The sequence below is a fragment of the Nitrosopumilaceae archaeon genome (assembly GCA_035631875.1).
Classification (GTDB): domain Archaea; phylum Thermoproteota; class Nitrososphaeria; order Nitrososphaerales; family Nitrosopumilaceae; genus TA-20.
In genome coordinates, this window is the sequence record DASQHX010000011.1 from 173,015 (window position 1) to 375,851 (window position 202,837).

Annotated in this window: 244 protein-coding genes, 9 tRNA genes and 1 rRNA gene (1 of these 254 only partly in view); 129 read left to right on the forward strand and 125 right to left on the reverse strand. The window is 34.9% G+C overall.

Features of this window, described 5'->3' with window-relative positions:
* From VEU72_07900 to VEU72_07910, 3 genes are all read left to right on the forward strand, one after another.
* Window positions 1-505, forward strand: the 3' portion of a protein-coding gene (locus VEU72_07900; GenBank protein HYL67056.1) for an iron-containing redox enzyme family protein. Its footprint begins 131 nt before the window's first position; 505 of the gene's 636 nt are visible here — the last part of the coding sequence; the start codon falls outside the window, past its left edge; its stop codon occupies window positions 503-505.
* Between the two features lie 41 nt (window positions 506-546).
* Window positions 547-620, forward strand: a tRNA-Ile gene (locus VEU72_07905).
* Between the two features lie 406 nt (window positions 621-1,026).
* Window positions 1,027-1,590 (forward strand): TATA-box-binding protein, encoded by a 564-nt coding sequence (locus tag VEU72_07910; GenBank protein ID HYL67057.1) that lies wholly within the window; start codon window positions 1,027-1,029, stop codon window positions 1,588-1,590.
* 22 nt (window positions 1,591-1,612) lie between these two features.
* Here the strand turns inward: VEU72_07910 and pyrE are convergent, their stop codons facing one another.
* Entirely contained in the window at window positions 1,613-2,221 is a 609-nt protein-coding gene (gene pyrE / locus VEU72_07915) for an orotate phosphoribosyltransferase (protein HYL67058.1), read from the reverse strand.
* A 50-nt stretch (window positions 2,222-2,271) separates the two neighbouring features.
* Between pyrE and VEU72_07920 the strand changes: the two genes are divergently transcribed.
* Window positions 2,272-3,357: a transcriptional regulator gene (locus VEU72_07920; protein ID HYL67059.1), complete on the forward strand. Its 1,086-nt coding sequence runs from the start codon at window positions 2,272-2,274 to the stop codon at window positions 3,355-3,357.
* Here the strand turns inward: VEU72_07920 and VEU72_07925 are convergent.
* Window positions 3,349-4,422 (reverse strand): site-2 protease family protein, encoded by a 1,074-nt coding sequence (locus VEU72_07925; GenBank protein ID HYL67060.1) that lies wholly within the window; start codon window positions 4,420-4,422, stop codon window positions 3,349-3,351. The genes VEU72_07920 and VEU72_07925 overlap by 9 nt on opposite strands.
* A gap of 81 nt (window positions 4,423-4,503) precedes the next feature.
* On the opposite strand from VEU72_07925, the gene rimI reads away from it, so the two are divergent.
* The gene (gene rimI, locus VEU72_07930) at window positions 4,504-5,004 is read left to right on the forward strand and encodes a ribosomal protein S18-alanine N-acetyltransferase (protein ID HYL67061.1); all 501 of its coding nucleotides are present in this window, start codon (window positions 4,504-4,506) and stop codon (window positions 5,002-5,004) included.
* Window positions 5,005-5,040: 36 nt separating this feature from the next.
* Window positions 5,041-5,265, forward strand: coding sequence for a transcriptional regulator (locus tag VEU72_07935; protein ID HYL67062.1), 225 nt, complete (start codon window positions 5,041-5,043; stop codon window positions 5,263-5,265).
* Here VEU72_07935 and VEU72_07940 read toward each other — a convergent pair whose 3' ends face one another.
* Together VEU72_07940 and VEU72_07945 are read right to left on the reverse strand one after the other, a co-directional pair.
* Complete coding sequence (locus VEU72_07940) at window positions 5,266-6,090, reverse strand: class I SAM-dependent methyltransferase family protein (GenBank protein ID HYL67063.1); 825 nt, start codon at window positions 6,088-6,090, stop codon at window positions 5,266-5,268.
* Between the two features lie 5 nt (window positions 6,091-6,095).
* Window positions 6,096-7,880 (reverse strand): ribosome biogenesis/translation initiation ATPase RLI, encoded by a 1,785-nt coding sequence (locus tag VEU72_07945; protein HYL67064.1) that lies wholly within the window; start codon window positions 7,878-7,880, stop codon window positions 6,096-6,098.
* A 76-nt stretch (window positions 7,881-7,956) separates the two neighbouring features.
* On the opposite strand from VEU72_07945, the gene rrf reads away from it, so the two are divergent.
* Window positions 7,957-8,076: ribosomal RNA gene (gene rrf, locus VEU72_07950) — 5S ribosomal RNA — on the forward strand.
* A gap of 1 nt (window position 8,077) precedes the next feature.
* Here the strand turns inward: rrf and VEU72_07955 are convergent.
* Window positions 8,078-8,335: a hypothetical protein gene (locus VEU72_07955; protein HYL67065.1), complete on the reverse strand. Its 258-nt coding sequence runs from the start codon at window positions 8,333-8,335 to the stop codon at window positions 8,078-8,080.
* A 51-nt stretch (window positions 8,336-8,386) separates the two neighbouring features.
* Between VEU72_07955 and VEU72_07960 the strand changes: the two genes are divergently transcribed.
* Window positions 8,387-8,515, forward strand: a complete 129-nt coding sequence (locus VEU72_07960) for a hypothetical protein (protein HYL67066.1) — start codon at window positions 8,387-8,389, stop codon at window positions 8,513-8,515.
* Between the two features lie 36 nt (window positions 8,516-8,551).
* Here the strand turns inward: VEU72_07960 and VEU72_07965 are convergent, their stop codons facing one another.
* Complete coding sequence (locus tag VEU72_07965; protein HYL67067.1) at window positions 8,552-8,956, reverse strand: hypothetical protein; 405 nt, start codon at window positions 8,954-8,956, stop codon at window positions 8,552-8,554.
* A gap of 107 nt (window positions 8,957-9,063) precedes the next feature.
* On the opposite strand from VEU72_07965, the gene VEU72_07970 reads away from it, so the two are divergent.
* Genes VEU72_07970 through fsa form a run of 3 tightly spaced genes read left to right on the forward strand, consistent with a single transcriptional unit; the run spans window position 9,064 to window position 12,358 of the window.
* The gene (locus VEU72_07970) at window positions 9,064-10,731 is read left to right on the forward strand and encodes a ribulose-phosphate 3-epimerase (protein ID HYL67068.1); all 1,668 of its coding nucleotides are present in this window, start codon (window positions 9,064-9,066) and stop codon (window positions 10,729-10,731) included.
* A gap of 5 nt (window positions 10,732-10,736) precedes the next feature.
* Window positions 10,737-11,696 (forward strand): transketolase family protein, encoded by a 960-nt coding sequence (locus VEU72_07975; protein ID HYL67069.1) that lies wholly within the window; start codon window positions 10,737-10,739, stop codon window positions 11,694-11,696.
* The gene (fsa, locus tag VEU72_07980; GenBank protein ID HYL67070.1) at window positions 11,693-12,358 is read left to right on the forward strand and encodes a fructose-6-phosphate aldolase; all 666 of its coding nucleotides are present in this window, start codon (window positions 11,693-11,695) and stop codon (window positions 12,356-12,358) included. Before VEU72_07975 ends, fsa begins: the two co-directional genes overlap by 4 nt.
* A 73-nt stretch (window positions 12,359-12,431) precedes the next feature.
* On the opposite strand, the gene VEU72_07985 is transcribed toward fsa, so the two are convergent.
* The 12 genes from VEU72_07985 to VEU72_08040 all read right to left on the reverse strand — a co-directional run bounded on the left by VEU72_07985 (window position 12,432) and on the right by VEU72_08040 (window position 22,098).
* A complete protein-coding gene (locus tag VEU72_07985) occupies window positions 12,432-12,812 on the reverse strand; it encodes a hypothetical protein (protein HYL67071.1) in 381 nt (126 codons plus the stop codon).
* A 44-nt stretch (window positions 12,813-12,856) separates the two neighbouring features.
* Window positions 12,857-13,312 (reverse strand): ASCH domain-containing protein, encoded by a 456-nt coding sequence (locus VEU72_07990; protein ID HYL67072.1) that lies wholly within the window; start codon window positions 13,310-13,312, stop codon window positions 12,857-12,859.
* 1 nt (window position 13,313) lies between these two features.
* Window positions 13,314-14,879, reverse strand: coding sequence for a vWA domain-containing protein (locus tag VEU72_07995; GenBank protein ID HYL67073.1), 1,566 nt, complete (start codon window positions 14,877-14,879; stop codon window positions 13,314-13,316).
* Window positions 14,879-15,676, reverse strand: a complete 798-nt coding sequence (locus tag VEU72_08000) for an AAA family ATPase (GenBank protein ID HYL67074.1) — start codon at window positions 15,674-15,676, stop codon at window positions 14,879-14,881. The genes VEU72_07995 and VEU72_08000 overlap by 1 nt, the downstream gene beginning before the upstream one ends.
* 135 nt (window positions 15,677-15,811) lie before the next feature.
* A complete protein-coding gene (locus tag VEU72_08005) occupies window positions 15,812-17,263 on the reverse strand; it encodes an NAD(P)/FAD-dependent oxidoreductase (GenBank protein ID HYL67075.1) in 1,452 nt (483 codons plus the stop codon).
* 151 nt (window positions 17,264-17,414) lie between these two features.
* Window positions 17,415-17,624, reverse strand: coding sequence for a hypothetical protein (locus tag VEU72_08010; GenBank protein HYL67076.1), 210 nt, complete (start codon window positions 17,622-17,624; stop codon window positions 17,415-17,417).
* On the reverse strand, window positions 17,621-18,043 hold the full coding sequence (locus VEU72_08015; GenBank protein HYL67077.1) for an RNA-binding domain-containing protein: 423 nt from the start codon (window positions 18,041-18,043) through the stop codon (window positions 17,621-17,623). Before VEU72_08015 ends, VEU72_08010 begins: the two co-directional genes overlap by 4 nt.
* Before the next feature lie 32 nt (window positions 18,044-18,075).
* Window positions 18,076-18,690 carry a 30S ribosomal protein S3ae gene (locus tag VEU72_08020; protein HYL67078.1) on the reverse strand — a complete coding sequence of 205 codons (615 nt, stop codon included), beginning with the start codon at window positions 18,688-18,690 and terminating at the stop codon, window positions 18,076-18,078.
* Window positions 18,691-18,733: 43 nt separating this feature from the next.
* Window positions 18,734-19,996, reverse strand: coding sequence for a serine--tRNA ligase (gene serS / locus VEU72_08025; GenBank protein ID HYL67079.1), 1,263 nt, complete (start codon window positions 19,994-19,996; stop codon window positions 18,734-18,736).
* Complete coding sequence (locus tag VEU72_08030; GenBank protein HYL67080.1) at window positions 19,996-20,238, reverse strand: KEOPS complex subunit Pcc1; 243 nt, start codon at window positions 20,236-20,238, stop codon at window positions 19,996-19,998. The genes serS and VEU72_08030 overlap by 1 nt, the downstream gene beginning before the upstream one ends.
* The gene (locus VEU72_08035; protein HYL67081.1) at window positions 20,222-21,622 is read right to left on the reverse strand and encodes a DHH family phosphoesterase; all 1,401 of its coding nucleotides are present in this window, start codon (window positions 21,620-21,622) and stop codon (window positions 20,222-20,224) included. Before VEU72_08035 ends, VEU72_08030 begins: the two co-directional genes overlap by 17 nt.
* Window positions 21,622-22,098 (reverse strand): 30S ribosomal protein S15, encoded by a 477-nt coding sequence (locus VEU72_08040; protein HYL67082.1) that lies wholly within the window; start codon window positions 22,096-22,098, stop codon window positions 21,622-21,624. Before VEU72_08040 ends, VEU72_08035 begins: the two co-directional genes overlap by 1 nt.
* Window positions 22,099-22,186: 88 nt before the next feature.
* Between VEU72_08040 and VEU72_08045 the strand changes: the two genes are divergently transcribed.
* Together VEU72_08045 and VEU72_08050 are read left to right on the forward strand one after the other, a co-directional pair.
* Entirely contained in the window at window positions 22,187-22,507 is a 321-nt protein-coding gene (locus tag VEU72_08045) for a hypothetical protein (GenBank protein ID HYL67083.1), read from the forward strand.
* A 96-nt stretch (window positions 22,508-22,603) separates the two neighbouring features.
* Window positions 22,604-22,870 (forward strand): hypothetical protein, encoded by a 267-nt coding sequence (locus VEU72_08050; protein ID HYL67084.1) that lies wholly within the window; start codon window positions 22,604-22,606, stop codon window positions 22,868-22,870.
* A 52-nt stretch (window positions 22,871-22,922) separates the two neighbouring features.
* Here the strand turns inward: VEU72_08050 and VEU72_08055 are convergent, their stop codons facing one another.
* Window positions 22,923-23,441 (reverse strand): hypothetical protein, encoded by a 519-nt coding sequence (locus VEU72_08055; GenBank protein ID HYL67085.1) that lies wholly within the window; start codon window positions 23,439-23,441, stop codon window positions 22,923-22,925.
* Window positions 23,442-23,588: 147 nt separating this feature from the next.
* Complete coding sequence (locus VEU72_08060) at window positions 23,589-23,933, reverse strand: P-II family nitrogen regulator (GenBank protein HYL67086.1); 345 nt, start codon at window positions 23,931-23,933, stop codon at window positions 23,589-23,591.
* 144 nt (window positions 23,934-24,077) lie between these two features.
* Here VEU72_08060 and VEU72_08065 point away from each other — a divergent pair, with 144 nt between their 5' ends.
* Entirely contained in the window at window positions 24,078-24,827 is a 750-nt protein-coding gene (locus VEU72_08065; GenBank protein HYL67087.1) for a hypothetical protein, read from the forward strand.
* 12 nt (window positions 24,828-24,839) lie between these two features.
* Here the strand turns inward: VEU72_08065 and VEU72_08070 are convergent, their stop codons facing one another.
* Window positions 24,840-25,601, reverse strand: coding sequence for a hypothetical protein (locus tag VEU72_08070; GenBank protein HYL67088.1), 762 nt, complete (start codon window positions 25,599-25,601; stop codon window positions 24,840-24,842).
* 43 nt (window positions 25,602-25,644) lie between these two features.
* Complete coding sequence (locus VEU72_08075) at window positions 25,645-25,869, reverse strand: hypothetical protein (protein HYL67089.1); 225 nt, start codon at window positions 25,867-25,869, stop codon at window positions 25,645-25,647.
* A gap of 139 nt (window positions 25,870-26,008) precedes the next feature.
* Between VEU72_08075 and VEU72_08080 the strand changes: the two genes are divergently transcribed.
* Window positions 26,009-26,485, forward strand: a complete 477-nt coding sequence (locus VEU72_08080; GenBank protein HYL67090.1) for a hypothetical protein — start codon at window positions 26,009-26,011, stop codon at window positions 26,483-26,485.
* Window positions 26,486-26,542: 57 nt separating this feature from the next.
* Here the strand turns inward: VEU72_08080 and VEU72_08085 are convergent, their stop codons facing one another.
* Complete coding sequence (locus VEU72_08085) at window positions 26,543-27,025, reverse strand: hypothetical protein (GenBank protein HYL67091.1); 483 nt, start codon at window positions 27,023-27,025, stop codon at window positions 26,543-26,545.
* Window positions 27,026-27,123: 98 nt separating this feature from the next.
* On the reverse strand, window positions 27,124-27,288 hold the full coding sequence (locus VEU72_08090; protein HYL67092.1) for a hypothetical protein: 165 nt from the start codon (window positions 27,286-27,288) through the stop codon (window positions 27,124-27,126).
* Window positions 27,289-27,482: 194 nt separating this feature from the next.
* Here VEU72_08090 and VEU72_08095 point away from each other — a divergent pair, with 194 nt between their 5' ends.
* From VEU72_08095 to VEU72_08105, 3 genes are all read left to right on the forward strand, one after another.
* Window positions 27,483-28,988, forward strand: a complete 1,506-nt coding sequence (locus VEU72_08095) for an ammonium transporter (GenBank protein ID HYL67093.1) — start codon at window positions 27,483-27,485, stop codon at window positions 28,986-28,988.
* Between the two features lie 167 nt (window positions 28,989-29,155).
* Window positions 29,156-29,353 (forward strand): hypothetical protein, encoded by a 198-nt coding sequence (locus VEU72_08100; protein HYL67094.1) that lies wholly within the window; start codon window positions 29,156-29,158, stop codon window positions 29,351-29,353.
* 111 nt (window positions 29,354-29,464) lie between these two features.
* A complete protein-coding gene (locus VEU72_08105; protein HYL67095.1) occupies window positions 29,465-30,157 on the forward strand; it encodes a hypothetical protein in 693 nt (230 codons plus the stop codon).
* 32 nt (window positions 30,158-30,189) lie between these two features.
* On the opposite strand, the gene VEU72_08110 is transcribed toward VEU72_08105, so the two are convergent.
* Window positions 30,190-30,402: a hypothetical protein gene (locus tag VEU72_08110; protein HYL67096.1), complete on the reverse strand. Its 213-nt coding sequence runs from the start codon at window positions 30,400-30,402 to the stop codon at window positions 30,190-30,192.
* Between the two features lie 79 nt (window positions 30,403-30,481).
* On the opposite strand from VEU72_08110, the gene VEU72_08115 reads away from it, so the two are divergent.
* Complete coding sequence (locus tag VEU72_08115; GenBank protein HYL67097.1) at window positions 30,482-30,745, forward strand: hypothetical protein; 264 nt, start codon at window positions 30,482-30,484, stop codon at window positions 30,743-30,745.
* Between the two features lie 105 nt (window positions 30,746-30,850).
* On the opposite strand, the gene VEU72_08120 is transcribed toward VEU72_08115, so the two are convergent.
* Complete coding sequence (locus VEU72_08120; GenBank protein HYL67098.1) at window positions 30,851-31,417, reverse strand: methane monooxygenase/ammonia monooxygenase subunit B; 567 nt, start codon at window positions 31,415-31,417, stop codon at window positions 30,851-30,853.
* A gap of 275 nt (window positions 31,418-31,692) precedes the next feature.
* Here VEU72_08120 and VEU72_08125 point away from each other — a divergent pair, with 275 nt between their 5' ends.
* From VEU72_08125 to VEU72_08135, 3 genes are all read left to right on the forward strand, one after another.
* Window positions 31,693-32,256: a methane monooxygenase/ammonia monooxygenase subunit C gene (locus VEU72_08125; protein ID HYL67099.1), complete on the forward strand. Its 564-nt coding sequence runs from the start codon at window positions 31,693-31,695 to the stop codon at window positions 32,254-32,256.
* Window positions 32,257-32,367: 111 nt separating this feature from the next.
* Window positions 32,368-32,733, forward strand: a complete 366-nt coding sequence (locus tag VEU72_08130; GenBank protein HYL67100.1) for a hypothetical protein — start codon at window positions 32,368-32,370, stop codon at window positions 32,731-32,733.
* Between the two features lie 135 nt (window positions 32,734-32,868).
* Entirely contained in the window at window positions 32,869-33,519 is a 651-nt protein-coding gene (locus VEU72_08135; GenBank protein HYL67101.1) for an ammonia monooxygenase, read from the forward strand.
* A gap of 137 nt (window positions 33,520-33,656) precedes the next feature.
* On the opposite strand, the gene VEU72_08140 is transcribed toward VEU72_08135, so the two are convergent.
* Window positions 33,657-34,520 carry a DNA adenine methylase gene (locus VEU72_08140; GenBank protein ID HYL67102.1) on the reverse strand — a complete coding sequence of 288 codons (864 nt, stop codon included), beginning with the start codon at window positions 34,518-34,520 and terminating at the stop codon, window positions 33,657-33,659.
* 131 nt (window positions 34,521-34,651) lie between these two features.
* On the opposite strand from VEU72_08140, the gene VEU72_08145 reads away from it, so the two are divergent.
* Both VEU72_08145 and VEU72_08150 read left to right on the forward strand, forming a co-directional pair.
* Window positions 34,652-35,188 (forward strand): hypothetical protein, encoded by a 537-nt coding sequence (locus tag VEU72_08145; protein HYL67103.1) that lies wholly within the window; start codon window positions 34,652-34,654, stop codon window positions 35,186-35,188.
* Window positions 35,189-35,325: 137 nt separating this feature from the next.
* Window positions 35,326-36,663, forward strand: a complete 1,338-nt coding sequence (locus tag VEU72_08150; GenBank protein ID HYL67104.1) for a PAS domain-containing sensor histidine kinase — start codon at window positions 35,326-35,328, stop codon at window positions 36,661-36,663.
* A 68-nt stretch (window positions 36,664-36,731) separates the two neighbouring features.
* Here the strand turns inward: VEU72_08150 and VEU72_08155 are convergent.
* A tRNA-Thr gene (locus tag VEU72_08155) sits at window positions 36,732-36,805 on the reverse strand.
* 98 nt (window positions 36,806-36,903) lie between these two features.
* Here VEU72_08155 and VEU72_08160 point away from each other — a divergent pair.
* Window positions 36,904-37,022 (forward strand) — tRNA-Leu (locus VEU72_08160).
* A 6-nt stretch (window positions 37,023-37,028) separates the two neighbouring features.
* Here VEU72_08160 and VEU72_08165 read toward each other — a convergent pair.
* Together VEU72_08165 and VEU72_08170 are read right to left on the reverse strand one after the other, a co-directional pair.
* Complete coding sequence (locus VEU72_08165) at window positions 37,029-37,415, reverse strand: hypothetical protein (GenBank protein ID HYL67105.1); 387 nt, start codon at window positions 37,413-37,415, stop codon at window positions 37,029-37,031.
* A 152-nt stretch (window positions 37,416-37,567) separates the two neighbouring features.
* Window positions 37,568-37,831: a hypothetical protein gene (locus tag VEU72_08170; protein HYL67106.1), complete on the reverse strand. Its 264-nt coding sequence runs from the start codon at window positions 37,829-37,831 to the stop codon at window positions 37,568-37,570.
* A 402-nt stretch (window positions 37,832-38,233) separates the two neighbouring features.
* Between VEU72_08170 and VEU72_08175 the strand changes: the two genes are divergently transcribed.
* The gene (locus tag VEU72_08175; protein ID HYL67107.1) at window positions 38,234-39,130 is read left to right on the forward strand and encodes an ArsR family transcriptional regulator; all 897 of its coding nucleotides are present in this window, start codon (window positions 38,234-38,236) and stop codon (window positions 39,128-39,130) included.
* Here VEU72_08175 and VEU72_08180 read toward each other — a convergent pair.
* On the reverse strand, window positions 39,127-39,477 hold the full coding sequence (locus VEU72_08180) for a DUF6659 family protein (protein HYL67108.1): 351 nt from the start codon (window positions 39,475-39,477) through the stop codon (window positions 39,127-39,129). The genes VEU72_08175 and VEU72_08180 overlap by 4 nt on opposite strands.
* 105 nt (window positions 39,478-39,582) lie before the next feature.
* Here VEU72_08180 and VEU72_08185 point away from each other — a divergent pair, with 105 nt between their 5' ends.
* Window positions 39,583-40,182: a poly(R)-hydroxyalkanoic acid synthase subunit PhaE gene (locus VEU72_08185; protein HYL67109.1), complete on the forward strand. Its 600-nt coding sequence runs from the start codon at window positions 39,583-39,585 to the stop codon at window positions 40,180-40,182.
* Window positions 40,172-41,239 carry a class III poly(R)-hydroxyalkanoic acid synthase subunit PhaC gene (phaC, locus tag VEU72_08190; GenBank protein ID HYL67110.1) on the forward strand — a complete coding sequence of 356 codons (1,068 nt, stop codon included), beginning with the start codon at window positions 40,172-40,174 and terminating at the stop codon, window positions 41,237-41,239. Before VEU72_08185 ends, phaC begins: the two co-directional genes overlap by 11 nt.
* A 22-nt stretch (window positions 41,240-41,261) precedes the next feature.
* Here the strand turns inward: phaC and VEU72_08195 are convergent, their stop codons facing one another.
* The 5 genes from VEU72_08195 to VEU72_08215 form a co-directional block, all read right to left on the reverse strand.
* Entirely contained in the window at window positions 41,262-41,681 is a 420-nt protein-coding gene (locus tag VEU72_08195; protein HYL67111.1) for a hypothetical protein, read from the reverse strand.
* A gap of 4 nt (window positions 41,682-41,685) precedes the next feature.
* The gene (locus VEU72_08200) at window positions 41,686-42,102 is read right to left on the reverse strand and encodes an AbrB/MazE/SpoVT family DNA-binding domain-containing protein (GenBank protein ID HYL67112.1); all 417 of its coding nucleotides are present in this window, start codon (window positions 42,100-42,102) and stop codon (window positions 41,686-41,688) included.
* Between the two features lie 61 nt (window positions 42,103-42,163).
* The gene (locus VEU72_08205) at window positions 42,164-42,976 is read right to left on the reverse strand and encodes an alpha/beta hydrolase (GenBank protein HYL67113.1); all 813 of its coding nucleotides are present in this window, start codon (window positions 42,974-42,976) and stop codon (window positions 42,164-42,166) included.
* A 29-nt stretch (window positions 42,977-43,005) separates the two neighbouring features.
* Window positions 43,006-43,094 (reverse strand) — tRNA-Ile (locus tag VEU72_08210).
* 26 nt (window positions 43,095-43,120) lie between these two features.
* Window positions 43,121-43,678 (reverse strand): thioredoxin family protein, encoded by a 558-nt coding sequence (locus VEU72_08215; GenBank protein HYL67114.1) that lies wholly within the window; start codon window positions 43,676-43,678, stop codon window positions 43,121-43,123.
* A gap of 87 nt (window positions 43,679-43,765) precedes the next feature.
* On the opposite strand from VEU72_08215, the gene VEU72_08220 reads away from it, so the two are divergent.
* Both VEU72_08220 and VEU72_08225 read left to right on the forward strand, forming a co-directional pair.
* A tRNA-Ala gene (locus VEU72_08220) sits at window positions 43,766-43,837 on the forward strand.
* Window positions 43,838-44,204: 367 nt separating this feature from the next.
* A complete protein-coding gene (locus VEU72_08225; protein HYL67115.1) occupies window positions 44,205-44,369 on the forward strand; it encodes a hypothetical protein in 165 nt (54 codons plus the stop codon).
* Window positions 44,370-44,388: 19 nt separating this feature from the next.
* Here the strand turns inward: VEU72_08225 and VEU72_08230 are convergent, their stop codons facing one another.
* Entirely contained in the window at window positions 44,389-44,754 is a 366-nt protein-coding gene (locus tag VEU72_08230; GenBank protein ID HYL67116.1) for a hypothetical protein, read from the reverse strand.
* Between the two features lie 305 nt (window positions 44,755-45,059).
* On the opposite strand from VEU72_08230, the gene VEU72_08235 reads away from it, so the two are divergent.
* The 3 genes from VEU72_08235 to VEU72_08245 all read left to right on the forward strand — a co-directional run bounded on the left by VEU72_08235 (window position 45,060) and on the right by VEU72_08245 (window position 46,999).
* Window positions 45,060-46,112, forward strand: a complete 1,053-nt coding sequence (locus VEU72_08235; GenBank protein HYL67117.1) for a hypothetical protein — start codon at window positions 45,060-45,062, stop codon at window positions 46,110-46,112.
* A 24-nt stretch (window positions 46,113-46,136) separates the two neighbouring features.
* Window positions 46,137-46,601 carry a pantetheine-phosphate adenylyltransferase gene (locus VEU72_08240; protein ID HYL67118.1) on the forward strand — a complete coding sequence of 155 codons (465 nt, stop codon included), beginning with the start codon at window positions 46,137-46,139 and terminating at the stop codon, window positions 46,599-46,601.
* Between the two features lie 65 nt (window positions 46,602-46,666).
* The gene (locus tag VEU72_08245) at window positions 46,667-46,999 is read left to right on the forward strand and encodes a hypothetical protein (protein ID HYL67119.1); all 333 of its coding nucleotides are present in this window, start codon (window positions 46,667-46,669) and stop codon (window positions 46,997-46,999) included.
* 1 nt (window position 47,000) lies between these two features.
* Here VEU72_08245 and VEU72_08250 read toward each other — a convergent pair whose 3' ends face one another.
* Window positions 47,001-47,282, reverse strand: coding sequence for a hypothetical protein (locus tag VEU72_08250; protein HYL67120.1), 282 nt, complete (start codon window positions 47,280-47,282; stop codon window positions 47,001-47,003).
* A 4-nt stretch (window positions 47,283-47,286) separates the two neighbouring features.
* Window positions 47,287-48,402, reverse strand: a complete 1,116-nt coding sequence (locus VEU72_08255; protein ID HYL67121.1) for a tryptophan--tRNA ligase — start codon at window positions 48,400-48,402, stop codon at window positions 47,287-47,289.
* 52 nt (window positions 48,403-48,454) lie between these two features.
* Here VEU72_08255 and VEU72_08260 point away from each other — a divergent pair, with 52 nt between their 5' ends.
* The 4 genes from VEU72_08260 to VEU72_08275 all read left to right on the forward strand — a co-directional run bounded on the left by VEU72_08260 (window position 48,455) and on the right by VEU72_08275 (window position 52,795).
* Window positions 48,455-49,882 (forward strand): phenylalanine--tRNA ligase subunit alpha, encoded by a 1,428-nt coding sequence (locus tag VEU72_08260; GenBank protein HYL67122.1) that lies wholly within the window; start codon window positions 48,455-48,457, stop codon window positions 49,880-49,882.
* Window positions 49,873-51,504, forward strand: coding sequence for a phenylalanine--tRNA ligase subunit beta (pheT, locus tag VEU72_08265; protein HYL67123.1), 1,632 nt, complete (start codon window positions 49,873-49,875; stop codon window positions 51,502-51,504). The genes VEU72_08260 and pheT overlap by 10 nt, the downstream gene beginning before the upstream one ends.
* A gap of 331 nt (window positions 51,505-51,835) precedes the next feature.
* Entirely contained in the window at window positions 51,836-52,075 is a 240-nt protein-coding gene (locus VEU72_08270; protein ID HYL67124.1) for an Lrp/AsnC ligand binding domain-containing protein, read from the forward strand.
* A gap of 153 nt (window positions 52,076-52,228) precedes the next feature.
* Entirely contained in the window at window positions 52,229-52,795 is a 567-nt protein-coding gene (locus VEU72_08275) for a hypothetical protein (protein ID HYL67125.1), read from the forward strand.
* Window positions 52,796-53,207: 412 nt separating this feature from the next.
* Here the strand turns inward: VEU72_08275 and VEU72_08280 are convergent, their stop codons facing one another.
* Window positions 53,208-53,840 carry a hypothetical protein gene (locus tag VEU72_08280; protein HYL67126.1) on the reverse strand — a complete coding sequence of 211 codons (633 nt, stop codon included), beginning with the start codon at window positions 53,838-53,840 and terminating at the stop codon, window positions 53,208-53,210.
* A 462-nt stretch (window positions 53,841-54,302) separates the two neighbouring features.
* On the opposite strand from VEU72_08280, the gene VEU72_08285 reads away from it, so the two are divergent.
* The 5 genes from VEU72_08285 to VEU72_08305 all read left to right on the forward strand — a co-directional run bounded on the left by VEU72_08285 (window position 54,303) and on the right by VEU72_08305 (window position 59,156).
* Entirely contained in the window at window positions 54,303-54,836 is a 534-nt protein-coding gene (locus VEU72_08285) for a hypothetical protein (protein ID HYL67127.1), read from the forward strand.
* Window positions 54,837-54,861: 25 nt separating this feature from the next.
* Window positions 54,862-55,830 (forward strand): pyridoxal 5'-phosphate synthase lyase subunit PdxS, encoded by a 969-nt coding sequence (pdxS, locus tag VEU72_08290; protein HYL67128.1) that lies wholly within the window; start codon window positions 54,862-54,864, stop codon window positions 55,828-55,830.
* Complete coding sequence (pdxT, locus tag VEU72_08295; GenBank protein HYL67129.1) at window positions 55,827-56,444, forward strand: pyridoxal 5'-phosphate synthase glutaminase subunit PdxT; 618 nt, start codon at window positions 55,827-55,829, stop codon at window positions 56,442-56,444. The genes pdxS and pdxT overlap by 4 nt, the downstream gene beginning before the upstream one ends.
* An 86-nt stretch (window positions 56,445-56,530) precedes the next feature.
* Window positions 56,531-58,807, forward strand: coding sequence for an aconitate hydratase (locus tag VEU72_08300; protein HYL67130.1), 2,277 nt, complete (start codon window positions 56,531-56,533; stop codon window positions 58,805-58,807).
* 64 nt (window positions 58,808-58,871) lie between these two features.
* Entirely contained in the window at window positions 58,872-59,156 is a 285-nt protein-coding gene (locus tag VEU72_08305) for a hypothetical protein (protein HYL67131.1), read from the forward strand.
* Here VEU72_08305 and VEU72_08310 read toward each other — a convergent pair.
* Complete coding sequence (locus VEU72_08310) at window positions 59,153-60,145, reverse strand: zinc-binding dehydrogenase (protein HYL67132.1); 993 nt, start codon at window positions 60,143-60,145, stop codon at window positions 59,153-59,155. The genes VEU72_08305 and VEU72_08310 overlap by 4 nt on opposite strands.
* Before the next feature lie 390 nt (window positions 60,146-60,535).
* On the opposite strand from VEU72_08310, the gene VEU72_08315 reads away from it, so the two are divergent.
* Entirely contained in the window at window positions 60,536-61,459 is a 924-nt protein-coding gene (locus tag VEU72_08315) for a DMT family transporter (protein HYL67133.1), read from the forward strand.
* 23 nt (window positions 61,460-61,482) lie between these two features.
* Here the strand turns inward: VEU72_08315 and VEU72_08320 are convergent, their stop codons facing one another.
* The 3 genes from VEU72_08320 to VEU72_08330 form a co-directional block, all read right to left on the reverse strand.
* Window positions 61,483-63,798 carry a valine--tRNA ligase gene (locus tag VEU72_08320; protein HYL67134.1) on the reverse strand — a complete coding sequence of 772 codons (2,316 nt, stop codon included), beginning with the start codon at window positions 63,796-63,798 and terminating at the stop codon, window positions 61,483-61,485.
* A 1-nt stretch (window position 63,799) separates the two neighbouring features.
* Window positions 63,800-64,621, reverse strand: a complete 822-nt coding sequence (locus VEU72_08325) for a 6-carboxytetrahydropterin synthase (protein HYL67135.1) — start codon at window positions 64,619-64,621, stop codon at window positions 63,800-63,802.
* A gap of 84 nt (window positions 64,622-64,705) precedes the next feature.
* On the reverse strand, window positions 64,706-64,990 hold the full coding sequence (locus VEU72_08330) for a 4a-hydroxytetrahydrobiopterin dehydratase (protein ID HYL67136.1): 285 nt from the start codon (window positions 64,988-64,990) through the stop codon (window positions 64,706-64,708).
* Window positions 64,991-65,069: 79 nt separating this feature from the next.
* Between VEU72_08330 and VEU72_08335 the strand changes: the two genes are divergently transcribed.
* Window positions 65,070-65,825 carry an asparagine synthase C-terminal domain-containing protein gene (locus VEU72_08335; protein ID HYL67137.1) on the forward strand — a complete coding sequence of 252 codons (756 nt, stop codon included), beginning with the start codon at window positions 65,070-65,072 and terminating at the stop codon, window positions 65,823-65,825.
* Here VEU72_08335 and purB read toward each other — a convergent pair.
* From purB to VEU72_08355, 4 genes are all read right to left on the reverse strand, one after another.
* A complete protein-coding gene (gene purB, locus VEU72_08340; protein ID HYL67138.1) occupies window positions 65,818-67,179 on the reverse strand; it encodes an adenylosuccinate lyase in 1,362 nt (453 codons plus the stop codon). The genes VEU72_08335 and purB overlap by 8 nt on opposite strands.
* A gap of 111 nt (window positions 67,180-67,290) precedes the next feature.
* Complete coding sequence (locus VEU72_08345) at window positions 67,291-67,629, reverse strand: winged helix-turn-helix domain-containing protein (GenBank protein ID HYL67139.1); 339 nt, start codon at window positions 67,627-67,629, stop codon at window positions 67,291-67,293.
* A gap of 58 nt (window positions 67,630-67,687) precedes the next feature.
* Window positions 67,688-67,900: a PEFG-CTERM sorting domain-containing protein gene (locus VEU72_08350; protein ID HYL67140.1), complete on the reverse strand. Its 213-nt coding sequence runs from the start codon at window positions 67,898-67,900 to the stop codon at window positions 67,688-67,690.
* Window positions 67,897-68,241 carry a hypothetical protein gene (locus VEU72_08355; protein ID HYL67141.1) on the reverse strand — a complete coding sequence of 115 codons (345 nt, stop codon included), beginning with the start codon at window positions 68,239-68,241 and terminating at the stop codon, window positions 67,897-67,899. The genes VEU72_08350 and VEU72_08355 overlap by 4 nt, the downstream gene beginning before the upstream one ends.
* A gap of 162 nt (window positions 68,242-68,403) precedes the next feature.
* Between VEU72_08355 and VEU72_08360 the strand changes: the two genes are divergently transcribed.
* Both VEU72_08360 and VEU72_08365 read left to right on the forward strand, forming a co-directional pair.
* Window positions 68,404-69,855, forward strand: coding sequence for an RtcB family protein (locus tag VEU72_08360; GenBank protein HYL67142.1), 1,452 nt, complete (start codon window positions 68,404-68,406; stop codon window positions 69,853-69,855).
* Window positions 69,852-70,304, forward strand: coding sequence for a DNA-binding protein (locus tag VEU72_08365; protein ID HYL67143.1), 453 nt, complete (start codon window positions 69,852-69,854; stop codon window positions 70,302-70,304). Before VEU72_08360 ends, VEU72_08365 begins: the two co-directional genes overlap by 4 nt.
* Before the next feature lie 28 nt (window positions 70,305-70,332).
* Here the strand turns inward: VEU72_08365 and VEU72_08370 are convergent, their stop codons facing one another.
* Window positions 70,333-70,788, reverse strand: coding sequence for a DUF6328 family protein (locus tag VEU72_08370; protein HYL67144.1), 456 nt, complete (start codon window positions 70,786-70,788; stop codon window positions 70,333-70,335).
* Between the two features lie 97 nt (window positions 70,789-70,885).
* On the opposite strand from VEU72_08370, the gene VEU72_08375 reads away from it, so the two are divergent.
* Window positions 70,886-71,209, forward strand: a complete 324-nt coding sequence (locus VEU72_08375) for a hypothetical protein (GenBank protein HYL67145.1) — start codon at window positions 70,886-70,888, stop codon at window positions 71,207-71,209.
* Here the strand turns inward: VEU72_08375 and VEU72_08380 are convergent.
* The 3 genes from VEU72_08380 to VEU72_08390 are packed head-to-tail and all read right to left on the reverse strand — an operon-like array spanning window position 71,206 to window position 73,879.
* The gene (locus VEU72_08380; protein ID HYL67146.1) at window positions 71,206-71,610 is read right to left on the reverse strand and encodes a 30S ribosomal protein S11; all 405 of its coding nucleotides are present in this window, start codon (window positions 71,608-71,610) and stop codon (window positions 71,206-71,208) included. The genes VEU72_08375 and VEU72_08380 overlap by 4 nt on opposite strands.
* A gap of 30 nt (window positions 71,611-71,640) precedes the next feature.
* On the reverse strand, window positions 71,641-72,597 hold the full coding sequence (gene thiL, locus VEU72_08385) for a thiamine-phosphate kinase (protein ID HYL67147.1): 957 nt from the start codon (window positions 72,595-72,597) through the stop codon (window positions 71,641-71,643).
* A complete protein-coding gene (locus VEU72_08390) occupies window positions 72,566-73,879 on the reverse strand; it encodes a phosphomannomutase (GenBank protein ID HYL67148.1) in 1,314 nt (437 codons plus the stop codon). Before VEU72_08390 ends, thiL begins: the two co-directional genes overlap by 32 nt.
* Window positions 73,880-73,932: 53 nt before the next feature.
* On the opposite strand from VEU72_08390, the gene VEU72_08395 reads away from it, so the two are divergent.
* Window positions 73,933-74,006 (forward strand) — tRNA-Thr (locus tag VEU72_08395).
* Window positions 74,007-74,317: 311 nt separating this feature from the next.
* Here VEU72_08395 and VEU72_08400 read toward each other — a convergent pair.
* Entirely contained in the window at window positions 74,318-74,494 is a 177-nt protein-coding gene (locus VEU72_08400; GenBank protein HYL67149.1) for a hypothetical protein, read from the reverse strand.
* Between the two features lie 79 nt (window positions 74,495-74,573).
* On the reverse strand, window positions 74,574-74,855 hold the full coding sequence (locus tag VEU72_08405) for a winged helix-turn-helix domain-containing protein (GenBank protein HYL67150.1): 282 nt from the start codon (window positions 74,853-74,855) through the stop codon (window positions 74,574-74,576).
* Between the two features lie 134 nt (window positions 74,856-74,989).
* On the opposite strand from VEU72_08405, the gene VEU72_08410 reads away from it, so the two are divergent.
* Window positions 74,990-75,553 (forward strand): YkgJ family cysteine cluster protein, encoded by a 564-nt coding sequence (locus tag VEU72_08410; GenBank protein HYL67151.1) that lies wholly within the window; start codon window positions 74,990-74,992, stop codon window positions 75,551-75,553.
* Between the two features lie 306 nt (window positions 75,554-75,859).
* Here the strand turns inward: VEU72_08410 and VEU72_08415 are convergent, their stop codons facing one another.
* From VEU72_08415 to VEU72_08425, 3 genes are all read right to left on the reverse strand, one after another.
* Window positions 75,860-77,614 (reverse strand): AIPR family protein, encoded by a 1,755-nt coding sequence (locus tag VEU72_08415; GenBank protein HYL67152.1) that lies wholly within the window; start codon window positions 77,612-77,614, stop codon window positions 75,860-75,862.
* Window positions 77,615-77,671: 57 nt separating this feature from the next.
* A tRNA-Cys gene (locus VEU72_08420) sits at window positions 77,672-77,743 on the reverse strand.
* A 41-nt stretch (window positions 77,744-77,784) separates the two neighbouring features.
* On the reverse strand, window positions 77,785-78,006 hold the full coding sequence (locus VEU72_08425) for a histone (GenBank protein HYL67153.1): 222 nt from the start codon (window positions 78,004-78,006) through the stop codon (window positions 77,785-77,787).
* Window positions 78,007-78,149: 143 nt separating this feature from the next.
* Between VEU72_08425 and VEU72_08430 the strand changes: the two genes are divergently transcribed.
* The 3 genes from VEU72_08430 (at window position 78,150) to cgi121 (ending at window position 80,048) form a co-directional block, all read left to right on the forward strand.
* Window positions 78,150-78,908, forward strand: a complete 759-nt coding sequence (locus tag VEU72_08430; GenBank protein HYL67154.1) for a TatD family hydrolase — start codon at window positions 78,150-78,152, stop codon at window positions 78,906-78,908.
* 31 nt (window positions 78,909-78,939) lie between these two features.
* Window positions 78,940-79,197 (forward strand): hypothetical protein, encoded by a 258-nt coding sequence (locus tag VEU72_08435; protein ID HYL67155.1) that lies wholly within the window; start codon window positions 78,940-78,942, stop codon window positions 79,195-79,197.
* A gap of 71 nt (window positions 79,198-79,268) precedes the next feature.
* On the forward strand, window positions 79,269-80,048 hold the full coding sequence (cgi121, locus tag VEU72_08440; protein ID HYL67156.1) for a KEOPS complex subunit Cgi121: 780 nt from the start codon (window positions 79,269-79,271) through the stop codon (window positions 80,046-80,048).
* Here the strand turns inward: cgi121 and VEU72_08445 are convergent.
* The 5 genes from VEU72_08445 to VEU72_08465 form a co-directional block, all read right to left on the reverse strand.
* Window positions 80,037-80,558, reverse strand: a complete 522-nt coding sequence (locus tag VEU72_08445; GenBank protein ID HYL67157.1) for a THUMP domain-containing protein — start codon at window positions 80,556-80,558, stop codon at window positions 80,037-80,039. The two genes, cgi121 and VEU72_08445, sit on opposite strands and share 12 nt — an antisense overlap.
* Window positions 80,555-81,154, reverse strand: a complete 600-nt coding sequence (locus tag VEU72_08450) for an L-threonylcarbamoyladenylate synthase (GenBank protein ID HYL67158.1) — start codon at window positions 81,152-81,154, stop codon at window positions 80,555-80,557. The genes VEU72_08445 and VEU72_08450 overlap by 4 nt, the downstream gene beginning before the upstream one ends.
* Window positions 81,155-81,542: 388 nt before the next feature.
* Window positions 81,543-81,809 (reverse strand): winged helix-turn-helix domain-containing protein, encoded by a 267-nt coding sequence (locus tag VEU72_08455; GenBank protein HYL67159.1) that lies wholly within the window; start codon window positions 81,807-81,809, stop codon window positions 81,543-81,545.
* Window positions 81,810-81,816: 7 nt separating this feature from the next.
* The gene (locus tag VEU72_08460) at window positions 81,817-82,452 is read right to left on the reverse strand and encodes a hypothetical protein (protein HYL67160.1); all 636 of its coding nucleotides are present in this window, start codon (window positions 82,450-82,452) and stop codon (window positions 81,817-81,819) included.
* A gap of 50 nt (window positions 82,453-82,502) precedes the next feature.
* Window positions 82,503-82,709: a hypothetical protein gene (locus tag VEU72_08465; protein ID HYL67161.1), complete on the reverse strand. Its 207-nt coding sequence runs from the start codon at window positions 82,707-82,709 to the stop codon at window positions 82,503-82,505.
* A gap of 71 nt (window positions 82,710-82,780) precedes the next feature.
* On the opposite strand from VEU72_08465, the gene VEU72_08470 reads away from it, so the two are divergent.
* Window positions 82,781-83,056, forward strand: a complete 276-nt coding sequence (locus VEU72_08470; protein HYL67162.1) for an iron transporter — start codon at window positions 82,781-82,783, stop codon at window positions 83,054-83,056.
* Here the strand turns inward: VEU72_08470 and VEU72_08475 are convergent.
* Window positions 83,053-83,514, reverse strand: coding sequence for a hypothetical protein (locus VEU72_08475; protein ID HYL67163.1), 462 nt, complete (start codon window positions 83,512-83,514; stop codon window positions 83,053-83,055). The genes VEU72_08470 and VEU72_08475 overlap by 4 nt on opposite strands.
* Window positions 83,515-83,592: 78 nt before the next feature.
* On the opposite strand from VEU72_08475, the gene VEU72_08480 reads away from it, so the two are divergent.
* From VEU72_08480 to VEU72_08490, 3 genes are read left to right on the forward strand one after another with little or no spacing between them, the layout of a single operon-like run.
* Window positions 83,593-84,597, forward strand: coding sequence for an adenylosuccinate synthetase (locus VEU72_08480; GenBank protein HYL67164.1), 1,005 nt, complete (start codon window positions 83,593-83,595; stop codon window positions 84,595-84,597).
* 54 nt (window positions 84,598-84,651) lie between these two features.
* The gene (locus tag VEU72_08485) at window positions 84,652-85,308 is read left to right on the forward strand and encodes a hypothetical protein (protein ID HYL67165.1); all 657 of its coding nucleotides are present in this window, start codon (window positions 84,652-84,654) and stop codon (window positions 85,306-85,308) included.
* Window positions 85,305-86,051 carry an orotidine 5'-phosphate decarboxylase / HUMPS family protein gene (locus tag VEU72_08490; GenBank protein HYL67166.1) on the forward strand — a complete coding sequence of 249 codons (747 nt, stop codon included), beginning with the start codon at window positions 85,305-85,307 and terminating at the stop codon, window positions 86,049-86,051. The genes VEU72_08485 and VEU72_08490 overlap by 4 nt, the downstream gene beginning before the upstream one ends.
* On the opposite strand, the gene VEU72_08495 is transcribed toward VEU72_08490, so the two are convergent.
* The 4 genes from VEU72_08495 to VEU72_08510 form a co-directional block, all read right to left on the reverse strand.
* Window positions 86,048-86,449: an NUDIX domain-containing protein gene (locus VEU72_08495; protein HYL67167.1), complete on the reverse strand. Its 402-nt coding sequence runs from the start codon at window positions 86,447-86,449 to the stop codon at window positions 86,048-86,050. The two genes, VEU72_08490 and VEU72_08495, sit on opposite strands and share 4 nt — an antisense overlap.
* A gap of 38 nt (window positions 86,450-86,487) precedes the next feature.
* Window positions 86,488-87,279 carry a polyprenyl diphosphate synthase gene (gene uppS / locus VEU72_08500; protein HYL67168.1) on the reverse strand — a complete coding sequence of 264 codons (792 nt, stop codon included), beginning with the start codon at window positions 87,277-87,279 and terminating at the stop codon, window positions 86,488-86,490.
* Window positions 87,267-88,409, reverse strand: a complete 1,143-nt coding sequence (locus tag VEU72_08505; GenBank protein ID HYL67169.1) for a DUF373 family protein — start codon at window positions 88,407-88,409, stop codon at window positions 87,267-87,269. The genes uppS and VEU72_08505 overlap by 13 nt, the downstream gene beginning before the upstream one ends.
* Before the next feature lie 95 nt (window positions 88,410-88,504).
* Window positions 88,505-89,002: a hypothetical protein gene (locus tag VEU72_08510; protein ID HYL67170.1), complete on the reverse strand. Its 498-nt coding sequence runs from the start codon at window positions 89,000-89,002 to the stop codon at window positions 88,505-88,507.
* Between the two features lie 255 nt (window positions 89,003-89,257).
* Here VEU72_08510 and VEU72_08515 point away from each other — a divergent pair, with 255 nt between their 5' ends.
* From VEU72_08515 to VEU72_08550, 8 genes are read left to right on the forward strand one after another with little or no spacing between them, the layout of a single operon-like run.
* A complete protein-coding gene (locus tag VEU72_08515) occupies window positions 89,258-89,401 on the forward strand; it encodes a DUF5679 domain-containing protein (protein HYL67171.1) in 144 nt (47 codons plus the stop codon).
* A 60-nt stretch (window positions 89,402-89,461) separates the two neighbouring features.
* Window positions 89,462-89,884 carry a translation initiation factor IF-2 subunit beta gene (locus VEU72_08520; GenBank protein ID HYL67172.1) on the forward strand — a complete coding sequence of 141 codons (423 nt, stop codon included), beginning with the start codon at window positions 89,462-89,464 and terminating at the stop codon, window positions 89,882-89,884.
* Entirely contained in the window at window positions 89,884-90,180 is a 297-nt protein-coding gene (locus VEU72_08525) for a DUF424 domain-containing protein (protein HYL67173.1), read from the forward strand. Before VEU72_08520 ends, VEU72_08525 begins: the two co-directional genes overlap by 1 nt.
* A gap of 48 nt (window positions 90,181-90,228) precedes the next feature.
* A complete protein-coding gene (eif1A, locus tag VEU72_08530) occupies window positions 90,229-90,540 on the forward strand; it encodes a translation initiation factor eIF-1A (GenBank protein ID HYL67174.1) in 312 nt (103 codons plus the stop codon).
* 37 nt (window positions 90,541-90,577) lie between these two features.
* Window positions 90,578-91,366: a serine protein kinase RIO gene (locus VEU72_08535; GenBank protein HYL67175.1), complete on the forward strand. Its 789-nt coding sequence runs from the start codon at window positions 90,578-90,580 to the stop codon at window positions 91,364-91,366.
* Window positions 91,363-91,935, forward strand: coding sequence for a KH domain-containing protein (locus VEU72_08540; protein ID HYL67176.1), 573 nt, complete (start codon window positions 91,363-91,365; stop codon window positions 91,933-91,935). The genes VEU72_08535 and VEU72_08540 overlap by 4 nt, the downstream gene beginning before the upstream one ends.
* Window positions 91,922-93,766, forward strand: a complete 1,845-nt coding sequence (locus VEU72_08545; protein HYL67177.1) for a DNA topoisomerase VI subunit B — start codon at window positions 91,922-91,924, stop codon at window positions 93,764-93,766. The genes VEU72_08540 and VEU72_08545 overlap by 14 nt, the downstream gene beginning before the upstream one ends.
* Window positions 93,747-94,850 (forward strand): DNA topoisomerase IV subunit A, encoded by a 1,104-nt coding sequence (locus VEU72_08550; protein ID HYL67178.1) that lies wholly within the window; start codon window positions 93,747-93,749, stop codon window positions 94,848-94,850. The genes VEU72_08545 and VEU72_08550 overlap by 20 nt, the downstream gene beginning before the upstream one ends.
* On the opposite strand, the gene VEU72_08555 is transcribed toward VEU72_08550, so the two are convergent.
* Window positions 94,836-95,306, reverse strand: a complete 471-nt coding sequence (locus VEU72_08555; GenBank protein ID HYL67179.1) for an Hsp20/alpha crystallin family protein — start codon at window positions 95,304-95,306, stop codon at window positions 94,836-94,838. The two genes, VEU72_08550 and VEU72_08555, sit on opposite strands and share 15 nt — an antisense overlap.
* Window positions 95,307-95,438: 132 nt before the next feature.
* Window positions 95,439-95,996 carry a UbiX family flavin prenyltransferase gene (locus tag VEU72_08560; GenBank protein HYL67180.1) on the reverse strand — a complete coding sequence of 186 codons (558 nt, stop codon included), beginning with the start codon at window positions 95,994-95,996 and terminating at the stop codon, window positions 95,439-95,441.
* Window positions 95,997-96,081: 85 nt separating this feature from the next.
* Between VEU72_08560 and VEU72_08565 the strand changes: the two genes are divergently transcribed.
* Genes VEU72_08565 through VEU72_08575 form a run of 3 tightly spaced genes read left to right on the forward strand, consistent with a single transcriptional unit; the run spans window position 96,082 to window position 97,159 of the window.
* Complete coding sequence (locus VEU72_08565; protein HYL67181.1) at window positions 96,082-96,441, forward strand: hypothetical protein; 360 nt, start codon at window positions 96,082-96,084, stop codon at window positions 96,439-96,441.
* Between the two features lie 22 nt (window positions 96,442-96,463).
* Window positions 96,464-96,862, forward strand: coding sequence for a hypothetical protein (locus VEU72_08570; GenBank protein ID HYL67182.1), 399 nt, complete (start codon window positions 96,464-96,466; stop codon window positions 96,860-96,862).
* 9 nt (window positions 96,863-96,871) lie between these two features.
* The gene (locus VEU72_08575) at window positions 96,872-97,159 is read left to right on the forward strand and encodes a hypothetical protein (GenBank protein ID HYL67183.1); all 288 of its coding nucleotides are present in this window, start codon (window positions 96,872-96,874) and stop codon (window positions 97,157-97,159) included.
* Here the strand turns inward: VEU72_08575 and VEU72_08580 are convergent.
* From VEU72_08580 to VEU72_08595, 4 genes are all read right to left on the reverse strand, one after another.
* Entirely contained in the window at window positions 97,156-97,947 is a 792-nt protein-coding gene (locus VEU72_08580; protein HYL67184.1) for an S-methyl-5'-thioadenosine phosphorylase, read from the reverse strand. The genes VEU72_08575 and VEU72_08580 overlap by 4 nt on opposite strands.
* The gene (locus tag VEU72_08585) at window positions 97,947-98,459 is read right to left on the reverse strand and encodes an adenine phosphoribosyltransferase (GenBank protein ID HYL67185.1); all 513 of its coding nucleotides are present in this window, start codon (window positions 98,457-98,459) and stop codon (window positions 97,947-97,949) included. The genes VEU72_08580 and VEU72_08585 overlap by 1 nt, the downstream gene beginning before the upstream one ends.
* 52 nt (window positions 98,460-98,511) lie before the next feature.
* Window positions 98,512-100,644 (reverse strand): hypothetical protein, encoded by a 2,133-nt coding sequence (locus VEU72_08590; GenBank protein HYL67186.1) that lies wholly within the window; start codon window positions 100,642-100,644, stop codon window positions 98,512-98,514.
* Window positions 100,645-100,771: 127 nt separating this feature from the next.
* Entirely contained in the window at window positions 100,772-102,853 is a 2,082-nt protein-coding gene (locus tag VEU72_08595; protein HYL67187.1) for an AAA family ATPase, read from the reverse strand.
* A gap of 112 nt (window positions 102,854-102,965) precedes the next feature.
* Here VEU72_08595 and VEU72_08600 point away from each other — a divergent pair, with 112 nt between their 5' ends.
* The 3 genes from VEU72_08600 to VEU72_08610 all read left to right on the forward strand — a co-directional run bounded on the left by VEU72_08600 (window position 102,966) and on the right by VEU72_08610 (window position 104,680).
* Window positions 102,966-103,442, forward strand: a complete 477-nt coding sequence (locus tag VEU72_08600; protein HYL67188.1) for a hypothetical protein — start codon at window positions 102,966-102,968, stop codon at window positions 103,440-103,442.
* Window positions 103,443-103,514: 72 nt separating this feature from the next.
* Window positions 103,515-104,090, forward strand: a complete 576-nt coding sequence (locus tag VEU72_08605) for a transcriptional regulator (GenBank protein HYL67189.1) — start codon at window positions 103,515-103,517, stop codon at window positions 104,088-104,090.
* The gene (locus VEU72_08610) at window positions 104,087-104,680 is read left to right on the forward strand and encodes an RlmE family RNA methyltransferase (GenBank protein ID HYL67190.1); all 594 of its coding nucleotides are present in this window, start codon (window positions 104,087-104,089) and stop codon (window positions 104,678-104,680) included. Before VEU72_08605 ends, VEU72_08610 begins: the two co-directional genes overlap by 4 nt.
* A 2-nt stretch (window positions 104,681-104,682) precedes the next feature.
* Here VEU72_08610 and VEU72_08615 read toward each other — a convergent pair whose 3' ends face one another.
* Window positions 104,683-105,816, reverse strand: a complete 1,134-nt coding sequence (locus VEU72_08615) for a tRNA (guanine(10)-N(2))-dimethyltransferase (GenBank protein HYL67191.1) — start codon at window positions 105,814-105,816, stop codon at window positions 104,683-104,685.
* Between the two features lie 59 nt (window positions 105,817-105,875).
* On the opposite strand from VEU72_08615, the gene rnhB reads away from it, so the two are divergent.
* Window positions 105,876-106,496, forward strand: coding sequence for a ribonuclease HII (gene rnhB, locus VEU72_08620; protein ID HYL67192.1), 621 nt, complete (start codon window positions 105,876-105,878; stop codon window positions 106,494-106,496).
* Here rnhB and VEU72_08625 read toward each other — a convergent pair.
* Together VEU72_08625 and VEU72_08630 are read right to left on the reverse strand one after the other, a co-directional pair.
* Window positions 106,493-107,167: a fibrillarin-like rRNA/tRNA 2'-O-methyltransferase gene (locus tag VEU72_08625; GenBank protein HYL67193.1), complete on the reverse strand. Its 675-nt coding sequence runs from the start codon at window positions 107,165-107,167 to the stop codon at window positions 106,493-106,495. The genes rnhB and VEU72_08625 overlap by 4 nt on opposite strands.
* Window positions 107,148-108,464 (reverse strand): ribonucleotide-diphosphate reductase subunit beta, encoded by a 1,317-nt coding sequence (locus tag VEU72_08630; protein ID HYL67194.1) that lies wholly within the window; start codon window positions 108,462-108,464, stop codon window positions 107,148-107,150. The genes VEU72_08625 and VEU72_08630 overlap by 20 nt, the downstream gene beginning before the upstream one ends.
* 93 nt (window positions 108,465-108,557) lie before the next feature.
* On the opposite strand from VEU72_08630, the gene VEU72_08635 reads away from it, so the two are divergent.
* The 10 genes from VEU72_08635 to VEU72_08680 all read left to right on the forward strand — a co-directional run bounded on the left by VEU72_08635 (window position 108,558) and on the right by VEU72_08680 (window position 115,496).
* Window positions 108,558-109,466 carry a dihydroorotate dehydrogenase gene (locus tag VEU72_08635; protein HYL67195.1) on the forward strand — a complete coding sequence of 303 codons (909 nt, stop codon included), beginning with the start codon at window positions 108,558-108,560 and terminating at the stop codon, window positions 109,464-109,466.
* Window positions 109,450-110,262 carry a dihydroorotate dehydrogenase electron transfer subunit gene (locus VEU72_08640; GenBank protein ID HYL67196.1) on the forward strand — a complete coding sequence of 271 codons (813 nt, stop codon included), beginning with the start codon at window positions 109,450-109,452 and terminating at the stop codon, window positions 110,260-110,262. The genes VEU72_08635 and VEU72_08640 overlap by 17 nt, the downstream gene beginning before the upstream one ends.
* A 102-nt stretch (window positions 110,263-110,364) precedes the next feature.
* Window positions 110,365-112,047: a radical SAM protein gene (locus VEU72_08645; GenBank protein ID HYL67197.1), complete on the forward strand. Its 1,683-nt coding sequence runs from the start codon at window positions 110,365-110,367 to the stop codon at window positions 112,045-112,047.
* A gap of 38 nt (window positions 112,048-112,085) precedes the next feature.
* Window positions 112,086-112,268 carry a 30S ribosomal protein S30e gene (locus tag VEU72_08650; protein HYL67198.1) on the forward strand — a complete coding sequence of 61 codons (183 nt, stop codon included), beginning with the start codon at window positions 112,086-112,088 and terminating at the stop codon, window positions 112,266-112,268.
* A gap of 119 nt (window positions 112,269-112,387) precedes the next feature.
* The gene (locus VEU72_08655) at window positions 112,388-112,528 is read left to right on the forward strand and encodes a hypothetical protein (GenBank protein ID HYL67199.1); all 141 of its coding nucleotides are present in this window, start codon (window positions 112,388-112,390) and stop codon (window positions 112,526-112,528) included.
* A gap of 56 nt (window positions 112,529-112,584) precedes the next feature.
* On the forward strand, window positions 112,585-113,004 hold the full coding sequence (mscL, locus tag VEU72_08660) for a large conductance mechanosensitive channel protein MscL (protein ID HYL67200.1): 420 nt from the start codon (window positions 112,585-112,587) through the stop codon (window positions 113,002-113,004).
* Window positions 113,005-113,438: 434 nt separating this feature from the next.
* Window positions 113,439-113,660: a hypothetical protein gene (locus VEU72_08665; GenBank protein ID HYL67201.1), complete on the forward strand. Its 222-nt coding sequence runs from the start codon at window positions 113,439-113,441 to the stop codon at window positions 113,658-113,660.
* On the forward strand, window positions 113,623-113,946 hold the full coding sequence (locus tag VEU72_08670; GenBank protein ID HYL67202.1) for a hypothetical protein: 324 nt from the start codon (window positions 113,623-113,625) through the stop codon (window positions 113,944-113,946). The genes VEU72_08665 and VEU72_08670 overlap by 38 nt, the downstream gene beginning before the upstream one ends.
* A gap of 141 nt (window positions 113,947-114,087) precedes the next feature.
* Window positions 114,088-114,321 carry a hypothetical protein gene (locus tag VEU72_08675; GenBank protein HYL67203.1) on the forward strand — a complete coding sequence of 78 codons (234 nt, stop codon included), beginning with the start codon at window positions 114,088-114,090 and terminating at the stop codon, window positions 114,319-114,321.
* A gap of 566 nt (window positions 114,322-114,887) precedes the next feature.
* Window positions 114,888-115,496 (forward strand): hypothetical protein, encoded by a 609-nt coding sequence (locus VEU72_08680; GenBank protein ID HYL67204.1) that lies wholly within the window; start codon window positions 114,888-114,890, stop codon window positions 115,494-115,496.
* On the opposite strand, the gene VEU72_08685 is transcribed toward VEU72_08680, so the two are convergent.
* Entirely contained in the window at window positions 115,483-115,614 is a 132-nt protein-coding gene (locus VEU72_08685; GenBank protein ID HYL67205.1) for a hypothetical protein, read from the reverse strand. The genes VEU72_08680 and VEU72_08685 overlap by 14 nt on opposite strands.
* A 70-nt stretch (window positions 115,615-115,684) precedes the next feature.
* On the opposite strand from VEU72_08685, the gene VEU72_08690 reads away from it, so the two are divergent.
* From VEU72_08690 to msrA, 9 genes are all read left to right on the forward strand, one after another.
* A complete protein-coding gene (locus VEU72_08690; protein HYL67206.1) occupies window positions 115,685-116,806 on the forward strand; it encodes a DDE-type integrase/transposase/recombinase in 1,122 nt (373 codons plus the stop codon).
* Window positions 116,803-117,051: a hypothetical protein gene (locus VEU72_08695; protein HYL67207.1), complete on the forward strand. Its 249-nt coding sequence runs from the start codon at window positions 116,803-116,805 to the stop codon at window positions 117,049-117,051. Before VEU72_08690 ends, VEU72_08695 begins: the two co-directional genes overlap by 4 nt.
* A 125-nt stretch (window positions 117,052-117,176) precedes the next feature.
* On the forward strand, window positions 117,177-118,175 hold the full coding sequence (gene radA / locus VEU72_08700) for a DNA repair and recombination protein RadA (protein ID HYL67208.1): 999 nt from the start codon (window positions 117,177-117,179) through the stop codon (window positions 118,173-118,175).
* A gap of 121 nt (window positions 118,176-118,296) precedes the next feature.
* Window positions 118,297-118,596, forward strand: a complete 300-nt coding sequence (locus VEU72_08705) for a 50S ribosomal protein L21 (protein ID HYL67209.1) — start codon at window positions 118,297-118,299, stop codon at window positions 118,594-118,596.
* Between the two features lie 2 nt (window positions 118,597-118,598).
* Window positions 118,599-118,925 carry an RNA polymerase Rpb4 gene (locus tag VEU72_08710; GenBank protein ID HYL67210.1) on the forward strand — a complete coding sequence of 109 codons (327 nt, stop codon included), beginning with the start codon at window positions 118,599-118,601 and terminating at the stop codon, window positions 118,923-118,925.
* 16 nt (window positions 118,926-118,941) lie between these two features.
* A complete protein-coding gene (locus VEU72_08715; protein HYL67211.1) occupies window positions 118,942-119,508 on the forward strand; it encodes a DUF655 domain-containing protein in 567 nt (188 codons plus the stop codon).
* Entirely contained in the window at window positions 119,505-120,215 is a 711-nt protein-coding gene (rsmA, locus tag VEU72_08720; GenBank protein ID HYL67212.1) for a 16S rRNA (adenine(1518)-N(6)/adenine(1519)-N(6))-dimethyltransferase RsmA, read from the forward strand. The genes VEU72_08715 and rsmA overlap by 4 nt, the downstream gene beginning before the upstream one ends.
* Window positions 120,190-120,726: a HemK2/MTQ2 family protein methyltransferase gene (locus VEU72_08725; protein ID HYL67213.1), complete on the forward strand. Its 537-nt coding sequence runs from the start codon at window positions 120,190-120,192 to the stop codon at window positions 120,724-120,726. Before rsmA ends, VEU72_08725 begins: the two co-directional genes overlap by 26 nt.
* Window positions 120,727-120,789: 63 nt before the next feature.
* Complete coding sequence (msrA, locus tag VEU72_08730) at window positions 120,790-121,248, forward strand: peptide-methionine (S)-S-oxide reductase MsrA (GenBank protein HYL67214.1); 459 nt, start codon at window positions 120,790-120,792, stop codon at window positions 121,246-121,248.
* 30 nt (window positions 121,249-121,278) lie between these two features.
* Here the strand turns inward: msrA and VEU72_08735 are convergent, their stop codons facing one another.
* A complete protein-coding gene (locus VEU72_08735) occupies window positions 121,279-122,313 on the reverse strand; it encodes an isocitrate/isopropylmalate family dehydrogenase (protein HYL67215.1) in 1,035 nt (344 codons plus the stop codon).
* Between the two features lie 126 nt (window positions 122,314-122,439).
* On the opposite strand from VEU72_08735, the gene VEU72_08740 reads away from it, so the two are divergent.
* The 4 genes from VEU72_08740 (at window position 122,440) to VEU72_08755 (ending at window position 123,766) form a co-directional block, all read left to right on the forward strand.
* Window positions 122,440-123,186 carry a metallophosphoesterase family protein gene (locus tag VEU72_08740; GenBank protein ID HYL67216.1) on the forward strand — a complete coding sequence of 249 codons (747 nt, stop codon included), beginning with the start codon at window positions 122,440-122,442 and terminating at the stop codon, window positions 123,184-123,186.
* A 38-nt stretch (window positions 123,187-123,224) separates the two neighbouring features.
* Window positions 123,225-123,308, forward strand: a tRNA-Ser gene (locus VEU72_08745).
* Window positions 123,309-123,362: 54 nt separating this feature from the next.
* Complete coding sequence (locus VEU72_08750) at window positions 123,363-123,524, forward strand: hypothetical protein (GenBank protein ID HYL67217.1); 162 nt, start codon at window positions 123,363-123,365, stop codon at window positions 123,522-123,524.
* 65 nt (window positions 123,525-123,589) lie between these two features.
* Window positions 123,590-123,766 carry a hypothetical protein gene (locus tag VEU72_08755; protein ID HYL67218.1) on the forward strand — a complete coding sequence of 59 codons (177 nt, stop codon included), beginning with the start codon at window positions 123,590-123,592 and terminating at the stop codon, window positions 123,764-123,766.
* Here the strand turns inward: VEU72_08755 and VEU72_08760 are convergent.
* Together VEU72_08760 and VEU72_08765 are read right to left on the reverse strand one after the other, a co-directional pair.
* Entirely contained in the window at window positions 123,753-124,580 is an 828-nt protein-coding gene (locus VEU72_08760) for a transglutaminase-like domain-containing protein (protein HYL67219.1), read from the reverse strand. The two genes, VEU72_08755 and VEU72_08760, sit on opposite strands and share 14 nt — an antisense overlap.
* Window positions 124,577-125,767 carry a hypothetical protein gene (locus VEU72_08765; protein HYL67220.1) on the reverse strand — a complete coding sequence of 397 codons (1,191 nt, stop codon included), beginning with the start codon at window positions 125,765-125,767 and terminating at the stop codon, window positions 124,577-124,579. Before VEU72_08765 ends, VEU72_08760 begins: the two co-directional genes overlap by 4 nt.
* A gap of 517 nt (window positions 125,768-126,284) precedes the next feature.
* Here VEU72_08765 and VEU72_08770 point away from each other — a divergent pair.
* Window positions 126,285-126,488 carry a hypothetical protein gene (locus VEU72_08770; protein HYL67221.1) on the forward strand — a complete coding sequence of 68 codons (204 nt, stop codon included), beginning with the start codon at window positions 126,285-126,287 and terminating at the stop codon, window positions 126,486-126,488.
* Between the two features lie 72 nt (window positions 126,489-126,560).
* Here the strand turns inward: VEU72_08770 and VEU72_08775 are convergent.
* Window positions 126,561-126,653, reverse strand: a tRNA-Met gene (locus tag VEU72_08775).
* 280 nt (window positions 126,654-126,933) lie between these two features.
* Here VEU72_08775 and VEU72_08780 point away from each other — a divergent pair.
* Complete coding sequence (locus VEU72_08780; protein HYL67222.1) at window positions 126,934-127,296, forward strand: TRAM domain-containing protein; 363 nt, start codon at window positions 126,934-126,936, stop codon at window positions 127,294-127,296.
* 79 nt (window positions 127,297-127,375) lie between these two features.
* Here VEU72_08780 and VEU72_08785 read toward each other — a convergent pair whose 3' ends face one another.
* The 3 genes from VEU72_08785 to VEU72_08795 form a co-directional block, all read right to left on the reverse strand.
* Window positions 127,376-128,941 (reverse strand): DNA topoisomerase I, encoded by a 1,566-nt coding sequence (locus VEU72_08785; GenBank protein HYL67223.1) that lies wholly within the window; start codon window positions 128,939-128,941, stop codon window positions 127,376-127,378.
* Window positions 128,942-129,084: 143 nt separating this feature from the next.
* Complete coding sequence (locus VEU72_08790) at window positions 129,085-129,909, reverse strand: SDR family oxidoreductase (GenBank protein ID HYL67224.1); 825 nt, start codon at window positions 129,907-129,909, stop codon at window positions 129,085-129,087.
* A 40-nt stretch (window positions 129,910-129,949) separates the two neighbouring features.
* Window positions 129,950-132,427, reverse strand: a complete 2,478-nt coding sequence (locus VEU72_08795) for a DEAD/DEAH box helicase (GenBank protein ID HYL67225.1) — start codon at window positions 132,425-132,427, stop codon at window positions 129,950-129,952.
* Between the two features lie 125 nt (window positions 132,428-132,552).
* Between VEU72_08795 and VEU72_08800 the strand changes: the two genes are divergently transcribed.
* The 5 genes from VEU72_08800 to VEU72_08820 are packed head-to-tail and all read left to right on the forward strand — an operon-like array spanning window position 132,553 to window position 136,124.
* On the forward strand, window positions 132,553-133,443 hold the full coding sequence (locus tag VEU72_08800; protein HYL67226.1) for an NAD(P)-dependent oxidoreductase: 891 nt from the start codon (window positions 132,553-132,555) through the stop codon (window positions 133,441-133,443).
* A 35-nt stretch (window positions 133,444-133,478) separates the two neighbouring features.
* The gene (locus VEU72_08805) at window positions 133,479-134,168 is read left to right on the forward strand and encodes a class I SAM-dependent methyltransferase (GenBank protein ID HYL67227.1); all 690 of its coding nucleotides are present in this window, start codon (window positions 133,479-133,481) and stop codon (window positions 134,166-134,168) included.
* Between the two features lie 39 nt (window positions 134,169-134,207).
* Entirely contained in the window at window positions 134,208-134,564 is a 357-nt protein-coding gene (locus VEU72_08810; GenBank protein ID HYL67228.1) for a twin-arginine translocase TatA/TatE family subunit, read from the forward strand.
* Between the two features lie 49 nt (window positions 134,565-134,613).
* Window positions 134,614-135,861 (forward strand): Glu/Leu/Phe/Val dehydrogenase, encoded by a 1,248-nt coding sequence (locus VEU72_08815; protein HYL67229.1) that lies wholly within the window; start codon window positions 134,614-134,616, stop codon window positions 135,859-135,861.
* A 35-nt stretch (window positions 135,862-135,896) separates the two neighbouring features.
* Window positions 135,897-136,124 (forward strand): Lrp/AsnC ligand binding domain-containing protein, encoded by a 228-nt coding sequence (locus tag VEU72_08820; protein HYL67230.1) that lies wholly within the window; start codon window positions 135,897-135,899, stop codon window positions 136,122-136,124.
* 55 nt (window positions 136,125-136,179) lie between these two features.
* On the opposite strand, the gene erpA is transcribed toward VEU72_08820, so the two are convergent.
* From erpA to VEU72_08840, 4 genes are all read right to left on the reverse strand, one after another.
* Window positions 136,180-136,530, reverse strand: a complete 351-nt coding sequence (gene erpA / locus VEU72_08825) for an iron-sulfur cluster insertion protein ErpA (protein HYL67231.1) — start codon at window positions 136,528-136,530, stop codon at window positions 136,180-136,182.
* A 78-nt stretch (window positions 136,531-136,608) separates the two neighbouring features.
* Window positions 136,609-137,370, reverse strand: coding sequence for an enoyl-CoA hydratase-related protein (locus VEU72_08830; GenBank protein HYL67232.1), 762 nt, complete (start codon window positions 137,368-137,370; stop codon window positions 136,609-136,611).
* A gap of 42 nt (window positions 137,371-137,412) precedes the next feature.
* The gene (locus tag VEU72_08835; protein ID HYL67233.1) at window positions 137,413-139,521 is read right to left on the reverse strand and encodes a 3-hydroxypropionate--CoA ligase; all 2,109 of its coding nucleotides are present in this window, start codon (window positions 139,519-139,521) and stop codon (window positions 137,413-137,415) included.
* A gap of 116 nt (window positions 139,522-139,637) precedes the next feature.
* Window positions 139,638-140,324 (reverse strand): type 1 glutamine amidotransferase, encoded by a 687-nt coding sequence (locus tag VEU72_08840; GenBank protein HYL67234.1) that lies wholly within the window; start codon window positions 140,322-140,324, stop codon window positions 139,638-139,640.
* Between the two features lie 93 nt (window positions 140,325-140,417).
* Between VEU72_08840 and VEU72_08845 the strand changes: the two genes are divergently transcribed.
* From VEU72_08845 to VEU72_08855, 3 genes are all read left to right on the forward strand, one after another.
* A complete protein-coding gene (locus VEU72_08845) occupies window positions 140,418-140,759 on the forward strand; it encodes a toprim domain-containing protein (GenBank protein HYL67235.1) in 342 nt (113 codons plus the stop codon).
* Window positions 140,760-140,821: 62 nt separating this feature from the next.
* Window positions 140,822-141,964, forward strand: a complete 1,143-nt coding sequence (dnaG, locus tag VEU72_08850) for a DNA primase DnaG (GenBank protein HYL67236.1) — start codon at window positions 140,822-140,824, stop codon at window positions 141,962-141,964.
* Between the two features lie 6 nt (window positions 141,965-141,970).
* Window positions 141,971-142,657, forward strand: a complete 687-nt coding sequence (locus VEU72_08855; protein ID HYL67237.1) for a DUF120 domain-containing protein — start codon at window positions 141,971-141,973, stop codon at window positions 142,655-142,657.
* 125 nt (window positions 142,658-142,782) lie between these two features.
* Here the strand turns inward: VEU72_08855 and VEU72_08860 are convergent, their stop codons facing one another.
* From VEU72_08860 to VEU72_08920, 13 genes are all read right to left on the reverse strand, one after another.
* A complete protein-coding gene (locus VEU72_08860; protein ID HYL67238.1) occupies window positions 142,783-143,400 on the reverse strand; it encodes an adenylyltransferase/cytidyltransferase family protein in 618 nt (205 codons plus the stop codon).
* 46 nt (window positions 143,401-143,446) lie between these two features.
* The gene (dph5, locus tag VEU72_08865) at window positions 143,447-144,484 is read right to left on the reverse strand and encodes a diphthine synthase (protein ID HYL67239.1); all 1,038 of its coding nucleotides are present in this window, start codon (window positions 144,482-144,484) and stop codon (window positions 143,447-143,449) included.
* Between the two features lie 37 nt (window positions 144,485-144,521).
* Window positions 144,522-145,640 (reverse strand): M20/M25/M40 family metallo-hydrolase, encoded by a 1,119-nt coding sequence (locus VEU72_08870; GenBank protein HYL67240.1) that lies wholly within the window; start codon window positions 145,638-145,640, stop codon window positions 144,522-144,524.
* 3 nt (window positions 145,641-145,643) lie between these two features.
* Window positions 145,644-146,492 (reverse strand): lysine biosynthesis protein LysX, encoded by an 849-nt coding sequence (gene lysX / locus VEU72_08875; protein HYL67241.1) that lies wholly within the window; start codon window positions 146,490-146,492, stop codon window positions 145,644-145,646.
* Complete coding sequence (lysW/argW, locus tag VEU72_08880; protein HYL67242.1) at window positions 146,489-146,653, reverse strand: alpha-aminoadipate/glutamate carrier protein LysW/ArgW; 165 nt, start codon at window positions 146,651-146,653, stop codon at window positions 146,489-146,491. Before lysW/argW (VEU72_08880) ends, lysX (VEU72_08875) begins: the two co-directional genes overlap by 4 nt.
* Window position 146,654: 1 nt before the next feature.
* A complete protein-coding gene (locus VEU72_08885; GenBank protein ID HYL67243.1) occupies window positions 146,655-147,845 on the reverse strand; it encodes a 2-isopropylmalate synthase in 1,191 nt (396 codons plus the stop codon).
* 118 nt (window positions 147,846-147,963) lie between these two features.
* Complete coding sequence (lysM, locus tag VEU72_08890; protein ID HYL67244.1) at window positions 147,964-148,383, reverse strand: HTH-type transcriptional regulator LysM; 420 nt, start codon at window positions 148,381-148,383, stop codon at window positions 147,964-147,966.
* Complete coding sequence (locus VEU72_08895) at window positions 148,376-149,551, reverse strand: aspartate aminotransferase family protein (protein ID HYL67245.1); 1,176 nt, start codon at window positions 149,549-149,551, stop codon at window positions 148,376-148,378. The genes lysM and VEU72_08895 overlap by 8 nt, the downstream gene beginning before the upstream one ends.
* Window positions 149,548-150,348: a [LysW]-aminoadipate/[LysW]-glutamate kinase gene (locus VEU72_08900; protein ID HYL67246.1), complete on the reverse strand. Its 801-nt coding sequence runs from the start codon at window positions 150,346-150,348 to the stop codon at window positions 149,548-149,550. The genes VEU72_08895 and VEU72_08900 overlap by 4 nt, the downstream gene beginning before the upstream one ends.
* A gap of 4 nt (window positions 150,349-150,352) precedes the next feature.
* Window positions 150,353-151,405, reverse strand: a complete 1,053-nt coding sequence (gene argC / locus VEU72_08905; GenBank protein HYL67247.1) for an N-acetyl-gamma-glutamyl-phosphate reductase — start codon at window positions 151,403-151,405, stop codon at window positions 150,353-150,355.
* 30 nt (window positions 151,406-151,435) lie between these two features.
* The gene (gene lysX / locus VEU72_08910; protein HYL67248.1) at window positions 151,436-152,293 is read right to left on the reverse strand and encodes a lysine biosynthesis protein LysX; all 858 of its coding nucleotides are present in this window, start codon (window positions 152,291-152,293) and stop codon (window positions 151,436-151,438) included.
* On the reverse strand, window positions 152,294-152,461 hold the full coding sequence (lysW/argW, locus tag VEU72_08915) for an alpha-aminoadipate/glutamate carrier protein LysW/ArgW (GenBank protein HYL67249.1): 168 nt from the start codon (window positions 152,459-152,461) through the stop codon (window positions 152,294-152,296).
* An 11-nt stretch (window positions 152,462-152,472) separates the two neighbouring features.
* Window positions 152,473-153,660 carry an argininosuccinate synthase gene (locus VEU72_08920; GenBank protein ID HYL67250.1) on the reverse strand — a complete coding sequence of 396 codons (1,188 nt, stop codon included), beginning with the start codon at window positions 153,658-153,660 and terminating at the stop codon, window positions 152,473-152,475.
* A gap of 231 nt (window positions 153,661-153,891) precedes the next feature.
* Here VEU72_08920 and VEU72_08925 point away from each other — a divergent pair, with 231 nt between their 5' ends.
* Genes VEU72_08925 through VEU72_08935 form a run of 3 tightly spaced genes read left to right on the forward strand, consistent with a single transcriptional unit; the run spans window position 153,892 to window position 156,560 of the window.
* Window positions 153,892-154,668: an ABC transporter ATP-binding protein gene (locus VEU72_08925; GenBank protein ID HYL67251.1), complete on the forward strand. Its 777-nt coding sequence runs from the start codon at window positions 153,892-153,894 to the stop codon at window positions 154,666-154,668.
* Window positions 154,665-155,468, forward strand: a complete 804-nt coding sequence (locus VEU72_08930) for an ABC transporter permease (protein HYL67252.1) — start codon at window positions 154,665-154,667, stop codon at window positions 155,466-155,468. The genes VEU72_08925 and VEU72_08930 overlap by 4 nt, the downstream gene beginning before the upstream one ends.
* A 12-nt stretch (window positions 155,469-155,480) precedes the next feature.
* Window positions 155,481-156,560, forward strand: a complete 1,080-nt coding sequence (locus VEU72_08935) for an ABC transporter substrate-binding protein (protein HYL67253.1) — start codon at window positions 155,481-155,483, stop codon at window positions 156,558-156,560.
* A 14-nt stretch (window positions 156,561-156,574) separates the two neighbouring features.
* On the opposite strand, the gene VEU72_08940 is transcribed toward VEU72_08935, so the two are convergent.
* Together VEU72_08940 and VEU72_08945 are read right to left on the reverse strand one after the other, a co-directional pair.
* Window positions 156,575-157,684, reverse strand: a complete 1,110-nt coding sequence (locus tag VEU72_08940) for a peptidase (protein HYL67254.1) — start codon at window positions 157,682-157,684, stop codon at window positions 156,575-156,577.
* 74 nt (window positions 157,685-157,758) lie between these two features.
* Window positions 157,759-158,514 (reverse strand): 5,10-methenyltetrahydrofolate synthetase, encoded by a 756-nt coding sequence (locus VEU72_08945; protein HYL67255.1) that lies wholly within the window; start codon window positions 158,512-158,514, stop codon window positions 157,759-157,761.
* An 86-nt stretch (window positions 158,515-158,600) separates the two neighbouring features.
* On the opposite strand from VEU72_08945, the gene VEU72_08950 reads away from it, so the two are divergent.
* The 5 genes from VEU72_08950 to VEU72_08970 all read left to right on the forward strand — a co-directional run bounded on the left by VEU72_08950 (window position 158,601) and on the right by VEU72_08970 (window position 163,413).
* A complete protein-coding gene (locus VEU72_08950; GenBank protein HYL67256.1) occupies window positions 158,601-159,545 on the forward strand; it encodes a homocysteine S-methyltransferase family protein in 945 nt (314 codons plus the stop codon).
* 46 nt (window positions 159,546-159,591) lie between these two features.
* On the forward strand, window positions 159,592-162,090 hold the full coding sequence (locus VEU72_08955; protein HYL67257.1) for a dihydropteroate synthase: 2,499 nt from the start codon (window positions 159,592-159,594) through the stop codon (window positions 162,088-162,090).
* 78 nt (window positions 162,091-162,168) lie between these two features.
* Entirely contained in the window at window positions 162,169-162,729 is a 561-nt protein-coding gene (locus tag VEU72_08960) for a CoA pyrophosphatase (GenBank protein HYL67258.1), read from the forward strand.
* 75 nt (window positions 162,730-162,804) lie between these two features.
* Complete coding sequence (locus tag VEU72_08965; protein ID HYL67259.1) at window positions 162,805-162,963, forward strand: 50S ribosomal protein L39e; 159 nt, start codon at window positions 162,805-162,807, stop codon at window positions 162,961-162,963.
* The gene (locus VEU72_08970; GenBank protein HYL67260.1) at window positions 162,964-163,413 is read left to right on the forward strand and encodes a 50S ribosomal protein L31e; all 450 of its coding nucleotides are present in this window, start codon (window positions 162,964-162,966) and stop codon (window positions 163,411-163,413) included.
* 2 nt (window positions 163,414-163,415) lie between these two features.
* Here VEU72_08970 and VEU72_08975 read toward each other — a convergent pair whose 3' ends face one another.
* From VEU72_08975 to VEU72_08985, 3 genes are all read right to left on the reverse strand, one after another.
* Window positions 163,416-164,369 carry a cell division protein FtsZ gene (locus tag VEU72_08975; protein HYL67261.1) on the reverse strand — a complete coding sequence of 318 codons (954 nt, stop codon included), beginning with the start codon at window positions 164,367-164,369 and terminating at the stop codon, window positions 163,416-163,418.
* Between the two features lie 75 nt (window positions 164,370-164,444).
* Window positions 164,445-165,713, reverse strand: coding sequence for a tRNA (N(6)-L-threonylcarbamoyladenosine(37)-C(2))-methylthiotransferase (locus VEU72_08980; protein ID HYL67262.1), 1,269 nt, complete (start codon window positions 165,711-165,713; stop codon window positions 164,445-164,447).
* Between the two features lie 2 nt (window positions 165,714-165,715).
* On the reverse strand, window positions 165,716-167,077 hold the full coding sequence (locus VEU72_08985) for an aspartate ammonia-lyase (GenBank protein HYL67263.1): 1,362 nt from the start codon (window positions 167,075-167,077) through the stop codon (window positions 165,716-165,718).
* 139 nt (window positions 167,078-167,216) lie between these two features.
* Between VEU72_08985 and VEU72_08990 the strand changes: the two genes are divergently transcribed.
* The 3 genes from VEU72_08990 (at window position 167,217) to VEU72_09000 (ending at window position 170,300) form a co-directional block, all read left to right on the forward strand.
* Complete coding sequence (locus VEU72_08990) at window positions 167,217-168,551, forward strand: multicopper oxidase domain-containing protein (protein HYL67264.1); 1,335 nt, start codon at window positions 167,217-167,219, stop codon at window positions 168,549-168,551.
* 70 nt (window positions 168,552-168,621) lie between these two features.
* Complete coding sequence (locus VEU72_08995) at window positions 168,622-169,554, forward strand: D-2-hydroxyacid dehydrogenase (protein ID HYL67265.1); 933 nt, start codon at window positions 168,622-168,624, stop codon at window positions 169,552-169,554.
* A gap of 47 nt (window positions 169,555-169,601) precedes the next feature.
* A complete protein-coding gene (locus VEU72_09000) occupies window positions 169,602-170,300 on the forward strand; it encodes a hypothetical protein (protein ID HYL67266.1) in 699 nt (232 codons plus the stop codon).
* A 4-nt stretch (window positions 170,301-170,304) separates the two neighbouring features.
* On the opposite strand, the gene VEU72_09005 is transcribed toward VEU72_09000, so the two are convergent.
* Complete coding sequence (locus VEU72_09005) at window positions 170,305-170,943, reverse strand: hypothetical protein (GenBank protein ID HYL67267.1); 639 nt, start codon at window positions 170,941-170,943, stop codon at window positions 170,305-170,307.
* 138 nt (window positions 170,944-171,081) lie between these two features.
* Between VEU72_09005 and VEU72_09010 the strand changes: the two genes are divergently transcribed.
* Both VEU72_09010 and VEU72_09015 read left to right on the forward strand, forming a co-directional pair.
* Window positions 171,082-171,540 carry a 50S ribosomal protein L15e gene (locus VEU72_09010; GenBank protein HYL67268.1) on the forward strand — a complete coding sequence of 153 codons (459 nt, stop codon included), beginning with the start codon at window positions 171,082-171,084 and terminating at the stop codon, window positions 171,538-171,540.
* Window positions 171,537-172,016, forward strand: coding sequence for a hypothetical protein (locus VEU72_09015; protein HYL67269.1), 480 nt, complete (start codon window positions 171,537-171,539; stop codon window positions 172,014-172,016). The genes VEU72_09010 and VEU72_09015 overlap by 4 nt, the downstream gene beginning before the upstream one ends.
* On the opposite strand, the gene VEU72_09020 is transcribed toward VEU72_09015, so the two are convergent.
* Window positions 172,013-172,702: a hypothetical protein gene (locus VEU72_09020; GenBank protein HYL67270.1), complete on the reverse strand. Its 690-nt coding sequence runs from the start codon at window positions 172,700-172,702 to the stop codon at window positions 172,013-172,015. The genes VEU72_09015 and VEU72_09020 overlap by 4 nt on opposite strands.
* A gap of 104 nt (window positions 172,703-172,806) precedes the next feature.
* On the opposite strand from VEU72_09020, the gene VEU72_09025 reads away from it, so the two are divergent.
* Complete coding sequence (locus VEU72_09025) at window positions 172,807-173,031, forward strand: hypothetical protein (GenBank protein ID HYL67271.1); 225 nt, start codon at window positions 172,807-172,809, stop codon at window positions 173,029-173,031.
* On the opposite strand, the gene VEU72_09030 is transcribed toward VEU72_09025, so the two are convergent.
* On the reverse strand, window positions 173,002-173,232 hold the full coding sequence (locus VEU72_09030; protein ID HYL67272.1) for an Lrp/AsnC ligand binding domain-containing protein: 231 nt from the start codon (window positions 173,230-173,232) through the stop codon (window positions 173,002-173,004). The genes VEU72_09025 and VEU72_09030 overlap by 30 nt on opposite strands.
* Before the next feature lie 277 nt (window positions 173,233-173,509).
* Here VEU72_09030 and VEU72_09035 point away from each other — a divergent pair, with 277 nt between their 5' ends.
* Both VEU72_09035 and VEU72_09040 read left to right on the forward strand, forming a co-directional pair.
* Entirely contained in the window at window positions 173,510-174,256 is a 747-nt protein-coding gene (locus VEU72_09035; GenBank protein HYL67273.1) for a hypothetical protein, read from the forward strand.
* 83 nt (window positions 174,257-174,339) lie between these two features.
* Window positions 174,340-175,017 (forward strand): hypothetical protein, encoded by a 678-nt coding sequence (locus VEU72_09040; protein ID HYL67274.1) that lies wholly within the window; start codon window positions 174,340-174,342, stop codon window positions 175,015-175,017.
* 64 nt (window positions 175,018-175,081) lie between these two features.
* On the opposite strand, the gene VEU72_09045 is transcribed toward VEU72_09040, so the two are convergent.
* From VEU72_09045 to VEU72_09055, 3 genes are read right to left on the reverse strand one after another with little or no spacing between them, the layout of a single operon-like run.
* Complete coding sequence (locus VEU72_09045; protein ID HYL67275.1) at window positions 175,082-176,572, reverse strand: thioredoxin-like domain-containing protein; 1,491 nt, start codon at window positions 176,570-176,572, stop codon at window positions 175,082-175,084.
* A gap of 57 nt (window positions 176,573-176,629) precedes the next feature.
* Window positions 176,630-177,829: a tRNA pseudouridine(13) synthase TruD gene (gene truD, locus VEU72_09050; GenBank protein HYL67276.1), complete on the reverse strand. Its 1,200-nt coding sequence runs from the start codon at window positions 177,827-177,829 to the stop codon at window positions 176,630-176,632.
* 3 nt (window positions 177,830-177,832) lie between these two features.
* Window positions 177,833-179,389 (reverse strand): SMP-30/gluconolactonase/LRE family protein, encoded by a 1,557-nt coding sequence (locus VEU72_09055; protein ID HYL67277.1) that lies wholly within the window; start codon window positions 179,387-179,389, stop codon window positions 177,833-177,835.
* A gap of 635 nt (window positions 179,390-180,024) precedes the next feature.
* Between VEU72_09055 and VEU72_09060 the strand changes: the two genes are divergently transcribed.
* Together VEU72_09060 and VEU72_09065 are read left to right on the forward strand one after the other, a co-directional pair.
* Complete coding sequence (locus VEU72_09060) at window positions 180,025-180,147, forward strand: hypothetical protein (protein HYL67278.1); 123 nt, start codon at window positions 180,025-180,027, stop codon at window positions 180,145-180,147.
* A complete protein-coding gene (locus tag VEU72_09065) occupies window positions 180,131-181,342 on the forward strand; it encodes a hypothetical protein (GenBank protein ID HYL67279.1) in 1,212 nt (403 codons plus the stop codon). Before VEU72_09060 ends, VEU72_09065 begins: the two co-directional genes overlap by 17 nt.
* Before the next feature lie 135 nt (window positions 181,343-181,477).
* Here VEU72_09065 and VEU72_09070 read toward each other — a convergent pair whose 3' ends face one another.
* The 3 genes from VEU72_09070 to VEU72_09080 all read right to left on the reverse strand — a co-directional run bounded on the left by VEU72_09070 (window position 181,478) and on the right by VEU72_09080 (window position 182,815).
* Window positions 181,478-181,960, reverse strand: a complete 483-nt coding sequence (locus VEU72_09070) for a hypothetical protein (GenBank protein ID HYL67280.1) — start codon at window positions 181,958-181,960, stop codon at window positions 181,478-181,480.
* A gap of 164 nt (window positions 181,961-182,124) precedes the next feature.
* Window positions 182,125-182,514, reverse strand: coding sequence for a hypothetical protein (locus tag VEU72_09075; GenBank protein ID HYL67281.1), 390 nt, complete (start codon window positions 182,512-182,514; stop codon window positions 182,125-182,127).
* Window positions 182,515-182,620: 106 nt separating this feature from the next.
* Complete coding sequence (locus tag VEU72_09080; protein HYL67282.1) at window positions 182,621-182,815, reverse strand: hypothetical protein; 195 nt, start codon at window positions 182,813-182,815, stop codon at window positions 182,621-182,623.
* Window positions 182,816-182,979: 164 nt separating this feature from the next.
* Here VEU72_09080 and VEU72_09085 point away from each other — a divergent pair, with 164 nt between their 5' ends.
* Window positions 182,980-183,288 carry a winged helix-turn-helix domain-containing protein gene (locus VEU72_09085; GenBank protein ID HYL67283.1) on the forward strand — a complete coding sequence of 103 codons (309 nt, stop codon included), beginning with the start codon at window positions 182,980-182,982 and terminating at the stop codon, window positions 183,286-183,288.
* A gap of 520 nt (window positions 183,289-183,808) precedes the next feature.
* Window positions 183,809-187,981 carry a fibronectin type III domain-containing protein gene (locus VEU72_09090; protein HYL67284.1) on the forward strand — a complete coding sequence of 1,391 codons (4,173 nt, stop codon included), beginning with the start codon at window positions 183,809-183,811 and terminating at the stop codon, window positions 187,979-187,981.
* Window positions 187,982-188,008: 27 nt separating this feature from the next.
* Here the strand turns inward: VEU72_09090 and VEU72_09095 are convergent, their stop codons facing one another.
* From VEU72_09095 to VEU72_09105, 3 genes are all read right to left on the reverse strand, one after another.
* Entirely contained in the window at window positions 188,009-189,022 is a 1,014-nt protein-coding gene (locus VEU72_09095; GenBank protein HYL67285.1) for a UDP-3-O-(3-hydroxymyristoyl)glucosamine N-acyltransferase, read from the reverse strand.
* A gap of 216 nt (window positions 189,023-189,238) precedes the next feature.
* Window positions 189,239-190,102, reverse strand: a complete 864-nt coding sequence (locus tag VEU72_09100) for an NAD(P)-dependent oxidoreductase (protein HYL67286.1) — start codon at window positions 190,100-190,102, stop codon at window positions 189,239-189,241.
* Window positions 190,103-190,112: 10 nt separating this feature from the next.
* Window positions 190,113-190,892, reverse strand: a complete 780-nt coding sequence (locus tag VEU72_09105) for a TylF/MycF/NovP-related O-methyltransferase (protein HYL67287.1) — start codon at window positions 190,890-190,892, stop codon at window positions 190,113-190,115.
* Between the two features lie 211 nt (window positions 190,893-191,103).
* Between VEU72_09105 and VEU72_09110 the strand changes: the two genes are divergently transcribed.
* Window positions 191,104-194,991, forward strand: a complete 3,888-nt coding sequence (locus VEU72_09110) for a fibronectin type III domain-containing protein (GenBank protein HYL67288.1) — start codon at window positions 191,104-191,106, stop codon at window positions 194,989-194,991.
* 115 nt (window positions 194,992-195,106) lie between these two features.
* On the opposite strand, the gene VEU72_09115 is transcribed toward VEU72_09110, so the two are convergent.
* From VEU72_09115 to gvpJ, 7 genes are read right to left on the reverse strand one after another with little or no spacing between them, the layout of a single operon-like run.
* Complete coding sequence (locus tag VEU72_09115; protein ID HYL67289.1) at window positions 195,107-196,192, reverse strand: ATP-binding protein; 1,086 nt, start codon at window positions 196,190-196,192, stop codon at window positions 195,107-195,109.
* Window positions 196,189-196,425, reverse strand: a complete 237-nt coding sequence (locus tag VEU72_09120; GenBank protein ID HYL67290.1) for a gas vesicle protein GvpG — start codon at window positions 196,423-196,425, stop codon at window positions 196,189-196,191. Before VEU72_09120 ends, VEU72_09115 begins: the two co-directional genes overlap by 4 nt.
* 10 nt (window positions 196,426-196,435) lie before the next feature.
* Entirely contained in the window at window positions 196,436-197,185 is a 750-nt protein-coding gene (locus VEU72_09125) for a GvpL/GvpF family gas vesicle protein (GenBank protein ID HYL67291.1), read from the reverse strand.
* A complete protein-coding gene (locus VEU72_09130) occupies window positions 197,163-197,663 on the reverse strand; it encodes a gas vesicle protein K (protein HYL67292.1) in 501 nt (166 codons plus the stop codon). The genes VEU72_09125 and VEU72_09130 overlap by 23 nt, the downstream gene beginning before the upstream one ends.
* 5 nt (window positions 197,664-197,668) lie before the next feature.
* Window positions 197,669-197,917, reverse strand: coding sequence for a gas vesicle protein (locus VEU72_09135; protein ID HYL67293.1), 249 nt, complete (start codon window positions 197,915-197,917; stop codon window positions 197,669-197,671).
* On the reverse strand, window positions 197,907-198,158 hold the full coding sequence (locus VEU72_09140) for a hypothetical protein (GenBank protein HYL67294.1): 252 nt from the start codon (window positions 198,156-198,158) through the stop codon (window positions 197,907-197,909). The genes VEU72_09135 and VEU72_09140 overlap by 11 nt, the downstream gene beginning before the upstream one ends.
* Window positions 198,159-198,174: 16 nt before the next feature.
* The gene (gvpJ, locus tag VEU72_09145; GenBank protein HYL67295.1) at window positions 198,175-198,396 is read right to left on the reverse strand and encodes a gas vesicle protein GvpJ; all 222 of its coding nucleotides are present in this window, start codon (window positions 198,394-198,396) and stop codon (window positions 198,175-198,177) included.
* 212 nt (window positions 198,397-198,608) lie between these two features.
* Between gvpJ and VEU72_09150 the strand changes: the two genes are divergently transcribed.
* The 4 genes from VEU72_09150 to VEU72_09165 all read left to right on the forward strand — a co-directional run.
* Entirely contained in the window at window positions 198,609-199,154 is a 546-nt protein-coding gene (locus tag VEU72_09150; GenBank protein HYL67296.1) for an MEDS domain-containing protein, read from the forward strand.
* 143 nt (window positions 199,155-199,297) lie between these two features.
* Window positions 199,298-199,642, forward strand: coding sequence for a hypothetical protein (locus VEU72_09155; protein HYL67297.1), 345 nt, complete (start codon window positions 199,298-199,300; stop codon window positions 199,640-199,642).
* A gap of 115 nt (window positions 199,643-199,757) precedes the next feature.
* A complete protein-coding gene (locus VEU72_09160) occupies window positions 199,758-200,030 on the forward strand; it encodes a winged helix-turn-helix domain-containing protein (GenBank protein ID HYL67298.1) in 273 nt (90 codons plus the stop codon).
* Window positions 200,031-200,212: 182 nt separating this feature from the next.
* On the forward strand, window positions 200,213-202,837 hold a 2,625-nt coding region (locus tag VEU72_09165), incomplete at its 3' end, for a spherulation-specific family 4 protein (GenBank protein HYL67299.1).

Here is a 202,837-nt window from a genome sequence, read left to right on the forward strand (position 1 = left end):
TCAGCTTGTTAAAGCAGTACCCACGTTTGTAAATATGATTATGGATGGTGCACCTCATGGTAAAGATACAATTGCAGCAAATCAAAAAGAAGAATCTGAACATATAGTACTTTGGATGAAGTTTGCTGGTTCATTAGGTGTATCTAAAATAGAATTGGAAGAATATGATGGTCTTGAAAAGACAAGACAGGCTGTCTCAAATCTTTCAAAACTTATGACTGTATTTGAAGGTGGTGCCGCTGCAATGTATACTCTTGAACAAGAAATTCCAAAAATAAGCTCATCAAAAATTGATGGACTAAGAAAGTTCTATAATATAACAACTGATGATGCAATTGAATATTTTAGACTGCATATAGAAGCTGATATACGACATGCTGCATTATGGAGAAAAATTCTCGAAAAAACACCAATAGAAAATGAAGAAGAATTATTTAATATTGCAAGTAAATCAATTGCGGCGCAGAATATGTTACTTGATAGTTGTTACGAAGCTTACTGCTAACTCTATACTATTTTATACTGCATGCAAAATTGTTTGTGCGGGGGCCCATAACTCAGCTTGGTAGAGTAACCGGCTCATAACCGGTGAGCCAAGGGATCGAAGCCCTTTGGGCCCACTATTTTTTGATTATAGATACAAACTTGCAGTAAATTACCTCATTCTTTGTAATGATATACTCGTTAATTTGATCAAATGGAATAATTTTCTACATGGTTATATGCACGGTTAACATGACATATAGGAAACCAAATGAAAATTATGTTTGTTTTTTGATTTTTATGATAAAAACTATAATCATAAAATGATTAGTCGCTGCCACTAGTTTTAAAATAAGCAAATACTGATTTTCAATAGGCCGCAATGAAGAATCAGAGTTATATCTGAATCATATGATGTGAAGGCATTTGTCTGAGCTGCCTAAAACAATTTTTTTAAATTAGAAAGAATTTAATAAATTTGATAAAATATGTTTATAGTAAAAGGTTACAGGTATATATAAAGCCCTTATATAAAGAAAAAAAATGCCTCAAACAAAGCCAATTGTCAGCATAGAAAATGTTGTGGCCTCGGCATCGGTGGATCAAAGAATTGATCTCAATGTAATCACGCAAACTTTTCCTGATGTTGAGTATCATCCTGATCAATTCCCAGGTTTAGTCTTCAGACTGAAATCCCCAAAAACTGCAACATTGATTTTTAGTTCTGGTAAGATGGTTTGTACCGGTGCAAAATCAGAAGAACAGGCTATCAAAGCAGTAAGAAGTGTAGTACAAAAACTTCGAAAGGGCGGTATCAAAATAAAAAAAGACGCCGTCATAGTTATTCAAAATATAGTGGCATCTGCAAGCCTTGGAGGAAAAATTCACTTAGAACAGGCTGCAAGAACTCTTCCACGAAGTATGTATGAACCGGAACAATTTCCTGGTTTAATACATAGAATGCTTGATCCCAAAACAGTAATCTTACTTTTTGCGTCAGGAAAACTTGTTTGTACTGGTGCAAAAAAAGAAGCAGAAGTCTATAGGGCAGTACATAATTTGCACACCTTGCTAGAGGAAAAAGAACTAATGATCTACGAAAGCTAACTCTGTAAGCCTTTTTTTGGCTTCAGATTAGACCTATTTGTTTTTTAATTCGCTCAAAAATCTCATCATCAAGCAAATTTGCTTCATGTAATATCGAGCTTAATGCAATGATATCTGTAATTTCGTACAATCTTACATTTTCAGATGCTAAAAGCTCCCTTGCACCTTCGAATCTATTTATTATTGTAAACGCATCTGTCACAATCATTTTTGCAGCTTTGAGTGCTTTGATGGTATTTAGTAGAGAAAGACCAGTTGTTCCAACATCATCAACAAGTAAGATTCTGGAACCTTCTACTATTTTTCCTTCTATTACATTCTCAGTACCATAATCTTTTGGTTTTTGTCTTATGTATATGAGAGGTTTCACAGTTTCAATAGCAAGAGCTGATGCAATCACAAGTCCAGAGGTAGGAACAGAAGCAATACAATCAAAATTGTCAAATCCTATCTTTTCAGATATAGAATTTTGAAGGGTTTTTATCATTTTACGAAATTGGTGTGGAAAACTTGGTACAACCCTTAGATCAATATAATAAGGACTGTCTTTACCACTTGAAAGTTTAAAATTTCCAAATTTGATTGCACCATTTTGGTACAAAAAAGTTGCAAATTCTTTGACAAACTCCACAGCAAAATTAACTGAACTAGATTTATTTTAATTGTCCTATCGGTAGTCTTATGCCAGAAATTTGGCTTAGTTATGGGCCTACAGACATTGTATTAGATATACGAGCTGAAAATCTTGACAAAAAAATAGAGGTAGGAGGAACAAATCTGACAGATCTTGAAATCTCTTCAAAACTTGAACAAATTGATCTTACAAAACCAACTGAACTTGTAATTCTAGAATATTCTAAATCTGTAAAAAAAATAATTTCTATATTATTAGAAAAATGTAATCAAAAATCAATTCCAAAACCAAAAATTCTAGTTGACAAATCTAATTTTCATGTATTAAAAAACATTTTTTCAGATCCTACCTTGATAATTTCAGAATTTGGCATGTCACAACTTTCAAACTCTAATTTGGTTTTTATTGGTGAAATGGAATTTGATGGGCTCTTTGGATTTAATACCATATCGACAAAATTAATAAGAAGATTTGGAAAAGATCATATGCTTTCTGCATATGAGAAAAGAAAAGGAAATCTACCTGCTCCTGGAGAAGATCTTCAAACATACACAGTAGCTCAGAAATTTACAGATACTTTTGATATCTCTGCAATAGAGATTGTTGCAAATTCATTGGGTGTGGTAGATTTATTCGTTGGTCATCCATCCACTACATCCTCAATATCCAAATCTCTTTCTTCAATTGCAATAAATGAGATAGGAAAACACCGTACAATGATTATTAGTACCGGAAAAGAAAGTAGCGACCAAACATTTGGTAGATCACTTTCTTCTTTATGGAATTGTTCTGAAGCAATTAAGGAAGAAGGTTTAGCTATTCTTCTAGCAGAATGTCGTAATGGTATAGGTTCTGAGGCAATACAACAATATGTTGAGGGAAGAATGAGTTTAGACAGGTTACAAAATCCAGCAAAATATGTGGATGGAATGGAAGATCTCTTATTTTTAACTGAAACTAGAAAAAAATTTCAGATAGGAATAGTTTCTATTTTGCCAGAATTCTATACTAAAAAGCTTGACATATCATCATTTGGTGGCATAAAACACACAATGGATTATATTTTAAAAACACAAGGTGCTAGACAAAAAATATCTATTGTTTCTGATGGTTCCCATGTATTGTTAAGATAATATAGAAAACGGAAGTGGAGCACATAGAAATGCAAGAATCATTACAAGAACAAACAGTTTTTTTCGTTTATTTGAAAGTGGAGAAATATCATCAAGTGGTTTTACATCAGGACTTCTCATACTGAACATCAATACAAAAATTGCCATGATATAGTATCCAACAGCTGCAAGTATTCCTATACTTACATATGTCATAATTTGATGTGTCTTTTTACCAAAAGTTGCGCGAGCAATATGACCTCCATCTAATTGCCACGCCGGAAGAAGATTGAGAAATGTTATCAGAAACCCAAACCATGCTGCGTATAATATCGGTGACATTATCAATTCTTTTCCAATTACATGTTTGCCTACTAGGAGAATTGTTGCATCCATGAATATACTTGAATGTACATCTATAAGCCCAGAATTAGAAAGGGCATCTGCTTGTGCGCTAGGAATTAACGGAGAAAGATATGCACCATATGTTGAAACAACAACTGCTATAATTAATCCAGCGATAGGTCCAGAAATTCCAATATCAAATAATGTATCTCTGTTTATTGTAAAACTTCGTGACATGATGAGCGCCCCAAATGTGGGAAATCCGAAAACTGGAATTCCTGGAATAAAATACGGCCAATTTATCTTGATTTTATGTATTTTTGAAGCTATCATGTGACCAAGTTCATGTATACCGAGTATTCCCATTAGAGAAATTGTAAAAAGTACAGCTATCTGGAAGGGATTGCCTATGTATGTTATAGAGTTTGTAGAAACTGTATGATAATACCCATCAATCATTACCATTACTATGGTTGCTGCGAACAGAGCTCTTGGAATCCAAACTCGTCGTGGCTTGGGTGATTGAAATCTTGATATGATTACAAATGTTCTACTATCATTCTTCTCAAGCCTAGCAACAAGATTTTTAGATTCTATTTGTTTTACTAGTTGAGCAAATTTTTGTTTGAATTCTTCATTTTCTATTTCAATCTGGAGTGCATTTACACTTTGATTCACTCCTTTTATCTGAAATACAGCAGAAACAATTGATATTACTTCTTCTACAGTTGGTTCACTCAATTGAGGTACGTGTGATTAGCGCCCATTAATTCCTTTATTTGACTAAAGTTAAATAATTACACCATTCCAAATATTTTCGGATTGCAAGTAGCATTAAGAGAAATTGGTAACTGCATTATTAGAAGATGTGAACCAGAGGATATCATCCCAGTAATGGAAATAAATATGAAAACACTCCCTGAACATTATTCTGATTATTTCTACGAAAGCCTGCTTTCAGAACTACCAGAATCATTTATTGTTGCAGAGATAGATAAGAAACTTGTTGGATATATTATGTGTAAAATTGAATATGGATTTTCAAATTTTAAAAAACTTGGATTTGTAAAAAAAGGACATGTTGTTTCAGTAGCAGTATTAGAAGAATACAGGAAAAAGGGAATTGGGCGAGTTTTAGTAGAAGAAGCAATATCTGGAATTAAAATCAAAAAATCAGATGAACTTTATCTTGAGGTTCGTTGTAGCAATAATGAAGCTGTGAGACTATATGAAAAAATTGGGTTTATTATCAAACAACGTTTGAAGGCATATTACAGAGACGGTGAAGATGCCTACTTGATGGCAATTGAATTTGTTTACTAGATTCACATAAATTACTCCAGAAAAGATTTTAGCTTAATGAACAGACAGCGTAACGTAGGAATCACGATCTTTGTTTTATCTATAGGCGGTTTCTTCGTGTATGCGTATCTGTTGATGCTTTCTGAATGGAGCCCAATTGTATTGCAACTTTCTGTGCTTATGGCAGTTGGAGGAATATTAGGTGTGATTTCTTGGATTGGCTATAACATGGCAACATCGAGACCATCACCATCATCTTTAGTTTCTGATGATAAAAAGTAACTAAAACAATTTAGCATCTACTACAGCTTGATAAAATCTTGGTCCAACAGGTCTTACTATTTTAGAACCAAGAACTTCGACTTTAGTTTTCATTACCTCCAAAAAGTGTTCTTTTGCAAGTTTACTTACTTCATTTTTTTTGTCACCATGTACATGACAATAATAATGAATTATGCCATTTTTTTTCACAGCCTTTATTGCAGAGTCTAAAAACTCGTCTGATCTCTCAGGTAAAAGCATGAGAATTCTATCACCAATTCCTGTCAATCTATCTTCTATGATTTTTGTAGCATCACCTGTTATTGATTCGACTTCGCCTACAAGCTTGTTTAGATTGATATTTTGTTCACATAGTCTTGAGGCATTTGGATTTATGTCAATGTTGTATACCGTGCATTTTTTTCTCTTTGCAGCAATAATGGAAAACATTCCCACTCCGCCAAACATGTTGATGACAGTTTCTCCATCTTGTATTAAATTTGCAATCCTGTCTCGTTCTGTCGAAAGTCTAGGTGAAAAAAATGCTTTTTCAACATCTACTATGAATCTACAACCATGTTCTTTATACTCCGTTTCTGTTTTATCTTCTCCAGCAAGTAATTCTAATTTTCTTGTTCTAAAATCACCACTTACAGGAGAAGACTGGTAAAAAACTGATTTTGCGGTTTTTACCTTTTCTAACAGAACATTTCCAATTATTTCTTTTTTCGATACTAGCGAATCTGGTATTCTAAGTATTATGATATCTCCTATCTGATCAAAGGCTCCATACAAATCTTCTATCTCTTTTTCAGATAGTATTCCTGTCACTGCTTCTTTTAACATTCGAGTCAATTTCTATAATAAAAATGACCAGACTGTTTTTGATCTCTGTCAAGTCTACTGTCAGTTTTGTTTACCCGTGGTCGAAGACTCGTCTCGTCTCGTCTATACGTCATATCTAGAGATTTTAGAAATCGATTCATTCCCTCCGCTTTTGATTTGGGTGACGTTGCATATCCTTCTTTTCCAGGGATTCCCTCAAAAATTACTATCGAATCCGAAATTAAATCCATAAGCTGAATGTCATGGTCAATTATGATCGCAGTTTTGCCGTAAGAACGGACAAATCGCTGAATCATCTTTGCAATAGTAATTCTGTCTTCCACATCTAAAAATGCAGAAGGCTCGTCAAGTGCATAAAGATCAACTTTTTGTAAAAGACAAGCGGCGATAGCAACTTTTTGCAACTCTCCACCTGACAAATTTTTTATTGATTTGTTGTATAACTTTTTTATCTTAATTGGATCAATAATCTGCTCTTCTTCAGTGGTACCCTCTAATCCGCCATTGTTGGCTTTCTCTAAAAGTGAAATTACTTCTATATCAAAATCATTTGTAAGATATTGTGGTTTGTATGATATTTTCACCTTAGTTTCAAGATTACCAGAGTCAGGTTTTTCAACTCCCGCAATCATTTTCATCATAGTTGTTTTTCCTAAGGCATTTGCACCAACAATGCCCAAAACTTCATTTTTTCTTACTCTTCCAGCATCTATTGAAAGCGAAAAAGAAGGATATTTTTTCTGTAATACTGGATATTCAATAATAGTATCAGTCATAACAAACTCATCTGTAGAAGTTGAGGCATCGAATCTAAATGCAGTATCGCGAAATCTAACATTTTCATTTGGCAGATAACCGTCTAAAAATGCATTGATACCAACTTTAGTTGAGAGTATATTTGCTACAATACCATATGCAGCAGGTTCACCATATAGTATTTCTATAAAATCACTAATGTAATCTAATACTGTAAGATCATGCTCTACAACCATGACACTTTTTTCAAGTTTGGCCAGACCATGAATTACTTTTGCTACTCCAATTCTCTGAAATACATCATTATATGATGATGGCTCATCAAAGAAATAAAAATCTGATTCTTTTGAAGCAGCTACCGCAATGGCTAATCTCTGTAGCTCACCCCCACTAAGTTCATCAAGTCTGTTTTCCATCGAGTTTTCTAATCCTAAATCTCTTACTAATTCTGATACCACATTACGCTCATCAAATTTTTCTAAAAGTTCTTTTGCAGTACCGTTAAATGCCTTTGCTAAATTATATACTTGCTGTGGTTTTATGGATGCTTTAATTTCACCATTTGAAATTTTTTCAAAATGCGATTTCAATTCGGTTCCATGAAAATTTTTTAAAATATCTACCCATTCTGGTGGTGATTCATAATTTCCAAGATTTGGTTTTAGATTTCCAGATAAAATACTGATAATTGTGCTCTTACCCATACCATTTCTGCCAAGTAAGCCCATTACCTGACCTTTTTTTAAAGTAGGAATCTTGTATAATCGAAACGAATTCATTCCATACTGATGAATTTTTTCGGTACTCAACTCTTCTGCTAGATTTACAATTGTTATTGCATCAAAGGGGCATACCTTAACACATATGCCGCAACCATTGCAAATATTTTCATCAATCTGGGCTTTAGCAGTTTCCTCATTAAGGACTATACAATCAGCTCCTGATTTGTTTACTGGGCAATATTTGATACACTCAAGACCGCATTTTTTTGTTTGGCATGATTCCTTATCGAGAACCGCAACTCTATGAGTCATAGACTTTAGGAGCTTTTTTCTTAATTTATATCTCTACTCAAGTAAGCTTAATACAGAACATTATCAAAACATCTTACAAGCCGGCCATAGCGTTGGGGTCCGACCCGGTCCCATACCGAACCCGGAAGTCAAACCCAATGTCGCTGCTGTGTTACTAAGGTGCGAGAGCTCTTGGGAAGCAGTAGTGCTGGCACTTTTTACTCTAAAGCTACACTGTTGGGTCTAGCTTTCCATACTGCATGAGTTTCAATTTCTCTGCTTATCCCGCGTTTTGTCGCATCATGAGGAAAATACTCGATATATTCTGTAACTAGTCTGCTTATACTTCTATCAATCTCTTCAATTTTTTTAGCGTCGGTAAAAAGATATGGAATTTCATTACAGGCAATAGTATATCCTTCTTGACTAGGAGTGATAGAAAATGAAATCTTTGGTAATTTTGGATTTTTTTCCATACTGTATATTCTACAACAAAGCCTAAAAAGATCGCGATATAAAACAAGTTTATGAATAACTGTGCAATTTGTGGAGAAAAATTTTTTGACGATATCAGGTTTTTAAACCACATGATGGAAAAACACGGTTTTAGAAATCCAAATAATTCTACTCCTGATAGAAATAGCAGAGGATACTAAATTTATAAAAGATTGTTTGATTGGGTGTATGCTATCCTATTTTATCATAATTTTTTCACTGTTTGAAAAGAGACTTTTTGTTCTCAGAAAAACAGACTTGGGTGTTTTACAGTTCGCATCACAAGAAGATAATACATCATACTGAATGGAAGATTTGATTTTGGACTTTAAAATACATGAGATGAGAGGAAGGATTGCTGCTCTCCCACCATATGCAGTTTTATCCATAACAAACCAGAACATCTTTGTTGGATCATAATTGTTAGAAAAGATTTCCGCCTTTATTTTCATACCAAAATCTGTATAGTGTCCTACTATGAGGAATTTCTTTTTTGCAAAAACACTGACAATTTTTGCAAACTTTGCACAAAGATAGCACCTGTCATCATAAATCATTAAAGGCAATATTCTCGTAATATCCACACGTTTCTTTATACTCATTCAAATTAAAATTTTGTGAAATAACTTTTTATTTGCTCCAAATGTGTTAAAATAATGAATATGTATTTAGTTTTGAATATCATTAGGCTTCACATTTTGGAAAAGACATGGGCCTAAATTACTATCATATTTTAAAAAGTATTCGTGAAGCACGCAAACTTGTCATAAGAGGAACTGTTGCTGCAGGTTCTGGTCATCCTGGGGGTTCATTTTCAATGGCAGAAATTATGGGGTGTGTATTTTTCAAATTCCTAAGATATGATCCAAAAAACCCATTATGGGAGGATAGAGACAGATTAGTTCTTTCAAAAGGACATGCATCACCGGGGCTTTTTTCAAACCTTGCGGTTGCTGGCTATTTTGACAAATCAGAAATTGAAACTCTACGAAAATTTGAAAGTAGACTACAAGGTCATCCTGACTTTAAATGTCCGGGAGTGGAGTTCTGTGGAGGTTCCTTGGGTATTGGTCTCTCATTTTCTATAGGTATGGCACTTGCCGCAAGAGTTGATGGAAAAACTCACCGAGTTTATACAATAATAGGTGATGGCGAATCAGACGAGGGACAAGTTTGGGAAGCTGCTATGACTGCATCTAAATACAAACTTGATAATCTTACCGCATTTTTGGATAGAAATTTCATACAACAAGATGATTACACTGAAAGAGTAATGCCACTTGATGAAGAGCTAACAGGTGATGATATTTCAGAGATGTGGAAAAATGCCGCAAGATGGAAAACAGGAGACAAATGGAGATCTTTTGGATGGAATGTTTTAGAAATAGATGGCCATAGAATTGAACAAATAATCAAAGCAATTAGATCTGTTCAACAAACCAAAGGAACACCATCAATAGTTGTAGCTCGTACTATCAAAGGAAAAGGTGTTGAACACATGGAAGATAATCCAAAATGGCATGGGGTTGCACCAAATCCAAAAATTGCACCTATAATTGACCTTGAACTTGATTGTCAGTTTCTAATTGCTCCATCAATAATTGCAGGTGATATGACAAATCTAGAAAATGAAGTAAAACGAGCAGCTCAAGGACGTGCTGATTTTATTCATCTTGACGTGATGGATGGATTGTTTGTTCCAAACAAGACTTTTGATCATAATAAAGTAAAAGAACTAAGACCAATTACTTCAATACCCTTTGATTCACATTTGATGATAGCTGATCCAGTAAAACATGTTAGAGATTATGTTGAAGCTGGAAGCGACATTATCACTGTACATGCTGAAGTATGCGATGAATCAAGTTTTGGTGAGATTCATGATATCTTACGAACAAACGAAGTAAGTGTTGGACTTGCAATAAACCCAGATACCGAACTTCCCCAATGGGCTAATAAATTCATCTCTGACCTAGATCAACTCATACTCATGTCGGTAATTCCTGGAAAATCAGGTCAAAAATACATTGAATCATCTCATGAGAAAACTCATAGGATAGCTGAATTATTAGCAGAAAAAAATTTTTCAGGATTTATAGAATCCGATGGTGGTGTTGACCTTTCAAACGTAGAATCTTGCTTTTTAGATGGGGCACGAGTCTTTGTAGGTGGTAGTGCTATAATAGGTCAAAAAGATGTCAGAGCTACCATAACTGAATTTAGGAAAAAAATCTTACATGCACGAAGAAAACTCTTGATACAAAAGGCACATAGTCTTGGTGGTACAGAACTCGTAAACAAATGGATAGATCTACACGAAGTAGGGAAGAAAAAATCAGAACTATTACAAATTGCAAAGGAGGCGGGCTTTGTTTGACTGAGATGACAGATATGCGTACTGCATATGGCGAAACTCTTATCAAAATTGGGGAAAAAAATCCTAACGTGGTGGTAGTAGGTGCAGATACTACTGATTCATTAAAGACAAAGCCGTTTGGAAAAAAATTTCCAAATAGATTTTTTAATGTAGGTATAGCGGAAGCAAATCTGGTTTCTATTGCGGCTGGTCTAGCAAATGAAGGAAAAATTCCATTTGCTAGTACATATGCAATATTTTTGCCTGGTCGTTGTGTAGATCAAATACGAAATGCAATAGCATATCCATCAAGAAATGGTAAAAAAGGACTAAATGTAAAAATGGTAGTTTCGCATGGTGGTCTAAGTGTTGGAGCTGATGGAGGTTCACATCAACAAATTGAAGATATCGCAATTATGAGAGTAATTCCAAATGTCAATGTTTTGATTCCTGCTGATACTATTGCAGTTTCCAAATTGATTTGGATCATCTCTCAAATTCATGGTCCGTTTTATATGAGAATGGCAAGATCAAAGACTCCACTCATACATTCTGAATCTCAGGAATTTGAAATTGGAAAAGGAATTGTATTGCGAGATGGTTCTGACTGTACTATTGCAGCGTGTGGAATTACAGTTCAAATGGCATTAGACGCTGCAGATTCTCTTAAACAAGAGGGTATCTCATGTAGAGTTTTGGATATGTTCTCAATAAAACCAATTGATTCATCACTAATAGAAAAGGCCGCACGTGAGACTGGAGGAATTGTAACCTGTGAAGAACATAATGTACTAGCTGGATTTGGTTCAGCTGTATCAGAGGTAGTTACTGAAACATATCCTGTACTGATGAGACGAATTGGAGTTCAGGATAAATTTGGTGAGTCAGCACGAGATAGTGAAGTTCCACTATTGCTACAAAAACATGGTATTACATCAATTAATATAGCTAATTCAGTGAAAGATATCAGGAGTAAAACAAGATGAAAATATTCCTTGACACTGCAAATCTTGCTGCAATAAAAATGTACAACGAAATGGGTCTTGTTGATGGCATTACTACAAACCCTTCACTTTTAGCAAAAGAAGGCGGTGATCCGCAAAAAACAATGGAAGAAATTGTACGAATAATAAAAGGAGACGTTAGCTTAGAAGTTGTAAGTACAGAAACTTCGGGCATGATTGATGAAGGGCACAGACTACGAAAATATGGAAACAATGTAGTTGTTAAATGCCCAATGACTTCTGAAGGTCTAAAAGCTTGTAGGAACTTAACCAAAGAAGGAATACCAGTTAATGTGACATTGGTATTTTCAGTAAATCAGGCGATATTAGCTGCAAAAGCAGGAGCAAAATATGTTAGCCCGTTTATAGGAAGACTAGATGATAATGGACAAGATGGTATGCATTTGATAAAAGAGATACACGAAGTATTCCAAAATTACAAATTTAATACACAAATTTTGGTTGCAAGCATTAGACACCCAATGCATGTAGTTGATGCTGCAAAGATTGGTGCTGATGTTGTGACGTTACCACCAGATGTACTTGGAAAGATGCTTAAACATCCGCTAACTGATGTTGGCCTAAAGAACTTTTTAGCTGACTGGGAAAAACTCAAGAAAGAAAATCCTAGTATTAGAATTTAAAAAATACAAATAAACAATTTCTATAACAATATAAGTTGATTTGATTTTTAATATCTGATGTTCTAAATCATATTTATTTGGAATCTTTAGTAATTTTAGATAAATCTGATTTTAGTGAACTTTCTGATTTTTCTTGTTTTTCAATAAGCATGTTGATCTTTTTGTTTAATTCTACTATGGTATTAAGAGTAGTATCATGACGCAGATCAAAATCCTCTAATTTTTTCAAAATTCTGTCATGACTTTCATCTAATTCTTTTATTCTATTTAATGCAGACTCCTGCATGTCTGCAGTTTTCTTTTGGCGATTATAGATCCACCAGCTCACGACAGCGCCTATTACAGCTCCTCCTGCAATGCCAAGGTATGTACTTGATGCATTCGTCATATCTTGACAGTCTTTTGTAATTTCTGGAATGCACCCCCAAATATAGAAAAAGTAAGACCATAACATGATTAGTTATTTTTATAATGTTTTATAACAATTTTTGGTTTTTGTTAATGTCTTCCTATCCACTGATATCTGTGTTCTTCATCAAATAATTCTAATTTTATATCGTTTTCTTTTATAGTTGATTTTAATTTAACATCAAAAAATCCTAGTCTTCCTTTGTAAGGTATTGGTACACGAAGTTCTTTTGGATTTCTTAGTAAAAATCCGTATTTATGATGAAGGAATTCCTCTGACCCAAAATGTTTTTTATAATCCTTTTTGAGTTCTGAAATAAAACTATATTTTTTCACATCATAAATTTCAACTCTACCTAAAATGACTCCAGTTCTAAGTTTTGTTTCATCGACATGCATCTTCTTACAAACATCTGTTTTTATTTTAGATGGAGCATGAATTAAAAATTCTCCTCTAAATTTTGTGTTCCATGTTCTAAGCTCAATTGTTTTTTTGCCTTTAATGATAAGATCTGCGTATGGTTGTGAAACTGAAAGACATTTCATACTAATTTCTTCCTAACACATTCAAGACTCTATTTGGAATATCATTTAATCTACTTACTGCAAGTGTGCTTTCATATCCTAAATGTTTTAAATTATTTGCAATTATTGTTGCAGCTGTGGTATCAGGACCTACTCCTATTGCTACCATCCTTATGCCCAAGAATTTGAATGAAGTCACCATAGAACGAACTGCATCAGGATCAGATGGTTCGCCGTCTGTCAAAGTGAGGAAGATATCTGGTTTTTTTGAACGTAGTCCCGGAAACATTATTGAATAAACTTCTGCTAAAGGCGTTCCTCCGTTTGCTTTTATTTGAGCTAGTCTTTTTGCAGCCACATTATTCCATTTGATATTCTCTGGTTTCACTAACCAACAAGTAACTTGTTTTTGTTCAGTATTGAAAGCATATACAGTGAATTTTACTTTTAAAAATGAAAGTACTTCGCAAAGGGCAAGAGTTGCCTTTTTGTATTGAAGTTCTTCGTTTGCTATGCTTGAAGAATGATCTAATAAAATAACAATTTTTGTTTTAATGGAAATCTTTTGATCTGTAAGAAAGGGCTTGTGTCCTTCCACGTATGTTTCTTCATCAAATTCATCTCCAGCAATAACATGTTGTTCCTTCCACCCAGTTTTCCAGTCTTTGAATTTTGCTTTAAGATTACTTATTAGATCCTCGTCATATATTCTGGTTTCATCTACATTTGTTGAAGAAGGAATACTAATTCCGATTGATTCAGGACTTAAACCTCGATTCTCATTTTTCTTGGTCTCTTGTAACAATACCTTAAATTCCTCAAAAACTGATTTTCCTTCAATAATTCGTTTTGGATCAAGTTCCCCAAAATCACTTTCACGAAATTTGGTTATCTTACCTATGGTTTTGATAAAATCACTGTCTGATATTGCAATTCCAGAACTGATTTTTGGGATTGATATTGGGATAGTTAGTAGTGGATCAATTTCCAAAATTTTTATTATTTCAGAAATCTTTGTTTCTAGCCAATCTGTACTATAATTATTATTTACCGCTTGTTTTACTGCTTCGTTTGCAACTTCTATAGCTTTTTTAATTTTTTCAAATGAGCTTGGTGTGATTTCACCTTTAATGTCACCAAGCAAAAAATACTGAGAGAAACCCTCAACAATCCTTGATTTCCCATATAGCGAATTCAATAAAGGTCTGTAAAGCCAAGCAAATCCGTAATTGAATATGATTTCTTCATCCATTCCACGCCATTCTTTTCTGCCTATACTTTCAATTCTTCTTGTTTCTAACGTGTTTAATAGAAAACCAAAAGCGTGATCATTACTTAGAATTTTGCTACTGTGTTTTAATCTCATGGATTCATACCATAAAGCGGTTCTAAATTGTCTATATTTTTGAAAATCAATACCATAAAAACGATCTAAAGGTAACATGATAACCTTATTTTCTTTCAATTTGGTTTGAATTTCTTGTTGGTCTGCAATACCTACAGTTATTTTTTGTTTTTCAGACCAACGTCTAACAAGAAATGTGGCAATTTCAAGTAGAGTGTCATTTCTGAGATGAATAGATTGCATTAATTACCAAACATAGATGTAATGATGTCGTTGACTTTTTGATATTCAACATTTCCCCACTGTGAATATATGTTTGCAAAGATGATCTCTGCAGCATGTCTTGGTTTTACGCCAGAGTCAAGCATTTTTCCAAAAGCTATGGTTTCTCTTAGGCTTGGGGAATAGTAGAGTTCTTCTACAGAAGCGGCTTGTCTTAAAATGTTAGCAAGTTTTATTGCTTGTAAAAGTTCTTTGTCATGTGAACCTGAAATGTATTTTTTAACAATTTGAAGTTCAATCTCTTCTGGCGGATATTCCAATCTTATTCTAATAGGAAATCTACTGAGAATCTGTGGTGGCAACTCTTTTGTTCCAACATGTGTTAATGGATTAATAGTTGCTATGACAAACCACCCTTTACTTGCTTGAATTAATTCTCCGCCTGATTCTTTTAGAACAAGCTGCCTGCGGTCATCTAACGCTTCATCTAATCTGAGTAAGACATCTGCTTCTGCAGCATTAATTTCATCAAGATAAAGAATATCGCCTTCCTTCATGGATTTTACTAATATTCCCTCTTCAAAACCAATTGCACCACTTTCTAGAGTTTTAGCTCCTATCAAATGACTCTCACGAGTTCGTAAACTAAAGTTAACTGATTCAAGCTTTCTGTTTGTTTTTGCAGCAAACTCTCTAACAAGAGTGGTTTTACCAGTACCTTTTGGTCCTATTATTAAAACAAACAGACCTGCATCATATGCCTTGTTTAAAACTTCAAAGGAGTTATTCCAATCTATGTATAATGACTCTGCTAACATGGTATTGAAGACACAAGACCTTAATTTAAAATTGCCTTGTTTCTAGTTCAATATTACTAAGTATAATAATAACTAAGCAAGTTAAAATTTCAAAAATGAGTTTAACAAAAGTAACACTGAAACTTATGTGATCGTTTAATTTCCAAGCTTGGCATATGATTCATCTAAAATGTGATGCAAAGTATTATGCCATGCATCAAATCCATCAGGAGTTTTTGAGAAATTGTAATAATGCTCAGTTAATTTTTTATTTTGTTGTGCGGTAAATCTAAGGCCATCAGCAAGTTTTTTGTTCAAAGCACCACGGATCATCATTCCCAGTTTACTAACTGTGCCAAAATCAGGATGTTCACCTTTACTTATAGCTTCTACATCTAGATTAGACAAAAAGTGTTTCATGCCATAGTTAATCTGCTCATTTGTCAAAGTCTGTAATAATCTTCTGAAAATTTCAAGGCCTGCTGTTTTGTATCCATATTCATTAATGAAATCAATGTTGTACTGCCATAGTCCTTTTTCACTTACATCTCCTGCTTCTATGGACTCAACTGCATTTTTACCAATTAACGTTGCAGCAACTATGGCGGGACCTATTCCTCCAGCATCTAGTGGTTTTGGCATCCACGCCGAGTCTCCAACTAACATATATCCATTTGCAACAAGACAATCGTTCTGCCTTCTAACGGAAACCTGCCAGTTTCCAGTTGCATTTTGAGAGTCACTTGGATCTTCTGATAATCGAGGATTTTTTATTGCCTTGTTGATTTTTACATAATCATTAATCAATTTAGTAACATCATCTCTTTTCCCCAATCTCTCATTTCGTTTTAGAAGTTCTTTTTGTTGTACTCCAAGACCAATGTTTACTTTGTTCTTGCCTTTTGGAAAGACCCATCCATATCCTCCAGGCGCAATGTCTTGATCAAGATGTATTATACAATAATCAGGATCAAAATCTATTTTGTCTTCTACTCCATGCTCAAATTTCATAATGTGTCTACCAGTAGATTCTAAATCATCACGATCAATTTTTTTCTCAATCTTAGAACTTACTGTAAGCCCATTTCGTAGCATAGATGTAACTCCAGTTGCATCAATTACGATTTTTGCAGTTTTTTTGTAAGGTTGATTTGTTGTGAGATCTGTCCCCTCTACTCCTATTACTGAACCATTTTCATATAGTAAATTCCTTAGTGCAACAGAATGCTGTATGTTTATTCCCATTTTCTTTGCATCACGAAGCTGACGTTGGGGAAGCTCTTGTCTGTTTAGCATAAATCCATCACCATCAAAAGGTATAGACGTTTGCCTGTCTGGTGAAAATGCCATTACTCCTTTAACTGGATGCTCAATCTCTGGATTTCCCCATGCAATCTTGATTCTGTCTGTCATAAAGTCTACAGTATTTTTGCCGACTGCATCTCCGCAGATCCAACCATTTATTGTTTTTTTTCCTAATGCAGGTTCTGGATTTCTATCTAATACTAAAATTGATAATCTTTGTTTAGAATAAAATGAAGCTGATTGTGCTGCAATCATTCCAGCTAATCCTCCACCAGCTACAATGATATCATAATCGGTTTTCACAGCCAAAAAAAAGGATCGACTATATTTAAAAGAACCGTATGAAAATAGATCAGGTTTTGGGTCTGTTCGTCGCGGCTTCTTCACAGCACTTGCTCAGACTGGAGCGGCAAATATCACATCATTCCCTTTTTATCTTGTCCTCGAAATACTATTAAACTCTGCGCAGTGCTTTGAGAGTTCCTGAAACATTCATTATCTTACATACTTTTTCAAATTCCAAAACTACTTGTGAAAGTTTGGCAAGTTCACACGAAATAACAGCTTGATTTTCTTCATTTGATATTACCTTGATTTCTGTGAATTTTTTAAATTCAATTGGTGTTTCTAATTGTAATAATAGATATCTTTTCTTTTTTTTCATTGTCCTAAAAGTTCCAAATATGTTTTGACAAGTTCATTCTTTTTATACACAGGAGTGGAAATTTTGATTTTTAAGGCATCATTTTGTTGTAAACTAATAGATTTTCTTACGAGATCTTTTTTACTTATTCGTATAAACAAAGAAGAACCTTCAAAATATGTCTCAATATTTTCTAAAAACTCATTCATCTGAGATTTTGAAATCTTTGAAACTAATTTTTTGATAAATTCTTCAGCGCGTTTTTTTCCTATTTTTATACTCATCTTTAAAATAGGATTTCCAAAGTGACCCTCTAATCTTTCTTGTATGAATTCTTCTTCTTTTATTTCAAATACTTCGTATATTGGATCAAAAATTTTTTTCTTATCTTCTGTTGCATGTATTAAGATCTCTGCAGTAACCTCTGTATGATTTACCATATTTTCTGATTATTACCTAAACAATAAATCTATTAAGCTTGTAATAATGCAATCTCAGCTTCTGCGGTTCTAATTATCTTTGATTTTTCTATGCCTACATGTCTTACGTGAATTATTTTTTTAACAGCAGCCATGATATCAGAGTTTATTTTTCCAAATGCAGTAGCTTGAATGAATTGTTCAATGGTCATTTCAGGAATTGTTTTTGACATAACATCTCTTGCAATTAATCTAAGTGCATGTTTACGAGATGTATTTAATTTCTTTTGTGTTAGAGCAATTATCTTTATGCGGAAAATATTTCCATCTTTTGTTTTATAGTCACCTATGAAGCTAATCAAAGAAGATCCACGTCTTACAAGACTTCTGAGAAATTCTTTTGCATATTCATATCGTTTAAAAATCGTTGTTGCAGTTTCACCATCTATTTTGCTTATCTGAAAATACAATTTGAATTGGTGCTGTGAAGGATCACCTTTGACTATATCAAACAAAGTAACTTCTATTACTCTACCTATCGCATTTGCATCATCAGTTATGGGAATATAGGCTATGGGCACATTGTTAAATGCAGAAGGCGCAAGTACAGTAACCCATTTTTTCTCTCTCCATTTATCCTTGACTCTGGTTGTCTTTTGACGTGCCAACTATAATCGACGTTTCTAGCCAAAATATAAGTTGTACGACTTTTTAGATCGTATTTTTGTTAATGTATTTTTGTAAAACCTTTGGTATAGAAATATGACCATCCTTTGTTTGAAAATTTTCCATCAAGGCAACAAGAGTTCGTGTTGTAGCTACAAGTGTGCTGTTTAATGTGTGGACATATTGAGGCTGGTCGTTAGTTCTATCACGAAATCTTATCTTGAGTCTTCTTGCTTGAAAGTCCAAACAATTAGAACATGAAACTATTTCACGATAGCTGCTCTGTCCTGCCATCCAAGCTTCAAGATCATATGTTTTTGAAGAGATCTTTCCAAGATCTCCACTTGATAGTATCATTATTCTGTATGGCATCTCAAGTTTCTGGTAAAACTCTTCAACATTAGATAACATCTGTTCATGTTCTTTCTTAGATTCTTCTGGTCTGGAAAAAATAAACTGTTCTACTTTTTCAAATTGATGTACGCGGAAAATGCCTTTTTGATCTCTTCCATGTGCACCTGCCTCTTTTCTAAAACATGGGCTTACACCTGCATATCTAAGAGGTAAAATCTTTCCTTCCAAAATTTCATCAGAATGCATTGATGCTACCGCATGCTCTGATGTGCCAATTAGATAGAGATCATCACCTTCAATTTTGTAAATAACATCTTCAAAATCTTGTGCAATTATGGCGCCTTCCATAGATGAACGATTTATCAAATAAGGTGTTTGAATTGGAGTATAATTTTTTTCAGAAAGAAAATCTAGTGCATATTGAATTAATACCTGGCTTAATTTTACAAGATCGTTTTTCAAATAATAAAATCTTGCCCCTGCTACTTTGGCTGCTCTTTCTAAATCTACAAGATCAAGACTTTGTGATATATCTATATGATCTTTTACTTTAAAATCAAACTGAGGAATTTTTCCCCATTTTCTTATTTCCTTGTTTGCAGTATCATCTTTTCCGATTGGGACAGATTCATCAATTAAATTAGGAATGGTTAGTGCTAGTTTTGTATATCCTGATTCTATTTGGGTCTGTTCGGTTTCAAGATTTGTAAGTATTTCAGATGTTTCCTGCATTTGTTCAATGAGTAATGTTGTATCTTGATTGATTTTTTTCCTTTTTGCAATCTCTATAGAAATTTCATTTCTTTTCTTTCGTAATTCATCTGTTTTAATAATGAGATCTCTACGTTCCTTGTCTAATTTTATCAATTCGTCTAATGGAAAATCCATATTTCTGTCATTAAGCATTTTTCTAATTTTATCAGAATTTTCTCGTAAAATTTTAGGATCAAGCATTAGCCAGTCACTCTGAGTACCACTTGGGCATGTTCAAGGACCTCATCAATAGTAGAAATTAATGTTCGTATATTTCCTTTACCTTGAAATGTAAAGATAAGAGAATTGTTAACATTTTCAATCTCCATGGAAAGATTCTCTGGGAAGTTTATGTTGTCTGGTGCTAAGGCCTTTCGTATGGAATTAGATTTTTGCGGTGTAAGATTATTTAGAAAGACTTGAACTTTACACTCTAGTGACATTTTCTTCTAAACAGCCTAAGAATTCGTCCAATTTGTCTTTAGTTATTCTAGCTCCCGCAGCTGCATTATGACCACCTCCGACTCCAGAAACTTTTGTTGCACATGATCTCATTAGTAATCCTAAATTAACCTCAGATTTACATCCTGTAGATTTTCGTGATGAAAACTTGATCGTGCCATTCTCTCCATTTGTTCTTAATATGATGATTCTACCTGTGTTTTTTTGTGAGCCACCTAGAAGCGAAGATACTGCACCTGTCATGTTTTCTGATACTAATCCTTCTCCATCTACCATTACATATTTGCCGTTGTCCACTACTCTCCAACGCTCACTTGAAAGTGCGTTCATATAAGTTCGTAATAATGTGCGATATTCTAAGAGAATATTTTCTCCTTCTTCTAACATTCTTGTTCTGTCTCCCATACAAACTGCGATTCCAACTCCGGCCTTACGAATTCTTCCACAGGAGTTTAGCATAGTGGAAAATTCTCTTGCATCACGCAAAAAACTGCGTTTATCTTCACCAGAAAGAGTATATGTATATCCAACCAGTTCATCCATTATTTCCGTAGCGTTTTTACTTGTTGTAAATTTAGAAATTGTTTGAAGCAGAATTCTTTTTTCATCTTCAGTAAGCTCTGCGGGAACGCGCCATCTACTTCCATCTTTTAATTTAATTCCAGATGAATTCAACAGTGATAAACATGCATCCCTATTCCACGTAAGTCCTTCTATAAACGGGTGTGATGTAAAAGCAAGTGCGTCTGGGAGTGGCCTTGTTTCCCTTCCAACTAGCAATATGTCAAGATCAATTTCAACTTGACCATTTTTTTTAGCGACAGATGCAATATCTAAATTAATTCCAGAAAAAGATTTCTTTTCACCTTGATCTTGTCTGTCACCAAGAGCAGCTACAACAGCTATCCATGCAAGATCAGTATTCTCTCTATGTAGTGCATTTGAAACTAAATATGCCATACCACCAGCTGATACTTCTACACCGCCATCAATATCATACTTCCATGCGTTAATTACTCGTTCATTGTCGAATTCTTCTTCTGGTATTTGATGATGATCAACAACTATCCAGTTGTCATCTAATCCTGAATCAAGTTCCTTTGCAAATCCGCCACCAAGATCAGTAATTATGTGAAATTCTCTTGAATCATTTTTCATTCTATCTATTAAATTCTTGTTGAATTCATTTACTGTCCTGACTGTACATTTAGCACCTGATCTTATGAGAGATTTTGTTACAATACTTCCAGATGTTATTCCATCGCAATCAAGATGAGTTATTACTGAAATATTTCTACCAGATTTTATACAATCTGAAACCTTATCATGAAAATAAGAAAGTGCTGCATCAAGCTTACTTGTCATTACTCCAGTTGAGCTATGACTGACTTATATTTCCAAGTTTTAGGAATGCGGCCTATTTTTTTATAATATAAAGAAAGTCTGTGAACCTTTGCTTCCAATAACTCAAGAGATCTTACATTTCGCCTATCTGATGTATGTGTTTTAAGATGTTTTTGTAACCCTAATGCCTTGTTTACAATATTATTTAGATCTTCAGGCATATCAGTTTTGATCCCTTTTTGAGTAAGTATTTCTGTAATAGATTTTTTCACTATTAGTTTAGTAAGTGGAATTGCATGTTGATCTCTGAGTTTTATTCCTATCTCACTTGTTTTTAGACCCTCTTTTGCATATTTCAAAATTAATTCCTCAATTTCGGCAGGATTCTGTTTTACCCATGTTGGCGCACTAGGTGTAACTGGTCTGATCGAATGTGATTGCCCATGTCTATGTGAGTGCATTCTGCCCATATGTCGCATGTCTGTGGAGCAAAACATAAACGTTACTTAGACTTTGCAAAAATTATTAGCATTTGACACAAAAGTTAAATATGAACTAACGCACATTTCATGGCAGGTGCTTAATATGAACAAACCTATCATAACTAGCGTGGCTCTGTTGAGCCTCTTTGCTGCATCTGCGTTTTTACCTATGGCAGCTGCACAATATAGCAGCAACCCAGCTTACTCACAAGGTGGCGGTGGTGGTGTTACATTAGAGGAGCAGTTGAAACTAGCCCATGCTAAGGTAACTGAAGCCGCAGCAAATCCACATACTGGTTCTGGTACTCCAGTTCTTGATGCAAATGGTGTAGTCGGTGCATCAATAGTAGTCGGTGCAGTATTTGGTGGAATTTTCCTTGCCTTTGTAGTAAGAGCAAAACAAGCAAAGAAAACAGCATACTAACTCTTCCTTTTTATTATTTTAATTCTCTATTGTAAGATGAGTCGTTTTTCCTTTAACAGAAATGTATATATCATACATGAAATGTTTTGATTGTTGATGAGCGCTGTATTTGCTATGCTCGTAGGTGTGCTGTCAAACTTTGCTGGTCAAATAGGTCCAAACTATGACCCATTGTTCTATGATGTCATGATCTACATATTTGCGACCATGATGTTTGCAGTATTCCTCCTTGGAGTAATTGCATTCTGGCTTAGAGTACACGGTCTAGGTGGAGATACCAGAGAAAGATGGGTCTCAGAACTTGACAAGCACTTTGAGAAAGAAGGCATCGGCTTGATACCAGACAACGGAAAATACTGGTAAATTTCCATTCTTTTTCCTTATTTTTCATTAATTAAATGATAATGAATATTGTCTAAGTTCCAGGTGGTGTGAAGCTTGGACTGCCACTTTCTGAAGCTTTCGAAATGAATTCTGCCTTGTAATGAGCTCCGTCTTCAAGCTGTGTATGTATAAAGTCTGGTGACTCTACTCCATTTACAAGTATTCTTGATTTAGTTTCATCCATATCACGTAAGGGAAATTTCCAAACCCATAGAAACTGTCCAATTTCAAATCTGTATTTGTTGTTCCAAGCTGCATAAATCACTCCGTCATTTGAAAGCGTATAAAGTGATTTTTGACATCCTCCCTCAAATCCTACTTTGGCTGGAATATCTGCTTTTTTTCCATCCACCGTTAATTCTAAAGTTGCAGAAATTTTGTAGTTTATGTCGCGATTGTTTATGCATTGGTATAGTGGATCATCTTTGTGTAGGTAATTCTGAATTTCAAGACCGCCAAAATAAATCGCAAAACCTATTGCTGCAGTAATTGCTAAGAATTTGAGAGTTTTTTTGCGCTTTGTAGGATCGCCCATTCCAGGCCAAATCATAGATTTAGTCTATGTATTAGAGTTATAATGATTTGTATAGTTTCTATATTGTCTAAATAGGAACATGATCAGTTAAACAGAAAATATGTTATACCTGTTCTATGAAATGCTATTTTTAATATTTTAAAAATAATTTTTTAAAAGAAATTAAAGTGTGGAATCTCCACGTTTTTTAGATCCGATATCTATAGTTTCTGCTACGTCAGTTATGAAGATTTTTCCCTCACCTGCTGCTCCTGTGCTTGCCGCAGAAAGAATCTTTTCCACAATTTTGTCGACCAGATCATCCTTAGATACTACCATGATCGTCGAATTCGCATTAAATGCAGGTCTATATGCACCAGTTCCTCTTCCGCTAGCAAACACTGGTCTTTCAAGCTGGCCTCTTCCTTTTGTATCGGAAATTGTCAAACCGCCAATTCCAGTTTCTAGTATTGCAGAAGCAACTACTTCTACTTTCGATGCTGGGACTACTGCTTCAATTTTTTTCATAATTTATAACCCAAACCACATATGAATCGCTTTTATTAAAGTATTGCTAAAATTTATACAAAAAATTTCAATTAAAAATAATATCATAAAAAAAAATTTCTAGGATAAAATACCTTTTATAGTTGCAGTACAGAATTCGAAGAGATGTCTGGAGTACAGAAAGTGCAAAAAGGAAAAATTTTAGGAAAAGTTCAAGACAAAATTAAAGAAGGAATTGAAAATTATCGTGCTGCAGGTGACGCTCCAGCTAAAGTTGATGTCTATGATGTAATTGAGCAAGTATTTGCAGTTATTAATCCAAATTTAAACGATGAAAGTAAAATCTCTGTAGATGAGGTTAGTGGATGTCTAAGAAGCGCATACCTTGATCGTAAATCTCCTGCAGAACGAACACATAAACAAATGATGTCTACTTTAATGGAAAAAAGTGCTCTAAGTGTATTAGAAAGACCATCTGAGGGAATAATTGAAATTGATTCTAAACTAAAACTAGTTGGTCGTGCAGATAGGGTAGAGGATGATGTCGTAATGATGTTTAGAACTGCAGAAGAATTGCCAGAGATGCCACATGCTGAGCATTTTATGCAATTAAATTCATACCTACACATGTTTGAAAAACCAGAAGGTGTTATAGTGTATTTTGATAAAGATGGCAATGAAATGGAATTTATCGTTCCAAAAAGTGAGAAACTTTTTGGTGAAACTAAACGAAGAGCACGTATTCTTAATACGTTATTAAATAATAACGTGATACCAGCTCTAGAACCATCACCTAGATGCATGGGCTGTGCACATAACGAAAAGTGTTATTATCCATCAGAAGACAAGCAAAAATGGGGATTCTGGGCTCGCGGCAAGTGGCGCGAATTAAAACCAAAAGATTCTATCTTTTAGATTTTAATTTTTTTACCAAATATTAAATCCATCAGGAACCTTACGTATTCCAATAAGAGAACCTGTTTCTTTGTCTCTGATGATGTTAGATCCTTGTGGTATCCAATCATCAGGAGAAACAAAATAGATAGTTCCATCAATCATTAGTGTGATGTATTTGTATGTAGTAGCTAATTGTTGTTCTGCAAAATTAAGCAAACTTGAAACAGGAATTAATCTTACAGAATTTTTACATGATATTATTTTTGAATCTTTACTTTCCCAAATAGGATATGGTGAATATTTTACTCCTCTGGCTCTAAAAAATAATGGTTTGAGAGATATTATCAAACATAATGTGAGAAAAAATATTCCTGTAACAAAATAAAGTTGAGCGTATTGGTCTATATGAAAATGACTCGCAGAAATAGTGCCATACCCTAATCTATTTGCAATTGTTGGAGGTAAATTTTGCAGATCAAAATATTTTGCTTGAATATAATACATACCTGTATACGTCATCAACGAACCAGTTAAGGAAAGAAAAGTTGGTATTGAACCTCTCCAAAAAATACTAAATACAAATAAAGCTAGAATCGGTAATATTAGAAAATCTGTTTCTTGTCTAGCTCTTGGGTTGATGCCACTTGCAATGGAAAAAATAATCTGTAAAATGATTAGGGAGAAAAACGAAAATAAACTAATTGAACTCCAAAATCTACTCCTTGGAAAAAACCAATCTTGAATTGTATCAATAAACGCCCATCTTTCAATATTTGATTTTACCTTCACCATGTAATATAATGGGCATCGTCAGAATTATGTACTTCTATTTCAACTACAATAGATCTGAATCTTCAACCTTGTTTAGATATGCACGAGTCTTGTATGGTTTGATCTGACCTTTGTGATAATAAAGTATCTTTGTTCCATGTTCAAAAGGAACTATTTCAATAGAATCTGTTGATTGCATGGAACTTTCAGATTCTTTTAGATATTCAAATAATTCTTTTTTACTCATCTTGAGAAGCTCATTTAGAGGTTTTATTTTAGAAACTCTCAATGATTTACAACTATGTTAATCTTATATAAAAATAACAGGTAGTCATATGATCAAAATTTTTACAAGTGATTTTAAAAAAATAAGATCTAAGATGAAATATTTAATCATTAAATATGAGCAATGACGTGCCAAGATAGGTTTGGCTGATTCGAAGATAAATTGGTATGATGATTTTCTTGGTGTGGGTTATCATTTCTATGATGTGAGACCCAGAATTCTTTTAATTTTTGATGAAAGGAAAAAAATTCCCACAATATGGAACAAAGTTATAAAATATTGGCCAGATGATGAGATTAAAATTAGATTTGTTGAAAAAGAGGATTCATTTGAATTTGTTCTATACTGTGAATCTCGTATTATACTTGCAACATGGGTTTTCTTAAAATCTCTCAAAATATCTGACAATTACAAGAGATTTAAAGAAGATTATGATGGAGCTGCTAACTTTGGTTTGGCATTATACAAACCAAAAGGTGATTCATACGAACTTGAGATATTCAAATACACAAAAAGAATCACAAATCTAAAATTCTTAAATGAATCTGATACTGAACTAGATTTTATTGTCAGTAGATCTAGAAAAATTCTCCAGGATACAAAAAAAGAACAGAATTAGATTTCAATTTTTTATATTATTTTTATAATTTTAAATCTGGGAAATTAAAATAAAATCTCAAATACGTGATTTTAGCAAATCCATCCATGCAGTCCAATCTACATTATAATACAAAAGTGGTTGTCTAATAGGATAATTGGTCACACTCTTAGCTATGACAAAATCATACATTCTCTCCTTTCCGTCTTTAGAAAATTTTATTCTCATAAAATTTACCTTTCGTAGTGTAATTTGGCTAACTTCAATAATGGCATCTAAAGGCATAATCCAGCTTTTTGTATTCTCAGAAATGTCTTCATCAAGTTGAGTTTCGGAATAGTCCCATAGTTGTGTTACTTTTACTTTATCTTCACCAAAATATTTCTCCCTTTCTTTTGGTGAAACATACAGATATCGTGGAACAAAGATTAGATTTTTGTTTGTTATAACCAGAATCCCTTCCTTGCTTTTATTGAAAAATCCCTTTAATCCAGGTACAATTGCCCAGATTTTCGGTAATGCGGCAATCATATGCTCATCTTCTTCTAAATTTACTCTCACTATCTTAGTAGATGTATTACTGCTTCAAATTAGTCTATCTGTGAAAAAATAATTTTTGCATATGTCATTACAAAAAATAGGATTTGTTGCTGTTTGTTCTATTCATGAGTTCCATGAGATTCAAAGTTGAATCCATATGTTCCAGCATGTTTGTTTTCCTTCACTCGTTTGTACCTATAGGCGCGTTCTGCAAAATAGATTGCGATAGTAATTGCAGTAGTAGCTGCTGTTGCGATGTATATTGCCCATCCTGCTTCTGACATAAAAACTATAACCACTTGTCTAGTATAATAATTTTTCTTAAATTTTTTATAATTTTAAGATATATGTCAATTTTCTAAAAATTAATTTCTAATATATGCACGATCAGACAATATTTTAAAATTTAACATTATATCATAAAAAAAAATTTCTAGGATAAAATACCTTTTATAGTTGCAGTACAGAATTCGAAGAGATGTCTGGAGCATTAGAAGCAACATCAATTCAATTTGTCACTAAAAATAAATGGCCACTAGTATTTGCAGTGGCAGCTTTACTTGTTACAGTTGCAGGATTTACAGCAGTTCAAGACGCACATGCCCAATTTGGCCCTCTTAACAAATTAGCAGATCCAAACAAAACATCTGAATTCCACTGCAATTCTCCAATGATGCCACCAGGTAACGGTACATTTGGAGGAAGTTCTGCACCCTGTATTGATACAGGAGACACCACTTTCATGTACGCTGCAGCATCATTCGTCATGATAATGACTCCTGGTGGTGTAGGTTTCCTATATGGTGGTATGACAAGAAGAAAGAATGCATTAACAGTTATCTTACAAAACTTTTTGGTTTATGCAATAGTTAGTATTCAATGGGTAGTATGGGGTTACGCCATAATGTTTGGTCCAAGTGCAGATCCGTATGGATTCATTGGTAATTTAGACTGGGCAGGATTGAATAATGTTCTTACAAATGCACCTGCTGATGTGTATGCTCCAACTATTCCACATTTGGCATATGTAATGTTTCAGCTTATGTTTGCAGCAATTACTCCAGCATTAGCTATAGCAGGTTATGCAGATAGAGTAAAGATGAGTGCATTTATGATACATGTAGTTCTATGGACCACATTTATTTACGATGTTGCAGGTCACGCCAACTGGTCATTAGGAAGTCAAGGAAGTGCACCAGGTTGGTTATTCACTTTGGGTACAGAAGACTTTGCAGGTGGTACAGTCATTCACATTACATCAGGATTTGCAGGATTAGCAACAGCGATGTTCCTAGGAAGAAGAATTGGTTATGGTAAAGCACCATTTGAACCACATTCAATTCCATTAGTTATGTTGGGTGCTACTTTACTTTGGTTTGGTTGGTTCGGTTTCAACCCAGGAAGTGCAGGCTTTGCAGGTTTCTTGGAAACAGAAGCATTCCAAAATACCAACATTGCTACAGCAGTTGCAGCAATGTGGTGGGTATTTCTCGCTTGGGCTCACACTGGAAAGACTAGTGCAATGGGTGCCTCAGCTGGTGCTGTAGCAGGTCTAGTTGCAATTACGCCGGCGTCAGGATTCATAGGAGTCTATGCATCTATAATCGTGGGCTTTGCATGCGCGACAGTCTGCTTCTACTGTTTGATAATAAAGAATAGAAGAAGAATAGACGATGCATTGGACACTTGGCCAGTACATGGTATGGGTGGAGTTGTTGGTGCACTATTGACTGGTGCATTTAGCGAAAAACGCATTAATCCATATGGACATGATGGTTTGTTCTTTGGAAACCCACAACAAGAACTCATCAATGCAATGGGTGCAGGATTTGCAGCAACATGGGCCTTTGGTATTACGCTCTTGATCTGGAAGATCCAAGATGTGATTTGGCCTGGCGGTGTAAGAGTTACACCTAAAGAAGAAGAAATAGGTCTAGATATCTCACAAGTAGGAGAAAGAGCCTACAACATGAGCGAAACCTAGAAAGATTTTTCTTTCTATACTTTTCATTTTACAAAATCTTAACATATTTTCAATTATACATTAGGAATTTCACCAGACAATCCTTTTCAAATTGTTTTATGATTACTTTGTAATATTTGTACAAGCTTGGAAACGGTAAAAAGGAGTAGATTTACCTCTCTTTATCTATGGTTGACAGATGGGCAGTTTTTGTAATATTAGAATTTGTAAGTGCAGCTATTGGATTCTTTTGGGGATTTTACACAGGTAAGGCACTCTTCTTATGGATTGGAGGCTTTTTCTTCTCACTTGGAGTCTTTGCAGCAACCAGATGGGGCTTTGATAAATGGAAACAAAAACAAAAGCCAAGAAAATGGAAAAAGTAAAAATAAATCACATATTTTATCACCAATAAAAACATAATTAGATTTCATTTTTAGATTTGGGGGATTGGTATGTTTATATCAATCACAAACTGGTAAAACGACAGAGAATAATTGTCAAGTAGATCTGTACGCTGGGGAAGAAAAAAAAGATATGCTATTGCATCAGTCGTAGCAATAATTGGTATCACATTTGCATATTACAATGTAATACAAACTGCTCCGTATAAAACTACTAAAGAATGGAATTTTGATTCTTACAAGAATGATACAGTGCCTGATGGTTTTTCATATCTTCAAACTGATTCACAACCTGGTTACTGGGTTGTTAAGTCTGATCCATCCGCACCATCTAAACCAAATGTACTTGCTAAATTGACAGATAATGATACTACATTTGATTATCACATTCAACTAATGCCTGACGGTGTTGAAAGTACAAATTCAGAAACAAGTGTACAGTTTAAGATCAATTCTGGAGAAAAAGAACAAGCAGCAGGTCTGATAATTAGATTTATGGACAATCAGCATTATTTTGTACTGGTAGCAGATTCTAAGAATAATCTCTTTTCACTATGTAAAGCTGATCCCGAGAAACTCTTATGCATTGAAGATAAATCAGTAAATATTCCTCTGGGTCAATGGCATATAATAACTACTGATGTATCTGCACAAGGTGTAGCTGGATATCTTGATGGTAAATTGCTTATTCAGAGATATGATCAACACTATCAAAATGGGCAGCTTGGACTGTGGACAAAAAAAGATACAGAAGCTTATTTTGATAATCTGACAATAAAGTATTGATCTTATAATAAATAATCAAAACTATTCAAGAACTATTTTTTGAATATTTTATCTATGATGAATTTAACTATTAAAAAAATTCCAGTTATGGCAAATATGTATTGAATGACTGATAATGCATTAATTATGTCAGAGTTCTGAAAAATTGATAATGCCGGAGAATTATGATCTGAAGGAACATGGAAGACTTGTATTGAGGCTGCTATTATTATTAGAATCATAGCAATTTTAAGAATAATACTCAATATGTTTTAAAAGAAACGATCATCATTAAAAATTTCTATAAGACAAAACTAAAAATACATTGACTATCAATTGTAAAAAATGATTGGTATGCGTGGTCAAATGATACTGGCCATAATACCTAGTTTTGTAACTCAGCTTATAGCTTTTTACAGAATTAAAAAATTTACAAATGGGTTAATTGTAGAATTGAGTATTTTTCTAGCTGATACTTTTGTTCAAATGATCATTCCGTGGCCATTTGGAATGATTTTTGCTTTGCCACTAACTTTGGGTGTGCCTGTATACTTTGTAAGAAAATGGACTTTGGATTACAACCACATGCCAACTGGTATGTTTGATTAAGTCAGAACTGATCAATAACATATTGACAGAATTATAACATGTATGTAATTTGAGTATATTTTCTAATACAACTTTGATAAAATGAAAAGAGAGGGGGAATTTGTTTTAAATCACTTGCCACGGTCTTGTTGCAAACGTTACAACATAACCAACGGCTATTATTATCGACTGATAGGCTACATTTGTGTATGGGATTGGTTTTATGATTGGATCTCCTGTGACCACAATTGTTTGTCCTGGACCAAGTCCTGGGCCTATACTTGCGATGTTAAGCTGTGTGTGCATGTGATATACTGCTGGTTCTAGAGCCCTGATTGTCAATGTGTAAGGAATGACAGAGTTTCCTGGAATGTCTATAACGTTACCAGGTGGGTCTCTTGCTACAATCTCCCATCTGTTACCTGCATTAGGAGAGTCACCATATACAGTATACCAGCCTCTTAGGTCTCTTTGTACGAGACTAACGAATTTGCCTGATACTGTTAGTGTGTCACCTGTGTGGACAGATTGTTTTGACCATGTTTCATCGTCTATCCTGACAAAACGACTTTGTAATTGTGCCTGTACGCCGTGTGCTTCTGCGTGCTGAAACATTTGGGCCAATGATGGTCCAATTGCTCCAAGTGCTACAATTACACCAAGTGCTGCTACGATTAATTTCTTATCTACCATATCACGTAACTAATGCAACAGAGAAAGAACAACGATATATGTTTTACCCTTGGAATGAGAGATCCAACCGAATATGAGAAAAATAATAATAAAAATAATGATAAACGTTAATGATAAACATTGATGGTGCATTTTTTTATATGATAATTATTTCTTTTTTATAAGAAGTTTATATTATGATTTTCAATAATAACTTAAAATATTGATGTAAAATATAACAAAAACTGTTAATTAATTACTCATGCTTTATATATTGAAATCTCATCACATGTTGTATGGCACAAATGCCCGCACTGATTCCAAAAGAAGTCGAGATACACAGACTGAAAAAGATCTGGTTAATCGTCATCGCAATGGGATCTATCGCTGCTTCAGTGGAAGTAGACAACTTCGTTGATGGATCACTTCATCAAACATCTATCAGAGATAGTGCATTTACACCAGCACACTGGTGGTTATACAGTCACTTTATTGCTCTGCCATTAGGTTGGGCATCCGTGGCAATGTATGACAGAAAAGTACCTATCCTGAGGGGTCCAAACAACTCCATGAACACTGGTCTTAAGATGACCATACTTGGTTATTTAGCAACAATGTTCACAATTGGTGTAAACGAAATGTGGCACTTCTGGTATGTAGAGGAAATCTTTGCAGTACCAAATCACTGGATGTTTAACATGGGTGTCGTAGTTGCTTTCATGGGCGCACTTGCCTATGTAGTTAGAGTATATGCACGACTAGTCGAGCTTGGAGCAGAAACCCCAGGTGAGAATCCATATGTTGCAGAAATGTACAAGATGGCCCTAGAAGGCAAATTGTACAGTAGATCCATTCCATAGAAAAAGGCGCGCAAAAGCGCATTTTTTATTATTTTTAGATCCCATCTAGTGGAAAGTATTTCCTTCTCATCTAAGAAAGACTTAAAAGCATATGGATTAATAATTACCCAAATGACTTTACCAAAAGGATTTGGTACTGGTGGCGGAGCTTCCAGTTCTGACGTAAGCAAAATGATTGGTAGACGCGCAGAAGATTATTTTGGAATAATAACTGGCATTTTCGTTGCCAGCTGGGTTGGAACATGGGGTGGTGTTGCCGTAGCAGTTACCTATTATCCATGGGCTTATCCTCCACCGAGTGCACACTTTGCTCTAACGGTGTTGACGATTATCGAGGCCATTGGTTATTTACTATGTGTAAAGGTTGTAACCGAAGGTACTCCGAAGGCAAGAACCTATGACGGTGCATTGGCAGGAATCATTGGAGCTATCTCGATAGCTACAATCTTGACTGACTGTTTCTTCTTCGGCGCATAGAAATATTCAATCCCCTTTTCTTTTAATTTTTGACTCTTACTTGAAAGTAAAAAATGAACAATTATGATGTTGTATAAAACCTGATCTCAGTATCTACGTAAAATTTTATATACACCGCATCTATCATAGTGGCTAATGGTCTGGCTAAGACGATGTACTCACTACTTGTTTATAGTAGTGGTAGCAGTCAACTCTACCTTGTTGACCATCAATGCCGGAGACTACATATTCTATACTGACTGGGCGTGGACTTCATTTGTGGTATTTTCAGTATCACAGACACTCATGCTTGCTGTCGGTGCCGCGTACTACCTTACATTCACTGGAGTTCCAGGAACTGCAACTTACTATGCACTGATAATGACGGTGTATACGTGGATTGCAAAAGGAGCGTGGTTCTCATTAGGATATCCATATAGCTTCATAGTTGTACCAGTTTGGATTCCGTCGGCTATGCTGATGGACTTGGTATATTGGGCAACAAAGAAGAACAAACACTCTCTCATTCTAATGGGTGGCGTGCTTTGTGGAATGTCTCTGCCAATGTTCAACATGATAAATCTCATTACGATAGACGATCCGCTAGAGACTGCGTTCAAATACCCAAGGACTACATTGCCTCCATACATGACTCCAATAGAACCCCAAGTTGGAAAGTTCTATGATAGTCCGGTCGCGCTAGGTGCGGGTGCCGGTGCTGTCCTGTCAGTTACAATGACAGCTTTAGGCTGCAAATTGACAACGTGGACATACAGATGGATGGCAGCTTGGAGTAAGTGGGACTAACTTCCCTTTCCTTTTACTTTATTTTATTACTAACTAGGTCATCCTATAACTAATTTTAAAAAATATTATCTGTAACAATCTGTTGATCTAGATCGTTACTCTAGAGAAATAAAATTTCAGTACATCATCTGTAAATTTTAATAATTTTTTATCAAGATTTCAGTATGCCCAGTTCTCTTCTTTGAATTTGAATTTATGAATCGATTGGTGTTTATTTCTATTATACTATCAGAATATTCAGAGAATAACTCTATTACTTCTTGTGATTTTGAATTTGAAAGCATAACCTTACAACCCCTAGAATCTAGTTTTTTAAATTCAGTAAAGAGTCTTTCCTGATCTTTGTAGCCAAAGTTATCATTTGTATAGCTAGTAAAGTTTGCAGTAGAGCTTACTGGCTGATATGGTGGATCCAAATACACAAAATCATCTTCTCGTGCTTTCTTAAGTGCAGTAGTGAAATCTTCGCATTTTATTGAAATTCCTTTTGATTGTAAAACATGACTGAGTATCAGTAAGTTTTCTTTGTTTACTATGTTTGGATTCACATACCTTCCTATCGGTACATTGAATTTTCCTTTACTGTTTACTCTGTACAGACCATTAAAACAAGTCTTGTTTAGAAATATTAGTCTTGAAACTTGGTCAATCTGGTTTTTTGGGTTACTGTCTCTTACTTGATAATAATATTCTTCAGTATTTTTAAAGTAATTTTCCGAGCGTTCCTCTAACGACGTTATCAATTCATCTGCTTTATCACGAATTGTAACATATGATAGAATTAATGTAGAGTTCAAATCAGATACAAAACACTTTAGTTGTGAATTTTGAGATATTAAATGAAACAAAACTGCTCCACCACCTAAAAATGGTTCAAAATACGCATCAAAATTTTTTGGGATATGTTGTGATAATATTGGTAAAAGTTGTCTTTTTCCGCCTGCCCATTTTACAAACGGTTTTGGTACTAACGCTGTGATTTGTTTGTACTGCTGTTTCAATATACAACAGTTTCAAGATGTTATTTTGCGCGAGTATGACAATAAAAGATCACACACTGTATAACTTTTTTTAATCTACATATGTCTGCAAGATAAAGTAAAATCATGGTATAATACACTAGTTTGATATCTTGAGTCAAAATAAAAAAGATGAGGCATTAAAATTAGCAAAAACGGTAAGTGTAGAACTTTTGGATGAGAAAAAATCACTACATGAGATCTTGCAATCATGTAAAACCATCTGTAAATATCTAGGAATATCTGATAAAAATACATGGATAGATTTAGAATTAAACGGTTATCTTGGTTTATACAAAACTAAGGATGAATTTTATGATAATCTTCCCTCGTATAGAAAAACTAATTGGTTGTTTTATGATGTTTATGGAAGTGTGGTGCCATTACCACCTGACATATTGGAATTTTTTGGGAAATCAATAATTTATCAACCTATATCTGAAATTGAAAATAATGGTCATCTTATAATCACAAGTCAGTATCTTGAGAAATTTAACGAATTCATAACAAAACATGGGATGGATCATGCATCAAAAAACTTGCGAATTCATGAGGCACGTATTACAAACAATGAACTCAAAAAAGTAATAGATGGAATAAAAACGAGGATCCAAGAATTCTTGGATAATTTGATTCTGGTTTTAGAGTGATTTAGATTTACAAAACCTGAAAAGTTAATCTTCTAGTTTTGCGTTTAATATCCATTGATTAGAGTTGCTATTCCAAAAATTATTTTACTTATTTCAATATTGGATATTGTGAAAAACAATCTTTTTTGGAGTAGAATATGAATACTTTTGGAGTTGCAGGCGGATTATTATTGGTAATTATGGGATTGGCGGTAATTGATTATGGTTTAGATCCTACTGTTCCATATGCATATCACGCATTTTATCTTGGACTTGCTGGAATTGTTGTAGGTGGAGTTATTATGTGGGCAAACAGTAGAACTCCTAAAAATCCTCTTTTAGCACAACCGTATCAAGTTGAAACTAGAAAATCACTTTCTCCAGTAGATGGCATCAAATATAGAAATCTGTATGAAGAATCACCAGTAATGCAACGTACTGTAAATACTGATGGTATAATTCTAGAATGCAATCAAAAATATGCAAAAAACTTTGGTTCTTCAAAAAATGAGGTCATAGGTAAATCAATTTTTGATCATGTTGCAGAGCAAAGCATTACAGAAATGCGTAATACATTCGAGTCTTGGAAAGAAACAGGACGTGCTGAGAATAGAGAAATCTGGTTTAAACGAAAAGATGGTTCAGCATTTCCGGCATTATTAAGCGCTAATAACATGTATGATGAAAAGGGCAAGCTAATTGGTAGTAATACGGCAATTCGGGATATTTCAGATATTTATGAGGCCAGGAAGGTTATGCAAGACCACGAAAGACAAAAAACCCAACTAGAAGAATTACAAAAAATGAATTCACTTAAAGAAGAATTTTACTTCTCTCTTTCACAAGAATGTAAATTACCTTTAGAGCCAATAAAAAGATACTGTGAGTCACTTAATGATCCAGTTGCTGCAAATCTAAACACACAACAATTGGAAGCTGTAAATGAGATTTATAATAATGCGATTAGATTAGAAAGAATGCTTGAGGATATGTCTGATGTTCAACTGCTTGTTGCCCATAAAATGACTTTCAGCAAAGATGAATTCAAAATTAATGAATTTATGAAAAACGTTGTTGACATTAATACTCATATGATGAATGACAAAAAGATCGAATTTGTTGATACAACAAAAGAAAAATCAATTCTTCAAAGTGATAAGAACAGGTTAAAGCAAGTTTTTGATAACTTGATACAAAACGCGGTAGATTTTGTACCACAGGAAGGGGGTAAAATCGAGATTGGTGCCAAAAAAGGGGATGACGGTATTCGTTTTTTTGTCAAGGATAATGGTATAGGTATATCGGAAAAAAGAAAGGATTCTGTTTTTAAAAAATACTACCAAGTTAACCTATCTTTAAAAAGAAGATATGGTGGGAGCGGTTTTGGATTGGTAATCTGTCGTTTAATAGTTGAAAATTTGAAAGGGAAGATCTGGTTTGAAAGCAAGGAAGGGGAAGGAACTATCTTTTATTTTACAATTCCTCTCTCTACATAAAATTGAATTTAGTATTACAATAAATTTACTTAATTCTAATCTAAAAATGATATTTTTAAAACAACAAAAGCTCCGAGCGGGATTCGATCCCGCGACCTTTACCTTACCAAGGTAACGCTCTACCAGGCTGAGCTATCGAAGCATGACATGGTCGCTTTACTGAATCCTTATTAATCTTACTTGGTCTTGACAAAATTTTTCATAAAACGTTTAATTTCCACAACTTTATGCTAATAAAACGCAGGAGTCGCCGAGCCTGGCCAAAGAAGGCCTAGCCTTTGGATGCGCGGGACTTAAGATCATAAAAATGGGTGATCCCGTCTCTTAGGGGTTCGTGGGTTCAAATCCCACCTCCTGCACTTTTTTTATCTTTGATGTTTAATTCCACGGGAATTTAGAACTTCATAAACATCAGGAAGAGAAAACACAAAACCGACATGGACACAATCCTTCTCTTCACAGAACATGCAGTAAAGTTCTCCATTTTGAATTGCAACTTCGGCAATTCTGTTTTTGATGTTGTCTTTTACTACTACTCTATTATCATCAACTGAAATCTTTTCAAGTTTAGGTGCATATCTAGCAAATGTGTCATCCTTTTGCATCAAGTCCTCCATCATAAAAGTGATGTATCCAGCAAAGCTATTGATGCCCTTCATTGCAAGGTCGTCTCTGTTTTTCTTGTATACATCATGGAACTTGTTGTATACCGCTTCTGAGACTGTAATTGATTTGAATCCTGCTTTTGGCATATTACCTACCTATACCGTACTTTAAAGTACAAGTATTTAACGTTTCTGAATTTGGTGCTGTTAACTTGATAGCTGGTTGTTTAACCTGTTAACTGGCGGTTGATAATTTTAGATGTGTAATTTTGTTTGTATGAAAAAGGGTTCTGTCCAATCTACAACGGATCTCCTTTTAACAATTTCTTTACTGAAATAATTGCTATCACTACACCACCTATTATACATCCTATTCCAGCAATAAGAATACGTAAATGCGGATATGTTGGATATAGTGCAGTCAGAATACCGTAACCGATAAACACTAAAACTGCACCGCCTACAATTGCACTCATTCCCCAAGGATTGAACCCCATATTATCTCGATCCATTATTCCATCAAAAACCATGAAATATCTATGAGAGATAGTGCTCTGAGACATTATATTATTTGTCTATTCGGATATATCGGATGATTTACTGGTCGTTATTGATTTAATTGTCGATTTGCATTCTGAATTAAGATGATCCATTTGTTTTGACCTTCAACTTTTACACATCCTCTAAAATTCAAAACTCGTTAAATAACAATAATTGAAAAAAATCATCTCAAAAATCCTCAAAATTTAAGATCTGGCTATTAAATATTTGGTATCATAGATGCGCGCTTTTTATTTATCAAATTTGTATTATGAATTCTAGTGCGCTCGTAAGCAATTACAGACCACACCAAAGTACTAAATACCAGACCATACCAAGTACCTTACCGCAGGAGACCTGAAATTTCAGGTTCCTGTTGGTTAATTTAGTAACGCTATATACTAGAAAATATATTTTCAAAATCATTGGTTCGTGGCTATCAGTCTGAAAAGATAAAAGAAAAATTAATTGATATTTTACATGACTCAAAAATAGGTCTTTCAGGTATTGAGATTTCTGAAAAACTGAAGATAAATAGATTAACTATGACAAAATACCTTCAAGTCTTTGCTGCAGAGGGACTTGTAAAGCAAAAAAACATAGGAAATGTGAATCTGTGGTTTATGGAAGAGGGCGTCGAATCATTTGAATTTCCTGCAGATTTTTTTCGGCTAAAAAACAAGTATTTGCAGTATGTGCTCTCAGGTGCTAGTAAAGAGGCTCATAATATACTCAGAAATTCACTTCACTCTGGAGCCAATCATACTAAAATAATTACAGAAGTAATTATCCCAGCAATAGAATCTGTTCAAAATTCGTATGAATCTGGAAAGATTGGAAAATCTGAAAAAAATTATCTTGATGACATTATCTTAGGTTCAATCTATCTTGTCATTCTGATTGATCAGGAAACTGACATAAAAAAGAACATTGTTGTTTTTTCAACAGATTCTAAAAATTCACTTTTAGCACAAGCTGCATCTGCAGCTTTTCATGTTGAAGGTTGGAAAGTATCACAATTAGGAGATATGTCTAGTGCAATTGATGTTATGTTTGACATAGATCTACAACGATTTCTGAACAAAATATGGGTAAAAAAACAAGGTTTGATGATAATTGTTGTTTTTTCTTCGACAGAAAGTACAATCAAGTTCTTTTCCCAAACTGTTGCTACATCAAAAGCAAAATTTGGTAAGGCTTTACATCTTGTTTTTTGTACAAAATTGGCAAAAAGGACTAAAGAAGATGTAGATTTTGTTTCAGATGATATTGAAAAAATATTACAGTGGTGTCAAACAGTTTATGAGAGATCACAATCTTAACGATCTAAAATCTTCAATATCTTAAAAGGAGCATTTGCATAATCAAAACCCTGTTCAGCTGAAATTAACAAAACATTTTCATCCATAGGAAAACTCATCACTATTGCTTTTTCTCTATACGACATGGCAAATTTTACTGGTCCCAAAACATGATCAAATTCACGCCTCATTTTTGTTCTTAATACTAATTCCATGTATAACATTTCATCATCTTTTGATTCTTCAAGAGATTTCAGCCCATCTCTCATCCCGCCAGCAAAAAGCCTACCTTTTTCGTTTATGACTCCTGCAAATCTTATTTTAAGATCTATTTCAAGTATTTTTTTACACAGCTTCTCAAAATCCATTGTTATTTCTCCTACAAAACATCATGAGACGGATTATTAAATTAAACATCAGTAATAAACGATAACAGCCGATCTATTTATTGCGATCTCTTGTACATAATTAACATGGAATCTGATGCTGAATTTAAAAATAAAGTAGACCCAAAGGAAGCTGCGGATTATTTTAAACATCTTTCATTATTCTGGACTGATATGGCATATCTAATTTCAAGCAAACCGTCTGCTTTGACATCTGCAGGACCTATGCGAAAGTTTTCACTGCAGACTAAAAAACTAGCAACCGAAATGATAGAAGCAAATGAGGATCTTATAGAATTTAATACTAGACTTATTGAATATTATAAACAACTTTCAGATACTTGGAGTGAATCACAAAAAAGATTCAATACTAAAATGCCAGAAATTCCAAATGATATAGAGCATATAGAATCTTCAAAACGTGTGTGGATTGACATATTTGAAAATGCATTTACACAACTTTTTGATTCTGAAAAGTTTGGAGAGAATTTTGGTAAATTAATATCAAGTGAGCTTGAACTTTCTAAACATTGGAATAACATGCTTGCTGTACTGTTAGAATCTGTAAATGTTCCAACTAAGGATGATTTGAATGAAGTATACAAAGAGTTACACTCATTACGAAAAAGGGTAAGTAAATTAGAAAAAAATGAAAGGAAATCTGGAGTAACACACAATGGAAAATGAATTAAAAATTAATCCAATATTGATTGAAGAATTTTTAAAATTTAATAAAAATTTGATAGATGCTCCAAAAATGATACCTGCTATTGATGAAATTAATCTTGAGATGACTCCTTACGATGTTGCATATTCTGAAGATAAAATGCGTCTTTTACATTTCAACTCTTCAATTCAAAAACAGAATAAAACTCCGCTCGTTATTGTGTATGCATTGATAAATAGATACCATATTCTGGATATTCATCCGCAAAAAAGTTGGATTAAAAATCTCTTAAATCAGGGATTTGATGTCTATCTAATAGACTGGGGAAGTCCAACTAATATTGACAAATATCAAGGCTTTGATGATTACGTTAATGGTTACATCGATAATTGTGTTGATTTTGTATGTGATGAAGCAGGAGTAGAAAAAGTTACTTTACAAGGTTATTGTACGGGCGGTACACTGGCCACTGTTTATTCCGCACTCCATCCAGATAAAGTGAAAAATCTAATTGTTACTGCTCCTGTGATTGATGGTAAAAAAGACACCACAGTTGTTGGTAACCTTGCTAAACACATGGATGTAGATGAGATAGTGAAATCTATTGGTAATATGCCGCCTGAATTCATGTATTATGTTTTTTCTATTTTGAAACCATTTGAACAAGGAGTAGAGAAATACATACATTTTTTCAAAAATATACATGACAAGAATTATGTTGACAATTTTCTCCGTGTTGAAAAATGGTTACATGATACACCATCTATACCTGGTGAACTGTTCAGGCAATGGATAAAAGACGTTTACCAAGAAAATCTATTAATTCAGGACAAGATGTATGTTGGAAACCAACTCGTATCTCTCAAGAATATCACAATGCCAATATTCATTCAGGTTGCAGTAGGTGATCATTTGGTTTCTCCTGAATGTAGCATGCCTCTATACTATGCAGTAGGAACTGAGGACAAAACCATGAGAATTTATCCAACTGGCCATGTTGGAATGATAGCAAGCTCATTTTCCCAAAAAAAAGTTCTTACTGAGCTTGGCCAATGGCTAAGTGAAAGATCAAAATAAAAAAGGAAAAGATTCCTTTATACTAATTTCGTGTAGGTGTCAGTGCAGAGATCCAGAATTGGAAAAGGTTCTCATTTAATCCTGTAAATGCTTTTGCATTTTCATTGAAGGTTTTGATATTTTGTTTTGTTGAATCAATTGCAGCTAATATTACCTTATTCTGAACCGATCTTGCCTTGATTACCTCTTCAGTTATATCATTTACAGCTTTTATTACTGCGGCTGGTACGTTTGTATTTATTCCAGCTTTTGTTGCAAATTCTTGCTGTAGTGAAATAACTGATTCTATTGTATTTTTCCATGCTGAAGTGTATTCTTGTTGAAGATTAGTTATTGATTGCAGGTATTGTGGTGCTGCTTTTTCAATATCATCAAAAAACTTTTCGACATTCTGTTTGTATGTTGCATAGATCTCTTTTGTGTCTTGTGTTGTCTTACTCATTATTTCACCCCCTCTTTTTGATTTTTTTCTCGATAGGAGTGATTACAACTTGAACCAGGTCTCCCTCTTTTAGCCCAAGTGCATCTCTCTCAGCTTCGGGAATCGAAATTCGTCCATTACTTCCAACCGATGTCTTAAATGCGCCCCATGACACAAACTGTGGCATTGTTTGTGCAAGTTTGAATGCACTGTCCATTGCTTTAGATTGCATACTGCCAAGATTTTCAACAAAATCAGATTGAGCTTTTGATCCCTTGCTTATGAGATCTTTTAATGTATCTACAGGCTCAAAACTTTCTGCTTTGTGCTGACTCATCATGGAACCAAATGTTTTCATAAAGTCAGCTTGTGCTTTTCCACTTTTTTGTATCCATTCTTTGAACATCTCCGTTGGATCATATTGAATATTGTTACCAGTCATTGGTTTCTATTGGTATATATGGTATTTATATCTGTTGGTAATAATTGGATATTATAACCATCTATTGGTTTAAGAAATTAAGTACAATTTGTGAAAACTTGGCTGGCTCCTCAATATGGGGTGTATGTCCACAGTTTTCCATAATTTCTAGATGACAGTTTTTTATTAAAGAAATAAAGTCATTAGCATATTTGACAGGAATCATGGTATCTTGCTTTCCCCATATAATCAGGGTTGGTGCAATAATATTTGGAAGCCTGTCTGTTATGGGTTGAGAATTTTTTAATGCAAGTAAAGTTGACATGAACGCCATTTTTGCATTTGGCTGAGTCATTCTTTTAATAAAACCTTCAATAGATTCTGCAGTAACATTCTTGGAGCCAGTCATCATTTCATATGCTGTTTTTACAGTATCATAACTTGGGTATAACGCAGCCATTGAATAAGCATCTAAGGTAGGAGTGGAGCTCTTCATTATTCCAGCAGGCGATGTTAGGACTATTTTTTCAATCATTTTACTTTGTGTTATTGCACATTCTGCCACAATTTGACCTCCAAGCGAAGTACCTACCATGTATGTTTTTCTTATATCCAAACCATCTAAAAAATCAAAAACAAACTTTGTGAAAAATTCAGGCGTATAATCAGTAGAAGGTTTGTCACTATATCCATAGCCAGGTAAATCAGGGGCTATGACACGGTATTTTTTACTAAGAATAGGCATGACTGTTGACCATCTTTCGGCAAATCCTCCAAGGCCATGAATGAGAACAATATTTCCATTCGAGCCCCCTCCTCCATCAAGATATCGGATCTTGTTTTCCCCTACTTTGATGTATTCTTCAGATATCAGACAATTCGTTCGTATATTCATGATGAGATAAATCTTTTCAAGAAGAAAAATGGGCCGAATGGGATTCGAACCCACGACCTTTCGATATCTGAAAAGATATTATCAGTCGAACGCTCCAGCCAAGCTGAGCTATCGGCCCAAGAAATTTTTCTAGTCAACGGTCATTTAAGTTTGCTGGCTTTTCCATTTGATGGAACAACCCATAGATGGATCAAAATCCTTCTCTATTTTCATTCCAGAGAGCAGTTTTTCTATGTTGTTGATCATCGTTTTTTCTGTAGCAGTATCTTCTGGGCTCATAGCATTGTCAATTCTGCCATGAAAGGCGAGCTTTCTTTCTTGATCAAATAGGAAGGGATCAGGAGTACACACAGCACCGTATTTTTTCGCAATCTCTTGTGTTTCGTCAACAAGATATGTGAATTTAATTCCCTTTTCTTTTGCAAACTTTTTCATATTTTCAAAGCTATCATCAGGATAGTTTGTTGGATCGTTACTGTTTATTCCAATCATAGTTATGTCGTTTTTGAATTTTTCATAGATCTCATTTAGCGCCTTCGTCTTTGCTTGCACATATGGACAGTGGTTGCACATAAAGACTACAAGCATGGTCTTATTTTTGAATTCAGAAAGAGTATGTTTTTTGTCATCTATTCCCAAAAGTGTAAAGTCAGGAGCCTTGTCACCTTTCTTTAAAACGACTTCTGATTTTAGTAATACCATTGAAAAAATTGTAAGAATTATACCAATAAAATCTTTGCCTGCATAAAGGCAACAATTAAAATCTACACGATTAGCATTCCATACGATGGGCTGGTAGTTCAGCGGTAGAATACCCGCCTTGCACGCGGGGGGTCAGGGGTTCAAATCCCCTCCAGTCCATCTCCTTTATTGTTCAAACAAGTCAGTATCAAAAAAACCATACTGAACAAGCTGGGATCAAGCTAGATTTAGGACAAAATAAGATCGAAACTTTGATTAAAATGGCTACAAAGAATTGACTGAATGTTACAGAATAGTAATACATTAATTTTATTTAACTTTCACTTAGTATATTGTTCGTGGAACTGTAGAAGTATTTGATAGATGGAGATCAATCCCAAACCCTCTTCATCTTACTACAGTTTCCATCTGTTTATTATAAATCCAGATAAGTTAGTGGAAGTACAATCATAACAATAAAGAAGATTAACAAATTCTAAACTAAATCTTGAATCCATTTATAATGTGTCTGTAATTAATCTCCTAAATGGTACTTGAATTTGATTCAAAAATGCTGTTATATCTTTGTATAATAACAGTGGGAATTTTTCTATTGCCAATCGAGTCAAATCCGCCAATATACCTTATAGTTGGTATTGCTATAGCACTAATAGGAACAATTTTAGTTATTATTAAAGTAAAGAAGAAATAACTTTTTATTTTAATAAAAACTAGGCTGATTTAAATTTAGATTGTGTTTTAAGTGTCTCGGCTAGTTTTGCAAATATCTCATTAACCCCTACATCGTTGAAATTAATAGTCACATTTTCTCTAATGATCTGTTTTTCAAATCTTTCTTTAATTGCAAAAATTACAGATCCCCAATGAAGTATTCCTTTTAATTTTTCTTGAATTATAGATTCTGTATCTGGTAACGCACCCATTGAAAATACAATACCGTTTGCCCAATTTATGGTAGGAATTCCGCCTCCCATGGCTCGATTTTGAGAAGCTACCATTTGAACAAAATCGTCAAAGCGGTATTCTATGATTTCATGAACTACAAGCCTTTTCCATGGTTCAATTATTATCTCCAAACTCAACTCCTGTAATAATGAAAGATGGATTTAAATACCATATTCGTTTTTTGATGGATAGGTAATTTAAAATTGCAAGATTGGGCACAAGCGGGCGTATACATTCCTTTGGCAGTAGGATTGATTCCTGGATTTGTTTACTGGTGTGTAATTACCGCTCGTAGAAGTAAAAAGTAGATCGTAAAAATCTTCATTTTCTTTTTATGTTTATTAATCAACGCAAGTTTAGTAAAACCTTCTAATCCTCATTGTTTAGATTATGATATACAGTATATGATTAATCACTAAAGTAAGATGAATGTTGTATGAAGATTGCCTTTACACTTGTCCTTCTGTTAGCATTTTCATTACTTTCATCAAATTTAGTATGGGCAGTAGGTGGTAATACTCTACCATCTGATACTAGTTTAACTGTAAAAATACCTGATACGAGCACCTATAGCTATAGGGCAGCTGATGGTACAACGGTAGTACTTGGTGAAGTTGAAAATGATAATAACTTTCCAATCACAGGTGTCACTATCGGTGTTTCATTTTTAGATCAAAATTCTAATCCCTTGGAATACAATACTGGTTCTACTTTGCTTAAAGTTATACCTGGAAACGGAAAGGCTCCATTTTCAATTTCATCAACAAAATCAGATCCTGCTATAGTAAACGTTCAAACCAAAATTGCAGGTTTTACTTCTTCCTCATCTAGACAACAGGTCCTAAACATTGTACCTGGACATTTACAAATTGCATCAAACCTCTCCCTTTCTGGAACTATAAAAAATACCGGAACAACTACCTCTTCTGGAACTAAAATTTATCTAATTTCATATGATGCATTTCAAAGAGTTGTATCTGTATCTAATACAGAACCAATTGATATTGGTCCTGGAACAACATCCAGCTTCAGCATAACATCTACCCCAAACTCACATGCAAAATTATACAAACTTGTTGCAGAATCTGATAGCTATCAGTCAACTATCACTGATGTAACAGATGTCACTGCAACATTACCAATTATGATTAGTGGTACCTTAGTTACAGATCCACATGGTAACAAATATTCCACAATACCGGTTGGGGCTCCTGTAAAAATTACAAGTGAATTAAGAAATCTTGGAAGTCAGACAACCCAAGCATATGTTTACTATGTACAAGTAAAAAATTTCGCAGGCGAAGTTGAATTTATTGGAAAATCTTCAGGTGTATTTCTTGGTGAAAGTGATAACGCAACCGTAACTTGGAATCCAACCACTGATGGACCATTTTTTATAGAGACATATGTATGGAGTTCTGATAATATTCCTCTTGCCCCATCTGGACCTATAATAAATGTGGTACTTGTGAAGTCTCAACAGAGTTAATTTAACCCACAACAAAATGTATTCATGGCAAAATTCCAGCTAGTGGCGCTTGGTGGCACATTTGATATTTTACACAAGGGTCATCTTGCTTTATTACAAAAAGGATTCTCAATTTCGTCTAAAGTTATAATTGGTCTTACTAGTGATGACCTTGCTGCAAAAAAAGGAAAGAATCTTTTACATAGTTATTTTGAAAGATATCATACTTTAGAATCAATAATAAAGAAAAATTTTCCAAACTCTCAATTTGAAATAAGCAAATTGGACAATGATTTTGGGCCTGCAGTACTAGAAAAAGAAGTAGAGGCTTTGGTTGTAAGTGAAGAAACCATAAGACAAGGTCATATACTAAATAAACTAAGACATGAAAGGCAACTGCTGCCAGTAGAAATAGTGAGCGTTCCCATGGTATTAGCAACTGATGGCAAACGCATCTCAACATCACGGATCAAGGGTTCCGAAATTGATGCTGAGGGTAACTTACGCTGAATTGACAAACAACTTTTCGAACTTTGAGTAAGTGTGCTAAAACAGAAAATTTACAGCACTAGACATTGAAAGAAATTACTGAGCAAATGTTAAGAAAAATGTCAAACGACGTCACTAATCTAAAAGAAGGCCTTAATCCTGAAAATATTGCTTTTTGGTATAAAAAAGCAATAGATGAGGCAAAAGATATGGCTCCTCCATGGCTTGTAGATAAGATAAAGGTAAAACAAGATCCTATACTTCATATGAAGTTTAACTTGGATATTTCAAAACGTGCTGTGAGATATCTGATGATGACAATAGAAAATCATATTGATGAAATGCCATATTCAACTAGACTGTATTTTCTGAAAGTTCAGGAAATACTTACAGATGAAATGAACAAGACATTGGTATAATTCATTCCTTTGTTATTTCTACTATGTTTTCAATAACTTCAGTATTTGTTATCCTGTTTGATTTTTCAACAACTGACTGAATAAAATCGGCAAAAGACTCTGCTTCTAATTTATCTCTTAAAAGAATACTATGTGCTGATTTGTCCTTTAGTGATACAATAATTTCATTATCTATAATCTCCAAAATACCTGAAACAAAAGTCTCTTTGTTGTCTTTTACATAAATAAGACTAGATAGTTTCTGGGCTTCATACTTGTCTTCACAAATGATTCTTTTTTTCATTTTATCATTCAAACAAAAATTTTTCTACTTGATCTTTTGCTTTTTCTCGTTTCTTTTTAAACTCTGTGATGAAAGGCTTTGTTGCCTCTTTGAGATCACACTTGCATTCTCCACATAAAAGATCCCCACCTTTACACTTTCTTGCCCTTTCATCAGATTCTTTCTCAGATTCAAAAAAGTATCGCAGATACCAAAAAACAGGACAGATGCTAAAATTCGCTCCTAGTTTACGTTGCAATTCAACAGTTGGTTGTCCACCTGTAAATGAATTTGATATTTTTTTATCAATTATTTCATCACTATCTGTTGTAAAGATGGCGGTTTCTGGTATAGATGATGACATTTTTCCTTTCATACCAAGACCAGGAAGAAACTTTGAATGAATCTGAGCTGGTTTTGGATATCCCATCTTTTCTGCAATGTCTCTAGTAACTCGCCAGTATGGATCTTGATCAATAGCAGCGGGAATTAGCACGGGCGTAGGTTTTCCCTCTAAAACTGATGGAAGAAAACACGGTGCTGCCTGAATTGGTGGAAAGCCAATCATGCCAATATTTGTAGAATTTTGAAAACCGAACACCGCCTTAACGGTCGAATATGTTATTCTTTTTGCAATTTCAAGTGAAATAGGATATATTTTTTTGATGTCCTTAGTATCGATGAGAATTTTTGTTTTTTTAGCGTCAAAGCCTACTGCAATTATGTCTAAAATATTCTCTTTTGTATACTTTGATACATCATCAAATGATTTTTCATCACTATAGAGAAATTTTTCATCATCAGTAATTTGGAAAATTAAGTTTACATTGAATTTATCTTGTAGATATTTTGTAAAGATCCAAGGAAGTAAATGCCCCATATGAATTAGACCTGATGGACCTCGCCCTGTATAAAGATAGAATTTGTTTCCCTTTTCATATTCAGTTAAAACCTTATCCAAATCTCTATGACTAAAAAAGTATCCTAGTTTCAACATTGGATGCAATTCACCAGTAATTTTTTCTATCTTTCTTTGTAATTCAGGTGAAATTTTTTCAGTTCCAAATTTTTGTACAAGTTTTTCATAGTCAACGTCACCCTCAACACTCCAAGGAGTAACTGTGAATTCGTCAACTGACATTCATCATTCAGTTAGGTTAAGGTTTAAAAAGTCTTTTTGGCTCTTTGTGATAATGTCACAAGTTCTTCATCCAATAGAACAAAAGCTTCTCAAATCATTACTTGAAAAACAAAACTTAACACCAGAAGATCTTTGTGAAAAAACACAATTATCTATAGATCAAGTGAGACGCGGTATTGAGTGGCTTAAATTCAAAGAATTAGTTCAAGTTAATGAATCTGAGAAAAATTTTGTTGCTCTAGGGAAAATGGGAAATGAAGCATTTGAGAAGGGATTGCCAGAACGACAACTTGTTAATTACCTCAAATCAATAGATGGTTTTTCTTGTGAAATGAGTCAAGCAAAAGGCCAATTAAAAAATGAATTTAGTCCTGCTATTGCAAATGCAAAGAAAAATGGTTGGATAGAAATTTATGAAAATAGGATTTTACTTAAAGGATATCATGATACTACCCCTGAAGAAAGAATACTCAAATTAATTGCTTCAAAAAATCCTGCAGTATCTTCAATAGATGAAATAGGAGATAAGAATACACTTGACTTGCTAAAAAAAAGACCTGAATTTCTTACTTTTACTTTTACAAAATATACTACAGTAAATCTTACTGAGAAAGGAATAGAGACAGCAAAGAACGTATCAAGTGTTGCTGATGTTCTTGTAAGAGCAATTGATGTAGAATCTCTCGCGCCTACGGTTTTTGCTGCAAGATCTCATCCACTTCAAGATGTAATTAATGAAGTAAGAGAAATTTTCATTGGACTAGGATTTACAGAAATTGTTGGTAATCAAACTCAATCTAGCTTTTGGAATTTTGATGCACTTTTTACCCCACAGGATCATCCTGCAAGAGAAATGCAAGACACATTTTATCTTAAGGGACTACATGCAAAAAACATTGGTACTAAAAATCAAATATCAAATGTATCTCAAGTGCATAAAAAAGGATGGAGATATAACTGGAAACTAGAAGAATCTAAAAGATTAGTTTTACGTACTCATACTACATGTGTAACAATAAAAGAGTTGGCAGATAACAGACCTGAAGAAGCCAGAATATTTTCTATCGGTAGAGTTTTTAGAAACGAAAAAGTCAGCTACAAACATCTAGTTGAGTTTAATCAAGTAGAGGGAGTGGTAGTTGGTAAGAATGTCTCATTGAGAGATTTGATGGGATTACAAAGGGAGTTTTATTTGAAGATGGGCATGAAAAAAATAAAATTTTGGCCTACTTTCTTTCCTTACACTGAACCATCTTTACAATCAATGGTGTATAATGAAAAGCTCGGAAAATGGGTAGAGCTTTTTGGTATGGGTATTTTTAGACCTGAGGTAACAATTCCACTTGGAATAAAAAATCCAGTTCTTGCTTGGGGTGGAGGAATTGAAAGAATTGCAATGCTCAAATTTGGATTGGATGATGTCCGTGAACTTTACAACAACAACCTTGGTTGGTTGAGGAATGTATCAAAATGCCAGTAGTTACTTTATATTTTGATAGGATTACAAGCATCCTTGGCAAAAAAATCTCAAAAGAAAAAATCGTCTCAACATTGCCTTTTATTGGATTGGATATTGAAGAAGAAACAAAAAATTATGTTAACGTGGAATACAGTCCTAATAGACCAGACTATTCAACAGATTATGGAATAGTATCTAGTCTGCAAGGTCTTCTTGGAATAAAAACCGGCATGCCAAAACTAAAAATCAAAAAAGGAAAAGATGCCATAATAGTAAATCCATCTGTGAGAAAGATAAGACCGTTTGTAACAGCTATAGCGGCAAAAAATGGAAAGCTTGACGATGAAACAATACAGCAGATTATTGTCATGCAAGAGGATCTTCATAATGGAATTGGAAGAAGAAGAAAAAAGACATCCATAGGCATACATGATTTAGATAAAATTTCATTTCCATTAACATATACAACAACTAGCAAGAATCACAAATTCATTCCTCTTGAATCATCACAAGAAATGACCATAAATGAAATTCTCAAGAAAGATGAAACAGGTATAAAATATGGACATTTGGTAAAAAACTCTGAGAAAGCTCCAGTTATCTTAGATTCAAATGGTCATACGATATCATTCCCACCAATAATAAATTCAGAACGAACAAAGATTTCAAAAAATACTAAAAATATACTAGTAGAAATTACAGCAATTGAAAAAAATGCTGCCGAAGATACTCTTGCAGTAATAGCAAACATACTTCAGGATGCTGGTTTTGAACTCTTTTCTATAAAAATTAGTGGCGCTAATAACTCTACTCCATTACTGAAACCCCGAATTATGATTCTTGATACGGAACTAGTAAACAAAATACTTGGCATAAAAATTTCAATATCTAAAATGGTGTCTGCACTTAGAAAAAGCAGATTAGATGCTCAAGGAAAAGGAAAAAAAATTGTTTGTACTATTCCTCGATATAGAACAGATATTTTTGGACCAATGGACCTTATTGAAGAAGTGGCCCTTGGATATGGTATAGAAAACTTTGAACCAACAATTCCTGAATCTATTTCTGTTGGTCAGAAAAATAAAGTTACAACTACATTAGATTCAATAAATTCAGTAATGATTGGTCTTGGATATTCTGAAGTAATGAATCTCGGTCTAGTTAGTCATCGTGTCTTGTATGATTATACAAAAAGAGATGCATCTAAGATTATCTCAGTTAGCGATTCTAAAAGTCAGGAGCATAACATACTACGTGACGCTATATTGCCTGGTCTAATTGATACTTTATCTAGAAATATTCATGAACCATATCCTCAAATGCTATTTGAAACTGGCACTGTATTCTTAAAAAACAATGATGAAATTAAAGAAGAAATCCATCTTGCATGTGTTAGTGCCCATAATGATGTTAGCTTTACAGAAATAAAATCAGTTTTACAGTCTTTTCTTAAAACAACATTTGGTCTAGAATGTAAAACCATCACTTCTTCAAACTCGATGTTTATTGAAGGTAGAAGTGCGGACATATTTGTTAACAACAAAATTGGTGAAATTGGAGAGTTTCTTCCTGAGATAACTGGTAATTTCAAGTTGAGAGTGCCAATTGCAGGTTTTGAGATAAGACTTACTGGATTATATTAAACGAATAACAAATTATTTTTGCCCCAAAAGCACGCAGACGGACTGGTATGATAAAACATGATTTTTGGTCCACCCAGCCGTGCGACATGGGCACCCCGGTACAAGAACAAGATGAGGGTTGGCTAATGCTACCAATGATTTTTTGTGGGTCAGAACCGGGGAACATTTACTAATTTTTATTTGATAAATATTGTAAAATGATTTTCAATATTTTTCATATTTTATTGTTCAATTTTTTGTCTAATTATAAATAAAATGAAGTTTTTTGTATTTGTACTCCATCAAAACTTCCGATAGATCTATTGATATATTTGCGTTGTATAGGTACTATATGGCAACTGCATATGTGTTAATAAATTGCGAACTTGGTTCTGAAGAAGCAATTATCAGCCAGTTAAAAGCAATTCAGGGTGTCAAAGAAGTACATGGTACCTTTGGTGCCTATGATATTTTGGCCAAAATAGAATCGCCAACAGTAGAAGCCCTAAGAGAAGTAATAACTTGGAAAATTCGTAAAATCGAAAAGATCCGTTCTACTCTAACGTTGATGGGAATAGAAGGCCAAAGTTAACTTATTCCACTTTTTGTGGATTAAGTAATAAATAATTCATCTCATGAACTGAATTATTTTCGAATTTACTGCTAACCGTTTCTTTTTTTATTCATTATTTTATGATGCATCTTAATGCAAAGACCTTTTAATTATAATGTAATTTTTGCAAATATGTTAATACATTTTATTTTTCTTGTAAAAGAAGATGAATTGGAAAAAAGATCTTGGGAATTTGAATATATATCAAAAATGGCACAATTTTATAAAAAATGGATTGCAGAGACTTTCTCAATACAAGTAAATGTGCTTTCAGATCAAATGATAGTAAGATCTGGACGTTCTTTTAGTTTGGTTAACATTCCGGCTCTTGTAGAAGATCATAGAAAAAGAGGAGAGGATGTTTTTCATTTTTATTTGACATATTTTAGGCCGTTGTGGACAGATTGTACATGTGAAGGATATTTTGCTGAAAACTTTGGTATGGTTTGGTGGGAAAAAAATGATAAAAAAGACGACATTTCATTTCTAATGGATAAAAACTGTGTCAAAGTCTCGCACGAACTTGCTCATGAGTTTTTAAGACAATCTGGTTACAAAAATTACAAGGAACTTGTGCATGATGTATGGGACAAGCACCTTTTTGCGTCACTACCTTTTGAATATTATAATGAAAATTTTGTAAAGACTAGCAAACAACCAATTTTTGCAACAATTGATGCATCAGGCTTTCGGTTATAGTAGCATCACCAGTTTCTTTTAATCTCAAAACTTCCTATTGAATTAATGTTAAGTTGCAGGGGGGAATGTAAAACTAAGTTTAAACCATCTCTTGGAAAAACTATCGTTCGTTATATGGATGGACAAAAAAGATGCAGTGTTTGCGGTGTGTATTTTAGGTGGGATGGTACAAAATGCCCATGCTGTAGTGCGGTATTACACGTTAGACCACGACATTCTAGGGCAAAAGAAAAGTATTATGAAAAAGATGCCATAAAATGGCTGTAAAAGACTATAAGTAGGTCTTGGAAATTTTTTTTATGCCAGAATTCATATGCCCAGATTGTGGGCAAAAATTATTTCATGAAAATGAAACCACTTTAAGTATTGAAAAACAAGTACATACAAAATTCTGTTCAGCTAAAAAAGCTCACTAGCACTTTGTTACAGAATAGATTCTGTTTTCAAAACTTGCTGTTTTAAAGTCTATTTTATTTTCTGGATCTTTTTTACGAGATTTGCTTAGTTTCTCCAAGTTCACTAATGCTTCACCATCAAAACCTACTGAAGATCCGAAAATTCCGTCTGTTAAAAGATTTCCATGTTCACCTTTCTTTATATCATCGACAATTTCATAGAATTTTATTGCCTCTTTTTTGGATGTTGGGCCACCAGTTGATTTGTTAAAGCCAACAGCAATGTACATGCCATTATTTTTTACAGCCACTGGTACTTTGTGAACTTTACCTGATACACCAGGAATTTTTTCATTAAGTAAAATCTCACACTTGTGGAACATGCTTGATATGTAAGCAAAAAAGCGATAATTTGCATAAAGACCAGAGGCGTCTTCAGCACAATCAACAAAAACTCTATGAAGCAATTCGAGAGCAGTGTCATTCATACTCTGCAGGCGATCTTCAATTCTGCCCTTTTTAATAAGTTCAGAATTACAATCCAGTGCCACTTTTTCTAGAATGAAATGTGGTAGATTGTAGTTTTTCAGCGTGGAAACATATGTACCAGTTTTGGATCCGCCAAAACTTGGAAAATTACTGCGACTCAATAATAGTTACCTCCAATACATTTTATATTAACTTCAAATATCCCCACTACGATCAAAACTTCTATAGATGCTTTTAGCTTATAACTGTTATCTAAAATAAAAAATAAAATGGTGGGGCCGACCGGAGTTGAACCGGCGACACACGGGTCACTACAGCTCCAAACTGTACATCATCCTTTCGTCAGTGAAGCTAGTTGAACCACTGGAGCCCTTAGCGGTGATCATGTGATCTATCCTGTCGCCATGCCAGGCTAGGCTACGACCCCACGTAATGAACATAAAACCACTCGAATTTTAATTTACTTGACCGCCGAAGATTTATTTGTTATAAGACCGACTAATTTGTTAGTGTGATTTTGTCCAAATTTATCTTAACCATTTCAACTAATTTGCTGATAACGCTAAATTATGAAAAGAGAAAACATTAAGAAATGAACCTAATTTTGTGTAGGAAAATCTAAAATGGTAAAACCAGTTATGCTTTTGCTTGGCGCCATTCCTGTGCTGGTGGCTATTTTTTTCATAATACCACAACTCATCAGACCAGAAGTTTCAACATCTGCAGTAAATTCTGACGATGTAATTTCTATAGAATATGATAAACAACATTTAAAGAAAGTATCATTTGGATTGACTGAAAGTCTAGGTGCTGATAAAACGGAGGTTCTTACCATACCAAATGACGGAGAAACAACTTATCAAGTCACAGAAAATGGATATTCTGCACCTGAAGTAAAATACCAACTAGAAAAATCAGAATTAACAAAACTGACAGCTTTGATTAAAGAAACTGGATTTACAGAAATTCCTTCCGATTCTTTTCCTGTGAAACCAGAGGTACAAGAATATGACAAATTTGGTCTGCAAGTTACATTAAACGGTAAATCAGTTAATCTTCATTGGGCTGAACAAAATGCAAGTCAAGTCTTCATTCCTCCTATTGTAACCCAAGTTCAATCTGAACTTGACGGAATAATTGCAGAAATAATAAAATAAATAGATCTCGCAAGGATCATCTTTCATGATACCGCTTTCTGGTGATATTGCAGACACAAAAGGAACTATCAAGGAAAAAATAGAGTCATATTCCATTAAACGAGGAACATCTACACTTAAACGCGGATTTGCACACATGTTGAAAAATGGAGTTGTAATGGATGTTACAACTGTTGAACAAGCGCAAATAGCTGAAGATGCAGGAGCAGTTTCTGTAATGGTTTTAGATAAACTTCCATCTGATGTAAGAAAAGCTGGAGGAGTTGCAAGAACTGCAAGTATTCGAGTTATTGAAGAAATTATGGATGCAGTAACAATTCCTGTAATGGCAAAATGTAGAATAGGACACGTTTACGAAGCTATGGTTTTACAAGAAACAGATGTTGACATGATTGATGAATCTGAAGTTTTGACTCCTGCTGATGAATTCAGGCATATTTGGAAATGGGATTTTACCACGCCATTTGTAAATGGTGCAAGAAGTCTTGGTGAAGCTCTTAGAAGAATAGAAGAAGGTGCAGCAATGATTAGGACAAAAGGTGAACCTGGAACAGGAAACGTGGCAGAAGCGGTAACTCATATTAAAAATGTAAACACCGAACTTCGAAAGATAAAATCAATTTATGATTCTGGTGATGAACAAGATTTGGTTAGTGCTGCAAGGGAAATGAAAGTCTCATATTCTCTAATAGAAGAAACAGCAAGTCTCGGAAGGCTGCCAGTTGTCAATTTTGCAGCTGGTGGAATATCAACACCTGCTGATGCTGCCTATCTTATGACACTTGGATGTGATGGAATTTTTGTTGGCTCTGGAATATTCAAAGCAGAAGATGCTAAAGAACGAGCACAAGCTATAGTTCTTGCAACTACGTTTTGGGAAGACCCTGATAAAGTAAAAGAAGCTCAAAAGATGATAGATGAAAGACAATCTATGCTAGGTCTTGATACCAAAAACCTAGAACTTAGGATGCAAGAGCGTGGAAGTACAGCATGAATGGGCTTAACATTGGAGTACTTGCCGTTCAAGGTGATGTTGCAGAAAATATAATGGCAACAAAAATGGCTATGGAAGAACTTGGTATTGAAGGGATCGTAAATGAAATAAAAAACCCAGAACAAATTTCTGATCTTGACGGTTTGATCATTCCAGGGGGAGAAAGTACAGTAATAGGAACACTTTCTCTAGTAAACGGGTCTCTAAAGAAGATAAAAGAAAAAATTGCTTCTGGCATGCCTGTTTTTGGAATTTGTGCTGGTCTCATACTGCTCTCAAAAAAAGCAAAAGACCGAGTAGTAGGTGAGATGGATCAACCACTCTTAGATTTGTTAGATGTAAAAATTGAACGAAATGCATTTGGAAGACAACGTGATTCTTTTGAGTCAGAAATCTCAATGGAAAAGATAGGGGTTCCCAAATTCCAAGGGGTCTTTATCAGAGCACCTTCAATTATGGAAATTGGACACAACGTGGAAATAATATCAAAATTTAATGAAAAAATAATTGCAGTAAAACAAGGGAAAATTCTTGGTACATCATTTCATCCCGAATTAACAGATGATCTTTCATTACACAAATATTTTGTGAATCTTGTTAACGAAAAAAACTAGCAAAATAACTAATAGATTAAATTTTTGAAAAACAATTTTTTGATATTGTTTGTAACTATAAATTGTAGATGATTCCAGTATATGTTATGGAAATAGAAACCACACCTGAACTTGTATCACGTGTTTATAAAAAAAGTGAAGAAAATATTTCCAAATATAAAAAGAAGGTAAACAGTGCACTTACACTTACTGAGAAGATCCTTATAGGACACTTGGAAGAATTAGTAGAAGAGGACAATTTACAGAGAGGTAAGAGTTATGTCTATTTAGGACCTGATAGAGTGGCCTTACAAGATGTAACTGGGCAGATGGTTGTTTTACAGTTTATGCAGTCAGGATTGAAAAGAACTACACTTCCAACAACAGTCCACTGCGATCATTTGATTCAAGCTAGAATTGAAGGTGTGGTTGATACCTTGGTTGCTCTTGATGAAAATAGTGAAGTGTACAAGTTTTTGGAATCGGCCTGTAGTAAATACGGGATGGGTTTCTGGAAACCTGGAGCTGGTATAATCCACCAAGTTGTTCTTGAAAATTATGCATTTCCAGGAGGTCTTATGATTGGAACTGACTCTCATACCCCAAACGCTGGTGGTCTTGGAATGCTTGCCATAGGTGTTGGTGGGGTAGACGCAGCAGAGGTTATGGCTGGACTTCCTTGGGAACTTTTGTATCCAAAGCGAATTGGAGTTTATTTGAAAGGTGAGCTTAACGGATGGACTGCTCCAAAAGATATTATTCTATATGTGGCAGGAAAACTTACAGTTTCTGGTGGAACTAATGCAGTCATTGAATATTTTGGACCAGGTACAAAATCAATCAGTTGCACCGGAAAAGCAACAATAACGAACATGGGAGCTGAGATAGGTGCTACATGTTCCATCTTTCCATATGACAAAAGAATGGAAACTTATCTTAGAGTTACGAATCGTGGAAAGATTGCAGATCTTGCAAATCAGAACATGTACTTGCTTACTCCCGATCCTGAAGTAGAACAAAATCCAGAAAAATATTTTGATCAAATAATAGAGATAGATCTTTCACAACTTGAACCTAATATTGTAGGACCGCATACTCCTGATCTTACCAGACCTATTTCTCAGTTGGCAGACGACGTCAAGAAAAATAACTATCTTGATAATATTTCAGTGGCTCTCATAGGAAGTTGTACTAATTCCTCTTATGAGGATATGTCAAGAGCTGCCAGCATCGCAAAGCAAGCAAAATTAAAAGGAATAAAAGCAAAAATTCCACTTCTTGTTACTCCAGGCTCAGAACAAATACGAGCAACAATAGAACGTGACGGTCAAATGGATTCTCTAAAAGCAATTGGAGCTACTGTTCTTGCAAATGCTTGTGGACCATGCATAGGACAATGGAGTAGACCAGAATTAAAAAAAGGAGAACCAAATACCATAGTCACATCCTATAACCGAAATTTCCCAGGAAGAAATGATGGAAGAAGAGAAACAATGAATTTCATTGGCAGTCCAGAGTTAGTAATTGCCTTGGCTCTTGGAGGAAAACTCTCATTTAACCCACTAAAAGACTCGCTAATTGCATCAGATGGTTCTGAATTCAAACTTCAACCTCCATCAATAGCACCAGAAGTACCACCTAATGGATTCAAAAATACCGAAGGCATCTATGTTCCACCATCAAAAAATCCTGATAGCGTTGAAGTTATAATAAATAAAAATAGTATCAGACTACAAAAACTGGAACCTTTTACAAAATGGGATGGAAATGATTTTCAAGATCTTCCAGTGCTGATAAAGACAAAAGGGAAAACTACTACGGATCATATTTCTCCTGCAGGTCACTGGCTTACATTTCGAGGTAATTTGGATAAGCTTAGTGACAACATGTTTCTTGGCGCAGTCAATGCTTTTGATGACGAAGTTGGTAAAGCAAAAAACATGATCAATGGAAAAATAGAACCGATTCCACAGATAGCAAGACAGTATAAACAAAATGGCATAAAATGGATTGTAATTGGTGATGCTAATTATGGAGAAGGAAGCAGTAGAGAACATGCTGCAATGACTCCTAGGTATCTAGGATGTGCCGTAGTTATTGCAAAAAGTTTTGCACGAATACATGAAACTAATTTGAAAAAACAAGGAATACTCGCTTTAACTTTTGAAAATCCCAATGATTATGAAAAAATAAGAGAATCTGATAAAATTAGTATTGTGGGTCTAAGCAACTTGGAACCTGGAAAACCAGTAAAATGTTATCTAAATCATGCAGACGGAACAAAAGAAGAGATAATGCTTAAACATTCTTACAATAAATTTCAAATAGACTGGTTCAAAGCAGGGTCTGCTTTGAATATTCTAAGACAAAAAGAACACCAGTAAATTCAAATATTTTGAAGACATTATTGTTACATGAGGTTAATTCTCACCCTCGAGATTTATTGTAGTGCAAAATCTAGAACAGTACAGAATTCGTTCAATTTTTGTGGTTATCATGCTAGACGAAAAATTTGATCCTAATGCACTTTACAACAGAGTAGTACACTACTATATTGATAAAAAAGGATATTCAAAAGAAAAAGCAAATGCTATTGCTCAAAAAGTGGTGGAAAGAGAAAAGACACGAAGGATTTGTAAAAATATAAAATGTAAACATCCAATGGATGATCACATCAGAACTCAGGAAACATGTCTTGTCTTAGATTGTGATTGTAGACACTTTGTTAGTTAAATCTTGAGAATGATCTTACCAAATTGATTGCTTTGTTCCATCTTTTCATGCGCCTGTCTTGCATCTTTCAATTTATAGATGCTATCGATTAATGGTTTTATTCTTTTTAACTTCATAAATTTATGAAGTGAAACAAGCTGGGATTTTGTTCCAAGATAAGCTCCAATAATACGTGCTTCTTTACTATAAAATTCACGTATGTTTATGGTAGCTTCTGATCCAGTTGTTGTTCCACATGCTAGCATCTTTCCATCTACTTTTAATACATTAAGACTAACTGGCCATGTCTTTGTACCTACATGATCTATTACAGCATCCACACCTTCATTTTTTGTGTATTTGAGAACCTCGCTACTGATATCTGATTTACTTCTATCTATGACATGATCTGCACCTAACTTTTTTGCTTGGTTTATTTTTTTCATATCTGATGCAATTGTGATTACTTGAATTCCTTTTGCTTTTGCTAAAAGTATTGCTGCAGAGCCTACTCCACTATTTGCACCCCAAATTAACATGCTATCATTTTTTTTACAATTTGACTTTTCTAACATGTTCCATGCAGTTAGATAGGATACATTAAGTGCACACACTTCTTCATTTGAAAACCAAGACGGTTTTTTTACTATATTTTGATGTGGAACTTGGATAAATTCTGCATATCCTCCTTGATGCATGCCAAATCCGCCTATAATTGAATATGAAACTCTTGGAACACCGCTTTCTACTGCAGGATATACTACTACCTTTTCATTTTTTTTGAAACTTCCAAAACCGTCTACCAAAGTACCGCAAATATCACAACCTAAAATATGTGGAAATGAAATTTTTTTCCCAGGTAGCCCATTTCTAACCCATATGTCTAGGTGATTTACTGCACAATAATCCACTTTAACAATCACATGGCCTTTTTTTGGAGTCGGATTCTTTACCTCTTCATATGACAATACATCAGGACCACCATGTTTCCTAATGACAACTGCCTTCAATGCTAATTGTTTACAAAATACCTATTTAAAGAACACATAATATTGTAAATTTTTATCATGTTCAATTCTTGTTATATTCCTTAACACTTGATTAGCTAATTTTACAATGATCAAATTTTATCTGTGAATATTTAATTCTGTTTTCTTGCGCGAAATTAGAATAAAGATAAGTGAAAAAGATTATCTAGATTTTCTAAAAGCATCTAATGGGCATAATCTAACAATAGAAGAAAAAGATTCTTGAAATTATCAACTATTATATAATACTAGAAAGAAAAAGAATGAAGTTAGAGAAAATGAAGATCAGATTCAAACCTCTGACATAAGAGAATGTTTAGTATTATTTTTTTAATAAGGACATTTATTTAAAACAAAAATTGTATAAAATTATTGGACATATTCAAGAAGAATGATAGATCAGTACTGTTAGGATATGGTTCTGTATTGTTAGCATCTGCACTTTTTGGCTCTGTTCCTACTATTGCAAAACCGATAACATCTGACATCAATATTTTGTTACTTTCTTCAATGGCATATCTCATAACGGCACTTACGTTTACACCATTAGCAAAAAGAGCGAAGATACAAATTCGAAAAAAGGACTATGGATTATTGATAACAGTAGCGATTTGTGGTGCCGCAATAGCCCCGTATTTGTACTTTGTAGGGTTGAATCAAACCACTGCCTCAAATACATCGCTTTTATCAAATGCCGAGATTGTATTCACAGTACTTCTAGCATTACTCTTCTTTAAAGAAAAACTAAAACCAATTGGTTTTATTGCAATAGGATTAGTGTTATTTGGAGTAACTATTATCACAACTAATTTTCAATTTTCAGGTTCATTATTACAGCTAAATACAGGTAATTTTCTTATTCTTGGATCAACTTTGTTGTGGTCTTTGGATAATAATTTGAGTAGAATTCTATCAACTAAAATAGACACTGCAAAGCTTGTACAATTAAAATCTGTTATTGGTGGTGCAGTATTGCTTGGTGTAACATTTCTGTTACATGTAAACTTAGAAGTTAATCCAACACAGATACCGTATATTGTACTCATTAGTGTTGTAGGCTTTGGTGGATCGCTTTACTTTTTCTTACAAGGTCTAAAAAGAATTGGTACTATCAGAACGATCACAGTATTTTCTTTATCCTCGGTGTTTGGTATTGTATTTGCATTTACATTTTTACATGAGCAAATAAGCATCTACCAAATAATTGCAATTGCAATTATGTTAAGCGGTATCTACTTGATAAACAGACAAGAAAGTGTAAAGGAAAAACAAGAACATCAAAGTTTTGGTTTGTAAAATCTTCCTAATATATTAAAATATTATTTTAGATTATGCATAGCTTGCAAATCTTTTGCAAAAGGTGCTAGGTTGGTAGGAATCGGTATGTTAATTGAATCCTTTAGGGACAAACCTGCCTCTTTTTTCTTATTCCATGTGTTTGAATTAAATTCTAGAATTTCCTTTGTGAAAGTTGTCCAATCTTCATAATCTTCTTCTTTGACAAATTTTTCATTGTGTATGGTTTTATCAGAATAGAGGTTTTGCCATAGATAATCTGTGATAAAAGGAGTAATTGGAGCAAGTAAAAGCAAAACTGTGGAAAGTACCTTGTGAAGTGTGAATATGGCACCATCTCGTTCTTCCTCTGAAAAACCAGTTCCGTACGCACGCCCTTTTGTCATTTCTATATAATGTGCCGCAAAAAGATTCCAAGTAAATTCTCGTATTGCAGTAGCAGGAATGAAAAAGTTGTATTCGTTATAGCCTTTTTTGCATTCTATTATTAATTTGTCCAATTCTGATAAAATCCAGCTGTCAGCAGGACTAATCTTTCCTGATTTTAAAACTGAAAAACCAGAAAGAAATCTGGAAATATTCCAAAGTTTACTGAGAAACTTTTTAGTTGTTTCAATTTTTTGTTCTGAACATCTAAAATCATATCCCAAATTAATTTCACTTGCACTCCAAAATCTAAAAGTATCTGCTCCAAATTTTTGTATGATTGGTAATGGATCCACAACATTTCCTTTGCTTTTACTCATTTTTGTTCCGTGCTCATCTACACCATATCCCATTATCCATGCTTCAGACCAAGGTGCCTTACCAGTAAGTTGTTCGCATCTTAGTATGGTATAGTAGAGCCAAGTTCGAACAATGTCTTTTGATTGCGGTCTTAGAGTTGCAGGATATGTTTTTTTGAAAAATTCATCATCTTGTTTATATTTTGAAACAAAGAGTGGTGAGACACTAGAATCCATCCATGTATCAAAAGTTCTATCTTCACCAACGAAATCGCTTGAATCACATTTTGCACATTTTGGTATTGGTGAAGGATCTTTCCATGGTTGATAATATCTTCCAGGTTCTGGTACATGAGGCTCAGAACATTTTGCACAATACCATATGGGAATCTCAGTACCATAGAATCTTCTTCTTGAAATTGGCCAGTCTATTGCGATAGAATCTAGCCAATTCATGAGAATTTGTTTATGCATGGGTGGATGAAAGATGATTTTTGAGCCTATTTCTCGAATTTTTGGAACTGCATCCATCTGTTTGAGGTAATATTCCTCCAGGGGTATAATCTCAATAGGAATTTTGCTTCTTTCAGAAACAGGAGTACGGTGATTGATGTTATCGATTTTTTCTACAATTCCTTGATTTTGCAAATCTTCAATTATTTTTTCTCTGGCTTGTTTTACTTTTAATCCTGCATATGGCCCTGCCACATCTGTCATTCTACCATCCTTTCCAATTGCAATTATTTCTTGTAACTTTAGCTCTCTGAAAAGCGCAACATCATTTTGGTCACCATAACTACAAACCATAACGGTTCCAGATCCAAACTCTTTTTCTGCAGATGGATGTGTTCTAATCTCAACTTCTCTATTAAATAAAGGGATTATGACTTTCTTACCAACTATACCTGCATATCTCTCATCTTCTGGATTAACAATTATGGTTTGACATGCACACAAAAGTTCTGGTCTTGTACTTGCAACTGGTATGGTTTCATCATCGTCTTTAATTTTAAATTTCATGTACGTTAACTTTGTTGGAATTTCTACGTACGTTATCTCCGCATCTGCAATTGTGGTGCCTGTTACCCAGTCATAATTGGTTGGTCTATTTGATAGATATATCGCCCCTTTTTTCCAAAGCTCAATGAAAGTTGTTTGTGTAAGAGTACGATATTCTTTTGAATCTGTTCTATAATAATTAGAAAAATCACCACTTAGTCCAAGGCTTGTCATTATTTCAATCATCTCTGATTCAAGATCATCTAATGCGTTTGAGCACATCTTCAAAAATTCAGCTCTATCAGTTTCTCGCATTCTGATGTTGTATTTTTTTTCAGTATACATTTCAACAGGCAAGCCGTTTCTATCTATTCCAATTGGAAAAAGGACATTCTTGCCTGTCATTCTTGCCGTCCTTGCAATCATGTCTATCTGTGCATAATGAGCTGCAGCGCCTATATGCCATGGTCTTCCAGATGGATATGGAGGCGGTGTATCTATTACGAAAATGTCTCCTTCTGGATGAAAATCATAAAGGTGAGAGTCTTGCCATTGTTTTAGAATATCTTTTTCAATCTCTGGATTCCATGCAGTCTCTTTAATCTTAGGTTCCATGTCAGGATTTTGATATGTGTGATAAAATATGGGCTCCTTTGTTATATCCTTCGTAGATATAGACACCCACTGCCTCAATATTTTCTGGCATTTTAGGTATTAGGAGCTTAATTATTTCTGTAGAAAGATTTTCTACTGTTGCTTCGCCTTCAAGCAGATAGGTCGTATTTTTTGGGACCTGTAAATCAAACATGCCTTTTGGACCATCAAATGTAATTTTGTAGTGTATGTTGTCCTCTTTTATGAGATATTTTTTATTTATAAAAAATTTATGATCTAAAATAGAAATTATTTCTTTTATGATTTTTTTTGCTTCTCCAAAATCAATGAGAAGATTGTTTTTCATTTCCCCCACTAGCTCAACCATTACAGAAGATGTATGACCATGAAGTATGGAGCATTTCTCAACTAGGGGAAGAATATGTGCATAATCAAACGCAAATGAGGGATCTTCCATGAATATGGATCCTGTCTGAACTTCTTTTGTCTTGTATAGTATTACGTCATCAAGTTCTTTTATTCTTGCTGCATAATTTGGATGACCCATGGCAATTATTTTCTTATCTGGAAAATTGTTTTTCAATTCTTTGTATTTTATAATGTCTTTTTCGCTGTCTATTACTTCAATAAGACCTTTTTCAGTCTTAAAATCTACAGAAATATTTTTTCCATCTTTAAGAGATAATTTGTAATCATATTCATATTTTACATCTAAAAAGGAAAGCATCTCTGCAATAGAAAGCTCTGTCCTAGTTCTCAAAAGATTGCCTTTTCTATCAGTATATCTGAAATCAGAATCCAAAACTGCTGAACCACTTGCCATTTTGGAAAATTTGGTATCACTCTGTATATAAATTCTGTACAGAATTCAAATAAAAAATTATGAGTTTATTCTCTGTAAGGTGTACTATGACAAAGAATTGAGAGTTTTTGCGAGGTCTATGTCATTCTGGGTTATACCACCAGCATCATGAGTGACAAGATCTACCTTCAATTTATTATAAACATTAAACCATTCTGGATGGTGATTCATCTTTTCTATATGTAATGCGGCAGTTGTCATAAAACCAAACGCTTCAATAAAACTCTTAAAAGTGAATTCTTTGTGGAGTTTCCCATTTACTACATTCCATCCAGGCAAATTTGCCAATTCATTTCTTATCTGTTCATCAGATAACTTTGCTATTGTCATAATACCATTTAGTATAACAGTTATTTAACTATCAAAGTAACCGCAACTCACTTAGGAAGGTTTTTTCATCTGATACAAAATGGCTAATCTTGTATCTGAACTTTATAATCAGATTACCAAATCCATCCAAAATACTGTTAAGGATAAAAAAATCGGTATTGCTTTTTCTGGAGGAGTAGATAGTACACTTCTTGCAAAAATGTGTGTTGATCTTGGTTATGATGTAACTCTGTTGACTATTGGATTTGAAGACTCTCACGACATTATGTTTTCACAGGAAATATCAAAAATACTTGGATATGATCATAAAATTGAAAAAATAAAATTAACAAATTTTTCCAAAGTTTCCAAAGAAATACAGAAAATAATTAAAACAGATAATTTATCTTGGATTGAAAACTGTATTGCGTTTTACTATGTATCGAATCTGGCAAAACGTTATGATATAAAAAAAGTAATTACTGCAAATGGAGTAGATGAGCTATTCTGTGGTTACAACGCATATAGAAACGCAATAAAATCAGGAGAACCACATGTAATGAAACTTATGGAATCAAAACTTGAAAACGAAATAAAAATGATGAAAGCAATTAACTTGATTACTTCTCAATTTGGAGTTGTACTGATACAACCATTTCTTTCACAGGATTTTATTGATTTTGCAAAAAAAATCTCGCTTAAACATAAAATATATGATTCTGATGATCTCTTGCGGAAACACATAATCCGAGAACTTGCATTAAAAATTGGGGTTCCTGAAATATCTTCAAATAAACGTAAAAAAGCTCTTCAATACGGTTCGCTTATACATAAAACTCTGATGAAGATCAAGTAAATTTAGAACATATCTTCAATACTTTTTTGTAAACATTGTTGATTATCTGATCTGCGGCACCCAAGTGATTCTCTGGAACAAAAATTGCTTCTATTTCTTTGGTATTAAGATGTGCTGATATTGCAGTATCTTTTTTCACTGCATCTAAAAATTCTGTTTCTGCATCAGAAGCTGCAAAAGCTATTCTTTGAATGTCTCTATACGCAATTAATCTGGGAACGCCTTTTTTTATCAAGGCATCAAGCACGAATTCAGCAAAAATTTGTCCTTTTGTCATCTCTGTGTTTTTCCTAATCTTTTCTGTGTTTACATAAAGATCAGAAATAATTTTGGTCATTGCCTCTAACATCTCATCCAGTAAAATGGAACTAGTTGGAATGGTAAATCTTTCATTTGCTGAATTTGAAAGATCTCTTTCATGCCATAGCGGAATATTTTCAAATGCTATGTTAATCTGACTTCGTAATATTTTTGACAATGATGTAACACGTTCGCTTTTTGTAGGATTTCTTTTTACGGGAACTGCACTGCTTCCCATCTGGCCTTTTTTAAAAGGCTCTGCAACTTCTCCAATCTCTGTTCTTTGAAGATTTCGTATCTCGACAGCAATTTTTTCTAATGTCGCTCCAATCAAGGCATTACAAAATACATATTCTGCATATTTCTCTCGCGCTATGATCTGTGTTGTGACATCAGCAGGATACAAAAAGAGTTTTTTTGCGATTCTTTTTTGAACCTCAAGTGCTTTTGAACCCATTAGAGAACCGGTGCCTACTACACCCAAAGTTTTACATACCAGTACTCTTTTTTTACATTCTTCAATCCTGTCTACATGATTTGACATTTCAGAAGCCCAATTTGCAAATTTTAAACCAAATGCTATGATGCTTGCATGCTGTCCATGAGTTCTTCCAACAGCAGGAGTATCTTTGAATTTTATTGCAAGCTTTGCTAAAATGATAGCTAATTTTGCAACCTTTGGTTCTATTATTTTAAATGAATCTCTTACCTGCATAGAGTTACTTGTATCTACTAGGTCATTACTTGTAAGACCATAATGCACCCATGGCTTTGCTGAAGGTTTACACAATTCACTTAGTGCTTCAACCAAAGCAGCAGTGTCATGATCACTTTTTGCCTCAAGCTCTTTTATCCTCTTGGAAGTTACCTTGCCAGAGCGTGCTATTTTTGCAATATTTTGTGCTACCTCCTTTGGAATCATGTTAATTTCTGCCTGTGATTCTGCAGCGGTTGCCTCTATCTCAAGTTGATACTGGATTTTCTTTTCTTCGTCAAAAATTTCACGCATCTCTTTGGTGCCATATCGTCCACCGTCAATTGGTAAAATTGGCATATAACAAATTTAAACTAAATAAGGAAAATAAACCTACTTACGTCAACACTCTTGAGCTAATTTTTGGCAAGGTTAAGAGAAGAGAGATTATTATGATTTTGTATCTATACCTTAAAATCTTACTTTTATTGACTGTGCAATTTCTATGAATTTTTGCAACTCTTGAAAAAATTGTATTCCCTTTTCTGTAACAACGAAAGTATGATTTCTATTATTACTTGCAGATTCTACCAATCCTGCATCTATTAACTTCTGACATTTCTCAATTACTGCATAATGTGATAGATTGGCTCTTCTGGCTATTGAAGAAATTATTGCTCCGCCTCTACCATTATCCATGGCTACACCTAAAATCTCTGAAATTATGCCCATCTCTGATCTGTATTGCTGTTTTGAAATGTTCTTACAAGTTTGTAGTTCCGATTTTCTATTTAATTGCCTAACTATCATATCTCATCAATGAGGATGATATAACTAATTTTATTTTAGATTTCGGTAACAAAGTTCACTAACATGGTTTGCTAATTGTTTTATATCGTCTCGAAAATACTACAACTCCAATAATTGATATTGTAATAACAAAGCTTGTCAATGATCCAAATTCTGGTGTTGATTGATTGTTGATTTTATCTTGTGTCGAACCTATCAAAGTAGCAATAATTGTTCTATCTTTTGCATAGGTAAATGAAACTGTTAAGCCATCATCTCCTGACGCAGTCAAGAGTCCGTCTGTTGACCACAAACTGGTGAACAAGTTGATGTGGTTCCTGATAAAATTACATAGCCTGCAAAAACGCCTGTGTTCATTCCTGTTTCAACCAGTCTGTAAGGTATGCTGCTCTCTCTGGTAGATATGATTATTTTGTTCTCAGGATCATCTCCTATTGTATCTATTGCATATGGATTTGAATTAAAATCAGGTGCGTTAATAACAATATGAATCACTGAAGTTGGTGAATACGAGTCTCGGTAAATAAGAATCGGGGATCCGTTATCACTAACGATAGTGTTTTGAGTAAAAATAGAAGAATATGCTTGGGCGTCTGATTCTACTGATGACAAAATTATGATTAATGCCAATATAATAAAATAATCTACTTTGTTTGAGTCTATATTCGTATGTGAAAGATCCTTCTGAAATAATATGAAGTATTATTGATTCTGTGAAAATCAATCTGCTTATGATTTAAATTGTGCAGAAATCCGCTTTTCTCACTGAGCTAGATGGCATCATTAATTCCAAAAAAAATTGGGAACATGGAATATAGAATTGAAGCTGATTCAAACCGAGGAATGAAAGTCCCTGTTACGATATATGCAGATGAGGCATTAATGCAAAAAATGATGACTGATAGAACAATTACACAGGCAATAAACGTCTCAACTTTGCCTGGTGTACAAAAACATATTGTAGTTTTACCAGATGGACATGAAGGATACGGATTTCCAGTAGGAGGTGTTGCTGCAATGGACGCAGAAGAAGGAATGATTAGTCCAGGAGGTGTAGGTTACGATATTAACTGTGGTGTCAGACTAATACGAACAAATCTTACTGAAAAAGATGTAAGACCAAAACTTAAAGACCTTGTAACAGAACTTTTCAATTCAATTCCATCTGGAGTTGGATCAAAAGGATCTGTCAAATTGAATTTTTCAGAACTTGATGAAGTATTGGTAAAAGGAGTACGCTGGGCTATCGATCACGGTTATGGTTCAAATGATGATGCAGATGTCTGTGAAGAAAATGGTCAGATAAAAAATGCTGATCCAAATAAGATATCTCCAACAGCACGAAAACGCGGAGCTCCACAACTTGGAAGCCTTGGTTCAGGTAACCATTTTCTTGAAGTTCAAAAAGTACAAGAAATCCATGACAAAGAAGCTGCAAAAAGAATGGGCATCTATAACGAAGGACAAATTACTATTTTGATTCATTGTGGTTCTAGAGGTTTTGGTCATCAAGTATGTAGTGACTATCTTAGAGTTTCAGAACAAGCACTACAAAAATACAATATAACATTAGCTGATAGAGAATTAGCATGTGTGCCAAATTCATCTGAAGAAGGAGAATCATACAGAAAAGCAATGTTTGCTGCCTTAAACTATGCTTGGAGTAATAGGCAAATGATCACACACTGGACAAGAAAGGCCTTTGAACGAGTCTTCAAACAATCAGAAGCAGATTTGGATATGAAATTAATCTATGATGTTGCCCATAATATTGCCAAGGTAGAAAAGCATAAAATCGATGGCAAGCTGAAATCGGTAGTCGTACATAGAAAGGGTGCAACCAGAGCATTTCCAGCAGGAAGAGATGAAATTCCGCAAAAATACAGAGACTTGGGTCAACCGGTCTTTATTCCTGGTTCTATGGGTACTGGTAGCTGGATTCTTTTGGGTCAACCTAATTCCATGGAACTAAGCTTTGGTTCAACAGCACATGGTGCAGGAAGAATGATGTCAAGATCTGCAGCTAGACGCAACTTTACTGAGGTACAAGTACAAAAATCACTTGTAGATAAAGGAATTTTCATCAAAGCTCTTACAAGAGAAGGAGTAGTGGAAGAAACACCAGAGGCTTACAAAGACGTGGATGCTGTCGCTAATGTATCACATGAACTTGGAATCGCAACCAAAGTTGCAAAACTTGTTCCAATTGGAGTAATTAAGGGATGAGCGAGGAAGATAAAGAACTAGAACTTTTAAAAGCAAAAAGATTGCGCGAGATGCAAAAAAATATTACAGAACAACAAAAACAAGAGGAACTAAAGACGCAGAAACCTTCTACACCAAACGCTCCTTCTCCAAGAGAAATTCTTGTAAAACAACTAGGTTATCGTGGTCTGGAAATTCTTCAAAATGCAGAAAGTCAATTTCCAAATGAAACTAAAATGGTTGTAGACAAGCTTGCTGAGCTTATCCAGTCAGGAGAAGTCACAGAAATAATTGACGGTGGAAAACTACTTGCTCTTTTTCGCTCTATTGGAATTCGTGTTAGAGTAGAAACTACTATTCATGTAGAAGAAGATGGAAAGCTTGTTTCATGGTCTGATAAATTGAAAGAGCGTACAATGGAATCTAAAGAAAACACTTCACAAGAAACTTCTGAACAAAATACTCTGTAACCTTAAACCTAATCAACAATGAATAAAACTAGTTCTGAGTTTTGAACTTTCTTAATCGGTAAAATGCATATATGAGCACAAAAGGTATCGTGCCAACTAAGAATGAGAAAACAATATTTCCTACCAAAAAGCTCATGGCAAGTTGTAAACCCAAGAATAGTGTGATCATTGCGGGAATTAAACCAAATAATGTGAAACGATGACTCCGTTGCTTGAATTTCTCAAAATCAATATACGGGTACTCTAAATGGTGATAAATTATAGGCATTATAAAAAGTGAAACTGATGTAGTTATTGAAAGTAAAGATATCAAAATTATGATTTTATCTATAAGAATAAAGCTGGCAGAGGAACTTATAGAGATATTTAACAAAAATCCAAACAGAAAACCTGAAAAAGATGTTAAAATCGCACTTTCTCTTAATACTGCTCCGTAGTCTTTGACCAAATCATCTTTTTTTTCTTCATCATCTTTGTCAACCAATTTTTCTATCTAAAACATGCATAACTTTGATCACAAATGAGGCTTTCCATTTCCACGATTTAGTTAAAGACAAAAGTGGGTAAAAAACTGATATACCATGAGCTACAAGGCAGTAATTGTTGAAATTGCTACAACAAAATACGAAACTGATAGGGAACTTATTTCTGCAGCAATGGAACGACTTCAATTATCTTGTGGAATAAAAGATGGCTTTTTGATAAGTGATCCAATGGAAAGATTTGGATGGGCTTTTTTTAAAATATTATTCAAAGTAGAATTACTTCTTGCTATGCAACAAAAGCTAGCGGATCAAATTGCAATCTCGAAAGGTAAAAAACACGAAGATAAATTTGTCAATTTTCTAATAAATTATTTTGAATATAATAATTGTAAAGTAAAAGTAAAACTATTGGAATCTTAAACTCTTCTTCCTCTTTTACCGCCTTTTTTGCGGGTTGTGTCATGTGGTATTGGAGTTACATCGTCTATTCTTCCAATCTTAAAGCCACCTCTTGCTAGTGCTCTTATTGCTGCTTGTGCTCCGGGACCTGGAACTCTAGCTCCTACTCCGCCTACTGCTCTTACTCTAATGTGAAGACCAGTAAAGCCTCTGTCATGTGCAACTTCAACAACAGCGCCTGTGGATTTCATGGCTGCATATGGAGAGGATTCGTATCTGTCTGCATTTACATGTCTTCCTCCAGAACTAATTGCAACAGTTTCGGCACCAGAGAGATCTGTGATGTGAACAATTGTATTGTTATAACTACTATAGATATGGGCAATTCCCCATTTTTCTTTAGCTTCTTGTTCCGACAACATTTCAAAAGCCACTTATGGGTTTAAAAAACATTAGGATTTGAAATGAAGCCAGCCGCACTTTTTCACAGGAATTAGTTTGTTTCCTTGACAGTAAACAACATTTCGACCATTTATAACATATCCAATTTCAAATAAGGGCGTTTTGTACATCTTTGCTATTTGTCTAACTTTGTCTAAATTATGTACTGATACGGTAGCTACGATTTCATATTCTTCACCACCACAAAAAATAAGATCTGCTAATTTGATTTTATTTGTATTTGCAAACTTTTCTACATCTGGTTTGGTAGGAAGTTTTGTAATTACAAATTTTTTTCTACTTTGTCTGCTCATCTCGTTTAAAGTAGCAGATAATCCATCACTTGAATCCATTGACGATGAAATATAGTCTGAAATTCCTAAACCAAATTCTAATCTTGGGGTTGGTTTGTTTACATGTTGTTTACATTTTTTAATAAACTTTGCATCTGCTTTAAGATGAGCTAAAATAATTTTCAATCCAGCAGAACAATAACCAAATGGGCCAGATGTAATAATAACATCATTTATCCTAGCACCGCTTCGTTTGACTATTTTTTTTGAAATGCCAAACATGGATATGTCAATTACTAATTCCTTTCCCTCATTTAGATCTCCGCCAACAATTTTGATGCCATATTCTTTTGATGCCATGGAAAAACCAGCAGCCAACTTCTTTATTTTGGATCTAGAAAATCCTTTTGGAATTGCAAGAGAAACAGTAGCATATTGCGGCTTTATCCCCTTACAGGCAAAGTCACTCACACATGCAACCATACTTTTTCTAGCGATCTCATTATTTTTCATGCCTGGAGGCACATCTGTGCTTTCAACTAACATATCTGATTTGGCTATAACGATATCTTTGTTCATTCTCAGAATTTCTACATCCTCAGGTACGAATTTTGACTTTCTTCTAAAACTTTGCTGAAATATTTTAATTATTTCTATTTCGTCTGGCTTGTTCATAGCTTTGATTAACTAACTCTGTAACTTGTTTCTGAATAGATCTTGCTTTTTTCAAATTATTTGATTCAGTGGATATTCTTATGATATGTTCAGTATTTGATTGTCTTACTAGTGACCAACTATCTTCATCAATGATTAATTTTATTCCGTCAAGTGTAATTATTTCACTGTATTGTTTTTTCATTTTGTTTAATAAAATTTGTAATGTTTTTTTATGAAATACCGATCCTACTTCAACTTTAGTTCTGAATTGGAAATACTGCTCCATGAATTTCATGACATCAGTAAAGGTTTTGGTTCCAAGCATGCCAGCTATTAATCCACTAGTCAATATTCCATCTCTGCACATGTTGAATTCTGGCAAGATAAATCCTGCACTACTTCCTTCGCCTCCTGCATGTGACTTGGTTTTTATCATTAAATCTACTACATTCGCTTCTCCTACTTTTGATCTTTGAACTTGACCTCCATGTGTTTTGATAAATTTCTCAATAGAAACACTAGAATCTATACTCAAAACAAAGCGCTTATATCCTATCTCAAGTGCTTTTGCAATGCCTAAACCAAGAGTTATGTCTGGTGCTTGTTTTTTTCCATTTTTTACAACTACTAATCTATCTCCATCAAGATCAAACGCAAATCCTATGTCACACTTTTTTGTTGCTAAACATAGCTCTGTAAGGTTCTCATATGTGGGATCAGGACCATGTGAAGAAATTCCAGGCTTTCCGTTGATTTTCTGTATCTTGCAACCAAGAGTTTCAAGCATTTTTGGTGCAACTTCAAATGCTGCCCCGCCACCAACATCTATTGCAACTTTTGGTGATCCTTTTACCTTGCCAACTAATTTTATGGCATCTGATATGTATTTAGAATTTGTCTCGAATTCTAAACCAATTTTTTCTTTTGAAAACTTGTTTTCCCGAGTAATCCATTCTAATTCCTTTTCATTTATACCTCTTCCATTTATGATGAATTTTAGGCCATTCCACTGCAGGGGGTTGTGTGACGAAGTGATTATGATACCACTTCCATATTTTCGTGATTCTCTAAAAGCCACAGGTGTTGGTGCAATTCCTAAATTGTATACAGCGAGTCCTCTTTCCATCAAAGAAGCAATGGCAACCTCACTTACAATTTTACTTGAGGGTCTTGTATCTTGAGCAACAACACATTTTTTTGATTTTACTAACAAAGAAAAATTCTGACAAAATTTTATTATGTCAGTAAGGTTTAGATCACGACCAAAAATTCCTCTTACCCCAGAGATGGATACTTTCAATGAATCCAAAGCACAAAGGCTTTTTATAAACTCTGATGACATTGCGAACCATTGCCTCGATAGCTCAGCCTGGTAGAGCGAACGCCTCGTAAGCGTTAGGCCGTGGGATCGAATCCCACTCGAGGCTTTATCATTAAAATTGAGTTTTATTATTTTCCTGTTACAATAACTGTCTAATTTGGAAAGTTTTATTATTAAAATTAAATCTATAAACTATGACTCTTTTTTTTGAATTCCTCAAGACTCTCTATATCTATTTCTAGTTCCTTACCCAATCCTTTCCACCAATCTGAAATATCTGCCACGTCTTTCCTCTTTTCTTACACCAAGATCCACCTTTATAGATCTGTCTATTTTCTTCTACTTGATTAATTTAAATGAAAAATTCGTTTATATAAATAAAAAGAAACAGCGATCAAAAGATTCACTCAAAAATTTTCAAACATTTTTCTCTTTAGCTTTTTTCTTTTTTGCTCTGTACATGACAACTCCTAGAGTACCAACAGCACAAAGCCAAAAAAGCGTCATGTTAGGACCACTTGATCCTCCGCCAAACATGGCATAAATCATGCCTCCTATCAAAGCAAAACCAATGGCTTCTAGTGTTTTACTCATAAATTTCTAAAATCTGCGTATTATATTAAAGATCAAAAATAGATTAGTTTTAAAACATTCACTATGGCTTGTTTTGGATTTAAAGATCTAAACCAAAAGTATCTGCAAGGGTTTGGAAGTTCTTGTATGATTCCAAGTATTGTTTGCCCTTTGGGGTTATGACAAAGGCATTTTTGCCATCAAATTCGATTTTGTTTATTAGATTTGCGCCAGTAAGATTATCGATAAATTTGCTTAGTCTAGAATGTGAAAGATTAGCTTTTGTTAAAAGCGAGGTTACGTTTATGCCGTTTGCTCCACTCTCTTCAGTAACTGTAAGCAAATCACTTACTATCTGCATACTAGTTCTATAGGTGACCATATTTAGTGAACATATGATTTGGTGATATAAGGGTATTACGCTGATCTTCAACTATTGTACGAAGAATATTATCTAATCCTCATCTAGAAAGACCTGAATGCAAGAGTTTTATCCATTTTTAACGCAATAATAATGTGAATTTTGAATGTATCCAAGATTGTTCAAACTGTTGTATTGAAAGAGAATATTATCCTACAATAAAGTTTGGTAAAATAGGCGTTCTAATTTTACCTGAAGAAAAGGAAAAAATAGAATCATATGCAAAAACCCACAATCTAGAAATTTCAATTCTTCCACGTATTGGTATTTCGCATGAAAAATCTGATGGGCCAACAGAAATTATTGCATATCAGTTAATGGGAAAAGACTCTAACGGTAATACATGTCCTTTTTTGGATACTGAAAGTAATGAAAAGTCTCCACACGGTGGATATAAGTGTAAAATATATCAAAACAGACCCCTTGCTTGCAAAGCATATCCTGTAATTGAATCATCACCTGTAGTTTTGGATTCAAAGTGCAAATTTTGTGAAAAATGTGGGATTACTGCTACAAATGTAAATCAAGAAATGGAATCACTTGTTAATATTAAAAATAAAATGAAAACAACTGCTCCTTTTGTATGGAGATACGCTACTGGTATATGTGATGAACACAATAAAAATAAAATTGCAACTGGTTGGTTTTTAGAAATTTAAGATTTGTTTACTCTTTCATGAGTTCCTGGATAAGTTTCAAAGATTTTTTGTGAATAACATTTACTACACAAAAATCCTTTGATATTCCATTTTTCCATTGGATGATAGACATGATCCAATGGTCCATTACATAGGGAACATTTTTGATTTTCTTCCAACGTGATAACATTTCTTAATTTTCGTTATAAAAATCATGTTAAATACTACTATTTTATAGAATAAAACTGCGGTAGATTGGATGGCTAGATGCGGACCTCCTGCAAGAGACCTTATCGGTCACCCGTCTGCCGCTATTTGTTTTAAAACTTAGAAAAGATCTTGTACTATCTTTTTTATACTGCCTATCTCGTCTTCTTCTTGTTTTATTTTCTTCTCAATTACTCGTATCATGGCATCTTGCCATACGTGATGAGAAAAGAAATTATGATACGTATTTGCAGCAGTCATCTCATCATCTACAACGGTATCCTCTAGAAATTTTGTTACGATGATATCTGTGAGTTTTAAAATTCGTTGATTTAGTTTCAAACTCTTGAAAATGGGTTCAAGCTTAGCTATATCTTCCTTGAAATCCCCTTTTGTGAGTAGAATTTTTTCATGTAGAATTTTAAAGTATACTGCTACAAAAAAGAGTGTTGCATATCTCTTTGTCTTATGACCACCTTTCTTTCCATAATTTAGTATTCTCTTGGCATATTCTTTTACAATGTATGGATACAAAAGTAATCTTAAATCGTCTTTGAGTCTCTCATTGAAAACTTCATCATATTTGCTACCGCGTGGCAAAAATTGTGCAGGAGAGCTGTATGACTCTGTAGGGCGTTGTTCTATTCCAGCTACAAATGCCTGTATAGCATCTTTTGCAACAATTACTTTTTTGTGATTTTCAGGAAGATACTTGTTATATGTTGGATCTCCACCAAATTCGCTTTGCTGTGATTTTGTCTTGGAATCAAAAGAACCAGCTTGAATCTCATAGAAATATCCAAAGTTTTCCATTTGTGATTTAATTGATTTGTGGAAGTCCATAAGGGAAACCAAATCTTTTCCTCTCACTGCATTTTGGGAATTTCTATATTTTGTAATGTTATTTTGATCTTGTTCATCAGCAGCTTTGATAATTGTTACCGTTATGCTACCCTCTAGATTATGGGTACGTTTTGCATGATCTAAAATCGAATTTGATGTCTGAGCACCGTTTACTATTTGTGGTGCATGTAAAAGTATGGCATTTTCCTCCAATTCTTCAAAGTCACTTACCACAATGGTGATTCCATTGTTATAATAGAAAAATTTGTTAGGTGATTCCTGAAGGGTCTCTCTCAGACCTTTATTCACCGTTGTTTTGAATTGCATCCATTGTCTAATATTAGATTCAAAAACATAATCGCGGTTTTTTGTAACAAAGTTTGTTAATTCTCTTAGTTTTAAAATTCCAAGTAAAGTGTTTTGATATTTCAGTTTACTTTCAAGTTTTATCGAAGCTTTTTTACCTGCAGCCGGTTTTTTTATTCTATCCCAAAGCCGTTGAACGATTATTTCAATATCAAATATCTCAAGTGACTCTTGATTTTGATAATCTACTTTTTGATCTGTAACATATACGCATTCAACTTTTAGATTTTTTTCTCGTATTTGAGTTACCAAGCGAGCTAATTCTGGCCGCATTTTTGTAATGTCTTTGTATTGTAAGTTCCTAACATCTTCTTTGAACTTGGCAATTGCTTCCATGGAATGCGAAGTGCCATACTTGGATTGAAAAAGATAGATTTTATCATCAGAAAAGTCAACTGGAAGATATGCATCTATGCCTAGATCATTTGCGCCATCTACTATAGCATCAGTTGCGTCATCCTCAGTTGCTTCAAAAACCCTAGTGAGCACCCAATGAAGAAAGTTATGTCCTTTTTCTACTTCACTTTGCGCATCTTCTGAATATTCTTTTATACTATCTCGAATATTTTGTGCAAAACCTTCTAGAGGCTGTCCATTTGTAATTTGTTGTAAAACAGGACGAGCCCCAGGGATGAATTCTAATAAACCGTTAGATCTTTCCGTCAAACTAGCATGATTAGAAATTGGTGTATTTAGAGAAGTTGGTTATTATGATATAATAAAAGGTGAGGAAGGGATTCGAACCCCTATAGATTCGCTTTGCAGGCGAACGCATAGCCGCTCTGCCACCTCACCGTACTCAAAAAAGATTTCAATGAACAATTAAATCTTTTAGATCAGAATTTTGCAAACTGTTTTGCAGCAAGCCTGACGTCTTCAGCCTTTACAGTCTTTCTTCCTGCATGTACTGACATGTCAACAGCACTTTTTGCTATCGCAACTCCAATTTCTTCTAGAATTCTTCTTAATTCATCTGCTGACTCATCACTAACTCGTTCTGCTCCAGATTTTTTTAAAATGCGATACATTACAGAAAGACCAAATTCAGATGATGTCATGTGATGATTTTTCTTAACTTTCATAAAAGACTTCAAGTGGAAAAAAACCTACGTAGGAATCGATTTCTACAGACTAACTTGATGTCACCTTTTTATGTATATTTCATGTGTTACTATTTTAAGGACAAAAACAAAGGTTTTGCATGAGTTGGCTTACTGATGCCCACATTCATCTTTCCGATGATGAATTTTCAAAAGATATGCCATTTATTGTTAATTGTATGGATAGATTGAGAATACGAGCTTGCTGTGTATCCATGGATCTTCAAAGTTCAAAAAAAACACTTGAAGTTAGTAAGAAAAGCAATCTGATATTGCCATTTATCGGTATCCATCCTGAGAAGGCATCTTCAAATGATTTAGAGCAGGTTGTCAATCTAATAGAAGAAAATTCAAAATATATTTCTGGAATAGGTGAAATAGGACTTGACAAAACATATGTTTCCGATGAAATTGGATTCAAAAATCAAGAATTGGTTTTCCATAAAATGCTATCATTAGCTGAAAAACTGAAAAAACCAATCTCCATTCACTCTAGGGCAACATTGGAAGAAATATTGTCCATATTACCATCTTATTCGATTTCTGGCATCTTATTGCATTGGTTTGCAGGTAGTAAAAAACAACTAAAAACAGTAATGGAACGTGAGTATTTTGTTTCATATGGACCTGCTATGCTGTATGCAAAAGATAAACAAGTTTTACTTTCAGAAACTAGCGCAGAAAGAATTCTTGTAGAAACAGACGGCCCTGTGAAATTTTCACGATGCTTTGGATTTAAAGTAGGACAGATATCTTTTCTTCCAAGTGTTGTATTTTGTGCTGCAAAAGTCTTACACACAACATATGATGATATTTCCAACCAATTAGAGCAAAATTGTAAGCACTATCTTGGTGTATAGGTATAAAAAACCCCTGCTGCCAATCGAAGACGTGAACAGAATCAAACGAATTTCAACAGAGGTACTAGCTATCTATAAAGAGAAATTTGGAACTGATTTTGCACAAAATAAAAAAATCCTCGATCAAGTTGCTATTGTTAGATCTAAAGGCCTCAAAAATGAGATTGCAGGATACATTACGACATACATTAAGCGTGAGATTGAAGAACAAAATGAGAAAGAAGCTCAAAGAATAGAAGCAACAGAATCTGTTGAGCCAGAAGGACTAGAAGAAGAAATATTAAATTAATTTTATATCTGAATTTGCTCTTGTCATCCTGAATCAGAAATTCAATATAGGTAAGAATCTACATTTGATTAATGATAGCGATAAAACTTCTAGGAGGAGCAAAAAAATCCTTTTCTACAGATAAATTAGAAATTGATAATGACTCGATATCAGTATCTGAATTAATAGAACTCCTTCAGGAAAGGATTCCAAAAAACTTGGAACAATTAGATATAAAAAATATATTAATTGCAATCAATGGTATAGATTCTTCTACCTTGGAAGGCTTGGCAACTATTCTCAAAGACGGAGATGTAATTAGTATAATTCCTGTAATTCATGGCGGAAATGTGAAAAGAATATGGTTCAACATATTCAAAACTAGAATAGAATTGATAGGAATAAAAAATGATTTTGATGATCCAATAAAATTTCTTGAAGATTTACGTCAAAAGCACACAGATTTGATAATTCAAGGTATTTGTTCTACTTATGTTCTGAACTTGGAACATGCAAAAAAAGTAATTACAATTTCTCTTGTAGCTCAAAAAACTGATAGTATGCTTTCAAACAAACTTGAAACAGATATTTTAATGCGATTTGCCTGTACGAGACAAATTAATGAGGCAATTCAAAAAGTTGGCATGAAAAGACGAGAAAATTTTATTTTGATAGCAATTGGAAAAAAATTATCTCTTGATAAACTATATTTCTCATTGGAACATCTCTTAACATCTACTGTTTTTTCAAAAAATAACTCTAATTTTCTAAAAAAAGAATTCAGAATATCTGCAAAACAACTACAATCAGTTGTGTCTCATACCCCACTTGAGGATTTGCTTGCAGAAAAATCAGCTGTACTATTCAGATAAACTGCGTTTTAATTTTTGAGTACTCAAAACATCATTTTCTTTTAATATTGAAATACCTGTCTTGTTTCCAATAATCTCTACTAGTATTATCCAATCAAATTTTTCAAGTGATACTTTGTTATCAATTTTATCTGCAATTGCATCAATTATTTCCTTTGTTGAAATAGCAGAATGTCTCTTCTCAACTGTTATTCTATAGGTATCCTCAACTCTCATTATTTTTGCATGATTGAGGACAGAATTCACTATGTTTTGTTTTTCAGTAATTACTGTTTCCTGAATAGGTATAATCCTATGACAATATCTCATACTCCATGGTTCTTCCAGAATCTTTTCTTGAATTTTTTTAATTACTAAAAATGGTTCAAGTGTAGTAATACAAACCACAATACCAGAAAGATTTGTTATGCTTATCTTACTGTTATTGTCTCCAAAACTTTCTAGAATCGTGGTTATTTCTTGAGCAGCTTCATCCTCAAGATGGCGACTGGATGTTACAATTAGATTCAAAGTAATGCTGTTAGCTCCGTTTTGGTTATTTTTCCAGGTCTTAATATTTTCAAATTACCTTCAACTATTTCTACAATTGTGGATTCACTAGAATTTAATATTCTTCCGCCATCTAAGAAAACATCGAATCCTGAAAAATTCTCTAGTACTTCCTTTGAATTAGAAAATGATGGATTTCCAGAATGATTTGCACTAGTCCCAACCATGATTCTACATTCCTTCAAAAGTGATAGTATACAAGTATGATTAGGAACTCGTACAGCAATTTTGTCATCTAACTTCATAGACTCACTAATTTCTTTATCTTTTAATTTTAAAACTAGGGTTACCGGTCCTGGCCAGAACCTGTCTGCAATTTTATTAGATAATTTATCAAATATGGCAATTTTTGATATCTCTTCTTTTGAATATCCAAGGACAGGCAAATTTTTGGATTGTGACCTTTTCTTTATACTGTAGATCGCATCAACAGCTTTTGGATTTCGTGGATCGCATCCTATACCATAAACTGTATCTGTAGGAAACACAACTAAACCGCCTTTCTTTACTGTAATGGCAGCTAATTTGATCCCATCTGGATCGCAAGCGACAATCACGATTTTTTCAAAAGGAGATGAAGTAAATTATGTCTTGTTATTAAACAATATAAGATTGGTTGACGTACCGTATCTATGGATGAAGAAATTCAACAATGTCAATGTCCACCTGGAGGCGAAACATATGTCAATGAAGACGGTATGGACATCTGCGTTTCATGTAATGGTTGGGTAGGAGCTTCCGTCTAAAGATTATTGTTGAAACACCATTCCGAGGAACTTCAACCATCTACATTTTATGTTTCAAAACCAAAAATAGATGCCAACCTAAATCCTTAATAGTAATTTGCTTTTGTCTACTGACGATGTCCGACGAATTAGATAATGATTTTGAGGATGATTTTGATGATGATATAGAAAACGAAGAAGATGCAGAAGAAGATAAAAGCTAAATTCTTAAACCAAATGTTTCTGCAAATTCTCTGAATCCGCGATATGCCTGCAAAAATTCTCTTCCTCTTGAACTAATCTTATACTTGCATGCTCTATCAGAGCTTGTTTGTTCTAAAAGGCCTTGTTGCACTAATGTTTCTAAAATTTTTGATATTCTTCCATAAGAGATGTTAGCTTTTCGTATGAGATAGGTAACACTGGCACCCGTCTCATCTGGTACCTCATCTCTTGTAGTAGTAAGTATATCACCAATTATACTCATGTGTGTTCTATATATTGCCGCCAAATTTCATACCTCTTAATGGAACTTTGGAAATGGGTACAAACAGTGCTCCCAATCCTACTATCTTAGTTGAGATTGATATCACATAAAGGACTGATTTTGGAAACACTACAGAATACCACCCAAGAAATTCTCCTAATGCAAGTAGCCCTAGACCAGAAGCAACGAAAATCGTACTAGTCTTCCTGTTTTCCATATATGACATTATTGTCTCTATTGTCCCATATACCAGTAGGATAAAAGAAATTGACCTTATAATATGCTCAATTGAATTACCTGGAATGATAAAAAATGGTACAACAATTGATTTCAAATATCTTGATTTGGGGAAAAATGACTTGATGCCATGAGAAAATGCGATAAAAAAATATCCCACTGTCTGAATTCCAATTCCTAAAGTTTGGATTCCTGGTTCTATTTTTCCCGAATGAACGAAAAAAGAATCGCCAATGTATCCCAATCCTACAACACCAAATCCTATGCTTATTGACAAAAAAGCAATTGTTAAACGGAAAAGTGTTGGGCTTCCAGTATTTTTAAAACCAATATGTGCAAAAATTCCTATGAGCAGACCTACTCCAAAACCTACTAAATTAAGAATTATTTCAAGTACAAATTCCAACTAATCGCAGTATCATTCAAAATTAATTAAGTCTTACAGGTAAATTTTTTCTACCAATCGTCAAGAGTTCCAGATGTGGTACCTTCTGTAGCCGAAGCATAATCTCCTAGAACATCAGAATATCTGGCATCTTTGTATGTAAGATATTTTACATATTCACCATATGTCATATCAAGTGAACAATGCGAACATTTGACAAATGAAAAATCATCTCCCATCTCTGCTATATCATTGCATTTTGGGCATTTTATCTTCACATTATATCTATGTTAATTACGCTAATATCTCTTTATTAAAAGAATAAATTGCGACAATTTGTTGTCACATTATGGTAAAAATATGTACCAAATGTAAAAAAGAAATTCCAGCAGAAGTAGAACTTGATCTTATGGCTGCAAATTATCCATGCTGTACTGAATGCTGGGCTGAATGGAAACAATACAGAGTTATGGTTATGAATGAAATGAAGCTTGACATGTCAATGCCAGATCACAGAAAGGTTCTCAAAAAATATGAAAAAGTCTTTGTTGGTGTTTTAACACCTGAAGGCGACATTGTAAACTTTGCCGATGAAAACAAACGAAATCCAGAAAAACCAACTTAAATTCCAATCTCCATTTTTGCTCTATCTGGTATCGTGAGAAGTAGTCGCTTTTTTTTATTATCATTCAAAACATCAGTTATTTTTTTAACTGATTTAGAAATTATGTCCTTTTCACCTTGATTCAAGGATAGATACACTTCCAAAATTCCATCTAGATTAAATAAAATGATTTTTTGTGGATTTTCTGTAATTTCGTTGATGTATGTAGTAAACATGACAGTTCTTTGCTCTTCTGATAAAGTACTTAAAATTTCAAGCCAAGTCTTAAACAGTTTTGAAAATTTATCAAATGGGATTGTAGGTCCAGCTTGGAGAGCATTATTTATTATCTCCATTTTATCTGATGATGACATTGAAAAAAACTCGATCAATCTTTTTTTCAAAATAGGTTTTCGAAGAAACTCTGGAAGATTTGCTAATGAAATTATGATATTTCCAGCATAGTTTGGTTCTGACAACAAAATTGCACTGACTCACTTTGTTAAAATTGTATTGGTATAATTTGGCTTAAATATGTCCAGCTATGTTTTCCTTGTATGCCTTCAACAGTTATTGTGGGTGGATTTTATGGAGATGAAGGGAAAGGTAAGATAATTTCTTATCTTGCAATGAAAGATAATCCGGTGATTGCTGTAAGGGGTGGTGCAGGTCCAAATGCTGGTCACACAATTGAATATGACAATAAAAAATACAAAGTAAGAATGTTACCAAGTGCATTTTTGAATAAAAATACTAGGCTTCTTATTGGACCTGGAGTAGTGGTAAGTCCAGAAATTCTTTTAAAAGAAATAGAAGAATTTGGGGTATCGGATAGATCATTTGTAGATTTTCAATGTGGAATTATTGAAGAGTCCCATAAAGTAGCTGATTCTCAAGGTAGGTTGAAAGAATCAATTGGTAGTACCGGTTCAGGTACGGGACCTGCTAATGCAGATAGAGCAATGAGAACGCTAAAGTTAGCTAAAGACATCGATTCTCTAGCACTTTATCTTGAAGATGTACCTAATGCCATTAACTATGCTTTACAACAAAATGAGAATGTTCTTGTTGAAGGAACACAAGGGACATTTCTCTCATTATGGCATGGAACATATCCGTATGTTACATCTAAGGATGTTACTGCATCAGGAATATGCTCTGATATTGGACTAGGACCAAAGAACGTAACTGATGTAATGGTGGTTTTCAAGGCTTATGTGACCAGAGTTGGTACAGGTCCTTTAAAGAATGAACTTTCTCCAGAACAAACAACTACAAAAGGATGGCAAGAAATTGGAACTGTAACTGGCAGACAACGAAGAGCAGCTGAATTTGATTTTGAACTTGCAAAAAGGGCAATTATGCTTAACAGCGCAACTCAAATTGCCATAACCAAGCTTGACGTAATTTTCCCCGAATGTGTACACATGCAGTCTTTTTTGGATCTTAGCTCACCAGCAAAATATTTCATCAAATCAATTGAAGATCAACTTAAGGTACCAGTCACTCTTATTGGTACTGGCCCAGACGTAAATGATATAATTGATCGACGAGAATCATAGAGATTAGAATAGTAACTAACTACCTTTTAATGGGGTATTTTTTTCAAGAAATCTGTGATAAAACTACCACATTACATTCAAGTTGCTGATATAATCGAATTTTCAAGACTAGTATGCGCTTTTGAAAGAGTCCCGCGTACATCTTTTTCATTTGATCTTGATGGTCAACATGTTATTTCTGTCCAAATGGATCTTCTTAAAGAAAAACCAATAATCTATTTTACTCCAATAGATAAGATTGGTCATTATCTTTCATATGGATTTAAGGGAGGAAAAGAAGATTCTGAGATTGTTAATACCATCACAAATCCTACGTATCTTTATTCACCAATTGTCAGAATAAAATCATTGCCTCCGTCTCTAAAACCAGAAACAAATAAAGAATTAGAAGTAACTTATGAGCCGCTTGAGCTTGAAGACATTACAAGTCTGATAAAACTAAGCTATGGATTTGAAGAAGCTCCATTCCCGCTTTTTGCTTTTCAAAATGGAACAAATTGGATGATAGGCGTCTTTATGAATTTTAATGAATCAGACGAAGTGTCCTATTTCTGTCATGTTAAATTAGATAGTGAACCGATGAAACCCTTTTTGAAATATTCAAGTAAGGATGGATTGGAACCTACTTTTGTAAGTGCTATAACAGAACATGGTTATTCCTACCTTAAAGTAATAAAACTAAAAGATAAACATCCACTAGTTAAACTATGACTGGTTATAGAACAAGAATAAAAGAATCTGCATCTGGTAAAAGCAGAATCATATTAGCAAACGATTTGGAAAACCTATCTATTCAAAAACTAGAAAGTAATACAATAAAAAATATAAAAACACTAAATAAATTTCTATGTGCAATTAAATTTAATTTTCATCTAATATTACCACTTGGAATAAAAAGTCTTACAAAAATAAATCATGTTGCTCATGATGCGGGCTTACAAACTATTGCAGATATAAAATTAAATGATATTGGAAATACAAATAAAATCACAACTGAGAAATTGTGGCAAGCAGGATTTGATGCGGTGATCGTAAATCCAATAATGGGCTCCGAAAATCTGCAAAGTCTTATTGAATCTGCACATAAAGATGATCATGGGATTATAACACTTGTTCATATGAGTCATCCAGGTGCAAAATTAGGATATGGTCTTACCGTACTACAGAACAAAAAGACATTAAAAATTAATGAATTATTTTTGGAATGGTCTTGTTCTATGAAAGCAGACGGCATTGTAGTTGGTGCAACAGTTCCACAAATAATAAAGTCATGCTCCAAAAGATCAAAAGGACGATGTGAAATTTACTCCCCCGGAGTTGGTACGCAAGGTGGGGATCCAATCAATGCAATTCGGTGTGGTTCAAATTATCTAATTGTTGGACGAACAATTTTGAATGCAAAAGATCCTATTTTGGAAGCAAAAAAACTTCAAGAACTAAGTCTTAGCATCTAATTTCTTAGTTTTTTCATTACATTTTGTGCGTTCTTATAGGTTAGTTTCTTTAATGCATCATTATATCCAAGCCAGATAAATCCTTGATGCTCATGAGAAATCTTAACATCTGCAGTATTTGTTTTAGCAAGAAAGAAAACAACTTCTTTGTGAACCAATTCCCTATCACGTTGATAATGATATTCTACTTTATCCTCAAAACCATCGACAAAACTCACGTCAGTTATGCCTGTTTCTTCTCTGATTTCTCTTATCACTGTCTCCTTTAGAGTTTCACCTTCTTCGATATTTCCCTTGACAAAATCCCAATGACCAGAAGGATAGTTTAGAAGAAGATACATCTTGCCAGAGGGAGTTTCTCTAAATAAAACTGTCCCTGCTGATCTTTCCTCAATCATTACTTAGGACAATTAGTTCAGCTACGTATTCTTTTCTACTATTTTCCTAATCTTCGTGCTCTTCTTTGGAATGTTCTAATTGCTCTCATAAGATCTATCTTTCTAAATTCCGGCCAGTATACATCCATAAAAACAAGTTCACTGTAAGCACTTTGCCATACTAAAAACCCACTGAGTCTTTTTTCTCCAGAAGTTCTCAATATCATATCTGGTGATGATTGTGGAAGATGTGATGTATAAAGACAGGACTCGATAACGTCTTTGTCTATTGCATCTACATCAAGTGAACCTTCTTTGATTTTGACTGCAATCTTTTTCACAGCATCTACTAATTCATTCTGACCACCATAAGCTATAGCTATGTTAAGATAATGATCATCGTAATCCTTTGTAGTATCATCTAATCTATTCAAAACTTCTTTTAGAAATTCTGGCAATATCTCAACGCGACCAATAGCTTTTATCCTCATACGATTTTTGTGTATTCGCGGATCGTTATACAATTTTTCGAGTCTAGCTTTTATCAAACTATAAAGATACTGTAATTCAGCATCATCACGAGCCAAATTCTCTTCGGACAAAACATAAAGTGTTATTATCTTTATGTCAAGTTCTTCGCACCAGTCTAATAATTTTTCAACAGCATCAGCTCCGCTGAAATGACCGTCAATCTTTAGAACTAGATTTCTTTTTGCCCATCTCCTATTGCCATCCAATATTATTGCAATATGGTTTGGAATTACCCCATTCCTGATTTCCTTTTCAAGCTTGTTTGAATAGACTTTATAAAACCCAGCGAAATGAAGCGCCTTTTCTTTTATTCCGATAATACTTCACCGCCTTTCTTCCTTCTATATCTACGGAAGAGCAGTGAGGCAGATATCAGTATTACTGCTAGTCCAAGTAATAGTGGCGGAAGTAGAGTGAATGGACTTTCATTATGTGTCATAATTGTTGTGAACTGTAACACAATAGGATAAAGTGTTATCAAAACAACAATTCTAAGTATGTCCGTTATTGATCTTATGCTTCCTTTGAACCAACTGCTTAACAATGATCCCCCAAACATAGATCCTACACCCATCCACAAAAATGGTAACATTCCAGAAACAAAAGTACCAATCACCACTTTATCTGTGGCCAGTTTCAATATGTCTGGTTTTGCCGTAATTAGATCTGGATTAATAGCTCCTAATCCTGAGGGTATTGAAACTAGAATCAAAAGTATCCCAGTTACCATTGTAAATGTTCTGATAAATCCTGCAGGTGTAGGTTTTACCCAATGTGACCAAGCTCGATCAACATCAAAAGCCCTGATTAGAAATGCTCCGCCAAGAATGCTTACTAAAACTGCAAAAATCTCTCTGGTCATTCCAAGTACTGTGGCGATCCCTCCAATCAAAAGCAAAATTCCTGGAACTCCAAGGAAAAATTTTGAATATTTTGAATCAAAAGCAATTGCTTTCAAATATCTTCCAAAAACTGCATATGAATATTCTACACTTCTGCTAGCCCGCATGACCACTCTTCGAACTGAAACAATGGGTAATACATTTTGAATTATCGGAATGACACTTTCATCATCTTCGCCATCAGAAACAATGACTGCCCCATTTGCAGTATATTTTTCCATAACTGATTTTACTTGTAAAACTATTTTCTCATCAGCTTCTACTCCTCTGTTTTCTGTACCTGAAACAAGAATTACTTCTGCTTGATATCCTTTGCTTACTAGATCTTCATAGGTTTTTACTGCTGCAAAAATTGAATTAGAATCAGCATCTTCAGGATCTTCTAACGCAAGTCTCTGCGCAGCATCAATACATGCATTTCTACCAACAATTGGTGTGATAACCCCTGCTTTACCAATATCATCATCTCTATCAACACAAATTACTAATAATCTGTTGGTCCTACCCTCAATAGTATTTTTTTGCAGATTAGTCTCTTTTGTTGACATGATATATACAAAAATTGTATTTCCTATTAATTAATCTAATTTATACATCATCAAACCATTGTTATCAAAAAATTTGACTCAAAAAATCACACGTCTCATGGTTTTGTCTCATTAGCCTTTATTGCGTACGATTCAGATTCCTTTTTCACAGAGTCCAACTTTTGTAGTTCGTTTTGAAGATCATTAATTGAGACGTTGCTTTTGACCTTGTTTGCGATGACTATGGTCTCTGTTAGATAATCATTGTACTTTTTTAGGGCTTCACCATAATTGAGATAACTTTCACGCCATTCCTGAGGCGCTCTACTTTCTATTATCTCAGATAAGAGAGAATCTACTTGTGAGGATGATGTTTGGGCTCTTGTTATAAAATCATCAGGAGAAAGTGAACCACCAAGCATGTTACTCAACTCGTTATTAGTCTCATTTATTATAATATCGTGTCTCTCTTTGATGCTTTCTAATTCATTACGATAGTCAGAAATGAGAGGACCAGAGTTAGGGGGTTGGGGAATTAACCATAATGAAAAACTGGCAGCAGTGATTATGCCAAGTATTATTGCAGTAAGAATTATGCCTTTTTTTGTTGCCACCCCATCCGTCATGCGATGGCGGTTAAAAGCATAACTGACTCTAACGTAATTTTACATCTCATTAGGCACAAATTTGCTAATTTATGAAAGTTGGATCATTTACTCATTAGAAATAACAAAAAATTCTACAATTTTATAGAATTTCTATATATCTCAACTAATAAACAAATTGTAAAAATTCATGAGCCTCTAGCGTATAGTGAAATAATTTTTACATCGTCTTCCTAAATACAACTTCATTCGTAAACATGTGAAATGACTACAGCATACTGCGTAAAATGCAGGAAGAAAGTCGAGATAGCTGGTCCAAAGGAAGTTAAGCTAAAAAACGGTCGACCTGCAGTAAAGGGCACATGCCCAAAATGTGGCACTAACGTTTTTCGAATAGGAAAGCCTTAGGGACCATTTTCTTCTTTTTTAAACTAAATCAATATAGGTAGCCGTCAGTGAGTTCTGTTATTGGCAAAAGGCGAATATGAAAAACTATTAAAAAAAATTCAGGATAAGATTTCTGAAAATAAAAAAGATACTGGTTCTAGGTTTGAACTCCCAGCAGTTGACATAATGTGGCAAGGTAACAGAACATTTTTCAGAAACTTTGCTGACTTTCCAAAACTTCTAAGAAGGGATCCTGAAAAAGTTCTCCAATATCTTTCAAAAGAGTTTGCATCACCAGTTCAAGTGGCTGGTGATAAAGCAGTATTTGTAGGAAAAAAAGACCCCCATGATTTTACTATGCTTTTGACAAGATACGTAAAAGAATATTTGGAATGTCCGACCTGCAAAAGTCCTGATACTAGAGTAGAAAAATCAAACAGGCTCACTTTCCTAGTTTGTGAAGCATGTGGTGCAAAATCCTCACTTAAGGGTCCATACGCGTAATGGCGTTTGCAGTACGAACAGTTATTTATCAACAAAAAAGGATGCTGAATATTTGTGATGCAGATCTAGTTGGAAGAACTCTCACAAAATCAGATTTAACATTAAACATTAGCAGAAGTTATTTTGCAGAACGAATTGTTGGGAAGGAGGAAGCAGAAGAACTTTTGAAAACATGTTCAATAATAAACATGGTAGGAAAAGAAACCATTTCTTTATCTACCAAAATTGGAATAGGATCTTCAAAAGGCGTAAAAGAAATTGAGGACGTTCCATTTCTTTTAGTTTTTAAATTTTGACAAAACACCACAATTATATACGTTCGAGAGGAACATTTTTTGATCATAGTGGGAAAACGTAAAGTTCTAAACGAAAGTGAGCTTAAAGAAATGAAATTACCAGAAGAATATGAACTTCTTGGTAGAGTTATCAAACTTTTAGGTAGTGATCATGTTTTGGTTAAATGTACAGATGACAAAACACGAATGGGTAGAATTCGTGGAAAACTAAAAAGAAAAATCTGGATACGTGATAATGATGTTGTTACAATTGCTCCATGGGATTTCAAATCAGATGAGAAAGGTGATATTACTTGGAGGTATACTCTGTCCCAAGTTGACTGGTTGAAAAATAACGGTCATTTGCCAAAAGATTTCTAACATATCCGTAACTAATTTTACACAGTAAATTCAATTCATGATGTTGTCAGACGAACTTGAGAAGAAACTAGCAGAACGGATTGATCTTAAAGTTCTTGCAAATGAAAGGAGAAGTAAATCACACAAAGGTGTATTTGATAGAAATAAAGTTGTAGATGATGTTCTAGACAAAACCACAATAATGATCTTATCAAAGATGATAAATTCTGGAATTATATCATATGTTAACGGAACAATTGGTTCTGGTAAAGAATCCAAGGTGTATTGGGCAGTGGATCCTTCTGGAAAAGATATTGCCCTGAAGATATATCTTGTAACTGCTACTAATTTTAAAAAAAGACTCCCATATCTTATAGGGGATCCGAGATTCTCAAGTATTAAAAAAGGAACCAGAAATATGGTGGAACTTTGGGCCAAAAAGGAATTTCGAAATTTGAATCAATGCGTCAAGGCTGGTATTCCAGCAGTCAAACCTGTTAGCCTGATAAAAAATGTATTAGCTTTAGAATTCGTAGGAAAAGGAGGAGTGCCTGCATCTACTTTGGTAGAAACTGAAGTCACTTATGATGACTATAAGCAATCAATTTCAATTATTTCAGATCTTTATACCAAGGCTAAACTAGTGCATGCTGACTTCTCTGAATATAATGTCTTTAAAACTGAGAAAGGTTTGATTGTACTTGATTTTGGTTCCTCAGTTGATATAAGACATCAAAATGCAAAAGAATTCCTTGAAAGAGATATTAAAAATATAACTAATTTCTTTGTTAAAAGAGGTTTGACAGTAGAGAATCCATCCGATATACTTGCGAGGATAATGAATTGAGTTTTGAAAAAATTATTCTTATTCCACTTGATAGAATTGGTGCATTAATTGGTAAGTCAGGAAAAGTAAAATTAAAAATAGAAAAAATATGTTCAGTTACAATTGATATAGATAGCAAAACAGGCGAAGTAACTATTAGAGGAACAGGAAAAATTGAAGATATGCTTCCTTTCAAAGCTGAAGAAGTTGTTATGGCAATAGGTCGTGGATTTTCTCCTGAAAAAGCAATGCGACTTTTACAGGGTGAAAATGCATTACATGTTATTGACTTAAGAGAATTTGGAGGTAAATCTTCTTCTCAGATTGAAAGGATAAAAGCAAGAATAATTGGAGAGGGTGGTAGAGTTAGACAAAATATGGAACAACTTAGCGGTGCTAGTATCTCAGTTTATGGACGTACAGTGGCAATAATTGGAGAAGGAAATCACCTAAGAACAGCAGTAGATGCCATTACCACACTTTCAAATGGAAGTACACATGGAAAAGTTTACAATGACTTACAGGAAGCAAGACGCAGAGAAAAACTAGAAAGATTACAGCTATGGGAGAACGGAAATGTCTTTGACTAAGGAAACCTTTAGCCAGATCTCACCAAGTGAGTTTTTTTATAGGAATAGAGATCTTGCAGGTTTTAGTAATCCTACAAGATCACTATATACATCAGTTAGAGAATTTGTTGAAAATGCATTAGATGCATGTGATCAAAAGAAAATTTTACCAGATATTCATCTATCAATTAAAGCAGTAGATCCTGAACAACCTGATCCAAAACCATACATACTTTCAGTAAAAGACAATGGTCCTGGTATAGAACCAAAACATGTACCGCTCGCATTTGGAACTGTTCTTTATGGCTCAAAATTCGGATTAAAACAAGCCAGAGGTATGTTTGGACTTGGAGCAACAATGGCTATACTGTATGGTCAGATTACAACAAACAAGCCAGTTATTGTAAAAAGTTGCGCCGATGGAAAAACACAAGATGAATTTGTAATGTTACTTGATATACAAAAAAATAAACCAGTTATACAAAAACATAACACGAAAGAAGCTTCAAAAACTGGGCTTTCAGTTAGCATTATTCTAGAGGGAGACTATTCAAAGGCAGGAACTAAGATTAGAGATTATGTGTCGCAAACATCCCTGATCACACCATATGCTTCTATAACATTTGAAGATCCTTCCGGAGAAAAATCTCATTTTCCTAGAATTGTAAAAGAAATGCCGCCCCCGCCTACCATCATAAAACCACATCCACATGGCATTGATGTAGAGACAATTAGAAGAATGATAGTAGACACTCATTATCAAATACCTATTGTTGATAATAATATGATTACAAAAGTTCGAAGTGAACTTGGATTGCAGAAAAAAAATCTTAATTCAAAAGGTATTATGGAGCGAGCACAAAAAAAATGGTCAGGTCTTTCTAGACCTGTAAGAACAGTTGTTGCAATGATGTCATTTCTCAATTTAGATTTTGATGGATTGAGCAAAATTCGTATAGACGATCTTGATGTTGCAAATAAAAAACTCACATATTGGAATTTTGGTGAATCTAAATCACATCTAGTTGAATTAGATTCAGAGAGTCCATATTACAAACAACTAGCAAATACTGTACAGGGAGATACTTTACATACCTTTTTAACAAAAAGATTCCAACGAGTTGGACCAACCACGGCAGATAAATTTTGTGAATTTGCCAAATTTAAGTCTGAAAAAAGAATTGGCAGTATGACCAATGATGAACTTGTTAAACTTGCTGACGCACTTCAAAAATTTGAAGAATTTTTATCTCCGGATCCAAGTTGTCTTGCACCGCTTGGAGAAGAGCCATTATCAAAAGGAATAATGAAATTTTTTAATCCGGAATTTGCATCTGTTATTCAGAGAAGTGCTTCTGCTTACTCTGGATTTCCATTTGTAGTTGAGATGGGAGTTGCATATGGTGGAGATATTCCTGCGGCGGGACTTAAGGTGTATCGCTTTGCCAACCGTATTCCACTTCTTTATGATGAAGGAAGTGACGTTGTTCTTAAGATTGTAAATGAAATGGATTGGAGTCGTTATAAGATTAAGGGAGATCCTCCTCTTGTTATTGTTTCACATATATGTTCTACTAGAATTCCATATAAAACGGTGGGAAAGGAAAATGTTGCAGACAGACCTGAAATAGAACGCGAACTTAAAAATGCATTACAGTATTTGGCAAGAAAATTGGCAGTACATATGTCAAGGCAAGGAATGGCAGACATGGCAAAAAAAAGAGCCAACCTATATTCAAAATACATCCCACTTATTGCACAATTTGCAACGGAGCTTTCTGCAAACAAAAAAGAACCAAATTATAAACAACTAATAAAGAAGGGAAGTGAACTTGAAGAACAACAAATCTAAAACAGCTAAAACTGCGGAAGCAAGAAAAGAAAAATTACTTTCAACCCTAAAAAATCAAGGTCTTACAATTTATAATGATTTGGAGAATGGTAAATTTCCACAATTTTCAATTCCGAGCAGATCTGTTAGCAATATAGTATATGATAAGAAATTAAGACAATACATTCTTGGTAATTCTAGTGCTGTTCGAAGCGCAAGAAATATGTCACAACTTCGTTCATATACACAACTTTCATGGCTTTCATTTTTTGTAAACAGACTAGTAAAAGAAGGAAAATCCTCAACCTTGAGAGATATTTATTATTCATCACAAGCTTTTGAAATTGATTTTGAAGATCAACCAGAATCTGATAATATAATAGTTGATCTTGAGGCCTTACTTTCATTTCCTCGAGAAGACTTTCATATTTTTCCTGAAGAACGAAGCAGTGTTTTTGGGGATCTTACAATAGAATATACTGTACCTGGATATGAAGGAAGGAAAGTTAATCTCTCTGATCATCCTGATGGATATCTGATAGGACCAAGCCTTAGTAGTGCAGAATTGATAGATACAAGTGCTGAACTTGTGATTGCGATAGAGAAAGGTGGTCTTTTCACAAGATTTGTTGAAGAAAAAGTTCACAAAAAATTCAAAGCAATAATAGTTGATACTGCAGGTCAAGCACCACGTTCCACCAGAGCTCTTCTGAAAAGACTTAACACAGAACTGGGATTACCAGTTGTTATCTTAGCAGACGGCGATGTATATGGTGAACACATTGCTATGGTCATAAAATCTGGATCTGCAAACGCTGCCCATTTAAGAGAACTAACAGTTCCTGATGCAAAGTGGCTTGGCGTGTGGGCTACAGATATTGAAAAATATAAACTTCCAACAATACCTATGACTGAATCCGATATTAAGAGAATATATGATTTACAAAAGGATCCTCGTTACCAAGAGGGAAACTGGAAGACGCAACTAGAAGTATTCTTAAAATTAAAACGAAAAGCTGAGCTTGAAGCCTTTTCGAAATACGGACTGACAAATATTACTGATAAATATCTACCAGAAAAATTAGAGTTATCAAAGAGCCTCTAATTTTTTAATTCTTAATGTTAGAACTCCATTTCTGTACTTGAAATCATGAATTCCCATATCTGGAGTGGCTTCTATAGGAACTTCTTTAGAAAATTTACTTGATCCCCTTATGTATAAAATGCTATCAATCAATCTGACTGTAACTTGATCTTCTGGTCCTGGTACTTCTGCTACAAATACTAATTCTTGATCTCCTTTTATCAAGTCATATACCCAATTCTTTGTATCACTTTCTTTCGTAGTATATTGTGGCTGTGTATCCTTTGTCATCTTCTTTAATACTCTCACCCAATAAATCATAATGGCAGCTGTAACGCCTATCAAAATAAAACTAACATATCCTTCTGAAGCTCTTAAAGACATAATGTATACTGCTCCAAGAAATAACAATACCATTAGTGGTATTATAAAATCAAGAGATTTGTCATTTGAATATCTATTTTTATAGCTTGCCAAAGTTTTCTGTATATTCCACCATTACACCAAATATAAAGGATCTTTGGTTTTCACATCTGGTAAACCTATTGGACTCGAGTTTTTTTGTTGGTCTAATTTCTAATTAAATTATGAAATATTTTGTAAAATATTTTAGGTAGTTTCCCATCGTTTGAACAAATCGTGATCGATATCGAATTGATCAAGACATTTTCCAACAATGTGATTTAGTACATCATCTATGGTTTTTGGTCTATTGTAGAATCCTGGCATTGCAGGTAGGATGATCACTCCTATTCTTGCAAGTTTTAACATATTTTCCAGATGTATACTCGTAACTGGTGTTTCACGTGGAACAAGTATTAACTTTCTTGATTCTTTCATCGTAACTCCAGCTGCTCTTGCAACCAAGGTTTCTTCATAACCATTTGCTATACTTGAAAGTGTTTTCATACTGCATGGAATTACAATCATTCCATCTGTTCTGTGGGTTCCACTTGAAATACTAGCAGCCATGTTAGAGTCATCAGAATAATGATCTGCAAGAGATCTCACATATTTGAAATCATATTCTGTCTCTAAAACAAGACATTTTTTTGCCCACTCTGTCATGATTAGATGAATTTCAACGTTATACTTCTTTAAAACTTCTAACATTCTTATTCCATAAAGGATACCCGAGCTACCAGTGATGCCTATGATTAACCTCATATTTGAACTGCTTTAGTTTAATATTTAATTCCAACTATACGATGTATGCCTCATCTTTAATTACATCGCGATTTTCTCAGACGTTATGAGTGTAAATTTGAATAATGTTGAAGAAAAACTTGTCTCGGAGCTTAGGCTCTCACATATTCAAACAAAGGTATTTGTTTTGGTTATAAAAAATGGCAAAATGTCAGCAGAAACTATTGCAAAAAAATTAGAAATATCTGATTCAGTAGCACTAGAAGCTGCACAAAGTCTAGTCAGACTTGGTGGTTTTATTGATATAACAACAACAGAATTTGAATCAACACATCCAAGATTTGCTGTTGTAAATATGTATAGACGTATGTGCCAAAGAGAAAATATTGAATTTAAAAAAAATATACTTGTCGATAACATATCTATTGTTTTAGAAAAACCATATGATGATGCAAGAACTAAATAGAACCATATCTGGAGAAGAAACAATGTCAACAGATCAAGAGACATGTAAACATGAAATAGTTTATTTTGGTGTAACAAACATAAATTATGAAAAAAGAACAATTGGCTCAGTTGATATCTGGCGCTGCGTTATATGTAAAAAAATATTCTGTGAAGAAAAACAACTAGGAATTGAAAGTATAGTGGATTATGTAGGAATGCCAAAAATAGACAAAGATCAAAAATGGTCAGTTCTTTTATGTAATTTAAAAAAACATAAAGAAAAATGGAAGCTTGTAAAGCTTAGAAAAGATGATGAGATCCAACATGAATGTCTGGATGAAAAAGTAATAAAACTCAAAGTAAATGACTTTAAGATTCAAGATGAAAAACACTGGAATTTTCTTATAGAAAGCTCTGTTAACAAGGCAGTTGAAATTTAGGAGTTATTCATGAATCTTAGGGTTCATATCAACAATGTTCATGGAAGTCAAATAGCTGCTAAAATTACTGGCGTTTTTACCCTCGATGAACTTTATTCATTTAGATTCAATGCTATTGCTTTTGGAAGAATTGGGGGTCATAATATTGGAGCAAAAATTCCTAAATCTACTCAGAAAGCAATTGCCAAATTGGGTTACAATGTAGATGAAGTGATTAACGAACTTCAACAAAAATTGGTTCATGGAGATATTACTTTGCCAGAAGGACTCAAAAAAGAAACTTTTGCCGACAGTTAAAACTGAGCTTCTGTTAACGCCTTTTCACAAGAACAATTTCTTTGTTGTGGTATTAAATCAGGAATAAGAGTGAGAATTTTCTTTGTAGTTTCAACATTTTTTGATAATGTTTCCAAAACTTCTTTTGCAGTTACTGGTTTATCTGCCCATACATCATAATCTGTGACAGTTGAAATTGAAGCATAACATATTTGAGCTTCTCTGGCAAGTTGACATTCTGGTACCAAAGTCATGCCTATAATGTCAGCTCCTATTACCTCTTTATAGAATTTTGATTCAGCACGTGTTGAAAATCTAGGTCCTTCTATGCAAACATATGTGCAATTTTTATGAATCTTTAAATTTATTTTATCTGCAGCTCTGCTTGCCGCATCTTGAAGTTCTGGACAAAAAGGATCCGCAACAGATATGTGAACTACCTTCTCTCCCTCAAAAAAAGAATACTTTCTTGACTTTGTAAAATCAATAAATTGTGATGGTAAGACAAAATCTCCAGGCTTGAGATCTGGTTTTAGACTTCCTACTGCGGAAGGTGCAATTATTCTTTTTATGCCCATTTCTTTGAAAGCCCAAATGTTAGCTCTGAAATTAATTAAATGAGGTGGAATCGTATGTTTTCTTCCATGCCGTGGCATAAATGCAACTTTTTTGCCTTTGAAAAGTCCTACTGTTATAGAATCTGACGTCTTTCCAAATGGAGTATCAATAGTAATTTCTTTGCTTTCAGTCAGTAGACCAGAATCATAAATTCCGGTTCCACCAAATATGCCTATTTCTGCTTGTTCCATTAGTATTTCACTAGTGATTCATGCCTGTAGCTTTTAATTTCTTTTGAACCTTTTAGATCCGTTAATTCTATTATAAATGCAAATCCAGTTACGGTGCCACCAATTTTCTCAACTAGTTTAGCTGCAGCCTTTGCTGTTCCGCCAGTAGCTAATAGATCGTCACAAATGAGTACTTTTTCTCCTTTTTTTATGGCATCGTTTTGAATTTCCATTGTAGCACTTCCATATTCTATGTTATAGGAAATTTTCCTAGTAGCTCCTGGCAACTTTCCTTGTTTGCGTATCATTATCATTCCTTTGTTATATCTTAATGCAAGTGCACAAGCTAGGGGAAAACCTCTTGATTCAATTCCTGCAATTACATCGATCTCATTTGTATGGTAAAGTTTAGCAAATTCATCCACAACTAGCGAGAGAGCAGATGGATCTCTTAGTAGAGGACTGATATCACGAAACAAAATTCCCTTTTTAGGAAAATCTGGTATTTCTGCAATTTTTTCTTTAAGATTCACAGTATGACAGGCACTAGGTGGATGTAAAAAATATTTCTAATTAAAAATCTTATTATTGAATACTTAGGTTTGTAGTCGCTTGACCTTTTTCAGATTTTACCTGAATTGCATAAGATCCAGGATTGAAGCTAATGGGTATCTTCCACACCGTGCTAAAATCTCCTACATTTGTTGATGATATGTTAAAAGATGTAATTTGAGTACCGTTAGTACCAAGCACATTGATGATTACGTTAGCATCGTTACCAGCACCGGTGCCAGAAATCGTTACAATGTCGTTCCCCCTGACATAAATTGGAGGAATTCTGTCAAGCTTAACACTTATTCCTTCATTACCTGATTTTATTGTGAGAGGAATACTTGTGTGATTAATACCACTAGTGGCATCGAGCTGCCAAGTTCCCACCGTACCGTCACTAGGAATTCTAAAATCTGTTGAGGAAAAGGTTCCTGTTTTGTCACTGAATGTCTCCATAGATTTGACAATAACACCATTGGGATCAGAAAGAGTGACTCGAATTATACAATCTGGATTGGACTTACCTAGTATTATGATGGTGTCTCCTAAGAAATATGTGTCCTTTACAGTTTTCATCGTTATTGTTCCACAACCAGTTTGAAGACCCACTGCAAAATTTTCTGTTGCTTTATCGTTTCCTCTTGTAACTACAGCTGAATATATTCCAGGGGTGTACGACGTGACATTAAAAGAATAAGCAACTAACCCATCAGGTCCTAACAAAACAGTATCTGCAAACTTTTGTTTGCCAGATGGATCTACAATCACTAAATTAAGAGTTGAAGTGGGTGGGCCTGATATGTTGATAACAGGCTTTTCTGCATTTTGATAGTTTAGTTTGTCCATTGAAAGTGTAAGCTGTGGTACTGGCTGTTCGCCAACTCCAAAGTAGACAGTAACTTCGTCGGTTCCTTGTGAAGCCGTTACTATGTAAGTGCCCTTTGTTGCTCCAACACTCATTGGATATGCTATTGCAAATTTTCCATCAGATGTAACATTAAGATCCTTTGCAAAGATTTGATTCCCTGCGGGATCATTAATTCTAAATGCAATAGGCTGATTGGCAATAGATGTACCATTAATTATTATGGTTTTACCCGGATCAACTTCTTGTTGTGATGTTGAAAGTACAAACTGATGAGTTGTTACTATATTATGAGCTTTAGATACTTTATTTTTGCCATCAGAAACTACGACTGTATATTCTCCAAAAGGTGCGTCTATAGGAACTATGGTAGTATACGAATAATGTCCTGTTTTATCCGCAGTTGTTGTAAAAGTTGTAACTGTTTTACCGTTTGAATCTAGTACTGTTATAGTTAAAGTGACGCCAGGAGTTGCAGTTCCAGAAAGTGTCTTTGATTCTCCTCGGTGGTATATTGAATCTGCAATGATAGTTAATGGTACATTCAGAATAGCGATATTAGCTCTTTGATGTATCGGTTGAATTATAGTACTAAATGTTTTTGAATTACCATTTTGATCTTTGATAAAGAAACTTACACTACCAGTTGGTTGATCATCTGGAATTTTTGTAGTTACTATAAAATTATCATTATTAGTTGTAAAGGAATCAATCTTGTTATTTCCTATATACAAATCAAGATTTGCATTAGATGAAAAGCTTTGACCAACAACCCGTACGTTGATACCAGGACTTGGCGTAGAAGGAATAATTCTGAAACTTGAGCCATCAGATATTCCGGATTGATTGGTAGATGGTGTTCCAGGTGAAGATGGTGTTCCAGGTGAAGATGTACCAATCTCTCCTGAACCAAGTTCATTGTTTTTTATATCTAATGCTTTCCACATTATATCTGGATTTGATTGATCCGTTTTAATAATGAAATTTACTGACTGTCTAGCTTTTATTGGGTTTGTAGAAGTAAAGGTCAGTGTGTCGACAGAACTTTTTATGCCAAACCAACCACTGTCTGTCTTAAATGACTTAAAATTCCCTCCTTGACCAATTTGCAAAATTACAGAATTAATATCAGAAATGTCTCCAGCATTGTTAGTAAATTGCAAAGTTGTCGTCATATCGTTACTTGAGGCAGTTACTGTAACAAGATTAGTTACAGCATGTGCTTCTGTGAAAAATAACGAAGTAAATGAACTAGATACAAGCAAAACTAAAAGAAGGATTGCCCTAATTGACGTATACATCATAACAAAACAAAATCTCTCTCCAAATTAAACTTTAACCAGCTTTTATTCATGCCAGTATTTTTTTTTGCATTTGGAATGATAGTATAGATGAGTAAAGTACAAATTCTAGCTATTTTCTGAAAAATTATCTTTTATGTGGAATGGAAGTCTCAGAAACAATATTCTGGTTTTGTCTTATTCTCTCAGCAATCAGTCTATATATTGATCTGAATTGATCCTTTGTTTTATCAGACAAAAATTCAGTTTCTTCAAGTGCAATTTTTTCACATATATATCTACAAATATCCTCACGGTCAAATTTCTCCCAACCAAGATGTTGATTTTCTCTCCAGATCTCATTTAGATTATCTATTATACTCTTTTTACCTTTTGCAACAAGATCTTCCCTAGTTAGATTGGTGTATCCTTCTTTTCGTAGTTTGATTTCATATGTTTGATTGACAGCATAGAGATAATCTTCATCTATTATGAGATCTTCTATTGCTTGTCGTGGTTGACCGCCAAGTTCAAAAAATATCATCTGAACTGCTTTGAAACCATTTGTTTGCAATAATGTGGAAATCTGACGTGATTGATCTGTGTTATCTAGAAGTACAAATGTGTTGTATCCATGATTTCTGTAAAATATGGAAAGTGGTAAAACTGAATTTTTGTTGTATGCTGGAACTATGTTCAATGGGTTCATCGAAAGATTAGGATCTTTTAAGAATCTATCAAATGCATTTAGATACATAGAATCAGTCATTGTTTCTACAATAATGACAGGTCTTGAATTATATCCGATTTGTCTATCAATAATTGACTCTACAAGACCCCTGGATAAGCCATAAAGAATTGGAGTAAGTGTTAGGTCATCGGCATTCCAATAATCATAATAAATGTGGCTAAGATGTTTTCTCTTATCAAGTTCTACAACAAGTAAGTTTCCTGGAGTATAATCAAATATCATAAACGGAGAATGGGTTGCATATAGAATCTGGTTAGACCCAGCAAGATTCTTTAACAAATCAGAAATTCCTCGCTGTTGAGTTGGATGCAAATTTCTTGCAGGCTCGTCAAGAAGTAATATCGCTTCTTTTAATTCTGATCTCTGTGTCTCTGCAGCAAAGTTCACAATAAATGAAAACGTCCACTTGAATCCTTCTGCTCTTCTGTTCAAAAGCCCAGTGTTTGTAACTGTACCATCTTTATGAACATCAGAAATTACAACACTCAATATGTTTCCTGGATTATATCTTAACTCAACATGAATAGGATCACCTTTCCAAGCAGGATTTAATCTCTCACTTAGCTTCCTACTTGTAGTGTGCAAAAGTTTTATCAGTCTTGAAGGAGTACTTGCTACTTCTTCCAGTTTATTTGCATCAAGTTCTGCTAAATAAAATAAATTCTTGACTGTTTCTGCCTTGTCAAACTCCTCAATGTATTCTAATCCTTTTGGTCGTATGCCTTTTGATTCTTTCAAAAACTCATTAAGATCGATATTTCCAAGGATCTTTTTGTAATCTGAAAAATAAACAAACCTTGGATGTAATTTGTCTTCAATAAAATTTTCAAGCGCTGAACGTTCGGTCGTTCCTACAAGTAGATTGTCATAGATATTGTCTACATCTTTGTATATTTTTTCCCATTCTGAAATTACTTGCCTGTCTTCTGATGCCAATAGGTAAATCTGATTATTGAATTCTGCCATCATGTTGGTAAATGCATCTCTTGTTCTTGGGGAATGGCCCTGCAAGAACTTCGTATCTACTCTTATTCGAATGGGATTTGGAATATTAGATACAAAGGTTTCAATACGCTCAGCAAAGTTTTCCCAAGAGTTTAGCCTCTTGCTTGCCTCGCCACTGATTTTTACATCGCCAAAGTCATATTGTGCTCTTGGATTTGTCTGAGTTCTGTATATTTTTATGGCTTTGATATCCTGTAAGTTTGGGAACTTTTCCTGAATTAACTTTATTTCTTTTTCATTTAGTTCAAAATCCCCCTCTGCTACCCGTATTTCTGATTTTAGCTCATCTGTCATCTCATCGCATAGATCTAATTCAGAAACTTTGGAATCCTTGTTAAGTAAAGTAAGTGCTTCAAGTATTGTTGTTTTTCCACTCTCATTTCTTCCGACGAAAGCGGCTAAATCACCAACTTTTATTTCGCCAGAATCATGAATGCAACGAAATGCACGTACTCTAAATTTTCGAAGTCGCATCTAGCGCCTATGGGCTTGTCTATGATTTAACTTATTCGTCAAAGTTATCTGTTGCCGTACTAATTTTTTTGACTAAATAGATATAAGGGAATGAAAGTGGTTAGATAACAAAATGGCTGTGCAAAAGATAGCTTTGCTCGTTTTTGTTTTTCCAGTTGTAATTTCAATAGTTTTTGGTGTATCAGTACTATCAAATGTACTAGGTCAACCAGATCGACATCTTAACATGTGGCAATTTGTTTCTCATCAACCAACCCAAACAGGAGACAACGACATTAAAATTCAAAACCTCTTGAATTCTTATTCCGTCTTTACACCAGTAAACATTACTGTGGCAGTCAATAACACTTCGTTTGATTGTGGTGATCTATATATCACAATTTATAATCTTGACACATCTCCAAACCAAGTAGCGGCACAAAATGGTTACTTTTCACAATGCTTTGCAGAAAATAATTTGACTTTGCCAATTCATGATACATTTTCACAGATAATCGGAAAATCAGGTAATTACGAAATTGTAGCAGAAATGAAAGACAAAAACAATCAAAACACCATAAAGTCAACTGCTAACTTTAAAGTTCAATAAATCAAATGCTATGTTATTATATTGCTTTGAACCCAAATATTCTGGGAGCAATTGCATCATTAAGTGATATTTATGGCTAAAAAGAAAGAGAAGAAATCTGCAAAAAAAATAGAAGAAAAGAAAACTGAAAAGAAAATTGCTGAAAAGAAAAAATTAGCAGTCAAAAAACTAGCTGAAAAGAAAACCACTGAAAAGAAAACAGCCTCTAAAAAAGAACCTGAAGAAGATGAATTTGAAGAAATCTCAGATAAAGAACTAGAAAACTTTGAGATTGAAGGACTGGACATGGAAAAACTTACTGCTAATGTTCGTAATATTGTAACAAAAAGCGGAGATGAAGGAATATTCCAAAGTGATCTGTGGAAAAAAATGAAATTGACTAGCAGAGATGGTTCTAGATTGGCTCTGAAACTTGAGCGACAAAATATGATAAAACGAGAAAAAGTTTTAGAAAATGGTCGTTGGACATACAAATTGAAAATCGCACATGCACCAGTAAGTACAGAATCAATTGAAGCCGCACCATGTTTGATCTGTCCAGTGGAATCAAAATGTACTTTGGAGGGAGAGATAAGTCCAAGAACCTGTCCATTAATTGAACAATGGGTTATAACAGAATTTACTAATGTCAAAAAGCCAAAGAAATGAAATTAATTGATGCGCGACGAGATTTTTACAGAAAATTAGCTCATCAAGAAGGATATAGAAGTAGAGCTGCATACAAACTAAAAGAATTAAATAAATCATACAGAATAATTGGTCCAGGTTTTTACGTTCTTGATCTTGGATGTTCACCTGGAGGATGGACACAAGTTGCCACTGAACTTGCAGGAAATAAAGGCAAAGTATTGGGTGTTGATACATCTTTTGTAGAAGAAATTCCAAATGCCCATATCATAAGAGGAAATATTGAAGATGAATCAATAGTTGAAGAGGTTTTTTCATATTTTGGGAGAAAAGTAAATGCTGTAATCTGTGATTTATCTCCACAAGTAAGTGGAACATGGTCAATTGATCATGCTAAACAGATTGCACTAAACTATGCAGCGACTAAGATAATGGATCATGTATTGGCTTACAAGGGAAATGCATTGTTTAAGGTATTTGATGGAGAATATTCTAATGAATTTAGAGATTATATAAAAAAGAAATTTACCAAAGTGCAGTTGAGAAAACCAAAAGCAAGTAGGAAAACAAGTAGTGAACTCTATTTTGTCTGCCTTGGATACTTATCTTAATTTTAAAAAATCTGCAATATTTTGTCTATTCGTGCGTCTGTCCTAAACCCTGAAGGGTTTAGTGAAGTCTGACTGACCTTGTATCCTTCATTTTGAAGCTTTTCTATTATCTTTGATAGGGATAGTGGGGCACATTGTTTCTTTCGTGCAATCTCGTCTAGAGTAAAATAGGTGCTTGGCATGCCTATTTCATTCTGGCATCTGAATAATATTTTTTCACAAGACTTGTCAACTAGGAATTTTTTTTGTTCATCTAACATTGCATCAACAAACGCTTTATCATATAATTCACCAATCCAGAGAGGTCCAGCAGATTCTAGTTTCGTACCGCAAACTTCGCAAGAGATGCCTTTTTCATTTTGTATTTTTCTGTGACCACAGCTTTTACAATGTACGATATAGCCCATATTTTCTTGAGGATCAGTTCTTACTAACACTTTGACATAGACCTTGTAGTAATGCATGTTGGTTTGTACAAAGAGTGGCACAACCTGAACATCCAATCTACCAGCTACTAGATGAATACATCCTAGAATCAATCGTATTGCAATTTCGTTTCCATATTCTGTTCTTACAGGAATTCCATAATACTTTCTCTTACATGCTTCTTGATATAATCCATGTAAGACAGGTAGATCTGTTGCAGTAACTGAAAGAAGACCTCCGTGGGATGTGGCACGTATACCACAATCAAGGAATCTTGTAGGAGAACCAAAGGGATCGATATCTACGATAGCTCCACGGGTATCTCTTTTAGAATGTAGACTAAGAAATCTACACGCTTCATTTTCCGAAAAATCACACTTTGTAACATTGTTTAACTTTGATGTTCTTGTGGCAATTTCAATAGCGTTTGGATTGATGTCATTAACAACAACCCTCTCAACAAACTCTATCTCATTTGCTACTCGAATACTTCTTGCACCAGTGCCTGCAAGAGAATCAAGAAAAACTTTTGGGCCCTTGAAATTTTGTAAAAATGTTGAATATGCTATAATGGAAAAATCTCTACTTATCCTTGCTCTTGGATTGAAAAAAGCTGGTTGTTTAGGTGGAGCATTTACTAAAAGTGAATCTTTAGGGACTAAAAGTTTGGTCTTTCCCTCTACCGTTTCTACAAGATCATTGATTTCCAATTTCTTTCACAATTGCTAGTCTAAAATGATTTAATACATCTAGCGCAACAAAAACACAAATGATAATTTGTGGTGTAGATGATGCAGGAAGAGGGTCTGTGCTAGGTCCACTTGTCATAGCAGGAATATCTATTGAACGCACAAAGATAAAACACCTATCAGAAATTGGAGTTAAAGATTCAAAACAGCTTAGTCCTAAAACACGAGAAATACTGTATAAAAAAATAATTGCCATTGTAGACAATTATCACATTGCAAAAATCTCTCCTAAAATAATAGATGAAAGCGTAAACAAGAACCAACTAAACCACTTGGAAGCAAAATACATGGCCAAAGTAATTGCAAAATTACAACCAAATTCTTCCTATGTTGATTCATGTGATGTAAATCCAGTCAGGTTTGGTAAAGAAATTTCAAAGCTTGCTAAGTCCGGTAAAATTTTTTCCAGACATCATGCAGATAGTAGATTTGCTGTAGTTTCTGCAGCCTCTATTGTAGCAAAAGTAAATAGAGATAGGGAAATTGAAAAACTAAGAAAAAAATACGATCTAGGAAGTGGCTATCCATCTGATTCTAAAACTATGATCTTCATCAAGAACTGGATATTGGAACATAATAAAACGCCAGAATTTGTGCGTAAAAGCTGGAAGCCAGTTAAAATAATGATGAATAAAATCTAGCCTAGATATCTTGCAATTGCCATTCCGTGGTCTTTTTCATAGGGATCCAAGTTTATTTCCTGAACCATCTCAAAATTGGGACCTAGTTTTTTAATTTCATTTCTTATTACTTGGGCAGGTTCTTGTACTACATCAATACTTCTGGTTTTAATTACAAGCATCAAATAACCGCCTTTTTTTAGATAAGTTTTGCAATTAAGAATGGCTATCTCGGTTTGATCTGGTTGTGCAATATCAACATAGACAACATCTACTGTACCATAAACGGAAAAGTATTCTTTTGGCTGTCTTGCATCTTGCAAAATGGGAACAATATTTGATCTAAATGATGCTACTCTGTCCAAAAAATCTCGTGCAACTCTGCTTGCATGCTCTACACAAAAGACTATACCGCTTGGTCCTACAATATCTGAAACATGACTTGCAGTGGTTCCAGTTGAAACTCCGAGATAAAGAACTCTGGATTTTCTAACAATTGGTAAACTTTCAAGACCGTTCATGATTGCTGCTGCAAGCTTACTTCTGAATGGATCCCACGCCCTAAACTCTTCATCTTTAATTTTTACTAATTTTTCTTTATAGACTTGGTTCCCCGGGACTAGATTAATCGTAGCTAGTCTTTTTTCACCATCTATTTTAACCCAGAAAATATTATCTTCTTCGTTTTCCAAACTTTCTCTTTTTTCCTTTCTTCCAATCGTCCCTTTGCTTACCTTCTCCGCCAAATTTTCTTCCACCTTGTGGACGATCTCCACCAAATTTTCTTCCGCCCTGTGGACGATCTCCTCCAAATCCCCTTTGCCCTCTTGAATGACCGCTATCATATTGTTTGGCTCTTAGAGTTTCTTTTTCACTTGGTTCTTTGTATTTTTCACCTATCTCGGTAATTCTTACATTTAATTTCTCAAATAACATCTGATTCTTACCAGCACCATAAACATCTACACGAGCAGCAATTGCTGCTTTGGCTGCAATTGCCCTTGCAATCTTACCACGTTGCCATCTTGGTGCAGCGTGTACCAAAGTATGCTGAAAAAGCAATCCATGTTTTGGTGGCTGTGCTCCGGTTTTAAGAGAGCGGAAAAGTGCTTTCTCAGCTCCGAGAATCTGTATAGTGCTTGCAGGCATTGATGATAGTCTTTTAAGACTTCCAGCTCTTGCAAGAATTCTTGCTCCAACTGCAGTTCCAAGTATGCCCGCAATGTTTGGAGCTATAGCTTCCATTTGAGTTTCTACATGTTTTTCTAAATTACTACGCAATTCAAAAAGTTCCAAAATCTGTTTTGCAATTGCTTGAACAATGGCTAGATTTTCATCTGAAATCTGTCCGCCCTTACTTTTATTCTGTAAGAGAGAAAGCATTTCCACTTTTGTTTCTGGAAATCCTGCATCTGTGTAAACACTTTGAGTAATGTTATCTCTTTTACCAGCTAGAACAATTTTTGAGTAGCCTATTATGCTATCAATAATATTGTCAAGCTCTGGAAAATGTAATCCGTACCACTCTCGGAGCCTAGAACTAAGTGCATTTATTATCTTGTCAGTTTCATCCAATGTGTTTATTGCCTGAATTATGTGCAAATCAGGACTTTCCGAAGTTTCAGTCACTCTGGATGAAGAAAGCTGAATAGCAAAGTCTCTCAGCTTTGTTCTTGCATCTGACTCATCTTTTGCAAAACCAGAATCAACAAGGACTCTCAGCTTTGATGATTGTATGTGTTCTATCTTGGATTCTTCCATTAATTCAGAATCTATTGAATTTTTTTTCAAAATCTTTAACAATGAAGAATCATTAACAAAAATTCCAGAAATAATTTTTGAAAGTGCTTCTTGTAATTGAGTAATATCTGATTTTTCATTTTTTATTTCAACATATTCTTTTGCAGGGTTTAAAAATGGAATAGATTTTACACATGTATTTTCATTAAATACTGCAATTCCTAATTCTGTTAAAATAACAAAATGCATATTCACAGTTTTCCAACGCCTTACTAAAAAAGGTAACATTCTAGGCGGGCTTTACATTAACTGTTATAAGAGAACAATTTTTTATAATTAGAAGTGAAGCCTGATATCTCAACTGAAGTGGGTGCGATTAAGATTGAACGACCAACAATGCTTGCATCTGGAATTCTGGGTATCTCACTTGATGTTTTTGATCGACTATATAAAGACGGAGCAGGGGCAGTAGTTACAAAATCACTAAGCAAAGAACCTTGGGAAGGTTATCCAAACCCTACTGTTGTTGGCGTAAAAACAGGTTATCTTAACGCCGTAGGTCTTTCAAATCCAGGAGCTCCATATTTTGCAAAAATGATTTCGTTAAACAAAACAGTTCCGATAATTGTAAGCCTTGTTGGTTCAATTCCTGAAGACTTTGTTTTTATGATTAAACAATTTGAAAATGTCAAAATTCTTGGATACGAGCTTAACTTGTCATGTCCTCATGTGGAAAAAGTAGGACTAGAGGTAGGAGATGATCCTGAACTTGTACATAAAATAGTAAAATCTGTAAAATCACATTCGCAAGTTCCGGTAATAGCAAAAGTAGGATTGGGTTCTTCAGACTATTTGGAAACCGTCAGAATAGCTTGTGAGTCTGGTGTTGATGCAATTACTGCAATTAACACGGTTCGTGCCATGGCAATAGATGTAGAAACAACCAGACCCATTCTTAGTCACAAAATAGGAGGTCTGTCTGGCTCTGCAATAAAACCAATTGCAGTAAGATGTGTTTATGAGATTTCCTCAAAGTTTGATATTCCTGTTATTGGGTGTGGAGGAGTATCAAGCTGGGAAGATGCAATTGAATTCATACTTGCTGGTGCTAGTGCAGTACAAATTGGTAGTGCGCTAGTAGACAAATGGGTTGGTGTATTTTCAGAAATTAATAGCGGCATATCCAAATACATGGAAAAGAAAAATTTTTCAAAGATAAAGGAGATAGTTGGAATTGCAAAGAAATTCTGATGTACCAACAATTGTAAAGATAGAAAAAATAATAGATGAAACTCCCACCGTGCGAACATTGGTCTTCTCAGACGAAGTTCTTTCTAATGTTTTACCTGGACAATTTGCTATGGTTTGGATTCCTGGAATAAATGAACTTCCTATGAGCGTAATGATATCGCAGGAAAAAGGAAAGGCTGCATTTACTGTAAGAAAGCACGGTATAGCATCAACTGAACTTTATTCACTCAAAGCAGGAGAACAAATTGGAGTTAGGGGTCCATACGGGAATTCTTTTACCATAAAGCAAGGCAAGATTCTGCTTGTGGGAGGGGGTACGGGTTTAGTTCCATTGATGCGCCTGCTAACATTTCTTAAAAAAACAGATGACGTTACATTACTTATTGGTTCAAAAACAAAAAATGAAGTATTTTTTGAAAAAATGGCAAATCAAATTCTTGAATATAATAAACATCAAGTAATTGTAGCTACAGAAGACGGTTCATATGGAAAATCTGGACTTGTAACACAGGTAGTGGAAAATTTACTCTCTGAAACAAAATTTGATGCAGTTTATACCTGCGGGCCAGAAAAAATGATGCACAAAGTAGTGCAACTGGCATCGTCAAAAAACATCCATGTTCAAGCAAGTATTGAAAGAATGATGAAATGCGGTATGGGTATATGTGGGAGCTGTTGTTTTGGCGAAGTTCTGGCATGTAGAGACGGTACTGTCTTTGATGGTAAATACCTCCTCACAAACAAAGAATTTGGTCTCACTCATAGAAATAAGGCAGGAATGCTTGAAGACTACTAAACCTTGCTTGGAAATACTGGAAAGGTTAAAAAGTCATTAGAATCACTCAAAACTTGAAAATTGGCTCATCCGAAAATTGTTTTGACAGCTGATCGTACCCTAATGTCGCCTTATCGTGGAATTTCTCTAGCTACTTTCTTTGGCTGTGCGCCAGCTATCGATCCTCATAGACCAAAAAATAGCTTTTGGTATTATATCCTCAAAGATCAGGTGACTCCAAAGGTTCTGTTTGATTTCATATGTAACCCAATTGGTCACAAAAATGGTATTGCTGATTTTGCACCATATGGATTAAGGAAAGTAGAGGCTGCACTTTTGCGAGATGGCTTTAAGCGCGAAGATGTAGTTGTAGCACATCCAGATCATGTAGAGAAATTCATTGGTCCAGAAACCCAAGTAGTAGGAACCTATGAAATGGATCCTCTGGGAATGGGACCAGTAACTATGACCTTCACATATGGTCGCAAACAAATGTCCTATGACGAATTTTACAACAGAGACTTGCACTTAAGAATTAATGCTGCAAAGAAAAAAAATGGCAGCAACGCCAAAGTAATTGCTGGTGCATCTGGCACTTGGCAGTATAATTATGATCCAAAAAAAATTCAAGAATATGGACTATATGCAGTTCTAGAAGGTGAGTTGGGAGGTATCGGTCCAGAAATTGATGGACATGCAGGAGAGTTTTTCAATCACCTAATGAACGGAGATTTTGAAAACATGAATCCTTTTGCAAAAAGCGATTTTAAAGTTGACATTAAAGAATTTGGAAAAGATGAAAACAAATATCATGGAAGATTTGTCCATTATTGGGACGAGCCTGAAATTGATGAAATTCCTAACATAGTTGAGCCCAGTATGCACGGAATGGTTGAGGTAATGCGAGGCTGTGGCAGAGGCTGCAAGTTTTGTGATGTTACACTAAGACCATTACGATACTACCCTCCAGAGAAAGTCAAACAGGAAATAGAAATCAACATAAAAAAAGGCGGTGCAAAATCTGCATGGCTTCATAGCGATGATATTTTTGTCTATGGATTGGATCCAAGAAAAACCAAAAACATGGCTCCTAACAGAGATGCTCTAGAAGATCTTTTCACTGCAGTAATGTCCACTGGAATTGGACATACTAACCCAACACATGGCACATTAGCAGGAGCAATCGCAGATGAAAAACTGATTCCAAATATTTCAAAAATTATCAAGGCAGCTGCAGATAATCTGATAGGAATTCAATGTGGGTTTGAAACAGGAAGTCTTAGATTAATTGGTAAATATGCAGATAGAAAACTTTCGCCATACAAACCAGAAGAATGGCACTGGGTTGTAAAAGAAGGAGTAAAAACACTTAATGAAAATCACTGGATTCCTGCATTTACATTGATTATGGGATTAGATAACGATGAAACCGAGGATGATGCATGGGAGACAATTAGAATAATCAGTGAATTAGAGCAAGAACAGCCAGAATCCATGTTTACCGCAACTCCGCTAACATTTGTTCCAATTGGGTTGTTAGAAAAATCACAATTCTTTGATATAGGAAATGAAATGGATGCAGCACAACTTGGTGTCATGTACAAGACTTGGCAACACAACTTCAAATATGGAATTCAAAAATTCATGAACAAGACTGGACCTAACAGCTCATTTAGGAAAAAGGCATTTACTGGTTTAGCAAGAACATTGGGTGGAGTGCCATTAAGTGCAATGGAAAAATATGCAAGACGAAAAGGCAGAGAACACGAGCAAGTTATTGAGAAAATCAAAGCAAAATATTGGTAGATCCAAATACATAAATTGAATTAGAGAAAAGTTGATTCGTGCCAACACACGGTTCGCTTACAAAAGCAGGAAAAGTTAGAGGCCAAACACCAAAGGTCCCAGCAAGAGAAAGGCATGGAATTATTTCCAGCATGAGAAATAGAGAAAATTTTAGAAAAAGATTTCAATTAAAAAGAGTTCCTGGACAAAACAAACCAGGACAACGAAGAAAGAGAAAGTAGCATAATAAATTCTGTTAAAATTATAACCATATCTGTAAATTAGTTTTTTACAATAAAGTGTAATTTTTTAGTACATACCATGATACATTATAGTTTTTTCACCACAAGACAGCGATTGCATGAGCTACGAAGAAATATCCATAGAGGAAATGTGGAAAGCAATTGAAAGTTTTGGTATTGATCGTAGAATGTTAGAAAAAACAAACCCAAGTAATCAAAAAATCAAAGATCTATATCAGTCGATAAAAAGCAAAAAATAATAGAATCATCAGACTGAAAATTTTCAGGTCAACTAAACTACAAATTATACAAAACCATGGAAATCAATTTAGTTGATTGCGTAAAGACATTTGATAAAAGAATAGTTATGTTGGCAATTCAGGCAACAAACATGGCAGAAGAAACTCCAGTAAAAAAATCATTCATTCAGGAATTTATGGAATTTTTACAAAAGTTTTCGGTAATTGGACTAGCAATTGCTTTTGTTATTGGTCAGGCAGCTTCCAAGTTAATTAGTTCATTTGTAAATGATATCATAACTCCATTCATAGGATTACTTACGCCAGATGTTGGAGATTTGAACAAAATAGGAATTACTATTGGCAAATCCACATTTTCATATGGCGATCTTATTTCAAATGTAATAAACTTCCTAATAATTGCAGTTGTAGTTTTCTTGGCTTACAAACAACTTTCTAAGGTTGGCTTGATGAAAGATCCGCCTGTAAATAAATAAAAATTCTACAACTGCAGATCATATGATCCTTACATCATACTCTTATATCATTACGTACAACTCATTGTACCTATAATGTCAACAACTGGATCGTGTAAAAAGTGTGGATATCAAGCAAGGCCTAGAAGAGATTATCATGTTGATATGGACGTACCAGTTTGTCCAAAATGTAATAATGAATTAACCTAGAACAGAAATATTCAACTTGTAAGATGACAGAATTAAGGATAGTGTTTTATGAATTTTAATCAAATCATTTTTTCAAAAAATCAACTAAAATAGTTTTAGTTTAATTTTAGAAAATTCTGATTGTTTCCAACCATGGGAATAGTTAAAACCTTGTGTTAGAAAGTGAATAGTGGTGTGGTTAGGCAATAGTACGGTTTAGTGAACTTCATAAAAATGCACTAATATCAACCATAGAAATTGTTTTAATGAGTTTGGGAAATACCAAGTATAATCTTGTTATAGCCAAACTTGAAGCCTACAACCAAGCGATGAGGGATTCCTACAAAGATCCAGAAGTTCTAAAAATTGTCCTAAAGTCAGTATATGGATCTGAATATGATCACATCATTAATGAGATCAAACTACATCTAGGTGAAATAGTCAACGAAGATGGCATACCAGAATTTTTTAAAATCATGGAAAGTTAACAGACAGACTAGACCAATTCACATTCGTCATATCCACTTGAAAGGTGACATGAACAATAACAAGATGGAGAGAATGAATGGAGAGTTTAGAGATAGAGAAAAGGTTGTGAGAGGAATCAAAACAAAGGATTCTGTTCTCATTAATGGCTATCAGATGTATCACAATTACTTACGCCCACACATGGGATTAGAAGGAAAGACGCCTGCCGAAGCCTGCGGAGTAAAGATTGAAGGAGATAACAAGTGGTTAACTCTGATACAAAATGCTAGTAGGAGAGAAGCTTGACGGTCTATGAGTGTCCGTTATGTAAGATCAAGCTAGACCTTGATTATGATTATCAATTAAGATATTTTTGGTGTGATGATTGTATGGAAAGAATTAGAAGATATTGGAAACCCTTGAATATTTGTAGCTCATAATATTTCTATGAGTAAGCTTGAGGAATTAAAGAACCACTCAGAATTTAAGAAATTCCTACTCGATAATTTTCTTGCAATGATAAACGAACTTGTTGAACAAGAGACCCAAGTAGTAAATAATTATTATAACAATCGTACGATGCCATTTGATTTATACAACTTGACATTAAGAGAAATCCAAACAAAAATCCAATGTAAAAAGGAAGTATATCTACGCTTAACAGATGAAGAACTAGAATAGATATTTTTATCAACCGAAGTAAACAGCGAAAAAAATCTACGAAATCAACCTACAAGGTAACAGTTCCATAAAACAGGTTCTGTAAACTTGATGGCTCATTGGTTGGCAACTTCTTTTTGTCAACCATCGGCTCATTTTTACTGCAACCTAAGATTCATGCTAATGAATTTTGGGGATTGTGGGTTTACTGAAAGACAGTCTAGCCATTGCTTTCTTCATTTCGATCATAAGTATAATGATGATTACTGGAAGTCTTACGATATTTGGTCTTCAAACCAATGCGGAATCTATACTTGGAGTAAAAATTGGGTATTATGGAGCAACTGCTTTATCTTGCCCATTTTTAGTGATCATGTTATTATTCGGCTTCTGCATGAAACCATGATCTATTGATAAATCAAAAATGGACAAATCGACTAGCATGGGGAGTTTTAATTATTTTTAGTATAGCCATAATCGTAGTTCTTTGCATTTTTGTTCCCAAAATATTTGATGATTATAAGGAAACACAAAAACCTGAACCAAAGCCTAATTGGCTTAATATTCATAAAATATCATCACCTAAAATGATTAAATCGGCATACATGCAAGCAGTCGCAACATACAGAACAATTGATGATTTTACAGTTGGAAATCCAATCACTTATGGCATTGCTATTGTAACTAATAATACAGATTATTTTACAGAAGTGATTGGAGTAAATTCTACAGATATATTTTATTCTTCATTGGGGGATCATGATTCTCAAGCAAGTGCAGATAATCTTTTGGGTCTTGAAAGAACCCCAATGAAAGATGTTGGATATAGTGATTTATTTAATTTTACACATAACGATATTTTCCTTACTGCAAACGGTACAATAACACCTGTAGCCGAAGGAGAACAAAATGTAACGGTATTATTTTTTTCAGGTAAACATGTTTACGATGGATATTATGAACTTAGACCGCTACCAATCTCATCAGGATTATCAAAATTACAGGCAGAAACTAATAGAAGTTTGCAAAAAGAAATTGCTCAAACTAACCTTACAAATGATACTGTTTTGGCATTAACGATAGTCGTTGTTTTTGCTATTCCAATAGGTCTTGCAGTGGAATATCGTATTGAACGACATTTTTATGAATTAGAAAAAAAAGACAATGCTTCAGATTCACTTCCTAGGTTTTTCTAAGATACTCACTAAGAATTACTCGGATAGTCTCAGCTACAGTCGCTAACATTCTCTCTTTGCGTTCCTTCTCTAATACTCGTTCCATTTCCTCAGGCACAGATACTAGGATTCGTTTCATTTGCATATACCTAATGATAACTATCGATATATTTATTAATATCGCTAACTACTATATCAATAGATATAGAATGAAATCACTAACAAACAACAGACAAGAAAAAGGAAAAGAGATAGCCCTTAATCCTAATGTTCAGATTCTAAGAATTAGCGATAATCTCTATCATGTCAAATCTCAAACAACAAAAAGAGAGTATGATGTCATATCAACAGAATCAGGTTGGATCTGCGGATGCCCTGACCACACTTATAGAAAGATTTGTTGCAAGCATATTCACGCAGTTGAATTTAGTATCAGGCTTCGAGAACAAGTGAGAAAAGAAAACGCAGTAACAATAGAGCAACTAAACGTTTCAGTTTGTCCTCATTGCAATTCTGATAAAATAGTAAAGCATGGAATAAGACACAATGAAAATTTTGATATTCAAAGATGGTTCTGCAATGAATGTAACAAGTGGTTTAGTTTCAATATTGGTTTTGAAAACATGCGAGCAAATTCACAGGCAGTAACATCAGCAATGCAACTCTACTTTACAGGCGAATCTCTAAGATCAATTCAAAAGTTCTTGAGATTGCAAGGTGTAAACGTATCACATCAGGCTATTTACAAATGGATTAAAAAATACACTAAACTCATGGAAAATTATCTATCAAAGATTACTCCACAAGTAGGCGACACATGGCGAGCCGATGAAGTCTGGGTTAAAGTAAAAGGCGATATGAAATACCTTTTTGCATTAATGGATGATGAGACTCGTTTTTGGATAGCAAAAGAGGTTGCAAATTCCAAAGAAAAGCATGATGCAAGTACGTTATTCAAACAGGCAAAAGAGGTAACTGGAACAAAGCCAAAGGTGATAATCACAGATGGATTGAGAAGCTATGCAGATGCGTATAACAAGGAATTTCGAACACAACAAAATCCTAGAACAGTTCACATAAAGCAAATTAGATTGCAAGGACAAAGGAACAATAACAAAATGGAAAGGCTAAATGGAGAGTTTAGAGATCGTGAGAAAGTAGTAAGGGGAATCAAGAAAGATGATTCTCCATTGATTTCAGGTTATCAAATTTATCACAATTACATTAGACCTCACATGGCATTAGACGGTAAGACGCCATCAGAAGTTTGCGGAATTACAATTCAAGGTAACGATAAATGGAAAACTTTGATTCAGAAGGCTAGCTTATGAATAATTATGTAAGGTTTGGATGGGCATTTTTGAGTGTAGGAGGCTTTATTTTATTTATTTTTTTGGTAAATGATCTTCCAAATGCATGTATCAATCCACCTCAGTCATCCTCTCATTTTCCTCCTGATACCAAAGCTCCAGTAGAAAGATGCTGGCTTATCTTTGCACATTTTCCAGAAATAATAATCAGTATTGCAATGATCATAACAGGAATTGTTTTAAGGTCAGTAGGTCGTAAGAAATGATATTGGATAGGTTATCAAATGAGCCGACAGTTGACACGATGAAAAAATCAGGGGATGTGCTGTCAAGTTGACAGAACCATAAAACAACAAGTTTAATAGGTACTCGTACCGTACCATACGGTAAGATGGATGAAGTAAGATTAGACAGTTTAGATGGGGTCGGCCCAGTAACTACCAAGAAGCTAAATGATGCAGGTATTCATAACATAATGGATCTGCTAGTGAGAGGTCCAGTGGATATAGCAGAGATCACTGGAATGGAATTTGATACTGCGGCAAAACTAGTAACCAAAGCAAGAGAGTCTCTTATTGAATCTGGACAACTTCAAAAAGAATTTGTTAGTGCTACTGAAATTTATAAAAGAAGACAGGATATTGGAAAGGTTTCTACTGATACAAATGCATTAGATATGTTATTTGACGGTGGAATTGAAACACAAGCTGTCACAGAAGTTTATGGTGAATTTGGTTCTGGAAAAACACAGTTTTGTCATACAATGTGCGTGAATGTTCAAAAACCAAAAGAAGAAGGCGGTCTAGATGGAGGAGTTTTGTATATTGATACTGAAAATACATTCAGACCTGAAAGAATTGTTTCTATTGCAAAAGCAAAAGGTCTTGATCCAGCAAAAGCATTAGATAGAATTATTGTTGCCAAAGCATACAATAGCTCACACCAAGAGCTAATAATGCAAGAAGCAGGCACAGTAATAGAAGAAAATAAAATTAAACTAATTGTAGTTGATTCCGCAGTAGGATTGTTTAGATCGGAATATCTGGGAAGAGGAACACTTTCTATTAGACAGCAAAGATTGAACAAATTCATGCATCTTCTAACAAGAACTGCTGAAACATACAATGTTGCTGCCATTGCAACAAACCAAGTAATGTCATCCCCAGATACATTCTTTGGTGACCCGACACGTCCAATTGGAGGAAACGTTGTTGCACATTCAAGCACATACAGGGTGTACTTTAAGAAATCTGGAAAGAAGAGGATTGCAAGAATGGTTGACAGTCCACATCATCCAGAACAAGAAGTAATATTCACTCTGACCGAAGCTGGTGTATCAGATCCAGAAGAAGAATCAAAGAAGAAAAAGAAAGACGAATCTGAGGAATAGACACACACCTCATTTTTCCTTGTTTTAAGGAATAGTACAGATGATTATCTATAATTAAGATCTAAACATGCCAAAATAACTAGTAAGTGTTAAATTATGGACAACTCAAGTCTTTACGAATATGACTACAAAGAAACCACATGGTCGTTCTCATGGATTCATGCACAAGTCACGTTCTGTCATGACCAAGGATAGAATAAGAGGAGTATCTTTCCTAATGAGAACATTTGTCAAAGGAGACAAGGCTCTTGTAATCATAGATCCTTCACAACACAAAGCATTGCCACATCGAAGATACCATGGCAAAGTTGGAACTATAACAAGTGTTGGACGCAGAGTTGTAACAATGGATGTTAAGCTAGGTAATAAAACAAAAACTCTCATAACAAGATTAGATCATATAAAACCATTTGGTGTATAAACATGGAAGAGATAAAAAAGAAACAACCAATTTCTGTATCTGAAGTTAAAGAAATTATGGAAAAATCTGATCCAGAATCTATGGATCAAATACAAAGATGGACATTTGACTATGTATCCAAATTTGCAAAAATTGACGGAAAGGCTGCAAAAAAACTCAAGCAACAACTTGTTAAAGAATGTGGAATTACAGAAGAGGAAGCAGTAGAAATTGTAAATAACCTCCCAAGTACAGAGGCAGAGTTACGTGCATTTACCTTTGGCTGGAAAAAACTAATTCTAGCAGAAACGCTAGAAAAAATGTTAAAAATTATCAAGGAGAACGTGTAAGTCCACTAAGGAGTAGATGTTCTTGGAAAGAACTCAACCTAGAAAATACGAAGAGTACGCATACGTTTTAGATTTTGTAATGCGAGGCAAATCTTCTACAGTACGAGGACGAGACGGAATCATAGTAACTGCACTAGGCGAAGAAAGATTAACAATTCTGGAATTACTTGCATTACCCAACTCTACGTTTGAGATTGGGGAAAGAGTGTACATTGGAAAAGAAGGACGTACAAAAATACTATCAGTTTTGGGTAGATTAGAATATAATGAAATATCGTCAGCCGCACAAAGCGAGCTTTCAGGCGTAGTAGAAAAAATTGTCATACAAAACGAACAACGATTTATAGACTATCTAAATAATGCACAACCACTTACTCCAAGGATCCATGCGCTAGAATTAATCCCAGGAATAGGAAAAACATACATGAAAACAATGCTTGCAGAAAGAGAAAAGAAAAAGTTTACCGACTTTAAGGACTTGCAAGACAGAGTAGGACTCAAAGAACCAATAAAGCAAATCGCAAAGAGAATACTTGAAGAAATTACTGGCGAGACCAGAATGAATCTCTTTGTGAGACGATGAAAAAGCGACAATTACTTGGACAACATTTTCTGGTTTCTCAATCAACTGCAAAATCTATTGTTGATTCTGCAGAAATAACAAAAAAAGATACAGTTCTTGAAATTGGCACCGGTAGAGGAATCATGATTCCACACTTGTGTCATGTGGCAAAAAAAGTGATATCTGTGGAAAAAGATAAGGAATTATATTCACAAGCATTAGAAAAGTTTGAGAATTTTCCTAATCTAACACTAAAACAAGGAGATGGTTTTAAGATGGATCTTGATTTTACAATTTTTGTATCAAATCTTCCATACTCTGAGAGCAGAAACGCCATAGAATGGTTAACTCAAAAAAAATTCTCTCATGGGATAATTATGGTACAAAAGGAATTTGCTGAAAAACTTGTAGCAAAGCCAGGAAGCAAAAACCACAAGGCAATAACCGTGATTGCAAATCATTGTACAGAAATTAAGCACATGATGGATGTGAAAAGATCCGATTTTTCCCCCCAGCCAAAGGTAGAATCTGTTATACTAAAATTGACTAAAAAACAACAGATCTCAAAAGACCTCATACATACAGTAAACAAGCTTTTTTCATACAGGAGAAAGACGCTCCATAATGTTGCTAAACAATTTGGAATTTTGGTTCACTCTGACAAAAGATTTGAAGACTTGACAAATGGTGAAATAATTGATCTTGCAAAACAAATCAATAAAAACTGAATATTATTCTCCAGCAGAGGATACGTTATTTTTTGCAAATCACATCCAAAATGAAAAAGGAAAATCTGCCCTTGACATTGGCACTGGTTCTGGATATCTTGCAAATATTTTATTGCCAAACTTTGAGGTTGTAATAGCAACTGACATTAGCTTTGATGCAACAAGGAAAGCTTACCAATTAATCCAAAATTGCATCTGTTGTAATTCTGCAGACCCGATTATTATGAAATTTGATCTTGTCATTTGCAACATGCCATATCTGCCCTCTGAAAAAATTATTGATCCAGCAGTTGATGGTCTAGGTGAGGGATTGGTAATTCCACTTCAAATAATAAAATCAGCAAAAAATGTCATAAAAAAAGGAGGCAAAATGATATACTTGACGTCATCACTTGCAAATCACAAAAAGTTATTGGAGAGGACTGAACATCTAGGATTTCATGCAAGGATAGTGGCAACAAAGAAAATGTTTTTTGAAGAATTGATCCTAGTTGAAGCCGTTTTAAAATGAGAATTATAATTATTCCATTAAATCATGATAGCATTTTAATGAGACTTTACATCAAATAATACCATGAAAGCTACTTTTGGAGCAGGCTGCTTTTGGCATGTTGAAGCATTATTTCGACAGGTAAAAGGAGTAAAATCCACAACAGTAGGATATCTTGGAGGTTCTCTCAAAGATCCAACCTATGAAGATGTGTGCTCTGGGCAAACTGGACATGCTGAAGTAGTTCAAATAGAATATGACCCAAACATGGTATCATATAATGATCTTCTTACAGTCTTTTGGAATAACCATGACCCAACCACATTAAACAGACAAGGTCCAGATGTAGGAGATCAATATAGATCTGCTATATTTTTCTACGATGCAGAACAAGAAGAAACTGCAAAAATTTCAAAGGAAAAATTACAAAACTCTGACAAATTCAAGGGAAGGAAAATTGTTACTGAAATCATACCTGCATCTTCGTTTTACAAAGCGGAAGATTATCATCAGCAATATTTTGAAAAGTGCGGACTACATTAAACAAACTCGATTTTCATTATTGATAATATTTTATTTTCTCAGTTTTTGTGATGCTGTTTGTGCTATGACTTCGGCCATCTTTGAGGTTGTGGCATTACCGCCAATATCAAAGGTAACGTACTTGCCTTCGTTGATTACTTGTTCTGTTGCAGAAAATATTGCTTCTTTTATTTGAGATTCTCCCAAATATTCAAGCATCCATGCACCAGATAAGATAGCGGCAGTTGGGTTTACTTTGTTTTGACCCTTAAATGAAGGTGCACTTCCATGTGCTGCCTCAAACATGGCATAAGAGTCTCCCATGTTTGCAGAATAAACTAATCCTATGGAACCAATTATTCCAGAGGCCAATTCTGATATTATATCCATAAACAAGTTTGTACTTATTAGAACAGAACCGTTGAACTGTTCAGGTTTTATCACTAGCTGCTGGGTCATGTTGTCAATGTACAACTCCTCAACATTAATTCCAGGATTTGCTCTTGCTGCTTTTTCAACTTCCTCCCAAAACATTCCATCCGTAACTTTGAGAATATTTCTCTTTGTGATTGCTACAATCTTTTTCAAATTATATTGTTTTGCCCATGAAAATGCCGAGTTTATGAATCGACTACTTCCATGACGCGTTATTTTTCTAATTGCTATTGCTGCCTCTTCAGATATCTTGAACTCTATTCCTGTGTACAAGCCCTCCGTAGCTTCCCTAAAACATACAAAATTCAGTTCTTTGGTTGGTGATAATCTCTGGTATGTTTTGATCGGTCTGATGTTGGAGTATAGTTCAAATTTTTGCCTAAGAGTGACTGCTACACTTCTTGGTGCATTTGGTATTGGAATTGTTGTAGTGGGACCTTTAAAACATGCGTTAGTTTCTCCAAGTAATTTCATGGTGGAATCTGGAATGTATGTCACATCCCGACGAGCATTTTTTTCCCACTGTTCAGATCCTGCTTCACACAAGATTAATTCAGTTTGGGTATTGCATGATTTTAGTACATGTAACATTGCATCAACAATTTCAGGACCTATTCCATCTCCTTTCATTACTGAAGCTCTTTTTCCCAAAACATGCGAAATTGCAGATCCAGTATATTTAACTCTAACTAGAAATTTTCATAACTCTAGTCAGGTCAATTAATTTTAAAACAAAAGCTAATCCTTAAACAATGATTTAACATTGGTAAATTCAATATGAAAATAGTACAAATTTCAGATATTCATGTTGGTTCCCAATTCCAAGAAGAAGTTTTTGATACTGTGGTAGATGAGGTAAATGAACTGGCGCCTTCTGCCATACTTGTAACTGGAGATCTTACCAATGAGGGATTACTCAAAGAATATGAAAAATGCAAAGTAAAGTTCTCAAAGTTTGATGCAGAAAAAATCATTACAATTAGCGGTAATCATGATTATAGAAACACTGGATATCTATTATTCAAAAAATACTTTCCATTTGATGCAGTAAACGAGCTTGATGATAATACCGTCCTGATAACTTTGGGTACGGCAAGACCAGACAGGGATGAAGGTGAGGTTGGATACAGACAAAATTTGTGGCTGGAACGTACGTTGAAAAAATACGAGAAAAAGAACAAGATTGTTGCCATGCATCACCATCTTGTAGGCGTACCTGATACTGGAACTGACAGAGTGACAGTAATTGATGCTGGTGATGTATTAAGAACTGTACTTTCAGGAAAAGTTGATCTTATTTTATGTGGTCACAAACACAGACCTTGGATTTGGAATTTTGGCAATCTTTTGATTGCAAATGCAGGAACCGCTTCATCAGAAAGAATGCGTGGATTATTTGAGAACACATACAATATCATAACAATTGAAAAAAACAAAATCAAAATTGATTTAAAAATTGTAGGAGGAAAACAAATTCCAATGCAAGATCTTGTTGCACACTACAAGCGTTTTGGTGAAGAGTAAGCTAGATTAATTAACAGATCTAATTTCAGCACCTGTATGCGGGGGTCGCCTAGCCTGGTAGGGCGTGGGATTGCTAATCCCATGTCCGTAAGGACCCGTGGGTTCGAATCCCACTCCCCGCGCTTTTTGCGATCAAACACTTAGACTTAATAATGCGATTTTGAGAATCAAAAATGATGGTAAGGCGCAAAACTGTAAAACCAAAGTCAAGCGGCCCAAGAAACGTTACCACCGGGTTATGTCCAAAATGCGGAACAATTGGCAAGATTTTGATTATAGGTCTGACTGGCAGTGAGAAGGGTAAATGTCAAGCCTGTAACGCTGAATTTGTATTATAGCAAAAACTGACAATTACCTCAATAAAATAAACCATAAATTTTTAAGATCAATTTCCAACCCTAAAATGGGTATGACAGATAACGAGGAATCAATTTATGAACGAGTGGCAAGACTTGAGGACGAAATTGCTACATTGAGAAGCGAAATGGACGTTCTAAAAGGTACATTACGCAACAAAATAATTCGATATGAGCATAAATTGATAAAACAAGGCACTGACGTTGAATCTATTGTTGATTAAATTTTTCTTTAATGTTTCTTATTAAATCCAAAACATAGTCAACATCATCAGCTTCTGGTGCAATCTCAAGATACCTGTTCAAAGATCTTAATGCAAGTTCATACTTTAACTGTCTTGATTCCAAAATTCCTTTGTCCCTTATCTCTTCTGGTGATTCTGGCTCGATCCCAAGTATCATGTTTATGCAGTGAAGTGCCATGGTGTAGTTAAATGACTGTGTGTAAGAATTCTTCAAATTTCTGCCTATTCTAATAAGAATATGTTCTGGTCTAATTTCATTTAAAAAATCTGGTGAAAATTCCACACTGCCGCCATAATTCCTATCTAGTATTTCTTGCAAATCTTCAATAGAAAGCAGTCTACCTTTATTGAAAGGATCTAAAATTAATTCCTCGGAATATTTTACAAGAAAATGACTAGGAAAACCCACAGGACGTAAATCCAATCCTATGTGACTTGCAAGTTGTATGTATATGATGGAAAGTGTTATTGGTATTCCGCTTTTTTTATCCAGTACAACATTTAGAAAATTATTTTTTGGGTTGTAGTAATCATCACTGTCCCCAGTAAACCCTAATCCATCAAACATGTATTCGTTTAACATAGAAACAAGATAGGTAGGATTCTTTACTTCAGAAAGAGAGTTTTTCAGATCTTCTCCCATTGAATGTAACTTTTGAATATAATCACTTATGTTAAGATCTGGATATTCAAGAGTCTGGGATAGTTTTAGACATTTTTCAACCAAGGTGTATCTGGGATTTGTTGCAAAAGATATCCAGTCTGCAACAAGTGGATCAAAATCTTGACTCATAATCTTTTCAGGTATGTTTCTGGATTTTTTAACTCTCTAGTTGTTGGCGGATTATCAATTAATGTTCGATAGGTATCTCTGCCCATCTTTGAAAATACAGATGATGTGAAATCCATTCCCATGCTCTTTCTTACTTGGTATGAGGAAATGTCGGTATTTGCAAAGGTTACAAGATAATCCTGAAACTCCTTGTCATCTTTTAATATGTTTTGAACTGCAAACTCTGCCATTCCCTCCATTGTGGAAAACGCAGCATGATGAATTTGGATTGGTTTTAGCCATCGTTGATAAATATCTAAAAGCTGCGGTAACATCTCAGAAATTTTAGGATCTATTGTGACCTTGGTAAAAGTCATCACGTCAGGACCAAGAACTCCTACGATAAAAGTATCCGGATTTAACATGAAAAATAGATTTGCTCTTCTTGCTATTGGAAATTCTTCTGGTACCGGAGGTAACTGCAAATATTCAGAAAGCTTGTTGACTGTACTGTCATCTATCGATAAAATTATTTTTGCTAATTCTTCATTTATGGCATTTACTTCCATGACTGCCTTTTTGTTAATATCATGTAAATTGCCTTGAATTGCATGAATTTGTTCTTCTAGTATAGTCATCTTTAACGCACCAACATATCCTGAATTTACATATGCAAATTTGGTCTCATATGGTTCTCCTTGTTTTTGTAGTATGATTTGGGGATAACTAGAGAGCACAAACTTGTTCAAAAATATTGTAGAATTTAGATAATCACCATAAGTTGTAGATATCTTTGAGATGTATGATTTTGCATATGTGGAATAGACAAGAAATTTTATAGGATCTTTTTTCATGAGCTGTGCCATCTTGTCGCTATTTTCATGAGCTATAGCGGTAAAAAGTTCGTTAACAAACTCAACAGAATCTTTTGTAGGGAATACTTTTTTTCCCTTTAATTGTTTTAATTCAATTAAATCCAAAAATTCTAAATTTGTTTCTGATGGAACAGAAATACCGGTAAACTGGGAAACTTTTTCTGCCAACTTTGGGAAAATATTCCTTGATAGCGTATCTATATCTTCAAACTTGATTGTTGTTGGTAGTGCTTGAATAGCCTTTGAAAGAGACTTTGTAATGTCTTTTTCCTCGTTTATTTCAACTGAGAGCTGATCCAATAATGCTAGTGCAAACTCGTCAAATTCTTCCATCTTACTCGTGATAAATGTGAACCAATTTAACATTAACTTTGAGATTTTAAAGTAGCAGAATTAGCAGAAAATTACGAACAAGACGAAAAATTCGAAGAATTTCAGAATTAAATGCGTAAAGACAGGTCTTGTAATCTGATTTATCTGTCTCTGTCCCAATGACAGTCGCAATTACATCCCTTTTGGCATTTTATTCGTTTACAATCAGAGCAAATGTTTTGTCGCCAAAAATGATCAGAACCCATACAATTGTTAGTAGCTACAATTAGATAGATTTTGTGTATAAAAGTAAAGAGGCAGTATGGGACTTGGTTGGCTCAAATGCGATTTTAGCAATCAAAAATTATCGCCAAAATTTCTTTTTAAAAAGATGCATGCTTATCAAATCCATCCTAAACTCACAGAGAAGAATGTTTTACAGATTGTAAAAATCTCATATAGATGTGACCAACATATGCAATTCACAGTCAACTAATATACTAGATTTCTTATTACTAGTAAGGAGTGATAAGAAAATTTGAAATTCTATATTGAATTTGAACCATGTAAAGAATGCAAAGATATGATTAGAGAATTTGAAAACTCTGACGAAACTCAAATACATGAAGACTCTAAAAAATTTTTACGACACATCACATACAATCACAGCGAGATAGTACAAGCTATAGTCAAAGATTTCCCAAAGGAAGCAAAACGGGAAGACTTTTCTTGGTTCAAATAAAATCTTCCTAAACTTTCCCTCTTGTTTTAATCATATCGTATCATAGAATGTATTAAACTAGATTTTAGGGAGTACCGGGGGTGGGTTTCGAACCCACGACCTCCAGATTATGAGTATTACCCTTTGTGTGGACTGGCACTCTAGGCCAGGCTGAGCTACCCCGGCACAGATTACGCCTGATTTTTTATGCAATTAAATGTAATTGTTAGGATACACGCGGATTCAAAATATGGGCAGATTTAATTTTTGTTGGAAAAAGGATTAGACCTTTTCTCAGGTCACAGTTTTTTATCTTTTTTTTGCTTTTGCTTTTGATTTAGATTTTGCTTTGGCTTTTGCCATGTAAAGTCTCTCTTTACACCGCTATTAAGTGCTATGAAATGTGTTAATTATCAAATTAAGAGAGTAAAATTTTTGATAATTTGATAAATTACATCACTTTTTATTGGACGAAATTATACCAACAAACAAGAAAGGAGGTGCAACGATGAGTTATAACGACGGCGGTTTTGGAAGATCTAACCGAGGATACGGAGGCGGCCGAGATAGAGATAGAGGATATGGAGGCAACAGACGATTCAACGACGGACCCAAACCAGTCGAAACAGGAAAAGAATACGACGTTACCATAACGGAAATTAGTAGAAAAGGAGACGGTATCGCAAGAGTAGAAGGCTTTGTGATATTTGTTAAAGATGGTAAGGCAGGCCAGAATGCAAAAATAAAGATCACCCAAGTAGGTGGACGATTTGCTTCAGCCGAAATAGTAGGTTCTCAATCCGCAGCAGCAGAACCCGCAGCCGAATAAGATTTTATCTTATCCAAAAAACTAATTTTTCCCAATTTTTATTTATTTTTAATTATTTTAGAACAAATCTGATCTGGAATCACTGAGATGCGATTTTTTTCCAGTCTGTTTCCACTTTTGTAACCCACTGGAATTTCTTTTGCAGTGCAGATGTGTACAGTTTTTCCCATTCTAATCCTACATTGTCAGTCCATGCTTTGAACACTCTTGGGTCAATATAATTACGAAGCGATGTTCCAAGATTGTAGTCTTTTGTTTTCTCAGTAAGCTCTATTGTTAATTTCATCTTTTCCTCTCGAAGCTTTTGTTTTTCACGTTGTTTCTCTGTCTTTGGTGGAGCGTGCTTTAGTTTTTCTAATGCTTCTTTCTTTTTTTGTAAGGATTCATTGAAAGTTTTTGGAATAGTTCTTTTGTGATTGCATGTAATTGCAGCTTCAAGATTTGCTAGCTTGGCATGATATATCTTGATATTTTCTGTTTTTGAATCTAGTTTATCCACATTTTTGAGATAATTTTTCACTACAGTTGTAGCAAGATATGTTCTGAAAACTTTGGCAGTAAGTCCTTTTACTATCTGTCCCAGAAATTCGTTTACATGCCTTGATGTAATTCCATCAAAAATCAATTCATCTGGTTTTTTCTTTTCTGTAAATTTCTTGAAATTATCATATAGTGTTTTATCTTGGTTGCTAATTGGAAGCGATTTTTGCCATCTCACACTGTCTTTTCCTAAAAAATCAAACTCGATAGCATCAGGTTTTAGTTTGATGTGCTCAACTCTTAGCGTAGTTGCACCTACAGTATCTGCCTCATCAGGATCTTTTTCATCTCCTACCCTCATGGCTGTTTTGAATATCAAATAACATACAGTTGCAACCCTTCTTACCTTTTCGTCACGGTCTGTCATTTTTTTAACTACGTTTTCTAGTACCTTGTCAACATGCTCAGATAGTTTTATTGCCTTGTCATACTTCATCTGGTCGCGCTCTTGTTTTAAATCAGAAGTATCAGAAAGCCAAACATATTTTCGTTTTTCTGTAAGATAATCTTCCCAGCTTGCAAGCCACATGAAATCCGACTCGTGAATAATTTTTCCCCAGTTTCCAGGTGGTACTTTGGCATCCTTTCCAAGATTTAGCGTGACATCTTTTTCTGAAACTCTTGGCTTCCATTTTCCACGTAATGGATGATCTCCTCTTCCAATGAAAAGTCCTGGGGGTTCTGCCATCCAGTTTGCAACATCAACTTGCTTTCCATCAATTATCGCAACGCCGTATTTTGCTTTCATTTTTTCCTTGATCTCTTTTCTTGAGGCTGCAATTTTCTTTTTTTGATCTTTGTCCAGTGTTATCTTGGCGTCTTTTTCCAGATCAACAACCTTGAATGCTGCAGAAAAATCAATATCAGATAATGACGTGCCTTTGAATTTTGGTGGCAATACCTTTATGAAATCGTCTAGAAAATTTTTGCAAAAGGTTTTATCTTGAACATATGGAGTGTCTTTTTTCTTTGCCCACTGGTAGACCATCTCCTCCTGATCTAAACTTAGGGGTACCTTCTCGCCTTTGATCTTGATCGTTATCCCTTTTGATTCAAAGGGAGGCGGAAATGCTATTCCATTGTGTTGTAAAGTTTTCCATTTCATATTATAGATTATCACCAAATTTGTGCCTAAATCTGTTGACTTTGATAAAAATTGACTTGGTGGCGTATATCAACCTAACCACTAAATCATACGTAACCTAGAATGGATGGTAAATCAAACCAAAACTTGTGTAAATTTATCTTTTAACTAAAAAGCTCTTTTTTGATGTAATTTTCAAACTCTAGATCTGTCTTGTTCTTTTTTGCCTCAAGAAACATTATGGCATCATTTCCAACTACATATCGAGGTAATGGATTTTCAGATTTTATTGCCTTGATGATTGTAGTTGCTACTTCTTTGGCAGGTGTACCCATCTCTGACATCATGGTTATTCCAGCGATCACTTTGTTTGTAATGTCCTTGTATGCAGAATCTGATTTTCGAGATTTTTTTGTTGATGACATGAAATTTGTCTTTATTACTCCAGGTTCAATAATTATGGTATTAATTCCAAACGGAGAAAGTTCGTATCTCATTGATTCGCTTAATCCTTCTATGGCAAACTTTGAGCTGATATATCCTGGAGAAACAGGAAATCCTATTTTTCCAGCAACAGAGCTTACGTTTACTATGATTCCAGATTTTTGTTTTCGCATCACTGGAATGACTTCTTGTGATACTCTGACTACACCAAAAAAGTTTGTTTCAAATTGTGCTTTTAATTCTTCCATGGAAATATCTTCAAGGCAACCAAATAGTCCATAACCTGCATTATTTATCAAAATATCAATTCTGCCTTTTTCTTTGACAATCTTGTTTATGGCATTTTTTACACTATTATCCTTGTCAACATCAAGCTCAAGCGTTTCAAGTTTCAAATTTTCTTTTTTTGCAATTTCTCTGATGGTATATCCTTTCTTTGTATTTCGCATGGTGGCATATGTGAAGTAGCCTTCACGTGCTAAATCTGAGGCTGTCTCAAAACCAATTCCGCTTGAACTGCCTGTTACTATGGCGACTTTTTCCATGATTGGCAATTAATTTTGGCATTAATAATTTGTATTGTTATTAGACAAGAGGTTTGTCACCCTCAACTGGCTCAGAAACCTCTGTTGACTCACCATCTTTGATTCTCTGTAAAATTTCTGTACAGGCAAGCTTGTGCAAGTATTCATTGTTGTTTCCACATCTATACGAAAATGTACATCTTGGACACCCTGATTCGCTTTTGCAAGTACATTCTTTTACAATGTGCAAGCTTCGCTCAAACGCTTTTTCCAATCTGTCATATAGTGCCCTACTTGCACCGTTTCCACCTATGGCTCCATCATAAATGAAGATCAATCCAGATGTGCCAAGTGATATGCCACCTAAATCCTGTGAGACACCGCCCGTAATCATGTTACTTCCTTCTATTACAACGTGTTCTGTAGCATGATATCCGCTGGCCTCAGTATATTCTTCATTTTCAGATTTTCCTATTTCATTGACTGGTCTTGGTGCCTTGAATACAATTCCTTTTGTGACAAAATCAAATTCTAGAGGTTTTTCTAATAACACCCGTTGGCCTTGTGTCACCTCATGACCGATTTCAATATTGACATAACCATACACTCTTTTTTGTATATGCAATCTGCAAAATGCAACCTCTATTCCATTTGCATTTCTTTTCTCAAAAATTGTTTCTATAGTTGGCCATTCTTCAGTTAGCGCTTTGGTATAATACGGATAATCCCTTGGAAGAAATTCAATTTTTGCATTCATCTTCCCAGGATATTCTAATTCCTTTACTTTGTATCTTGTTCCAGCTAGAAAATAAACTGCTGATTGGTGTAGCTCTTCTAGTGCTATTGGAAGATTTCGCTCTCCAACTTTTTTACCGTTCAAAAAAATGTCAATTGATTTACCAATTCCTCTGATACTGTAATCCTCAAGTAAGGATTTGATTTGCTCATGATTTGGAACATATCTGTTCTCCATTAGCACAAGATTTCCAACAGATACATGTCTTGCAATCACTTCACCATGTTCAGCTAACTCGTGTTTTGCAATAGGCTTGTCACAGGCCATTGCTAATACTTGAAATTCTTCAATAAAGGGATTTTTTGGATCAATGTAGATTTTTTCAATATCCTCAAAATAATCAGTAGGATGATTCTTGTAATATTGTGATATTGGATCATTGCCAAGAACCAAAAACGCATAACCGTTTTGTCCCTTTCTTGCTGCTCTTCCTATTCTCTGAACCAATCTATTGACTGGTATGGTAGATGAGATTACTCCGTCTACATTACCAACATCTATTCCTAATTCAAGAGTAGGAGTAGCAGAAATCGCCATCAGAGTATCGTTTTTAAAAGAATTTTCAACTGATCTTCTGTAATTTGCCATCAATCCGGCCCTGTGTACCTTGATATCAATTTTTTGCCTTCTTGCCTGCATCGCTAAAAGCTCAGAGTTTAGATGAGAATTGTTAAAGACCAAAGTCTTGTGTTTTTTTGTTGTGAGTTTTTTTAAAATTTCAATCATTAATACCCGTTGTGTTCTAAGAGATGGGAATAACATGCTAAAATCCGTCTTTCCTTTTTTTCCAGAACCTGTTACTAATTTCATTTGCACTCCAAATAACTGCTCACAAAATGATAGTGCATTTTCTAGCGTTGCAGAAGAAGCTATTATTTGTAAATTAGATGTGATCCTTTTCAGTCTCTTTATGATATAATGAACGTTTGAGCCAAATATTCCAGAATATACGTGAGCTTCATCAACTATCAAAAATCTTACTGTATTTAATAATGCGGCAAATCTGCTTCTGTGCCACATGTGATAGTGTAACACATCAAAGTTTGTTATGATTACTTGTGGAGGACTTTCTAAAATTTTCTTTCTATCTAGTTCTTTCGTATCTCCATCAAATATTTCCACTCTAATGCCAAGCTCATCTGCGATTTCTTTTATTTTTGGCAGTTGATCTTTTGATAGAGATTTAGTCGGGTAAACAAAAAGAGCCTGAACTATATTACTTTGACTTTTTTCAAGAATCTTTTGTAAAATAGGGATTACAAACGCTTCAGTTTTTCCAGAAGCTGTTGGTGCACTGATTATTACATTACTCCCCATCATGATATTGCGTATCGCATCATCTTGGAACTTGTAGAATTTTTCTATCTTTTTTGACTCTAAGACACGAGTAATCTTCTCATCTAATCCAGATTCTGATACCGCATTTCCCATTTGGGGCTCAGGTTCAGTTATGGTTCTAAAATGTGAGACATAGTATTTTCTTGCAAACAAAATGGAGTTGGTAATCTCGTCAAGTTTGGCGTTACCTATCATTTTTTTTATCTCATCTTCACTTTGAACTATTCCTTCTTTTTCAAGCATTGCGGCTGATTTTTTCTTGGTTGGGATCTCTCCAGAATCAAACTTGTTAAGAAAATCTAGATATGCTTCATCTGTATTCTTGGTATAGTTTACAATATCTTCTAATTTACAAGATGTACAAGCAAAGACAATTTTCTGGTTGAATGTTTTCTGCATCTCCATCTTCGATTTACATTTAGGACAAAAGTACACTACCTTATCAAATATGTATGGTGATTTAATTTTTGATTTGTTGCTAATGTTGTTAACTGGTTAAACCTTTAAGCAACAAATCTAATCTTAAACCATTGGAAGTCCTTGTTACTGGCGGAACAGGATTTATTGGTTCAAAACTTGTCGATAAACTAGTTAATAGAGGAGTTTCAGTTACCTGTCTTATTAGGCAAGGAGCAATTTCAAATCCTACGGCAAAAACAGTGACAGGAGATCTTACCTATCCTGATTTCATACTGCCTGATGAAGAGTATGATGTAGTTTATCACCTTGCAGCTGCATGGCCAGGAGAAAAGGACAAGAAAATTCTAAGAGCAGTAAACTATGATGGCACAGTAAATTTATTTAGTCTACTAAAAGAAAAAACCAAATTCATTGTGTACGTGTCAGGTCTAGGTATGTTTGGTAATCCTGGAAATAATGTTGTGGATGAAAACTCACTAATAAAACCACATACAGAATATGCCAAAATAAGACTAGAAGCTCAAAAATTTCTGGAATCAAACTGTAAGGAATTAGGAATTGCGTTTAGTGTTGCATATCTTGGAGACGTTTATGGAAATGGAGGATGGTTCAAAAACATCTTAGTTGAGAGATTAAAGAAAGGCTCGTTTAGAATACCTGGTTCTGGAGAATATTATAGAAGCTTTGTACACGTAGACGATGTTGTATCTGGTCTTGAGTCAATCGCGGAAAAAAATGCCGTAAACCAATCTTTTGTTATCACTGATTCTATGCCTGTTACATTCAAGGACTTTGTTAGTTTAGTTTGCAAAGAACTGGGTATAAAAGAACCTGGAACCATTCCAACAATTTTGGCAAAGGCTGTAATGGGAGGTGATTTTGTTAAGCTTTTAACCACATCAATGAAGACATCAAATAATAAAATTACGTCGATATGTGATTTTGTGTATAAATCCTATGTCGAAGGTATCCCTGCAACAATTTCTGAAATGAAATCTTGAATTGACATATAATATCCAAACATTCCAAATTTTGTATGGGTCTTGGAAGCTATTGGGGAGAAGTACTTGATGTTCTGGAAGATATAATTCCTGTCTACGATAAGGTCAACTCTGTAATTTCACTTGGCAAGGACAAAGATTTTCGCATTAAAGGAATTTTTGGAAGAGTAAGACAAGGAAATGTGGTATTAGATGCAGGTTCTGGATTTGGAAACATGTCAAAAACTGCATTAAAGATTTGTAATGATGATTTACAAATTACACTTTATGATCCACTGCAACCAATGCTAAAAAATACAAAAAGATTATTTACAAACGATCCAAGTCTAGCTTGCGGAGTGTTTGAACACATTCCATTTCAAGACGAAAAATTTGATGCTGTAATGTGTGGCTATTCATTGCGTGATGCAATCAGTCTTAAAATTGCTATATCTGAAATTCATCGCGTATTAAAAAAAGGTGGCAGATTTGTCATTGTAGATTTGGGAAAGCCAGATAATTCATTTTTAAGATTTGGCGTCTCATTTTATCTTAGAATGATATTGCCAATCATAGCAACTGCGGCAGCAGGCAAACTTGGCTTTAAATTTGGAACTCTTTATAGAACATACAAGTTGTGGCCGAAAAATAAAAAACTTGAATCTCTATTGCTTGACAAATTCTCAAAAGTTGAATTTGAAAAAGGAATGATGGGTGGAGCAATAATGGTTGCTGCATACAAATAGTTTCCAAAACTTTAATTTTGTAACAATACAACTTGTAGTGTGTTAGATTTTTCACTTGATATCATTGGAAATGAATGGATAATCATTGCTTTTGTAGCCATAATTCTGTTTTTAGGACCAAAAAGACTTCCTGATGTATCACGAAAGATTGGAAAGCTTATGGGTGAATACAACAAGACAAAAAATATGGTACAAAACGAATTACAAAAGGCAACTACAAGCTATAATCTTTCAATACAAGGACCAGTGGAGACAGAAAGACAAAAGCTTGAAACAATTGCAAAGTCACTTGGAATTGATTATATCAATAAAACTGATGACGAACTAAAGAATTTGATCGCATCAAAGATGGGTACATCACAGTCATCACAAGGCACCGATAACTCTACACCATAAATTCTCAACAAATTTAAATAGAATATCTCGTCACTCAAGATGGTATAATTTGGTAAAGATAGATCCTTGGCAGAATGCATTAAAACAACTTGACGATGCAGCAAAAATTCTGAAACTTGATCCAGGCGTGCACGAGATGCTTGCAACACCAAAAAAAATTCTTACAGTATCCATTCCAGTTAAAATGGACAACGGAAAGATCAGAGTCTTCACAGGATATAGATCACAGCATAATGATTTTCGAGGTCCCCACAAAGGAGGAATTAGATATCATCCAGGTGTTACACTAGAAGAAGTAAAGGCACTCTCAATGTGGATGACATGGAAGTGTGCCATAGTTGATGTTCCATTTGGTGGAGGAAAAGGTGGAATCATTTGTGATCCAAAGAAATTATCAGCTGGAGAAAAAGAACGAATGACAAGAAGATACGCATATGCCATTTCTGAAATTATTGGACCAGGAAAAGATATTCCAGCTCCTGATGTTTACACTACTGGCAAAGAAATGGCTCAGATTATGGATGTATATAGTGTAATGCATGGACAAGGAGAACCAGCTGTTATAACAGGAAAACCACTTTCTGTAGGAGGCTCTCTTGCTAGAAATGTTGCAACCGGTTTGGGTGTAGCATACTGTGTGAGAGAGGGTGCAAAAAAACTCAAACTAAAACTAAGGGGCGCTAGAGTAGTCATACAAGGATTTGGAAATGCGGGAACATTTGCAGCAGAATACATAGAAAAAATGGGTGCAAAAGTTATTGCAGTTAGTGATTCAAAAGGTTCTATAATAAATCCAAAGGGACTAGATTCAAAAAAAGTTCTTGATTACAAAAACAAACATGGTTCAGTTATTGGATATCCTGGAAGCAAAAAAATAACAACAGAACAACTTCTAACTACACCATGTGATATACTTGTTCCAGCAGCTTTAGAAAATCAAATAACACCAGAGATTGCAAAAAATATCAGGTGTAAGATTATAGCGGAAGCAGCAAACGGACCAACAACACCTGAGGCTGATGTCGTTTTATTCAAGAAAAAAATAATGGTGATACCTGACATTTTGGCAAATTCGGGTGGAGTATGCATATCGTATCTGGAATGGGTACAAAACCTGCAGAGATATTACTGGACATTTGACGAAGTGGCAAAAACTATGGAAAAACATATTGTCAGAGGCTTTAATGACACATACAACTTGGCACAAAAACACAAAGTAGACATGCGAAAAGGCAGCATGGTTTTAGCAGTTAGCCGAGTACTGGAATCGTTTGAAGCACGTGGCCTGTGGCCTTAGGATATCTTCAATAGCAAGGAAAGTCAAGTTAGATTATGGCCAAAGCATTTGTCGCAGTTCATTGCAACACAGGAAAGGAAAATCAAGTAATCAGAGCATTGATGGAAATAAAAGGAATCTCAGAAGTTACAGGTGTTCTTGGACTATATGATGTAATAGTGAAGATAGAGTCAGACGACACTAGGAAACTTGAAGAAATTATTACAAAAAAAGTAAGAACCGTACCTCATATTCTTACAACCATGACACTAGTTGTCATGTAAAAAATTTTACAATGTATTGACTAGATTATAAAATAAAAAGTGATTTTAGTCTGGTTTAGGATGTGCTAAAAGAACTTCCACAGGAACAGCTCTTTGTCACGTTTGGATTGTTGATTTTAAATCCAGCACCCATCAGACTTTCAATATAGTCAACATTTGCACCTTTAAGATAGTCAGCACTATAGCTGTCTATTACCATCTTTACACCATTTTCTTCTATTACAAGATCGTCCTCTTCGGCCTTTTGCTCAAAACCCATTCCATATGAAAGGCCTGAACAACCGCCGCCTTGAACATACACTCTAAGAAATTCTGGCTTATCTGCTTCCTCTTTCATAAAGGCAATTACTTTTTCTGCTGCTTTTGGAGTAATTGTAAGCAGTTTGGTGGTCTGTGAGTTACTCATAACTAATGTGAGTCTTTTAAATTATAATAAGCTTTTCATACTTGACATATTAGGAATCTCGTAAAAAATGGGTTTTTTCTATTTCTTTGACTTATTTACAAAAGCAGTCATTCTTTCCGCTCTGTCGGGATGAGTAAAACATAATCCCCAAGTGTATAACTCCAAGGCAAGTCCTGTATCAATGTCCGAATTTCTGCCTTTGTTAATGGCAATCTTTGACATTCTTACTGCCATTGCAGAATTTTGCGCTATCATCTTTGCCATGTTATTTGCTTCCTCAGAAAGCTTTGACAATTCAATTACTTGGTTTACCAGACCAATTTCTTTTGCTTCATTTGCTTTTACTTGTCGTCCTGTATAGATCAATTCTTTTGCTTTTGCAATTCCAACAATTCTCTGTAATCTTTGTGTTCCACCCCATCCTGGACAAACTCCTATGGTTACTTCGGGCTGACCCATCTTTGCAGTATCTGCCGCAATTCTAATATCGCATGCCAGAGCAAGTTCACATCCTCCCCCTAACGCAAATCCATTTACTGCTGCAATTGTTGGTTTGCTACAATTTTCAACTGTGAAAGTTAGAAGGTGTCCTGTCTTTGCATATGCTTCTGATTCAATTGGTGTGATGGTAGACATGTATGCAATGTCTGCACCTGCAGAAAATGCCTTGTCACCTTCTCCTGTAAGTATGATTACCTTGACAGCGTCATCTTTGTCAATCTCGTTGAAAACTGTAATTAGTTCTTTAGCAACTTCAGTATTCATTGCATTATATTTGTCAGGTCTGTTTATTTTTACAGTAGCAACTCCATCTGATTTTGAGACGTTAACTAGTGACATGAAAAAACTCCAATTTACAGGAAATTAAACGTTGTCAGAAGGTTAGTGTTTTCCCCATTGATGTAATGCGGATGCAACTGCTACCCATGTTCTAATGTCATCATATACTGGAACATTGTGTTTTTCAATCATATCTGAAACCTTTTTTGTATAAGGCCCACCATTTCCACCTACTATGATTGGCTTCTTTTGCTGTTTTGAAAACTCTCCAAGATAATCAATGATTGTTTCTTCTAATGGATCATCTTGAAATACAAACCATGGCATGATGATATCCACATTAGGATCTTCCATGAATTTTTGAATTGTGTACCTATAATCATCTGCATTTGCTCCGCCAGTTACATCTACTGGGTTTCCACTTCCAATAACATATGTTACAGGATAATGCGCCTTCATTTCTTTTACAGTATTTTCTGTGACCTTGGCAAGTTCTAATCCAAATCTTTCAAAGTGATCTATTGCTCCAATCATAGGTCCTGCACCATTACTTACAAGACCAATTCTGCCGCCTTTTGCAGCTGGTTGCCATGCAAGTGCCTTTACTGCTCCTGCAAGTTCCTGATAACTATCTACTGAAATTATTCCAGCTTGTTTGAATGCTCCCATAATTATTGCATTAGAGCCTCCCAATGATCCAGTATGTGATGCTGCCTGTTTTGCTCCTAGTGTTGTTCTACCACTCTTCCAAATTACAACTGGTTTGTGTTTTTCTGCCATTACACGCTTTGCAGTCTCTATGAATTTGCGGCCATCTCCAAATCCTTCTACATATAGTGCAATTACTTTGGTCTGAGGATCGTTTGCTAGATACCAAATCATATCTGCTTCGTCTACATCTGATCTGTTTCCATAGCTTACCATCTTTGAAAGACCAAAAGTATCTGCAGTTTCTAAAAAGCTGATTCCCATAGTTCCGCTTTGAGATAATAATGCAACAGGTCCTAGTTTAGCTCTTACCATTCTTTCCTGTCCTTGGAATGCGCAATCTAGTCTATTTGCTGCATTGAACATGCCGATACAATTTGGACCAATTATTCTAATTTTGTGTACTTCTGACAAACGTTTTATTTCTGCTTCCATTGCTGCTCTATCACCACCAAGTTCTTTTCCACCCCCAGACACGATTACAACATTATGTATTCCTTTTTTTGCACATTCTTCTAAAACCGGTGCTGTAATGGAAAGATCTACACAAACCACTACCAAGTCTACCTTATCTGGAATTACAGATAATGATGGATAGCATTTGAGTCCCAAAATTTCTTCTGACTTTGGATTTATTGGATATACTTTTCCTTTGTAATCGTGTTTTGCAATACTATCTAAAACAGAATTGCCAATTTTTCCTGGAGTTGCAGATGCTCCAACCAACGCTACTGACTGTGGCGTAAAAAACGTCTCCATAAATTCTGCATTTGGTTGTACTTTAGAAATTGCATCTTTTTTGAATTCCTTTCTTAAAAGTATCTTTGCATCAACAACATAGTATGATTTTGGATACACCACAATTGGGTTAAAGTCAATGCTGTCAAAGTAGCCTGCATTGTCTGTTCCAATCTTTCCTATCTGAACTAGTGCCTTTGCAAGCATGTTTTGGTCTATTGGTTTGCTTCCCCTGTATCCTTGCAATATTTTTGCACCTTTTAGCTCTTCAAACATAGACTTTGCATCTGCAATTGTAATTGGAAGCATTCTAAACGCAACATCTTTGAATATTTCAGTTAATACGCCGCCAAGGCCTACCATTATCACTGGGCCAAACTGTGGATCGTTTTGAAGACCAACAATTAGCTCCACTCCTTGTGGAACCATCTTCTCAAGAAGAATTCCTTTTAGATGGACACCTTTTTTCTTTGATAGTCTTTTGTACATGTCATTGAAAGCTTGTTTTACATCTTTTTCATTTTGTAATCCCACCTTGACTCCACCAACATCTGTTTTGTGAAGGATTTGTGGAGAAACAACTTTCATTACAAGAGGATACCCAAGCCTCTTTGCTGCCTTTGTAGCTTCTTTGGCAGAGTTTACTAGCGCATATCCTGGTACTTTGATTCCGTATTTCTTCAAAATTGCCTTTGAAAGATCTTCTGTGATTACCTTGTGATCTGTAGTAATTGTTTGTTCAAAAACTTTGGTGACTGTACTCAATTTGAAAACTCCATTGATTCACTAATGCATTTTAAAAATTTTTGCAGATTGACGATTTTTGATAATTTTTTCATAACCAGATCCGAAAGTCTTATCGTCATTATATTAAACTTTTGTCATAGATTGAATTTTGACTTAAAATTTTGATAAAAGATTTTCATGTTGTTCTGTATTGTCTCAATGTTTTCAGGTAACTCTCTGATTATCTCTTCTGGATCAATATATTGCGTCTTACTTAGCTCATCTTTTGATTTTTCTAGCCATAGTTTGATTGTTTCTTCATCAACTTCTAGGTGAAACTGTACTCCTACAGCACTGCCTATCTGAAATGCCTGATTTTGATAATCTCTAGAGTGTGCCAGTCTTGTGGAATTTGGGGGCAGATCAAATGTGTCTCCATGCCAATGAAACACCGTGGCAGGACTCTTAATTCCAGAAAATAGACCTGACGCTATATTATCAAACTCTATGTCGTGGTAGATTCCTATCTCTTTTTTATTTCCAGGGTATACTTTGGCACCAAATGATTTGGCAATAAGCTGTGAGCCAAGACAAATACCAAGTAACGGAATCTCTTTTTTTACAGCATATCTTATCAATTCCATCTCTTCTTTTAGATACAAAAGATCATTATTTGCACTTTCAGGAGCGCCTAAAATTACAACTCCAGAGTGCTTTACCTCTGGAATTTTTTCTTTTTTGGCAAAAATGATACTAATTTTAAATCCATCTCTTTCTAGGAATTTGCCTAGATTTGATAATCCTTCATATTTTGCGTTTTGTATCACAAGTATATCAGACATAATTTTGAAAAGTGCTTAATATGTTAAATACTAAATGATTTTGTGAATTTCCACGAGTCAGAAATATTACAACTTAAAAATTTAATCCATTCATTGAATTCAAAAAAAGACAGCATAGTAGTAGTTGAAGGAAAACGGGACACGTCTGCATTACAAAAACTAGGATATTCTGGTAATATCTGTGAGTTTCATAGATTCAAAGGGTTGGCAAGATTTGCTGATTCTGTATCAAGCTACAAAAATCTGATCGTATTGTTTGATGGCGATAGAAAAGGCAAATACCTGACAAGCAAGATAATATCTCAACTAGAACATCGTGTCAGAATAGATCTCTCATTTAAGAAAAAACTTGTATCCATAACAAAGGGAAAAGTCAGACATATTGAGGATCTCTTAAAATACGCGACACATGATCGGTTTATAGACGTATTATAGCAATAGCACTTATATCCGACTCGTACGAAAATAAATTGATCAAAAATTAAGAGGATTATGAATTGCCACCTACAGGAATTGTCAAGTATCACGTTAAGCTCAGCTTTGACGTCGATGGATTGGTTGAAAAGGCCGACATAATAGGCGCGATTTTTGGCCAAACAGAAGGTCTGCTTGGACCAGAGATGAACCTAAATGAACTTCAAAAAGTATCGAAGGTCGGTAGGATAGAAGTCAACACTACGGCATCGTCTACTCAAACAAAAGGTGATGCCTTGTTGCCCATGAGCACTGATATCAACACTGCTGCTTTGATTGCAGCAGCTATTGAAAGCATTGACAAAGTAGGACCATTTGTGGCTCATTTCAAACTAGAAGCAATCGATGATGTTCGTTCCGCAAAAAAAAAAGAGATTGTTGACAGGGCAAAAGATATTGTCCAAAAATGGTCTACTAAAACAATTAGCGAAGGAGAGGAGATGCTAAAAGATGTCTCAGAAGGTGGAGGCGGAAAACTTGTTACATTTGGAAGAGAAAAGCTGGCATGCGGTTCTGGCGTTTTTGACTCTCCATGGATAATTTTAGTTGAAGGAAGAGCTGATGTAATTAATTTACTAAGAGCAGGATATGATAATGCACTTGCAATTGAAGGTGCAAGAATCGATGAATCCATTAAAGAACTATGCAATTCAAAATCAAAAGTTGTTGCATTTTTAGATGGTGACAGAGCTGGTGGGTTCATACTAAAAGAACTCAAAGCTCTAGTTAACGTTGATGTGGTTCACCGCGCACCTGAGGGAGTTGAAGTTGAAGAACTAACGCCAATACAGATTGTGGAAATTTTAAAGGAGACTGCAGAAGATATGAAAAAAGAGACGGTTAAACCAAAGTTACAAGATCCAAAAGACGAATCAATTGCAAACGTTGCAAAAAAAGTCTATCCAGATCTTAATGAATCACTTGAGGCAGTAGCACTAAATGAAGACCTTGGTGAACTTTTCAAGGTTCCAGTAAGTGAGGTTGTAGGAAAACTTTCTCCAGGATCTGGTATAAAATATCTAGTTTTAGATGGAATCATTACACAAAGACTAATTGATGCTGCAAAACAAGCTGGAATAGAGTGCGTTATAGGTCATAGAATGGCTAACCTAAAATCTGCTGATGGTATGGTACTAAAAACATTTACAGAGCTGGGCATAGCCTAAATTTTAATGCCAGAACTCAAAGTTCAACACATCCTTACACTAGCAGAACTTTTAGCAAAAGGTGCCAGACATAACTTTGTTACAATCACAACACTGTCACTAGGAAAAAGTATAAACAAATCACAACAAGCTGCATCAAAACATCTTTTGGAATTAGAAAGAGATGGGTATGTTGAGAGGATGCGAAGTGGACAACGGGTCTCTGTTAGAATCACAACTAAAGGACATACTGAAATGGCAAGAATATCTACAATTTTAAAATCAAGCTTGGAATCTTCACCATCTTATATAGAATTTAAAGGCACAATAGTTTCTGGCATGGGAGAGGGTGCATATTATATGTCAATGAAAGGGTATGAAAAACAGTTTAAATCAAAACTTGGTTACATCCCATTTCCTGGAACACTAAATGTTAAACTAAAAGATAAAGAATTCATCGAAGCAAAACGTACTCTTGATGCACATCCTGGAATAATGATAAATGGATTTTCTGATGGCAAGCGAACGTATGGTTGGGTAAAATGCTATCCTTCAAAGATCAACAATTCAATTGATGCTGCATTGATTACTTTGGAAAGGACGCATCATGATGATTCTGTTATAGAATTAATTTCAAAAGAAAACATCAAAAAAATAACAAAACTATCAACTGGCTCACAGATCTCAATCAGAGTACCTATTCGTTCAAAATAATAAATTCATCCAAAAACAGCTTCATTATTCTTATATGTACAAAATTTGGTATAGAGACAAATGGCTTGAAATGTCTATTATCTGAAAATGAAAAAAATAATTTAAAATAAATTAAAACTTCATAACTATGTTCTGTAAATAGAGCTACCGTACTCATTTTCTATTTTAGAGCTTTTAATGTCTGGTATGGGGGATTGTAATCTTGCAATGCTTACATTAACATTAATTTTCCTGCATCCATCAGTTATGAATTTCTCCTGATGAACTTGATCGTATCCTAGTGCTATGATATCAGGTTTTACATATGCTACCGTCTTGAAAATATCTCCTTCATATCCTACTACTGCATAATCCACCATTGAAAGCGAATTTACCAAATCGCGTCTTAACTCCATGTTGTGAAGAGGTATTCTACTCTTCATTTTTTGTGCTGTCTGATCTGTTGCTATTACAACAACTAATACATCACCAAGAGTCTTTGCAGCTCGTAACGTGTGTAAATGGCCAGGATGTATTATATCAAAAACTCCGCCTGCCAAAACAACTCTTAGTGAAGATCTACCTAACTCTGTAAGCGTTTTTTTATCCGACTCAACTATTCCATGTTTTACAAATGATTCTATCTTTGCTTTGAGATGATCAGGATTTACAGGAAGCTTCCTTCGAATTATTGAAATAGGATCATCTTTTGAAAGAGCGGCTACGAATAATGCTGAAATTATTTCCTTATCGAGTGCATCCAACCATATCACTAAAACAAGATTCCTACCATTAGTTTATCTATAAACTCTATGCCCACGGGTCCATTCCTTTTGAAAATCTCAAGGCATCTATCAGTCCTTCTGCATATCCTATGCTTAGTACTGCAAGCTCATCCTTTCCTTCACTTTGAAACTTTTCAGCATCTTCCAAGTAAAGATCAGCATTTTCTAAAACAGATTGAAGTGATTTATCGTCTTTGAATTGTTTTGTTACTTCGTCTAATGCTTTTCTAGCTTTTGGAATGTATTTTTGGAGCATCTGATCTGAAATTTTTTTAATCTTTGAAGAATTATCAAATGGTTCATCAAGACATTTTGCAAGAACTTTTAACGCATCATGTTCTGTAAAATGCATCTTTCCTGGTATTATAATTGTGTGTGGAGGCTTACCGAAACTCGTTTTTTTAAGTGTGGATAATTTTCCTGCTACTATGTTTTGACTTTTTGCACCAATCCTTGATGCCACTATTGCAAAACTTGATTCGTCAACAACATTTCTTTTTTGTTCATTTTCAATCCAAAGTAGATTTGTTAATGCATCTTTTGGATCCAAGAAGAATTTTTTATCATTATTATATTCTAATATTATTATAGTGTGGCTTCCAGCTATGAGATTTTGATAAATTGTATAATATACACTAGGGACTGATTGTTTCTCATTCATCATGGTTACAGGCTTTCCTAATTTGTAATAATGTAGACCACATTCTCCAACTAATGAAGTGATAGCAGATGCGGCATGGATTGTTTTTGTTTTAATTTTTTCCAAAATGGCTCTTGTCCTCAATTCTATGTGAGTTGTTGCTATGTAGGGATCTCCATATGAGACAAGTACAACATTTTTCTTTTTTGCTTCTTTGAGAATTGCCTTTCCGTCCTCTACAATCCATCTTGGTGCAGTTTTGAACTCGCCTTTTACCATCTTTTTTATTTTTAGCATTTCTGATTGTGGAATAGGACTAGTAAATATTTCAAAAAATACTACGTCTGCACTCTTTAGTATTTTCAATGTATCAAGACCTATTCCATCAGGACCAGAAATTCCTAGACCTACAAACCAAAGCATAATCGAATTTCAGATTTTGGTTATTTTGAGCTTCGTATTATTTACTATGCAATCTTTTTAGATGATAAAGCATTTGCTTGAAAACTTCAATACTTCTAAGAAATTCATCTACGGAAACCCGTTCATCTATGGTGTGAGATGCATGTGGATCTCCTGGACCATATGTGACAACAGGTATATTCAATGCATTTCCAATTATGTTCATATCGCCGGTTCCAGTTTTTCGAATTAACTGAGGCCTTGCTTTTTCAACATCTAGTACTCCCAAAGTTAATGCCCTTACAAGTGGTGAGTTGTGTGGTGCCTCAAATGGTTCTGTTTCATCAAGTACAGAATAAAATGCATTAACTCCTTGTTTTTTTGCAACCTCTTGTACTGTGGTTGCTATTTTTTCTCCAACTGTTTTGCAGTTCATGTTTACTGGAATCCTGATATCCATTATTGCATCACATTCTAGTGCTGTTACATTGTGACTAGTTCCTCCTTTTATCTCAGTTAAAGTAGCTGTTAGGATCATACCCTTTGGTTTGTCAGATTGGTTTGCCTCTAGTGAATCTTTGAGTTCTTTAATGAACACATATGACTCGTCTATTGCATTTTTTGCAAGCCAAGGAGCGCTAGCATGTGCACTATTTCCTACATTTACTTTGAGATTGATAGCAATTCTTCCCTTGTATGCTATTGTTATATTTCTAATTCCGCTTGGTTCACCAAAGATGGCATAATCAATATCGAGTTTTTGTTTAACCAAACTTTTGATTCCTGTTGCATTTCCTTCTTCATCTACTACTGCCGCAAATACTACAGTTCCACTATTGTTTTGAATTGATGCTGCGGCAAGAAGCATTGCCATAAGTGGAGCCTTTGCATCAGAAGCGCCACGTCCATAAATGTACCCGTTGTCATTTTTTACTTTTATTTTACCAGGTACTGTATCCATATGCCCACACAAAAGAATTTTTGGAGAGCCAGCTCCTTTTGTTGCAATAAGATTTCCAACCTCATCAATGTGAATGTTTTCAAATCCCAAATCATCACACTTGTCTGCTAAAAATTCTGCAAGAGGTTTTTCTGCAAGTGAAGGAGTGTAAAGCCTAAGTGCTTTCTCAAGCATCTTTACTGAAAACCTTGGTGTTACGGTAATTGAAGAGTCCAATTCTTATTTTCTCGACTGTAGTGCGTAATCTATCATCATTGCTGGAATATCTACACCAGTAACTCTGACGGTATTTTTGTATTCTGTTGTGTTGTTTACTTCATGTACAACAAGGCCCTTTTCTTTACTTTCCATTAGATCTACTCCTACTATCTGACCGTATACAGCATTTTTTGCCTTGATACAAATATCTTCCAATTCTTTTGTCACCTCGCACACTTCGGCTCTTCCGCCAAGTGCCATATTTGTTTTCCATTGTCCGTCTCCAGAGTATCGGTATATGGCAGCAACTACCTTGTCTCCTATCGTGATCGCTCTGATGTCTCTGGGCGGTCTTTGCACAAATTCTTCTAGATAATATACTTGGTAAATTGGGTACATTCTCTCTCTGCTTTCCATTATTCCTTCGGCAGAATCGCGATCCTTTAACAGTGCGATCATTCTTCCCCAACTACCTACCGTTGGTTTGAGCACCATTGGGTAACCGTTATTTTCTAGGGCTTCTAGTGCAGCTTCTTCAGAAAAGGCAACTGCACTAAATGGTGTTGGTATATTTTGTTTTTGCAAAAGCATATGTGTGAACAATTTGTTTCCGGCAAAGATGCTGGTGTTTAAAGAATTTATCACATTTACTCCTTTTCCTTCTAGTGCTGCTGTTGAGTGAAGACTACGATAGTAACTAACACATCTTTGTAATACGGTATCGAAGTTATCTTTTCCTTTGTCTAAATCTAAAAATAAATTCTTACAGTCCACCATCTTTATGTCGGTATCTTTTTTCTTGCCTGCGTCAAAGAGTGCTTTTTCTTCCCACCGGATGGTGTCGTAAAGAATCGATAAACCTGAACTCACTGGCCCCAGTCCTCACCAACAGTTTGTGCTGGTTTTAACTCAAAGCCGGTAGATCCTTTTACAAGTTCAAAGCTTGCACCACAATCTGGACATGTTATTATTTCTCCTGCCATGGAATCTTTTGGAGGGGAGATGTTTGCATCACATTCTAAACATTTCATATTATTTTCCTGTTTTTATCTTCACTTGGGTGTCATTAATTATCTTTCTTTCCAGTCTGTCATCTAATGGAATTTCAAGCAAGTCTCCCATTCGCAAGTTCTTAAGACCTGCTGCAACAGCTTTGGCATGCTCATCATTTTGTTCTAAACCTAAAAGAGACATTAGATATGCCGCACCGTTTTTACCAGCCAGTTCTCCAAATACTATTCTTCTCCGGTTTCCTACTACTTTGGGATCAATTGGCTCGTATGCTGCAGGGTTTCTAAGAATAGCAGCTAGATGAGTTCCTGCCTTGTGTTTGTAGGCAGTAGCACCAACTATTGGCTTGGAATCATATGGTCTGATAGTAGTATATTGTTCGATTAACCTTGAGAGATCCATTAACATATCTAACCTGAAACTGTTTGGAGATTTGTAAAGATAGGATAATGCAATTGCAGTTTCTGCTAATGCAGGAATTCCAGTCCTTTCACCAATCCCGTCTATTGTAGTGTGAATTTGATCTGCTCCGGCATCACAACCAGCAAATGCATTTGCTAATGCCAGCCCAATATCATTATGACAGTGTACATCAAGTGGTATTTTTATTTGATCACGAACTGTTTTTACTAAATTATACATTCCATTTGGGCGCATTATTCCTACCGTATCTGGAATACTTATTCTGTCAACACCAACTTCTTCAATTGCCTTACACATCTTTATCAAAAATTCTGGCTCTGCTCTGCTGGCATCTTCCATTGTAAATCTCATTTTGAGTCCGTGTGATTTTGCATATTCTACAGTCTCAACTGCTCTGCGTAACGCCTCTTCTCTAGTTATTCTTAATTTATCATTTAGATGTATATCTGACATTCCAAGATATGTGGCCATCCAAGTTGCATCGCAATCAAGTGCAATATCGACATCTTCCTTCAAGGCACGTACATGTGCTACAATATCTGCTCTTAATCCTTGTTTGATTATTGTTTTTGTTGCTTCTTTATGATCACTTGATACAACTGGAGAAATCTCAATTTGATCAACACCAAAATAATCAAGCATCCATGCAATTTGGATTCGTTGTTTGTTTGAAAATGTAACTCCTGGATGTTGTTCTCCTTCTCTTAGAGTGCTATCTAGGACATGAATTTTCTTTGGTTTTACTCCAATTTCATTATATTTGTATGCGTAGTAATTCGGATCGTCCATTGCTGATCTAGTACAAAAAACTGGCGAATATAAACATATTCGTACAGAAATCGGCTATTTTTAGAATATCTAAGCCGCTTTTCGGCATTATGGATAAAAAAGATCCGAACTTCGTTTTTTAAGTTACAGTACGTAATATGATGACCGTGTTGGTATCAAACACACCAGGAACTTTGCGCAAAGAATCAATACACACATTGATATCTGTAATGGTTGGTGCTCTGATTATAACTGCAATATCATACTGTCCAGTAATTTCATAAACAGTATGGACACCGTGTAGCTTTGTTAATTTTGCTGAAACTTTGGATGTGTCAGTTGCAGAATCCACAGAAATCAAAATGATTGCACTAGTTGCATTTGCATCTCCTGTTTCTACTGTGAATTTTTTTATGATTCCACCATCAGTAAGATTTTTTACTCTTCTTCTTACTGCAGATTCAGAAAGACCAAGTTTTTGTCCTATCACTACAAAAGATTCCCTAGAATCTTTTTTTAATATTTCAATGATTGAATCATCTGTTCTGTCTTTAGACATTTCTTCTTTTTTCCTCTTTTCCTATTATCATATCTAATGTTTCTAAAGCTTTGGTTATATCTGATTCAGAAATGACAAGAGGTGGTAGTAATCGCAATATGTTCTTTCCAGAATATAAAAGTAAAAGGTTGTTTGCTATTCCATCAAACAAAATATCTTTTACTTCAAATTTCATTTCTACTCCAATCATCAAACCCTTACCTCTTACTTCACGAATAATTTTGTGCTTTTCCTTTAATCTCTCTAATCCTTCTCGGAATAGTTTTCCCATTTTTGCTGCATTTTCAACCAATCCATCTTGTGTCAAGGCTTCAACTGAAGCAATACCTGCAGCGCATGAAAGAGGATTTCCTCCAAAAGTAGATGATTGCTCACCTTTACTAATACAAGCGAGAATATCCTCTCGTACCAATGTAGCTCCCATAGGAACTCCTCCTGCAATTCCCTTTGCTAGGCACATAATATCTGGAGTCGTATCCCAGTGTTGACCTGCCCACATCTTGCCAGTTCTGCCAAGGCCAGCCTGAATTTCATCAAAGATCAAAAGAATGCCTTTTTCATTACATAATTTTCTAACAGCCTGTAAGAATCCATCTGGTGCAACATGAATTCCACTTTCTCCCTGTATTGGTTCTATTATGATAAATGCAGTATCAGAATTTATTGTAGATCTTAAAACTTCAATATCTCCAAATGGTGAGAATGAAACTTTCTCTACTAATGGTTCAAATGGTTTTCTATATTTTTGACTAAATGTAATTGAAAGAGATCCAAGTGATTTTCCATGATAAGAGCCATTCATTGCTACCATTCCAGTTTTACCGGTGAATTTTCTTGCAAACTTTATTGCGGCCTCTACTGCCTCAGTTCCACTATTATTTAGATAAACTTGATTTAGATTCTTTGGAGCTATTTTCATCAGAGTTTCTAAGAATCGTTCACGTGTTTTGTTGTAAAGTGAACTATGTACTGTTATTATTTTATCAAGTTGTTCTTTTATTGCCTTTACAACACGTGGATTGCAATGACCAACAAGAGCAACACCATATCCACCCATACAATCAATGTACTCTTTTCCGTTAGTGTCCCACACATGTGAACCAAGACCGCGTTCTATTGTAACAGGAAATCTCTGATAGATATTTCCCATGAATTGATCTTCAATCATTTTGTAATCACCGTACAGTTATCGTGTGCAATGGCAGCTGATATGGGGTTTTCTCTTTGACCGTTTGCAATAAGAGCTTGTTTTACTCCCATCTCGAGGGATTCTGTTGCAGCAAGTATCTTTTTTTCCATACCAAAGCCTATTTTTGGAAGAATTTCCTTTGCTTCAGCTAAAGAAAGTTTCTTTACAAGTTTTTCATCCATCAGTAAACCATCCACATTAGTCAAAAACAAAATCTTGTCAGATTGCATCTTACCTGCTACATATGCGGCGGCTCTATCTCCATCTACATTAAGAAAATCAGATTCTTCGCTTATTGCAATTGGTGATATGACTGGAACGTAGCCTTGATCTAGGATTGATTTTATAAGACTCGAATTTACTTCTTTTATCTTTCCAGTATATCCTCCATCTATTGCCATCTTGCGACCTTTTTCATTAATCACAATCAATTTTTTTTTGCGTTCAGCCTGAATAATTCTTCCATCTACACCTGACAGTCCAACTGCATTGATGCCATTTTTTTGTAACATTCCTACTATCATTTTGTTTATTTTTCCAGACATTACCATGGTGAAGATCTCTACAGTTTCCTTGTCAGTAAATCTACTTTTTATTCCGCCTGGAGAAACAATGAATTTTTGTTCTTTTCCTAATGCCTCTGAAATCTTTGTTACTTCTTTTCCTCCTCCATGTACCAGAATTACTTTTTCTTTTTCTGAAACTTTTTTTAGATCAGAAATAGTTGACGGATGAAGTCCATCTACTACACTTCCTCCGATCTTGATTGTAATCATTTTCTCACACAGGTGTTAACGGAGAATATCTGAGACCTTCCATCTCGTCAAAACCTGCCATTACATTCATGTTTTGTATGGCAGAACCAGCTGCCCCTTTCATCAAATTATCTGAGGCTGACAATACCACCAATCTATGATTGTCTTCATCTATATCAAATCCTACATCACAAAAGTTGGATCCAACTACAAACTTTGGATCCGGAAACTTGTAGAATCCTTTTTTATCACGAATTAATCTGATAAATTTTTCATTACCATATTGTTCACGATATAACTTCCAAAGGTCCATCTCGCTCATTGGATTGTTAAGGAAAGTGTGATTTGTACACAATATTCCTCGTACAATATCTACCGCATGTGGACTCATAGAAACATGAATCTTTTTTCCTGCAACCTCTGTTAACTCTTGTTCTATTTCACCGGTATGTCTGTGCTTTGCAGGCTTGTATGGTCTGATCACTCCTGACCTTAAAGCATGATGGGTACCAGCCAAAGAACCTGCACCTGCACCAGATGAACCAATTTTTGAATCAACAATGATGTGTTCTGTATCAATTAGGTTTTTTTTCACTAGTGGATATAACGCAAGTATTGAAGTTACTGCCATGCATCCAGGACAAGAAACAAGTTGTGATTTTTTAATTTGTTCTCTGTGAATTTCTGGAACTCCAAAAACTGATTTTGACAATAATTCTGGATAAGGATGTTGCCAGCCATACCACTTGTCATAATCTGGGGCATTGTGAAGACGATAATCTGCACTTAGATCAATTATTTTCATTCCACGATCATACAATGCCTTTACTATCTCAGTTGCTGTTCCATGCGGTACTGCAGTAAAAACAAGATCACACTTGTCTGATAATTTGTCATAATCTAATTCAGAAAATGTAATATCAGTAAATCCTTTCAAGCTTGGCTGAATCCTTGAAACATATTCTCCCACATATTGTCTTGACGTTACCATGGAGATCTCTACTTTGGGATGGCTTACAAGTAGTCTGAGCATTTCTCCTCCCACAAAACCTGATGCGCCGATAACTCCTACTTTCATTGATACACTCCTAGCATAAAGGGGTATAATTTATTTTATAGCTTGCTTGATTGCAAAATCAATCATTTCTTTTGGAATATTCTTTTTTGAAACTTTTGATAATCCTTTGAACTCTACGGTATTGTTTACTTCGTGTACAACTAGTCCTCGTTTTTCATCTTCCATTATATCTACTCCCAATATTCCTCCACCTACTGCTTTTGATGCTTTCATACAAACATCCTCTAACTCTTTTGTTATCTCACACAAAATTGGTTCTGCACCAAGAGCAATGTTTGTCTTAAAACCGCCAGACGAAGTTCTATACATTGCAGAAATGACTTGATCTCCTACTACAATACCACGAATATCTCTTGGAGGTCTTTTTATCATTTCTTGAAGGTAGTAGATTCTGTCTAATGGTCCATCACTTAGTTCTCTTACTTCGATTATCGCATCTGCAGTTTCTCTGTCCTTAAGAGGTATGACGCCTCTTCCCCAGCTTCCTACTATGGGTTTGATAACTAGTGGATATCCTACTTTTTCAAGATTCTCAAGTGCAGCTTCAGGTGAGAATGAAAAATATGTTTTTGGGGTAGGTACATTGTGTTTTTTTAACAAAAGTGATGTTATCATCTTGTTGCCACAGTTATTTGCAACTTCATATTTGTTTATGACTGGCACATCAAGAAATTCTAAACATGCAGTAAAATGCAGACCTCTGAAATAGCTTACACATCTTTCCAGTACTACATCACCAAAATCAAAATCATTTTTTTTACTTTCAGTACTTACCTGAGTTACTTTGGCATCAATCATCTTTGTATCGTGACCAAGCTCGATTGCTTTTTCCTCGAGCATTTTCTCCTCTGTTCTGACTCGATCGTAAACGATACGAATCTTTGACATTTATTCTCCCCAATCTTCGCCGACTTTTTCAGCGTGTTTGAGTTGACAAGTGGTGCCATTTTTCGAGGCTATCTCAAAATCTGCTCCGCAGTCAGGACATGAAATTATTTCTCCTACACTTGCATCATCTGGAATTTTTAACATTGCATCACATTCTGGACAATTCATATTTTATTTTTTCACCTCTTTTTTAGTAATTTATTAGCTTCTGTTGATTGGAGTCCCCACAACTCAACAAATCCTTTTGCCAAAGTTTGATCAAATGTGGAACCAGATCCATATGTTGCCAAGTCATGGCTGTACAACGAATATTCTGATTTTCTTCCAACTACTATTAGACTTCCTTTAAACATCTTTAGTTTTACAGTTCCGCTAACTCTCTTTTGAGTCGCATTGATAAACATATCTAAATCAGATTTTAGTGGATCCTGCCACAATCCGGAATATGCTAACCAAGCCCATTCTGAATCTACAAGTGATTTGAATCTAAGTTCGTGTTTTGTAAGAACCATCTTTTCCAGATCGGTATGAGCCTCAATGAGACAAGTTGCTGCCGGTGTTTCGTATACTTCACGTGATTTTATACCAACTACACGATCTTCTATGTGATCCACAATACCTACTCCACAAGCGCCTGCCTTTTTGTTGATGTATTGTATTAGTTCAATAGGTTTTAGCTGTTTACCGTCTGCTGCGACTGGTACACCTTCTTTGAATTTTATCTCTAGATATTGTGGTTTATCTGGCATATTCCTAGTCTTTACCCAAATGAACGCATCTTCTGGTGGTTCCTTGTATGCATCTTCCATATCTCCTCCTTCAATAGCACGACCCCACAAGTTTTGATCTATACTAAATCTTTTTGCGGCAGTATCTATTTGGATGCCGTGTTTTTTTGCAAATTTTAGTTCAACATCGCGTGTAAGATTAAGATCCCTAATTGGTGCTATGATAGGAAGTGTAGTACCTGAACGCATTGTAACATCAAATCTTACCTGATCGTTTCCTTTGCCTGTGCAGCCATGTGCAAGTGCTTTGGCATTTTCTTTTTTTGCAATATCTACTACCTTTTGTGCAATCAATGGCCTTGCTAGTGCAGTTGCAAGACAATATTTTTTCTGATAAAGTGCATTTGCCTTTATAGAAGGAAAAATGAAATCATTTACAAATTCTGAACGCGCATCCAAGTTGTAATGTTTTACTACTCCAAGTTTTTTTGCCTTTGATGCGATCTTTTTTTGATCATCACCTTGACCTACATCTATTGTAACAGTAACTACATCCAAGTTGTGTTTTTCTTGGAGATATTTTACAACAACTGAGGTGTCTAAACCACCAGAGAAAGCTAGAACTGCTTTTCCTTTCATTGAGGTTTTCTGTGATCAGATTTTAGCATTTATCTTTTGTGCTTTGTAATCTTTTAATTTTATTTTAGGATAAAAACAAAAAATTATTTCTAAAACAATGAGACAAACTAAATTAGTCCAAGCTAAAATTCGAACACTATTTAACCGCATTATTATAACGCTGTTATATGAAATTGATCGCTTGGACTGAGGCATTTTTAGTGTCTACTGGAGAGAAGGAACGAATTTCTTATGACTAAACTACAAGCAAAAAACATTGTAAAACATTTTGATCATAATGGTAACTCTGTTCTTGCCTTAGATGGAATTAATTTGAATGTAGAAGAAGGTGATTTCATATGCATTGTTGGTCCCTCTGGATGTGGTAAATCAACATTTTTGAATATTGTAGCAGGACTTGAAAAACCTGATTCTGGTGAAATTTTACTTAATGGAAATCAAATCACAACTCCTGGTCCTGATAGAACAATGGTCTTTCAAGAAGGTGCTTTATTTCCATGGCTTAAGGTAATTGATAATGTAGAATTTGGATTAAAAATGGCTGGAATTCCAAAAGATGAACGTCGACAAATCTCGGAACGATACTTGGACATGATGCAGCTGACCAAATTCGCAGATTCGTACATTTATCAGCTTTCTACTGGAATGAAGCAAAGAGTTGCAATTGCACGAGCTCTTGCTATGGATCCAGAAATTCTTTTAATGGATGAACCATTTGCAGCACTAGATTCTCAAACAAGAGATTTACTGTTAGTAGAATTGCAATTAATTTGGGAGAGGACAAAAAAGACAATAATTTTTGTTACACATAATATTTCAGAGTCAGTAATTTTAGGAAATCGTGTTGTTGTATTTAAAAACAGGCCATCTAAAATTAAAAAAGAATTTGTAATTGATTATAGGAGACCTAGACTTGCTGAGGATGAAAACCTCCAAAAATATTATCATCAAATTCTTGAAGAATTAAAGAGCGAAGTAATGGCACGGATAAAAGATGATAACATATGAGTGAAAAATTGATTTCAAAGAAGACATCTCATGGTAGTTTTGATGATGCTGCTAATGCAGCATTGTTTCTTGCAGTGTTTATTGGTGTATGGCAAGCAGTCTTCATGTTTGGCATATGGCCAACAATCTCATTGCCTTCACCATTGATGGTTGCAGAATCATTTGTGAAGATACTTTGGAATCATTCTCTACCTGTGAGTATAGGTGTAACTTTGGCAAGACTTGTAGCTGCATTTGCTATTTCCATAGCCCTAGGTACCCTCATAGGATTAGCCATGATTAAATTCAAGGGATTTGGAAAGACTCTAAGTTCATTTTCTGCTGGTCTTTTGTCATTTCCAAGTATTGCATGGGTGCCTTTCTCTATTCTGTTGATTGGTTTCAATGACTTTGGAATTTTGTTTGTAGTTGTCATGAGTTCAATTTTTTCAATAATGATTTCAACATATAGCAGCGTTAGAAACATACCGCCAATCTATCTTGATGCCGCTAAAAATATGGGTGCAAAAGGATTCTATTTATTTAGACATGTAACCATACCAGCTGCTACACCTTCATTAATCATTGGCATCAGACAAGCTTGGTCATTTGCATGGCATGCTATCATTGGTGCCGAAATATTGATGTCAATTGTTGGACTAGGTCATATTTTGTCTGTTGGGAGAGACTTTCTTGATATGGGTCAGGTAATTGCAAGCATGATTACTATATTTGCAATTGGATTGTTAGTTGATAGACTGTTGTTGTTTAAACTAGATGAGCGAGTGAGAAGAAAGTGGGGACTGGATCATCATCGTTAGAGGGTTATATGCATGACTCCTAAAATTAAATTTGTAATTGTTGGATTAATAATTGGAATAGTTATAGCTATTAACTTTTTTCCAAATCAGGTTTCTGTGATAAATAATTCTAACTTTACAGATACTAAATCCGTTAATGTCACAAAGGTTGATACTCTGCGAATTGGATATTTTGCAAACATAAATCACGCACAAGCAGTAATCGGTCTTGGAAACGGAGATTTTCAAAAGGAACTTGGAGATATCAAAATAGAAACACAAGTCTTCAATGCAGGTCCATCTGCAATCGAAGCATTATTTGCAAATAAGGTTGACGTTACATATGTTGGATCCAACCCTGCAATCAATGGTTATATCAAATCTGATGGACAAGGTTTGCGAATCATTGCGGGTGCAGCAAGTGGTGGTGCAGTTTTTGTGGTTAGAAATGATGCGGATATAAATTCTGCCGCAGATTTTGCTGGCAAAAAGTTTGCATCTCCTCAAATTGGAAATACACAAGATGTTGCACTACGACACTATTTACTAAAAAATGGATACAAAACTACTGAGAATGGAGGAAATGTAACAGTAATTCCTGTGAATAATCCTGATATTGTGACGCTATTTTTAAAAAAGAGTATTGATGGGGCATGGGTGCCAGAGCCATGGGGCGCAAAACTTGTCAAAGAAGCAAATGGAAAAATTCTGGTGGATGAGAGAGATTTATGGTCAAATGGAAAATTTGTAACAGCACAAATAGTTGTTAGAACTGATTATTTGAAAAGTCATCCAGATGTTATAAAAAAACTACTAGAAGCACACATTGATGAGACTATCTGGATAAATAACAATAAAGATCAAGCCGCTCAAGCATTCAATGTACAATTAGAAAAACTCACAGGCAAGACAATCCCTGATGATGAATTCAAAGATGCGTTTTCACGACTTGAAATAACATATGATCCAATGAAAGAATCACTTTACAAATCTGCTAATGATGCATTTGAATTAGGTTTTCTTGGAGATAAAAAACCAGATTTGACCAACATATATGATTTAGCGCTTCTTAATCAAATTCTTGGGGAAAAAAATCTGTTAACTATACCTTAATGTTGAAAAACTTTCTAATCCGTTTTCTTTTTCCAAATAATGACACTGACAATTACAGCAACAGTGGGTATTATTACCAACAAATAATTTCTAAAATTGGCTACTGAGAGTGAATTTTGTGGTTCTTCAGTACTATTAGAATTACCTAAATTAATAGCAGGTAAAAGTGGCTGTCCTTGCTCTGCGAATCCTGAAATTAAAACATTGCTAGTTGATTGGTATGGCAAATTGAAAGCTACATGCCAATATCCGTCTGGGTCTTTACTTTGCAACGCATCAACTGGGTTGCCGTTTAAAGAAACAGAAAATTTTTGGTTATCATTTTGTAAGGGGATCATGAAATTTACATATGTTACTTGAGGCCAAGGATTTCTGGCAGTAAATGAAAGTGAATTTTGCGAGTCATCAAATTTTGCATTACCTAAATTTGCTGCCGTTAAATAGGTAAAAGAAACTCTATCTCCACCCTTTTGTGCATAAAGTGTTAATGTTGGATCCTCACCTAATGCAAAACAACTATAGTAACTCACCTTTGACGCAAGCAATGGATCAGGGTACATGGTAAACTTTGTTTTTTCACCGGGTTTCAGCTCAGATATTGTTTCAACACTTTTACCAGTATCAAGAAATTTTCCATCCTTGCCATAAATTACAGCATATACTTTGACTCCATGTACTGTGACAGTATCATTATTTATGATAAAACCTGACGTGTGACCGTCTGCATGTTTGACTAGTGTGGTATTGTAAATTACTTGAATATCTATGGCATTATGTTTTGCAGGTACAAAACTTACATCTGGTTTTTCTAAAATTGCATTTTTACTCTCTACTTGCGGTATTTTTATTTTAAATGGTATGTCTTTTCCTGCATCAACTATTGACAGAGTATAGGAATCAGAAATCATACTTACATTATCTTTTATGTTTATGGTAATTGTAGGAATTATTGCAACATTTTGTGTATTTTTGACAGCACCAATGACGGTGTATACACCATTTGAATCAAAATATCCTCCAAACTCATTATCAGGAATCCAAACTTCAGCACTTGCATGCTGAAAGGAAACTAAACCTATAGCAAATAATCCTACAAATAAAATTGATATTTTAAATAAATTCATATCATGTACACAAACATGATTTGTTATTCTTTAATTTTAATTAGTCGCTGATTTTCAATTCTTATTAGGACTCCTCACGCCAGATTTTTCAATATCTCTAAGGCTCCAATAAAATCATTTGGTGAGCTAATCAATACATTGCCTGAAATTTTGTGTATTTGTTTTATGAAACCAATCATATTTTTACTATAATTTGACCAATCCAAATTGAGCATTTTTGCAGATTTTGAATTTTTTTCTGAAGCTAACAAAATACAAGGAATTATCTTGAACCCTTCTGGTTTTAATTTATCAACTATTCTTGTAACTTGGTCAGTGGAGCTAATGACCTGAGTGACAAATCCTTTTGGTTGAGCTTCAATTTTTTTGTGAATTTTTTCAAAATCTGGATTGCTTGATAATGAAAGATAAAGATCAATTTTTTTTCCAAAACCCTGTTCATTAAATTGTTTTACAATATCACTTGGTATAAGCTTAGAATCCTTTGGTCCAACAGGTGGAGTATCTCCCTTAAGAATAAGAACACCATTTAGATCAAGCAAAATTGCATCAGAAATTGTTTGAGTAATGGAAATAAGATTCCTATCCCTTACTCGTATGCTTGCAGAGATTCTTATTTTTTTATTAGAATCTCTAATAAAGAAACCTGCGGTAATAGGTGATATTCTTGGTATGCCAAGAACTGAATCAGTCAAGTGGATACTTTTACAAACCTTGCCAACCTTCAATGCTTTAGATTTTAATTTATTAAGAGAATCTTGCAGTTCTTTTTGAGATAATACTGTATCTTGAATGATTTTTGGGGGATTTATCTCATAAGTAATTGTCATAGAAGGTTTTTTTGAGTACTTGATTATAACCTTTGAATATAATCAAAGCAAGAAATTAAATTGATTAAAACCATCTCAACTTTGTCTTGGTACAAAAAGTTCCTTTCAATGAGGCAATAAAGAACAAAATTTTGCTTTTTGATGGTGCTATGGGCACAGAGATCCAAAAGCTAAACCCAAAATCAGAAGACTTTCCAGATGGCAAAGATGGATTCAATGATGGACTATCTTTCACAAGACCTGATTGGATAAAAAATATTCATAGAAGCTACCTAAAAGCAGGCGCTGACTGTATTGAAACTAATACGTTTGGATCAAACAAGCTGAAATTAGAGGAATATGGTTATGGAGAAAAAACCATAGAATGGAATAAAAAAATTGCACAGTTGGCAGTAGAGGTAACTCAAGAATTTATTGACAAGCCAAGATATGTGATTGGAACTATGGGACCAAGTGGATTCTTGCCAAGCTCAAATGATCCATCACTTGGACAAAAACCTCTTAATGAAATTAGAGAGGCATATGAATTACAAGCAGAGGGTCTTATACTGGGTGGAGTTGATGCATTGTTAATTGAAACAAGCCAAGACATTTTAGAAGTTAAACTTGCAATTGAAGCTTCTCATCTTGCAATGAAAAAAACTGGTAAAAAAATTCCATTAATTGCAAATGTGACATTAGATCAATATGGAAAGATGTTGCTTGGTACAAACATTCAGGCTGCATATACAACAGTATCTGATATGGGGATTGATATTTTTGGATTGAATTGCTCTACTGGGCCAATAGAAATGACACCAAACATACAATGGCTAGATGAGCAAAACAATTTACCACTACTTGTAGTGCCAAATGCTGGAATGCCAGAAAATCAAGGTGGAAAAGCTGTTTACAAAATGTCACCAGACGAAATGGCAAAAGCTCTCAAAGACTTTATCTCTCAATATCCTAACGTGAGAATCATAGGAGGGTGTTGCGGTACCAATCCTTCCCATATATCACAACTCAGAAAAATAATTGATCAAAAATAGGTAATAAACGCTAAGTATTTAGAAAATTCAGTTTACAATTAATATGTTGAAAATTCCAAGAGTGAGTTCTGCATTAAAGGCAATTGAACTAAAACAAATCCCTCCGCCATTGATTATTGGTGAGAGACTTAACACCCAAGGTTCAAAGAAGGCAAAGGAAGCTGTACTAAATGGCAATTTTGATGAATTACTAAACTTAGCAAAGGCCCAAGTTGAAGAAGGTGCACATTGTCTTGATGTTTGTGTTGCAACTACAGAACGCTCCGATGAACTAGAGTTTATGAAAAAACTTGTCAAACAATTGAGTCTAGAAATAGATGCTCCCTTGGTTATTGATTCAACTGAACCAAAAGTAATTGCCACAGCACTTGAACAAATTCCTGGTAAGCCAATAATTAATTCAATTAATTTGGAAGGTGATGGATCTAGATTTCATTCATTAGCTCCAATGATGGCAAAGTACGGAGTACCTGCAATTGCGATGTGTATTGGTCCAAAAGGAATGGCCAAATCTCCACAAGAAAAACTAGAAACCGCAGAATTGCTTTATGAAGCTGGAAAAAAATATGGTCTACAAGAAGATCAATTCATTTTCGATGCTCTAACTTTTACACTTGCTACTGGAGAAGCAGAATTTCAGGATGCTGGAAAAAATACACTAGAAGGAATAGCATTAATAAAAAAAAGATTTCCAAATTCATATACCACTCTTGGCCTAAGTAATCTAAGTTTTGGACTTGCACCTAATGCACGCAAAGTGCTTAATGCTGTATTTTTGTATCATGCAGTAAAATATGGCCTTGATACAGTAATAATCAACCCAAAGGACGTTATTCCGTACTCTGAGATTAGCGAAAAAGAAAGAAAAATTGCAGAGGATCTTATATTTAATAGACATCAAAGTGCACTTGCAGATTTAATAGCATATTTTGAAAACTCAAAATCTACAAAAACCATTTCTGTAAAAAGAGTTGAAATCGATCCTTCTTGGAATGCTGGTAAACGATCTAACTTTAGAATTGTAAATAGGTTAAAAGATGGAATTGAAAATGATGTTGTCAGTGCAATTGCTGAAAAGATAACACAAAAACATGAACTAGTTGAAAAAAATAATATTTTGAGCATTCAAGCTCCAAAAGAAATAACACATCAGGCTGCAATACAAACGCTAAACGATGATCTTCTCCCAGCTATGAAAGAAGTAGGTGACAAATTTGGAGCAGGAGAACTCATTTTGCCATTTGTACTTAAATCTGCAGAATGCATGAAAGCAGCAGTAGGAGAGCTTGAAAAATATCTCTTAAAGGAGGAAGGTACTAGCAAAGGCAAACTCGTTTTGGGTACCGTTTATGGTGATGTTCACGATATTGGAAAGAACTTGGTAAAGACAATTTTTGAAAATAATGGTTATACTGTTTATGATTTAGGGAAACAGGTTCCAATGCAAAAGTTTTTGGAAAAAATCGATGAAGTAAAAGCAGATGCAATAGGTCTCTCTGCACTCTTGGTTTCAACGTCAAAACAAATGCAATTTTTTGTAGAACATGCAAGGAAAAACAACATGCAGATTCCTATATTATGTGGTGGAGCTGCTATCAACACTAACTATATCAATAGAATAGCAAAAGAGGGTGGAATTTACAAACCAGGTGCATTTTACTGCAAAACTATGTTTGATGGTCTAAAAACAATGGACAATCTTATTTCAAATGAGAAAGAACAATTCCTTACTGAGTGGAATGCTAAACTAGAGAAATGGACAGAAACTAATGTAAAGACAGAAGTAAGAGATATTCCACATAGCGGAATAAAACCAGTAGAACCGCCACTTGCATCTCACATTAATAAACAAATTAGATTTGTGCCTACACAAATTAATTTACAAGAAATTTGGAAATACATCAACAAAAAATCTCTTTTTGTTTTATCATGGGGACTTCGTGGAAATACTGCAAAAGAATCACAACAAGAACATGAAAAATTATTTGAAGAATGGAAGAAAAGAATTGTTGATGAAGGTCTTTTTGAACCACGTGCAGTATATGGTTATTTCAAATGCCATAACAAAGATGGAAAACTTGTAGTTGATCATCCAAATGGGCAACATATTACATTTGATTTTCCACGATCCACAAAATCAAAACATCTCTGTATCACGGATTATTTTGGTAATGATGATATTGTTGCATTTCAAGCAGTAACAGTTGGAAACAAGACTTCAGAAATAATAGAAAAATGGAATAAAGAGGACAAGTATACTGACGCGTATTATTTACATGGTCTTGCTGTTGAGACTGCAGAAGCAATGGCAGAATGGATCAATCAAATAATAAGAGACGAACTAAAAATTGGACCAAAAAGGGGGTTGCGATACAGCTGGGGATATCCAAGCTGTCCTGATGTATCACAACACAATTTGGTATGGAAATTATTAGAACCTGAAAAATCCGGCATGCGGCTTACAGAATTGGGTCAAATTATACCAGATCAATCTACTGCAGCCATAGTTGTACATCATCCTGAGGCAGAATATTTTGTACTGTGATAGAAACCAAACACATCCTATGAAAGATGAATCTCTAACGATAATACCAAATAAACGAATCTTGTATTACTAGTATAATTGGAAATAGAATTACTCAAAAAAGCACTGTCTAGTAAAATTACACCTGAGGTAAAGTATGACGGAAAAACAAAACTCGCTGCTGTATTGATGGTGATTTATGGAAAAGAACCCATGATAATCATGACAGAGAGACCAAAAACAATGAATCAGCACGCTGGCGAGATTTCTTTTCCTGGTGGGACATGGACACAACGTGATGATGATCTGTTGACTACATCTCTTCGAGAAACAAAAGAAGAGATGAATCTTGATATATCTAGACAACAAATTATCGGTCAGATTAAACCGGTGACAACTTTGAATTCTGGTTTCACAATAATGCCGTTTATTTGTATTCTAGATGAAATACCACAGCTTATCCCAAATTCAGAAATAGAAACTATATTACACATTCCATTTTTGCCTCTGTTAAACACAATAGAAGATGATCTAGATCCTTCACACAAATCAATTCAAGAGATGTATACTTTTAGATATCAACATCATTTGATATGGGGTGCTTCTGCAAGGATGTTAAAGCAAATGTTTGACATTCTATCAGAAACCGGTTTAGTATGACTAATTTTTTACATGCCATTTTTTACGTAGACTCTTGAGATTCATTTAAAAAGAGGTCAAGGTGTTCAAATTTTTATGGCTGCGCACAAATCTACTCCAAGGAAGATACGCTTAATGAAGAAACTAAAGCAAAGTTCACCTGTGCCAACTTGGGTTGTAGTTAGAACAAAAAGAAAGGTACGATCAAATCCAAAAAGGAGACAATGGCGCAGAACTGATGTGGGAGTGGGATAATTGTCAGAAGAAACACTTGAACGCGTTTATACAATAAATCTTGGTAAAGTTTGGCTTTCTCCAAATAATCAAAGAGCCAAGAGAGCAATTAACATGATCAAAGAATTTGCTACACATCATATGAAATCTGAAAATGTCAAGATTGAAGAAGATGTAAGCCATCTTGTATGGGCAAGAGGAATACGACATCCCCCAAGAAAGATACGTGTCAAATTAACAAAAGATGATGATGGTAATATTCTAATTTCAAAATATGAGGAAGAGAAAAAAGTAGAGGAAAAATCCAAAGGAAAGAAAGTAGACAAAAAAACGGAGAAAAAAGAAGAAAAGAAAGTAGAAAAAAAAGTAGAAGAAAAACTAATAGAGAAGAAAACAGAAAAAACTAAAGAAAAGAAATCAGAAGAAAAACCTAAGGACTCAAAATCTGATAAAAAGACAAAGAAAGATTAATTCTATTCTATCTGTGTCAAGTTAAGATCTAATTTTATACTGCATTCTGGTTCATCCCAGTCCAGCATGTTCTGTTTTGGAATAAATCCCAACGGATCATATTTGTCAAATCTAGTTTCCCCATCAATTGATGTCAATAAAACAACTTTAGAACTTTCACCTGACATAACCGAAAGACTTACTCTAGTGCTATCGTCATTGAATATGCCGCTGATTGTATTTACCATGGAATTTAGTGTTCCTACGGAAATCTTGTTTCCGCCCATCACATATAACATTGTACTTTTGACACTGTTGGGAGGTGCATCCTCGTAAAGCATTTTGATAGAATCTCTTAATGATGTCTGTATATCTTGACCTTCTTTACTTGTAGAAAGAATGTTTGTTCTTAGTGGGAAGGATGCAGACTTTAATGATGAAACGACTTCAAGTAGGGCGGCATTTGTTATGGTATGACATGTATCAGGAGTAAGATCCGGATTGCTGTCAAGTAAAGCATCATTATCTACTATTATGGTACAGTCAGAGTTTGCTTTCAATCTCTTCAACGATACACCTGAAAAGAAGATTCTGTCTTTTTCAAATTTGAACGGCATTATAGCAAAGGAAAGGACGTTCTTACCCATCTCTTTTGCAACTTGTGAGAGAATAGGTGCTAACGCTGCCCCAGATTTTCCTGCCAAGTTTGCCATTATAATAATAGTAGAATAACCCTCAATCCTTTCTCTAATACTATCAAGGGCACCAAATGATATGCCTCGTATTAGATACGAAGATGGATTAAGAATCGGATTGGTATTAATCAAAATTTTAGAATTGCTAGAATTGAGGTCTTTTGGGTCATGGCTAATTAGAATGCATTCTGAACCAAGTTTCTCTTTGGCGTTTATTGCTAATTTGCATCCTGCACCGCCTAATCCTACAACTAGAATAGGTGTCTTTATCTCAAATTCCATGACTCTCTTTTGCTTACAAAATTAGTTAAAAAACTTTGTTGATTAGTTTTGATCCAATCTTCGATCTAAAAAATTTTAGCTTATGGCTCTGCCATAAAGACCACGTTTTGTTGCTTTTGTGATCTCGACTTTGATTTTTTGTCCAATTTTTACTTCTTTCTCAATAACTACAGGTTTGTAGGCAAAGTTTCTTCCTTTGATTATGCCATCAGCAATTTCATCAAACAAAACATCACCCTTCCAACCAACCCATTCCAAATTTCTCTCATGTATTATCTTGTCTGTTAATTCAAAAATGATCTTACTTCGCCTTTTTACGTCAGAAATATCAATTTGGCTCATTTTTGCAGCATCTGTTCCAGGTCTGGCGCTATATCTTGAAAGATTTGTCACATCAGGTCTTGTTTCTTTAATGAGATCTATTGTCTGCGCAAAGTCTTCCTCACTCTCAGATGGGTATCCTACAATGATATCTGTAGAAATGGTAAACCTTTCAAATTTTTTTCTAAATGCGTCATTTGTATCCCTAAACACATTTGCTGTATGACCGCGTTTCATCTCTTTTAGAACCTGGTTACTCCCACTTTGTACCGGAATGTGAAGGAATTTGAAGACTTTGTCGTTTTCAAAGGATTTCAAAAGATCCTGCTTAATCCTTGTCATATACATGGGGTTCATCATACCTACTCTTATCATAAAATTGTGTTTTATCTCAGATACATTCTCAATAAGAGTAGGTAGGTTAGTTCCTATATCAAAACCATAACAGCCATTATCTGTAGATGTAAGCCATATTTCACCACATCCATCTTCCACATCGTGTTTTACCTGCCTTACAATATCTCCAATCCTATAGCTGTGTAAATCTCCTTTAGATAATTTCGTTTGACAAAAAGTACACTCGCTCATACAACCACTTGCAATTTCAATTATTCCTATAGCCGAATTCAATCTGACCTTTGGTAAACCAACTTTAGATACATCCGAGTCTGCAACCTCTATTTTTTTTATTCCTCTTAGAGTAGAACTTATGACATCAAGAGTTTTTCCTAAAGAATTTGGACCAAGTAAACTAGCTTTTGGACTGAATTTTTCAACAGTGGATTGTTCTGCTTTTGGTAAACAACCAGCTACAACAAGTGGTTTTGTTTTCATTTTTTTAATTCTATGTATCATTTTGTGTGCGGTAGCATCTTTTACTGAACAAGTAACAATAAGATTCAAGTCTGAATCAGATGAGCTCTTGGCAAGTGTATGACCTCCATTTAGAATCAAACCAGAGATCATTTCAGAGTCTGCAAAGCTTGCCGCACATCCATAGGCTTCAACCCAAATCTTTGCCATTTTTATCCCAAAAATGACTTTACTTCTTTTTCACTCATTAATCCTTTTGATATTACCAACTGTCTGATGGTCTTGCCAGTTTTCAGGGATTCTTTGTATAGATCAGCAGATGTTTGATAACCAAGTTTAGGTGAGAGTAGTGTTACTATTACTGGACTATTCTCGATATATTGACGAAGCTTTTCTTTGTTTGCAGATAAACCGTCAATCAAATTATGAGAATAAATTGGAACAAAATTTCTTAACATATCAGTTGAATCTAAAACAGACTTTAGCATTACAGGAAGCATTACATTTAGTTCGAACTGTCCTGCTTGTGCTGCAAGTGCAACGGTAGAATCATTTCCAATTATGCTAAAACAAACCATGTTCATGCATTCAGCAAGCGATGGGTTGACTTTGCCTGGCATTATGGAAGAACCTGCATGTACTGCAGGAATACCAATTTCTGATAATCCTGCAACAGGACCAGATGCCATCAACCTAATGTCATTTGAAATTCGGCCAAGTTCAACTGCCAAATTTCTAAGAGTAGAAGACAGGTTTGCCACTGCAAATTTGCTTTGTAATGAATACTGCATGTCCTGTTGGGGTTTTAATGGTAATCTTGTAATCTTTGCAAGCTCTGCAATGGCAATATTTCTATAACCTTTTGGAGTATTTGCTCCTGTTCCAACAGCAGTTCCACCCAATGCAACAAATTCAAGTTCTTTTTTTGCTATAACTATTGCATCACGTGCTTTTGCAATTGCTGTTGCATATGCAGCAAACTCACTACCCAAACTTACTGGTAGTGCATCCATAAGATGTGTTCTGCCAATTTTTTTATAACTGGAAAATTCTTTTGCTTTTTTTATCAGAATTTTTATCAGTTCATCTAGTACGGGAATGACTTGATTAATGCTAAACAAAATTGAAACATGCATTGCAGTTGGGAATGTATCGTTACTTGACTGTGACATGTTTACATGATCATTTGGATGTATTACTTCATAATCTCCTTTCTTCTTTTCCAATATTTCTAATGCAACATTTGCAATTACTTCATTGGTATTCATGTTAAATGCAGTTCCTGCACCAGAATTTATTGCTTCAACGACAAACTGATCAAGATGTTTTCCCGAAAGAATTTTATCACAGGCTTTCACAATTGCATTTCCTTTTTTGGTATCCAAAGTTTTAGTTTTCATGTTGGCAGCAGCTGCTGATCTTTTAATCATTACAAATGCCATGATCAAATAAGGATGAGTCCTCTGACCAGTTACATGATATTGTTTTATAGCTCTAGCTGTAAAGGCTCCATAATATGCATCTGCAGGAATCTGAATTTCACCTAGAGAATCTCTATCAATTCTAAACTTCACGTGAAAGCTAGAATTAATTTTCCTAATATTCATTCGCTTTTCAAAAATTACAAAAATTTATTAAATATTACAAATAAGTTTCGTCTTTTTCAATCATTCCCCAATAGGTTAATATACTTAAAATAGAACATTCGAGACGATGAACAGACGATACAGTATACTCTCTATTGCTGCAGTTGTAGCAGTAGCAGGAATATTGTTCGCTAGTACGTATTCTCAGTCACAAATGACTGCAACGAAATACGGCGTTTCAACGGTACAAGACAATTTGATACAAAAGATCGGCGATATGGGTGGTATTCAATTACAATTACCATCTGCATTTGCTCAGATTCCAACAGATCAAATTGCTTCTATGGTACAACAAGGACGACATGTAGTGCAAGTTAGTCTCACAGCACAGAGTGTTGATTTGCCAATTATGGGCGGTGGAAAATACCATGCAATGACCTTTAACGGTCAAGTCCCAGGACCAACAATTAGAGCAACACAAGGAGACATTATAGAAATGACTCTAACCGTGCCATCCACTGAATATACTGCACACAGTAACGACATGCACGCATCACAAATATCTGCAACTAACTTTGGTGCAACTCAGCCAGGAAGTTCAAGAACATATGCATTCATTGCAGAAACTCCTGGTACATTCAAGTACCACTGTGAAGGTGTAAACCTAGCTGCAATGGACCAACACGTCCTTTCAGGTATGTATGGATTAACAATAATTGATCCACTGAATGGATACCATCCTCTCTTGGTTACAAAGACCAAAGTAGATAATGGTCAAGTAGTATTAGACAGACAGATTGTTCCAGCAGATGCCAAAGAATTTGTGTTAGAGTACAACCAATTGTACTTGAACTCAGATGGTAGCTTCAACGAACAAGCAATGTTCTTACATAATACTACACAAACTGTTGTTAACGGACTTGCATTTGGATATACTCCAAATGGAGATATTAACAAGTTAGTAAAAGGCGATGCAAGCAAGAATGTCTTTGCTGTACAACCATGGAACGACGCATCTCTAAAACAGTATCAAGGACATCCATTGTTTGTTGATACTGGAGTTCACTACAGAATCTTCGTTGAGAACCAAGGAAATATGCCCGTTTTCTTCCACATTGTCGGTGAACAACTCGACCGTGTAACACAAGGAAACGTAATACAAGCTCAAGGAATTGAAACTTGGAACATTGGTGGCTCTGAAGGTGCAATCGTGGATCTAGTTTTTGACAACCCAGGAGTATATGCAGCGGTCAACCATGACTATGCGGCAATCTTCTCTGGTGCGGGAACGATATTCGTAGCTGGTGATCCATTCAAGTTAGGATACAACCCAGGAGATATGCCCAACCCATCTGATGCAGTTCCTCCATTAGGAAAGAACAGCATTCCACAAAAGGAACTTGTCCACTGTGAATGTACTGACGATGAAGCAGCGACAATAGCTAAACAAATCGGTGGTTAAAACCCCAAAATCTTCTTTTTTGTTTTTATTTCACACAATGATTATATTCTGTACTTGATGGTTTTCTTGCATGTCAATGAATCAGTCCGTATTAATTTGTGATCAGGTTGCGCCCATTCTAAATGAAATTTTACAAAAAAATGGTCTGAAAATTACATATGAGCCTGAAATTACTCCAGATCAAATCAAAGAAAAGATTGGTAATTTTGACATTGTTGTAGTCAGAAGCAGAACAAAGATTACAAAAGAAATGATTGATAGAGCAAACAAATGTAAAATTATTGCACGCGTAGGAGTAGGTCTTGATAACATTGATGTAGGTGCAGCAAAGATAAAGGAAATTCGAGTCATCAATGCAGTAGAAGGTGCAATGAATGCAGTAGCAGAACTTGTTTTAGGATTGATGCTTTCATTAGCTAGGGAAATTCCAAGGGCGGACAGGGAAATTAGAAATGGAAAGTGGTTAAAAAAAGAACTAATGGGAACTGAACTTTCTGGAAAGTATCTTGGAATTGTTGGTCTTGGCAATATAGGGAAAAAACTTGCTAAACATGCAAGAGCACTAAATATGAATATCATTGGCTACGATGTAATTCCAATACCAGAAGATTTTTCACGCGAAGTAGGACTAATAAAAGCAGATCTTGACACTCTTATTTCAAGTGCAGATTACATATCTTTTCATGTCCCATTTACAGAAAGCACACATCATCTTGTAAACTCACAATTACTTGCAAAAATGAAAAAGAATGCATGTATTATCAACACATCTAGAGGAGAAATAATAGATGAAAATGCATTGTATGATGTATTAAAAGAAGGAAAAATTGCAGGTGCTGCCTTGGATGTTTTTGAGTCTGAACCTGCTACTGGAAACAAGCTTGCAACACTACCAAATGTAATTTGTACTCCTCACATAGGAGCTCAAACAAAGGAAGCTCAGGCTTTAGCTGCAAATGTTATAGCAGAAAAGATAATAATGATTCTTCGTGGCGTTATATAGCATTGGCATACTTGAAATTATTTTTGCCTATATTTTTTCTAATAGGCTTGTCTTTTGTTTCTGTATTTGGTGATACTGGTAGTATAACTGTTGTATCTGGTAAATCATTTCAAATTAACTATGACGCAAATTATGTTCAGGTTCTAAGTGCACAAGCAAATACACAAGATCAAGGATTGATTTTTTCAATTCAGGTTACTCATCCAACATCTACCTTAGAGTTAACGCTGCCTAGAGAGTTAATTGATGCTACGAAAAAAGATGGAAGTAATGATAATTTTATTGTACTAGCTGATGGAGCATTTACTTCCTATGTAGAAAAAAACTCAGATCAAACAAGTAGAACAATTCTGATTCAACTTGCACCGGAGAACAAAGAACTAGAGATTATTGGAACTAGTCTTGCAAGCTCAGGTAACGATAATACTAGTATAACGCAAAATCCAATTCCTGCAAACCCAACTTCACAAAAGCCAAATCAACCTTCACAACAATTAACACAAAATAACCAATCACAACAAAACCAAACTTCTGTACAAAAGCCAACTGTAAATGCATCCACACAAAATCTATCTGCACAAGAAATTCTTTCAAAGATATTTCATTTCACATTACCAAATCTACCTTTCAATATTACTTATAAACAAATAATAGAATATTCTGTAATAACTGCTGTAATTTTAATTTTAATTGTAGTGATTGCATCATCAAAGAAATCAAAAACAAGAAAACAAATTCGCAAATAGAAACTCAAACTGTTATAATTTTGGATTCAATAAGATATTGTATTCCTAATGCAAAATCATTATCTGAAATGAGATCATCTGACCACCACCTTGCATCATTTTTAAACCATGATGGTATGTGCACAGAATTTGTTGTTTGATTATTTAATTCAGGAATGTGAATTATGTCATATTGTATGAATTCCCGAATCACATTTGCAAAGCTTGCATCTGTATACAGTGTGTTCTCTGACCATAATTTGATGATACCTTTATCATACGATGGAATGGCAATTTTATTGGAATCTTTTAATGTAAACATGGTAGTGGCATTACTTCCAGAATATGTAGCATCAATATGATATGTTCCAGATTTGTATATGGTTTTGTAAAATGCTACAGGAGCTGTAATCTCTGTTTTTAGATTAGTTATTGGAATTGGCCACGGTGAACTAGAAGTTCCAGATTCGTCCACTATACGAATAGTTATTGGGTCTCCTGTAAGTTCTGATACATCAAAGATAATGGAAAGGTGATCACCGTATTCGTAAACTGTTTTGTCGGTTTTAATAGAAAATGATGGTGTACCCAATGCATTGTTTAGTCCAGAAAGGGAAAAAAAGAGTACGCACAAAAAAATAGAACTGGCATATCTTAATTTCATACTAGATGCATAAAACAAATTTATAATATGTTTTTGGGATAATCCTTTTTTATGAAACCGATTTTCGTTATTAGTACCTGTCTTGTGGAAAAGCAGTAGTTCTAACAGAATATTAAGGGGATTTTAGTAGTGCCGTTTATGCTTAGCCATCAGGATCAAACTTGGTTAAAGATGTGGAAGGAAAACGCACCTGAACTGAGAGCGAAAGCAGTAGAATGGAGAAAACAAAATGCACTTACTAGAATTGATCGACCAAGCAGAATACAAAAGGCAAGAAGACTTGGATACAAGGCAAAACAAGGAATAGTTGTTGTAAGAATGCGTGTAGGTAGAGGAAACATGCGCAAGAAAAGACCAGTAGCAGGAAGAAGACCAAAGCACCTTGGTGTTACAAGAATAAAACCAGATGTTTCCATGCAACAAGTTGCAGAACGTCGTGTACTTGAAAGATTTCCAAACATGAAACTTCTCGGCTCATATTATGTCTATAAAGATGGAATTTATCTTTGGTATGAAATAATTATGGTAGACCCGTCACATCCAAGGATCTCTAAAGATAAGGAAATGCGCGGTAAGCTTGTAGATTTGAAGAATTGAAGACAGAAATTATCATATCATGTGTTCTGATACTAGGATTATTATCTACACCATCTTTTGCAGACCTTAATCATCCAGGAATAAAATGGGAGTGGAAAATACACGCGGCAAACTATACTTACATTGTTACTACGGTCTCAAACTATGATATGAAAAATGTCACTCTAAACTCAAATAACAAGGAATTGATTTTTACCGGTAATAGTACTTACACTGATAGTATTGCTGAAATCCAAATACCAAATAATCTCATTGGGGGTAGTCTTACTGTTACACAAGACGGAAAACAGATCTCACCAATTATAATCAATGGTACTGACAGTTCCACGGTGATGCTCAAATTCAATCAGACCGGTATAACCACAACTAATATTTTGGGAACGACTTATCTCCCAGAATTTGGTGGAGTTAGTACACTTGTAATGATAATCTCAATTGGAATGGTTATATTTACACTAAAAACTCGAAAGTTCTAGTAACCACTTGCATAGTCTTCCCACATGTTGGCATGAGCTGTAAGCTTGTTCATCTGATAGAATATTCCACCAACAATTCCTGCCTGATAAAATGCATAAAGATAGACTTGGGAGTGTGTTGGGTCGCTATGTGTAAGTGTTATGGATATCATAGAAAAAAAGATAAACGTTCCAACAAATATGAAAACCTTGCTTAGGAATCCTTCCATTCCTACAATTCGTTTTGTAGCAGCTGCCATTATTGTAATGCTAGATATAATTAGAAATGTTAGACCACCGTTAACCTGAACAAATTCTGTTGCCCATGGAATTAATCCATCTGTTACAATTGATTTGTGAACTGGACTAGCTCCTCCATGCAGTGCAAAAGATACAGACGTAAAAATGGCACCCATCATAAACAAAAATAGAAACATCTTAACAATTGCACGTTTTACTGGACTCCTTGTTTCAGATGGTTTCATAACGCGGTCTGTCATTCTAAGGCCATAAAGAAAACCTATTCCAAAAGAAGGTGCAAACATTAAGTCAATTAAGATTGGTGACTGCTTGATTGCTTTGTCTATGTCGGGACCAAAAATCAAATAGGAAATTAATGCCGAGGCTGCTGCCCCTACAAAAATACTGATATCAATCCAACTTCGGTTATGCCTAAGTTCATAGATGTCTGGTCCCCATTCGTCCATTGGATTTATACTTAAAAAAGACATTAAAGAAATGAATCAAAATTCTTTTGCCCATTTTATCAACTCTCTTTACCTTTTATTGGCTATTATTTATAGAATAAATAATGAGAATAGGAAAACTACTGATTGGAATTGGAATAATTATTGCGATTTCTGGAATAGTGTTTTTTCTACAAGGACAGTCTATAATAGGCCCAAAATCATCTTTCATGTATTCAAATCCTCACTGGATTACAAACGGACAATGGATTGCGATTGCAGGAATAATTGTTTTTGTAGTGGGATTGTTAATATCGAAATTAATTCACAATTCCCAAAGTCATAGTTGATCTTACTTTGTCTAATTTGCGAATTTTTTTTGTTATTATACTATCCATCTGTGCTTCGGTTTCAGTTTCTACTTCTACGACAATGTCATAATCGCCATATACAATTCTTGCATCTTTGACTTTGTCCATTTTTGAAAGTTTTGACACAATATCGTTTTCAGATCCAAGTTCACAGCCTATGAGGATATACGCCTTTTCCATAATATTCTATCATATAACGATCTTAAATCTTTATTCTGCTTATTTTACGATACATTGAAAGTACTGAGTCAAATTATGACATTCGTTATCTTTTTTCCTGAATTATAAAAATCTTGAATTGGGACTCGCAATACATACAATTCAAAAAAGCCCTCTCATGGTTTGTATTCCATAATGCCATTTCCATTTTTGGTAGAGCATATTTTTATGAATATCCAACGTTGGTACATGTAACCATGAATTTCACTTTTTGCCTTTACGGATGGAGTAGTTAGTTGTGTTGGTAGAAAAATCTAAAGAGAAAACATTTGAACAAATTTTTGAAGTAAAGTTTACACCAAAAGAAAATAATAAACGACAATCATCTGCAATTAGAAGAGAAACATTACCTTGGATGCAAAAGGATGTAACTAGAAACACTTCTAACGATACAATGAATTTCAATGAGGAAAGTATACAGCAAACAAAGAACAGGAATACAACACAATCAACCGTATTTCAAGTGAGGAGTATGGAGAAGACAAGTAAACCTAGTAAAAGAGAAGAAATGATTACAAGTATAATTGAAGATCCACTTGTAAATAATAGACAACAAAACATGTCTGATGAAATTTTGCAATATCGGCAAGTAATACAATCACTCAGATCAGAGCTTGCAGAATACAAAATCAAGATGAATGCTATGCAACCAGAAATTATACGATATGATCAGAACACTAAATCACTCAGATCAGAGCTTGCAGAATACAAAACCAAGATTAATCCTATGCAACTAGAAATTATACGATATGATCAGAACACTAAATCACTCAGATCAGAACTTGCAGAATACAAAACCAAACTTGAACTTACTACAAAGAATCAGCAAAATGACATTGATTCACTCAGATCAGAGCTTGCAGAATACAAAACCAAGATTAATCCTATGCAGCTAGAAATTGTACAATGTGATCAGGTCATACAATCACTTAGGGGCGAAATTTCTCGACTTACAAATTATCTGGACTTAATGATTTTAAAGTAAATAATGAATAGAAATGCACATGCAAGATAATATGAATTATTTGATGTTACAGTTATATCTACTTGAAAGAGGACTTGAGTAATATGGCATATGAATTAGTTAAATCAATTCATAGATTAATACAGCAAGGAATTGGAGATGCAGCTAGGTTAGAATACATACTAGATAGGATTGAGAAGGGAAAAGATCTTTATTCTTCAGATAAAACATATCTTGATAATTTATTATATACAAATGAGATGGTCACAGATGAACAAACAGAGATACAGACTGAATCACACTCAGTTGAAAATCTAGATGCTGACATAAAGAGATTAAACACTCAACTAGAAAACATTTTGAAAAACAAACAAAAAATAGAGAAAACTAAATCAGGTCATAACATATCAACAATTCAAACACCAGGAAAAACTAAATCGGTTAATGAAACTATTGTCACTTATAAAAGTGAGGTAACAACACTTGTTCTTGCAGTTGTGTTAGGACTTGTCTCTTTGCAAGGAATTGGACATATTTACATAGGAAAAATTGCTAGAGGCACAGGAATTCTTGTATTGTCTTTACTTCTTTCCACTCTCGGTGTTTCTTATTTGATAGGAATCAAAACCTCGGTTCTATCATTTACGTCCATTTATTTTCTTCCTGCATTAGTTGTAGGATATTTTGTGTTATATGTATTTCAGATACTTGATGGCCGTAAACTTTGTGTAGTATATAATGAATACTTCTCTGAACACAACAAAAGACCACCGTGGTGGTAATTCGTTAAATTATTACATTAGGATAACTACCACATAAAATTATTTAAGATACAACAATTCTAATCTAATTCTTTATTTCAAGAGTTTGTAGTATGTTCGAATTCATATCGTAAACTCTAATCAAATGATTATTTGTATCGGTAATGTACATCTTATCTTGGAATAATTCTATATCGCTTGGCTCATAAAGACCAAGGGAATCACATGTTGGGTCATCTAATCTACACATTCCATTCATTTCTGTTTTTCCAACTGTTGTCTTTACTTGATTAGTTTCTAGATCAATTTCTCTGATTGCAGAGTTGTAAGTATCTGCAACATAGATCTTGTTCTTTGATGCATATACTCCTAATGGGTGTTGAAACAATGCTTCATCAACATGACCATCTTTGTGCCCAAATACAAATAATCCGTGACCAACTGTTGTCTTTACTTGATTAGTTTCTAGATCAATTTCTCTGATTGCAGAGACTTCACTATCTGCAAAATATAATTTGGTTCCTGATATAGAAAGCCCACTTGGTTGTGCAAGTTGTGCTTGTTGTTTTTCACCATCGATAATATTTTCATATCCATTTCCAGCAAATGGTTTTGCAATACCTGATTCCATATCATATGTCCAAATCTGGTGATTTCCTGCCATTGCAATGAAAATTAGATTACCTTTTTGTGCCACATCCCATGGCGATGTGATGGAAATTTCTTTTCCCTTTCCACCTTGTGAAATCCACGGACCTTGACGTCCTGTCCCAACAAGGGTGATGACTTTTTTGTTTATCACGTCTATTTTTCTTATGGCGTGATTTTCAGTATCTGCCACTATTACAGAATCATCTTTCCATACTACTCCTTGTGGCCTGAAAAAAGTTGCAGTTTCAAAACTGCCATCAGAAAATCCAATCTTCCCACTTCCTATGATGTGTTCGATTTTGCCAGAAAGATTGGTAACAATGATTCTGTTGTGGTTTGAATCAGACAATACGATTTTACCTTTGGATATTGATATTTTTCCTGGAAAGGAAAGTGTTGCCTTGTTCTGTGATTTTTTATATTCTATATTGAAAGGTTCTCTTGCAAGAGTTCCTGTTTTGGAATGTTTCTCTAAAAGTACATCTACAGTATCTTCAATTGATTCCTTTTGGCCTTCACCTGATTGTTTGTAAACTATAGTTCCATTGGGATCTATGATAATGATTGTAGGCCATCCACTAACATCGTACTTACGCCAAATTGACATGTTCCTATCTACGACTACTGGATGGGAAATTTCATATCTTGCAACAGCACTTTCGATATTTTTTTTGTCTTGTTCATTGAAGAATTTTGCTGAATGTACGCCAATAAAAATGACCGGTTTGCCTTCATATTTTTTCTCTAATGATGCTAAGGCGGGAAGCATATGCATACAATTTATGCAACAGTATGTCCAAAAATCCAACACTATTATCTGACCTTTTAGTTTTTCAAGCGAAAGGGGTTCCTTTACATTAATCCAATCATAACCGTCTGGAAAATTTTGTGCTTTTGTTATTCTAGTGAAAACTTCATCAAACATAATTTAATTTTAAATTTTTCAATATAAATATTAAATGAAGTAGGCAATGGTGAAAGTTTAGAAACCTGCAGCAATAGGATCTGAAGGTTTCATTATCTCACGCAATAGAATAGTTGCATACGAGCCTCGAGACAATGTAAAACTTACAAATGGCTCTAATGTGGAAAAACTTTCGCATTTTATTGTAGCTTGTCTGAATCCCCCCTCATTACTTACCTCTTGCATTTCTTTTGAAAAGAAATCTTTTGCATGAATCTGTTCTTTTTCTAAAACTTGGGAAATTTGATAATCAAATCTATTTTTTTTAGAATAAGAATAGCCTACTAGAGGTATTGCAAGCCTTTGGTCTGGATCATTTTGATATCTTCCAAGATCGTTTTTCTTATCAAAACAAACGTCTCCTTCTTTTGGTAAAAATAATTCTTCGCCATACTCAAAAGCTTGACTTACTACACAATTGAATACATAAGACTGGAAGGCTTGAACAAAAAATCTTCTCAGAGAAAGAGGAATTGTTCTTATGGCCTTGATGGCATCTCCATACTGCACCATTTCATGAAGTACTATTCTTTCAATATCCATCTGATGGGGTATTTCTTGTAAAGCTTTTGAATAATTTGACTTGTCTTCAAGCATTTTTCTTATTTTATTATTTTCAACTGAATCATATTCTGAGCTAAAAGAAAGAAGTAGATGAACTGCCAATTCAAAATCATTTTGTAGTATTGCTTTTCCTATGAGATGAGATACTGGTCTTTTACTGCCAAATCTCTGATATCCAAAAAAGTTTAAAATCTTCTCATATTCATTAAAATTATCAATTTTTGTAAAATCCGCATCTTGGATTTTTATCTTAAAATGATTCCCAATCATGTCTTTTTTTGTAAATGGTTTTGTAACAAACCCTATTCGCGTAAGATCATATCTGTTGGTGATGAATTTTTCAGGTGATTTAGAGGTACTTGTATCACACACAAATTGTTCGGTTGTAGCACTAGCATCTTTTAGTCCTAACGCCTTCAGTCTTATCCCATGAATTTTCAAAATCTCAGAAAGAGCATGATTTGTATCAATTCCATATTTTTTTAACTTGTATACTGCATAACTACCGGTCTGGGAAATTTTAGATAATGTTCTCTGATCTAAAATTTCAGATACAAAAAAATCCTCTTGATTTGTTCGTATTTTCCCTCCAATGCCTTCAAAATTTGTACTGTATGCAAAGATCCCTATACTGGAATCAATCTTTGGAATCACTTCTTATTTTATAGTGACTGTCACATACTTTGATATTGTAACTTCGTGATATCGTGCACCAATTAGAACTTTGTATGTTCCTGTAAATGCAAAATTATCTGCAGAAATACTAATTGAAACAGTCTTTGGCTGATTTGTCATAGTTACTTGGGAATTACTAGAAACAATAAGATCATTAGTATTTGCAGTATTTGATGTAACTATCGTAACAGGATCTATGATTTGTTCATTTGGAGTTATTGTAAATGATATTGTGGAATTCTCACCTCTATGAAGAGTAATATCTGTTGGAGTTACATTCACATCCGCTGGGAGCGGTACCTTTGGATCTAGAAAACCAATGTTGTTTTCAACCCATTCTGTAAACCACACCTTGTCATCCCTTGTTGTAAAATCAAGCACTTGAGCTACTCCACAATCTTGTAAGGCTCCACAGTCAGACCAGTTTGAATTTGCAGAAGGAACTTGATATTCTACTAGGGTGCCTTTTGCAGGATCAAAAACAGCTATTCTGTTTGCTACCTGCTCATTAAACCAGATTCTGCCACTGTCGTCAATCTGATTCCAATATGGTCTAGAAATTGGTGTCTTTATCAACCCTGACGCATTGCCATATGAGGACTCTATAGGCGTTGAAGTGATAAATCTTGTAAATTGCTGTGACTGTGGATCAAAACTAAAAAACATACTACTTGCAGTATCGGTAATCCATATCTTGCCATTTTTTTCTATTGATATTCCATTTGGAGCCAAAATCCCTGGAGGAAGATTAAATTGAGTTTTGTTGCCTGTTTGGGGATCGTATCTTACCAGATTTCCTCCTTGTTGATATACCCAAACTGTGTACCAGATTTTTCCATTAGAATCTACTGCCATGTCGCTAGTAAAGTTGTAATTTCCTGGAGACGATATTGTTGAATAATCTATGGTAGAACCAACCTGATCTAAATTAAAAGATGTTATTTTTCTTCCTACAAAATCATTTATTAAAATTTCTTTACCGCTTGTGACAAGCATCTGAGGAAATGCTTCACTTTGACCAGGTGTTTTTGGATAATTGAAATTAGCATATTTTGTATCAGTAGGAGAGAATCTCCAAATTAGACCGTGTCCAGAATCTGTATACCACAAGTTTCCATCAGGTGTATAACCAATTCCCCACATCATTGATTTTTCATGTGATTGCCATAATGGATTTGCATATTCTGTAAAGTTTTTGGTGGAAGGATCAAACTTGGCAATTTTTCCTGTATTTGATTCAGCAAACCAGACATTTCCATTTGGATCTGTCGTTATACCTAATGGTTGTGTACATGCAGTAGGAATCTTGAATTCTGTTATGTATTTGTTAGATTTTGCATCACTAGTTTCACAAAATGTTGGACGGTCCTTGTCCTTGTAATTATCTGCAGGTGTACCAGTTATTGTAGTATCAGTAGTTTGAGCCGTTTTTGGATTACCAAAACCGCCAAATAATGCCACAGTTGAACTTCCTACCATTATGGCTCCAAACCCAACAGCCATTATAATCATCAGAATTTTTCTGTTTTTCTTCTTCACAAAAGACGAACAAATATTCCTCGTTATATCTTATTCTTCTTAATATTATCAGTTCCTATGCTGTAACAGGATACTCAAGGCTACATCCTGATTCATCGGGAAGTAACTCCACATGTTCTGATCGTGTCACAGCATTTTTTCTTAGTTCTATGCATAAACCATGGTTTCACTAAATGAAACTTGTGCTTAATTTCTAGGTCTGTTTAGATCATTTATCTTTTCACAACTAGTCCCGCTTCTATCCAGGCACATCTAGGACAAAACATGTATTTTTCTGTGCCGCTACAAAGACTCTGATCACATTCCCATTCTCCATTGTGTTTTGGACAGTAATGATAACCCATTCTAAATTATATAATGTAGTTTTCAATAATAAAAATTGCTCATGATTTCTATGTAACAAAGTTCTGATAAAAACTGATTAACGATTGAATCTGTAGCAAGATGTTCAGACCAGAATCTGGTCAATTATTCATTTACAAATTTATCTACAGTTTTACTATCAAATTTATTTTAAATTAAATAAAAATTGTGGAACATTTCTCAATAAAATAGTACTATGATATTTTTTAGGAACATTTAGACTATCATCATAAATAAAATAATGAACAAAACAACTCATGGGAAGTTGCTATATGTCTATACTTGAAAGTGATGAAAAAATCACTTGTAGCACTTGCGGTAAAATAATTCCAGTTAGAAAAGAAGAAGAGCATATTTTTGAATGTGTAGGTAAAAAAAATGGAAATAGGAATTAAAATCATACCTATTTTTATTTTAATTCTACTGATACCATTAACATCGTATGGACAACAGACAGGTACACTTGAAATTGATTTGAAATCTATGGGGGGTGAGATGACAGATTATCATGGAATGGTCTTGAAGATATATCAAGACAACCAAAAAATTCCATTTAAAACAATTGACTCAATGTCAGGAAACCCGTACAAAGTTTCTTTACCAATTGGATATCAATACAAAGTCGAAGTATATGCAAGCAGTATGTATGCTGATGTTGGCTATGTGCATCTACAGGATAATAACGAAAAACTTGGACTTGTCATACCAAATTCAGGAAGTGTTCTTTTTACTGTTTTATACAACGATAACACTACTCCAATAAACAACGCAACGGTAATAGTAAAATCAAGTAATGGAACGTATCAATATTGGACTCCTAGTACAACAGACGAGGAGGGAAACACCATTAGGTTTTGGTTACAGCCTACTATTACAAATGATGATCACTATATTGCCAACATTTTAACTGCAACCAATCTATCATATAGTTACTCTCCAGTCAATATTTTACCAGGTATGTCAAATAATATCAAAATCGTGACACCATGGCCACCTGTTACTCCACCACTGATTGCCACCGTCTACAAATCCCAGCTTCAAAAAGTTTCGAAATCAGATGGGGATTTTGTGGTACAATTATACGACAACAATGAAAACAAAATTTCTGAATCCAAAGTAGATGTTAGAGGAGAGGCATATTTTCCTAATCTCAAAGTTGGTAGTTACATTTTGCGTACAATTGATCTAAATGATGACAATAACGTGGCGTGGGGGGTTGCCAATATCGTACTTGATGGAAAACAAACATCGGTACAAATTTTTAAAAATCAAACAAACAACAAGATCTTGAATAGAACTCAAAATATATCATACTCAAATGAAACCTCTGTTGTAACTAATCCTGTTATTATTTCACAAAATTTGCAAACCACAATATCGCCTGATCTGTTGCTTGATATCAAAGAATGGGATGGAAATTCAGCAATTACAGTTTCAGATTCGAAACTTCTCTCTGATATGGGAATCAAAGGCAGTCATATTCCGTCTTGGATAACAAAAAATGCCAAATGGGTCGTAGGTGGTGAAATAACTGAGCAGGACTTTGTAAATGCAATCTTGTATATGCATACAAGTGGACTAATAAAATAAAAAATTAGTAAGTATCTTTCATAAAATTAGAAAAATTCTCTATCACATAAATTCTAATAAAAGAGAAGACGCACTATGTATTTTTGAAACAGGAACTGGTATATTTTTAATTTTTCAAGATTTGTTTGCAATTTCTCATTTTGATATGGCAGTAAGAAAATCTGTAACAGGTTTCTGTTCAGCTAAATCTTTAAGGCTGGTTTTGATTGCTTCTACAATGTCTTTGAAATTGCTACCAAATAATTCCTTGAGAACCTTGTTTAGGTATTCTGGATATTCATAACAATCAGGCAAATAACAATGATAATCTTCATAGAGTTTTTGAATTACCCTTTCATATGTAGGATCTCCTATTCTGCGTAATGCATCTTCTATAGACAATGATATTAGAGATTTTTTTATAATGTGATTTTTATTATTTACTTCCCTGTCGGTATAGCTTAAAATCCGTCCACTGTTTGCGTCTATGGATATTCTTCTGATCCGTTTATTCCCTAATCCAATTTTTGCTGCAACTACCCAAATCTCACCTTCTAACAAGACAGATTCAATTGTGATTGTAGAATGATACTGCTGTAGAAAATTTTCTGCTATTTTTTCTGCTCTTTTTCTGTCCATATGCAGCATGTTTTTTAATCAATGCCGCTTTTTTTAAATAATATAGAAGTTAGTTCTAAAAGAATGTTATAATTTTTGATTTTTAACTATGATCACAGATAATTTTGCTAGGATTGGCTTTTTACACGTGTAATACTTTCATTGATTTGAAATTCAATACAGATTCAACTTGAGTGTACTGTATTGTTCTCATTTATAGTCGTCATTATCTTTCTTGCAATAGAGATGGGGCTAATGTTTGCCTTACTTGTAACAAGTATCACATTATTATCTAATGGAAAAGAGAACATTGACAAATTTTTTCTAGCAACAAAAGTATATCCTATCTGGCCAAGATACTCATCAAAATCTCTTCCCATAGATATTGTTAATGCACACTGCATCAAGAGCATCTCGTTTTCTTTATAGGGGATTATGTCTGTAGATTCTCTTGTCATGTTTTCTATAGGCCTCCCATTTTTATTGATGACAGTAACAGACTGGATGTTTTTATTGACTGATAATATTGAATTGCATAATTTTTCTGCCTCTAAGCTTTTCTGAATAGTTGACATTGTCAATTGTTATGAACATTGTAGTTATTTAATTTGAGGGAACAATGTTATTGAAAATTGTTCTATTTTTCAAGGTCTTTGATTATAAATGCGATCATTTAGTATTTTAATAAATTCTTTCAAGAAGGGCTTCTTTACCCTCATAATGTAATCGTAATACGGGATTTTCCTCAAGTGATTTTAATAAATATAAGGTTCCACCGTTTCTGATTTTCTTCATGTCTCTGATACGATAGACAGCACTTGATTTTTTTTCTGGCTCAATTATTCGTACTCTTTCCCCACAATTAAAAACAGGCATCTTTTCTGTGTAAAAAAGTAATCATAAATTAATTTTACGCATAAATCACACTATGTGATGTTCTATAAGATAACATAGAATTGTGGAATGATGGAAAGTATACGCAACACTTTATTACGATAATTATTTTCGTTGCATAATAGATTAATTTGAAAATGAGGAGCGTGAACTATTCGATACAAAAAATACGAGATAAAAAAGAACTCCAAAGAATAGATTGGGGCATAATAAGGCGACTTGTCATATCGTTATACTATAATAACAAAATGAAAAAAACACACATTGCAACCAAATGTAATCTGGGATATGACAAATGCCGTCTTTATCTGGATTGGATGGAAATGATGGAATTGATAAAAAGAGAAATCGATGAAGATCGCTTTGAGGTGATAATTTTGACCGAGAAAGGCAAAACACTTCATAATAGGAAATTTAATGACATGTCCAAGTTCAAGCATGATCATAGTGATTGAACATTGATACAAAACAATGTTACTTTGTGGTGAACACAAATTATTAGCAATCTAGAGATGGAGAGGAAAATACTAGATGAATCAAGTGGTTTGATTATGAATATCCTCTTTACAGAAGTTTGTCATAATACGAATTAATAAAACAAATATTATTATAAATTACGTTATTAGAGATTGATGCCACAAAGGCAATAGTCATTGCTAGGGAATTCCTTAAGCAATCATATACTACTATGAGTTTTAAAAACATAATTCAGGAGAAAAAAGTGTGGATAGTTGAATATAATGTTGGATTTTTAAAAGATAATATCAAAAAAGTGAGAATAGATGCTAGTAGTGGTAAAATAATTGGTTGTATCTAGGCAATGATTGTTTAAATAGATAATAATTTTCGGAAGTCATGTTATGTAACCGTATTATGGTAGTTTTTATGCATAATCAGATAGCCCATATCTCACAATAATATATTATGAAAAAAATCTTTCTGTTTTTTTATGGAATGATTATTTTATCTCTTTTTATGTCATTTTCAATTATTCAGTACGCAAATGCACAAATAGGTATTCTACCGCAACCACCGACAAATCTTACTGCCACAGCAGTCTCAAGCTCTGAAATTGACCTTAGCTGGACAGCATCATCTGATTTGTTGATATCTGGTTACATGATTGAGAGATCAACTGATGGCGGTGCTACATGGTCCACTATTGTGTCCGACACTGGCAATACTGCAACAACTTATTCTGATACTGGACTTGCAGCTAGTACCACATACACATACAGAGTATCAGAAGTAAGTTCAATTGGAACAAGCTCCCCATCAAACACTGCATCTGCAACGACTCAATCTCCTCAAGCTACAGCTCCACAATCTCCAACAGGACTTAAAGCTAGTACAGTATCATCATCTCAGATCAACCTAAGCTGGACTGCACCTGCAAACAACGGCGGTTCTGCCATTACAGGTTACATGATTGAGAGATCAACTGATGGTGGAACCACATGGAGTACAACAGTAGCAAACACTGCAAACACATCAACAATATATTCTGATAAAGGACTGACAGCAAGCACCACATACATCTACAGAGTATCAGCGATAAACTCAGTTGGAACAAGCTCCCCATCAAACACTGCATCTGCAACTACAAGTGCCGCATCTACTGCACCACAACCACCAACTGGACTTGCAGCTACAGCTGCATCATCATCACAGATCAATCTATCCTGGACTGCACCTACAAGCAACGGTGGCTCTGCAATAACAGGTTACAAGATTGAGAGATCAGCCAATGGCGGCACCATTTGGTCTACTATTCAATCAAATACAGCAAACACAGCTACAACTTATTCTGATACAGGACTTGCTGCAAGTACAACCTACATGTATCGAGTATCTGCAATCAATGCAGTTGGTACTAGCTCCCCATCAAACACTGCATCTGCAAATACATCTGGTACTACGTCAAATTCCATTGTCTTAAACGGTATCCAGACAACATCTGGAACGGTATCTGTAGCGCCATTTCAAATCACACTTGCCAACTTTAATGCTGGAACTGGAACCAATCGTGTACTTGTTGTTGGTGTAGAGGCAAACAATAATGCCGTAGCCTCAGTTACATTTGGAGGCGTACATTTAACAAGTAAAGTATCTTCATTTTTTAACAATGATGCTGAATTTTGGTACCTCAAAAATCCAACTGGTACTGGAAACATTGTTGTTACAATGGTTGGTTCTACATCAGCGGTAATTGGCGCATATTCTTTCTCTGGAATAGATCAGAGCACTCCAATACCTACCAGTACAACAAACCACAATAGCGGTACTGGAAGCAGCCCTACCATATCTATAACAACACAAAACCCAAACAGCTGGGTACTAGACACTCCGTCAATCTATGGCGGTGTAACACTTGGTTCCCCAACCTGTACTAAACAATGGGATCTCAACATTCCAAATGCAATCACTGGCGCATCAAGCTCAACTATACAATCATCACCTGGTACGGTCACTTGTAGCTGGACTGCAAGTGGAGGGGGTGATCTCTGGGATGATGTTGCAATTGAGCTAAAAGCATCAGGTACTGTTACTACAGCTATTGCACCACAACCACCAACAGGACTTGCAGCTACAACTGCATCATCATCACAAATTAATCTGAGCTGGACTGCACCAAGCAATAACGGTGGCTCTGCAATCACCGGTTATAAAATTGAAAGATCAACTGATAGTGGCACCACCTGGTCTACTGTTCAATCAAATACAGCAAGTACATCAACAACATATTCTGACACTGGTCTTACAGCAAGTACAACATACACTTACAGAGTGTCAGCGATAAATTCAGTTGGAACAAGCTCACCATCAAACACTGCATCTGCAACTACACCTGGTACATGTACTACATGTAAACTGACCGTAACCTCACAATTAACAACAGGAGATCCACTTTTAGGAATGTTTAGTACACTAAACGATCAGGCTAGTGGCAAAGTATTAGAATCAGGTTTTACTCCAGTCAAATTTAATCTAACAAACGCAGCACAATATACCGTAGCAGTAACACTAAGCTTTGGTACCTATTCATTTAACCACTGGCAAGATGGTACCACAAGTGATCCAAGACCCATATCAATATCAAGTGATACACAACTGACTGCAGTTTACCAAGATATCTCAGTAACACTTTCTCCATCAAGAGGACCTGTAGGGACCAGTATATCAGTGACTAGTGCCAATAAAATATTCTCACCAAATCACACCATCACACTGACATGGGATGGAACAGCTCTTGCCACAGCAACATCCAACTCTACTGGAGGTTTTACTGCAAAATTCACTGTACCTTCTTCTGCTAATGGTTCACACAAGGTCCAAGCAACAGATGGAACCAATATACATTTTGCTCTATTTACTGTAGGTCCTCCAAGTTCCATATCACTTAACACCAGTACTGCCAATGTGGGCACTGGAGTTAGAGTTACAGGCAGTAATTTTGCACCAAATTTGCAAATTACTTTCTCATATGATGGTGCTGCCTTGGATGTGGGTCAAGTAAATACAGGTACTGGTACTGCCATTCCATTAGTAGTAACAACTGATTCTAACGGTGGTTTTGTTGCAATAATTTCTATACCGCGTTCTGATGCAGGCACCCACACCATAAGCGCCAAAGACACGACAAACGATATGGCTACACAGAGCATTACAGTCACACCACATGTGTTTATCTATCCAGCATCAGGACATGCAGGATCTCAGGTAATGATTCCAGCAAGCCAAGGAAATGGCTTTGCAGCAAGTTCTGCTGTTACAATAAAGTTTGATGGTACAGTGATCTCTTCTATGACAACAGATTCTGGGGGCAACTTTGGAGGAAGTTTCACCATACCAAGTGGAGCTACAATTGCCAGTCACACTATTCAAGTCTCAGATGGAAAGGGCAATACACAATCTGTTTCATTTTCTGTTACTGATCCAACCACTCCTACATACAAGGTTCAAAATGTAACATCAATGTCAGGCCTTGTTTTACCAGACAGGTTTGCATTTATTCCAGATAACGGTCCTGGTATAGATGGTTCTGGGGCATTTATGGTTATTGAAAAGAATTCTGGAAAGGTAATCGTATTTAAAAATACAAACGGCAAGTTTGTAAGACAACTAGTACCGTTTGTGAGAGTACCAAATCTTTTGACAGGACCTGAAGACAATGGACTATTAGGAATTGCCATTGATCCAAACTGGAAAAACTCTATATCCTCGCAGTATGTCTACTTGGACATTACAAGAACCATATCAGGATCAAACTTTACAGAGATTATAAGATACCATGCTACAACTGATCCTACTACTGGAAATATTATAGCTGATACATCTGTAGGTGAGCAGCTTGTACTTGGCAACATTTTGGCCTGGAGAGATGGCCACAACGGAGGTAATCTAGAGTTTGATTCTCATGGACACCTCTACATATCAACAGGTGATGGCTGGTTGTATACTCCAGGACAGGACCTGACAACATTACAGGCAAAGTTACTCAGAATCACTCCACTTGCATCTCCTGATGCTAGTGGGAAACTATATTCAATTCCAAGTGACAATCCATTTGCATCAAGTACTGATACATCAATCAAAAAAGAGATCTGGGGCTATGGTGTAAGAAATCCATTTTCATTTGATATAGATTCCCAGACAGGCAAGCTGTATGTATCTGATCCAGGTTTCAATACATGGGAAAGAATTGAGGACCTTACTACTGCTGGTAGTAACGTTGGATGGCCAAACTATGAAGCACCACCATTTGGTAATCCACAAAACTTGGTAAACTATAAACCACCAGTATACTGGTATCCGCACCAGGGAATGGAACCACAGACAGGTATTACTGCTGGCCTTGAAGCTCTCACAGGAGGTGTATTTTACCACTGTAGTGCAAACTGTTACACATCATCAAATCTACAGGGAGCATATTTCTTTGGTGATTATGGAGTTGGCTTTATTGCAGCACTCTTGCCATCAAGTACAGCTCCACCTATAACGGATCCTGCAAGTGGAGCTCCAAAAGGACAGATCGTTCCAATATACTATGGACTAGCATATGCTCCAATAGACATGCAGGTCTGGAATGGAAAACTCTACTTTCTTGACTTGGCAGTCGGATCAGTTGATGTGTTAAACTATAGCTAACTACTATCTAGATAAAAATCAATTTTTTTATTTCTGATCAGAATTTTGCTGCCCTGCCATAAGAAATAACATATCAGAAGTGGCATTCATTTTATGTTTTATTGATACTGCGGGAACACCAGCTACCACATCTTGACTTGGTACATCATGTATAACAGAAGCCCCTGAAGCTACAACAACATTATCTCCAACCGTCACATGGTCTTTCAAAGTTGCATTGAGTCCAACCCAAGTTGAATCACCTATTCTTGCACTTCCTCCAATGATAGCACCTGCAGTAATTTCACAGTTTTTACCAATAATGACATTGTGAGAAATGTGTACCAACGAATCAATCTTTGTTCCATCGCCTATTATTGTATCAGAAAGAGACCCTCTAGCAATGTGACTGTTTGCACAAATTTCTATGTCATTACCAATTACTAATCTCCCAAAATGAGGGAATCGATAAAGCCCTTTCCTGTCCCTTTCAAATGCAAAACCATCATCACCTAATGTGACTCCAGAATGAATAATACTTCTGTCTCCTACTACGCAATTTTCTACAAGTGTTACTTTATCGTAGATTATAGTGTCATTTCCGATTTTACAATTCTCTCCAATCACAGTATAGTCTCCTATGTAACAACGGGCGCCTATCTCTGCAGTTTTAGATATAACAGCTTTCGAAGAAATTCCAACCAATTTTTTTTTCTTTGCAAATTTCTTATTAGTTAAATTTACAAAAACAAGTCTTGGATTATCAAGGAAAATAAGCTGAGCTCCTTTTTTTGGGTGCACAAGTCCATGTAAACTTTTTTTACAGAGAATTACACCAGCATTAGATTGTGAAATAAGCTCGATAGCTTTGTCGCCTTCATAAGAACAAAAAGAAAGGTCATCCAATCTGGCGTTTGTAATGGAAGCTATGTCTTTTATTCTTCCTTCATTAGTTCCTTCGATATTGTAGCTAAGATTCAAACTAGATAATATTGATTTGATATCAAACTCCAATGAATGGTTCGTATCTTTATGAGCCAAGTCTATGACACTTGTATCCATGATATTAGTTGGATGCAAACAATAAAAAAGGAATTGATAGTTTTTACAGAACAATTTTAGTAAACTTTGTTCTATGTATGATTAGATCTCTACATGATAAATTAGTTTTAATTATGATTTTTAACCAAAGACATCCGTCTTTCGTCTAGACATTGTTTTATATAATGCCTAATTATTTTCTAGAAGAATCAGATAATGATTGTACAACAAAATAAATTACTGTAACAAATTGGTAATCCCTTCTTCCAGAGAAATCTTTGGTTCAAAATTTAATTTTTTTCTGGCAGTTTCTATATCGTAATAAAAGTGAGGCGCCTTTTTTTCAATATCCTTAACACTAATTTTTGAATCCGATTTAATATTATTTTTTAGAATTTTAATAACATCTTTTACTGTTGCAGCTTTACCTGATGCTATGTTGTAGATGGCATATTTTTTCTTTGAAGATAATGCCTTAATTATTGCATCACAGACATCATATACGTTAACCAAATCTACTTTTTGGAATCCATTTTTATACCTGTGAAGAAAAATAGGCCTTGACTTCCTGTAACTGTTGATAAACTTGCCTATTGTATTTTTCTTTGGATATCTATTACCATAAGTAACTGAAACCCTTAAGATTATTGCGTGAAGGTTAAACTTGGAACTATAATAAGATACAAGATTTTCCGAGAGTAATTTGGTGCATCCATAATTTGTAAATGGCAGAGTGGGAAAGTTTTCTTTTATTGGAAGTATTTTAGAGGGTGCATATACATTATGACCTGAAACAAACACAAATTTTTTTATGTTTTTTTGTCTGGCAAATTCCAGAATATTCAAAGTTGTAACAACATTTTCACTCATCATACTTGAAAGATCCTTTTCATTTGTGTCTGCTGCCAAGTGTATTATAGCATCAAAATTTGTTCTGATCTTTTTTGCTAGATGATTAGAACGAAGATCTGCTAGATACATCTTGTGATTTACATTAACTGGTTTTCTTGAAATCCCTTCAACATCATGACCAAGTTTTTGTAATTCTGGCACTAGGTTTGAACCAATAAAGCCAGTGCAACCTGAAACTAGGATCCTCATGCCGCACAAATTATTCTATTATTGCGTAACATGCCCGTGTTGAAAAATCAAATCTTTTCAGCCTTAGATTGCCAAGTCCTATCTCCTCCATGACCGCAATTGTCTCACCAGGATAATCTTGATGGTTTATTTCATCAAAACAGATAATCCCACCTTTTGGTATTCTGTCAAAGAGTAGACGTATTGTGTCCTTGGTTGGCTGGTAAAGATCCATGTCCAAGTAAAGTAGAGCAATAACAAGGTAAGGATTTTCCTTCATGAATAAAGGGAGTGTTTTTGAAATATCCCCTTTTACTAGTTGTACTTTTTCAAGATGGCCTAGTGTTCTGTTGTGGTCATAAAGTTTAATTGCATTTTGCAAAATTGAGTATGAATCGTGACGTAATCCACCTTTTCTCATATGTACTGCCTTGCTGGTTTTATCTTGTTGTAATAATTCACTAAAACCCTCAAAGGTGTCAAAACCAATTACCTTGCGAAGATGGTGGTATCCTTCAAAAATTGAGCAAAAGTGAGCATAGGACATCAAGCCAAAACCATCTGCCACGCCACATTCAACAATCGAGCCTGGTACATTTTTTATCAATTTGTAAAGTTCATATTTTTCAAGAAAGTTTCTTATCTGCTGTCTCCATGTAAATACTGGAAAATTTCTGAGCTTTTCAAGCTCGGTCAAATCAGCACCATTTAGAAATTCCTCGACATCGGTGTAAAACTGTAGCATCTCAGGAGTATTCCTACCGGATTCAATATTCCTTAGTACATTATTTAACAAATTTTCATTTTTCATAATACTCTTTTAGACGCAAACAATAAAAGGTGAATCGATAGTTTTTACATAACAATTTTAGTGAACAATGTTCTATAGTCTTAATGCATGGAACAGTCAAAAATTACGGAATCCTAATTTAATTTAGATCTTTCATTCCAAATTAATGTAACAATCTTCGATTACTTTCTTAGCATATCGACTTATGGAATGATAAATATAGAAACATTAAATGAAAAAGAATTATCTTAATATCTCATTAGGGATCTTTTTATTTTTACTATTATTTACCCCTATCACTAACAATCAAGTTGTAAATGCACTGGGCACTACTTCCACACTAACTGTTAACACACAAGATCTCAACGGTGTTGCTATCTCCGGCGTTTACATACAACTCTATACAAATGGAAAACAGATAGCTTCTGGATACTCTCCTGCTACATTTATTGTTAACAATACACAGACGTATACTGTTGCACCCAACAATTATCTTACCTATATCTTTGATCACTGGCTTGATACCGGTTCAACAACTAGTACTAGAGACATATCAATATCTTCTGATACTGCAATAACTGCAGTTTACAAAACAGTTACTTCTCCTACAAGTGTTGCACCACAATCTCCAACTGGATTAACAGCTACTGCTGTGTCCTCATCACAAATTAATCTAAGCTGGACAGCTCCCTCAAACAACGGCGGTTCAGCTATAACAGGATACAAGATTGAGAGATCAAATAATACTGGAACTACATGGAGTACAACAGTAGCAAATACAGGTTCTACAGCTACAACATATTCTGATACAGGATTGTTACAAAACTCAACCTACACTTACAGGGTATCAGCAATCAATAGTGTAGGCACAAGTCCTCCATCAAGTACTGCATCTGCAACTACATCTAGTGCAGCTACTGTTCCACAATCACCAACTGGACTTGCAGCTACAGCTGGAAACTCTCAGGTATCACTCTCATGGACTGCACCATCATCTAATGGTGGCTCTGCCATAACAGGATACAAAATATACCGTGGCACAGCAGCAGGTGGTGAAGGTACAACCTCTGTTGGCACAGTAAGCGGTTCGACGTTATCTTATACCGATACTGGACTGACAAACGGTCAAGCATATTTCTACAAGGTAACAGCTGTAAACTCTGTTGGCGAGTCTGCACAGTCAAATGAGGCAAGTGCAACACCTGCAGCTGCTGCCACAGCTCCACAACCGCCAACTGGATTAACAGCTACTGCTATTTCATCATCTCAAATTAATCTCTCATGGACTGCACCATCAAACAATGGAGGTTCAGCAATCACCGGTTACAAGATAGAGAGATCAACTGACAGCGGAACTACCTGGTCTACCATACAATCAAATACAGCAAACACATCTACAACTTATTCTGATACTGGACTTGCTGCAACTACAACTTACACCTACCGAGTATCAGCGATAAACTCAGTTGGTACCAGCTTTCCATCAAACACAGCTTCTGCAACTACATCCAGTGCAACTATATCTGGTTCTAGTATCTCACTTAATACAAATTCTGTTAATGTAGGAACATCCGTAAGAATCACAGGTGCCAAGTTTGCATCAAACTCACCGATTACCATATCATATGATTCCTATACATATGCATTCAACTCTGCAAACGATGCACCCACTCCATCTAATATTCAAACCGATTCTAATGGAGGTTTTGTCGGAATAATTGCGGTACAGCATTCTGTTGCAGGAGCTCACACCATCATAGTTCAGGATGCAGCAAAAAATACAGCTACTGCCACCGTTACTATGACACCACACGTATTTATCTATCCAACATCAGGAGCTGCCGGCTCCCAAGTACTGATTCCAGATTCCAACGGTAATGGCTTTGCAGCAAGTTCAACAATTACTATAACATTTGATAATGCAATGGTTTCCACTTCAAGTACCATAATTTCCGACACCACTGGTAACTTTGGAGGAAGCTTCACAATACCCAGCGGAGCTTCACTTGGCACACACCAGATTCAAGTATCCGACGGTAAGGGTAACGTTTACCCTATTTCCTTTACTGTTGTCAGCTCGTCGACTCCTACATACAACACTCAACCTATAGCAACAGGACTCAGTATTCCAGACAGAATGGCCTTTATTCCGGATAACGGTTATGGCGTAGATGGCTCCGGTACATTCATGGTTCTTGAAAAGAATACTGGAAATGTAATCGTATTCAAAAATACAGGCAGCCAATTTGCAAGACAGGCAACACCCTTTGTAACCATACCAAACCTGCAAACAGGATCTGAAGACAATGGACTTTTGGGAATTGCCTTTGATCCAAACTGGAAAAACTCCGCATCCTCACAGTATGTTTACTTTGATGTTACAAGGACCATATCAGGATCTGTCGTAAGTGAGGTTATCAGATATCATGCTACAACTGATTCATCTGGAAATATAGTAGCAGATTCGTCTATAGGTGAACAGCTTGTACTTACTTCTCCAGCTTGGCAGGATGGTCATAACGGGGGTTGTCTCAAGTTTGACTCTGCAGGCAACCTCTACATAGCTGTTAGTGATGGATGGACATTTAAAGGACAGGATTTGACAATACTGCAAGGAAAGATTCTCAGAATTACTCCACTTGCATCTCCTGACGCTAGTGGAAAACTCTACTCGATTCCAAGTACAAACCCATTTGCATCAAGTACCGATCCTAGTATCAAAAAAGAGATCTGGGGCTATGGTGTGAGAAATCCATATACATTTGATATTGATTCCAAGACAGGCAGAATATATGCATCAGATGTGGGTTACAATGCATGGGAGAGCATAAAGAACTTTACAGCTGCCGGTGCAAATGCTGGATGGTCAAACTATGAGAGCCCACCATTTGGTAATCCACAAAACTTGGCAAGCTATACACCGCAAGTATACTGGTACCCACACGAAGGAATAGAATCACAGACAACACCAGAGGGTCTTCAGGCCCTTACAGGTGGAATCTTCTATCACGGGACCTACTATCCAAATTACGAAGGTGCTTATTTCTTTGCAGACTATGGATTACACATGATTTCTGCACTCTTACCATCGAGTACAGCTCCGCCTACAATTGATCCAGCAAGTGGAGTTCCAAAAGGACAGGTTGTACCAATATACTTTGATAAATCTATTGCACCAGTTGATCTGGAAGTCTGGAACGGAGGAATCTACTTCATTGATCTGACTGGTAGCGTTAACGTACTAAACTATGGAGCAAGTCAGCCACCCACCGGAGGAGGTTCTGGAAGTGCACTCTCTCCAACAGGCCTTACAGCTGCTGCCATTTCATCATCACAAATCAATCTATCCTGGACAGCACCAAATAACATTGGTGGTTTGGTAGCAGGATACAAGATAGAAAGAGTAACTGGTAGTAACACCAACTGGGTTACTATCGTACCCAACACTGGAAGCACAACAACAACATATTCCGATACTGGACTGTCTCCAAGTACGATCTATACCTACAGAGTATCTGCACTGTATGTTGGTGGAGCATCAAGTGACCCATCTAACACTGCATCTGCAACAACACAATGTGCCATATGCAAGTTGACCGTAACAACACAGCTGACAACAGGAGAATCTCTTAGCGGGTTGTATACTGAATTGCGTAATTCAACTGGAGTGATGATCTCATCAGGATTCACTCCTACTACGTTTAATCTAAACAATGGAGCGCAATACACAGTTGGGATGGGGAATTGGACAACTTTCAGGTTTGATCACTGGCTTGATACAGGTTCATCAGTGAATCCGAGACATATGTCAATAATAAGCAACACTCAGATTACTGCTGTTTATCGTGATACTGCACCGCTAATACTGAGTCCATCAAGCGGACCTGCAAACATTACCATAACTGTCACTGGTACCGCATTTTCCAACTCCACTGCAATCACTCTAACTTATGATGGCGTTGCACCTCAAATACAAAATCCAGCTAATATAACTACAAACTCAACTGGAGGCTTTAAGGCTACATTCCAAGTACCTCTAGGGTCAGTTGGTCCACACGAGGTCCAAGCAACAGATGGCACCAACACACACTCTGCTATATTTAATGACACTCCTGGCTGATAGATATCACTTCTAGTCCATTGTAACAATTATTGTCCGGGGCTTATTTTTGCAAATTAGTTTATTGAAAATAGTGTTTCATTTATTATGATTTCTTCATAAACTTGAAAAATCTCTAAGTTGCAGGTAGACTAAAGGAGAATGTGGCTCCATTCTTATCAGTATTATTTTCTGCCCACATCTTTCCACCATGTGCCTCTATGATGTTTTTACATATGTAGAGTCCTAATCCAGTTCCTTTGTATGATTTTGTTACAAACTTTGAAAACAAAACTGGCAATATCTGCGGATCTATCCCATGCCCATTGTCATGTACCTTAACAATTATTTCATTTCCAAGTTTTTTTGAAGTAATCATAATAGTCCCATTGCTTGTAAATTTGATTGCATTATGAAGCAGATTAGAAATGACTTGCATTATTCTATCTCTATCAGCTTCTACGTACATTTTATCTTGGGCATCTTTGTGTTTTAGGTTTACATTGTTATTTTCAATCTGAGTATTTGCATCTCTTATGGCAAATGACAACACATCATTGACTTCAAACATCTCTTTGTTTAATTTTAATGTCTTGCTTTCAATTCTTGATACACTAAGTATGTTTTCAGTGAGATGTTGTAGTCTTTTGGCGTTTCGTATAATTGTTTTTATCTCTTCTCTATCACTGCCAATCTCTGATTCTAATAATTCTATATTTACCAAGATGGGCATGATTGGAGTACGCAACTCATGAGCTGCAATATTGATGAATTCGGTTTGCATTATGAGTTGTTTTTGAATGGATTTGAAAAAGTCAGATGTTATGATCTTTCTTGCTTCAGTTTCAACAGAACTAAAAATTATTGGATCTTGAATAGCTTTTTTGAGCATTTCTTCCTCTAGGTTGGTTTCTCTCAAAATTTGAATAAATTTTTCAAGTGCTTCAAGACCTCTGTTGACTCGAATGTTTGCCTCCCTGTGAATCGCCTCTTGGTTTAACCTATTTCTTATCACATCATGTTTGGTTTGGATGATTCTGGTAGTCTCTCTTAGCTTTTCTCTTACTTGTTCTATTTTTTTACTTCTGTTTTCTAACATCTCTTCTCTTGCAACAAAGGTTCTAACTCGTATGTTTTCTACTTGCTCCCTGATATGATTCTGAATATTTGTTACTTGGTGTTCATGCTGAATTATTCTATCTACTATTTTTGGATGATTCAATTAAACCCCTTTTTTTGTTCTAATACACTGTTCAAATCTTTCAAAATTTCAGATTCATTTTTGTGATATGTTTCTTCATCTATGTCACCACTTTGATATTCTAAATTTAATTGCATTAATCTTGATTTTATTAATCGTATATGTTCTTGTGAAATATGTTCTGCTGTAATACGATTACATTCTTTTAAAATCGAATCAAGAGTCAATTTTATTATGAGATATGTTATAAACATCATTTTCACCTCAACAAAATGAATATGGCGCCCATGGCCCGCTTAGATGAAACGTTAGGCTGTCTTTCTTGTATTTTTCTTCCAATTTTTTTAATTTTAAATTGAAACTGTCATGATCATTTTTTTTTATCAGATATGCAACATTTAAGATGACTTGGTCTATGTCAGTTTTTAATAATCTGCTATCATCAGCTAAGCTTACAAGATCATGGTGAATCTCTCCACTTAACTCATCTATTTTTTTAAGTGTCTCATTTTTGATGGCCTCATCCATCTTCATTTTAAGAAAATATGCCGCACCATCTCCTGCATTAGACATTTCTTTTTTGATTTTTTTAACTTCATAAGATATGTCATGTGTAGTTTTCTTGATTTTTTTTACGTTGTTTTTGTCAAAGATCACTTTGACGCCAAATTCATCTTTATCTTTGAATTTGGTTATTTTTGATCTGAAATCTCTATATGACTTTACAAGTAAATTTTTTACTCCTTCTTCTGTCTTTATGATTACGCCAAATCTCACCGGCAATGTAGTGCCTATTTTTCTTGATGCTTCAACAACTCTCTGGTGAGCTACGATGTTGTCTACATTAGCTTGTGTTTCTTTGAATGGTATTGCACTTACTATTGCGTTAAGATCCTTATGACCTATTGTATACACACTGCTATCAAATAATCCTATATTTCCAATATCTGGCTTTTTTTCGCTTTCTAATATGCAGTAAACGTATCTTCCTTTAATCATTGCTAATATTATCAATAGTTTTTACTGATTTATTTTTCTTTGTAGGTAAAGAAGAAAGTGTTGCAAGAAGGTCTAATGCTATTAAATCAACATCTGCTACTGAAATTGTTACTTGACCCGTAACCATTACTCCTTTGTCTAGTAATTTGTCAACTACATCTACAATTGAAATCTTGTCAAAAGGTACATTTTCGGACTTTATTAGAGAGCCAAGATTAAGATCAAGTTCTTCCGCGCTACACCCAAACACTTTGGAAATCTCTATTATTTTTTGTCTGGTTTGCATAAAAGCAAGCCCTAACCTCTCTATCTCCTCACTTGTCAGAGTGCCTGATTCGATTCTCCGCCGAGCTTGTCTTTCAAGAATCTGGCGAAGTATTTCAACAAGAGTTAATACAAGCTTTCCAAGTCCATTTTGTAACTTTTGTCCGTCTAGATTTATTTTTTCAACACTTACTAATTCTGTTTTATGATTTTTAGAAAAATTTCCCAACAAGATTATCTCCTAATACTTTTTGTCTCTGAACGCTTGGTAATTCCTTTATCCCATTTTTCCCAAGGAAGTTTCATTCCGTATCGTTTTGCAGTTTCAAGTGAAGCTATTACAAGATTAATTTTTAAAGAAAGTAAGTCTACCCCCACAATCGAGACTGTAATGTCACCATTTATTACTACTCCTTTATCCAAAATTCTGTCAATTAGATCAATGATCGTTAATTGTCTTGGAGTGAGTGTCTTAAGCGACATTTTCGTTATATCCCTCACGTTTCATTTTACAGTACCCGCAAATGCCACTGTCTTTAAACCAATGTTTATCGCAAAATCCTTCCAGGTATTTTTCACCAACAGTTTTTGAAAGATACGTGACAATAATGTCAAATTGGTTTCCGCGCTGACACTCAGGACATCGTGTAAAGACCCAACCATTACTCATGGCTTTTTTTAGGTCTACCTCATCATATTTACCACATATTAGACAGATAGCCATGCAAACTCGCCTGTTGCTACTTTTGTGGGAGTCCTGGCGGCGCTGCTAGTCCTAATGCAGATGCATATCTAAGGAATGTGTCAATACCTGAAACCACTATTCTGGCTCTTATAACAAGTATTTCTATGCCTACTAATGATACAGAAAGATTTGCATCTATAACTAGTCCTTTATCCAGTACTCTGTCTACTAGGTCGTAAATGTTTAGCATCGGTCTACTATACATTTGTTGAGACATTTCTGATCTAGATTCCTAGAAGATTCTTACATATAAGATGATATGGTAGATTGTTCTAGTTCCTTCTTATACAAAATGATGTCAAAATCTTTTTTTAGAATAATTCAGGATGAATACATTGCAATCTACTGAAGATACTTAACTGAAGTATAGAAATAATCGCTAGAAGAATGGTACCATATTAATAAAATAAAGAACTCACAATTAAAAACATGTTAGTACGTACAAAACGATGTCACACAGTAGAAACTGGGAATCATATAGCAGTAGTATATTCACATAAAGACGAAGAACTTGAAGAAGCTTTTGAATTCTTAAAATCTGGTCTAGAAAAAAATGAAATTATTATGTTAATAACGGATGACCTCTCCAAAGATGAAATTCGTAAAAAAATTAACAATGAATGGAATGTTGATGCTAACACTCTTGAAAAAAATGGTCATCTTATCATAAAGACTACACCAGAATGGTATTTTCCATATGCACCACCTAGTGTTCATAAGCTAAATACAGTGTGGATTTCAATGATTGATTATCCATATATCAAAAGAAAAAACGGGGTGAGAGTATTTGCTGACATGTCTGCATTTTTTAGATATGGCTTTTTACGAGAACTAGTTCTTTATGAATCAACATTAGAAAAGGAATTTGATTTTCCATTTACAATGGTCTGTGCCTATAAATCTAAAGATTTTGAAACTCTAAATCAAAAACAACAAAATATGTTAATTGAACATCACCATTTGATGTGGAAATAAAACTCACGTTTTATCTATAGTGCATTTTCTTGTTGACCTTACTTGATTCAAATTTAGATTAACTGTAATTAATTTTTAAAAACTAGAAGATTGTAGCATGGTCATTTAAGTAAATCAATGTTGTATATGAAATGCCACAGAATATGAAATACTCAGATGATATTATTTGGAAGGTTTGGTCAAAAGGTGAAATTTTTGCTGGTAATGATCCTGTTTTTTGGAGAAAGGATCAATGTGGTGCCTGGATATTTCGTGGTCATTACGGGAGAAAAGATTCAGAATATGGGTGGGTAATTGATCAGATAAAACCATTATCAGAAGGTGATACAGATAAAATTTCAAAGCTGCGTCCTATGCATTGGGATAACACTACTAGAAAATCAGATGGTAATATTGAATGCCGTGTAACATCTGCTGGTGTTCATAATGATAAACCTCCAGAAAACAAAATTACTGAATATCCAAATTTAAACATCTTTAATTTCTAAATGATAATCTGGAAAAATCTATTTTTATCATGAATTTTAACAATTAATGTAAACTAGAACATTGTTTACTAAAAATATAGCAAATTTTTTTAGCAGATTATACCTATGTTTAAATATGAAATATCGTAGTAGAACTGAAATCTCAGCCATGATCCTAGAGGCTGTAAGGTCGGGAGCTACGAAGACAAAGATAATGTATAGGGCATATCTTTCCTATACGCTTGTTAAACAATACATTGCATTTCTACAAGAAAATGATCTTTTAAGATATGAAAAACTGACAAAACAATATAGAATAACTGAGAAGGGACTAAAATTCTTACACTCGTATGATCAAATTATTGAATTGCTCTCTTCAAAAAACAAAGAAAAGAAAATTGTTATCTAAATAAATCAATAGTATGGCATGTAATGTTTTGTTACATACAATTTAACTTAAACAAATTATTCTGATTTTTATAAAATAATTTTATCACGATAATTAATTTTATTTAAAATTAAAAACGAAGTTTGTATACATATTTCTTCTACCCATCCCTTTAATATTATAGAAGATTGTTCTAGGTTGAAATGAAGGTACAATCATCTAGAACATTTGTCGGGATTTTTATGATCATGTTGATGGTCTTTGTACCATTTTCAACAACAATACACCCAGCAGTTGCAGCAACACCAACTGGAGTCATAGTACCACTGTATTCATATCCTGGAAACTATTGGACCCAACTAATTCAAGCAAAGAATGCACACCCATCAGTTCCAGTCATAGCAATTATCAATCCTAGTAGCGGTTCTGGTAGTGCCTCTGATTCTAATTACGTAACAGGCATTAAAAATCTTCAATCTGCAGGCATTACTGTACTAGGATATGTCTATACATCATATGCTGCAAGATCAATTACTGCAGCAGAAGCCGATATAAACTCGTACAAAACTTGGTACAACGTTAACGGAATAATGTTTGATGAGATGTCAAACGTTCCAGGTAATGAGAATTACTATTCTACTTTAACTCAATATGTAAAATCTCATGGTATGACCATGACAGTAGGTAATCCCGGTGCAAGTACATTAGCAAGTTATGTAGGAACTGTGGATAACATTACCATATACGAGGGTAGTGGAGTGCCAACAGCATCAACTCTTAGCACTAGGATCTTCTCTCCGACATATCCAAGCTCAGACTTTTCAATGGTGTCATTTGGTGTTAGCACACTAGACACAACAGCAGAAAAAAATGCGTCTCCATATGTGAGTTATCTGTATATCACAAACGATGTCTTGTCAAATCCATATGATACTGTTCCACCATACATTGGTAACGAGGTAGCTGCTCTTGACACAGCTACAGCAACCGCATCACAACCTCCAACTGGAGTAACAACTACAGCGGTCTCTTCATCACAGATAAACCTGTCATGGATAGCTCCTGTAAACAATGGTGGTTCAGCTATTCTCGGATACAAGATTGAAAGGTCTATTGATAGTGGAACCACATGGACTACAATCGTATCTAACACTGCTAGTACCACAACAACATATTCTGATACCGGACTCTTCCCAAATACATCCTATACTTATCGTGTTTCTGCAATTAATTCGATTGGAACTAGTTCTCCTTCCAGTATGTCTTCTACCACTACATCTAGTGCAACTAGTGTGCCATCATCACCTGCAGTGCTAACAGCAAAAACTGCATCATCATCGCAGATCAATCTATCCTGGACTGCACCTACAAACAACGGTGGCTCTGCAATCACAAACTACAACATATACAGGTCTACTAGTTCTGGAACTGAAACATTCCTTGTAAGAATAGGAAATGTATTGTCTTACAGTGATACAGGACTGTCAAGTGGTACAACATATTTCTACAAAGTAACAGCTGTAAATTCAGCTGGTGAATCAACTCAATCAAATGAAGCAACCACCTCATTAACTACACCAACTACAAACACATCAAATGACTTGGCGACAAGACTTGGAGGAATTAATACAGGCATATACTATCCAATGTATAGCCTAAGCGAGCTTCCGCAGGTACTTGCAGCAAAACAGGCTTTCCCTAACGTTCCTTTCAATGTAAACATAAATCCAGCATCTGGACCTGGAACTGCACCTTCAACGTCTTGGGCTAGTGCAATTACACAGCTCAAGAGTGCAGGAGCTGTAGTTACAGGTTATGTGCCTACAGGATACGGAACAAGAACCGTTGCAAATGTAGAGGGTATGATATCATCCTATAACCAGTTCTATCCAAACATGTTAGATGGGATAATGTTCGATGAGGTGTCAGGATCTTGTTCAGAGTTTACTTTCTACCAGTCAATCTCAAACTATGCAAAATCCATTGGTTATAATTACATAAGAGCAAATCCGGGAAGTTCAATATGTCAAACAGATGTACCGCTATTCAACCACATTGCAATATTTGAGTCTGCAGGCTACCCAAGCGAGTCAACACTTGCATCAAATACTTTCTATCCTCAATATCCAAAAGATGTAGTTGGTTTTGGAGCTACAATACATACAACACCAACATATGATCCAACTTGGCTTCATATGGCCACAAAATACTTGAAGTGGGTCTACATCACAGACCAGACAGAGCCAAACCCGTACGCTGTATTTCCATCATACTTTAATCAGTATCTCACAGACCTTTCTTCTCTAGCCGTAACTACAACCCCGCCTCCGTCGCCAACTTCTCCTGGTTCACCAACGAGTCTAACAGCTACAGCTGCATCATCATCACAAATCAATCTATCCTGGACTGCACCTACAAGCAACGGTGGCTCTGCAATCACTGGTTACAAGATAGAGAGATCAACTGATAGTGGAACAACATGGTCTACCAGTATAGCAAATACAGCAAGCACAGCAACAACATATTCTGACACAGGACTTGTTGCAAGTACTGCATACAAACACAGAGTATCAGCGATAAACTCAGTTGGAACAAGTTCTCCATCTACTACATCTTCTGCTACAACCATGTCTGGTTCTACAACCACTATTCCACAACCTCCAACAGGATTGACAGGTTCTGCCGTTTCATCATCACAAATCAATCTATCCTGGACTGCACCTACAAGCAACGGTGGCTCTGCAATCACTGGTTACAAGATAGAGAGATCAACTGATAGTGGAACAACATGGTCTACCATTGTGGCAAATACAGCTAACACAGCTATA

Coding starts and splice junctions, on each gene's coding strand:
- VEU72_07910 (HYL67057.1), top strand. CDS start 1,027: ATGCCTCAAACAAAGCCAATTGTCAGCATAGAAAATGTTGTGGCCTCG.
- VEU72_07920 (HYL67059.1), top strand. CDS start 2,272: ATGCCAGAAATTTGGCTTAGTTATGGGCCTACAGACATTGTATTAGAT.
- VEU72_07935 (HYL67062.1), top strand. CDS start 5,041: ATGAACAGACAGCGTAACGTAGGAATCACGATCTTTGTTTTATCTATA.
- VEU72_07940 (HYL67063.1), bottom strand. CDS start 6,090: ATGTTAAAAGAAGCAGTGACAGGAATACTATCTGAAAAAGAGATAGAA.
- VEU72_07945 (HYL67064.1), bottom strand. CDS start 7,880: ATGACTCATAGAGTTGCGGTTCTCGATAAGGAATCATGCCAAACAAAA.
- VEU72_07955 (HYL67065.1), bottom strand. CDS start 8,335: ATGGAAAAAAATCCAAAATTACCAAAGATTTCATTTTCTATCACTCCT.
- VEU72_07960 (HYL67066.1), top strand. CDS start 8,387: ATGAATAACTGTGCAATTTGTGGAGAAAAATTTTTTGACGATATCAGG.
- VEU72_07965 (HYL67067.1), bottom strand. CDS start 8,956: ATGAGTATAAAGAAACGTGTGGATATTACGAGAATATTGCCTTTAATG.
- VEU72_07970 (HYL67068.1), top strand. CDS start 9,064: ATGGGCCTAAATTACTATCATATTTTAAAAAGTATTCGTGAAGCACGC.
- VEU72_07975 (HYL67069.1), top strand. CDS start 10,737: ATGACAGATATGCGTACTGCATATGGCGAAACTCTTATCAAAATTGGG.
- fsa (HYL67070.1), top strand. CDS start 11,693: ATGAAAATATTCCTTGACACTGCAAATCTTGCTGCAATAAAAATGTAC.
- VEU72_07985 (HYL67071.1), bottom strand. CDS start 12,812: ATGTTATGGTCTTACTTTTTCTATATTTGGGGGTGCATTCCAGAAATT.
- VEU72_07990 (HYL67072.1), bottom strand. CDS start 13,312: ATGAAATGTCTTTCAGTTTCACAACCATACGCAGATCTTATCATTAAA.
- VEU72_07995 (HYL67073.1), bottom strand. CDS start 14,879: ATGCAATCTATTCATCTCAGAAATGACACTCTACTTGAAATTGCCACA.
- VEU72_08000 (HYL67074.1), bottom strand. CDS start 15,676: ATGTTAGCAGAGTCATTATACATAGATTGGAATAACTCCTTTGAAGTT.
- VEU72_08010 (HYL67076.1), bottom strand. CDS start 17,624: ATGAAAAAAAAGAAAAGATATCTATTATTACAATTAGAAACACCAATT.
- VEU72_08015 (HYL67077.1), bottom strand. CDS start 18,043: ATGGTAAATCATACAGAGGTTACTGCAGAGATCTTAATACATGCAACA.
- serS (HYL67079.1), bottom strand. CDS start 19,996: ATGCTTGATCCTAAAATTTTACGAGAAAATTCTGATAAAATTAGAAAA.
- VEU72_08030 (HYL67080.1), bottom strand. CDS start 20,238: ATGTCACTAGAGTGTAAAGTTCAAGTCTTTCTAAATAATCTTACACCG.
- VEU72_08035 (HYL67081.1), bottom strand. CDS start 21,622: ATGACAAGTAAGCTTGATGCAGCACTTTCTTATTTTCATGATAAGGTT.
- VEU72_08040 (HYL67082.1), bottom strand. CDS start 22,098: ATGTTTTGCTCCACAGACATGCGACATATGGGCAGAATGCACTCACAT.
- VEU72_08045 (HYL67083.1), top strand. CDS start 22,187: ATGAACAAACCTATCATAACTAGCGTGGCTCTGTTGAGCCTCTTTGCT.
- VEU72_08050 (HYL67084.1), top strand. CDS start 22,604: ATGAGCGCTGTATTTGCTATGCTCGTAGGTGTGCTGTCAAACTTTGCT.
- VEU72_08055 (HYL67085.1), bottom strand. CDS start 23,441: ATGATTTGGCCTGGAATGGGCGATCCTACAAAGCGCAAAAAAACTCTC.
- VEU72_08060 (HYL67086.1), bottom strand. CDS start 23,933: ATGAAAAAAATTGAAGCAGTAGTCCCAGCATCGAAAGTAGAAGTAGTT.
- VEU72_08065 (HYL67087.1), top strand. CDS start 24,078: ATGTCTGGAGTACAGAAAGTGCAAAAAGGAAAAATTTTAGGAAAAGTT.
- VEU72_08070 (HYL67088.1), bottom strand. CDS start 25,601: ATGGTGAAGGTAAAATCAAATATTGAAAGATGGGCGTTTATTGATACA.
- VEU72_08090 (HYL67092.1), bottom strand. CDS start 27,288: ATGTCAGAAGCAGGATGGGCAATATACATCGCAACAGCAGCTACTACT.
- VEU72_08095 (HYL67093.1), top strand. CDS start 27,483: ATGTCTGGAGCATTAGAAGCAACATCAATTCAATTTGTCACTAAAAAT.
- VEU72_08100 (HYL67094.1), top strand. CDS start 29,156: ATGGTTGACAGATGGGCAGTTTTTGTAATATTAGAATTTGTAAGTGCA.
- VEU72_08115 (HYL67097.1), top strand. CDS start 30,482: ATGATTGGTATGCGTGGTCAAATGATACTGGCCATAATACCTAGTTTT.
- VEU72_08120 (HYL67098.1), bottom strand. CDS start 31,417: ATGGTAGATAAGAAATTAATCGTAGCAGCACTTGGTGTAATTGTAGCA.
- VEU72_08125 (HYL67099.1), top strand. CDS start 31,693: ATGGCACAAATGCCCGCACTGATTCCAAAAGAAGTCGAGATACACAGA.
- VEU72_08130 (HYL67100.1), top strand. CDS start 32,368: ATGACTTTACCAAAAGGATTTGGTACTGGTGGCGGAGCTTCCAGTTCT.
- VEU72_08135 (HYL67101.1), top strand. CDS start 32,869: ATGGTCTGGCTAAGACGATGTACTCACTACTTGTTTATAGTAGTGGTA.
- VEU72_08150 (HYL67104.1), top strand. CDS start 35,326: ATGAATACTTTTGGAGTTGCAGGCGGATTATTATTGGTAATTATGGGA.
- VEU72_08165 (HYL67105.1), bottom strand. CDS start 37,415: ATGCCAAAAGCAGGATTCAAATCAATTACAGTCTCAGAAGCGGTATAC.
- VEU72_08170 (HYL67106.1), bottom strand. CDS start 37,831: ATGTCTCAGAGCACTATCTCTCATAGATATTTCATGGTTTTTGATGGA.
- VEU72_08180 (HYL67108.1), bottom strand. CDS start 39,477: ATGGATTTTGAGAAGCTGTGTAAAAAAATACTTGAAATAGATCTTAAA.
- VEU72_08185 (HYL67109.1), top strand. CDS start 39,583: ATGGAATCTGATGCTGAATTTAAAAATAAAGTAGACCCAAAGGAAGCT.
- phaC (HYL67110.1), top strand. CDS start 40,172: ATGGAAAATGAATTAAAAATTAATCCAATATTGATTGAAGAATTTTTA.
- VEU72_08195 (HYL67111.1), bottom strand. CDS start 41,681: ATGAGTAAGACAACACAAGACACAAAAGAGATCTATGCAACATACAAA.
- VEU72_08200 (HYL67112.1), bottom strand. CDS start 42,102: ATGACTGGTAACAATATTCAATATGATCCAACGGAGATGTTCAAAGAA.
- VEU72_08205 (HYL67113.1), bottom strand. CDS start 42,976: ATGAATATACGAACGAATTGTCTGATATCTGAAGAATACATCAAAGTA.
- VEU72_08215 (HYL67114.1), bottom strand. CDS start 43,678: ATGGTATTACTAAAATCAGAAGTCGTTTTAAAGAAAGGTGACAAGGCT.
- VEU72_08225 (HYL67115.1), top strand. CDS start 44,205: ATGGTACTTGAATTTGATTCAAAAATGCTGTTATATCTTTGTATAATA.
- VEU72_08235 (HYL67117.1), top strand. CDS start 45,060: ATGAAGATTGCCTTTACACTTGTCCTTCTGTTAGCATTTTCATTACTT.
- VEU72_08240 (HYL67118.1), top strand. CDS start 46,137: ATGGCAAAATTCCAGCTAGTGGCGCTTGGTGGCACATTTGATATTTTA.
- VEU72_08250 (HYL67120.1), bottom strand. CDS start 47,282: ATGAAAAAAAGAATCATTTGTGAAGACAAGTATGAAGCCCAGAAACTA.
- VEU72_08255 (HYL67121.1), bottom strand. CDS start 48,402: ATGTCAGTTGACGAATTCACAGTTACTCCTTGGAGTGTTGAGGGTGAC.
- VEU72_08260 (HYL67122.1), top strand. CDS start 48,455: ATGTCACAAGTTCTTCATCCAATAGAACAAAAGCTTCTCAAATCATTA.
- pheT (HYL67123.1), top strand. CDS start 49,873: ATGCCAGTAGTTACTTTATATTTTGATAGGATTACAAGCATCCTTGGC.
- VEU72_08270 (HYL67124.1), top strand. CDS start 51,836: ATGGCAACTGCATATGTGTTAATAAATTGCGAACTTGGTTCTGAAGAA.
- VEU72_08275 (HYL67125.1), top strand. CDS start 52,229: ATGTTAATACATTTTATTTTTCTTGTAAAAGAAGATGAATTGGAAAAA.
- VEU72_08285 (HYL67127.1), top strand. CDS start 54,303: ATGGTAAAACCAGTTATGCTTTTGCTTGGCGCCATTCCTGTGCTGGTG.
- pdxS (HYL67128.1), top strand. CDS start 54,862: ATGATACCGCTTTCTGGTGATATTGCAGACACAAAAGGAACTATCAAG.
- pdxT (HYL67129.1), top strand. CDS start 55,827: ATGAATGGGCTTAACATTGGAGTACTTGCCGTTCAAGGTGATGTTGCA.
- VEU72_08300 (HYL67130.1), top strand. CDS start 56,531: ATGGAAATAGAAACCACACCTGAACTTGTATCACGTGTTTATAAAAAA.
- VEU72_08320 (HYL67134.1), bottom strand. CDS start 63,798: ATGGAACCTAAGATTAAAGAGACTGCATGGAATCCAGAGATTGAAAAA.
- VEU72_08325 (HYL67135.1), bottom strand. CDS start 64,621: ATGGCAAGTGGTTCAGCAGTTTTGGATTCTGATTTCAGATATACTGAT.
- VEU72_08330 (HYL67136.1), bottom strand. CDS start 64,990: ATGACAATAGCAAAGTTATCTGATGAACAGATAAGAAATGAATTGGCA.
- VEU72_08335 (HYL67137.1), top strand. CDS start 65,070: ATGGCTAATCTTGTATCTGAACTTTATAATCAGATTACCAAATCCATC.
- purB (HYL67138.1), bottom strand. CDS start 67,179: ATGCCAATTTTACCAATTGACGGTGGACGATATGGCACCAAAGAGATG.
- VEU72_08345 (HYL67139.1), bottom strand. CDS start 67,629: ATGATAGTTAGGCAATTAAATAGAAAATCGGAACTACAAACTTGTAAG.
- VEU72_08360 (HYL67142.1), top strand. CDS start 68,404: ATGGCATCATTAATTCCAAAAAAAATTGGGAACATGGAATATAGAATT.
- VEU72_08365 (HYL67143.1), top strand. CDS start 69,852: ATGAGCGAGGAAGATAAAGAACTAGAACTTTTAAAAGCAAAAAGATTG.
- VEU72_08375 (HYL67145.1), top strand. CDS start 70,886: ATGAGCTACAAGGCAGTAATTGTTGAAATTGCTACAACAAAATACGAA.
- VEU72_08380 (HYL67146.1), bottom strand. CDS start 71,610: ATGTTGTCGGAACAAGAAGCTAAAGAAAAATGGGGAATTGCCCATATC.
- thiL (HYL67147.1), bottom strand. CDS start 72,597: ATGAACAAGCCAGACGAAATAGAAATAATTAAAATATTTCAGCAAAGT.
- VEU72_08400 (HYL67149.1), bottom strand. CDS start 74,494: ATGAGTAAAACACTAGAAGCCATTGGTTTTGCTTTGATAGGAGGCATG.
- VEU72_08405 (HYL67150.1), bottom strand. CDS start 74,855: ATGGTCACCTATAGAACTAGTATGCAGATAGTAAGTGATTTGCTTACA.
- VEU72_08425 (HYL67153.1), bottom strand. CDS start 78,006: ATGACATCATCTGAATTTGGTCTTTCTGTAATGTATCGCATTTTAAAA.
- VEU72_08430 (HYL67154.1), top strand. CDS start 78,150: ATGAGTTGGCTTACTGATGCCCACATTCATCTTTCCGATGATGAATTT.
- cgi121 (HYL67156.1), top strand. CDS start 79,269: ATGATAGCGATAAAACTTCTAGGAGGAGCAAAAAAATCCTTTTCTACA.
- VEU72_08455 (HYL67159.1), bottom strand. CDS start 81,809: ATGAGTATAATTGGTGATATACTTACTACTACAAGAGATGAGGTACCA.
- VEU72_08470 (HYL67162.1), top strand. CDS start 82,781: ATGGTAAAAATATGTACCAAATGTAAAAAAGAAATTCCAGCAGAAGTA.
- VEU72_08480 (HYL67164.1), top strand. CDS start 83,593: ATGCCTTCAACAGTTATTGTGGGTGGATTTTATGGAGATGAAGGGAAA.
- VEU72_08490 (HYL67166.1), top strand. CDS start 85,305: ATGACTGGTTATAGAACAAGAATAAAAGAATCTGCATCTGGTAAAAGC.
- VEU72_08495 (HYL67167.1), bottom strand. CDS start 86,449: ATGATTGAGGAAAGATCAGCAGGGACAGTTTTATTTAGAGAAACTCCC.
- VEU72_08505 (HYL67169.1), bottom strand. CDS start 88,409: ATGTCAACAAAAGAGACTAATCTGCAAAAAAATACTATTGAGGGTAGG.
- VEU72_08515 (HYL67171.1), top strand. CDS start 89,258: ATGACTACAGCATACTGCGTAAAATGCAGGAAGAAAGTCGAGATAGCT.
- VEU72_08525 (HYL67173.1), top strand. CDS start 89,884: ATGGCGTTTGCAGTACGAACAGTTATTTATCAACAAAAAAGGATGCTG.
- VEU72_08535 (HYL67175.1), top strand. CDS start 90,578: ATGATGTTGTCAGACGAACTTGAGAAGAAACTAGCAGAACGGATTGAT.
- VEU72_08545 (HYL67177.1), top strand. CDS start 91,922: ATGTCTTTGACTAAGGAAACCTTTAGCCAGATCTCACCAAGTGAGTTT.
- VEU72_08560 (HYL67180.1), bottom strand. CDS start 95,996: ATGAGGTTAATCATAGGCATCACTGGTAGCTCGGGTATCCTTTATGGA.
- VEU72_08565 (HYL67181.1), top strand. CDS start 96,082: ATGAGTGTAAATTTGAATAATGTTGAAGAAAAACTTGTCTCGGAGCTT.
- VEU72_08570 (HYL67182.1), top strand. CDS start 96,464: ATGTCAACAGATCAAGAGACATGTAAACATGAAATAGTTTATTTTGGT.
- VEU72_08575 (HYL67183.1), top strand. CDS start 96,872: ATGAATCTTAGGGTTCATATCAACAATGTTCATGGAAGTCAAATAGCT.
- VEU72_08580 (HYL67184.1), bottom strand. CDS start 97,947: ATGGAACAAGCAGAAATAGGCATATTTGGTGGAACCGGAATTTATGAT.
- VEU72_08590 (HYL67186.1), bottom strand. CDS start 100,644: ATGTATACGTCAATTAGGGCAATCCTTCTTTTAGTTTTGCTTGTATCT.
- VEU72_08595 (HYL67187.1), bottom strand. CDS start 102,853: ATGCGACTTCGAAAATTTAGAGTACGTGCATTTCGTTGCATTCATGAT.
- VEU72_08600 (HYL67188.1), top strand. CDS start 102,966: ATGGCTGTGCAAAAGATAGCTTTGCTCGTTTTTGTTTTTCCAGTTGTA.
- VEU72_08605 (HYL67189.1), top strand. CDS start 103,515: ATGGCTAAAAAGAAAGAGAAGAAATCTGCAAAAAAAATAGAAGAAAAG.
- VEU72_08610 (HYL67190.1), top strand. CDS start 104,087: ATGAAATTAATTGATGCGCGACGAGATTTTTACAGAAAATTAGCTCAT.
- rnhB (HYL67192.1), top strand. CDS start 105,876: ATGATAATTTGTGGTGTAGATGATGCAGGAAGAGGGTCTGTGCTAGGT.
- VEU72_08630 (HYL67194.1), bottom strand. CDS start 108,464: ATGCATTTTGTTATTTTAACAGAATTAGGAATTGCAGTATTTAATGAA.
- VEU72_08645 (HYL67197.1), top strand. CDS start 110,365: ATGTCGCCTTATCGTGGAATTTCTCTAGCTACTTTCTTTGGCTGTGCG.
- VEU72_08655 (HYL67199.1), top strand. CDS start 112,388: ATGAGCTACGAAGAAATATCCATAGAGGAAATGTGGAAAGCAATTGAA.
- mscL (HYL67200.1), top strand. CDS start 112,585: ATGGAAATCAATTTAGTTGATTGCGTAAAGACATTTGATAAAAGAATA.
- VEU72_08665 (HYL67201.1), top strand. CDS start 113,439: ATGAGTTTGGGAAATACCAAGTATAATCTTGTTATAGCCAAACTTGAA.
- VEU72_08670 (HYL67202.1), top strand. CDS start 113,623: ATGGCATACCAGAATTTTTTAAAATCATGGAAAGTTAACAGACAGACT.
- VEU72_08675 (HYL67203.1), top strand. CDS start 114,088: ATGAGTAAGCTTGAGGAATTAAAGAACCACTCAGAATTTAAGAAATTC.
- VEU72_08680 (HYL67204.1), top strand. CDS start 114,888: ATGATTAAATCGGCATACATGCAAGCAGTCGCAACATACAGAACAATT.
- VEU72_08685 (HYL67205.1), bottom strand. CDS start 115,614: ATGAAACGAATCCTAGTATCTGTGCCTGAGGAAATGGAACGAGTATTA.
- VEU72_08690 (HYL67206.1), top strand. CDS start 115,685: ATGAAATCACTAACAAACAACAGACAAGAAAAAGGAAAAGAGATAGCC.
- VEU72_08695 (HYL67207.1), top strand. CDS start 116,803: ATGAATAATTATGTAAGGTTTGGATGGGCATTTTTGAGTGTAGGAGGC.
- radA (HYL67208.1), top strand. CDS start 117,177: ATGGATGAAGTAAGATTAGACAGTTTAGATGGGGTCGGCCCAGTAACT.
- VEU72_08705 (HYL67209.1), top strand. CDS start 118,297: ATGACTACAAAGAAACCACATGGTCGTTCTCATGGATTCATGCACAAG.
- VEU72_08710 (HYL67210.1), top strand. CDS start 118,599: ATGGAAGAGATAAAAAAGAAACAACCAATTTCTGTATCTGAAGTTAAA.
- VEU72_08715 (HYL67211.1), top strand. CDS start 118,942: ATGTTCTTGGAAAGAACTCAACCTAGAAAATACGAAGAGTACGCATAC.
- rsmA (HYL67212.1), top strand. CDS start 119,505: ATGAAAAAGCGACAATTACTTGGACAACATTTTCTGGTTTCTCAATCA.
- msrA (HYL67214.1), top strand. CDS start 120,790: ATGAAAGCTACTTTTGGAGCAGGCTGCTTTTGGCATGTTGAAGCATTA.
- VEU72_08740 (HYL67216.1), top strand. CDS start 122,440: ATGAAAATAGTACAAATTTCAGATATTCATGTTGGTTCCCAATTCCAA.
- VEU72_08750 (HYL67217.1), top strand. CDS start 123,363: ATGGTAAGGCGCAAAACTGTAAAACCAAAGTCAAGCGGCCCAAGAAAC.
- VEU72_08755 (HYL67218.1), top strand. CDS start 123,590: ATGGGTATGACAGATAACGAGGAATCAATTTATGAACGAGTGGCAAGA.
- VEU72_08760 (HYL67219.1), bottom strand. CDS start 124,580: ATGAGTCAAGATTTTGATCCACTTGTTGCAGACTGGATATCTTTTGCA.
- VEU72_08765 (HYL67220.1), bottom strand. CDS start 125,767: ATGGAAGAATTTGACGAGTTTGCACTAGCATTATTGGATCAGCTCTCA.
- VEU72_08785 (HYL67223.1), bottom strand. CDS start 128,941: ATGAAATGGAAAACTTTACAACACAATGGAATAGCATTTCCGCCTCCC.
- VEU72_08790 (HYL67224.1), bottom strand. CDS start 129,909: ATGGAAAAAGTCGCCATAGTAACAGGCAGTTCAAGCGGAATTGGTTTT.
- VEU72_08795 (HYL67225.1), bottom strand. CDS start 132,427: ATGGAGATGCAGAAAACATTCAACCAGAAAATTGTCTTTGCTTGTACA.
- VEU72_08805 (HYL67227.1), top strand. CDS start 133,479: ATGGGTCTTGGAAGCTATTGGGGAGAAGTACTTGATGTTCTGGAAGAT.
- VEU72_08820 (HYL67230.1), top strand. CDS start 135,897: ATGGCCAAAGCATTTGTCGCAGTTCATTGCAACACAGGAAAGGAAAAT.
- erpA (HYL67231.1), bottom strand. CDS start 136,530: ATGAGTAACTCACAGACCACCAAACTGCTTACAATTACTCCAAAAGCA.
- VEU72_08830 (HYL67232.1), bottom strand. CDS start 137,370: ATGTCACTAGTTAACGTCTCAAAATCAGATGGAGTTGCTACTGTAAAA.
- VEU72_08840 (HYL67234.1), bottom strand. CDS start 140,324: ATGTCTGATATACTTGTGATACAAAACGCAAAATATGAAGGATTATCA.
- VEU72_08855 (HYL67237.1), top strand. CDS start 141,971: ATGCCAGAACTCAAAGTTCAACACATCCTTACACTAGCAGAACTTTTA.
- dph5 (HYL67239.1), bottom strand. CDS start 144,484: ATGCTTTGGTTTGTAGGTCTAGGAATTTCTGGTCCTGATGGAATAGGT.
- lysW/argW (HYL67242.1), bottom strand. CDS start 146,653: ATGAAATGTTTAGAATGTGATGCAAACATCTCCCCTCCAAAAGATTCC.
- VEU72_08885 (HYL67243.1), bottom strand. CDS start 147,845: ATGGACGATCCGAATTACTACGCATACAAATATAATGAAATTGGAGTA.
- lysM (HYL67244.1), bottom strand. CDS start 148,383: ATGTCTAAAGACAGAACAGATGATTCAATCATTGAAATATTAAAAAAA.
- VEU72_08895 (HYL67245.1), bottom strand. CDS start 149,551: ATGATTGAAGATCAATTCATGGGAAATATCTATCAGAGATTTCCTGTT.
- VEU72_08900 (HYL67246.1), bottom strand. CDS start 150,348: ATGATTACAATCAAGATCGGAGGAAGTGTAGTAGATGGACTTCATCCG.
- argC (HYL67247.1), bottom strand. CDS start 151,405: ATGAAAGTAGGAGTTATCGGCGCATCAGGTTTTGTGGGAGGAGAAATG.
- lysX (HYL67248.1), bottom strand. CDS start 152,293: ATGTCAAAGATTCGTATCGTTTACGATCGAGTCAGAACAGAGGAGAAA.
- lysW/argW (HYL67249.1), bottom strand. CDS start 152,461: ATGAATTGTCCAGAATGTGATGCAATGTTAAAAATTCCAGATGATGCA.
- VEU72_08920 (HYL67250.1), bottom strand. CDS start 153,660: ATGAAAGGAAAAGCAGTTCTAGCTTTCTCTGGTGGTTTAGACACCTCA.
- VEU72_08925 (HYL67251.1), top strand. CDS start 153,892: ATGACTAAACTACAAGCAAAAAACATTGTAAAACATTTTGATCATAAT.
- VEU72_08930 (HYL67252.1), top strand. CDS start 154,665: ATGAGTGAAAAATTGATTTCAAAGAAGACATCTCATGGTAGTTTTGAT.
- VEU72_08935 (HYL67253.1), top strand. CDS start 155,481: ATGACTCCTAAAATTAAATTTGTAATTGTTGGATTAATAATTGGAATA.
- VEU72_08940 (HYL67254.1), bottom strand. CDS start 157,684: ATGAATTTATTTAAAATATCAATTTTATTTGTAGGATTATTTGCTATA.
- VEU72_08945 (HYL67255.1), bottom strand. CDS start 158,514: ATGACAATTACTTATGAGATAAATCCCCCAAAAATCATTCAAGATACA.
- VEU72_08965 (HYL67259.1), top strand. CDS start 162,805: ATGGCTGCGCACAAATCTACTCCAAGGAAGATACGCTTAATGAAGAAA.
- VEU72_08975 (HYL67261.1), bottom strand. CDS start 164,369: ATGGAATTTGAGATAAAGACACCTATTCTAGTTGTAGGATTAGGCGGT.
- VEU72_08980 (HYL67262.1), bottom strand. CDS start 165,713: ATGGCAAAGATTTGGGTTGAAGCCTATGGATGTGCGGCAAGCTTTGCA.
- VEU72_08990 (HYL67264.1), top strand. CDS start 167,217: ATGAACAGACGATACAGTATACTCTCTATTGCTGCAGTTGTAGCAGTA.
- VEU72_08995 (HYL67265.1), top strand. CDS start 168,622: ATGTCAATGAATCAGTCCGTATTAATTTGTGATCAGGTTGCGCCCATT.
- VEU72_09005 (HYL67267.1), bottom strand. CDS start 170,943: ATGAAATTAAGATATGCCAGTTCTATTTTTTTGTGCGTACTCTTTTTT.
- VEU72_09010 (HYL67268.1), top strand. CDS start 171,082: ATGCTTAGCCATCAGGATCAAACTTGGTTAAAGATGTGGAAGGAAAAC.
- VEU72_09020 (HYL67270.1), bottom strand. CDS start 172,702: ATGGACGAATGGGGACCAGACATCTATGAACTTAGGCATAACCGAAGT.
- VEU72_09025 (HYL67271.1), top strand. CDS start 172,807: ATGAGAATAGGAAAACTACTGATTGGAATTGGAATAATTATTGCGATT.
- VEU72_09030 (HYL67272.1), bottom strand. CDS start 173,232: ATGGAAAAGGCGTATATCCTCATAGGCTGTGAACTTGGATCTGAAAAC.
- VEU72_09040 (HYL67274.1), top strand. CDS start 174,340: ATGGCATATGAATTAGTTAAATCAATTCATAGATTAATACAGCAAGGA.
- VEU72_09045 (HYL67275.1), bottom strand. CDS start 176,572: ATGTTTGATGAAGTTTTCACTAGAATAACAAAAGCACAAAATTTTCCA.
- VEU72_09060 (HYL67278.1), top strand. CDS start 180,025: ATGTCTATACTTGAAAGTGATGAAAAAATCACTTGTAGCACTTGCGGT.
- VEU72_09065 (HYL67279.1), top strand. CDS start 180,131: ATGGAAATAGGAATTAAAATCATACCTATTTTTATTTTAATTCTACTG.
- VEU72_09070 (HYL67280.1), bottom strand. CDS start 181,960: ATGGACAGAAAAAGAGCAGAAAAAATAGCAGAAAATTTTCTACAGCAG.
- VEU72_09075 (HYL67281.1), bottom strand. CDS start 182,514: ATGTCAACTATTCAGAAAAGCTTAGAGGCAGAAAAATTATGCAATTCA.
- VEU72_09080 (HYL67282.1), bottom strand. CDS start 182,815: ATGCCTGTTTTTAATTGTGGGGAAAGAGTACGAATAATTGAGCCAGAA.
- VEU72_09090 (HYL67284.1), top strand. CDS start 183,809: ATGTCATTTTCAATTATTCAGTACGCAAATGCACAAATAGGTATTCTA.
- VEU72_09095 (HYL67285.1), bottom strand. CDS start 189,022: ATGGATACAAGTGTCATAGACTTGGCTCATAAAGATACGAACCATTCA.
- VEU72_09100 (HYL67286.1), bottom strand. CDS start 190,102: ATGAGGATCCTAGTTTCAGGTTGCACTGGCTTTATTGGTTCAAACCTA.
- VEU72_09105 (HYL67287.1), bottom strand. CDS start 190,892: ATGAAAAATGAAAATTTGTTAAATAATGTACTAAGGAATATTGAATCC.
- VEU72_09110 (HYL67288.1), top strand. CDS start 191,104: ATGAAAAAGAATTATCTTAATATCTCATTAGGGATCTTTTTATTTTTA.
- VEU72_09120 (HYL67290.1), bottom strand. CDS start 196,425: ATGTTTATAACATATCTCATAATAAAATTGACTCTTGATTCGATTTTA.
- VEU72_09135 (HYL67293.1), bottom strand. CDS start 197,917: ATGTCGCTTAAGACACTCACTCCAAGACAATTAACGATCATTGATCTA.
- VEU72_09140 (HYL67294.1), bottom strand. CDS start 198,158: ATGGCTATCTGTCTAATATGTGGTAAATATGATGAGGTAGACCTAAAA.
- gvpJ (HYL67295.1), bottom strand. CDS start 198,396: ATGTCTCAACAAATGTATAGTAGACCGATGCTAAACATTTACGACCTA.
- VEU72_09150 (HYL67296.1), top strand. CDS start 198,609: ATGTTAGTACGTACAAAACGATGTCACACAGTAGAAACTGGGAATCAT.
- VEU72_09155 (HYL67297.1), top strand. CDS start 199,298: ATGAAATACTCAGATGATATTATTTGGAAGGTTTGGTCAAAAGGTGAA.
- VEU72_09160 (HYL67298.1), top strand. CDS start 199,758: ATGAAATATCGTAGTAGAACTGAAATCTCAGCCATGATCCTAGAGGCT.